This is a genomic window from Vibrio sp. PSi01 (assembly GCF_054960695.1).
On the sequence record NZ_JBHNYN010000003.1, the window covers coordinates 115,344 to 346,029 of the forward strand.

The 230,686-nt window shown below is 43.9% G+C and carries 176 protein-coding genes, 5 tRNA genes and 1 other annotated feature (2 of these 182 only partly in view); of the genes, 76 read left to right on the forward strand and 105 right to left on the reverse strand.

Annotated features, from left to right (window positions below; all coding sequences use genetic code 11):
- Positions 1 to 1,157: the 5' portion of a heparinase II/III domain-containing protein gene (locus ACFI6G_RS05995; protein WP_010438334.1), read on the reverse strand. Its footprint begins 997 nt before the window's first position; 1,157 of the gene's 2,154 nt are visible here — the first part of the coding sequence; it begins with the start codon at positions 1,155 to 1,157; its stop codon lies beyond the left edge, outside the window.
- A gap of 2 nt (positions 1,158 to 1,159) precedes the next feature.
- Positions 1,160 to 3,334 (reverse strand): heparinase II/III domain-containing protein, encoded by a 2,175-nt coding sequence (locus tag ACFI6G_RS06000; RefSeq protein WP_016768615.1) that lies wholly within the window; start codon positions 3,332 to 3,334, stop codon positions 1,160 to 1,162.
- Between the two features lie 333 nt (positions 3,335 to 3,667).
- Here ACFI6G_RS06000 and ACFI6G_RS06005 point away from each other — a divergent pair, with 333 nt between their 5' ends.
- The 5 genes from ACFI6G_RS06005 (at position 3,668) to ACFI6G_RS06025 (ending at position 9,531) form a co-directional block, all read left to right on the forward strand.
- The gene (locus tag ACFI6G_RS06005; protein ID WP_010438329.1) at positions 3,668 to 4,003 is read left to right on the forward strand and encodes a cupin domain-containing protein; all 336 of its coding nucleotides are present in this window, start codon (positions 3,668 to 3,670) and stop codon (positions 4,001 to 4,003) included.
- Between the two features lie 34 nt (positions 4,004 to 4,037).
- Positions 4,038 to 4,970, forward strand: a complete 933-nt coding sequence (gene kdgK, locus ACFI6G_RS06010; RefSeq protein WP_010438326.1) for a 2-dehydro-3-deoxygluconokinase — start codon at positions 4,038 to 4,040, stop codon at positions 4,968 to 4,970.
- Between the two features lie 73 nt (positions 4,971 to 5,043).
- On the forward strand, positions 5,044 to 5,670 hold the full coding sequence (locus ACFI6G_RS06015; protein WP_010438323.1) for a bifunctional 4-hydroxy-2-oxoglutarate aldolase/2-dehydro-3-deoxy-phosphogluconate aldolase: 627 nt from the start codon (positions 5,044 to 5,046) through the stop codon (positions 5,668 to 5,670).
- 1,035 nt (positions 5,671 to 6,705) lie between these two features.
- Positions 6,706 to 8,472 (forward strand): sodium:solute symporter family transporter, encoded by a 1,767-nt coding sequence (locus ACFI6G_RS06020; RefSeq protein WP_010438320.1) that lies wholly within the window; start codon positions 6,706 to 6,708, stop codon positions 8,470 to 8,472.
- Positions 8,473 to 8,766: 294 nt separating this feature from the next.
- A complete protein-coding gene (locus ACFI6G_RS06025) occupies positions 8,767 to 9,531 on the forward strand; it encodes a transporter substrate-binding domain-containing protein (protein WP_010438317.1) in 765 nt (254 codons plus the stop codon).
- Between the two features lie 171 nt (positions 9,532 to 9,702).
- Here ACFI6G_RS06025 and ACFI6G_RS06030 read toward each other — a convergent pair whose 3' ends face one another.
- The 3 genes from ACFI6G_RS06030 to speA form a co-directional block, all read right to left on the reverse strand.
- The gene (locus ACFI6G_RS06030; protein ID WP_462710175.1) at positions 9,703 to 34,947 is read right to left on the reverse strand and encodes a retention module-containing protein; all 25,245 of its coding nucleotides are present in this window, start codon (positions 34,945 to 34,947) and stop codon (positions 9,703 to 9,705) included.
- Positions 34,948 to 35,619: 672 nt separating this feature from the next.
- The gene (speB, locus tag ACFI6G_RS06035) at positions 35,620 to 36,546 is read right to left on the reverse strand and encodes an agmatinase (RefSeq protein ID WP_009846513.1); all 927 of its coding nucleotides are present in this window, start codon (positions 36,544 to 36,546) and stop codon (positions 35,620 to 35,622) included.
- On the reverse strand, positions 36,546 to 38,453 hold the full coding sequence (speA, locus tag ACFI6G_RS06040) for an arginine decarboxylase (protein ID WP_022570700.1): 1,908 nt from the start codon (positions 38,451 to 38,453) through the stop codon (positions 36,546 to 36,548). The genes speB and speA overlap by 1 nt, the downstream gene beginning before the upstream one ends.
- A gap of 561 nt (positions 38,454 to 39,014) precedes the next feature.
- Here speA and ACFI6G_RS06045 point away from each other — a divergent pair.
- The 4 genes from ACFI6G_RS06045 to ACFI6G_RS06060 all read left to right on the forward strand — a co-directional run bounded on the left by ACFI6G_RS06045 (position 39,015) and on the right by ACFI6G_RS06060 (position 44,420).
- The gene (locus tag ACFI6G_RS06045) at positions 39,015 to 40,451 is read left to right on the forward strand and encodes a coniferyl aldehyde dehydrogenase (RefSeq protein ID WP_010438305.1); all 1,437 of its coding nucleotides are present in this window, start codon (positions 39,015 to 39,017) and stop codon (positions 40,449 to 40,451) included.
- Complete coding sequence (locus ACFI6G_RS06050) at positions 40,448 to 41,026, forward strand: TetR/AcrR family transcriptional regulator (RefSeq protein WP_016783912.1); 579 nt, start codon at positions 40,448 to 40,450, stop codon at positions 41,024 to 41,026. Before ACFI6G_RS06045 ends, ACFI6G_RS06050 begins: the two co-directional genes overlap by 4 nt.
- Before the next feature lie 466 nt (positions 41,027 to 41,492).
- Positions 41,493 to 43,067 carry an ABC-F family ATP-binding cassette domain-containing protein gene (locus ACFI6G_RS06055; protein ID WP_016797504.1) on the forward strand — a complete coding sequence of 525 codons (1,575 nt, stop codon included), beginning with the start codon at positions 41,493 to 41,495 and terminating at the stop codon, positions 43,065 to 43,067.
- A 114-nt stretch (positions 43,068 to 43,181) separates the two neighbouring features.
- Positions 43,182 to 44,420, forward strand: coding sequence for a leucine-rich repeat-containing protein kinase family protein (locus ACFI6G_RS06060; RefSeq protein WP_016796342.1), 1,239 nt, complete (start codon positions 43,182 to 43,184; stop codon positions 44,418 to 44,420).
- Positions 44,421 to 44,552: 132 nt separating this feature from the next.
- Here ACFI6G_RS06060 and ACFI6G_RS06065 read toward each other — a convergent pair whose 3' ends face one another.
- From ACFI6G_RS06065 to thrS, 6 genes are all read right to left on the reverse strand, one after another.
- Positions 44,553 to 44,987, reverse strand: coding sequence for a hypothetical protein (locus tag ACFI6G_RS06065; RefSeq protein WP_016789244.1), 435 nt, complete (start codon positions 44,985 to 44,987; stop codon positions 44,553 to 44,555).
- A gap of 40 nt (positions 44,988 to 45,027) precedes the next feature.
- Positions 45,028 to 45,345 carry a N(4)-acetylcytidine aminohydrolase gene (gene yqfB / locus ACFI6G_RS06070; RefSeq protein ID WP_016787141.1) on the reverse strand — a complete coding sequence of 106 codons (318 nt, stop codon included), beginning with the start codon at positions 45,343 to 45,345 and terminating at the stop codon, positions 45,028 to 45,030.
- 208 nt (positions 45,346 to 45,553) lie between these two features.
- On the reverse strand, positions 45,554 to 45,907 hold the full coding sequence (gene rplT, locus ACFI6G_RS06075; protein WP_004733517.1) for a 50S ribosomal protein L20: 354 nt from the start codon (positions 45,905 to 45,907) through the stop codon (positions 45,554 to 45,556).
- A 42-nt stretch (positions 45,908 to 45,949) separates the two neighbouring features.
- Positions 45,950 to 46,144, reverse strand: a complete 195-nt coding sequence (rpmI, locus tag ACFI6G_RS06080; RefSeq protein WP_004738430.1) for a 50S ribosomal protein L35 — start codon at positions 46,142 to 46,144, stop codon at positions 45,950 to 45,952.
- 104 nt (positions 46,145 to 46,248) lie between these two features.
- A complete protein-coding gene (infC, locus tag ACFI6G_RS06085; protein ID WP_425598744.1) occupies positions 46,249 to 46,806 on the reverse strand; it encodes a translation initiation factor IF-3 in 558 nt (185 codons plus the stop codon).
- The gene (thrS, locus tag ACFI6G_RS06090) at positions 46,803 to 48,731 is read right to left on the reverse strand and encodes a threonine--tRNA ligase (protein ID WP_016768282.1); all 1,929 of its coding nucleotides are present in this window, start codon (positions 48,729 to 48,731) and stop codon (positions 46,803 to 46,805) included. Before thrS ends, infC begins: the two co-directional genes overlap by 4 nt.
- Before the next feature lie 463 nt (positions 48,732 to 49,194).
- On the opposite strand from thrS, the gene ACFI6G_RS06095 reads away from it, so the two are divergent.
- Entirely contained in the window at positions 49,195 to 50,118 is a 924-nt protein-coding gene (locus ACFI6G_RS06095; RefSeq protein ID WP_462710176.1) for a DUF3187 family protein, read from the forward strand.
- Between the two features lie 112 nt (positions 50,119 to 50,230).
- On the opposite strand, the gene ACFI6G_RS06100 is transcribed toward ACFI6G_RS06095, so the two are convergent.
- The gene (locus ACFI6G_RS06100) at positions 50,231 to 50,974 is read right to left on the reverse strand and encodes a sporulation protein (RefSeq protein WP_016789246.1); all 744 of its coding nucleotides are present in this window, start codon (positions 50,972 to 50,974) and stop codon (positions 50,231 to 50,233) included.
- A 181-nt stretch (positions 50,975 to 51,155) separates the two neighbouring features.
- Here ACFI6G_RS06100 and hutC point away from each other — a divergent pair, with 181 nt between their 5' ends.
- The 6 genes from hutC to ACFI6G_RS06130 all read left to right on the forward strand — a co-directional run bounded on the left by hutC (position 51,156) and on the right by ACFI6G_RS06130 (position 58,551).
- Positions 51,156 to 51,869, forward strand: coding sequence for a histidine utilization repressor (gene hutC, locus ACFI6G_RS06105; protein ID WP_016795117.1), 714 nt, complete (start codon positions 51,156 to 51,158; stop codon positions 51,867 to 51,869).
- A 113-nt stretch (positions 51,870 to 51,982) separates the two neighbouring features.
- Positions 51,983 to 53,233: an imidazolonepropionase gene (hutI, locus tag ACFI6G_RS06110; protein ID WP_462710177.1), complete on the forward strand. Its 1,251-nt coding sequence runs from the start codon at positions 51,983 to 51,985 to the stop codon at positions 53,231 to 53,233.
- Complete coding sequence (gene hutG, locus ACFI6G_RS06115) at positions 53,220 to 54,284, forward strand: formimidoylglutamase (protein WP_462710178.1); 1,065 nt, start codon at positions 53,220 to 53,222, stop codon at positions 54,282 to 54,284. The genes hutI and hutG overlap by 14 nt, the downstream gene beginning before the upstream one ends.
- A 72-nt stretch (positions 54,285 to 54,356) precedes the next feature.
- Positions 54,357 to 56,051: a urocanate hydratase gene (gene hutU / locus ACFI6G_RS06120; RefSeq protein ID WP_462710179.1), complete on the forward strand. Its 1,695-nt coding sequence runs from the start codon at positions 54,357 to 54,359 to the stop codon at positions 56,049 to 56,051.
- A 14-nt stretch (positions 56,052 to 56,065) separates the two neighbouring features.
- Positions 56,066 to 57,598: a histidine ammonia-lyase gene (gene hutH / locus ACFI6G_RS06125; RefSeq protein ID WP_017085756.1), complete on the forward strand. Its 1,533-nt coding sequence runs from the start codon at positions 56,066 to 56,068 to the stop codon at positions 57,596 to 57,598.
- A gap of 227 nt (positions 57,599 to 57,825) precedes the next feature.
- Positions 57,826 to 58,551: a DUF3581 domain-containing protein gene (locus tag ACFI6G_RS06130; RefSeq protein WP_102286181.1), complete on the forward strand. Its 726-nt coding sequence runs from the start codon at positions 57,826 to 57,828 to the stop codon at positions 58,549 to 58,551.
- 145 nt (positions 58,552 to 58,696) lie between these two features.
- Here the strand turns inward: ACFI6G_RS06130 and ACFI6G_RS06135 are convergent, their stop codons facing one another.
- The 3 genes from ACFI6G_RS06135 to ydiJ form a co-directional block, all read right to left on the reverse strand.
- Complete coding sequence (locus ACFI6G_RS06135; protein ID WP_102282749.1) at positions 58,697 to 60,325, reverse strand: trypsin-like serine protease; 1,629 nt, start codon at positions 60,323 to 60,325, stop codon at positions 58,697 to 58,699.
- 152 nt (positions 60,326 to 60,477) lie between these two features.
- Entirely contained in the window at positions 60,478 to 60,939 is a 462-nt protein-coding gene (locus ACFI6G_RS06140) for a methyltransferase family protein (protein WP_462710180.1), read from the reverse strand.
- 67 nt (positions 60,940 to 61,006) lie between these two features.
- Positions 61,007 to 64,042, reverse strand: a complete 3,036-nt coding sequence (ydiJ, locus tag ACFI6G_RS06145) for a D-2-hydroxyglutarate dehydrogenase YdiJ (protein ID WP_462710181.1) — start codon at positions 64,040 to 64,042, stop codon at positions 61,007 to 61,009.
- A gap of 222 nt (positions 64,043 to 64,264) precedes the next feature.
- Here ydiJ and ACFI6G_RS06150 point away from each other — a divergent pair, with 222 nt between their 5' ends.
- From ACFI6G_RS06150 to ACFI6G_RS06180, 7 genes are all read left to right on the forward strand, one after another.
- Positions 64,265 to 64,948, forward strand: coding sequence for a DUF3334 family protein (locus ACFI6G_RS06150; RefSeq protein ID WP_010438244.1), 684 nt, complete (start codon positions 64,265 to 64,267; stop codon positions 64,946 to 64,948).
- A 208-nt stretch (positions 64,949 to 65,156) separates the two neighbouring features.
- Positions 65,157 to 65,846 carry a DUF2786 domain-containing protein gene (locus ACFI6G_RS06155; RefSeq protein WP_010438241.1) on the forward strand — a complete coding sequence of 230 codons (690 nt, stop codon included), beginning with the start codon at positions 65,157 to 65,159 and terminating at the stop codon, positions 65,844 to 65,846.
- Positions 65,847 to 65,958: 112 nt separating this feature from the next.
- On the forward strand, positions 65,959 to 66,627 hold the full coding sequence (locus tag ACFI6G_RS06160) for an OmpA family protein (protein ID WP_010438238.1): 669 nt from the start codon (positions 65,959 to 65,961) through the stop codon (positions 66,625 to 66,627).
- A 157-nt stretch (positions 66,628 to 66,784) separates the two neighbouring features.
- Complete coding sequence (locus ACFI6G_RS06165; protein ID WP_010438235.1) at positions 66,785 to 67,813, forward strand: J domain-containing protein; 1,029 nt, start codon at positions 66,785 to 66,787, stop codon at positions 67,811 to 67,813.
- A 165-nt stretch (positions 67,814 to 67,978) separates the two neighbouring features.
- Positions 67,979 to 68,167, forward strand: a complete 189-nt coding sequence (locus ACFI6G_RS06170) for a hypothetical protein (protein WP_010438232.1) — start codon at positions 67,979 to 67,981, stop codon at positions 68,165 to 68,167.
- 363 nt (positions 68,168 to 68,530) lie between these two features.
- A complete protein-coding gene (locus ACFI6G_RS06175) occupies positions 68,531 to 68,938 on the forward strand; it encodes a SulA-like leucine-rich domain-containing protein (RefSeq protein ID WP_462710182.1) in 408 nt (135 codons plus the stop codon).
- A 262-nt stretch (positions 68,939 to 69,200) separates the two neighbouring features.
- A complete protein-coding gene (locus ACFI6G_RS06180) occupies positions 69,201 to 70,304 on the forward strand; it encodes a phosphoribosylaminoimidazolesuccinocarboxamide synthase (protein ID WP_016783900.1) in 1,104 nt (367 codons plus the stop codon).
- Between the two features lie 125 nt (positions 70,305 to 70,429).
- On the opposite strand, the gene ACFI6G_RS06185 is transcribed toward ACFI6G_RS06180, so the two are convergent.
- A complete protein-coding gene (locus ACFI6G_RS06185) occupies positions 70,430 to 70,807 on the reverse strand; it encodes a hypothetical protein (RefSeq protein WP_010438222.1) in 378 nt (125 codons plus the stop codon).
- 203 nt (positions 70,808 to 71,010) lie between these two features.
- Positions 71,011 to 73,395, reverse strand: a complete 2,385-nt coding sequence (locus ACFI6G_RS06190; protein ID WP_462710183.1) for a helicase-related protein — start codon at positions 73,393 to 73,395, stop codon at positions 71,011 to 71,013.
- 184 nt (positions 73,396 to 73,579) lie between these two features.
- On the opposite strand from ACFI6G_RS06190, the gene ACFI6G_RS06195 reads away from it, so the two are divergent.
- The 3 genes from ACFI6G_RS06195 (at position 73,580) to ACFI6G_RS06205 (ending at position 77,762) form a co-directional block, all read left to right on the forward strand.
- The gene (locus tag ACFI6G_RS06195) at positions 73,580 to 75,268 is read left to right on the forward strand and encodes an NAD-dependent malic enzyme (protein ID WP_010438217.1); all 1,689 of its coding nucleotides are present in this window, start codon (positions 73,580 to 73,582) and stop codon (positions 75,266 to 75,268) included.
- Between the two features lie 172 nt (positions 75,269 to 75,440).
- Positions 75,441 to 76,193, forward strand: a complete 753-nt coding sequence (locus ACFI6G_RS06200) for a SanA/YdcF family protein (RefSeq protein ID WP_010438215.1) — start codon at positions 75,441 to 75,443, stop codon at positions 76,191 to 76,193.
- 198 nt (positions 76,194 to 76,391) lie between these two features.
- Positions 76,392 to 77,762 carry an SLC13 family permease gene (locus ACFI6G_RS06205; protein ID WP_462710184.1) on the forward strand — a complete coding sequence of 457 codons (1,371 nt, stop codon included), beginning with the start codon at positions 76,392 to 76,394 and terminating at the stop codon, positions 77,760 to 77,762.
- Between the two features lie 241 nt (positions 77,763 to 78,003).
- Here ACFI6G_RS06205 and ACFI6G_RS06210 read toward each other — a convergent pair whose 3' ends face one another.
- Complete coding sequence (locus ACFI6G_RS06210; protein ID WP_010438209.1) at positions 78,004 to 79,299, reverse strand: GGDEF domain-containing protein; 1,296 nt, start codon at positions 79,297 to 79,299, stop codon at positions 78,004 to 78,006.
- A 302-nt stretch (positions 79,300 to 79,601) separates the two neighbouring features.
- Between ACFI6G_RS06210 and ACFI6G_RS06215 the strand changes: the two genes are divergently transcribed.
- Positions 79,602 to 80,426 carry a DUF2797 domain-containing protein gene (locus ACFI6G_RS06215; RefSeq protein ID WP_016798505.1) on the forward strand — a complete coding sequence of 275 codons (825 nt, stop codon included), beginning with the start codon at positions 79,602 to 79,604 and terminating at the stop codon, positions 80,424 to 80,426.
- Positions 80,427 to 80,644: 218 nt separating this feature from the next.
- On the opposite strand, the gene ACFI6G_RS06220 is transcribed toward ACFI6G_RS06215, so the two are convergent.
- Together ACFI6G_RS06220 and ACFI6G_RS06225 are read right to left on the reverse strand one after the other, a co-directional pair.
- Positions 80,645 to 81,844, reverse strand: a complete 1,200-nt coding sequence (locus ACFI6G_RS06220) for a sensor domain-containing diguanylate cyclase (protein ID WP_102265673.1) — start codon at positions 81,842 to 81,844, stop codon at positions 80,645 to 80,647.
- Between the two features lie 363 nt (positions 81,845 to 82,207).
- Entirely contained in the window at positions 82,208 to 83,092 is an 885-nt protein-coding gene (locus ACFI6G_RS06225) for a LysR family transcriptional regulator (protein WP_010438203.1), read from the reverse strand.
- 237 nt (positions 83,093 to 83,329) lie between these two features.
- On the opposite strand from ACFI6G_RS06225, the gene ACFI6G_RS06230 reads away from it, so the two are divergent.
- The gene (locus ACFI6G_RS06230; RefSeq protein WP_016797512.1) at positions 83,330 to 84,001 is read left to right on the forward strand and encodes a type 1 glutamine amidotransferase domain-containing protein; all 672 of its coding nucleotides are present in this window, start codon (positions 83,330 to 83,332) and stop codon (positions 83,999 to 84,001) included.
- A gap of 149 nt (positions 84,002 to 84,150) precedes the next feature.
- On the opposite strand, the gene ACFI6G_RS06235 is transcribed toward ACFI6G_RS06230, so the two are convergent.
- The 3 genes from ACFI6G_RS06235 to ACFI6G_RS06245 all read right to left on the reverse strand — a co-directional run bounded on the left by ACFI6G_RS06235 (position 84,151) and on the right by ACFI6G_RS06245 (position 88,479).
- The gene (locus tag ACFI6G_RS06235) at positions 84,151 to 85,389 is read right to left on the reverse strand and encodes a cysteine desulfurase-like protein (RefSeq protein ID WP_462710185.1); all 1,239 of its coding nucleotides are present in this window, start codon (positions 85,387 to 85,389) and stop codon (positions 84,151 to 84,153) included.
- Positions 85,373 to 86,029: a 2OG-Fe dioxygenase family protein gene (locus ACFI6G_RS06240; protein WP_016768359.1), complete on the reverse strand. Its 657-nt coding sequence runs from the start codon at positions 86,027 to 86,029 to the stop codon at positions 85,373 to 85,375. Before ACFI6G_RS06240 ends, ACFI6G_RS06235 begins: the two co-directional genes overlap by 17 nt.
- A gap of 782 nt (positions 86,030 to 86,811) precedes the next feature.
- Positions 86,812 to 88,479 carry a GGDEF domain-containing protein gene (locus ACFI6G_RS06245; RefSeq protein WP_010438195.1) on the reverse strand — a complete coding sequence of 556 codons (1,668 nt, stop codon included), beginning with the start codon at positions 88,477 to 88,479 and terminating at the stop codon, positions 86,812 to 86,814.
- A 529-nt stretch (positions 88,480 to 89,008) separates the two neighbouring features.
- On the opposite strand from ACFI6G_RS06245, the gene trxB reads away from it, so the two are divergent.
- From trxB to cydC, 3 genes are all read left to right on the forward strand, one after another.
- Positions 89,009 to 89,968, forward strand: a complete 960-nt coding sequence (gene trxB, locus ACFI6G_RS06250) for a thioredoxin-disulfide reductase (protein WP_010438193.1) — start codon at positions 89,009 to 89,011, stop codon at positions 89,966 to 89,968.
- 161 nt (positions 89,969 to 90,129) lie between these two features.
- Complete coding sequence (gene cydD / locus ACFI6G_RS06255) at positions 90,130 to 91,914, forward strand: heme ABC transporter permease/ATP-binding protein CydD (protein WP_016783889.1); 1,785 nt, start codon at positions 90,130 to 90,132, stop codon at positions 91,912 to 91,914.
- Positions 91,907 to 93,628 (forward strand): heme ABC transporter ATP-binding protein/permease CydC, encoded by a 1,722-nt coding sequence (gene cydC, locus ACFI6G_RS06260; RefSeq protein WP_010438180.1) that lies wholly within the window; start codon positions 91,907 to 91,909, stop codon positions 93,626 to 93,628. The genes cydD and cydC overlap by 8 nt, the downstream gene beginning before the upstream one ends.
- Positions 93,629 to 94,033: 405 nt before the next feature.
- On the opposite strand, the gene ACFI6G_RS06265 is transcribed toward cydC, so the two are convergent.
- From ACFI6G_RS06265 to ACFI6G_RS06305, 9 genes are all read right to left on the reverse strand, one after another.
- A complete protein-coding gene (locus tag ACFI6G_RS06265; protein ID WP_010438178.1) occupies positions 94,034 to 95,917 on the reverse strand; it encodes a methyl-accepting chemotaxis protein in 1,884 nt (627 codons plus the stop codon).
- Between the two features lie 319 nt (positions 95,918 to 96,236).
- Entirely contained in the window at positions 96,237 to 97,808 is a 1,572-nt protein-coding gene (locus ACFI6G_RS06270; protein ID WP_010438176.1) for a BCCT family transporter, read from the reverse strand.
- Between the two features lie 271 nt (positions 97,809 to 98,079).
- Positions 98,080 to 99,678: a BCCT family transporter gene (locus tag ACFI6G_RS06275; RefSeq protein ID WP_010438175.1), complete on the reverse strand. Its 1,599-nt coding sequence runs from the start codon at positions 99,676 to 99,678 to the stop codon at positions 98,080 to 98,082.
- A 169-nt stretch (positions 99,679 to 99,847) separates the two neighbouring features.
- Complete coding sequence (locus tag ACFI6G_RS06280; protein WP_016769284.1) at positions 99,848 to 100,486, reverse strand: response regulator transcription factor; 639 nt, start codon at positions 100,484 to 100,486, stop codon at positions 99,848 to 99,850.
- On the reverse strand, positions 100,479 to 101,834 hold the full coding sequence (locus ACFI6G_RS06285) for a cache domain-containing protein (RefSeq protein WP_010438173.1): 1,356 nt from the start codon (positions 101,832 to 101,834) through the stop codon (positions 100,479 to 100,481). The genes ACFI6G_RS06280 and ACFI6G_RS06285 overlap by 8 nt, the downstream gene beginning before the upstream one ends.
- A gap of 104 nt (positions 101,835 to 101,938) precedes the next feature.
- Positions 101,939 to 103,222, reverse strand: coding sequence for a TRAP transporter large permease (locus ACFI6G_RS06290; protein WP_010438172.1), 1,284 nt, complete (start codon positions 103,220 to 103,222; stop codon positions 101,939 to 101,941).
- An 11-nt stretch (positions 103,223 to 103,233) separates the two neighbouring features.
- Complete coding sequence (locus ACFI6G_RS06295; protein WP_010438170.1) at positions 103,234 to 103,776, reverse strand: TRAP transporter small permease subunit; 543 nt, start codon at positions 103,774 to 103,776, stop codon at positions 103,234 to 103,236.
- Between the two features lie 221 nt (positions 103,777 to 103,997).
- Entirely contained in the window at positions 103,998 to 105,092 is a 1,095-nt protein-coding gene (locus ACFI6G_RS06300; protein ID WP_462710186.1) for a TRAP transporter substrate-binding protein, read from the reverse strand.
- Between the two features lie 516 nt (positions 105,093 to 105,608).
- A complete protein-coding gene (locus ACFI6G_RS06305) occupies positions 105,609 to 106,001 on the reverse strand; it encodes a hypothetical protein (protein WP_004733388.1) in 393 nt (130 codons plus the stop codon).
- 220 nt (positions 106,002 to 106,221) lie between these two features.
- Here ACFI6G_RS06305 and ACFI6G_RS06310 point away from each other — a divergent pair, with 220 nt between their 5' ends.
- Positions 106,222 to 107,022 carry a DUF2982 domain-containing protein gene (locus ACFI6G_RS06310; protein WP_010438164.1) on the forward strand — a complete coding sequence of 267 codons (801 nt, stop codon included), beginning with the start codon at positions 106,222 to 106,224 and terminating at the stop codon, positions 107,020 to 107,022.
- Between the two features lie 123 nt (positions 107,023 to 107,145).
- Here the strand turns inward: ACFI6G_RS06310 and ACFI6G_RS06315 are convergent, their stop codons facing one another.
- The 15 genes from ACFI6G_RS06315 to nrfB all read right to left on the reverse strand — a co-directional run bounded on the left by ACFI6G_RS06315 (position 107,146) and on the right by nrfB (position 122,057).
- Positions 107,146 to 107,799 (reverse strand): MBL fold metallo-hydrolase, encoded by a 654-nt coding sequence (locus ACFI6G_RS06315; protein ID WP_010438163.1) that lies wholly within the window; start codon positions 107,797 to 107,799, stop codon positions 107,146 to 107,148.
- A 99-nt stretch (positions 107,800 to 107,898) separates the two neighbouring features.
- A complete protein-coding gene (locus tag ACFI6G_RS06320; protein ID WP_462710187.1) occupies positions 107,899 to 108,447 on the reverse strand; it encodes a peptidoglycan L,D-endopeptidase MepK in 549 nt (182 codons plus the stop codon).
- Between the two features lie 199 nt (positions 108,448 to 108,646).
- Entirely contained in the window at positions 108,647 to 110,185 is a 1,539-nt protein-coding gene (locus ACFI6G_RS06325; protein WP_016792956.1) for a L,D-transpeptidase family protein, read from the reverse strand.
- 81 nt (positions 110,186 to 110,266) lie between these two features.
- Positions 110,267 to 111,355 (reverse strand): DUF1513 domain-containing protein, encoded by a 1,089-nt coding sequence (locus ACFI6G_RS06330; protein ID WP_016769288.1) that lies wholly within the window; start codon positions 111,353 to 111,355, stop codon positions 110,267 to 110,269.
- Positions 111,345 to 112,406 (reverse strand): imelysin family protein, encoded by a 1,062-nt coding sequence (locus tag ACFI6G_RS06335; protein WP_010438154.1) that lies wholly within the window; start codon positions 112,404 to 112,406, stop codon positions 111,345 to 111,347. Before ACFI6G_RS06335 ends, ACFI6G_RS06330 begins: the two co-directional genes overlap by 11 nt.
- Positions 112,407 to 112,547: 141 nt before the next feature.
- Positions 112,548 to 113,936, reverse strand: a complete 1,389-nt coding sequence (locus tag ACFI6G_RS06340; RefSeq protein ID WP_016769289.1) for a di-heme oxidoreductase family protein — start codon at positions 113,934 to 113,936, stop codon at positions 112,548 to 112,550.
- Between the two features lie 270 nt (positions 113,937 to 114,206).
- The gene (locus ACFI6G_RS06345; RefSeq protein ID WP_016769290.1) at positions 114,207 to 115,466 is read right to left on the reverse strand and encodes an imelysin family protein; all 1,260 of its coding nucleotides are present in this window, start codon (positions 115,464 to 115,466) and stop codon (positions 114,207 to 114,209) included.
- Between the two features lie 176 nt (positions 115,467 to 115,642).
- Positions 115,643 to 116,239, reverse strand: a complete 597-nt coding sequence (locus ACFI6G_RS06350) for a GTP cyclohydrolase II (protein WP_009848836.1) — start codon at positions 116,237 to 116,239, stop codon at positions 115,643 to 115,645.
- Between the two features lie 248 nt (positions 116,240 to 116,487).
- Positions 116,488 to 116,664, reverse strand: coding sequence for a hypothetical protein (locus ACFI6G_RS06355; protein WP_010438149.1), 177 nt, complete (start codon positions 116,662 to 116,664; stop codon positions 116,488 to 116,490).
- Between the two features lie 89 nt (positions 116,665 to 116,753).
- The gene (nrfF, locus tag ACFI6G_RS06360) at positions 116,754 to 117,194 is read right to left on the reverse strand and encodes a heme lyase NrfEFG subunit NrfF (protein WP_462710188.1); all 441 of its coding nucleotides are present in this window, start codon (positions 117,192 to 117,194) and stop codon (positions 116,754 to 116,756) included.
- Entirely contained in the window at positions 117,191 to 117,745 is a 555-nt protein-coding gene (locus ACFI6G_RS06365) for a DsbE family thiol:disulfide interchange protein (protein ID WP_010438146.1), read from the reverse strand. The genes nrfF and ACFI6G_RS06365 overlap by 4 nt, the downstream gene beginning before the upstream one ends.
- Positions 117,726 to 119,648 (reverse strand): heme lyase CcmF/NrfE family subunit, encoded by a 1,923-nt coding sequence (locus ACFI6G_RS06370; RefSeq protein ID WP_016790981.1) that lies wholly within the window; start codon positions 119,646 to 119,648, stop codon positions 117,726 to 117,728. The genes ACFI6G_RS06365 and ACFI6G_RS06370 overlap by 20 nt, the downstream gene beginning before the upstream one ends.
- A 157-nt stretch (positions 119,649 to 119,805) precedes the next feature.
- A complete protein-coding gene (nrfD, locus tag ACFI6G_RS06375) occupies positions 119,806 to 120,780 on the reverse strand; it encodes a cytochrome c nitrite reductase subunit NrfD (RefSeq protein ID WP_016791333.1) in 975 nt (324 codons plus the stop codon).
- A gap of 2 nt (positions 120,781 to 120,782) precedes the next feature.
- Positions 120,783 to 121,469, reverse strand: coding sequence for a cytochrome c nitrite reductase Fe-S protein (gene nrfC, locus ACFI6G_RS06380; protein ID WP_010438136.1), 687 nt, complete (start codon positions 121,467 to 121,469; stop codon positions 120,783 to 120,785).
- 3 nt (positions 121,470 to 121,472) lie between these two features.
- Positions 121,473 to 122,057: a cytochrome c nitrite reductase pentaheme subunit gene (gene nrfB / locus ACFI6G_RS06385; RefSeq protein ID WP_010438133.1), complete on the reverse strand. Its 585-nt coding sequence runs from the start codon at positions 122,055 to 122,057 to the stop codon at positions 121,473 to 121,475.
- A 481-nt stretch (positions 122,058 to 122,538) separates the two neighbouring features.
- Between nrfB and nrfA the strand changes: the two genes are divergently transcribed.
- Both nrfA and ACFI6G_RS06395 read left to right on the forward strand, forming a co-directional pair.
- Positions 122,539 to 123,969: an ammonia-forming nitrite reductase cytochrome c552 subunit gene (gene nrfA / locus ACFI6G_RS06390; protein ID WP_010438130.1), complete on the forward strand. Its 1,431-nt coding sequence runs from the start codon at positions 122,539 to 122,541 to the stop codon at positions 123,967 to 123,969.
- A 145-nt stretch (positions 123,970 to 124,114) separates the two neighbouring features.
- Positions 124,115 to 124,459, forward strand: coding sequence for a rhodanese-like domain-containing protein (locus ACFI6G_RS06395; protein ID WP_010438127.1), 345 nt, complete (start codon positions 124,115 to 124,117; stop codon positions 124,457 to 124,459).
- Positions 124,460 to 124,564: 105 nt separating this feature from the next.
- Here the strand turns inward: ACFI6G_RS06395 and ACFI6G_RS06400 are convergent, their stop codons facing one another.
- Both ACFI6G_RS06400 and gyrA read right to left on the reverse strand, forming a co-directional pair.
- A complete protein-coding gene (locus tag ACFI6G_RS06400; RefSeq protein ID WP_010438125.1) occupies positions 124,565 to 125,194 on the reverse strand; it encodes a TPR domain-containing protein in 630 nt (209 codons plus the stop codon).
- Positions 125,195 to 125,431: 237 nt separating this feature from the next.
- Positions 125,432 to 128,119, reverse strand: a complete 2,688-nt coding sequence (gene gyrA, locus ACFI6G_RS06405; protein WP_010438123.1) for a DNA gyrase subunit A — start codon at positions 128,117 to 128,119, stop codon at positions 125,432 to 125,434.
- Between the two features lie 258 nt (positions 128,120 to 128,377).
- Between gyrA and ubiG the strand changes: the two genes are divergently transcribed.
- From ubiG to yfaE, 4 genes are all read left to right on the forward strand, one after another.
- The gene (gene ubiG / locus ACFI6G_RS06410; RefSeq protein ID WP_016769292.1) at positions 128,378 to 129,121 is read left to right on the forward strand and encodes a bifunctional 2-polyprenyl-6-hydroxyphenol methylase/3-demethylubiquinol 3-O-methyltransferase UbiG; all 744 of its coding nucleotides are present in this window, start codon (positions 128,378 to 128,380) and stop codon (positions 129,119 to 129,121) included.
- A 508-nt stretch (positions 129,122 to 129,629) separates the two neighbouring features.
- On the forward strand, positions 129,630 to 131,912 hold the full coding sequence (nrdA, locus tag ACFI6G_RS06415; RefSeq protein ID WP_010438119.1) for a class 1a ribonucleoside-diphosphate reductase subunit alpha: 2,283 nt from the start codon (positions 129,630 to 129,632) through the stop codon (positions 131,910 to 131,912).
- A 103-nt stretch (positions 131,913 to 132,015) separates the two neighbouring features.
- Positions 132,016 to 133,149 carry a class Ia ribonucleoside-diphosphate reductase subunit beta gene (gene nrdB, locus ACFI6G_RS06420; RefSeq protein ID WP_004733365.1) on the forward strand — a complete coding sequence of 378 codons (1,134 nt, stop codon included), beginning with the start codon at positions 132,016 to 132,018 and terminating at the stop codon, positions 133,147 to 133,149.
- The gene (yfaE, locus tag ACFI6G_RS06425; RefSeq protein WP_010438115.1) at positions 133,149 to 133,427 is read left to right on the forward strand and encodes a class I ribonucleotide reductase maintenance protein YfaE; all 279 of its coding nucleotides are present in this window, start codon (positions 133,149 to 133,151) and stop codon (positions 133,425 to 133,427) included. The genes nrdB and yfaE overlap by 1 nt, the downstream gene beginning before the upstream one ends.
- Positions 133,428 to 133,599: 172 nt before the next feature.
- Here yfaE and napF read toward each other — a convergent pair whose 3' ends face one another.
- Positions 133,600 to 134,115 (reverse strand): ferredoxin-type protein NapF, encoded by a 516-nt coding sequence (gene napF / locus ACFI6G_RS06430; protein ID WP_010438113.1) that lies wholly within the window; start codon positions 134,113 to 134,115, stop codon positions 133,600 to 133,602.
- Positions 134,115 to 134,681 (reverse strand): molecular chaperone TorD family protein, encoded by a 567-nt coding sequence (locus ACFI6G_RS06435; protein ID WP_016798497.1) that lies wholly within the window; start codon positions 134,679 to 134,681, stop codon positions 134,115 to 134,117. Before ACFI6G_RS06435 ends, napF begins: the two co-directional genes overlap by 1 nt.
- A 198-nt stretch (positions 134,682 to 134,879) precedes the next feature.
- On the opposite strand from ACFI6G_RS06435, the gene ACFI6G_RS06440 reads away from it, so the two are divergent.
- The 3 genes from ACFI6G_RS06440 to ACFI6G_RS06450 are packed head-to-tail and all read left to right on the forward strand — an operon-like array spanning position 134,880 to position 138,797.
- Positions 134,880 to 137,318, forward strand: coding sequence for a DmsA/YnfE/YnfF family dimethyl sulfoxide reductase (locus ACFI6G_RS06440; protein ID WP_016796337.1), 2,439 nt, complete (start codon positions 134,880 to 134,882; stop codon positions 137,316 to 137,318).
- Between the two features lie 11 nt (positions 137,319 to 137,329).
- Positions 137,330 to 137,950 (forward strand): DMSO/selenate family reductase complex B subunit, encoded by a 621-nt coding sequence (locus ACFI6G_RS06445; RefSeq protein WP_004733360.1) that lies wholly within the window; start codon positions 137,330 to 137,332, stop codon positions 137,948 to 137,950.
- A gap of 1 nt (position 137,951) precedes the next feature.
- Complete coding sequence (locus tag ACFI6G_RS06450) at positions 137,952 to 138,797, forward strand: dimethyl sulfoxide reductase anchor subunit family protein (RefSeq protein ID WP_010438105.1); 846 nt, start codon at positions 137,952 to 137,954, stop codon at positions 138,795 to 138,797.
- A 161-nt stretch (positions 138,798 to 138,958) separates the two neighbouring features.
- Here the strand turns inward: ACFI6G_RS06450 and ACFI6G_RS06455 are convergent, their stop codons facing one another.
- Positions 138,959 to 140,197: a CinA family nicotinamide mononucleotide deamidase-related protein gene (locus ACFI6G_RS06455; RefSeq protein ID WP_016789264.1), complete on the reverse strand. Its 1,239-nt coding sequence runs from the start codon at positions 140,195 to 140,197 to the stop codon at positions 138,959 to 138,961.
- A gap of 210 nt (positions 140,198 to 140,407) precedes the next feature.
- Between ACFI6G_RS06455 and ACFI6G_RS06460 the strand changes: the two genes are divergently transcribed.
- Positions 140,408 to 141,316 carry a DUF3943 domain-containing protein gene (locus tag ACFI6G_RS06460; protein ID WP_010438089.1) on the forward strand — a complete coding sequence of 303 codons (909 nt, stop codon included), beginning with the start codon at positions 140,408 to 140,410 and terminating at the stop codon, positions 141,314 to 141,316.
- 274 nt (positions 141,317 to 141,590) lie between these two features.
- Positions 141,591 to 142,103 (forward strand): glycine cleavage system transcriptional repressor, encoded by a 513-nt coding sequence (locus ACFI6G_RS06465; protein WP_010438087.1) that lies wholly within the window; start codon positions 141,591 to 141,593, stop codon positions 142,101 to 142,103.
- A 103-nt stretch (positions 142,104 to 142,206) separates the two neighbouring features.
- On the opposite strand, the gene nspC is transcribed toward ACFI6G_RS06465, so the two are convergent.
- The 10 genes from nspC to uvrY all read right to left on the reverse strand — a co-directional run bounded on the left by nspC (position 142,207) and on the right by uvrY (position 152,477).
- Positions 142,207 to 143,340, reverse strand: a complete 1,134-nt coding sequence (gene nspC, locus ACFI6G_RS06470; protein WP_016797533.1) for a carboxynorspermidine decarboxylase — start codon at positions 143,338 to 143,340, stop codon at positions 142,207 to 142,209.
- A gap of 210 nt (positions 143,341 to 143,550) precedes the next feature.
- Positions 143,551 to 144,801, reverse strand: a complete 1,251-nt coding sequence (locus tag ACFI6G_RS06475; RefSeq protein WP_016783873.1) for a carboxynorspermidine synthase — start codon at positions 144,799 to 144,801, stop codon at positions 143,551 to 143,553.
- 8 nt (positions 144,802 to 144,809) lie between these two features.
- Positions 144,810 to 147,761: a pyridoxal phosphate-dependent class III aminotransferase gene (locus tag ACFI6G_RS06480; RefSeq protein ID WP_016797536.1), complete on the reverse strand. Its 2,952-nt coding sequence runs from the start codon at positions 147,759 to 147,761 to the stop codon at positions 144,810 to 144,812.
- A gap of 887 nt (positions 147,762 to 148,648) precedes the next feature.
- Positions 148,649 to 148,724, reverse strand: a tRNA-Gly gene (locus ACFI6G_RS06485).
- 36 nt (positions 148,725 to 148,760) lie between these two features.
- Positions 148,761 to 148,847: transfer RNA gene (locus tag ACFI6G_RS06490), tRNA-Leu, on the reverse strand.
- An 80-nt stretch (positions 148,848 to 148,927) separates the two neighbouring features.
- A tRNA-Gly gene (locus ACFI6G_RS06495) sits at positions 148,928 to 149,003 on the reverse strand.
- Between the two features lie 37 nt (positions 149,004 to 149,040).
- Positions 149,041 to 149,114, reverse strand: a tRNA-Cys gene (locus ACFI6G_RS06500).
- Between the two features lie 266 nt (positions 149,115 to 149,380).
- The gene (gene pgsA, locus ACFI6G_RS06505; RefSeq protein WP_010438068.1) at positions 149,381 to 149,938 is read right to left on the reverse strand and encodes a CDP-diacylglycerol--glycerol-3-phosphate 3-phosphatidyltransferase; all 558 of its coding nucleotides are present in this window, start codon (positions 149,936 to 149,938) and stop codon (positions 149,381 to 149,383) included.
- A 46-nt stretch (positions 149,939 to 149,984) separates the two neighbouring features.
- Positions 149,985 to 151,817: an excinuclease ABC subunit UvrC gene (gene uvrC, locus ACFI6G_RS06510; RefSeq protein WP_010438066.1), complete on the reverse strand. Its 1,833-nt coding sequence runs from the start codon at positions 151,815 to 151,817 to the stop codon at positions 149,985 to 149,987.
- Positions 151,818 to 151,832: 15 nt separating this feature from the next.
- On the reverse strand, positions 151,833 to 152,477 hold the full coding sequence (gene uvrY / locus ACFI6G_RS06515; RefSeq protein ID WP_010438064.1) for a UvrY/SirA/GacA family response regulator transcription factor: 645 nt from the start codon (positions 152,475 to 152,477) through the stop codon (positions 151,833 to 151,835).
- Between the two features lie 426 nt (positions 152,478 to 152,903).
- On the opposite strand from uvrY, the gene ACFI6G_RS06520 reads away from it, so the two are divergent.
- Positions 152,904 to 155,267 carry a DNA polymerase II gene (locus tag ACFI6G_RS06520; RefSeq protein ID WP_016789267.1) on the forward strand — a complete coding sequence of 788 codons (2,364 nt, stop codon included), beginning with the start codon at positions 152,904 to 152,906 and terminating at the stop codon, positions 155,265 to 155,267.
- A gap of 103 nt (positions 155,268 to 155,370) precedes the next feature.
- Here ACFI6G_RS06520 and ACFI6G_RS06525 read toward each other — a convergent pair whose 3' ends face one another.
- Positions 155,371 to 156,138 carry a nucleotidyltransferase family protein gene (locus tag ACFI6G_RS06525; protein WP_016768367.1) on the reverse strand — a complete coding sequence of 256 codons (768 nt, stop codon included), beginning with the start codon at positions 156,136 to 156,138 and terminating at the stop codon, positions 155,371 to 155,373.
- 137 nt (positions 156,139 to 156,275) lie between these two features.
- On the opposite strand from ACFI6G_RS06525, the gene efpL reads away from it, so the two are divergent.
- The 3 genes from efpL (at position 156,276) to ACFI6G_RS06540 (ending at position 157,815) form a co-directional block, all read left to right on the forward strand.
- Positions 156,276 to 156,845 carry an elongation factor P-like protein EfpL gene (efpL, locus tag ACFI6G_RS06530; RefSeq protein WP_010438058.1) on the forward strand — a complete coding sequence of 190 codons (570 nt, stop codon included), beginning with the start codon at positions 156,276 to 156,278 and terminating at the stop codon, positions 156,843 to 156,845.
- A gap of 10 nt (positions 156,846 to 156,855) precedes the next feature.
- Complete coding sequence (locus ACFI6G_RS06535) at positions 156,856 to 157,185, forward strand: HI1450 family dsDNA-mimic protein (protein ID WP_004741258.1); 330 nt, start codon at positions 156,856 to 156,858, stop codon at positions 157,183 to 157,185.
- A 147-nt stretch (positions 157,186 to 157,332) separates the two neighbouring features.
- Positions 157,333 to 157,815, forward strand: a complete 483-nt coding sequence (locus ACFI6G_RS06540; RefSeq protein ID WP_010438051.1) for an RNA methyltransferase — start codon at positions 157,333 to 157,335, stop codon at positions 157,813 to 157,815.
- 229 nt (positions 157,816 to 158,044) lie between these two features.
- Here the strand turns inward: ACFI6G_RS06540 and rluB are convergent, their stop codons facing one another.
- The 3 genes from rluB to rnm form a co-directional block, all read right to left on the reverse strand.
- The gene (gene rluB / locus ACFI6G_RS06545) at positions 158,045 to 159,079 is read right to left on the reverse strand and encodes a 23S rRNA pseudouridine(2605) synthase RluB (protein ID WP_016768368.1); all 1,035 of its coding nucleotides are present in this window, start codon (positions 159,077 to 159,079) and stop codon (positions 158,045 to 158,047) included.
- 160 nt (positions 159,080 to 159,239) lie between these two features.
- Positions 159,240 to 159,860: an L-threonylcarbamoyladenylate synthase gene (locus ACFI6G_RS06550; RefSeq protein WP_009848751.1), complete on the reverse strand. Its 621-nt coding sequence runs from the start codon at positions 159,858 to 159,860 to the stop codon at positions 159,240 to 159,242.
- A 55-nt stretch (positions 159,861 to 159,915) separates the two neighbouring features.
- Entirely contained in the window at positions 159,916 to 160,785 is an 870-nt protein-coding gene (gene rnm / locus ACFI6G_RS06555; RefSeq protein WP_016768369.1) for an RNase RNM, read from the reverse strand.
- 120 nt (positions 160,786 to 160,905) lie between these two features.
- Between rnm and trpL2 the strand changes: the two genes are divergently transcribed.
- The 8 genes from trpL2 (at position 160,906) to ACFI6G_RS06595 (ending at position 169,641) form a co-directional block, all read left to right on the forward strand.
- A complete protein-coding gene (gene trpL2, locus ACFI6G_RS06560; protein WP_009848753.1) occupies positions 160,906 to 161,031 on the forward strand; it encodes a tryptophan operon leader peptide in 126 nt (41 codons plus the stop codon).
- Positions 160,978 to 161,092 (forward strand) — a sequence feature (Trp leader region). (Overlaps the previous gene by 54 nt.)
- A 125-nt stretch (positions 161,093 to 161,217) precedes the next feature.
- Positions 161,218 to 162,807, forward strand: a complete 1,590-nt coding sequence (locus ACFI6G_RS06565; RefSeq protein ID WP_016768370.1) for an anthranilate synthase component 1 — start codon at positions 161,218 to 161,220, stop codon at positions 162,805 to 162,807.
- A 2-nt stretch (positions 162,808 to 162,809) separates the two neighbouring features.
- Positions 162,810 to 163,400, forward strand: a complete 591-nt coding sequence (locus ACFI6G_RS06570; RefSeq protein ID WP_010438041.1) for an aminodeoxychorismate/anthranilate synthase component II — start codon at positions 162,810 to 162,812, stop codon at positions 163,398 to 163,400.
- Between the two features lie 9 nt (positions 163,401 to 163,409).
- Positions 163,410 to 164,405, forward strand: a complete 996-nt coding sequence (gene trpD / locus ACFI6G_RS06575; protein WP_016783870.1) for an anthranilate phosphoribosyltransferase — start codon at positions 163,410 to 163,412, stop codon at positions 164,403 to 164,405.
- Between the two features lie 26 nt (positions 164,406 to 164,431).
- Positions 164,432 to 165,883 carry a bifunctional indole-3-glycerol-phosphate synthase TrpC/phosphoribosylanthranilate isomerase TrpF gene (gene trpCF, locus ACFI6G_RS06580; protein ID WP_022570692.1) on the forward strand — a complete coding sequence of 484 codons (1,452 nt, stop codon included), beginning with the start codon at positions 164,432 to 164,434 and terminating at the stop codon, positions 165,881 to 165,883.
- A 130-nt stretch (positions 165,884 to 166,013) separates the two neighbouring features.
- The gene (trpB, locus tag ACFI6G_RS06585; protein ID WP_010438034.1) at positions 166,014 to 167,204 is read left to right on the forward strand and encodes a tryptophan synthase subunit beta; all 1,191 of its coding nucleotides are present in this window, start codon (positions 166,014 to 166,016) and stop codon (positions 167,202 to 167,204) included.
- Complete coding sequence (gene trpA, locus ACFI6G_RS06590; RefSeq protein ID WP_016783868.1) at positions 167,204 to 168,010, forward strand: tryptophan synthase subunit alpha; 807 nt, start codon at positions 167,204 to 167,206, stop codon at positions 168,008 to 168,010. Before trpB ends, trpA begins: the two co-directional genes overlap by 1 nt.
- Before the next feature lie 311 nt (positions 168,011 to 168,321).
- Positions 168,322 to 169,641 carry a dicarboxylate/amino acid:cation symporter gene (locus ACFI6G_RS06595; protein ID WP_371956731.1) on the forward strand — a complete coding sequence of 440 codons (1,320 nt, stop codon included), beginning with the start codon at positions 168,322 to 168,324 and terminating at the stop codon, positions 169,639 to 169,641.
- Positions 169,642 to 169,808: 167 nt separating this feature from the next.
- On the opposite strand, the gene ACFI6G_RS06600 is transcribed toward ACFI6G_RS06595, so the two are convergent.
- The 5 genes from ACFI6G_RS06600 to hisC all read right to left on the reverse strand — a co-directional run bounded on the left by ACFI6G_RS06600 (position 169,809) and on the right by hisC (position 175,239).
- Positions 169,809 to 171,116: a TRAP transporter large permease gene (locus tag ACFI6G_RS06600; RefSeq protein ID WP_065100216.1), complete on the reverse strand. Its 1,308-nt coding sequence runs from the start codon at positions 171,114 to 171,116 to the stop codon at positions 169,809 to 169,811.
- A 21-nt stretch (positions 171,117 to 171,137) separates the two neighbouring features.
- Positions 171,138 to 171,617, reverse strand: a complete 480-nt coding sequence (locus ACFI6G_RS06605; RefSeq protein ID WP_010438022.1) for a TRAP transporter small permease — start codon at positions 171,615 to 171,617, stop codon at positions 171,138 to 171,140.
- Between the two features lie 67 nt (positions 171,618 to 171,684).
- The gene (locus ACFI6G_RS06610) at positions 171,685 to 172,644 is read right to left on the reverse strand and encodes a TRAP transporter substrate-binding protein (protein ID WP_010438019.1); all 960 of its coding nucleotides are present in this window, start codon (positions 172,642 to 172,644) and stop codon (positions 171,685 to 171,687) included.
- A gap of 692 nt (positions 172,645 to 173,336) precedes the next feature.
- Positions 173,337 to 174,110, reverse strand: a complete 774-nt coding sequence (locus tag ACFI6G_RS06615; protein WP_010438016.1) for an ABC transporter substrate-binding protein — start codon at positions 174,108 to 174,110, stop codon at positions 173,337 to 173,339.
- Positions 174,111 to 174,120: 10 nt separating this feature from the next.
- The gene (hisC, locus tag ACFI6G_RS06620; protein ID WP_016783865.1) at positions 174,121 to 175,239 is read right to left on the reverse strand and encodes a histidinol-phosphate transaminase; all 1,119 of its coding nucleotides are present in this window, start codon (positions 175,237 to 175,239) and stop codon (positions 174,121 to 174,123) included.
- A gap of 182 nt (positions 175,240 to 175,421) precedes the next feature.
- Between hisC and ACFI6G_RS06625 the strand changes: the two genes are divergently transcribed.
- The 6 genes from ACFI6G_RS06625 (at position 175,422) to ACFI6G_RS06650 (ending at position 179,026) form a co-directional block, all read left to right on the forward strand.
- The gene (locus tag ACFI6G_RS06625; protein WP_010438010.1) at positions 175,422 to 176,309 is read left to right on the forward strand and encodes a LysR substrate-binding domain-containing protein; all 888 of its coding nucleotides are present in this window, start codon (positions 175,422 to 175,424) and stop codon (positions 176,307 to 176,309) included.
- A gap of 285 nt (positions 176,310 to 176,594) precedes the next feature.
- Entirely contained in the window at positions 176,595 to 176,843 is a 249-nt protein-coding gene (locus tag ACFI6G_RS06630; protein ID WP_010438008.1) for a hypothetical protein, read from the forward strand.
- Positions 176,844 to 176,976: 133 nt separating this feature from the next.
- Positions 176,977 to 177,543, forward strand: a complete 567-nt coding sequence (locus ACFI6G_RS06635; protein WP_016768375.1) for a septation protein A — start codon at positions 176,977 to 176,979, stop codon at positions 177,541 to 177,543.
- A gap of 195 nt (positions 177,544 to 177,738) precedes the next feature.
- Positions 177,739 to 178,137: an acyl-CoA thioester hydrolase YciA gene (gene yciA / locus ACFI6G_RS06640; protein WP_010438001.1), complete on the forward strand. Its 399-nt coding sequence runs from the start codon at positions 177,739 to 177,741 to the stop codon at positions 178,135 to 178,137.
- 195 nt (positions 178,138 to 178,332) lie between these two features.
- The gene (locus ACFI6G_RS06645; protein ID WP_010437999.1) at positions 178,333 to 178,629 is read left to right on the forward strand and encodes a YciI family protein; all 297 of its coding nucleotides are present in this window, start codon (positions 178,333 to 178,335) and stop codon (positions 178,627 to 178,629) included.
- Between the two features lies 1 nt (position 178,630).
- Positions 178,631 to 179,026 carry a GspS/AspS pilotin family protein gene (locus ACFI6G_RS06650; protein ID WP_010437997.1) on the forward strand — a complete coding sequence of 132 codons (396 nt, stop codon included), beginning with the start codon at positions 178,631 to 178,633 and terminating at the stop codon, positions 179,024 to 179,026.
- A 107-nt stretch (positions 179,027 to 179,133) separates the two neighbouring features.
- Here ACFI6G_RS06650 and metE read toward each other — a convergent pair whose 3' ends face one another.
- The gene (gene metE, locus ACFI6G_RS06655) at positions 179,134 to 181,488 is read right to left on the reverse strand and encodes a 5-methyltetrahydropteroyltriglutamate--homocysteine S-methyltransferase (RefSeq protein ID WP_016789268.1); all 2,355 of its coding nucleotides are present in this window, start codon (positions 181,486 to 181,488) and stop codon (positions 179,134 to 179,136) included.
- 281 nt (positions 181,489 to 181,769) lie between these two features.
- On the opposite strand from metE, the gene ACFI6G_RS06660 reads away from it, so the two are divergent.
- Positions 181,770 to 182,681: a LysR substrate-binding domain-containing protein gene (locus tag ACFI6G_RS06660; protein ID WP_016768377.1), complete on the forward strand. Its 912-nt coding sequence runs from the start codon at positions 181,770 to 181,772 to the stop codon at positions 182,679 to 182,681.
- Positions 182,682 to 182,819: 138 nt separating this feature from the next.
- On the opposite strand, the gene ACFI6G_RS06665 is transcribed toward ACFI6G_RS06660, so the two are convergent.
- Both ACFI6G_RS06665 and ACFI6G_RS06670 read right to left on the reverse strand, forming a co-directional pair.
- Positions 182,820 to 183,020, reverse strand: a complete 201-nt coding sequence (locus tag ACFI6G_RS06665) for a DUF4250 domain-containing protein (RefSeq protein WP_010437991.1) — start codon at positions 183,018 to 183,020, stop codon at positions 182,820 to 182,822.
- Between the two features lie 115 nt (positions 183,021 to 183,135).
- Positions 183,136 to 183,816: a hypothetical protein gene (locus tag ACFI6G_RS06670; RefSeq protein WP_016768378.1), complete on the reverse strand. Its 681-nt coding sequence runs from the start codon at positions 183,814 to 183,816 to the stop codon at positions 183,136 to 183,138.
- Between the two features lie 238 nt (positions 183,817 to 184,054).
- Here ACFI6G_RS06670 and ACFI6G_RS06675 point away from each other — a divergent pair, with 238 nt between their 5' ends.
- The gene (locus ACFI6G_RS06675) at positions 184,055 to 186,454 is read left to right on the forward strand and encodes a YgiQ family radical SAM protein (protein WP_081275284.1); all 2,400 of its coding nucleotides are present in this window, start codon (positions 184,055 to 184,057) and stop codon (positions 186,452 to 186,454) included.
- 112 nt (positions 186,455 to 186,566) lie between these two features.
- Here ACFI6G_RS06675 and ACFI6G_RS06680 read toward each other — a convergent pair whose 3' ends face one another.
- Complete coding sequence (locus ACFI6G_RS06680; RefSeq protein WP_010437972.1) at positions 186,567 to 187,277, reverse strand: helix-turn-helix domain-containing protein; 711 nt, start codon at positions 187,275 to 187,277, stop codon at positions 186,567 to 186,569.
- A 143-nt stretch (positions 187,278 to 187,420) separates the two neighbouring features.
- Here ACFI6G_RS06680 and ACFI6G_RS06685 point away from each other — a divergent pair, with 143 nt between their 5' ends.
- Entirely contained in the window at positions 187,421 to 188,626 is a 1,206-nt protein-coding gene (locus ACFI6G_RS06685) for a benzoate/H(+) symporter BenE family transporter (RefSeq protein ID WP_010437969.1), read from the forward strand.
- A gap of 86 nt (positions 188,627 to 188,712) precedes the next feature.
- Here the strand turns inward: ACFI6G_RS06685 and ACFI6G_RS06690 are convergent, their stop codons facing one another.
- The 3 genes from ACFI6G_RS06690 to ACFI6G_RS06700 are packed head-to-tail and all read right to left on the reverse strand — an operon-like array spanning position 188,713 to position 191,670.
- Positions 188,713 to 189,177, reverse strand: a complete 465-nt coding sequence (locus ACFI6G_RS06690; protein WP_016783858.1) for a GtrA family protein — start codon at positions 189,175 to 189,177, stop codon at positions 188,713 to 188,715.
- Positions 189,164 to 190,654 (reverse strand): ArnT family glycosyltransferase, encoded by a 1,491-nt coding sequence (locus tag ACFI6G_RS06695; RefSeq protein WP_016768381.1) that lies wholly within the window; start codon positions 190,652 to 190,654, stop codon positions 189,164 to 189,166. Before ACFI6G_RS06695 ends, ACFI6G_RS06690 begins: the two co-directional genes overlap by 14 nt.
- On the reverse strand, positions 190,651 to 191,670 hold the full coding sequence (locus ACFI6G_RS06700) for a glycosyltransferase family 2 protein (RefSeq protein ID WP_016783856.1): 1,020 nt from the start codon (positions 191,668 to 191,670) through the stop codon (positions 190,651 to 190,653). Before ACFI6G_RS06700 ends, ACFI6G_RS06695 begins: the two co-directional genes overlap by 4 nt.
- 125 nt (positions 191,671 to 191,795) lie before the next feature.
- Here ACFI6G_RS06700 and ACFI6G_RS06705 point away from each other — a divergent pair, with 125 nt between their 5' ends.
- The 4 genes from ACFI6G_RS06705 to ACFI6G_RS06720 all read left to right on the forward strand — a co-directional run bounded on the left by ACFI6G_RS06705 (position 191,796) and on the right by ACFI6G_RS06720 (position 195,831).
- Positions 191,796 to 192,473 (forward strand): response regulator transcription factor, encoded by a 678-nt coding sequence (locus tag ACFI6G_RS06705; RefSeq protein ID WP_010437961.1) that lies wholly within the window; start codon positions 191,796 to 191,798, stop codon positions 192,471 to 192,473.
- A complete protein-coding gene (locus ACFI6G_RS06710; RefSeq protein WP_016795130.1) occupies positions 192,470 to 193,777 on the forward strand; it encodes a sensor histidine kinase in 1,308 nt (435 codons plus the stop codon). The genes ACFI6G_RS06705 and ACFI6G_RS06710 overlap by 4 nt, the downstream gene beginning before the upstream one ends.
- 127 nt (positions 193,778 to 193,904) lie before the next feature.
- Positions 193,905 to 194,834 carry a pyridoxal-phosphate dependent enzyme gene (locus ACFI6G_RS06715; protein WP_010437956.1) on the forward strand — a complete coding sequence of 310 codons (930 nt, stop codon included), beginning with the start codon at positions 193,905 to 193,907 and terminating at the stop codon, positions 194,832 to 194,834.
- Between the two features lie 259 nt (positions 194,835 to 195,093).
- On the forward strand, positions 195,094 to 195,831 hold the full coding sequence (locus ACFI6G_RS06720; RefSeq protein ID WP_046209127.1) for a dienelactone hydrolase family protein: 738 nt from the start codon (positions 195,094 to 195,096) through the stop codon (positions 195,829 to 195,831).
- A gap of 75 nt (positions 195,832 to 195,906) precedes the next feature.
- On the opposite strand, the gene ACFI6G_RS06725 is transcribed toward ACFI6G_RS06720, so the two are convergent.
- The 6 genes from ACFI6G_RS06725 to ACFI6G_RS06750 form a co-directional block, all read right to left on the reverse strand.
- A complete protein-coding gene (locus tag ACFI6G_RS06725; RefSeq protein WP_016798462.1) occupies positions 195,907 to 197,160 on the reverse strand; it encodes a D-amino acid dehydrogenase in 1,254 nt (417 codons plus the stop codon).
- Between the two features lie 314 nt (positions 197,161 to 197,474).
- Positions 197,475 to 198,401 (reverse strand): LysR family transcriptional regulator, encoded by a 927-nt coding sequence (locus ACFI6G_RS06730; RefSeq protein WP_102305910.1) that lies wholly within the window; start codon positions 198,399 to 198,401, stop codon positions 197,475 to 197,477.
- Positions 198,402 to 198,660: 259 nt separating this feature from the next.
- The gene (locus tag ACFI6G_RS06735) at positions 198,661 to 199,446 is read right to left on the reverse strand and encodes an HAD-IIB family hydrolase (RefSeq protein ID WP_016783853.1); all 786 of its coding nucleotides are present in this window, start codon (positions 199,444 to 199,446) and stop codon (positions 198,661 to 198,663) included.
- A 35-nt stretch (positions 199,447 to 199,481) separates the two neighbouring features.
- Entirely contained in the window at positions 199,482 to 200,765 is a 1,284-nt protein-coding gene (locus ACFI6G_RS06740; RefSeq protein WP_010437944.1) for a TRAP transporter large permease, read from the reverse strand.
- Positions 200,766 to 200,774: 9 nt separating this feature from the next.
- Complete coding sequence (locus tag ACFI6G_RS06745; RefSeq protein ID WP_010437942.1) at positions 200,775 to 201,239, reverse strand: TRAP transporter small permease; 465 nt, start codon at positions 201,237 to 201,239, stop codon at positions 200,775 to 200,777.
- Between the two features lie 108 nt (positions 201,240 to 201,347).
- A complete protein-coding gene (locus ACFI6G_RS06750; RefSeq protein ID WP_016768387.1) occupies positions 201,348 to 202,361 on the reverse strand; it encodes a C4-dicarboxylate TRAP transporter substrate-binding protein in 1,014 nt (337 codons plus the stop codon).
- A 273-nt stretch (positions 202,362 to 202,634) separates the two neighbouring features.
- On the opposite strand from ACFI6G_RS06750, the gene ACFI6G_RS06755 reads away from it, so the two are divergent.
- Both ACFI6G_RS06755 and ACFI6G_RS06760 read left to right on the forward strand, forming a co-directional pair.
- The gene (locus ACFI6G_RS06755; protein WP_462710189.1) at positions 202,635 to 203,339 is read left to right on the forward strand and encodes a glycerophosphodiester phosphodiesterase family protein; all 705 of its coding nucleotides are present in this window, start codon (positions 202,635 to 202,637) and stop codon (positions 203,337 to 203,339) included.
- Between the two features lie 9 nt (positions 203,340 to 203,348).
- Complete coding sequence (locus ACFI6G_RS06760) at positions 203,349 to 204,101, forward strand: DeoR/GlpR family DNA-binding transcription regulator (RefSeq protein ID WP_010437933.1); 753 nt, start codon at positions 203,349 to 203,351, stop codon at positions 204,099 to 204,101.
- A gap of 78 nt (positions 204,102 to 204,179) precedes the next feature.
- Here the strand turns inward: ACFI6G_RS06760 and gltS are convergent, their stop codons facing one another.
- The 4 genes from gltS to ACFI6G_RS06780 all read right to left on the reverse strand — a co-directional run bounded on the left by gltS (position 204,180) and on the right by ACFI6G_RS06780 (position 209,167).
- On the reverse strand, positions 204,180 to 205,394 hold the full coding sequence (gene gltS, locus ACFI6G_RS06765) for a sodium/glutamate symporter (protein ID WP_010437930.1): 1,215 nt from the start codon (positions 205,392 to 205,394) through the stop codon (positions 204,180 to 204,182).
- Positions 205,395 to 205,648: 254 nt separating this feature from the next.
- Positions 205,649 to 205,739 (reverse strand) — tRNA-Ser (locus ACFI6G_RS06770).
- Between the two features lie 162 nt (positions 205,740 to 205,901).
- The gene (locus ACFI6G_RS06775) at positions 205,902 to 206,351 is read right to left on the reverse strand and encodes an L-alanine exporter AlaE (protein ID WP_102350547.1); all 450 of its coding nucleotides are present in this window, start codon (positions 206,349 to 206,351) and stop codon (positions 205,902 to 205,904) included.
- Between the two features lie 248 nt (positions 206,352 to 206,599).
- Positions 206,600 to 209,167, reverse strand: a complete 2,568-nt coding sequence (locus ACFI6G_RS06780; RefSeq protein WP_449208200.1) for a hybrid sensor histidine kinase/response regulator — start codon at positions 209,165 to 209,167, stop codon at positions 206,600 to 206,602.
- A gap of 138 nt (positions 209,168 to 209,305) precedes the next feature.
- Between ACFI6G_RS06780 and ACFI6G_RS06785 the strand changes: the two genes are divergently transcribed.
- A complete protein-coding gene (locus tag ACFI6G_RS06785) occupies positions 209,306 to 209,875 on the forward strand; it encodes a UPF0149 family protein (RefSeq protein ID WP_010437925.1) in 570 nt (189 codons plus the stop codon).
- A gap of 74 nt (positions 209,876 to 209,949) precedes the next feature.
- On the opposite strand, the gene ACFI6G_RS06790 is transcribed toward ACFI6G_RS06785, so the two are convergent.
- The 17 genes from ACFI6G_RS06790 to aspS form a co-directional block, all read right to left on the reverse strand.
- Complete coding sequence (locus tag ACFI6G_RS06790; RefSeq protein WP_010437923.1) at positions 209,950 to 210,981, reverse strand: potassium channel family protein; 1,032 nt, start codon at positions 210,979 to 210,981, stop codon at positions 209,950 to 209,952.
- A gap of 174 nt (positions 210,982 to 211,155) precedes the next feature.
- The gene (nadA, locus tag ACFI6G_RS06795; RefSeq protein WP_010437921.1) at positions 211,156 to 212,217 is read right to left on the reverse strand and encodes a quinolinate synthase NadA; all 1,062 of its coding nucleotides are present in this window, start codon (positions 212,215 to 212,217) and stop codon (positions 211,156 to 211,158) included.
- A 232-nt stretch (positions 212,218 to 212,449) separates the two neighbouring features.
- Positions 212,450 to 213,232, reverse strand: coding sequence for a tol-pal system protein YbgF (ybgF, locus tag ACFI6G_RS06800; protein ID WP_010437918.1), 783 nt, complete (start codon positions 213,230 to 213,232; stop codon positions 212,450 to 212,452).
- A 33-nt stretch (positions 213,233 to 213,265) separates the two neighbouring features.
- On the reverse strand, positions 213,266 to 213,808 hold the full coding sequence (gene pal, locus ACFI6G_RS06805) for a peptidoglycan-associated lipoprotein Pal (RefSeq protein ID WP_010437916.1): 543 nt from the start codon (positions 213,806 to 213,808) through the stop codon (positions 213,266 to 213,268).
- 112 nt (positions 213,809 to 213,920) lie between these two features.
- Positions 213,921 to 215,273, reverse strand: coding sequence for a Tol-Pal system beta propeller repeat protein TolB (gene tolB / locus ACFI6G_RS06810; RefSeq protein WP_010437914.1), 1,353 nt, complete (start codon positions 215,271 to 215,273; stop codon positions 213,921 to 213,923).
- A 12-nt stretch (positions 215,274 to 215,285) separates the two neighbouring features.
- The gene (gene tolA / locus ACFI6G_RS06815) at positions 215,286 to 216,353 is read right to left on the reverse strand and encodes a cell envelope integrity protein TolA (protein ID WP_462710190.1); all 1,068 of its coding nucleotides are present in this window, start codon (positions 216,351 to 216,353) and stop codon (positions 215,286 to 215,288) included.
- A gap of 13 nt (positions 216,354 to 216,366) precedes the next feature.
- A complete protein-coding gene (locus tag ACFI6G_RS06820; RefSeq protein ID WP_462710191.1) occupies positions 216,367 to 216,810 on the reverse strand; it encodes an ExbD/TolR family protein in 444 nt (147 codons plus the stop codon).
- Between the two features lie 3 nt (positions 216,811 to 216,813).
- Entirely contained in the window at positions 216,814 to 217,497 is a 684-nt protein-coding gene (gene tolQ, locus ACFI6G_RS06825) for a protein TolQ (RefSeq protein WP_010437896.1), read from the reverse strand.
- The gene (gene ybgC, locus ACFI6G_RS06830; protein ID WP_016788831.1) at positions 217,487 to 217,924 is read right to left on the reverse strand and encodes a tol-pal system-associated acyl-CoA thioesterase; all 438 of its coding nucleotides are present in this window, start codon (positions 217,922 to 217,924) and stop codon (positions 217,487 to 217,489) included. Before ybgC ends, tolQ begins: the two co-directional genes overlap by 11 nt.
- Positions 217,925 to 218,098: 174 nt before the next feature.
- Positions 218,099 to 218,401: a cyd operon protein YbgE gene (gene ybgE / locus ACFI6G_RS06835; protein WP_010437891.1), complete on the reverse strand. Its 303-nt coding sequence runs from the start codon at positions 218,399 to 218,401 to the stop codon at positions 218,099 to 218,101.
- Positions 218,394 to 218,501 (reverse strand): cytochrome bd-I oxidase subunit CydX, encoded by a 108-nt coding sequence (gene cydX, locus ACFI6G_RS06840; RefSeq protein WP_000270284.1) that lies wholly within the window; start codon positions 218,499 to 218,501, stop codon positions 218,394 to 218,396. Before cydX ends, ybgE begins: the two co-directional genes overlap by 8 nt.
- Before the next feature lie 31 nt (positions 218,502 to 218,532).
- Positions 218,533 to 219,669, reverse strand: a complete 1,137-nt coding sequence (cydB, locus tag ACFI6G_RS06845) for a cytochrome d ubiquinol oxidase subunit II (protein WP_010437847.1) — start codon at positions 219,667 to 219,669, stop codon at positions 218,533 to 218,535.
- A gap of 13 nt (positions 219,670 to 219,682) precedes the next feature.
- Positions 219,683 to 221,269 carry a cytochrome ubiquinol oxidase subunit I gene (cydA, locus tag ACFI6G_RS06850; RefSeq protein WP_010437845.1) on the reverse strand — a complete coding sequence of 529 codons (1,587 nt, stop codon included), beginning with the start codon at positions 221,267 to 221,269 and terminating at the stop codon, positions 219,683 to 219,685.
- 552 nt (positions 221,270 to 221,821) lie between these two features.
- The gene (gene ruvB / locus ACFI6G_RS06855) at positions 221,822 to 222,838 is read right to left on the reverse strand and encodes a Holliday junction branch migration DNA helicase RuvB (RefSeq protein WP_010437843.1); all 1,017 of its coding nucleotides are present in this window, start codon (positions 222,836 to 222,838) and stop codon (positions 221,822 to 221,824) included.
- A gap of 103 nt (positions 222,839 to 222,941) precedes the next feature.
- A complete protein-coding gene (ruvA, locus tag ACFI6G_RS06860) occupies positions 222,942 to 223,553 on the reverse strand; it encodes a Holliday junction branch migration protein RuvA (RefSeq protein ID WP_010437841.1) in 612 nt (203 codons plus the stop codon).
- Between the two features lie 152 nt (positions 223,554 to 223,705).
- On the reverse strand, positions 223,706 to 224,227 hold the full coding sequence (gene ruvC, locus ACFI6G_RS06865) for a crossover junction endodeoxyribonuclease RuvC (RefSeq protein WP_008219936.1): 522 nt from the start codon (positions 224,225 to 224,227) through the stop codon (positions 223,706 to 223,708).
- Positions 224,228 to 224,439: 212 nt separating this feature from the next.
- Entirely contained in the window at positions 224,440 to 226,212 is a 1,773-nt protein-coding gene (aspS, locus tag ACFI6G_RS06870; protein WP_010437836.1) for an aspartate--tRNA ligase, read from the reverse strand.
- 282 nt (positions 226,213 to 226,494) lie between these two features.
- On the opposite strand from aspS, the gene ACFI6G_RS06875 reads away from it, so the two are divergent.
- The 5 genes from ACFI6G_RS06875 to ACFI6G_RS06895 all read left to right on the forward strand — a co-directional run.
- The gene (locus tag ACFI6G_RS06875) at positions 226,495 to 227,400 is read left to right on the forward strand and encodes a DUF72 domain-containing protein (RefSeq protein WP_016792567.1); all 906 of its coding nucleotides are present in this window, start codon (positions 226,495 to 226,497) and stop codon (positions 227,398 to 227,400) included.
- A 139-nt stretch (positions 227,401 to 227,539) separates the two neighbouring features.
- Positions 227,540 to 228,268 (forward strand): carboxy-S-adenosyl-L-methionine synthase CmoA, encoded by a 729-nt coding sequence (gene cmoA, locus ACFI6G_RS06880; protein WP_010437832.1) that lies wholly within the window; start codon positions 227,540 to 227,542, stop codon positions 228,266 to 228,268.
- Between the two features lie 114 nt (positions 228,269 to 228,382).
- Positions 228,383 to 229,354 (forward strand): tRNA 5-methoxyuridine(34)/uridine 5-oxyacetic acid(34) synthase CmoB, encoded by a 972-nt coding sequence (cmoB, locus tag ACFI6G_RS06885; protein WP_010437830.1) that lies wholly within the window; start codon positions 228,383 to 228,385, stop codon positions 229,352 to 229,354.
- 309 nt (positions 229,355 to 229,663) lie between these two features.
- Positions 229,664 to 230,404, forward strand: coding sequence for an ATP-dependent zinc protease family protein (locus ACFI6G_RS06890; protein WP_016792568.1), 741 nt, complete (start codon positions 229,664 to 229,666; stop codon positions 230,402 to 230,404).
- Positions 230,405 to 230,421: 17 nt separating this feature from the next.
- Positions 230,422 to 230,686, forward strand: the 5' end (the start) of a protein-coding gene (locus tag ACFI6G_RS06895; protein WP_016786660.1) for an inactive transglutaminase family protein. Its footprint extends 1,241 nt past the window's final position; 265 of the gene's 1,506 nt are visible here — the first part of the coding sequence; its start codon is at positions 230,422 to 230,424; its stop codon lies off the right edge, out of view.

Genomic DNA, 230,686 nt, shown 5'->3' on the forward strand with positions numbered 1-230,686 from the left:
TGACCGAACCAGATCAACGCCATGGTATCGTCGTCTTTCTCATCACGGTGACGAAGAATGCTAACGCCGCCTTTCTCACCTTCAGGGCCGTCGGTAACGAACAGGCTACCCCAGTTGAATGGTTTGATTTCATCAGCTGCTTCAACAGCGTCAGACAATGTTTTACCTGAAGCATGAACCCAAACGTTTTGTTGGTGGTTAGCCATACCAAGCAGAGTTTCAGTCTGCTCGTAACGGTGGTAACACACAGACGTTGCCATGATAACGCCTTCATCGTTGATAGAGATCGTCTTCGATGAATCGTTCAGAGCTGGCAATGTACCGTCTGGGAATGCGGTTTTGAATACAGAGTAAGATGTTGTCTTGATCACTGAATCGTTGAATTCATAGATACCGACTTCAGGCTGACGACGTTCAATCGCTTCTGCGAACAGGTAGATTGGACGTAGAGAGAAACGGTGGTAGTAAGGACCTTCCATGTAGTAGCCGTCTGGCGAAAACAGTTGGTCAAGTTGCGCTAAGAAACCGCCGCTTACTTTGTCCAGTTTCAGGCCATAAAGTGCTTTATCTACAGATTCTTGATCGTTGATCGCGTAACCACAGATACCTACCGCTGCCACTGCCCATAGGCCGTGGTTGTGTACGATATCGAAGTCGTGTGCGTAAGTAACAACGAACATTTCGATCATTTGCTTAAGAAGATCGTCTTCGATCAGACGCTTCTGCTCTTCAGAGATTGTGTGGTAAATACAGCTGTACGCACAAGAAGCGTAAAGCATCCACATGTTCTCGTTCAACGTTTGGTGGAACAGCTTACCCGGAGGGTTAGAGTCACGGCTTACGTTGCTTTCCAATGTTGGGTATACCGTCGCGTACGCTGTTAGCATATCAACGATGTAATCACGGTACTTAGTTTCCTCAGTGATAAGGAACAAACGACCCGCTAGATCCATATGGATGTAGTTTTGCTTATGACGGTTATGTTCATAACCGCCACCTTCGCCGTGACCTGGAACTTCGATGCCAACTTCAGCCATGTAAGCGTCAGTTTGTTTAATGTCACGAGTTAGTGCGTTACCTAATAGGCTATCCTTGCCAAGTTCTTTACGAAGCTCTGCTGCTTCTTCAAAGTTAAGTAAAAGTGGTTGATAGCTCATTATTATTTCCCCTGCTCTAAAGTCGTTTCTACTGAGTAGAAGCCTGTCCAGCTGTATACTTTGCCGTTCAGTTCTACTTTGTGTTCAGTGCTGTCAGTTGCGCCAAGTTGGTTACTGATCATCACTGTCACGTTTGATTTCTCTGTCGTAATTTCTACTACTGAACCTACATTCGTGTGAGCAACAACATTGATGTTTTTCACAACACCACGAGCGTTTACTGATTGCTCGAATTCTTCGTTAAAGTAACCGTGCGTTTCTAGCACAGAAGCAAACAATGTTGTTTCGCCTTTGCTACGTAGAATGAATGCAGGCTCTGAACGTAAATTAAAGCTTGGATCGTTAGCACCAGTGCGAGTGAAGATGATTTCTCCGTTCTCGTTCGAACTTGTACCCAACCAAGTATAGTACGTGTCGTTCTGTAACCAGCTAACTAACGCAGTACCATTCACTTCACCACTCGCTACATTCCATAGGTGTTGGTAACCGAAGTCACTTCCTAGTGTGTTTAGCTCTTTGTTTGCTTGGTATTCGAAGTTAGTGCGAATAATTTGACCTTGATATTGATGAGAGTAATCAAACTGGTGGTCGCCTTCGCCGCCTTTTGTCGAACCTAAGCGGTACAAGTCTAACAATAGCGGAGACTCAAGCTCTTCAAGGTTTAGCATGAACACACTGCGTTGCATGTCAAAACCTTCGTAATGGTCGTTAGCAAATGCGCTCATACCGTTAATTTGCTCATCTGCCACTTTGAAGAAGTGAGGCAAACCGTGTACTGCGTCAGCACGCTCAACGTCAAAGTTGTTCTGACATTTCTCATCAATCGTTACTGCATTATGTGCAATCGTTTGACGAGCGTAAGATTTATTTTCATCTAGGTAGCGACCGCCAAATTTTGGCTCAACGTTAACCCAACGACAGAAACCGTATTCACGCAACACTTCTTGACCGCGGTTAAAGAAAGAAATACCCAGCGTATCGAAGTTGCCGTGACCCATGCCGTGTTGACCGTAGTTCATAACAAGTTGAGAAACGTCACCTTTATTATCCTGCATACGGATAAAGCCTTGTGCACCATTGTGGCCTTCAGGACCCTCGCTCAATTCAACACTTGGCCAGAAAGGCATGCCGATTTCTTGTTTAGCTGAAGCCTCTTCGTAGGCTTTAGATAGCTCAAGACCACATGGGTGCATCCATACTGCGTCTTGAATCTTCGCCATACCAAGAATGTTTTGGTCAACGCCACTTTCAGAAGAGTAATGCTTGCTGTAAACACTTACGGCAACCTGAACACCCATATCAGTAATGCCCATTGTGCGAGACGCGTCGTTTAATGCTGGGAATTCACCGTTCGGGTAAGCAGTAGAAAGCATTGCTTGTACTGTGTTACCAATCACGCCGCCTTTGTAGTTGTAGATATCAACTTCGGGCATGTGACGATGAATAACTTCAGCGAACACACACGTTGGGCGAATTGCGTAACGGTGGTAGTAAGGACCTTCCATGTAGTAACCAGAAGGTGCAAACAGTTGAGAAATTTGCGCTAAGAAGCCGCCCGTATCGTTACGGTCGATGCCGTAAACCGACATTTCAAGGTACTCACGCTTGCCTAAAGCAAGACCACAGATACCCACAGCCGCTACAGCCCAAATGCCGTGATTGTGAATGCGGTCGAAGTCGTGTGCGTACTTCACTGTGAACATTTCTAGCATTGGTTCAAAAATGCGAGACTCAATGTTGTCACGTTGTTCCTGTGTCAATGTTGAAGCAACACAAGAGTAAGCTAAGCTTGAAAACATTAACCAGCAGTGTTCATTCAGGATTTGGTGGAACAAACGACCTGTCGGGTTAGTGTTTTTCTGTACGTGGTAATCAAACGTTAGATATTTGTCTGCGTACACTTCCAATAATTCTGTAACGAAGTCTGCGTATTTTTGCTCTTTAGTGATCAAGAACATGCGACCAGCTAAGTTCATGTACGTGTAATTTTGCTTATGGCGGTTATGCTCGTAACCCCCTGCTTCACCGTGACCTGGAACATCAATAGGTAAACGCATGAACGCTTCTAAGTCTTTCGCATTCGCTGCAATGGTTTTGCCCATTAAGCTAGAACGGCCCACTTCAAGGTGAAGTTGCTCAATTTCTGCTTCAGTCAACAATACTGGTTTGGTAGTCATATTCTTTGTCACCCTCAATAAAGAGTTTATCTGTTTAAACTTTGATTAAATTTTCAAACTCCATATAAAGTAATACAATATGAGCTTTAATCATACCTATTCGATGCTAAATGATGAGTAGAATCACATAAATCATCATAAGTCATTGATGTAGTTAACTAATGATAAATTTAGAGCATTTGTTAAGTTATTGATTTATTTACGCAATATAAAGTATCACTTGATCAATATCACACAATTTTAGATATATTGTATTACAATTAGGCTCATTCCCTTATTATGAATGCAAGCTAAGTAACACTTAAAAGATTTAAACAGATTAGGAGATACACAATGAACTCTTTCTTTATGCTAGATGAAAATCCGTGGGAAGAACTTGGTGGCGGTATTAAGCGTAAAATCGTTGCTTACACCGACGATCTAATGGCTGTACACCTTTGTTTTGATAAGGGTGCGATTGGCCATCCTCACACACACGAAATTCATGACCAGATCGGTTATGTTGTTCGCGGCAGCTTTGAAGCTGAGATTGAAGGCGAGAAGAGAGTACTTAAAGAAGGCGATGCTTACTTCGCTCGTAAACACATGATGCACGGTGCGGTTGCACTAGAGCAAGACAGCATCCTTCTAGATATCTTCAACCCTGCGCGTGAAGACTTCCTAAAATAATGAATAGCGCAACCTCAGTTGCTAAGGTAAGCATATGAAATCATTAAACATCGCGGTCATTGGCGAGTGCATGGTTGAGCTACAAAAGAAACAAGATGGGCTTAAGCAAAGTTTTGGTGGCGATACACTAAATACGGCACTTTACCTGTCACGCTTAACAAAAGAGCATGGTATCCAAACAAGCTATGTAACCGCACTAGGCACCGACCCATTCAGTACTGACATGCTAGAAAAGTGGCAAGCTGAAGGTATCGACACAAGCTTAGTGGCTCAGCTCGATCACAAACAACCAGGGCTTTATTACATCGAGACCGATGAAACTGGTGAGCGTAGCTTCCACTACTGGCGTAGTGATGCTGCAGCGAAGTTCATGTTTGATCAGCAAGACACGCCTGCTCTACTTGATAAGCTATTCTCTTTTGATGCGGTTTACCTAAGCGGTATTACACTTGCTATCTTGACAGAAAATGGCCGTACACAGCTGTTTAACTTCTTAGACAAATTTAAAGCTCAAGGCGGCCAAGTATTCTTCGACAATAACTACCGTCCTAAACTTTGGGAAAGCCAACAAGAAGCGATTTCTTGGTACTTGAAAATGCTCAAGTACACCGACACGGCCCTACTGACGTTTGATGATGAGCAAGAGTTGTACGGCGACGAAAGCATTGAACAATGTATTGCTCGTACGTCTGAGTCTGGTGTGAAAGAGATCGTTATCAAACGTGGCGCAAAAGACTGCTTAGTCGTTGAAAGCCAAAGTGCTCAATACGTAGCTCCAAACCCAGTTGACAACATCGTAGACACTACGGCCGCTGGCGACTCGTTCAGTGCTGGCTTCTTAGCTAAGCGTTTGAGCGGTGGTAATGCTCGTGATGCCGCATTTGCCGGTCATATTGTGGCAGGAACCGTGATTCAGCATCCAGGTGCTATCATTCCTGTAGATGCGACGCCTGATCTGTCTTTATAATTACGCACTTTATATATTAATCAAGGGCTTGCTTAGTTAAAAGCAAGCCCATAATTAACGTGAGAAAGAATTCATGACTACATTAAATGAACAACTAGCAAACCTAAAAGTAATTCCTGTAATCGCTATCAACCGTGCTGAAGACGCTATCCCTCTAGGTAAAGCTCTTGTTGAAAACGGCATGCCATGTGCAGAAATCACACTACGTACAGAATGTGCAATCGAAGCGATTCGCATCATGCGTAAAGAGTTCCCTGACATGCTAATCGGTTCAGGCACAGTGCTGACTAACGAGCAAGTTGATGCGTCTATCGAAGCCGGTGTTGATTTCATCGTAAGCCCAGGTTTTAACCCACGTACTGTTCAATACTGTATCGATAAAGGCGTAGCTATTGTACCGGGTGTTAACAACCCAAGCCTAGTTGAACAAGCAATGGAAATGGGCCTTCGCACATTGAAGTTCTTCCCTGCTGAGCCGTCTGGCGGTACTGGTATGCTTAAAGCACTAACAGCGGTTTACCCTGTTAAATTTATGCCTACTGGCGGTGTAAGCTTGAAGAATGTAGATGAATATCTATCTATCCCTTCTGTACTTGCGTGCGGTGGTACTTGGATGGTTCCAACTAACCTTATCGACGAAGGTAAGTGGGACGAACTAGGCAAGCTTGTTCGCGATGCAGTTGCTCACGTTAACGCTTAATCTATTTTAGATTTGGTGATAAGGCCTCACTTCGGTGGGGCTTTTTTTTTGCTTATAACTAACTGATATCTAATGCGAACTGCTCTTTGGCAGTAAATGCTTTGTAAACCAGTATTCTCAATATCGGTCCCTACCCTGAAGTAAACTACGGTCTCGAATCAAACTGACTAAGTGGCTAGTTGGCTCAGTAACTCAACACCAAATACGGCACCTGATACATGGTTAGTTGTTAGGTACACAAACAACTGGGTAAACACAAACTACCTGACTTTAGATAAAGCTTCTTTCTCCCCATAAACGATATCACCGTCGAAGCCCGCTCAACGTGTCACACGCCGATTGTACGTAATTCAACTCACATTCAGTTCTTGTATTCTCTGTTGGCGCTTAAATTACCACTCAGAGCTTAAAATTAATGCTTCTCGAACAATCGTCTATGACTTAAATCACGGTAACTACCGTCAATTCATATTTTGCACTTAGAACTACTTGCTCAACATCTACGCTGACCGCCTTAGACCTCTTCAACCCGCCGTTGTGCTTCATATAAGAATAAACAAAAAGCTAAATTAAATGTCGAGGGCAAAAACTTCTCTCGATAATAAGCAGCTCTACATACAAAGAAACCAAAGCTAACAATGAATAGCTGCATAAAAACCAATAAGCTACACTTAATTTTTTCAAATCCCTCTTATCAAATTAGCGTTTAGATTTAACGTGAATTCCATCGCACAATCACACCTATTTGTAGCACATTTGTTACGGTTATAATTAAAATCTTATAGATCGCCCAATCTATAGATGAACCTTTTATATTGTAATACATATAAACAATTAGAACGTATTTTATTTACGATCTGAAATAAATTAAATAGATATTTAAATTCAACAAAAACAACAACTTAACTAAAAACAGTGTGAGAGCTAAAAAATCAATGCGACCTAGATCATACTAAAGGCATATTGTAGTACAAATAAACCTTTGAAAGCGTTAATCTAAGCGCAGTTAATTATGATATTTAAAAGGCTGAAAAGATGACTATTGATACTTTTGTTGTTCTCGCCTACTTCTTCTTTTTGATCGCTATTGGTTGGATGTTCCGTAAGTTCACCACCTCTACTAGTGATTACTTCAGAGGTGGCGGCAAAATGTTGTGGTGGATGGTTGGTGCAACTGCCTTCATGACACAATTTTCAGCATGGACGTTTACAGGTGCCGCAGGACGCGCATTCAATGACGGTTTCGTTATTGTAATCCTATTCTTAGCCAATGCATTTGGCTACTTCATGAACTATATGTACTTCGCTCCAAAGTTCCGCCAACTTCGTGTGGTAACGGCGATTGAAGCTATCCGTCAGCGCTTTGGTAAAACGTCTGAACAGTTCTTCACATGGGCAGGCATGCCTGACAGCCTTATCTCTGCAGGTATTTGGCTAAACGGTCTAGCTATCTTTGTAGCAGCAGTATTCAACATCCCAATGGAAGCAACCATTGTGGTAACGGGTATGGTTCTAGTATTGATGGCAGTAACGGGCGGCTCTTGGGCGGTTGTTGCTTCTGACTTCATGCAAATGCTGGTTATCATGGCGGTTACGATTACTTGTGCGGTTGCAGCTTACTTCCACGGTGGCGGCCTAACTAACATCGTTGCTAATTTCGACGGCGACTTCATGTTGGGTAACAACCTAAACTACATGAGCATCTTCATCCTTTGGGTCGTGTTCATTTTCGTGAAGCAGTTCGGTGTAATGAACAACAGCATCAACGCTTACCGTTACCTATGTGCAAAAGACAGTGAAAACGCACGTAAAGCGGCAGGCCTAGCATGTATCCTTATGGTTGTCGGTCCACTAATCTGGTTCCTACCACCTTGGTACGTAAGTGCGTTCATGCCTGATTTCGCATTAGAGTACGCTTCAATGGGTGATAAAGCAGGTGATGCGGCTTACCTAGCATTCGTACAGAACGTAATGCCAGCAGGTATGGTTGGTCTTCTTATGTCAGCAATGTTCGCTGCAACGATGTCTTCTATGGATTCAGGTCTGAACCGTAATGCAGGTATCTTTGTAATGAATTTCTACAGCCCGATTCTTCGTCAGAACGCGACTCAGAAAGAGCTGGTTATCGTAAGTAAGCTAACCACTATCATGATGGGTATTATCATCATCGCGATTGGCTTGTTCATTAACTCTCTACGTCACTTGAGCTTGTTCGATATCGTAATGAACGTAGGTGCATTAATTGGCTTCCCAATGCTTATCCCTGTACTACTAGGTATGTGGATTCGTAAGACGCCTGACTGGGCTGGTTGGTCTACCCTAGTGGTTGGTGGCTTCGTTTCTTACATCTTCGGTATCTCGCTTCAAGCAGAAGACATCGAAAACCTATTTGGTCTAGAAACAGCGCTTACTGGCCGTGAATGGAGCGACTTGAAAGTTGGTCTAAGCTTAGCAGCTCACGTCGTGTTCACTGGTGGTTACTTCATCATGACTTCTCGCTTCTACAAAGGCCTATCGCCAGAGCGTGAGAAAGAAGTTGACCAATTATTCACTAACTGGAACACGCCGCTAGTCGCGGAAGGTGAAGAGCAACAAAACCTAGATACTAAACAGCGTTCAATGCTTGGTAAGCTTATCAGCACAGCAGGTTTCGGTATCCTAGCAATGGCTCTGATTCCAAACGAACCAACAGGACGCTTGTTGTTCCTGCTATGTGGTTCAATGGTACTAACCGTTGGTATCCTCCTGGTTAACGCATCTAAAGCTCCGGCTAAGATGAACAACGAATCAGTTGCTAAGTAGCTAAATAGGCAACTAACAAGTTAAACCCATAATGAAGCCCATGTTATTCGATAACATGGGCTTTTTGTTTACCACTCAAACTTGCTGATACTTTTAACTCTGAATAGCACTTTAATGTGTATTATCTCCCTTTTAAACCTTTCTATTACACCCGTTAACTCCCTCGTACAAATAGAGTTCTTTTAACTCTATTTTTTGTAGTCTCACTTTTTTGATACTTTCCAATGGTTTGATCTCTTTCTCGGATTGTTTCTGTTACTTTGAATAACAACACAAACACAACAGATAATTACAATGACAAAAACATCACTATTACTTGCTTCCATTGCTCTGGCACTTTCCGGCGCAGCGCAAGCTGACCAGTTAGAAGACATTCAAAAATCAGGCACACTTCGCGTCGGCACCACAGGCGACTACAAACCTTTTTCTTACTTCGACGGCAAAACCTACTCTGGTTATGACATTGACGTGGCTAAGCATGTTGCAGAGCAGCTAGGCGTCGAATTACAGATTGTTCGTACCACATGGAAAGATCTGCTAACCGACCTCGACAGCGATAAATACGACATTGCGATGGGCGGTATTACGCGCAAAATGCAGCGTCAGTTAAACGCAGAACAAACTCAAGGCTACATGACCTTTGGTAAGTGCTTCTTAGTCGCGAAAGGCAAAGCAGAACAATACAACAGTATAGAAAAAGTGAACCTTTCTTCAGTGCGTGTTGGCGTCAATATCGGCGGGACTAACGAGATTTTTGCGGATGCTAACTTGCAAGACGCGAGCTTTACACGTTATGAGAACAACCTAGACGTTCCGCAAGCCGTTGCGGAAGGTAAAGTTGATGTGATGGTCACAGAAACTCCTGAAGGACTGTTCTATCAAGTGACTGATGAGCGCCTTGAAGCTGCTCGTTGTGAGACACCGTTTACCAACAGCCAATTCGGTTACCTGATACCAAAAGGTGAACAACGTTTGTTGAACACGGTGAACTTCATTATGGATGAAATGAAATTGAAAGGCGTTGAAGAAGAGTTCCTGATCCACAACTCGCTAAAATAATCTTGTTGTAGTTTATACAGAGCAAAAAAATAGGCCAACATTAGCATTGCTGGCCTATTTCGTTTGGTTTTATGGTTCGCCTCTAATAGTTATCGTTTACCTATTAGTATCTATAACTAGCTATTTACCATCTAGAGATCTCTCAACTAGCTGTCGCTCACCTAATTAGCTTTAACCGTGAGTAATAACATTCTGCTGAACTAACGCATCCAGAATATCTGACGGCATGGTGCTGCTTAGCGTCAACTGAGGTGCAAGGTCTTCAACCACAATCACTTGTTCCGTAGTACCTAGACCATCCGGATTGATCGTAAGCTCAATATCATCCCCATCGACTTTCGCGTCTATCTGTTGCAATAACGCTGTCATGTCTGGAGATGTGTTCTTAAGTTCAGGTAACACTTCACGCAGGTCAATCTGGTCTCCTTCAGATAGGCTGAAATCGGTAATGGTATCTTCAACACCGTCTTCAATGTTAAGCCATACAAACGAGTCCATACCGTCACCGCCGGTTAAAATATCTGAACCGCCGCCGCCAATAAGCGTATCGTTGCCCTCGCCGCCAACAAGCGTATCATCTCCCGTTCCACCTTCCAGTCTGTCATTTCCAGAACCGGCAGTCAGGTCGGTATTGTTAGCGCCAGCTAATAGTTGCACATCATCCGTTTCCGCAGCCAAGTTAATATCAATCGCGTCAGAGACAATGTTCAAGTTAAGGTCTATTGAAGCCGAAGTGGCAGTGTCATTATTGTCTGTCTCTTCAGAAACAGCTTCAACTTTAAGTGTATAACCACCCGGAGTTTCAGAGAGTCCTACAACTTTCAAACTATCAATCGCATCAGCCGTTGCTACCCAAACACCATTCTCAAGAGTCACTATACCTACATCACTGGTGATTTGAGCACCAGCAGGTACGTCGCTGATATGCAACGTTAACTCTTCCGTAATGTCAGTTAAGGCTGCAATAATACCAACCAAAGGAATACCACTCGCACTGACTGACTGACTCGCGGTAATGTTTCTCACGTAGTTAGAGGCAGTATCAATTGATAAAGTAGGCGTATTCGCAACTGGCATAACAGCAATGTTGTAAACCACAGGTACAGTTTCTATTGCGATACCCGAAGGGTTTCCACTGTCTTTAGCGGTAACCTCCAAGCCAATAATATTGATTGGTGAAAGGCTCGCATCGAGATAAACACCATTTGGACTGGTTGGCGTATCAATCAACGCATTCAAATCGCTTAGAGTACCGACTAAGATAACCGAACCTGTGTTGTTGCCATTTACCACCACTGTTGTCATAGCTGGTAATGATACATTCAGTGTACCGTAATCCACAGCCAGCGTGACGGTCATGAGATCATCAGAAAATGTATCAACATAATCAGGGTCACTGACATTGATACCACTCAATAACTGACCAGCATCCTCGTCAACAACCGTAGTGACGCTGTCACCATTAACAACAGGTGTATCGTTCACTCCATCGACAATCGCGGTGATCTCCGCAGTATCCATAAGGAAGTCATTGACGCCGTTGGTTGTACCATCATCTTCGACGGTATAAGTGAACTTAACGTTACCGTTGTATTCATCAGCCGCAGCAAATACCCAGTATGGGCCAGTGATCGTAGCGTCATCAGCACCACCCACGTTTTCAAAGCGCTGTAACTGACCTTGGCCTTCATCGATTACCAGATTAGTCACGGTAATCGTGTCATTTTCCGGATCACTCGTCGCAGCAATTAAGTCTTCCTCTTTGATGATCAACTTACCTTCTTCAAGAATGTTTCCTAAGTCGATATCCGTTGCCACCGGCTGATCATTCACTGCTGTTACCACTACGCTGATTTCGCCTGTATCTGTTAAGAAATCATCAGCGCCGTTGGTTGTACCATCGTCCTCAACGGTATAAGTGAACTTAACATCACCGTTGTATTCGTTGGCTGCGGTAAATACCCAGTATGGGCCAGTGATCGTAGCATCATCAGCACCACCGACGTTCTCAAAGCGTTGTAATTGGCCCTGACCTTGATCGAGCACCAAACTGTTCACAGTAATCGTGTCGTTTTCCGGATCAGTAGTTGAGGAAATCAAGTCTTGCTCTTTAATGATCAACTGATCTTCTTCAAGCATGGTGCCCAAATCAATATCCGATGCCACCGGCTGATCATTAACTTCAGTAACCACAAGGCTAATTTCAGCATTATCAGTTAAGAAATCATCCGCACCGTTGGTTGTGCCATCATCAATGATGTCGTATTTGAACTTCACATCGCCATTGAAATCATTGGATGCAATGAATATCCAGTACGGTCCCGTAATCGCTGCGTCATCAGCACCACCAGCATTTTCAAAGCGTGTTAGCTGACCTTGCCCTTGAGTCAGAGTCACACCGGTTACCGTGAGATTATGGTTTTCTAGATCAGAACTGGCTGCAATCAAGTCACTTTCAACAATCACGATTTGGCCGTCTTCCATAATCGAACCCAAATCAACATCAGTCGCAACAGGAGCGTCATTCACTTCCGTCACCTTAATGGTAAACGTGGTTTGATTGGTTTGAGCAGTATTCGGGTCACCCGCGTCAATCAGACCATTGTTGCCACCATCATCAACCGTTGCTGTCACTGTTGCGACACCATTTTGGTTTAGGTAGTTTTCATCAGCACCTAACTCAAATTGAACACTTCCAGAGTTTAAAGCACTGTTGATATCACCTAATGTCCCCTCAAGAGTGATTGCACTTCCCGAAACTGGAACTGATGTTACCCCAGTAAAACCTCCAAAGTTCAATGTACCTTGGTCTACAGATAGCGTTAACGTGTAAATCGCAGTTGGATCGTCATAAACCGCATCAGAGTCGGCAATCTTGAAGCCAGATATATCACTCAAGGCAATTGAAGTATCTTCCGGGGTTTCAATGTTGGTCACATTCACAAACGTCGGTTGATCGTTGATAGGATCAATCACTAAATCAACATCAAAGCTGGTTGGCGTGCCTAAGTATTCGGTGTTGTCAGCGTCTGTATCTACAGAACGAACCGTAATTTGCAATGGTCCATTGATGCCAAGCGCATTGCCTGCATCGCTATTATGTTCACCCGAATTAAATACGATCTTATCGAGCGACTGCGCCGAAACATCCAATGTCCAAAGTTGTGTCACCGGATCGTAGCTAGCCAATGTCGTGCCGTCTGGATAGAAAATAGAAGCATCTTGAGGCACTCCCGCCACTTCAACTCGAAGTGTTTCAGGTGCATTTTCAGTAAACGTTCCGCTTCCTGTAGCCGACAATTCTTTGTCCAAAATAGTCGCATTGATTTCGATATCAATGTTTTGGCCTTCATTCCCGGTGACAGAATCGGTTGGGTTGGTATCAACATCATCACCAACTGGTACCACATGCAGCTTGAAGCTTGGCAAATTTTCTGCAGCAGTAGGCACACCCAACAAAGATTCTTGAGTGAAGACTTCCACACCAAACTCGGCCGTACCACTGAAATTTTTCGGTGGTAAAATTGACAACTCACTGAGGTCGAATGACAGTCCTGATGCTTGAGGCAGTTGAACGCTCCATTCACCACCACCGTTGTTCTTCACTGTGTAAGTTGAGGCAGCGTCTGCACTCATTAAGAAGCCATCTGGTACACCCGTAAACTTAATTGAAACGAACTGCTCTGAACCATCAAGGTCAGTCAATGCGATCGATACTGGCCCCGTACCTGACAAGGAAATAAGCTGGTCTTCGTTACCTGTAATCTCGATAACATCTGGGTCACTGCCCGGCCCTGTAACAAGAACATCATCCACGACAGGAACCACTTCAAAGTTTACAGTCGTAGAGAAAGTATCCGTGTCAGTCGCGCTACCAACAGGAGAAGCTGTCTCATTGTAGGTAGCCGTGTCGGTAATTGTCCCGCTGACATTCACTTGAATCTGATTAACGTCATTACCCGTCGGGTAGTTTGGTGCAGCTCTGAACAAGACGTTATCTAGAGCACCCGCGTTGATCTCCGATTCATCGAAGGTCAACGCTGTGCCAAGAGATACACCCGCGTTGGTATAAAACGCACCGACACTCGTGTCATCTAAAGTCAGCGTAATAGATGTGAACTTTTCGTAACCGCCTTCAACCCCACTTACTTGGTCAGTAATAGTTGAGCTGAAATCAAGCTGGATATAGGTATCTTCGTAGCCAACTGGATCTTGTCCAGCTTGGCCATCGGTATCGACAGGATTAAACGAATCGTCGAGCGAACCAACCACCGTAACATCGATGTCTGGATTGCCTTCAACATCTGGTGCGACTTTGATTACCACATCGGTCACCAAGGTGTTTTCATCACCTGAAAGGAGATCTTTGGTCACAATGGTTAGTGGTAACTTAAAGTCACCAGAGTAGTCCGCTGGTAGATTCAGTAACAGCCCAGAAAAGTCCGTTAAAACGTTCTGGTCGACTGTCGTCTCAAAGACATACTTTCCATTAACGAAATCGACTTCACTGCTTCCCGACAAACTAATTGGGAAGGTGCCTCCTGGATTAATAGTAACTGAGTCATCAATAATGATGGTCACTTGGTCTGTTGAAGTATCTTTGCCAGAGAAAGTGATCAAGTTATTTAGCGCAGCTCCTAGGTCTAACTGTGTGTCTTCTATAGCATCGACAACGCTATCTGGTGTCATCGTAATATCTGCAGCAACCTCATTCCCACCAATAAGTACTTGAGGGAAAGATAGGACTACATCACCTTCTCGTTCAACTGCTGGTGATGATTCTGTCTCAACGCCATCACCGCGATCAATTACGGTACTAAAGATGTTCATCTTTATTTCATTGAACAATCCAGGAGTACTAGTAGTTAGCGGGAAACTAAGACCGTTCGGTGCACTGATGCTAAATAAGTCCTCATTCGTCACAACCCAGCGACCATTGCCTTCATATGCAGCACCAATAACAAGTAACTGATTTAGCACATCATCTGATAACGCCGAATCGTTCACGTTTGTTAATTCAATAACCAATTGGTCTACTTCTTCAATCGCAGATGAAGCATCCGTTTCTTGGTATCGGATGACAAACTCATCCGTAGCGGATGGGTTATCGCTGTTGGTCGTAAACTTAATTACACCTGTAAGAAGATCGGCAACAACACTTATCAAACCACCAATTCCTGCAACATCATCGACGATGAGTTTATTGGTAGTGCCATTGTCAGTCTCAACTACAGGCCTAACGACAACATTGATCGTCCCCATAACCGTCGCTGTAGCGATACCCTCACCAGAATCAGAAGAGTCCACATACTCATGATCACGCTCCTCGACCTCAACTTCCGTTGTCAATGTAAAATCAACGCTCGAGTCAGATGGGGGTGTCATTTGAATAAAGTTATTCGCTAATGCAATTTGGGTAAATTGTGCAGGTGTTTGATTACTATCTTTTGGTGTAATCGTTAACGTACCAGCGCCATCATCAACAACAGTAACATCACCATTTACGACAGCAGTTACCCCCGATGGAATACCTGAGATTATGATAGAGGTAAAATGCTCATCGTAATCAATATAATCGGCTCCATCAGGATGCCAATCGATATTGATTACTGAATCTTCATTACCATTGGTCGCATTAACGTAATTCGTTGATGTGTCAATTACTGGCTCAACCAACACTCTAATCTCTTGATCAAATGTCAGTGTATGACCATCATTTTCGGTCACAACTATTTTGCCTTGGATGTGGATATTCTCAGTTGATGAGTCAACAGGTCTGATACGAATGCCCGACGTTTTGCCCGCATCAGTAATATTCGCTTCGTAGATAGGTTTGGATAGATCAGGGCTACCGCTCGATCCGGTTTCATAACCAACAAAATTAAGGTCAATCACTGTACCATCGCCATCTTCGAGGATGACCCCGTCAGGGATACCCGAAAGGATTACAGTGATTGCTTCAGACCCATCTCCTGTTAAAGGAGAATCCGCGAGATCATCAGGTTTACGTTCACCAGACAACACCGTGAAATCAAGCTCTGCAAAGCTGTCGCCGTTTTGACTCTCTTGAATCGTAGTTTGAACGCCGCTTGCAGTACCATCTGTAATTGAGGTCCAATCGGTACCATTCGTCCCACCATACGGAACATCTGCAACACCTTTAACCTCGACGTTGACCGTCTTAGTACCCAGAATTTCTTCATCAACTTGTTGAGGGTTGGTTGACAGGTTTGCAGTATCTTTGACTACACCGGTAACATCAAAGGTGAAATCTACATTACTGTGTTTAGTTGGAACAACCTCAACATTAGCCAAATCGGAATATGCGATTTCTTGATAATTGGTACCATTAACGGTAGGAACTACCGTGGTTGTACCTACAAAGTAAAGCACTGCGCCTTCTGTGATATTACTGATACGGACAAACAGTTCTTCAGAGCCATCTGTGTCCACCGACCCTGTCATGGTAATGACTTCGTCTAACGTGAATGCGTCTTTGTTGTCCAAAGGGCCAATGTAATCAGGGTCATCGATATTGTCTTCGTTGATCTTGATACGACTCACACTGAATTTTCCTGGGTCGGCGTCAGCAGTGACATCAATAATGATGTTTTGCTCTACAGAACGAGCTTGAGTTTTATCATTTGCTCCGCCATTGGCGGTATCTTCATAAGGGTTCAGTGTTTCCTTTGTAACCGCTATTGCTTTGAATTCAATCTGACCAGAGAAGTTATCGATCGGGTTAACTACGGTGCTGTTAATGTCTTCTGCCGCTATTTCATATACACCATCCGTCGTCAGCGTAAGCACATTACCGTTCTTATCAAGCAGCTCGAACTTCCCATCACCTTGAACAGCTTCAAGTTCATAGGTAATCGTCTCAGTATTACTGTTATCTTGCGACTCTGCGTTCAGCTGCAAAGTAACGTTGTCTTCATCTTCGTTCACTTGATAATGATAAGTGCTGTTGGAATCATCCCAAGTCGCTATATCAGCCACCGCTTCAATCTCGATTCTGAAGTTTGAGTTGATGGTGTGATCCGTGGAGCCATTTTTCTCAATTTCAAGCTCATAACGAACTCGCCCACCAGTTTCATCCGAACTAGCGTGTTGGTCCGGAACAAAGAACAGGTTGTCTATCGTCGCGATAGTTTGTCTTGGTTCACTCGGGTTTGGAGCAAAGCTTTGTTCAAGTTCAGGAGAACCAAATATAATGCTTCCATTTGACTCAGGTACCAATTCAATGTAATCAGCACCATCAAAGTAATAAAAAGTACCTTGGTGACTATCACCTCCGTTCGGGCTTTTAATCGTCAACTGTCCAATAGATTCAGCGTTATCTTGGTCATACAGACTAACTTGCAGCGCAACTTGAGCTGGTGCATTAGGCAAACCATTTTGGTTATCTTGAACGTTCTCAAGAATCGGTTCATCACCCGTTGCGTAAGGTATCGTTAAATCTCTACCCGCATCCTCGAAGGTAGTCACTTTCAGCGCGATTCTTGTAGAGTCCCTATCTGTAATCGTGATATCTAACGGTGTTTCAGAGGTATCTAAATCGCCGTCCGTCGCAATCACGTTAATCGAGAAGTCGATGGTGTCAAGACCGTCATGATCGAGATAACCGTTAGCTCTGAATTCAACCTCGCCATTTGAGTTAATACGAAGTCGACCAAGCTGTCGAGTATCAACGCCTCCATTACCATCATCCGTTTGCTCGTAAACGCGAACCTGTTGGCTGCCAATGTTTAAATCGAAGTCACTACTGTAAGGCCCACTGTTCTCAGCTCGGAAAACAATTCCACTTCCGTCAAAGGCCTCAATTTTGCTCAGTACTGCGCCATCAGAACCCACATCAGTCGCATCAGCAAACATGTCGACTTTAGAGTTGTTGTAACCCTGCCCTTCAAGACGAGTAATCGACTGAGTTGTCACTAATGGAACATCATCCGTCACTGTGATTGTCAGATTGATTGCGTCTGATTGGTCTTGGTCAAAATCTTCAGCCACGATAGAGAAATCAAGCTCTATGGTGTTTTCATTCGCGCCATCAGGGTGCTTAAGTGGTTTAAACAGCTCAAATTGATAGCTGTTGTTTGAGGTATCAAAAATGATTTCAAACACAGGCTGATTGCTGGTTACAGTCTGTGCAACATAAGTGAAGGTTGTACCGCTTTGTGAAACAGGCAGCCACTCTAGGCTTTCTCCATCAGAAGTTAAGCCTGTAATCACCAAGTTTTCATCGACCAATTCGTACTTAACAACACCATCAGCGCCTTCATCAACGGTGAATAGCCCATTGATAATTGTATCTTCGGATTGATCCGAACCAATCCCAGCAAGATCGTCTTCATCGACAACCATTTCGCCCGTCGGCGGCGTCATTTCCGGAACATCATCAATGACTTGAATTGGTAATTGATACTGGTTGGAATCATCGCCATCACTATCAACAGCCACTACATCAAAGAAGATATGCAGCTTATTTCTCGCCTCTGAGCTAGGCTCATGATCTAGAGGACCAAGTAAGGTAAATGTGTATGACCCATCGTTACCCAAGACAAGAGTAAAAATCGGTGTTCCACTTGTGGTGGTTCCTTGATAGGTGGTTGTGTTCGCTGCTCCAGAGATCTCAGTAATCGAAATTGCTTCACCACTTGAGGTAAGCGTAGGTTCTAGAGTCGCTATATTACGGAGTTCGTAAACCTCGACTTGATCTGCACCTTGTGTGGTTACAAACGAACCCGTTGCTTGTGCCAGAGTGCCTAAATCATCTTCATAAACCACAAACGTACTCGCGACAGTGGTGTCAGTAATGGTTGGTACATCATCGGTAATGGTCACCGTAAGAGGTTTCATCGCTGAATCAGTGTCGTCTTTGTCGACTGCGATCACTGGCAAGGTGAAGATTTGGTTGTTATTACCTTGTACCGGCAGATGATCTAACTCTTCTAACAATATGAAGGTATATCGGCCAAGCACCGAGCTATCAAAAGTGATAGTGAAAATATCCGTTTGGACACCGCCGCTTTCAACATAACCAATATAATTATCGCTGTTCAGAGGATCTTCTTTTAACTGAACCACCAAGCCATCAGCTTTCAGATCGCCTGATGTGTTGAATTGAGCCGAATCAATACGGAAGTGGCTCACATCATCACTTCCTGCTGTGAAAATAATGGTTTCAGTTTGGCTCACAGGTAAGCCCGGTGAAGAGCCATCAACCAAATTGGCTTCAGCTAAAGCGATGGTTGGTAAAGTATTGATAGTTGGTGGCGCGCCATCCGCGATGGTTAGCGTTACTGTCGAAGTAACAACATCGCCATCTTTGTCTTCCGATGTCACCGTAATGGTCTTGACGATGTCACCACCCGAATGATCTAGATTACGGTTAGGTTCGAAACGTACATCACCTTCAAGATTGATAAACAGAGAACCTTCAGTGAACACAAATTCTTGCTCACCCGTGTCGGTTTGTACCAATGACTCTTCAGGTTGGCTGCCATAGGTAAATTTAGTGATTGTGGCGCCATCTGCACTTTGTGCAGGCATCACATCAAAGACTGTTGTAGTTGGTGTTCCCGTACTTGGCTCTGTGATGTTGAGCGCACCTGATTGCATCAGCTGAACATCATCGGTGATGGTAACAGTCAGCGGTTTAGACGCTGAAATATCACCATCGGTATCTTCTGCATAAACAGAAAGATCAAAGCTCAGATCGTTATTTCCTAAACCATCAACATGATCTAAACGTTCAAGCAAAGTAAACGTATATTGGCTTGGGTTCGTGTCATCAAAATCTAGAGTGAATATGGTTTTCTCCACACCCATTCCATCAGTGGTAAAGGCAATGTAGTCGCCAGAGTTTGCAGGATCTTCACGTAAACTCAGTGACAAACCATCCGACTTCAACGCGCCGTTAGTATTGAATAGCCCTACTTCCACCACTATTTCAGCAATATCATCACTGCTTGCAAGTGAAGTAATGGTTTGAGTGATACTCACAGGATTTACACTAGGCGTCGAACCATCCGCAAGTAAGCTTTCTGACAATGCCACACCCGGCACAACGTCGATTGTTGGTCCATCACCATCAACAATGGTGAGCGTAACCGTCGACGAAAAGATATCGTTATCAAAGTCTGAAGACGTGAACACGATTGACTTAACAATGTTCCCTGAAGAGTGATCAAGGTTTCGATTTGGCTCAAACCTTACATCACCATCTAATGTCACAAACAATGAACCTTCAATGAAAACAAACTCTTGTTCGCCAATGCTGTTTTGATTTAGAGAAATTGGCGAACCACCGTCGTACGTGAACTGCGTAATATTCGCGCCGTCTGCACTTGGTATTGGCATCACATCGACTGTCGCCGTTGTAGGCGTACCAGAATTGGGTTCGGTAATGATTAAGAAGCCATCTTGCATTTGCTGGATGTCATCTTCTAGCGTAACCACCACATCGCGCTTCGTTGATTCAGAATCATCTGTATCAACAGCATAGATAGGCAAACGGAACGTAAGATCGTTGTAAAGCACACCATCAAGGTGATCAAGCGCCTCAATCAAGGTAAATGTAAACTGAGCTTTGTTTGCACTATCAAAGCTAATGGTAAATACATCGGTAACGTTACCCATACCATCATCGGTATAACCAATGTAGTCACCTGCTGAAGCTGGATCTTCTGTAAGTTGAACGACAAGACCACTTGATTTCAGCAGATCGCCAGGATTGAATTCGTTGGTCGCAACTCTAAAGTGACTAAAATCATCACTTCCTTCGGTATAAGTGATTGTGTGAGTCGAACTGACCGCAGAACCACTTGGCATCGAGCCATCCGCTAAGTTGACCTCCGATAAGTAAACATCTGGAACCACGTTAATAACGGGATCGATACCGTCTTTGATCGTCAACGTGACATCCACAGTATCTGTATCGTTATCAAAATCACTGGTGGTGACGACAATCGTTCTTACAATGTCGCCGGATGAATGGTCAAGATCTCGGCTCGGTTCAAAACGAACCTCCCCTTCAATGGTGATATACAATAAGCCATCGGTTACGGTAAAGACCTGTTCTGTGGAGATGTTTGGGTCTAGCGTAACAGCTGTGCCACCATCGTAAGTAAACTGTGTCACTTTCGCGCTATCAGCACTCTGTGTTGGCATAACATCAATGATTGGCGTCGTAGGTGGCGTACCCGATGCCAAATCAGCTAATGAAGGCTCAGTGATACTCAAAGTACCATCTTGAACACCTTGTACATCATCGGTGATCGCAACCGTCATAGGCGACATTGCAGAATCATCACCATCCGCATCAACCGCCAAAACAGGGACATCGAAGCTTAGTATATTGTTTTGTAATCCATCTACATGATCTAATGCCTCAAGCAGTGTGAACGTGTATTGCCCTAAATTGCTCGTCGAGAAGCTGATCGTGAAGACGTTGGTTTCTACGTTAGAACCGTCTTTAACGAAGCCAATGTAATTACCAGAATCTGCTGGTTGCTCTTTTATCTGAACATCAAGGCCATTCGATTTCAAAGCCCCTGAAGTATTGAACTGCGTAGGGTCAATTCTGAAATGGCTTACGTCGTCACTACCCGCTGTGTAGGTAATGGTTTGTGTCATTGTCACTGGATTACCGGTTGGCACAGAGCCATCGACCAGGTCCACTTCAGATAACGTAATTCCGGGAACAAGGTCGATAGTAGGAAGGTCACCATCAACAATCTTCAGCGTCACGGTCGATGTAACAATATCGCCATCAAGGTCAACAGACGTTACCTCAATAGACTTAGTAATATCACCACCTGCATGATTTTGATTACGCACAGGTTCAAAACGTATTTCACCCTCTGTCGTAATGAATACCGAGCCTTCCGTGAACACGAACTCTTGTTCACCATTCACATTTAAATCAAGACTTTCTGCAGTGTTTCCATCGAACACAAATGAGGTAATTTTTGCTCCGTCGGCACTTTGACTTGGCATCACGTCTAGAGTATTCGATGTTTCAACAGCACTCGCAGGCTCGCGACTGGTTATTGTACCGCCCAGCATCAGTTGCACATCATCGCCAATAGTCACGCCAAGCTGAGAAACTAGCGAGTCATCGCCATCACTATCAACCGCATACACAGGCAGATTAAAGCTTAAATCGTTGTTGCCACGTGCATCTTGATGATCCAGAGCTTCGATTAAGGTAAATGTGTATTCGCCTAATGTTGCGGAGTTAAAGTCCAACGTAAATACTGTCGTCTCCACGTTAGACGAACTGGTAGTAAATCCGATGTAGTTGCCCGACCCTTGCGGATCTTCGCGTAATTCAACGGCTAAGCCATTCGATTTAAGCGCATCGTTGGTATTGAACTCAGTTGGTTCAATTCGGAAGCGAACCACATCGTCACTTTGGTTGGTGAAAGTAATAGTTTGCGTTGAGCTGATCGCACCAGCGTTTGGAGCCGAACCATCCGCTAGATTTGTTTCTGAGAGAGTAACGCTTGGAACTGCATCGATGGTTGGAATATCACCATCTGTAATGGTCAGTGTAATGGTTGAAGTCACCGGATCATTATCAAAATCACTTGAAGTCACCACTATCGACTTCACGATGTCTTCGCTGGCAGAGTGGTCAAGGTCACGATTAGGTTCAAAGCGCACTTGACCTTGAAGAGTGATGAATAACTCACCTTCTGTGAAACTAAACTGCTGCTCGCCTACGATGCTTTGATCGAGTGTTTTGACAATACCGCCAAATGAGAATTCAGTGATCGTCGCACCATCGGCACTCTGATTTGGCGTCACATCAATGGTGTTGGTTGTGATTGTTCCGTCTGCAAGATTTGGCTCGATGATATCTAACGTACCGCCTTGCATGATTTGAACATCATCACCAATGGTCACGTTAAGTTGAGACACAAGTGAATCATCACCATCGCTATCTACCGCATAAACGGGCAAATCAAAGCTCAGATCGTTATTAGCTAGGCCATCTGCATGGTCTAGCGCTTCAATTAGAGTAAAGGTGTATTCACCTAGCGTGGTGGTCGAGAAACTAACAGTGAACACTGGAACTTCAGCGTTCGAACCATTGGTAATAAAACCTATGTAAGTGCCTGGATTAGCAGAGTCTTCTTTTATCTCAACCGCAAACCCATTCGATTTCAGTGCGCCGCCGACATTGAACTCGGTTGGTTCAATACGGAAACTGGTCACATCATCACTTTGATTCGTAAAAGTAATCGTTTCAGTTTGACTGACTGCACTGCCACTTGGAGTTGAACCATCTGCAAGGTTGGTTTCAGACAAAATAACGCTTGGCACTGCATCAATGGTTGGGATATCACCATCAGTAATGGTCAAAGTTACTGTTGACGTCACTACATCGTTATCTGAATCGCCCGAAGTCACCACTATCGACTTCACGATGTTTTCGCTAGCGGTGTGGTTTAGATTACGATTTGGCTCGAAGCGCACTTCACCTTGCAAGGTAATGAACAGTGAACCTTCAGCAAAGACAAACTTCTGTTCACCCATATCGTTTTGATCAAGCGTTATTACTGCTCCGTTATCATATATAAACTGAGTAATTGTCGCCCCATCGGCGCTTTGTTCAGGCATCACATCAACAGTAGCTGTCGTCGGAGTACCTGCAGCCAAATCAGCAACCGTTGGCTCAATAATATTAAGCGCTTGGTCTTGCATGACCTGTACATCATCACCGATGGTGACTTTAAGTTGAGACACCAGTGAATCATCACCATCGCTATCAATCGCGTAAACAGGAAGGTCAAAAGTCAGATCATTCTTCGCTAAGCCATCTACATGATCCAACGCTTCAAGCAAAGTGAATGTGTATTGGCCTAAGTTAGTATCTGAGAAGCTAATCGTGAATACGTTAGTTTCAACATTCGGAGCCGTGGTCACAAAGCCGATATAGCCACCCGATGTGGTTGGGTCGGGTTTCAACTCAACCGCCAATCCGTTCGATGTCAAAGCACCACCAACATTAAACTCAGTCGGTTCAATGCGGAAACTCGTCACGTCATCACTTTGGTTAGTAAAGGTAATCGTTTGAGTTGAACTCACCGCACTGGCATTCGGGTCAGAGCCGTCACTCAGATTCGTTTCTGACAGCGTAACGCTTGGCACTGTGTCAATGGTTGGGATATCACCATCAGTAATGGTTAGCGTTACCGTTGAGGTCAGCACATCGTTATCCGAATCGCTAGACGTCACCACGATAGATTTCACGATGTCTTCGTTCAGCCTGTGGTCTAAATCGCGATTAGGCTCAAAGCGCACTTCACCTTGAAACGTGATGAACAGTTCACCTTCCGTAAAGCTAAACTGCTGCTCACCATTTTCATTTTGGTCAAGCGTTCGAAGCTGGCCATCATAAGTGAATTGCGTCACTGTTGCGCCATCAGCGCTTTGATTCGGCATTACATCGAAAATACTGGTTGTTACCGTACCATTAGCAAGATTTGGTTCAACGATACCTAACTTACCGTCTTGCATGATTTGAACATCATCGCCAATGGTCACGCCAAGCTGAGAAACTAACGAATCATCGCCATCACTATCAACCGCATACACAGGTAGATTAAAGCTTAAATCGTTGTTGCCACGCGCATCTTGATGATCCAGAGCTTCGATTAAAGTAAATGTGTATTCACCTAAGGTTCCGGAGTTAAAGTCCAACGTAAATACTGTCGTCTCCACGTTAGACGAACTGGTAGTAAATCCGATGTACTGACCAGAACCTTGAGGATCTTCACGCAGTTCGACCGCTAAACCATTCGATTTAAGTGCATCGTTAGTATTGAACTCGGTTGGTTCTAAACGGAAGCGAACCACATCATCACTTTGGTTGGTGAAAGTAATCGTCTCCGTTTGACTAACCGCACTGCCACTTGGCGCAGAACCATCCGCTAAATTTGTTTCTGAGAGCGTAACGCTTGGCACTGCATCGATGGTTGGAATATCACCATCGGTAATGGTCAGCGTAATGGTTGAAGTCACCGGATCATTATCGAAATCACTTGAAGTCACCACAATCGACTTCACGATATCTTCACTCACTGAGTGGTCTAGGTCGCGGTTCGGCTCAAAGCGTACTTCCCCTTCAATCGTGATAAACAGCTCACCTTCTGTGAAACTGAACTGCTGCTCGCCTGAAATGCTTTGATCCAGTGTGTTTACGACGCCGTCATAAGTAAACTGAGTGATCGTCGCACCATCGGCACTCTGATTTGGCATCACATCAATGGTGTTGGTTGTGATTGTTCCGTCTGCAAGATTTGGTTCAACAATATCTAACGTACCGTCTTGCATCATTTGGACATCATCACCAATGGTCACGTTAAGTTGAGATACCAGAGAATCATCACCATCACTGTCTACCGCATAAACAGGCAGTTCAAAGCTCAGATCGTTATTATTTAAACCATCCACATGGTCTAACGTTTCAAGCAGAGTAAAGGTGTACTCACCTAGTGTGGTCGTAGAGAAGCCAATAGTGAAGACAGGAACTTCAGTATTCGAGCCATCAATAATAAAACCGATATAAGTGCCCGGGTTAGCAGAGTCTTCTTTTATCTCAACTGCAAATCCGTTCGATTTTAGTGCTCCACCGGCATTGAACTCGGTTGGTTCAATTCGGAAACTCACTACATCATCACTTTGGTTCGTGAAAGTAATAGTCTCAGTCTGACTTACTGCACTGCCGCTTGGTAAAGACCCATCAACGAGATTGGTTTCTGAAAGCGTAACGCTTGGCACCGCATCAATGGTTGGGATATCACCATCAGTAATAGTCAGAGTGACCGTTGACGTCACCACATCGTTATCTAAATCGCTTGAAGTCACCACAATCGACTTCACGATGTCTTCGCTAAGCGTGTGGTCTAGATTACGGTTTGGTTCGAAGCGCACGTCACCTTGAAGAGTGATGAACAACTCACCTTCTGTGAAGCTAAATTGCTGCTCACCATTGTCATTTTGATCCAGAGTTCGAACTTGACCGTCATACGTAAACTGGGTGATTGTCGCGCCATCGGCACTTTGTTCTGGCATCACATCAATGGTATTCGTTGTGATTGTGCCGTCTGCAAGGTTTGGCTCAGTGATATCTAACGTACCACCTTGCATGATTTGAACATCATCACCAATGGTCACATTCAGTTGAGACACCAGTGAATCATCACCATCGCTATCAACCGCGTAAACAGGAAGGTCAAAAGTCAGATCATTCTTCGCTAAGCCATCTACATGATCCAACGCTTCAAGCAAGGTGAAGGTGTATTGACCTAAATTGGTATCCGAGAAGCTAATCGTAAACACGTTAGTTTCAACATTCGGAGCGGTTGTCACAAAACCGATGTAGCCACCCGGAGTGGTTGGGTCGGCTTTCAACTCAACCGCCAATCCGTTTGATGTGAGAGCACCACCAATATTGAACTCCGTCGGTTCAATACGGAAACTTGTCACATCATCACTTTGGTTAGTAAAGGTAATGGTTTGAGTGGAACTTACCGCACTGGCATTCGGAGCAGATCCGTCACTCAGATTCGTTTCTGACAGCGTAACGCTTGGCACAGTGTCAATCGTTGGGATATCGCCATCGGTAATGGTTAGCGTTACCGTTGAAGACACAAGATCGCTATCAGAATCACTCGATGTTACGACTATCGACTTAACGATATCGCCACCAGTATGATCGAGGTTACGACTTGGTTCGAAACGAATATCGCCTTGTAGAGTGATATACAAAGACCCGTCAGCAACCACAAACTTTTGCTCACCCGTGTCATTTTGGTCAAGCGTCAATACCGCCCCACCATCGTAAGTGAACTGAGTAATGGTCGTGCCATCAGCTCCTTCTTCATCAAGGACATTAACGATTGGCGTAGTCGGCGTACCTGCTGCCAAATCTGCAACCGTTGGCTCTTCAATAGTGAGAGAGTCATTAACCATCACTTGAATATCATCAGTAATAGTTACAGCCAGTGGCGACATCACAGAGTCATCACCATCGCTATCAACCGCGTAAACTGGCAAGTTAAATGTTAGGTCGTTGTTGCCTTGAATTGGTGTGTGGTCAATCGCTTCCAGAAGCGTGAAGGTATACTCACCCAAAGTGGTACTGCTGAAATCGAGTGTAAACACTGTGGTTTCGACATTCGAAATATCAGTCGTGAAACCAATGTAATTGCCTGAACCTGTTGGCTCTTCTCGAATCTCAATGATTAAACCATCGGACTTGAGCGCGTTGTTGGTATTAAATTCACTTGGCTCTAAACGGAATTTCTCAACATCGTCACTTTGATTAGTGAAAGTGATGGTTTCCGTTTGGCTAACCGCGCTGCCAGTTGGCGTGGAACCATCAGCAAGATTAGCTTCTTCAAGTGATACGCTCGGCACCGCATCAATAGTCGGATTGTCACCATCAGTAATGATCAGCGTAACGGTTGAAGTAAGAGAATCGTTATCGAAGTCACTTGAAGTCACCACAATCGACTTCACGATGTCTTCGCTCACTGAGTGGTCTAGATCGCGATTAGGTTCAAAGCGTACTTCACCTTCAAGGGTGATATACAGTTCGCCTTCTGTGAAGCTGAACTGCTGTTCGCCTGAAATACTTTGATCCAGTGTGTTTACGGCACCATCATAAGTGAACTGAGTGATCGTCGCGCCATCGGCACTTTGGTTTGGCATCACATCAATGGTATTGGTTGTGATTGTTCCATCAGCCAGATTTGGCTCGGTGATATCTAACGTACCGTCCTGCATGATCTGAACATCATCACCAATGGTCACATTAAGCTGAGACACCAATGAATCGTCACCGTCCGTATCTACCGCATAAACAGGAAGATCGAAACTCAGATCGTTGTTATCTAGACCATCCACGTGGTCTAGCGCTTCAATTAAAGTAAAGGTGTATTCACCTAGCGTCGTTGCCGAGAAGCCAATGGCGAAGACAGGAACTTCAGTGCCCGAGCCATTGGTAATAAAACCGATGTAAGTACCCGGGTTAGCAGAGTCTTCTTTTATCTCGACCGCAAAGCCATTCGATTTCAGTGCACCGCCCACATTGAACTCTGTTGGTTCAATGCGGAAGTTAGTCACATCATCACTTTGATTAGTGAAAGTAATCGTCTCAGTTTGGCTTACTGCACTGCCGCTAGGCGCAGAGCCGTCACTAAGATTAATTTCAGACAGAGTCACACTTGGCACTGCATCAATGGTTGGGATATCACCATCAGTAATCGTCAGCGTCACTGTTGAAGTCAGTACGTCATTATCTGAATCGCTCGAGGTCACCACTATTGACTTGACGATGTCTTCGCTAAGCGTGTGGTCTAAATTACGGTTTGGCTCAAAGCGCACTTCACCTTCAAGAGTGATGAACAACTCACCTTCAGTGAAGCTAAATTGCTGCTCACCATTGTCATTTTGATCAAGAGTACGAACTTGCCCGTCATACGTGAACTGAGTGATCGTCGCACCATCGGCACTTTGCTCTGGCATCACATCAATGGTGTTGGTTGTGATTGTGCCGTCAGCAAGATTTGGTTCCGTGATATCTAAGACACCGCCCTGCATAATTTGAACATCATCACCGATGGTTACATTTAACTGAGACACCAGTGAATCATCGCCATCACTATCGACGGCGTAAAACGGTAAGTCGAAACTCAAATCATTATTTGTGAGGCCATCAACATGGTCTAAAGCTTCAAGCAAGGTGAATGTGTATTGGCCCAAGTTAGTATCTGAGAAGCTAATCGTAAACACGTTGGTTTCAACGCTCGAGCCATCAGTAACGTAACCAATGTACCCGCCCGGTCTGGTTGGGTCGGCTTTCAGCTCAACCACTAACCCATTCGATTTCAACGTACCGCCAGTATTGAATTCAGTAGGCTCAATGCGGAAACCCGTCACATCATCACTTTGATTCGTGTAAGTAATCGTCTCGGTCTGACTTACTGCGCTGCCGCTTGGTGCAGAGCCATCATTCAGATTAGTTTCAGAAAGAGTAACGCTTGGCACTGCATCAATGGTTGGGATATCACCATCGGTAATGGTCAGCGTTACTGTTGAGGTAAGCACATCGTTATCCGAATCGCTAGACGTCACCACGATCAATTTCACGATGTCTTCGTTCAGCGCGTGGTCTAGATTGCGATTAGGTTCGAAACGAACGTCACCTTGAAGCGTGATAAACAACTCACCTTCCGTGAAGCTAAACTGCTGCTCGCCGTTATCATTTGGGTCAAGTGTTCGTAGTTGACCGTCATAAGTAAACTGAGTGATCGTCGCGCCATCGGCACTCTGGTTTGGCATCACATCAATGGTGCTGGTTGTCACTGTGCCAGCGGCCAAATCTGCGACGGTTGGCTCGACGATATCTAACGTATCATCTTGCATGATTTGAACATCATCGCCGATGGTCACACTTAACGGAGACATCAGTGAATCATCGCCGTCACTGTCTACCGCATAAACGGGTAAATCAAAACTGAGGTCATTGTTGCCACGGGCATTTTGATGATCCAAAGCCTCAAGCAAAGTAAAGGTATATTCACCTAATGTGGTGCTAGAAAAACTCAGTGTAAATACCGTGGTTTCGACATTCGTCGCACTGGTCGTAAAACCAATATAGTCACCCGACCCTGCTGGATCTTCACGTAACTCAACGGCTAGACCGTTCGATTTAAGATCATCGTTAGTATTGAACTCTGTTGGCTCAATACGGAAACGAAACACATCATCACTTTGATTGGTAAAAGTAATGGTTTGAGTGGAGCTTACCGCGCTGCCACTTGGCGCAGAGCCATCAGTCAGATTCGTTTCAGAGAGGGTAACGCTTGGAATAACATCAATCGTAGGTTTATCACCATCCGTAACCGTCAGGGTTATGGTTGATGTCAGAGAATCATTATCAAAATCACTTGAAGTCACGACAATCGACTTCACGATGTCTTCGCTAACTGAATGGTCTAGGTCGCGGTTCGGCTCAAAGCGCACTTCACCTTCAAGGGTAATAAACAGTTCACCCTCTGTGAAGCTGAACTGCTGTTCGCCTGAAATACTTTGGTCCAGTGTGTTTACGACACCGTCATAAGTGAACTGAGTGATCGTCGCACCATCGGCACTCTGATTTGGCATCACATCAATGGTATTGGTTGTGATTGTTCCATCAGCCAGATTTGGTTCAACGATATCTAATGTGCCATCTTGCATTATTTGGACATCATCACCGATGGTCACATTAAGCTGAGACACCAGTGAATCGTCGCCATCACTATCAACCGCATAAACAGGCAGTTCGAAGCTCAGATCGTTATTATATAAACCATCCACATGGTCTAACGCTTCAAGTAAGGTAAAGGTATATTCACCTAACGTACCCGTAGAAAAGGCAATCGTGAAAACTGGAACTTCAGTGTTCAAACTATCGGTAATAAAGCCGATGTAAGTACCCGGGTTAGCAGAGTCTTCTTTTATCTCGACCGCAAAACCATTAGACGTCAGAGCTCCACCTACATTGAACTCGGTTGGCTCAATACGGAAACTCGCCACATCATCACTTTGATTAGTGAAAGTAATCGTCTCAGTTTGGCTTACTGCACTGCCGCTAGGCGCAGAGCCGTCACTTAAGTTAGTTTCCGAAAGTGTAACGCTTGGCACTGCATCAATGGTTGGGATATCACCATCGGTGATGGTCAGCGTCACTGTGGAGGTCAGTACGTCATTGTCTGAATCGCTTGAGGTCACCACTATCGATTTGACGATGTCTTCGTTAACCGTGTGGTCTAGATTACGGTTTGGCTCAAAGCGCACGTCACCTTGAAGAGTGATGAACAACTCACCTTCTGAGAAGCTAAATTGCTGCTCACCATTGTCAGTTTGATCCAGCGTTCGAACTTGACCATCATAAGTAAACTGAGTGATCGTCGCGCCGTCAGCGCTTTGCTCAGGCATCACATCGATGGTGTTGGTTGTGATTGTGCCGTCTGCAATATTTGGTTCCGTGATATCTAACGTACCACCTTGCATGATTTGAACATCGTCACCGATGGTTACATTTAACTGAGAAACCAGTGAATCATCGCCATCGCTATCAACTGCATAAACCGGCAGATCAAAGCTCAGATCATTATTTGCAAGGCCATCTACATGATCTACCGCTTCAATCAACGTAAAGGTATACTGGCCTAAATTGGTATCCGAGAAACTAATCGTGAACACGTTGGTTTCAACGTTCGAACCATCAGTAACATAACCGATGTAGCCGCCCGGCGTGGTTGGATCGGCTTTCAGTTCGACTGCCAATCCATTTGATGTGAGAGCGCCACCAACATTGAATTCGGTTGGTTCAATACGGAAGCTGGTCACATCATCGCTTTGAGTGGTGTAAGTAATAGTTTGAGTTGAGCTCACCGCACTACCGCTTGGTGCAGAGCCATCACTCAGATTCGTTTCCGACAAAGTCACTGTTGGCACATTATCAATGGTTGGGATATCACCATCGGTAATGGTCAGCGTTACTGTGGAAGTCACCACATCGTTATCGGAATCGCTAGACGTCACCACGATTGATTTCACGATGTCTTCGTTCAATGTGTGGTTTAGATTGCGATTGGGCTCAAAACGGACTTCACCTTGAAGCGTGATAAACAACTCACCTTCCGTGAAGCTGAACTGTTGTTCGCCATTGTCATTTTGGTCAAGCGTTCGAAGCTGGCCGTCATAAGTAAATTGCGTCACCGTTACGCCATCAGCACTTTGATTCGGCATCACATCGAAAATGCTAGTTGTTACCGTGCCATCAGCAAGATTTGGTTCAACGATATCTAACGTACCGTCTTGCATAATTTGAACATCATCGCCGATGGTCACACTTAACGAAGACATCAGTGAATCATCGCCATCACTGTCTACCGCATAAACAGGTAAATCAAAGCTAATCTCGTTGTTGCCACGGGCATCTTGGTGGTCTAACGCTTCGATGAGCGTGAACGTGTATTCGCCTAATGCCCCAGAATTAAAGCTTAATGTGAATACTGTAGTTTCTATGTTTGTGGCACTGGTCGTAAAACCAATATAGTCACCCGACCCTACCGGGTCTTCACGTAACTCAACGGCTAGACCGTTCGATTTAAGATCATCGTTAGTATTAAATTCCGTTGGCTCAATACGGAAACGAACCACATCATCACTTTGATTAATGAACGTGATGGTTTGAGTGGAGCTTACCGCGCTGCCACTTGGCGATGAGCCATCAATTAAATCAGCTTCTTCAAGTAAGACGCTCGGCACCGTATTAATAATCGGATTGTCACCATCAGTAATGGTCAGCGTAATGGTTGAAGTCACCGGATCGTTATCGAAGTCACTTGAAGTTACGACAATCGACTTCACGATGTCTTCGCTCGCCGAGTGGTCTAGATCGCGGTTCGGCTCAAAACGTACTTCACCTTCAAGGGTAATAAACAGTTCACCCTCTGTGAAGCTAAATTGCTGTTCGCCTGAAATACTTTGGTCCAGTGTGTTTACAACACCGTCATAAGTGAACTGAGTGATCGTCGCACCATCGGCACTCTGATTTGGCATCACATCAATGGTATTGGTTGTGATTGTTCCATCAGCCAGATTTGGTTCAACGATATCTAATGTGCCATCTTGCATTATTTGGACATCATCACCGATGGTCACATTAAGCTGAGACACCAGTGAATCGTCGCCATCACTATCAACCGCATAAACAGGCAGTTCGAAGCTCAGATCGTTATTATCTAAACCATCCACATGGTCTAACGCTTCAAGTAAAGTAAAGCTGTATTCACCAAGTGTGGTGGTCGAGAAACTAATGGCGAACACTGGGATTTCAGTATTCGAACCATCGGTTATAAAACCGATATAAGTACCCGGATTAGCAGAATCCTCTTTTATCTCAACCGCAAACCCATTGGACGTCAGAGCTCCACCTACATTGAACTCGGTTGGTTCAATACGGAAACTCGCCACATCATCACTGCCTGCAGTAAAGGTAATCGTTTCAGTAGCGCTCACTGCACTTCCGCTTGGTGCAGAACCATCGGCAACATCTGTTTCAGATAAAGTAACAGGTGGAATCAGATCTATGGCTGGGTTCTGACCATCGGTAATGCTTAGTTCAAGTGATGATGTATCAATATCGCCATCACCATCTTCAGCTAAAAATGAAAACTGTTTGACGACAGTTTCGCTGCTTGAGTGGTCGATATCACGAGCGACTTCAAAACTGAAATCACCATTCAACGAGATAGTGACCACACCCTCAGTAAAACTGAAAGTTTGAGTAGCATCGGGGAGTAGGCTTTGATCTAGCGAGTAATCAACACCATCATAGTTAAACGATTGAATTGTAGATCCATCTGCGCCTTCGAAACTGAACAGGTTATACGAAACAATGGTATCACCCGCTAAAGTGGGTTCCGTTACTGACTCAACCTTATCAACGAGTTCAACGACATCGTCTTTAACATTGACGAGAATCTCAGCAGCTTCTGGGGTGTTCGAACCTCCAGACAGTGCAGAGCGGTCACCATCCGCATCAACGGCATAAATTGGCAATGCAAAGGTTAGCAGCACATCTTCAGCACCTTGGTGAGATAGCTCTTCGTATAGAGTGAATTCATAGTTCCCCAATGACGGGCTATCCACTTTAACGTCAAAGACTGTAATTCTAGAACCATTGACCTCAACATAGCCTTCGTAAGTTCTTACACCGTTAGTTTGATCAATAAGCTCGAGCAGTACGGCTTCGCCATTAGAAGTTAAAGAACCATCAGTATTAAACTCCGTCGGCTCAAGCTCATAATGGTCGATGATATCACTGTCAAAAATATCCGCAGTAACACTACCACTTCCAGATACTGTCGCAGTCCCCTCTTGTGAGCCACCAACGACTCCCGACTCATCGACATCAATACTGTCAATATTAGTAATAACGGGACTGTCGCCATCAGTAATCGCAATGTTGATAATATTCTGTATGACATCTTGGTCAAAATCAGTAACGGTTATCGGCAAAGCAAACGAGAGAGTATCACTACCAACTTCCTCTATCGGTTTAAACTGCTCGAATTTATAGGTGCCATCGGTATCAAGCGAGATAGTGAGAACAACCTCACCTCGGCCTTGGATGGACAGAGTAATCGTTGTCCCATCATCAGAAAGTCTGGCGAGCGTGTTTTGATTATCACTGAGCAACCCATCAAACTGCTCCAGTGCACTTGCATCAAATACGGCTGATTGAAGGTTATCACTACCAATATTTGAGAAAGCTCCTTCGATTGCAGTGCTGCTAGTTTCAACGTTAGTGATATTTACACTTTCAACAGACGGATCTATCCCATCAAACACTGAAACTTGTGCGTTGACGAGTGTTGCTAGCGGATTCCCAGCGCTGTCTTCACCTTGAATATCGAAGGCGATATCAATTTGGTCGCCAGTGTAGGAAACCTGGCCACCGCCAACAGACGGTACGTGATCAATCGGCTGAGAAATCGTTGTGATTAAAGAAAGCTCAATGTTATTGCCAACACTGACGGCTTCAATGTCGATACGTAATACTTCGTCAGAACCTTGCACACCAACGATAGAATTGGTCACCGCGTCATACGTGAAGGTGACGGGCTGACCGCTTGAGGTAATGTCGCTATTAAGTTCACTAAGTAGTGACGCGAGGGATAACGTTTCTGGGGTAAAAGAATCAGGTGCGAGCGCTAAACTGCCGGCAATTATCGTCTCTGTAGATGTAATAGACTGGGGATAGGTATTATCAGAAATGGAACCTTCAGTGAGCACTCCACTGATTGATTGACCGCCAGATGAGCGGGTTATCGATCGGAACTCTTCGCGAGGTTCTTCTGTAACTTCGTCGTCTAGCCCTGTGGTTTCAAAAAAAGTTGTCGGTTGAGTTTGCGTATAGTTGTAATCGATGGTCACGAAGCCAGCATTTGCAGAACCCAGCCCGCCACCAGCCGCCGTTGCCTCTAATATTTGAGTTGGGTCGGCACCACCTAAAATTGCGTCTTGGATAGCAGCAAGGTCATCGTCGGTAAAGGTTCCGGCGTCCGCTTGCTCTGAATCGAAATTAACCTCACCGGCAATTGGTACCTCTGCCCACGCAACATTATTATCAACACAACCGACACAATTCTCGCCAACTGGAATAGCAGCGTTTTGAACACCTAATAGAACTTCCGATCCGTTCGAAGTAATAACGATCTCATTTGCACGGATAGTATCGCCAACTGAAACCTTTCTTGCACTACCGTCAGGCTTAACTACGACAACATCACCACTCACAGCTTCAACTACTGCAGCCTGGCGCGAAACTTCAATATCCATACATCCCCCGTTGTCACAAAGCACTGTTCTTCAGAGCTGTGAAAATTATTTGTAATAGCAATTTCAGGTTTTAATCAAACTCATACTTAGCTCTTTTCAATGACAATTCGTTCTTATGTCCAAACCACCCTTGGAGAGATGTATTTCACCTGTTTTATTATAGTTTACTTACTCTTAAGCCTAGTCTTCCCCATAAAAAATGCCATGTCTGTGCTAAGAGACGTCTTTTCTAATATTTAAGCTTTCTTTGAAAGCTTAAAAAGACTAGCTAAAAGTTAGTAGGATGCCGATTAATATACAAGTGATTTCACAATGTAATTGCACCTTTTCATTTTATAAATATATACAGTAATCAAATTGATAAATCATTAACGAATACAGGGTATTAGTTGAGGTGAGCTATCCATCGTTAGTAAAGCGAGGTAAGTCCCAGCTTTGAGACATTACTCAAGATCAAGGTGATGAATTTTCGCTCAAAAGCCATGCTATAGCTTGTATGTTACGTAGCTATCGGCACATTAGTTCACGGAAACGGCAAGACGATTTTCACAGCCCTAAACCTTTGATTTTAGTTCTCTTAAAAACAAAAAGCCCATCAGGTTCAACCTGATGGGCTTCTGAATAAATAGGTGACACGTTCGGTTAGCTAACCAATACAACTAACCACTAGTGTCATTTTGTTAAGCGGTTCGCCGTCCAAACGTAAAGCAGCTCGAGAGCAATCGTCGCACCAGCTAATGCTGTAATCTCGCTTTGGTCATACGCTGGAGAAACTTCTACAACGTCCATACCAACCATATTGATGCCTTGCAGGCCTCGGATGATTTTCAAAACTTTATCTGAATTCAAACCGCCGCATACCGGAGTACCTGTACCTGGGGCAAAAGCAGGATCCAGACAATCGATATCAAACGTTAGGTAAACTGGCTTATCACCGACAATGCCTTTCACTTGAGCAATGATCTCGTCCACGCTCATGTCGTTCGCTTGCATCGCGTTAATAACGTTAAAGCCGTGGCCTTCCTGCTTGTACTCTGTACGAATACCAATTTGCACTGAATGTTCAGGCGAAATTAAACCTTCATTTGGCGCATGGTAGAACATAGTGCCGTGATCGTAACGACTGCCCTGACTGTAAGTGTCAGTGTGCGCGTCGAAGTGAATCAAAGCCATCTCACCGTACTTCTTGCCGTATGCTCTAAGTAAAGGCAGTGTAATGAAGTGATCGCCACCTAAACCTAACAGAGTTTTACCACTGTTTAGAATCGCATCAGCCGCCGCTTCCAAACGTTGAGTTAGGTCTTCTGCATCACCACAATCAAACACAAGGTCGCCAGCATCAATCACTGAAGTATGTTCAAATACATTGAAGTCCCAAGGGAATTTTTTGCCTTCCCACGCCAAGTTCACCGACGCACGACGAATCGCATCAGGCCCCATACGAGCCCCCGGTCGACCCGACGTAGCCATATCTAACGGCGCGCCCAGCACAACCACATCAGCATCATTGTCGATTGGATTTTGCACCAATGGACGACGCATAAACGTCATTGCATTGGAGTACAGCGAGTAATCTGGTTTAGTAAATAGATCGTTCATTAAAAATCCTCAAGATAGGTATAACCCATCAAGCCTTGCTCTAACTCTTCAAGTACGCTTTGTTGCTCTTGATCTGGTACTTTCGCCGTGACCAAATCTTTGTAGTTCTGACGAATCAGATCCGTATCGATGTGAACATAACGCATCATGTCTTCAACCGTATCGCCTTCATTGATGTAGTCGATATTCGCTTGACCACTTTCATCAACATTCACCACGACACTGTGGGTATCACCAAATAGGTTATGCATATCACCCAAGATCTCTTGGTATGCGCCTACTAAGAAAAAGCCCATCAGGTATGGTTCATCTGGGTTCCATGCAGGAACTGGCAGAGTCGTTTCAATACCTTGACCGTCAACGTACTGATCAATCGTACCGTCAGAATCACAGGTGATATCCAATACAACAGCGCGTCGCTCGTCCGCATTATCCAAACCACTTAGAGGCAACACAGGGAATACCTGATCGATACCCCAAGCATCTGGCAACGATTGGAACAACGAGAAGTTAACAAAGAACTTGTCGGCTAAACGCTCGCTCAGCTCATCCAAAATAGGACGGTGGTAACGGTTCTTAGTGCTCATACGAGAGCTAAGTTCGTAGTTAATACGCAAAGACATCTGCTCTGCCCAAGCACGGTGCTGAAGATTCAGCATGCCTGTTGCAAACTGGTTGTGCGCTTCTGCGATATCACTCTGAGTGTCGTTATAGATCTCGATCAACGCTCGGTCATCGTTGCCTGCATCTAGTTCTAAGAAATTCTTCCACATGTTGTGTAGCAACATTGGTGCGTCAGCTTCTGGAGCCGCCATATCTTCCGGAAAATAGCTTTCTGTACCGATCACATTAGTCACAAGCACAGCGTGATGCGCAGTCAACGAACGACCAGATTCCGAAATAATCACAGGTTGTGGCTGATTGTAGAGCTTACAAATGTCCCCGACTGTCATCACAATGTTTCGAGCGTACTCAAGCAAGCCGTAGTTCATTGAGTTTGAAGACTGGCTGCGTGTGCCGTCGTAATCAACCGCCAAACCGCCACCCACATCGAGGTACTTCAATTGAGCCCCGATATCGCGCAGTTCACAATAGAAACGCGCCGCTTCACTCACGCCATTTCGCACATCACGAATATTGGCCATTTGTGAGCCAAGATGGAAATGCACTAACTCGAGAACATCGAGTTGGTCTTCTGCTTTTAAACGTTTAATAACGGTCAATACTTGTGATGCAGACAATCCAAACTTCGACTTTTCGCCACCACTTGCTTGCCATTTACCTGCACCTTGAGAAGCAAGACGAATACGCAAACCTAAACGAGGTTTCACCCCAAGCGCTTTCGCTTCAGAAAGAACAAGATCAAGTTCTGATAGCTTCTCTAGAACGATAAATACTTTATGACCTAGCTTTTCGCCAATCAGCGCAAGACGGATGTATTCTCTGTCTTTGTAACCATTACACACAATCACCGAGCTCGCTTTTTGAGCCAGCGCCAATACCGCTAATAGTTCAGGCTTGCTACCCGCTTCTAGGCCCAATTGCTTCTGCTCTAATTGAGCTTGGCTCGCTAAGATCTCATCAACCACTTCTTTCTGCTGGTTCACTTTAATCGGGTAAACAAGCAGGTAACGGTTGTCGTACTGATATTCGTCGATCGCTTGGTTAAATGCGTTACAGATATTGTGCACACGTTGATGCACTATTTGAGGAAAACGCACAAGAGCAGGCAAACCAATATTTCGCTGCTCTAACTGTTTTACGATCTGACTAAGCGGAACTTGATGATCGGTTTCGCTCGGTGAAACATACACCTCGCCGTTATCATCAATTCCATAAAAACCTTGGCTCCAGTGCTTTACATTATACTCAGCACGGATGCGTTCCAAATTAACCGAATTTTCCAATTCTAGAGACCTCACACTATAGGGCCATCGACAGAAGATACCTCTTTGGAATAGCGAGGTATAACCCAACAAAAAACGCTCAAAAACGATTTGTTGGCTGCATTAACCGATATTATTAAGAGTGAGTCCAACCATTGATATTTGTGGTTACGATTACATTTTTTTATCGACGATCCGACTTAAAGTGACAGGTAAGGAATTACAAGGTTTTAGGCTAGAAAACAGGCTGAAATGCATCACAACTCAAGCACTTTCCCACAAAAATTTAGGTGCAAAAAATGCTAGTTATACATCAAGTTTTTCGAAAAATAAGTGAGGTTAAGTCAAGGTCATGACAAATATCAGCACTTCTCAGTCAGAGCTCCCATTATCACCAACACTGCATATACCCTATGATTCTGTACCCATTAGTACCTCGTTTTTCCAACTAAAAACCGCTCGCTTCAACGTTGTGACCGCTCAAATATTGAGCTTTTTCCGTTCATCTCTTGTAAACGTCGAAATCTTCGCGTAGATTTAACTGACCAACCAATCGGTCAGCTTTCGAATTTAGGAGATACTATGAGCCATAATCTAGACTTTGAACCAAACCCGTCGAGCATTAACGACATGGATCAGATCTTCAACCGACAAAAAGATCACTACCGCAATAATGTTAATCCTACGCTTGAGCAGAGAAGAAAAAATCTCTCCACCTTAAAAGCATTACTAATACGCAACCAAGAGCAATTGATTAACGCAGTGTCTGAAGATTATGGTCATCGCGCAAAACACGATAGCTTGATCGCTGATATTACCCCTTCTCTTCACCAAATTAATTACAGTGATAAGAATCTTAAGAAATGGTTAAAGCCATCGCGCCGCAAAGCAGGTTTGATGCTAACACCGGCTAAGATAACTGTTCATTATCAACCTGTTGGCGTTATCGGTATCATTGTGCCTTGGAACTTTCCTGTCATGCTCTCTTTAGGGCCTCTGATCACGGCATTAGCGGCGGGTAACACTGCGATGCTCAAGATGTCTGAGTTTACTCCTGCGACCAACCGTGTTTTAAAAGCCATGCTGGCTGAAGGCTTTAATGAAGATCAGGTCGCAATTATCGAAGGCGAAGCTGACGTTTCTGCTAAATTTAGCCAACTGCCGTTTGACCATATCCTATTTACCGGCTCGACCTCTGTGGGTAAGCACGTAATGAGAGCGGCAGCCGACAACTTAACGCCTGTCACTTTGGAATTAGGCGGCAAGTCTCCAACGATTATCGCCCCTGACTTTGATGTGGCTGACGCTGTTGAACGCATCCTGTTTGCAAAAAGCTTAAACGCAGGTCAGATTTGTGTAGCTCCCGATTACATCCTATTACCACGAGAAAAAGTCGATGCATTCATTACGGCTTATAAGCGTTACTTCCACAAGCTATATAAAGACGGTATCGAGAGCAAAGATTTAACCTCAGTGATCGATATGCGCCAATACAATCGTTTGAAGGGTGTAATTGCAGATGCTCAATCTAAAGGCGCGGTTATTCACACGGTAACCGAGCAAGCACAGGACGATGTGAACCACAGAATGACGCCACACCTTCTAACAGAAGTGAACGAAGATATGATCGCAATGCAAGAAGAGTTGTTTGGCCCTGTTCTGCCTATCGTGCCTTATGATTCTATTGAAGAAGCGATTAACTACATCACAACCAGAGAACGTCCACTTGCTCTGTACCTGATGAGTCATGATAAACAGATCCAAGATCAGTTCTTATCGAACACGCATTCTGGCGGTGTTTGTATTAACGACTCTCTAGTACACGTGGCTGCAGAAGATGCGCCGTTCGGTGGCATTGGCCCTTCAGGCATGGGACACTACCACGGCATTGAAGGCTTCAAGACCTTTAGCCATGCCAAAACCGTTCTAAGTAGAGGAAAAATTAACTTCACCAAGTTAATGCACCCTCCTTACAACAACCCAATTAAAAAGCTTCTGTTCAAAGTACTTAATAGATGATTACGAAAAGACAAAAAATCTTAGATGCAGCGCTCCTTCTCTTCTCTCAACAAGGGTTAGAGGGCACATCTACCGGACAAATAGCGAAAACAGCCGGTGTAGCGAAAGCAACGCTGTTTCACCACTTCGAAAACAAATCTCTATTGATAGACGAATTGTTTCGCGATTTGAAGCTAGAACTGTTCTCGACCCTTCAACCACACACAGGTATAGCAGAACAAGATCGCTACCAAGCCTTTAAGTTCATGTGGATAACAGGGATTGAATGGGCACTAGAGAATCCAGTTGCGATGAAGTTCTTCACCAATGTTCATTTCGACCCAACGACTCAAACTCGAGAAGTCATTGTTTCACAGATGTTCGCATCGTTAGACGAGATCATTTTGAAAGGACAAGAAGACGGTGAATTGATGTCATTAAACATTGATCTTGTTAGGCACTTCATCCATAGCCACTTTTTGATTTGTGCAAACTGGCTCATTGAGCAGAGCGAATCTCCGCCAGAGAAAACATCGAAGTACATCAACGATAGCTTTGATATGTGTTGGCGAGCCATTGGTGGGCAAATACAATAGACCTTCTGCTCTCTAGATTCTCCGCTATCAAGTAATTAAAGCGCCTCACTGGCGCTTTAATTATTTGGATACATTTTAGTCACTTCATCATATTGACTTTCAACACCTTCTTTCAGTAACATCCCACCATCATTTCAAAAGAGAATAACGCCATAATGAAGTACTAACATCCTGACATCCGATTTATTTTTATAAAAATCATTTGGACACTAGGGGTTAGTGGGCGTTACTTCGTCATCTATTTCTTGAAAAATCAAGCTATTGAAGAGCAGTCGATTTAAGACCAACCTCTTTAAGATCATCAACTTGAATAAAGAAAGCATTTCAGCAAGATAATCTCTATCTTTTGCTGTCATCCTACTTAAGTAACGTCTTTGGCGATCTAGACATAGAACCCCACGTAGGAATCTATGTAGAAAAGCGCCTCACCCCTTTTACTCGTTTACACGTAAAGGGAGGTATTTTTATGCCTACTATATTAGCCAACAATCTCTCATTCCAGCTCGATACTGGTGAGTGGTTATTCAAAGACATCACCTTTAGTTTGAGTAGTCGCCTGACAGGCTTAGTCGGAAGAAATGGAGCTGGGAAGTCACTACTGCTTTCGTTACTGGTCGGGCAAACACAACCCACATCAGGCAGTGTTTCCAGACAAGGCTCGATCGGTTTTTACTCCCAGTTACCTTCAAAGCTATTGGATAGCGCAACCAGCATTGCTGACTTCTTGGAGATCACCGAAAAGTTAGACGCATTACACGCCATAGAACAAGGCAGCTGCGAACTTCAGCACTTCAATATCGTTGGTGAGGACTGGGATTTACAAGCGAACACGAAGCAACTTTTAGCCACATTGAAAATAACCAATGGGTTGACCACGCCTTGCCATACATTGAGCGGTGGGCAACTCGCCCTTTTACAGCTTCATCGGATGTTTACATCAAACCACGAGATACTAATTCTCGATGAGCCTTCAAACCACTTGGACAGTGACGGTCGCAACTGGGTACTCGAACAATGCCAGTTGTTTGCAGGCAAAGTACTTATTGTTAGCCATGATCGAAGCTTATTAAAACATATGGAGGGGATCTACCACTTAAGCAGCTTGGGCCTACGTTTCTATAAAGGAAATTACGACGATTACTACAAACAAATTTCTAGCCAAAGCGAAGCGCTAGACAAGCAGATCGCGCATCATCAATCGGAGAAAAAGCGACTCGAGCGCCAAGCTCAGACTAACAAGGAAAAAGCACAACAACGTGAGTCTCAGGGTAACCGACTAAGAAAGTCAGGTAGTCAATCCAAGATATTATTGGATGCAATGAAAGATAAAGCAGGTCAAAGCCAAGCCGCACTGGCGACAAACCAAAGGAACCTCATTGACCAAAACCAACATAAACTTCAGTCGCTTAAAGGGCAGAAGGAGCGGTTAAAACCGCAAACTTTGTATCTGCAGCAGAGCAATATCAGTAAAAAGAGTTCTTTGTTAACCGTTGAAAACTGCCGCCTTGTTTACGGCTCTGGTGCACCAATCAGTTTCTCTCTATCGCAAGGGGAACGCTCTTCTTTAACCGGTGCTAATGGGTGTGGAAAGTCGACGCTGTTAAAGGCCATTCATGGGCAACACTCGAACTATACAGGCTACATTAAACGCTTAGGAACCACAGTATACTTGGATCAACACTTTGGACTGCTGGACACCAACGATACCATGTTCGATTGCCTGGTGACACATAGCTGCGGCATGACAGAAAGTGACGCACGCACCTTGTTAGCTGGCATCGGGTTTAGGCGAGACTCCGTATACCGAAAAGTGGCACATTTAAGTGGTGGTGAAAAAATGAAGCTGGCGATGTTGATCGTTAGCCACAAGCAAGACTCCCCGCTTCTATTACTCGATGAACCGGACAACCACCTAGACATCGACTCAAAGCAAATATTGGCGTCCGCTTTACGTGAATACCAAGGCGCATTTATCTTGGTGAGTCATGACAGCGACTTTGTTGAGGAGGTCGGTGTCAGCCAAAACCATATACGACTTTAACCTTCGTAAATTCGTTCACTTAGTTTAGTTAAGCGAGCATCGTTCCGGTGCTCGCCTTTCTTGATTGAGACAAGTAAACTACGCGCCTCGAACATCTATTCATAAGGCTAAGGTTTGCATACTCTAGAACAATTAAAATCAGGGCAACTAAACGGTATTAAGCGCTTACAACTGTCAGAAGGCCTCACCGAGTTTCCTTTAGAAATCATTGAGCTTGCAGATTCACTAGAGATTCTGGATCTTTCAGGGAATCAGTTATCGGAGCTTCCACAAGAGTTAACACAGCTGACTAACCTGCGTATTATCTTTGCGTCGAATAACCTATTTACGCACCTTCCTGATGTTCTCGGTTCGCTTCCTGAGCTGGAAATGGTTGGCTTTAAGACCAACCAAATCAAAACAGTGAGTGAAGAGTCTCTACCCGCTCAATTACGCTGGTTGATCCTGACGGATAATGCAATCGAAGTTCTGCCGAACTCGCTGGGTGAAAGACCACGACTGCAAAAACTGGCACTCGCAGGCAACCAACTTCGTGCTTTACCTGAGAGTATGGAAAAGCTATCGAACCTTGAACTGGTTCGCCTGTCTGCAAACCAACTGACTGAATTCCCAGAGTTCCTTATCAAGCTACCCAAACTGGCTTGGTTAGCCTTTGCGGGTAACCCGTTTTGCAAGCACCCAAGCTGCTTAGATAGCGTGCCTGCCGTGAGTTCGCAATGCTACTCACTCAATCAAGTGCTCGGCCAAGGCGCGTCTGGGGTGATTTCTCATGCTAACTGGTTAAACGATGACTTTGATTTCCCACAAGAAGTGGCGGTTAAAGTATTCAAAGGCGAAGTAACAAGCGACGGTTACCCACACGATGAACTCGAAGCGTGCCTTCAAGCTGGTCATCATAGCAATCTAGTGAAGTCTATCGCTCAAGTTGATGAAGAGAACTACCTAGCATTGGTGATGGAGCTTATCCCGAGCAACTACTACAACCTAGGTTTGCCGCCTACTCTTGAAAGCTGCACTCGCGATACGTTCAACGAAGGCTTCGAGCTTTCAATTGCTCAGATCAATAGTATTACAGAACAGATGATTGATGTGTTTGAACACCTTCATACCAATAAAGTTTGTCATGGTGATCTATACGCACACAACACTTTAGTTAACGAGCAAGGTCAGATGATCTTTGGTGACTTCGGAGCGGCAACTATCTACGGTTATCTGACTGAAGAGCAGCAACAAGGCATTCGTCGAATTGAAGCGCGTGCACTGAAGTACTTTATTGAAGACCTATTGACGGTATGTGCAAAACAAGGTCAAGGCAACGAGCTTTATACTCGATTGGCGAACTTCGAAGCTTAATAACTTAATAACTTAATAACTTAATAACTTAATAACTTAATAACTTAAACTACTCAGTCGAATTGAAAACAACAAAGCCAACATCACTGTTGGCTTTTTCATATGTTCATAAAACGAATCATCGCTAAACGTTTAGCGTTCAACTTGAACCAGCTTCAAGTAAGAATGCAACTCACCGTTCTTATACTCAACCGTAGAGTGGATATTAAGGTCAGCGCGAGCCACAACAGCAAACTGGTAGTGGTTCTCACCCTTCAGAATCTCGACGTGTAACAAACCGTCTCTTAACTGCCAATGACCTTGGGTTTCAAATCGGTCAAACAAACGATATTCCGTTAAACTACCATCAAAATGAAAGTGCACCTCAGTAATGTACCCTGCTGGACAACTTTTTACCCAAGTCTGCCCTAAGACATCTTCTTCAACAAAGTTTCTTTTGCTCTCGCACCACTTTAAATAATCGGCACTCTCGCTCAAATCACTATCTAAGTCATGCTTAGCCAGTAACGTCTGGTCTTGTTGTTCGCGACAGTAAAGCTGAAGCAGTGTCTGCTGGTTATTACTCATCAATCGCCATCCCTAGCTAGTCAATCCAATCCAACAAGGCTTAAGCTACCAACTCGTAAGAGACTACGTACAGCTGAGAAATGCCTGGGTAGATATCTTGAATCACATCTTTCAGTACTTGCAGCGTCATATTCTCTTGCTGAGCATGGAACTCACCTAAGTCATCAAACAGAATTGGTTCAACGCTAACAATCTTAAGATTACAGAATACACGTCCCTGCTCTAGCGTTGATACTTCCACAACGCTACCTGGTTGGTAGTCGCGCTCAGATTCATCGCGAATAGTAATTGTCTTCTTGCCAGAAAGGATATCGGCTTCAAAACGTTCGAAGAACGTCATAGTGGTAGGTGCGCTCATTTATTCGGTCGCTTAACATTAAAGAATAGGTAGATGTTTATATACCAGAATGCCTGTTCAAGCGAATAAAAATTAGATGCGGAAGTTCATCTCGTCATTCCCAAGACTGACGAAGGAACGAGTTGAGAGTCTTTAAAAGTCAAATTAGAAGCAATAAAAAAGGAGAACCGAAGTTCTCCTTTTCTTAAACCTTTAAGCTAACTCTAAATTATAGAGATGCTTTCGCTTTTTCAACTAGAACAGCAAATGCTGCTTTGTCGAATACTGCGATGTCAGCAAGAATCTTACGGTCGATCTCGATAGATGCTTTCTTAAGGCCATTGATGAAACGGCTGTAAGATAGACCATTTTGACGAGATGCCGCGTTGATACGTGCAATCCAAAGTTGACGGAATTGACGTTTCTTGTTGCGACGGTCACGGTAAGCGTATTGACCAGCTTTGGTAACTGCTTGGAAAGCTACGCGGTAAACACGTGAACGTGCTCCGTAGTAACCTTTAGCTTGTTTTAGAACTTTCTTATGACGTGCACGAGCTTGTACACCACGTTTTACGCGAGGCATTATGCTTCTCCTAAACTAAACGAATTTATAAACTAAAAAGAATTAAGCGTATGGCATCATACGTAGAACTTGAGCAACTTCACATTTAGGAAGGATCGAGTTCGGACGAAGCTGACGCTTGTTCTTAGTAGTACGCTTAGTCAGGATGTGACGTTTACCAGCGTGCTTAAACTTAATACCACCAGCAGTTTTCTGGAAACGCTTAGCAGCACCTTTGTTGGTTTTCATCTTAGGCATGATGAATAACTCCGCATTGTTGAGTTGTTAATAACATAGTAATTAGGGCGAATAAAACCCCGCAACCTGAGGCTGCAGGGTTTAATTACTTGCAAAGCCGTTAATTACTTCTTTTTAGGGGCCAACACCATAATCATCTGGCGACCTTCAATTCTCGTTGGGAAAGATTCGACAACTGCAAATTCTTCAGTATCTACTTTCAAACGATTAAGAACGTCAACACCGATTTCTTGGTGAGCCATTTCGCGGCCACGGAAGCGAATTGTTACCTTCACTTTGTTGCCGTCTTCAAGGAAACCAGTCAGGTTGCGTAGTTTTACCTGATAGTCTCCAATATCAGTTCCAGGTCGGAATTTAATTTCCTTGATCTGAACCTGCTTTTGCTTTTTCTTCTGCTCTTTCGCAGCTTTGCTCTTCTCGAAGAGGAACTTACCGTAGTCCATCACACGACAAACTGGCGGCTCGGCGTTAGGGCTGATCTCTACAAGATCCATACCAGCTTCATTTGCAGCTTCCATCGCTTCAGCGATTGAAACTACACCAACAGCTTCGCCGTCTGCGCCAGTTAGACGCACTTCACGAACGCCACGAATGTCACCGTTTAAACGGTGCTGGTTTTGTTTGGCCGGTTGTTGGCCACGTCTTCCGCCTTTAATAGCTATTCCTCCAGATTGAGCTTACGGCTTGAAACCTCGGCTTGGATGTATGAAATAAAGTCATCCACTTTAAATTTACCAAGGTCCTTACCTTTACGTGTACGTACTGCAATTTCGCCGGCTTCCATTTCTTGGTCACCACACACAAGCATGAACGGTACACGTTTCAAAGTATGTTCGCGGATTTTAAAGCCAATCTTCTCATTTCTCAAGTCTGCTTTGACTCTAAATCCACTTTTTTGCAGTTTTTTCGTAATTTCTTGTACATATTCAGACTGTTTGTCTGTAATACCCATTACAACTGCTTGTTCTGGCGCCAACCACGTTGGGAAGAAGCCAGCGTATTCTTCAATAAGAATACCGATGAAGCGTTCTAGTGAACCTAAAATCGCGCGGTGGATCATAACTGGCGTGTGACGCTCGTTATCTTCACCTACGTAAGTAGCACCTAAACGTTCTGGTAATGCAAAATCGAGCTGCACTGTACCACATTGCCAAGCGCGGTCCAAACAATCATGCAAAGTAAATTCAATCTTAGGTCCGTAGAACGCACCCTCGCCTTCTTGAATCTCGTATGCAATGTCCATTGCCTCTAGCGCTTGCTTAAGGTCAGCCTCTGCACGGTCCCACATTTCGTCTGAACCTACACGCTGCTCTGGACGAGTAGATAGCTTAACAACAATGCTTTCGAAGCCGAAAGTTGTGTAAGTATCGTAAACCATTTCAATACAAGCTTTCACTTCTTGTTGAACTTGGTCTTCAGTACAGAATACGTGAGCATCATCTTGAGTGAAGCCACGAACACGCATAATGCCATGAAGTGCGCCAGACGGCTCGTTACGGTGACATGAGCCGAACTCAGCCATACGTAGCGGTAGATCACGGTAAGATTTCAAACCTTGGTTGAAGATTTGAACGTGACCAGGACAGTTCATTGGCTTAATAGCGTATTCACGGTTCTCTGAAGAAGTAGTGAACATCGCTTCAGCGTACTTATCCCAGTGGCCAGAGCGTTCCCAAAGAACACGGTCCATCATTAATGGGCCTTTAACTTCTTGGTAATCGTACTCAGTCAGTTTCTGACGAATAAATACTTCTAGCTCACGGAAGATAGTCCAACCGTTGTGGTGCCAGAACACCATGCCTGGTGCTTCTTGCTGCATGTGGAATAGGTCAAGCGCTTTACCGATTTTACGGTGGTCACGTTTAGCCGCTTCTTCTAGGCGTACAAGGTGAGCTTTAAGCGCCTTCTTGTCGTGGAATGCAGTACCGTAGATACGTTGAAGCATCTTGTTGTCACTGTTACCACGCCAATATGCACCCGCTACGTTAAGTAGAGTGAAGTGCTGACAGAAGCTCATGTTAGGCACGTGTGGGCCACGACACATATCGATGTATTCTTCGTGATGGTACAGACCTGGACGATCGTCTTTAGAAACATTCTCGTCCAAGATTTCAATCTTGTAAGTCTCGCCGCGAGCTTCGAATGCGTCACGCGCTTCCTGCCAGCTAACTTTCTTCTTAACAACCTGATACTTGGTCTTCGCTAGCTCTTTCATACGCTTTTCAATCTTTTCTAGATCTTCTTGCGTTAGAGAGTGCTCAAGGTCGATATCGTAGTAGAAACCGTTATCGATGGTAGGACCGATCGCCATTTTCGCTTCTGGAAAAAGCTGCTTAACCGCGTGGCCTAAAAGGTGAGCACAAGAGTGACGAACGATCTCAAGGCCATCAACTTCATCTTTAGCAGTGATGATTTCTAGGCTTGCATCGTTTTCGATAAGATCACAAGCATCAACTCGCTCGCCGTCTACACGACCAGCAATGGTTGCTTTCGCAAGACCAGGACCGATTGATAGGGCAACATCTAGAGTTGATACAGGGTTGTCAAATTGACGCTGACTACCGTCAGGAAGAGTAATAATTGGCATTATTTGTCCTTTACAGTGGTGTTGCACACCAAGCAACACATGAAAATGTTTAATATATGTTTTTCAATCAACGAGTATGTTGATCGGAGATATATGCATAATAATATACCCACATAGAAGCAAATACAGATGCCCCGTTTGTGAGTAGCCAAACATTGTAACGAAATTATATGAAATGACAATGACAGAGAGAGCCTCTCGACACTCCCATAGGCCCAATACATAAGATCTCATCGTGCCAACCAGCGGCTTCGCCTCTCCTTCAAGCCACCTTTAAAATCGAGCTACCCTAATTTGTTGTTTCGTCTTATTTATTACACCTTATCTATTCCGACTTAGACCCCACGAATTCGATATTTAGAACTAAGCTATATAGAAGTAACGGAATGCGGGTGAGGTGCATATGAGAAAACAGGCTACTTGTATATCGCTCATACGACCTTTACCGCTAGTAATAGCCGCCATGTTTTCTGCGCCAAACGCATGGGCCAACAAAGATTACGGCCCGCTAATCAGTTATACCCAAGCACCATTACAGTCAGTTCGTCTTACTCCAACGCTCCGCTCTGGCTTTCCACTCGAAGAGAATAAGGTTGAAGTGTTTGCTGCTTTCACCGCCGCGAGTATCTGGGCTAACTCTCACGACTATCATTTAGACTATTATCAGAACCAACTTCAGACAGGACTACGATGGCAATTAACTAAAGCATGGCAAGTCGAGCTCAATTACCGCTGGTTATACGCCGCAAATAATCACCTCGATAAAGTCATCATCAATTACCACGACCTATTTGGTATCGACCAAGCAGGAAGGGAACGTAAAGACAGACACCAATTCGATATCTATGCACCAGACCATGAAGTCAATATTAGCGACTTCTCTGGCGACACACTGACCAGCGCTTTCACGCTCTACACTCAATATCAGATCATAAATATAGAAAACCACGGCTTGTCTTTTGGCGTATCTCTATATCACAACAATGTCAGCCACGGCGCCTTCGTAGGAAGCAGCAACGAGCAAAGCGCTCAATTCAACTATGCATACCAGCTAGGCATCAATACCTTCTATACAAGCTTGGGGGTGGCGAATCAGTCCAGTCGAGAGGTGGAAAATAGCTTTTCACATAAGAAAACGACATGGTCATGGATGGGAGGCTATCAGCTTACGTTATTTGAAAACCATGAATTACACCTAGAGTATCGATGGTATGAAGGTGCAGAAGATGGCGACACAGAGTTTTCAGAAGCCGCGAATGAAATGATGCTTGGCTATCGTTATCTCATGCAACGTTCAGCTATCGAGATATCCATTATCGAGAACATCTTCAACATGGACAACTCAACCGATGTTGCCTTCCAATTGGCCTATCGTCATCAGTGGTAAACACGTTTCAGGTCGACAAAGTAAAATCAAAAAAAGCCGAACGGATAAGTTCGGCTTAGAGAGTCTATGTTGTCTCTATTAATAGAAAAAGCGACTATTAACAGAAAGGGAACTACGCACTCATGATTCTTGATACAGCGTTGCGGATATCTGAGTCAGCCGCGTTTGCAGGCAAGCTGAATGAGATGTATTGATCGCCACGGAAGCTCATTGAGCGATCGATTTCTGCGAGGCAGTGAACCATTGAGCCTTCAACGATGAATGACAGCTCGATCTCTTTGTTATTCATGAAACCGCCGCTACGAAATTCAATCTCTTGGTAACAACCCGAACGAGAAGCAAAGCTGTTGCCTTTCAAGAAGCCCTTCTCTACGTCTGCTTTCACCATTGCCATTCCCGATGCTTCCACACCTTGGATAATTTTAGCGACAGTTGGCAGTGGGTGTACCGAGATAAAGTCACGGTCTTTAGGGTCAATCGCGAAGCCAATATCGAGGTTAGTTTCTACCCACACATGGCATTGGTTCATTTGTGCGTTCAAGGCGGTGACTGGCGTTTCGTCATTTAACTTAAGACGGAATGGAACCAGTTTGGTTTCGCCCGGTTGGATAACGAAAGGTTCTACGGCTTGAATACGACCCAATGAAAAGGTTTCGTAGCTGGTGCTGTCTTCCGTTTCTACTTTTACTTCTGTGTTGAGAACTAAGTTGATCAGGTCAATTTGTTGCTCAACGTCGCCGCCAACAATGTGAACATTGCCAGACAACTCTCCACCTTGGAAAACTTCAATATTATCTAAGACGGTATCAACTTTTGCTGCACCGATGCCCAACGAGGCCTTTAATTTCTTAAACATATTATTTCCCTTTCTAATTATCTGATTTACGAATAGTTATTGCGTGACAATTTGCGACACTTACCTCACAGAATCAAGCAATTTGCCCCATCTATGTTGAATAACGTCACATTGCCCGAGGAAATGTTGAAATCGTGAAAAATTCCGTTACTCTATTTGTATAGTCAAATAAGGTTTCATTATGTCGAAAGCGCCGCTCTACCTTCAGATAAAACAGTTCATAGACGACAATATCACCAGTGGTCACTGGCCAGTGGGTTACCAGATAACCACAGAACTCGAACTCACAGAGCAGTTCAATGTGAGTCGAATGACGGTCAATAAAGCCATTCGAGATCTGGTGTCTGAAGGCAAGCTCATTAGGAAACCAAGGCTAGGTACTTTTGTTTGTGAACCAGATGAAAAAGCGCAGTCTCCCCTACTTGATATCAACAACATCGCGCAAGAGATCAAAGATCGAGGCCAAACGTATGCTAGTCAAGTTATCAAGCACAAGAGCATCAAGGCTGATGAAAGCACCGCCACACGGCTAGGTGTGATGATCAATGCCGAAGTATTCTATAGTGAAATCATTCACTTTGCTGACAACACACCGATTCAATTGGAAGCGCGCTGGGTGAACTCTCAAGCCGCTCCAAAATATCTAGAGCAAGACTTTTCAACCTCGACACCCAATGAATACCTTTCAAAAAGCTGCCCGTTAAGTGCTATCGAGCACACAGTTGAAGCCATTATTCCAGACTTACAAATCAGAACGTCACTTAAGCTATCTGAATCAGAGCCTTGCCTTCTTTTGAATAGAAGAACATGGAGCAAAGAGCGCCTAATCAGCTTTGCATTGCTCTACCATCCTGGCTCTAAGTACAAATTAAGCTCCAAGATACTTCTAGATTAAAGAACATCATCCTGATCGCCGATCACATTTTTGCAACATCAACTTGATTCGGGTCAGCGTTTAGCCTATTTATTTGTATATACATTTAATATTTAGCAAAGATCTAGGTGATTATGAATTTGATCCTCAAAAACGCACGAGTGGTCTCCATGAGTTCGGGAGCCGATGGTTATCAGCCTTCTTCCCCTCAAGATATCGTTATCGAAGACGGTAAGATCGTGTCCATATCTTGTTCAAACCAAAGCGCACTTGCTTCTGAATTAGAACAAGTAAGTGTTGATGGTTCTTTGGATTACGTCACCTATGACTGCAAAAACAAGCTAGTAACACCTGGGTTAATTGATTGCCATACTCATCTCGTATTTGCGGGTAATCGCGCCAACGAGTTTGAGCAGCGTTTGAATGGTGTGTCTTACACCGACATCGCCAAGCAAGGCGGTGGCATTCTAGCGACAGTCACTGCAACACGCGCAGCGCAAGAATCCGAACTGGTTGAAATGGCCTTGTCGAGACTTGATGGTCTGCTAAGAAGTGGCGTAACCAGCATCGAAGTAAAATCTGGTTATGGTTTAACACTTGAAGATGAGCTCAAGATGCTGCGTGCAGCCAAAGCGTTAGAGAATCATCGCCGTATTAAGATCACGACCACCCTCCTTGCTGCCCATGCTATTCCACCAGAATATAAAGAGAAACCGGACAGCTATATTGATCTGGTTTGCCAAGAGATCATTCCTAAAGCCGCAGAGCAAGGGCTCGCCGATGCAGTTGACGTGTTCTGTGAATCTATCGGCTTCAACCTAGAACAAACCGAACATGTATTTGCAGCAGCCAAAAAACATGGGCTCGCGATTAAAGGCCACACAGAACAGCTCTCTAATATGGGCGGCAGCGCACTTGCAGCGAAATACGATGCCCTCTCTGTTGACCATGTTGAGTACTTAGATGAAGTGGGTATAAAGGCACTGGCTGAATCAGGCACAGTTGCTACCTTGCTACCCGGAGCTTTCTATTTCTTAAAAGAGACTCAACAACCGCCCGTTGCCCTACTTCGTGAACACAACATTCCAATGGCGATCGCAACCGACCTAAACCCCGGCACCTCTCCCTTTGCTGATTTAACGCTGATGATGAACATGAGCTGCACCCTGTTTGGCACGACGCCTGAAGAAGCACTGCGCGGTGTAACTTGTAACGCCGCCGCTGCCATTGGCGAGTCACAAACCAAAGGCAAAATTGAAATTGGTTATGCCGCTGATTTGGCTATCTGGAATATCGATCACCCTGCCGATCTAAGCTATCAAGTCGGTGTTCCTCATCTGCATAAACGCATTGTTAATGGCGAGGTGTGCCATGACTCAATCTAAGTCCAACGGTATTCAAAAGAACTCAGAAACCGTACATAACTTTGTGTGGACTGGCCGTAATGATCTTGAAGATGGCGCACTCGGCACCCGTGTTCATCACATCACCAGCCAAGTCAAAAATGGCGATTTGGATGACCAGCTGATGAAGAGTGCTATCGCCTTGGTTGGCTTTGCCAGCGATGCAGGCGTTGCAAGAAATAAAGGACGTGTAGGCGCGAAACAAGCACCCAACCTGATTCGCCAAGCGTTGGCTAATATGGCTTGGCACAATGACGCACACATCGCGGATCTTGGTGATATCGAGTGCAATGACGGCCAACTTGAAGTCAGTCAAAAACAGTGCGCATCTGTGATTGCCAATGCTTTAGCAACCAACAAAGTGATTACCCTTGGCGGTGGTCACGAAGTGGCTTGGGCCTCTTTCCAAGGCCTAGCTGAGCATTTGCATAAAGTGGAAAACCTACATAAAGCAGAACGCCTTGATAAAGATCAGCCAGAACAGAAACCTAAGATCGGCATCGTTAACTTTGATGCTCACTTTGATCTTCGTGAATTTGAAAGCGACATTGCAGATGTTAAACCCAGTTCAGGTACGCCTTTTAATCAGATCAGCGATTACTGCCACAAACATCAATGGCCATTCCAATACGCTTGCCTTGGCGTGAGTGCCGCTAGTAATACCAAAGCGCTGTTTAATAAAGCTGACCAACTGGGCGTTTGGTATGAACACGACCGCAACATGACCCAAGTTAACCAAGTCGCTCAACTCATTAAGTTGCAAAAATTCATCACTGAGTGTGATTACCTCTATCTCACTATTGATCTTGATGTGTTCCCCGCTGCGACTGCACCGGGCGTAAGTGCACCAGCGGCAAGAGGCGTGAGCTATGAAGCACTCGCTCCTTTTCTAGAACAGATTTTCCAACACAGTGAAAAACTCATTATCGCGGACATTGCAGAATACAACCCAGACTACGACATCGATGGCCAAACGGCTCGGTTGGCGGCACGTTTGTGTTGGGATATAGCCAGTGCAATGGCCAGCTACTAATCCAGCTATACCGATAACTACAACTACAACTACAACTACAACGATATAACGTGAAACAGAAGGAATTCCAAAATGACGGAACACCACAACAGTGACCCTCGTCTCGACACGACTCGCGACATTCGCGCACCTCATGGCACCACTTTGCGCGCTAAATCTTGGTTAACAGAAGCACCGCTGCGTATGCTGATGAACAACCTAGACCCTGATGTGGCAGAACACCCACATGCACTGGTTGTATATGGTGGTATTGGTCGCGCTGCGCGTGATTGGAAATGTTATGACAAGATTGTTGAAGTATTAGAGCGTTTAGAAGACGACCAAACGTTACTTGTTCAATCAGGTAAACCTGTGGGCGTGTTCCCGACTCATAAAAACGCACCTCGCGTACTGATCGCGAATTCTAACCTTGTTCCACACTGGGCAAACTGGGAGCACTTCAACGAGCTCGATAAAGAAGGCTTGATGATGTACGGCCAAATGACAGCAGGCAGCTGGATCTACATTGGCTCTCAAGGCATCGTTCAAGGTACTTATGAAACGTTTGTTGCTATCGCGAAGAAGCATTTCCAAGGTGAAGCAAACGGCAAATGGGTTCTTACTGGTGGTCTTGGCGGTATGGGTGGTGCTCAACCTCTCGCTGCAACGATGGCTGGCTTCTCAATGATCGCGGTTGAATGTGATGAATCACGAATCGATTACCGCTTGCGTACTGGTTATGTAGACAAAAAAGCCACCAGCATCGATGAAGCGATGGCAATGATTAAAGAATCAGACACGCCAATCTCTGTTGGCTTATTAGGCAACGCTGCTGATGTATTCCCAGAGTTAGTTGAACGTAATATCACGCCTGACGTAGTGACCGATCAAACCTCTGCCCACGATCCACTGAACGGCTACTTGCCGCAAGGTTGGACGATGGAAAAAGCAGCGCAAGAACGTTTAGTTGATGAAGCGAAAGTAGTGAAAGCCGCTAAGCAATCAATGGCGATTCAAGTTCAAGCTATGCTAGATCTTCAGTACCGTGGTGCTGCAACCGTAGATTACGGTAATAACATTCGCCAAATGGCACTGGAAGAAGGTGTGGAAAACGCATTTGATTTCCCAGGCTTCGTTCCTGCATATATACGACCTTTATTTTGCGAAGGCGTCGGTCCATTCCGTTGGGCTGCTCTATCTGGCGACCCTGAAGACATCTACAAAACAGACCAAAAAGTAAAAGAATTGATTCCAGATAATCCGCATCTACACAACTGGCTAGATATGGCGCGTGAACGCATTCAGTTCCAAGGCCTACCTGCTCGTATTTGTTGGGTTGGCTTGAAAGATCGTGAACGTTTAGGCCAAGCATTCAATGAAATGGTTAAAAATGGCGAACTAAAAGCACCAGTTGTTATCGGTCGTGACCACTTAGATTCAGGTTCAGTTGCAAGCCCGAATCGCGAAACAGAAGGCATGATGGATGGATCAGATGCCGTATCAGATTGGCCTCTATTGAACGCTCTGCTAAATACTGCAGGCGGCGCAACATGGGTTTCTCTGCACCACGGTGGCGGTGTTGGCATGGGCTTCTCACAACACTCCGGTATGGTGATTTGTTGTGACGGCAGTGAAGATGCATCGCAACGTATTGCTCGTGTACTTCACAATGATCCGGCCACTGGCGTTATGCGTCATGCTGATGCGGGTTACGATATTGCCAAGCAGTGTGCTAAAGAGCAGAAGCTTGATTTACCTATGCTAAACGAAGAACTTCGTCGCCTTTAATGTCTGGAGAGAACATGTTGAATTTATTACTTAAACCAGGACTTCTTGGCCTACCTGAACTTCGTAAGATTAGCCGTAGCCCTGTGAACTTATCACTCGATCCAGCAGCGATTCCTGATATTGAAGCGAGCATGCACGTTGTCGAGCAAGTGATTGCTGAAGATCGCACTGTGTATGGCATCAATACGGGTTTTGGCTTGTTAGCAAATACCAAAATCGCGCCTGAAGATCTCGAAGTACTGCAGAAAAGTATCGTACTTTCTCACGCGGCGGGCATTGGCAAATTCATGTCTGATGAAACTGTACGTTTGATGATGGTGCTCAAGATTAACAGCTTGTCTCGTGGCTATTCAGGTATCCGACTTAAAGTCATCAATGCTCTTATCGATCTAGTGAACGCGCAAGTTTACCCATGTGTTCCACAGAAAGGATCAGTTGGCGCTTCTGGAGATCTCGCTCCCCTTGCACACATGAGTACAGTTCTACTAGGTGAAGGCCAAGCACGTCACAACGGCAAAATCATCACAGGCTTAGAAGCAATGCAAATCGCTGGCTTAGAGCCAATCACACTTGCTCCTAAAGAAGGCTTAGCGTTGTTGAATGGTACTCAGGCATCAACTGCCTTTGCATTAGAAGGTCTGTTCGCAGCTGAAGACTTGTTTGCGTCTGCAACCGTGTGTGGCGCGATGTCTGTTGAAGCCGCGCTGGGTAGCCGTCGTCCGTTTGATCCGCGTATTCATCGCGTTCGTGGTCATCGTGGCCAGATGGATGCAGCACTTGCTTACCGCCATATGCTTGATCAAAAGAGTGAGATAGGTGAATCACACACTTGTTGTGAAAAGGTTCAAGACCCTTACTCGCTGCGTTGCCAACCTCAAGTGATGGGGGCGTGTTTGCAGCAGATTCGTAATTCAGCAGAAACCTTAAACATTGAAGCAAATGCCGTATCCGACAACCCGCTTGTTTTCGCTGACGATGGCGACATCATTTCGGGCGGTAACTTCCACGCAGAACCTGTCGCAATGGCAGCCGATAACCTTGCACTAGCGATAGCTGAAATCGGTAGCTTGTCAGAGCGTAGAATGGCTCTACTAATTGATAGCGCGCTAAGCAAACTACCGCCTTTCTTAGTCGACAACGGCGGCGTGAACTCTGGCTTTATGATTGCTCAAGTAACATCAGCAGCATTAGCAAGTGAGAACAAAACCTTAGCTCATCCGGCGTCAATAGACAGCCTACCTACTTCTGCAAACCAAGAAGACCACGTATCAATGGCCACTTTTGCCGCTCGTAGGCTTAGATACATGGCTGAAAACACCCGTGGGATATTGGCAGTAGAATATTTAGCAGCAGCACAAGGACTCGACTTCCGAGCGCCTAATCTATCTTCCCCTCGTGTGGAAGAAGCGAAACAAATTCTGCGTGAAAAAGTGAGCTTCTACGACAAAGACAGATATTTTGCTCCAGATATTGAGCAAGCTAACCTGTTACTCAAATTATCCGTTCATAACCACCTAATGCCAGAAGGTACTTTGTGCAGTTTCTAGTACTTAAAATACTTTAGTCGACACCAATTAAAGTATCATATAAACAAGGGCTATTAATTAGCCCTTGTTGCATTGAGCCAAAGGCCATATCTCCCTTAAAATCGTCACATACCATCTAACGTATTTATCTAATTGACTGATATATAAGAAAAGTTAACTGGATAGACCATTAGAACGAAGTTAGTTAGCTATAATCCAGCCCAGATTTGATGACTAATAGCGATACTATGTTTCTGACACCTTACTTTTCTACTGAAGACAATCAATTTCAATTCACTCGTGAACAGGCTAGCCACTTTGCTAAAAAAGTAGCCGCTGACTTCAACCCAATTCACGATGAAGACAACAAGCGCTTCTGCGTGCCTGGCGATCTTTTGTTTGCAGTACTTCTGCAAAAAGAAGGCATCAGCCAAAAAATGCGTTTTGATTTTTCAGGTATGGTGGGTAACGGTATCGCGCTTAGCGTTGACAACAAGTGTGAGAAAGAAAGCTCACTGGTTGACGAGAAAGGCAAAGAGTACCTGCATATGTCTTGTGAAGGTGAAAAGAGCCACGACCAAGAATTCATCGAACACGTAGTAACAAACTACGTTAAGTTCTCTGGTATGAACTTCCCACACATCATGGTTCCTCTTATGGAAGAGCAACAGATGATGATCAACTGCCAACGCCCTCTTGTGATTTACGAGAGCATGGAAGTTGAATTTACTCGCCTAGACCTATCTCACCCAGAAGTTGAATTCTCAGGTGCGACTTTTGATGTTGAAGGCAAGCGTGGCATCGTGACACTGAACTTTGATTTCAAAGAAGACGGCGAAGTTGTCGGTAAAGGCGTGAAACGCATGGTAGCAAGTGGCCTTAAGCCATACGACCAAGCTTCTGTAGACGACCTAGTAAACCGCTTCAACGAGCGTAAAGAGATGTTTCTAGCTCAGTTCGCAGCTGCCGCTTAATCAGCATCCTTATTTACACATCTCGATGTAAATAAGCTCTAGAACAAGATCAATAAAGCCCAGCTTGATATCCTCAAGCTGGGCTTTTTTATGTAGTGCGTAACTTTCGAGTTAGGACATAGTTATCAAGTTATATTTTCACTGGTTATCTTTTAAACCTTAGTTGTGAAAACGATTTACGTGCAATCAAACCACCAAAAAGAACTAATAACCAATGCCACCCCAGTGAACCACCATTGCCACCACCTGAGCTTTTTGCGTTCTGTGTCCCTTCAGACTTAGATATTTTTATCTCATCGGTATAGGCAAAGTTAGTAATCGTAACTCTGTCGTCCCCACCAGAAACGGAGCCATCTTTCACATATTCAATCATAAAACTATTGTTAGTATCTCTAACCAGCGGTAGGTTCAACGAGCCAGAAAACTCACCAGAGGCACTATCACGTTGTTGGCCATTAATATAAACCGCAACAAAGTCATAATCTGCTTCAGACGATGCATTTAGGTCAAACGAAACCGTACCAGAAGGGATACCTTCAACAATAAGCGCTGTAGATGTACCGTGGCTAATCGACGGTGAGGCCAAAAAATCACCTTCGGTAATCCAAGCTTGCGTGTTGTAGACACCACTGTTAGGTACGTTGACATAAGAGTTCACACTATTATTTACAGATCTTACCCCGATAACAGAAGCCGTTGAAGTAACCGTGCCTACCAATAAGTCAGTATCTACATTAATACCAAATTCATGTTCACCAATTGAATTTAGATTGTAGCTAACCATAACTTCACAGCTTTGCCCTGCAGTTAAGGTGCTACATCCATTGTCTGTTATATCAGTATCATTACCAGAAATTGGATAGACACTGTTTACTTGCATGTTTTGATCAGATTTATTTGTGAATTTAAAGGTATGTGAAATAGGAGCCAATAATTTTGCACCTAGCATTTCAATTTGACGGTAACTAAACCCTGTTTTCTGCTCATCAATCCAATCATCAAAGTGGCTAATATTAGTATAGACACCGTAAGCGTTAGCCTCTGCACATCCTTTACCCCAGCTCACAATACCCAGTTGTTCATACGTTCCATTAGTCGAGACAACAATTGGACCACCACTGTCACCTTGGCAAGAGTCATAACCGCCATCACTGTATCCCGCACAGAATGCATCACTACCAATAAAGGCATACCCACTGTGAGGGACACTAGTACATTGGTACTGGTTAACTAAGGGAACATTGACTTGATACAGTTCACTCTTCGACGAATATCTATCAGATGCGTCCTGATCACCCCAGCCCATGACCGTTAGCATTTGACCATCATTCAGGTTACCGCGAACATAACCATCAACGAGATTAACCACAGACTCAACTGGCTTTTCTACGAGCTCAATAATGGCGATATCATTGCTTGTCGCTGCAGAGTTGTAATATTCATGTACATAAATATTATCAACAGCGTATCTATGTTGTGCAGCTTGAGAGGCAGAAAGATTTGATACACCAATCACCACATCTAGATCTTCACGACCATTACCTTCCACACAGTGAGCGGCAGTTAATACATATCGCTCACCAATGAAACTCGCACCACAAAACTGACCGTCATAAGCGCTCACGTTCCTTGAGACTAACGCAGCCATAAATGGCCAATTTCCCTCTGTCGCTTCTTTACCGTTTATAATTCGAGCTGAAACATCTGCCAACACCGACGTTGAAGACAGACTCACTGCATAGATACCTAACGACAACCATTTAGCCTGAACCATTTTTATTACCTAGCCTTTTATATATTTTAATAATGACGCGCAGGCTATTTTATAAAAAAGCAATATGAAACATTAGTTATATTATTTTGTGATGAAGCTCAACTAAATGATAACAGTTCCTATTTATTTACTTAATTGTATTAAAATTTACATCAGATCCAGCGTCTAACCTTTTGTTTATAATCAACATATTCAGCTCCGAATAATTGCTCTAGAGCGCGCTCTTCTGGCTTAATCTGGAACTGATTCATATAAACTACGAATACAAAACTGAATAAAACACTGAACAGGTTTTGGAAGAAATAGCCAAAGCAAAACAGTAGTATGAATAACCCTAGATACATAGGGTTGCGTGTGTAGCCAAAAATGCCACTGTCCACAACTGAAGAAGCGGTTTCAATTTTAATCGGGTTAACTGTGGTTTTCTGTTTTCGAAACTCCCATATACCAGCCAACCCAACTACGCCACTCAAAGCAATTCCGAGCCCTAAAACGATGAACTTGTAAGGTAATAACACCATTCCTGCACTCAGCTGATGAGCACTAAAATAAGATGCGATGAATACAAATATAAACAGAGCAACGGGTGGGAGTTTTAACTCTAGAAATCTCATAGCTTTCCTTATTAACAATTCCATTGTTAGTTTAGAAAAAAGCCCAGCAATTGCTGGGCTAAATAGTTTAAAGAATTTTGGCAAGCGCCTGTAATGGGTGGGCAAGCTTCTCACCCTCAAAACGCTTCACTTGGCTGCGGCAGGAATAACCTGTCACCAAGCAACGATCTTTTGGTAAGTCCTGCATTTGAGGCTTCCAGCTTAAACCGTATATGTCTTTCGACATTTGTAGCTTATCCACTTCGTGGCCAAAAGTACCCGCCATACCACAACAGCCGACAGGAACACTGGTTAACGCAGCACCAAAGTGCTTGAAAATAGTGCTCCACTCTTTTTCTGCGTTCGGCATTTTGGTTTTCTCAGTACAGTGAGCAAACAAGTACCAAACTTCTTCACTTGCAGAGCGCGCTTCAAAATCACCTAACGATGGCAGTAACCATTCATGGACTGTCAGTACATCAAAATCACCACGTTTATCAGCTAAGATCTCGACATATTCATCACGGTAGCAAAGCACTAGTGCAGGGTCGACACCCACTAAAGGAATGCCGATATCAGCCACCATCGACAAGAAATCAGAGGTCGATTTAGCTTCACGAGCAAAACGGCTTAAGAAGCCTTTGATATGCAGTGCTTTACCATTCGGCTTGAATGGCAGTAACACAGGGGTTTTACCAAGCTTTTGAGCCAGAGTAACGAAGTCTTCAACAACTTCTGCATCATAGAAGCTAGTAAACGGGTCTTGAACGATCAACACGTGCTGTTTCTTCTGCTCAGAAGAGAGCCTTTCTAGATATTGAAGATCGAACAGTTGCAGCTCTTTGCTCGCTAGGCGATTTTTAAGTGTAGGCACCGACATCAGTGGTGCATCAACATAACCAACCGTTTTCGCTGTTGCGGTTTGTATCCACTTTTGACCCAAGGCAGCATTAACAACCTTTGGCGCTTTCGCCATTAGCGGCAGCATGGTTTCAATGTTAGCGACTAAGTAGTCTTTTGCAGGGCGTTGGTAGCGTGAGTAATAAATGTTTAAGAATCGAGAACGGAAGCTCGGAACATCAACTTTAATCGGACACTGGCTCGCACACGCTTTACATGCGAGACAACCATTCATCGCTTCGTGAACTTCATGAGAAAAATCATATTCATGGCGTTTGTTCATTGTATTGCGAACACGTTCCACCATGGTTTTGACCGGAGTATTGTCCTTCAGCGCTTCTTGCTCTAAATCGAGAATATCGACGCCTTGTTCCGTTAGCTGACGCAACCACTCTCTTACTAAACCTGCACGGCCTTTTGGTGAATGACGACGGTCAGCCGTGACTTTCATCGAAGGGCACATTGGCGAGCTAGTATCGTAGTTGAAGCACAAGCCGTTACCATTACATTCCATGGCTTGTTTGAAGCTATCACGAACTTGTACGTCGATCTGGCGGTCGTAGAAGCCACGCTTGGTATCGGTGACTTTCACCAATTCAGCGTCGCTTTCTAATGGCGTACAGATCTTGCCTGGGTTCATCTTGTTGTGCGGGTCAAACGCTGCTTTAACACGTCTTAACTCAGTAAACAGCTCTTCACCAAAAAAGTCTGGCCCATATTCAGAACGGAAACCTTTACCGTGTTCACCCCACATCAAGCCGCCGTATTTCGCCACCAGCTTAACCACTTCATCAGAGACTTCGTGCATCAGTGCTTCTTGCATCGGGTCACACAGATCAAGTGCCGGACGAACGTGTAATACGCCCGCATCAACGTGACCAAACATGCCGTAGTTCAGCTCTTTTGAATCGAGCAGCACTCTAAATTCAGAAATGAAGTCCGCCAAGTTTTCCGGTGGAACACAGGTATCTTCAGCAAAAGCGACCGGTTTAGCTCGGCCTTTCGCCGCACCTAATAGACCCACCGCTTTTTTACGCATGTTGTAGATTCGACCTATGCTCGCTAAGTCGCTGCACACTTGGAAGCCAATCACACCCGCTTCTTCGGTTTCTACCATACTTTCAAGCTGTGCAGTCAGCGCTTGAACTTGTTGTTCAACTTCCGCTTCATCTTGACCTGCAAACTCAACCATGTTGATGCCAAGCATCTCTTTATCTGGAACATCCATCAGCAGGTCGCTCACGGTGTGCCAAACGATATCTTGCTTCGCTAGGTTCAATACTCTTGAATCTACCGTTTCTACAGACAACGCTTTCGCTTCTACCATGAACGGAGCATTACGCAGCGCTGAATCAAACGTATTGTATTTCACGTTAACCAATGTCCGCGCTTTTGGAATCTTCGTTAGGTTTAATTTTGCTTCCGTAATAAATGCTAATGAGCCCTCTGCGCCACACAGTACACGTGTAAGATCAAAGCTATCATCTTGTTCGCTAATCGCGTTCTTCAGGTCGTAACCCGTAAGGAAGCGGTTTAACGGAGGGAATTTATTGAGGATCTGAGCACGCTTATCTCGACACACGGCTTCAGTAACGGCAAGTGCATGATGGGCAAACTCACCTTCAGTAGGTAAGCCATGTGATAAATCAGATTCAAGACATGAGCCATCCGCAAACACCGCTTGCAATGACAATACATGATCTGACGTTTTACCGTACTTCAATGACCCTTGGCCAGAAGCATCAGTGTTAATCATGCCGCCTAACGTCGCTCGGTTACTGGTTGATAGGTCAGGAGAGAAAAAGTAACCATAAGGGCGAACTGCATCGTTCAATTGGTCTTTAACGACACCAGACTGAACTCTTACCCAGCCTTCTTTCTCGTTAATCTCAAGAACCTTGTTCATGTAGCGTGATAGGTCAACCACGACACCTTTTGTTAAGGATTGTCCGTTGGTTCCGGTACCACCGCCACGAGGAGAAAAAGTCACGCGTTCGTAAGCAGATTTAGAGCCCACTTTGCCGAGCAGCACAACGTCTTGAGTTGTTTTAGGAAGGATGACCGCCTGCGGCAATTGCTGATAGACACTGTTATCAGTCGCCACAGCCAAACGGCTAGAATATTGAGATTCAATGTCGCCAGTAAAGCCCGCTGTTTTTAGTTCATCTAAAAAGCGTACGACAACTGGATCGACATCAGCATTGAGTTGAAGTCTTGGTAACATTTGCTTCCTGCCCCTACTTCGCTGATCCTATCAGCATTGGGTTATCTGAGATTTTTAATAATTTTCTTTGAATTTCGTCACTTTACTACTATTAAGATCATATAAAAAGGTGATCAAATCAGAATCTCAGTGCAAGAATGGAGAAATAGTCACTTTCGTCTTAATTCAGTCACAATATACTGAATAACATTTTGTTTAAGACATCTCCATGAGCACATCACAATGAAAAAAAACAAAACAGTCACAACTGAAGATATTCTTCTTAAGCTATGCCAATCAGTCTCAAGCGTACTCACTTCAGCGACGGCTTCTCAGGTGTCCTATTCAGCTATGGTTCAAAAGATCAACAAGACAAGTCTGAAGCCAGACTTTGGTTGTTTCGTCTTATTTGACGGTGGCTTTTCTGGTCTTGTTGTCATCAATTTTACGTCGAAAGCCGCGTTAGAGATCTATACCAACTACATGCGTAATATGGGCATGCCTGAAGACGAACTGGCGGTACTGCATACTTCAGACGAAGTGGGTGATGTATTGGGCGAGCTGATGAACCAACTTGTCGGTGATTTCACCAACAAAATCCGTAAGGAACTGCAAACTAACATCACGCAGAACCAACCGAAAATGCTGGCACTGAATAAACAAGTAAACCTTTCTGTTGATACCAACCTCGATCGTCCACAAGCCCGTCGTGTGACCTTCTCGACTGCAAACAACAACATCTTCTATCTTGAGCTTGCAATGGATAAGACGGAATTCATCCAATTAGAAGAATTTGAAATCACTGAAGACGAGTGCCCAGATAGCATTCTTGAGGCGACTCAGAAGAAAATGCAAGAAACCAACAAGCCAGCACAAAACTCAGGCAATGATTCTGCAGCGGATCTACTCGATGAACTTGGTATCTAGTTTGCGAAAGTACTAGTTAATCCAGAAAATCGGGTCACTATCGCCATCAATACACTTGATGGCGTTTTTGTATTCTTCAAAAGCCGCCTTTACCCTCCTTAATAGCGGATGGCCACACACCGACAAATGACTTTTGACTTTGCTGTTAACCGCCAAAACATGTAAAATGTCGGACTTTTAAAAATTTGCGGTAATGATTAAGTAGTCGATGGATAAGAAAAAAGCCCTAAAGAAAATTGCCAAGTGTCTTGAGCTTGGAAATTCTGCGAACGTCAATGAAGCTGCCAATGCGATAAAAATGGCGCATAACTTGATGCTGAAATATGGTCTCGAAAAAGACGATATTGAATTTATCAAGATGGGAAAGACTCAATCCTCTCACCTGCTACCTGCAAATATCAGTTCTACACTGCTGCGTGTTATTCGCGGTATTAACACCAAGTTTGGCGTAGAGGCGGTGTTATTGAATCACAAAGGCCTTAAACGAGTGGAGTTTATAGGTGAAGCGGATCGCGCTATCTTTGCTGCATTCGCATTCGATATTATTTATCGCGAGCTAAATGAACATACAGGCCAATTCAGAAATAGCTTTGCTGGTTCTGGAACAGGGTCGCTTGAAGTGACACGTCGTGTGAATTCATTTGTCTCTGGTTGGGTTGAAGGCGCACTGGAAAAGCTACCAACCATTACTCCAGACGATGAATCAAACAACAAGATCAATAACTACATCGATAAAGAATTCAAAAATATCGACCGTGAGACCTTCAAGCAACAATTAAGAGAAGCGATGAAAAACCTCACCGCTGATTATGAAGTTGGCTTGAAGAAAGGTCGTAAATTGTCTGTTAATAGACCAGTTGCCGGGGCCCAGGCTGCTAAAAAGATAACAAAATCATAGAGCCGCTTTACATTGCTTCAACGTATTGATAAAACCATTATTAATATTTACAGGACTATGCTTGTCATTCGTTACCCATAGGTTTGACAGAAGTACATGATGGAGAAATACGTTGAAAAAAATCACTTTAGCCCTAGCGCTTACTGTCGCTTTAACGGGGTGTCAGGCAACTCAACGCCAAAATGCGACAACGGGTGAATCTGAGACGAACTCTGCAACTCAAGGTGCTCTAATTGGTGCTATCGCTGGTGCAGTAGCTGGTGTTGCAACAGGTGACGACTCTAAAGATCGCCGCAAGCGTGCATTGATCGGCGCTGCAGGTGGCGCGGCTGTCGGTGGTGGTATTGGTTACTACTTCGACCAACAAGAAGCTGCACTTCGTGAAGAGCTCATGAACTCTGGCGTTCAAGTGGAACGTGTTGGTGAGAACCAACTCCTGCTTCGCCTAGAAAATGGGATCGGTTTTGATTCGGGCTCTTACGCTTTAGAATCAAGCATTCACAACACACTACGCGGTGTTGCTCGTATCTTAGTTGAATACCCTGACACAAGCCTCGTGATCGACGGCCATACAGACAGCACTGGCAGTGAATCAACTAACCAAATTCTTTCTGAGCGTCGTGCTGAATCGGTTCGCGCATTCTTGATTTCTCAAGATGTCGCTGCAGGCCGTGCCATCGCTCGTGGTAACGGCGAACGTTACCCTCTATGTGACAACAACACGTCTCAAGGTCGTGCTTGTAACCGTCGCGTAGAAATTCAAATCTTGCCGCTTAAGTAGCACGATTAAAGCCCAGTAACCTTTATCTATTGAATTAACCACTATATAGTTGCTTGTCAGTCGTATGGTTTATTTTAAGCGTTGCGACTTAACACTCAGCCACATAGCGTATTCATACTGATACATCAGCACTGGGCTTTTTTACGAGACTTATCTTTTGCTTATCTTATCCAACTTCTGGTCATCGTCACTTCTTAGAACTTTATTTCTAGCCCTAACACTGATCGCCCCAAATTTAGCTCATGCTCAACTCTCATTGAACTCACAACCTCAAGACCCAGCTTCTCAGTATCAATTAGCTCAAGCGTATGAGCTGGGAATTAATGTGCCTCAAAATATCGACGACGCATTCTATTGGTACTCGCAATCAGCGGACAATGGCAATCCAGATGCACAATTTAGACTTGGCGAATGGTACTTGGCAGGAACAAGAATAGAGCAAGATAGCAAGCTCGCTTTAGAATGGTTCATCAAAGCGGCACTGCAAGGCAACAAGCGCGCCCCCTTTGAGGCGGCTAAGATCTATGAGTCCTCACTTGATGAAGATCTCCTTCAGCCATTAGATGCCGCACAGCTATGGTATGAAGCTGCTTTGAAAGACAATTCTGACGCAGAAGAGGGCTACAATCGCATTCTAGAAGAACAATTTAATCAACAACGTGCAAAGCAGATCTCTTCAATTGAGCAGCTTAATGACAACGTCAATGCTGAAGCTAGCACAGTTCAGTCCTCTAAAAAGGCGGCTATCCGTTCTAACCTAACGCATTCGGACTATCTGATTGGTGTAGCCTTGGCCCTGTTGATTTCAATTGCCAGTATCATCATGACGCTGGTCATATCTAAAAAAAGACTGACTTTGAAATCGGGTGAATTGGGTCAGCAAAAACAGACACTTGAAGCACAGATTAGCTCGAAAGATTTGACCATTAAGCAACAAAAGCGTCAGCTTCAAACCATTTACAACGAATTAAAAAAACAAAAAAACAGCAAAGGTCTGAATAACTTGCAGGTAGCCTGCGCGTTATTCGGGTACACGCCAAGCTCGATTCCTGATCAAAAAAATATCAAAACCCGATACAAGCAGCTCTCTAAGATCTATCATCCGGATGGTCATGGATGTGACGAAGAAATGAAACGTTTGAACAATGCGCTAAAAACCATCTTACAAAATGTTACAAAACCGTAAACAACCACACACCTTTGGCTTTCCAATTCGCAAATATATCGATTTTATTAGTGTTGCAATCGATCCCCTTCTCAAAAACAGGTAACAAACTATTAACTAATGGGGCTTACTTATGTCATAATTTGCGCCGAAAATACACCTGACGTATACAGGTGAGGAGAAAATATGTTCACAGTAGAAGGCGTTTGTGATTGGTGCAAAAAGCCAAGCCTAGTTAAAAAGCACGATTACCTAGATGGTAAGTGTCATCATGCATGTAAAGAGTGCAATGACATTGCAACCATTGATGTTCGCCAGTTCAATATTGGTGAAATGGAGATGAGAACAAAACTCTCCCAAGCCACATTAAGATAAGCAACAACATTGAAATATAAGAAAGCGCCTGAGGCGCTTTTTTTGTGTCTGTGGTTTTAGATTTTCTCTTCTCTCTTCTCTCTTCTCTCTTCTCTCTTCTCTCTTCTCTCTTCTATACAGGCGTATACAGTACTTTTCTGTCAAAACCACTGTATACACCTGTATAAAGCTCACATTTTTTCAAATTATGAGACAAAACAACAAATTCATTCGAATTTAATTTATTAAATAATTTCAACAACTTAACAACATCACACCTATAACTTCAGACAAAATCGTCCAATAATCCCGCAAAAAATGCTTGATCTTATAAGCAACTAAAACTACTGTATACACATACAGCATGTATATAAGGACAGCAAAATGATTCAAGCACACGTTAAAGCCCAACACTCTAGCCCGCTAGTTCACTGCGTATTTACATCAGTTTCTCGTAAAAGCAAAAATTCAAACGAGGAAGCGTTGTTCGCTAGAATGGCGTTGCTGTCCAATCAACATCAGTGGTTACTGTTTACGGCTCAAACACCGAGACCATCCGCTAAGCAGCTGAAGCAACATAATGTTTGCTGTGACCGCGTTATTCATATGAAAGCCTCTAACCAAATGACTGAAGTAGAAACAGTCGAGAAAGCTATTCGCTCTAAGAATGCGAGCGCAATCGTTGCAAGTGCTTCTATCGACTCATTCAGCCAACAGTATCTAAGAATGTTAGGACAACGCTTTCAATGCGAAGTGTTCTTCATCGATGACAATTCAGAACGCATTCACTAAGCCACCTCGCTTAACAATTTAGCTAACAAACATAGCTCGATAACATAGCTCCAAAACACAGCCAATAGACTGCCTTCCCCTGCCCTACAATTCGCCAATTTTTAAGCGGGTCGTTAGGCGGGGGGTTTTTATTTGATTAATAGATTTAGCAATCGATTGCTTTTTCTCTGGAAGCAAAGACTAGATTGGGTATAATGCCCGTCTAATCATGTGCACACCGCACTTCTCTGTATGACGTTTGATAAAAGATAGGAATGTCTAAATGAGCCTTGCTGATCAAGTTCTTGCCGTAAATGATGACCTACCAATCCGTACTGACAAACCTGTCCACAGCGGCAAAGTTCGCTCAGTCTACTGGTTAACTGAAGAAGATAGCCAACGACTAATTAAAGACAAAGGCTACGACGTAGCACCGGATGCGCCTTTAGCCATCATGGTGATCAGTGACCGTATCTCTGCGTTTGATTGTATCTGGCGCGGTGAAGGGAATCTTAAAGGTGTTCCGGGGAAAGGAGCAGCTCTGAATGCTATCTCTAATCACTGGTTCAAATTGTTTAAAGACAACGGGCTTGCTGACAGTCATATTCTTGATATCCCTCACCCATTCGTATGGATTGTTCAAAAAGCTCGTCCAGTAATGATTGAAGCGATTTGTCGTCAATACATCACAGGTTCAATGTGGCGTGCATACGCAAACGGCGAACGTGAATTCTGCGGCATCGAGATGCCTGAAGGCCTAGAGAAAGACAAGAAGCTACCTGAACTGCTGATCACACCTTCAACAAAAGGGATTTTGAAAGGCATCCCTGGCGTACCAGAAGCTGACGATGTGAACATCACACGTAACAACATCGAAGACAACTTCGCTGCGTTCAACTTTACTCAAGCCAGTGACATTACGCATTACGAAAAACTTCTAAAAGAAGGCTTCAACGTAATTAGCCAAGCACTCGCAAACGTCGATCAAACCTTTGTTGATACTAAATTTGAGTTCGGTTATGTAAACGATGCTCAAGGTAAAGAAAAGCTTATCTATATGGATGAGGTCGGTACACCTGATTCATCTCGTATTTGGGATACTCAAGAATACAACAAAGGCAACATCGTCGAGAACTCAAAAGAAGGTTTCCGTCAGTTCTTACTTAACTACTTCCCTGATGCAGACATTCTGTTGAACAAAGAGCGTATGCCAGAACGTGAAGCTCTAGCTCGTGACAATGAACTTCCTTTGGATGCATTGATGTCTCTTTCTCGTACTTACCTTGATATCGCAGCGAAAATCACCGGTGCAGAGATAGTACTGAGTGAAAACCCTAAGCAAGAGATCATCGATGTATTACGTGCCGACTACGGACTGATCGATTAATTACGCTAGATGACTAATACAGCTTGGATACAAAAAGGGCCTCAACATTGAGGCCCTTTTTATGTCTGTTGATAAGTTGCCGAACACTTTTAGTGTAGGTTAAAACTGATGGCTGAAACTGGTCGCTAAAGCTTAATGGTAAGCTCTTCTCCAGTATTTCCCGCAATCATTAAGTGACTACGTGATTCGATATATTCGATCTGCTCTTCTTCAAGAGAATAAGGCATCACAACTTTGAGTTCGTTGATCCCTTCTAGTTTGGCAAGTTTAAGCAAGGTAACAATATTTGATTCATCGCTTTTACGTGTAGACATTGATTTCAATGCCATCTGCCATAAACGATCTTCTGGGGTGCCCAACTCTTTGATGCTATCTCGCCAGACGGTACTGAACACTGGCGCAATTGTGGTAAGAGCTTCCAGAAAAGTCCACTTTTTACTGCATGAGGCGCCAAGAAATGTTGTGTAATCGAACTCTACACGCGTCTCTTCCTGTTTATCCATGATGTCCCCCGACACTTTGGCAACACAATATACTCAATATCTATCAACTTTTTCTTTATAGCAATAGGATATAGAAGAATAGTCTTTTATGACCTTTTGATTGGTTAAAAAGGCATATAAAAATCAAAACCGTAACATAATAAGCACTGAAAAATAATATATGCGCCTATTTGATTAATATTTTAGAGATAAAACTTATCCATCTATTTTATATCAATTATTCGGCTCGCTTTTTTGTACTGAATACGCCATCCAGACCATGTAGGCAACTCCCAGCGTTTTGGTGATAACTTCCGACTACCCGATTGATAATGCACGTAAATCAGCTTCCTTCCAGTCAAGTATTCCACCTCAAGCTGCAAGTCGGCAAGGCACAATGAAAACGGATATTTTTCTGAGAACTCGTTATACAGCCAAGCAGGTATACCATCAAAGGGAATGTCGTTATGTTCAAACATTTCCAGCTCGCTGACATCCGTCACGCCTAACACTTCCAGTTGTTCTATAAGCCATAGTTCAAAGCTCAATTGCTCGATCTCTGGTGTAAATTGAGTCTGCTCATCTAGCCCGAGTTTGACGTAAAGCTGCCAATGCTTAATCTCTTGAGTACGGGCCTCTGCAAAACCAGGAAGCTGAGCACCGCTTACCACGAGATCAACGATAGGCTTTAAAGACAACGGTCCTTCTGCCTCTACCAGCTTAGTCGTAATCGTGCGGCCAGCGTACACCAATGCCATTTCAGTAAACACGCCCTCGTCATTGACCACGGTTTCACTTTGCTGCCATTCACCCAAATCTGCTTCAACAACGAGTTCTAAAGGAATAGGCGCAGTGGTCGTAGCTAAGATCAGTGTTTGCTTCACACCACGACCCGGTAAGTTGTGAGTGTCCAACACCAACATAGCTTGCGCATTGTCAGGGAAACGATTCTGGCGACCGAGTACTACTTCTAACATCCCGTTGGCAAAGGCTTCTTTCCTCTTCAGTCGGCGCACAAACACGAGCTCAGGATGTAAATTAACAATAGTCTTAAGCAGTTCAATGCGTTGGAAACGTGACGCGACTTCTAACTGAGGAAGCTCAAACACCTCACGCATTTGCGTCGCCAACCCTTGAGCTTCATTCAATGCCTGCTTATCTATTTCTAAATGTGGATAATCACGACCGCGTACAATCTGAATTAACAGGGATAAATCACATCCTTCTTTCTCTTGTTGAGCGAGTGCTTCCAAATGGTCTGCATTATTAGGTAATTGGTATAGACGAGCCGGAACTGAAAGCGCTGCCGTGAGATCCACCATCGCCTCTTTTAATGCTTTGTTTTTAATTCGAGTAACAATATCGGCATACAAGGCATCAATTGGCAGCGGGTAAAGTTTCTTTCCATGCTCGGTAATTTGATGGTCGGTATTAATCGCCTCCATCGTAAGCAAGGTTTGAGTCGCGCTATTTAATGACTTCTCTGGAATAGGGTCAAGGAAGGACAAGCTCTCAAGCGGAGCACCACAACATGCCGCGGCCAACATAGGTTCTGTTAATTCTTCACGTTGCAGTTCAGGTGGTGTGACTAATTCTAACGCCGCATGCTCGCCATATAGACGAACACAGACACCATCCATCACCCTACCCGCGCGGCCAGCTCGTTGCTTGGCACTCGCTCGTGATATCGATTTAAGCATCAGTGTCGTTCTTCCGTTTCGTTGAACGGTGCGTCTTTCTAACCCTGAATCTATCACCACACCTATGTCGGGTATAGTTAGTGAGGTTTCAGCAACGTTGGTCGCCAAAATGACTTTTCGTAAACTGTCGCCGTCATTTTTAGTATCGATATTACGACCAGAGAGCGCTAAACCTCGTTCTTTATCACTCACTGATGCATGCAATTTAACAACTTGGATATCTGGATTCTTTGCCAAGGTTTGCTCACAATGCACGATCTCTTTTTTACCCGGCAGGAAAACCAAAATATCGCCACGAGAAGCGATCAGTTGGTGATTCACTTCTTCAGCAATACGTTGCTCTAGATGTCGAATATCGGGTAATACTCTTGATTCATTCGCCCTATTTTCAATAGCAACTTGATAAGTTCGGCCTTCACAGCTTATTCGATTCGCATTCAGATAGTGAGCAAGGCGCTCACCTTCAATGGTGGCAGAAGTGATCACCAAACGATGACTCGCTTTTTGTTTCAGAATCGCCACCAGCAGATCAATATCCCAGCGCCTCTCGTGAAATTCATCCACCACAATGACATCGAAACTAGCAAGTCCATCTTCAGATAACCAACGCAATGCGATTCCGGGAGTCACAAAAACCACATCGGTTTGCTCGCTATATTCAGATTCAAGCTTAATGGCGTAGCCGACCTTGCTACCCAACTTCTCACCCGATTGCTGTGCGAGGTATTTAGCTAATGACGTACAGGCGATTCGTCTTGGCTCTACCACAAGTACTCGCCCATGCTGAGACGCCCACACCGGTAAACGTGTTGATTTGCCCGATCCGGTTTCTGCTTCGACTACGAGGTGAGAACTGCCGATTTGATCGTGGAATGCATTTTGATAAGAATCGATGGGAAGTAGAGACATAAAAAGGAAGCGTCGCGAAAAAATGTGAGCAAAGTATAACGAATTATGGCATTCAAATTCGATAAGTGTGGGACATAGGTAAGAATATCATTTTGTTTGCTCAGATCGGAGGGAAACTATTTACAATTGAATAACTAAACCGTTATCATTTTTCAGTTACCCTTTCTCCCATATTAGGCATCCAATGAACAACGATAAACGCCCTCTGTATATCCCTTATGCTGGTCCTGCTTTACTAAGTACCCCTCTTCTTAACAAAGGCAGCGCATTCTCTGCTGAAGAGCGCAGTTCTTTCAACCTTGAAGGCTTGTTACCGGAAACAACCGAAACAATCCAAGAGCAAGTTGGACGTGCATACAAACAATATTGTAACTTCGAAAGTGATATGGATAAGCATATTTACCTACGTAACATCCAAGACACTAATGAAACGCTTTTTTATCGTTTAGTTCAAAACCACATCTCTGAAATGATGCCTATCATTTACACGCCAACAGTTGGCGCAGCATGTGAGAACTTCTCAAATATTTATCGTCGTGGCCGTGGTCTGTTTATCTCATACCCGAATCGCGATCGTATCGATGATCTACTGAATAATGCGACAAACCACAACGTTAAAGTTATCGTGGTTACGGACGGTGAACGCATTCTTGGTTTGGGAGACCAAGGCATCGGTGGCATGGGTATTCCAATTGGTAAGCTAGCGCTTTACACAGCTTGTGGCGGTATCAGCCCAGCTTACATGCTACCAATCGTGCTCGATGTGGGTACTAACAACCCTCAACGTCTTGCAGATCCAATGTACATGGGTTGGCGTCATCCTCGTATTACAGGTGCCGACTACGACGCATTCGTTGAAGAGTTCATCCAAGCGGTTCAACGTCGCTGGCCAGATGCATTAGTTCAGTTCGAAGATTTCGCACAAAAGAACGCAATGCCTCTACTTGAGCGTTATAAAGATCGCATCTGTTGTTTCAACGATGATATCCAAGGTACAGCAGCGGTAACGGTTGGTTCTCTACTTGCAGCATGTAAAGCAGCAAACAGCAAACTGTCAGATCAACGAATAACCTTCTTAGGTGCGGGTTCTGCAGGTTGTGGTATTGCAGAAGCGATCATCGCACAAATGGTATCTGAAGGTATCAGCGATGCACAAGCTCGCTCTCAAGTATACATGGTTGACCGTTGGGGTCTGCTACAGGAAGGCATGCAAAACTTGCTTGATTTCCAACAGCGTTTGGTTCAAACCAACGCTAACACTAAAGATTGGGAAAGTGACGGTACTGGTTTCTCTCTACTAGACGTTGTTCGCCACGCTAAACCAACCGTATTAGTTGGTGTATCTGGTGCTCCGGGTCTATTCAGCAAAGAAGTCATCAAAGAGATGAACCTTCACTGTGAGCGCCCTATTATATTCCCACTGTCGAACCCAACAAGCCGTGTTGAAGCGACACCAAACGACATTATTCGTTGGACTGATGGCCAAGCTCTTGTTGCAACAGGTAGCCCATTTGAACCAGTGGTTCACAACGGAACTACTTACCCAATTGCTCAATGTAACAACAGCTACATCTTCCCTGGTATTGGCCTTGGTGTATTGGCTGTGAACGCTTCACGTATCACCGATGAGATGCTGATGGAATCAAGCCGTGCTCTTGCTACGTGTTCTCCACTTGCCATCAATGGTTCAGGTGCGTTACTTCCACCATTGGAAGAGATTCACACCGTATCTAAGAAGATTGCTCTTGCCGTTGGTAAGAAAGCCATTGAACAAGGTGTTGCGTTAGAGATCACAGATGAAGCTCTTCAACAAGCAATTGACCAACATTTCTGGCAACCGGTTTACCGTCGCTACAAGCGTACTGCGTTCTAATAAATTGAACTGTATTCTAAATAAAGAGCGTTAACGACTCTTACTAGAGCCTCTGCCAATGCAGAGGCTTTTTTCTTTTCACTGTCTTGTCTTTTTAGCTGATTTTTCTCATTTTTATTTGGTATTATCGAGCACTCAAAAATTAATGCTCAGCCAAAGGACCATACCGAGAGTGAAATTTGATTCTCACATTTTCCGTAGCTACTTAAAAAAAGCTTACAAAAAACTACAAGGTTTTCTGTTTGGCGCTTTCCTCGTGTTCTTAGTAGGTAGTGCTGCGGTTATTGCGATTGATTATTGGGTTTCATGGCAAGCAAAAGATCGCATCATCTACCATATCGATGATGTGCCAGAGCGCGAAGTTGCCGTTGTACTTGGTACCAGTAAATACCTAGGTAGAACACTCAACGAATACTACAAACATCGAATTGACGCTGCTATTGAGTTATTCGATCGTGAAAAAGTAGAGCAATTTCTACTGAGTGGCGATAACGCTCATCGTTCTTATAACGAACCGTGGACAATGAAACGTGACTTATTAAAAGCCGGTGTGCCCGATGAACGCATCAATCTCGATTACGCTGGTTTCAGAACTTTAGATTCAATTGTTCGCGCCAAAAAGATCTTCGATACCGATAACTTTTTAATTATCACACAGGAATTCCACTGTGAAAGAGCACTATTGATCGCAAGCTCTTACGATATTCACGCCCAATGTTTGGCAGTTTCAGGTCCGACTCACCACTCTGGAACAACCATACGTTTACGTGAAGTGTTCGCGCGAACTAAAGCGTTCCTTGATTTGTATATTATTGGTACTGCACCCAAATTCCTTGGACCTAAAGAACCAATTCAACCCAGCCCTAAGCAAGAAACACTGCCTATTCCTAGCCCTATCACAGACCCTTCAGATCCCGATGTGTAGAAACCTACACATTTTGAATTTGTTGCCTCACATTTCCCTACTGTTACACAAAAACACACCAACGCTCCTTTCTTAACTTAAGTAACATTCCCCCAACAAAGTCCGACCCTACATCAAGCTATATACCTCGTACAGAATAAGCACTACTCAATGAAGTCAGTACACCAATAAAACGAGGATAAACAAAAGGAGCGTCTTATGACGGCACTTGTTACTACACTGAAACACTGGTTGTTTACCCGCAACAGCATGATATTAATTGGTAATTTCACACTATTTGCACTCTTGCTCAACACCTTACCATTCGAAGCACAAGTGAATACGGGTTTAAGTATTCTCGTGTTCGTTGCTATTTTATGGTTAACCGAAGCGATTCACGTCAGCATCACCGCTTTGCTTGTTCCTCTATTGGCTGTCTTGTTTGGTGTGTTCAATACGCCCGCAGCACTGGCTAATTTTTCGAACCCAATCATCTTTTTATTCATGGGTGGCTTCGCACTGGCAGCCGCACTGAACAAACAGGAGTTGGATAAAGCGATTGCCGACAAAGTATTACTGATAGCAAAAGGCAGAATGTCGGTCGCCGTATTCATGTTGTTTGGTGTGAGTGCTGGTCTATCAATGTGGATCTCCAACACAGCCACCACAGCGATGATGCTTCCTCTTGTTCTTGGTATCATGAACAAAGTCGACCAAAGTGAAGACCGCAACACCTACGTGTTCGTGCTACTTGGTATTGCTTACTGTGCTTCAATCGGTGGTATTGCAACCTTGGTTGGTAGCCCACCAAACGCTATTGCGGCGGCAGAAGTTGGCCTAAGCTTCACTGAGTGGATGGCGCTTGGCCTACCAATCTCAATGATCTTGTTACCAATCGCGATGATTATTTTGTACGTCATGACTAAGCCGAAACTTGACCACAAATTCGAATTAGACCATGCCCCTGTTGAGTGGACAAACAGTAAGAAAATCACACTGTCTATCTTCCTTCTAACGGTAACGCTTTGGATATTCGGTAAACCAATCAATGCTATGATCGGCGGCTTCTCTAAGTTCGATAGCTTGGTAGCGATTGGCGCAATTGTACTACTTGGCGCTTCTAGAGCGGTTGAATGGAAAGATGTTGAGAAGACAACGGACTGGGGTGTACTTATCCTGTTCGGTGGTGGTATCTGTTTAAGTAACATTCTTAAAGCGACAGGAACGAGTGTATTCCTAGCGCACTCTCTAAGCGGATTTTTAGAAACAACTGGTGTTCTTCTTACGATTCTAGCGGTGGTAGCGTTCGTGGTATTCCTAACGGAATTTGCGAGTAACACTGCAAGCGCAGCACTGCTTGTCCCTGTATTTGCGACTATTGCTGAAGCGCTAGGTATGTCTCCAGTTATCTTATCGGCGCTAATTGCCGTTGCCGCTTCTTGTGCTTTCATGTTGCCAGTCGCGACACCACCTAACGCAATAGTGTTTGGCTCGGGTCACATCAAGCAGAAAGAGATGATGCGAATCGGTATGGTATTAAACCTAGTTTGTATCCTAGTTCTGACATTGTTCGCTTGGATTTTCTGGTAAGCATAAACGCCTAGTTGGTGATACTCCAACTAAGATGATTACTGTTTCCCTGATACAGCCTTTCTAAAACAGCCCGCTCAACAAAATTCGCTACGAACGAGGGCGTTGAGCGGGCATCGTAAGAAAAATAAACGTTTTTACCTTTTGGTGGCTCTTCGTCACCTTTTTTGCTTTTAGAATGGTAGCCATAGCGATGCCACATACTCACTTATGGTTTTTTCACAATCGGAACAACCTCAGATTAGTGACTCAAGAACACCTGATTTCGACCCGAATGTTTCGCTTGATATAAAGCTTCATCAGCACGAGCAATAGTCTCTGTCACCCGCTCTTGCTTCATCTCGGCAAGACCAACACTGCAAGTAAGAGGGTCGCCATGAACCCATAGGTGTTGACTAACCAAAAGCCTTATTTTCTCTGCCTTTCTTTGCGCTTCTCCAGCGTCTGTCTCAGGACAAAAAACAATAAACTCTTCCCCGCCCCACCTCACCAACTTGTCGGTCGCGCTGATCGAGCTACCCACTACCATGCTAAACTCACGTAAAATATGGTCGCCCATCTGATGTCCGTACTTATCGTTCACACTTTTGAAGTAGTCAATATCGAGGTACAACATACTTAGCTTCCCATGCCCTTGCTTCACCTGTTGAGACTGCATCTTCAACCAATCACGGATCGCGTGTCGGTTAAGTATGCCTGTTAACTCATCTCGGTGAGCCATCTCTGAAAACTCAAAGTTTTGCTCTCGTAATGCACGGTTAACACTCTTAAGGTGGTGGTGCCTTTTTTCTGCAATCACCATACGCTTGCGTGAGTGATGCAATTCAGAAAGTAAAAATACAGTACCTGTGCCTACCCAAATGAACAGCAAGATTAAGAACAAACTTTCTGCTGATATATAGGATCCTTCAAATTCAATACTGCGAATAACAATTCGATGATGACCTAATTTTGCTCCAGAGGCGGTCGCAAATTCAACCATATTGACATTTGAATATTCTGGAGCCGAATGTTCTAGCGCAATATCGTTATCGGCAAGCCACCATGTCATCACCTGCAGGTTAGCAATAGGAATCTCAATCACACCGCCATCTACACCAGGTGAAAACTCCATACCATTATACTTATGCGTGTATTCGTCATCAGATACAGAGTAAGCAGGATTATAATTGCGTAGATAGGTTCTCAAACGACCGCTAGAATCCGCTTCCGCATGATAATCAATATTGACTCTGAAGGTATGGTATTGGGAAAGATCAAGGCCAGCGGTAATGTCTGGATTGATACGAATTGACAGGCCACAATAAGGCCACGGATACTCAGACTCTTTCAATTCACAGTCGAGAATATACTGGCCATTTTTAAAAGATATTTGAGAGGTACTGATACCCCTGTCAACTTTATCGCTAGTTGCGACAAATTCATATTTATCAGGAGTAATAGCAGTTATCACACGACTCCCGCTCACACGGTAATACTGCACAATGGCAAGCGTTGTGATAACGAGAAAGATAACAATCTTATGAATCCACTTCACGTCTAAACTTCCGGCTAAGGTCCCTATAGTTGGGATTTCACGATATAAAATAAGTTAAGTAAATCAGTGATCTTCATTCCAACAACTCACTGAAAAACGTTATATCACGCCAGAACAAAATGTCATACTATATTTTTATGTGCATGTTGACTGGTAATTATTCACGCCGAGAATCAAGTAATATTGCGTATAAAAACAAACTCTATTTGTTATACTCATCGCATAATCATCGTTAACCGTAGCGCCTGCTTAAAGAGCATCCGAGTCGACGAAATAATAATCAAAATACAACGAGTAATGTCATGTCTTTATTAGCAAAAGGAACACTCAAGAAAATGAGTGCTTCGCTTGATGGTACGGTTACCTACCGTTTACCTGTCGGTGAAGAATTTGTAGAGCTAAACCCTCTGATTGGTAAAACCATTAACCTCACTCACACCGGGAATATTTTTTGCTGCTCGTGTGGTAAAAAAACCAAGAAAAGCTACTCGCAAGGACACTGTTTTGTGTGTATGAGAAAGCTGGCAAGTTGCGATATGTGCATCATGAAGCCAGAGACTTGCCATTACGATGAAGGCACTTGTCGTGAGCCTGAGTGGGGTGAAGCGAACTGCATGGTTGATCACTTCGTTTACCTTTCGAACACATCAAGCCTTAAAGTGGGTATCACTCGTCATACTCAAATACCTACTCGCTGGATTGACCAAGGCGCAACTCAAGGCCTGCCTATCTTGAAGGTGAAAACACGTCAGATTTCTGGCCTGATCGAAGTTGAGTTAGCAAAGCACATTGCTGACAAAACTAACTGGCGCACGCTACTCAAAGGCGACGGTGACGATATGGAATTGATAGAAAAAGCCAAAGAACTATTGCCATTGGTTGAGGATAAAATCCAAGAGATCAGAGCGAAGTTTGGTGACGATGCTATCGAGATTCTGAGCGAAAACATCACTTCATTGAGCTACCCAGTTGAACAGCACCCAGTGAAAATTGTATCGCACAACTTTGATAAGAACCCAGAGGTAACTGGTGTACTTCAAGGTATTAAAGGCCAGTACCTAATCCTAGATACTGGTGTGATTAACATTCGTAAATTTGGCTCTTACGAAGTAGAAGTTTCTGCTTAGTAAGCCAACGGTTTTATAAGCAACTGCTTTTATTAGACACTACTTTGATAAGCCAAAGCTGAGTTCATTTAAGCGGTGAAATCTAAACAACTTTGACCAGATTACACTGAACTTATCATGACGATAGAAACTAAAATGCCCTCAGCGATTGCTTAAGGGCATTTTATTATCAATACGATTCTATGCTAGCCGCCTAACTAAACCATGTTTAGTCAACATTAAGATGTGCTCACTTCTCCGCATACACAATTTTTTCCACTCGCTTTAGCTTGGTACAGAGATTGATCCGTTAAGTTCACGAGCGCATCAATGGACACTTTCCCTTCGCACGATCGGCTGTCACTGACTCCAATACTGACGCTCACATTAAATCGAACATGTTTGCTGATGTTAAACTGAGTTTGATTAAATTGCTGGCGAATTTGGTCAGATACTGCGCGTGAAATTTGAGGAGAAGCATTTGGGAGAAACACGATAAACTCTTCGCCACCCCAACGCCCTGCAACACCACCAGCTTGCTCTACATTACGCTTGGTAATACTAGCCAAAGCACAAATAACTTCATCACCTACCATATGACCGTAAGTATCATTGATCGATTTAAAGTCATCGATATCAAGTAGCATACATACAACATGATTATCGGAAGCAAGATACGCTTTCAGCCAATCGTAAATCGCTCTTCGATTGAGCAAATTGGTCATTTCATCGTAATTCGCTTGATGAAGTAACTGTTTCTCCAACATTACTTTTTGAGTCACATCTTCGAGCACCACCTGAACCGCTGGCTGACCTTTCCAAGTAATCGCATTGTCGTAAATATTGAAGAACCGGTGAACCTCGTCGAACCCTATATTTTCAACCACGGTACTAGTTCCTGACAACTCACCAGACACAATCGCTTGATAATGCTTACTGATACCATCCGTATTCTGTTTTGGTACCAATTCAAGAATCGACTCTAGCTCTAATACTTGCTCGATGGACGTGCCGCCTTGCATGTTGACCCAAGATTGATTGACCATCAACGGTTTGAAATCTCGATGAACCAAGATGCCCTGTCCTGATTGCATGATCATATCGTGATACATCTTATCTTGCTCACGCACCGCATTTTGCAACTTAATAGCAGGAGATAGATCGATAACCGTGACTTGCAGTGCAGGTCTTCCCTGCCACTCCGTAACATGGTCGATAGAAAACACTGTGAACTCTCTACCGTTACGATCAACATTGGTATAAGTATGAACCTGAGGATCTCGTTGACCGCTGACCGTTTCAAGGTAGTTTTGATAGGCTAAAACATGAAATTCTTCTGATATAAGATCTAAAAAGCTATCTATATTAAGCAGTAGTTCTTCGGGTGATTGGTATCCATAAATACGCGCATAATTAGCATCAACGCTAACTACATTCATATCTTGAATAGTTATTACACCGTATGTGGATTCGAAATTTATTGACGACATTGCCCACTCCGCACTAGAGCTATACTTCGTAAATTGGAGTATAACGACATATCCTACTAGCGACTTAACACAATCTATCGCACGCCAGACACATTAATATATCAACTAGTATATCGTACTGCTTCACGCTTCTCTACAATTCAATTGCTTACACGAGACATCAAAAGCTAGCAAGAACATCAATCTTGTTACGCGTGTCAAAAAACAAAAAAAGATAACACCTATCAATGTAAACGTTTCCTTAGCCTTGCTCTCGTTTACTAAACCTGGGCCGCTGAAAGCATCAAACTCTTTTCCTTAATCGCTTTCTAACTATTCTTGCCAGTCAGAAAAGTAAGAGACGAGAAAATCGATCGCAAGCCGTGCTCTCTGTGGTAGAAAGCGACGGTTTTGGTAAACAATCCAACTGCTGGTTCCTGCTCCCCAATACTCTTCTAGTACTGGAACCAGTTTTCCATAAGCAAGAGCGCCATTGAAACTGCTTTTTGGTAGGTAGACAATGCCAAGCCCCTGTTCACATGCTTTAATCACTGCGCTTGAGTTATTGCTTCTCCAGCGACCATGCACTCGTACTGCATTAAGCGGTTTTCCATCTTTTTCAAATAGCCACTGATCACTGTTGGCAATGATGCAACTGTGTAATTTCAACTGTTCTGGGTGAACTGGTGTACCAAATTGATCAAGATAAGCTTTGCTGGCTGCTGCCGCCATTGGGCGATCAACGAGCTTTCTTGCCACCAACCCCGAATCATCCAACCGACCATATCGAATCGCGAAATCGATGCCATCTTCGATGAAGTTAACCATCTTGGTATTAAAGTTCATCTCTATAGTTAGATCTGGGTGGTCTTTGGCAAATTCCATCAACGCAGCAGCCACATGATTTTCTGCAAACGCGCCTGCAGCACTCACTCGTAATGTGCCACTTAACTGAGCTTGTTGAGAGGTCACTTGTTCATTTGCCTGTTGCAGCCCAATAACTAGATCTTTGCACTGCTGATAATAGGTGTGACCCGATTCGGTTAAGCTTACCATGCGTGTAGAACGAGCAAGCAAGGCAACACCTACCCTTTCTTCTAACCTTGAAACTTGGCGACTGACATGACTGGTACTGCAACCTAACTGCTTTGCGGCCGCAGAAAAGCCGTGACACTCTGCTACCGCAACAAACTCATTAATACCTTCAAAGCTATCCATACTTCACCTGCTTACATCTAACGAATTCACATCGACTAATTCATATCTAACTATTGCTATATAGCAATAATGTTTTGCCTATTCGGTATATTATCACTCAAATGGTTTGCTACTAGTATTACAGATAACGAAACAGCGGTATCTAAATTGAAAACTTTGGTTTTCTAAATAAAAACCACGATACCTAAAGCAAAAAACGACGCTGAAACCAAACAAACGTGCTCAAAGGGACGAATCATGAAAAAAATACTAATACCTGTGACTAACCACGCAACACTTGGCAATACAGATCAAGCGAACGGTACTTACGCTCCTGAACTGACTCATGCTCTCAAAGAGATCATTGCTGCAGGTTTTGAATACGACATCGCTTCTATCAAGGGTGGTAAAGGTCCACTGTATGGAACCGATATTGAAGGGGATTCAGTAAACGCCGAGATCTTGGCTGATGATGACTTCCAGAACCGCATAAACAATACGATTCCTGTAAGCCAAATTAATGCAGAAAGCTACGATGCTATCTTCTACCCAGGTGGATTCGGTTTGCTTTCAGACCTAGCAACCGACGAGCAATTCGCAACCATCGCCGCCAAGCACTATGAAGATGGTGGCGTTATCTCATCAGTATGTCACGGCCCTGCAGCACTGCTTCCGATTGTCCTAAGCAACGGCGAGAAGCTATTAAGCTCTAAATCGGTGACAGGCTTTACACATGAAGAAGAAATCGACTTTGGGACCATCAATGACATTCCATTCCTATTGGAAGAATCGCTTACTCGTAGCGCAGCGCGTTTCAACAAAGTTCAACCTTGGCATGAGCTTGTGATTGTTGATGAGCGAGTGATTACCGGTCAGAACCCAACCAGTGCGCACGCAGTAGGTGCAGCTCTGGTTAAGCTGTTATCTTAGTTCAATCACGGGCTTAATCGAGTAGCGGTTTTAGTCGTAGTAGACTTTGCTAAACAGATATAAGTTCATGAAACAAAAAGAGCAGACTTCCTACTCAATATTATTGAGAGAAGCATGCTCTTTTCTAATTTCTATAACAGCCAAAATTGTTAGTTATTGCTACGTAAAATCCCTTCAAGCACATTGAACAGTAAGTCAATCTCATCAATCGAGTTATAATGCATACATCCAATACGCACCACGCCCTGCTCTTCAATACCCAACTGCTTCACTAGCCCTAATGCATAGAAGTGTCCATTCCACACACAGATATTATACTCGCCTAACTTCTTAGCGATGAACTCTGGAGAGTGATCTTCAAAGGTAATCGCAAATGTAGGGGTTCTCAGATTCGAATCAAACTCAGTTTTACCATAAAGTTTTGCACCTTCAAGATCGGACAAGCGTTTAAGGAAGTATTCACTGAGTTGGCTCTCATGCTTATTATACAGCGCGTAACTTTGCTCTAAACGAGAACGCAATGAATCGGCTGGATCGCCTAACTGCGCCAAGTAATCCACCGCCGCAATCACACCGGCAAGGCCTTCAAAACTTTGTGTTCCTGTTTCAAATCGACCTGGGCCGATATTGGTTGCAGGTTCAACCTTGTAAGGCTTTAAAGTATGCAGCCATTGAGGCGCAACATAAGCAATACCCACATGCGGGCCGAAGAACTTATAAGCAGAACACGCTAAGAAATCACAATTCAGTTGCTGAACATCGATCAAATGATGAGGTGCGTAATGAACGGCATCGACATATACCTGAGCGCCATGCTGATGTGCAAGCTCAATAACTTTAGCCATATCGACAATAGAACCTGTCGTGTTCGAAGCAAACGTCACCGCGACAAGCTTGGTTTTCTTATTCAGCAGCGATTCAAAATGCGCCATATCCAAACTGCAATCGGATTCGTCGACACTAACTTGGCGAACAATCGCGCCTTTGTCGTCTGCCGCTTGCTGCCAGCTCGATACATTTGAGTAATGGTCTAACGCAGTGACGATAACCTCATCGCCCTCTTTCCAATCGCGGCTGATCGCTCGGCTAAGTTGGAAGGTCAACGATGTCATGTTCGCACCGAACACCACATTGCCAGAAGACTCCGCATTGAGTAGTGCTTGGGCCGCTTCTCGCGCTTGCTGCATTAAGCTTGTGGTCTTTTGGCTAGAAAAGTAGTGCCCGCCTAGGTTTGAATTGAAATGCCCTAGGTATTCCGTCATTGAAGCTAAAACATTCTCAGGTACCTGAGACCCACCGGGACCATCGAAAAAGGTCACAGGCCTGCCGTTATGATATTGGCCTAAAGCACTAAACTGTTGGCGTACATCATTAAGAGTGAAGGACATTACGCGCATCCTTAGCCGTTAGTACAAACACATCCATATAGCCCATCTTACCGTGGTCTATGGTACGAATCGGTTGTGCGTTGTGCCAAAGCTTACTATCAGCAAGCATTGCCACCTCGCCATCGCCTAACACCTTTCTAAAGAATGGTGCTTCGTGGCTATCTTGATAAAGCATCACTTCACCACCCACGATGTTATGGCGAGTAACACCAATAATCGCGATGTGGTCAAAGCCATCTTGATGAACACCTTCTGGTGCTACTTGAGTCTCTTCAAAAATAGCGGCAATGCGAATCTGATGGATTTCGATTTCTTGCCCGTCTTCAAGTCCATTGGTCTCAATAAACAGTTCACACATTTCTTGCATGCCTTCACTGCTTAGAATCTTCGCTTCAATTGGCTCGAACTGGCGAACGACGTCACCTTGAAAGTGATTAATGTCTTCAGACTGAACAAAGTTATGTTTGTCTTGCTCAACGACTTGTCCATTACTGAATTGAACCACCGAGTATCTTCTCAATCGAAACTGGCCATCCGCATGCTCTGTGCTTGGTAGCTGAGAGAATGACGGAGACAACTCCTTAACAGCATGGTTACTGAGATGGGTAATATGTAGGGTATTTTCGTGAGCATGTAACATCATCGACTCCTTAATGATTGTTAATTTACTTTCAATATTTAACGTTTTATTTACATAAAGGATACTTGAAGATCTTGTCAAATCAACATTAAACAATCATTTATCCCGTCAGATTTAATAATTCAGACACTAAATCCAATCTGAAATTAAAAAGCAGTGTATAACACCAGAATAAAAGATGACCAACTCTTAAAACTAGCACACTCCACTAGCTAGTTATAAATCCCTATAAATTTAAATTTAACGACATTATTAACTAGTAAGTGGTGTTTCATATTGTGTCAGCCCTTGCGCTCCAACAAACCAGCCTCCTGCATAAGTTCAGGTATCACGCTCGCCACCATCCATTTCTATGCTTTTGCACAGCGAAATACGACTTACCTATCAGTCACCAAGCTATTGATTATTTACACAACAAACTGAAATTGGTTAATTTATGAGTACGCCAGAAACCAAACGCCTTTGCTTGCGCGTCTGGAACAGGTCGAGTTCGGGGGGAACTCGGCCGCCCTCAAATAGAGTGCTTTCTAATAAAACCTACAATTATAAATGATGCGTTTATTTGGAATATGATGGTCTGCCTTTATGTCCTAACTTAGAATTCGTTAAAAATAGGCGACTATAAAGATTGGGAATGTTCTACACAAAACAGATGAGAGGGTAAGCAAGCTTGAAAGGTTGGTTGCTAAAAAAGCCACCTTTGGTGACATTTACACCAAAAGTCAAAACGAAAATAAGTTAACTAGACTTAAAACGATTCACTTAGAAAATAGGGAATTTAGCTAACACTCAATTTCACTGGACTGATTTTTAAAACCGTTCTTCGAGCGCTTCTGCTGGTACATTCGCTGGTCAGCTAAGCTCAAACATTCAGAAAAATTGACACATTCAAAACTAGATGCGCTTCCAAAACTGAGGCCAGACTGAGGCCAATCAGCACTGCGAATTTGCTCTTCCACCTGAGTCACTCTAAGCTCAATCTGAGAATAGAGAGCCTCAACTTGTTTCTCTTTATCCACTTTCAACAACCAGATAAATTCGTCGCCACCAGCTCGATAAACCATTCCAAGGTCTGTAAATTTTTCTCGCATCATGCGGCTGGTGTATTCTAAAAAGCGATCCCCTTCATCATGACCATAAGTATCATTAATCGATTTAAGGCCATCACAATCGATGAAAACGATACAATAGGAATGATGTACTAATTGTTTACTGGCATCATTAAAATCCAGCCGGTTTCCAAGCCCCGTTAAACTATCCACCCTCGACTGGATATAGGTTTTCTGATGTTGATGTTGTTGAATCCGCAACCATTCAGTCAGTGACAATAAAATGCAGGCACAATCTATTGCTAATGCAACAACAACGATAACTTCTGTCGATCTCTGAGTCGGCAATGGTGCAAAATGCGCAAAAATGTAATATACCAAAGCCGTGCCATAACAAAGACCACCGATCAAATAATATTTAGCGACAAAGTTTCGTTGATAAACCATCAATACGCCAGTCACTATCATTGTCGGCACCCAGATTGCCGCAATCAAATGGGACATAACAAAAGTCAACGAAAACGGGGCAAAGACATTAATAAACCCGATAATGACACACAGCCAACTAAAGGCCTGAAAGGTAAGATTAATACGAATAAAATGCTGCGGAAATCCAAACAATAATCTTGTGTAATAGCAAGAAAAAGCAACCGCAAACGGAAACAATACCATTCCAAAATAAACTGGGTTCCAGCTTTGGCTTGGTAATAAGTACCCCCAAGCGCCTGAAGCGGCGAACCATCCCAGGCCATGTAGCCCAACATAACCAGCACAAGCCAGTGTGACTGGATGTTTAGTTTGAAAGTAACAAAAAAGAGCGAAAACTCCCAATGTTAGCATGACAGTAATAGAAGCTAATGTGAGCGTATTGTTGCGGAAAACGTGAATATAAAATGGATATTCAGGTTGAAGAGTGAAGTTAACTGCCTTTGGAAATTTCTTTGCTTCCAAGTAGAGCCAAAGTGTTCCAGATTCCTCCGCATTCAATATTAACGGGAAGCTTTGCCTATGCAGATGCAAGATACTCTTGTTACTTAATTGGCCAAAATCAAGTATTCGCCTTACTTGACCATTTGTTGATTGCCAGTAACCCCAACCTTGATCCAAATAGTTTGCACGGAGTGTAACTATTTGTTGTGACGACTTGATATCGGAGTTGGCCAAATCAACTCTCAACCCAAACGCCCCTTCACCACCAAATATCGTTTCAATCCTTGGAGAGGATTCAATGTGTTTTTTTAATATGGGAAAATCGACTGGATCAGATAACAAAGGCATTTCATACCATCTTACAGCTTCATTAGCTAACACAGATTGTTCCCCGCTGACCTGCAGCGGAGAAGCAAAAACCGAATTCAGGCACACAATAAACACATTGATAAAAAGGATTAGAATCTGCATAGAGTTCAAATAATTCCGCGCAATATATAAATATCAATAATAACACATACAAAAAAATAACAACTGAGAAACACTCAACAGTTCAAGTATTAACCAACATTACACCTGTTTGTAATCATGCCGTTCATACTAAAAGTGCGTCTTGTGGTCGCTTATCTGCACGCTAATTTTGATGAGTTCTTACAGCGTCTTTTAACTCAAACTTTTTAAAATAAAACATAGGATTCAGGTTCTCTTGTTTTTCTACTCATCAATGTATACGCAAAAAAGTAAATACTGCTATAGAAACACCATGATCAAGAAGACCCTAAAAGTGAGCAATATGCATGGCTGTTTGCAAGAGCACTTTCCTTGACTTATCGCTATTGATCTAAGACACAGGATTACAAGACCATCATTTAGTTCGGTTATGTTCTAACGTATAACGATTAATTACACTTCTACCCTTGTTTAACCTTTTATTGCCTCCATATTTTCCATACAATCCTAATCGATTATAAATAAAAACAAATTCAATTTCGGAGTCCTCATGAGCGACGTAAAGCACTGTAATTTATTGATTCTTGGTTCTGGCCCTGCTGGCTATACAGCTGCAGTTTACGCTGCTCGTGCAAACCTAAACCCAGTACTTGTTACCGGTATGCAGCAAGGTGGTCAGCTTACAACCACAACAGAAGTGGAAAACTGGCCGGGTGATGCTGAAGGTTTAACGGGTCCAGCACTGATGGATCGCATGAAAGAGCACGCAGAGCGCTTTGAAACAGAGATCCTGTTTGACCACATTAACGAAGTAGACCTATCTAACCGCCCTTTCCGTCTTAAAGGCGATTCAGGCGAGTACACGTGTGATGCGTTGATCATCTCAACGGGTGCATCAGCTAAGTACCTAGGTTTAGATTCTGAAGAAGCATTCAAAGGCCGTGGCGTTTCTGCTTGTGCTACGTGTGATGGTTTCTTCTACCGCAACCAGAAAGTAGCGGTTGTTGGTGGTGGTAACACCGCTGTTGAAGAAGCACTTTACCTATCTAACATCGCGTCTGAAGTTCACTTAGTTCACCGTCGTGACACGTTCCGCGCTGAAAAGATCCTAGTGAAACGTTTAATGGACAAAGTAGAGAACGGCAACATTGTTCTTCACACTGATCGCACGCTAGACGAAGTTCTAGGCGACGACATGGGCGTAACGGGCGTTCGTATTAAAGATACTCAGTCTGATAAAACAGAAGAGATCGAAGTAATGGGCGCATTCATTGCTATCGGTCACCAACCAAACACTGAAATCTTCAAAGGCCAAGTCGACATGAAAGATGATTACATCATCGTACAGTCTGGTCTTGAAGGTAACGCAACACAAACCAGCATCCCAGGCGTGTTCGCTGCAGGTGATGTAATGGACCACAACTACCGCCAAGCAATCACTTCTGCTGGTACAGGTTGTATGGCTGCACTGGATGCTGAACGCTTCCTAGATGGCCTTAACGATAAGTAAATCTGAGATTGCAGATTTAAATATCGAAGCCCTCACCTCAATAGATGCAGGGCGTCATCACATTTTGTTGTAAATCCCTAGAGCCCAGCGGTATATCCACTGGGCTTTCTTTTGTATACTAGCCGCCCTCAACAAATAATAATTATCATTAAGCCTTCATAATGGATAAGAAAAAACAACGCAGCTTGAACAAGTGGCTTAAGCAACAGAGTAAGTTAGCGAAACGCTGGCTTATGATTGCGATTGGCCTTGGCGTACTTTCAAGCGTGTTTTTAATTGCTCAAGCAGCTCTTCTCGCCTCTATTCTTCATCAGCTGATCATCGAGAATGTCGATAAATCTGAACTGGTTGGTCATTTCGCAGGCTTGGCACTATCGGTCGTTGGCCGTGCAGGCTGTACATGGGGTCGTGAAATCGCCGGCTATCGCTGTGGTGAGCAGATCCGTATCTACATTAGGCAGCTCATTCTCGATAAGTTACGCGAACTTGGTCCTGCCTACATCAAAGGCAAACCTGCGGGTACGTGGGCAACCCTGTTGCTAGAACAAGTAGAAGACATGCAAGACTTCTTCTCTCGTTATCTACCTCAGATGTCTCTGTCGGTAATGATTCCATTCATTATTTTGGTTGTGGTGTTTCCAGTAAACTGGGCAGCTGGATTGATCTTTTTGCTTACGGCTCCACTGGTGCCGATGTTCATGGCACTTGTTGGTATGAAAGCAGCCGATGCCAACCGTAAAAACTTCAAAGCGCTTCAGCGTCTTTCTGGTCACTTTTACGACCGTTTGCAGTCAATGACAACCATCCGTCTATTTGATCGCACCAACGCTGAAACAGAAGTACTCAAAGGTGCATCTGAAGTGTTTAGAACGCGTACCATGGATGTGTTGAAAATCGCTTTCTTGTCTTCTGCTGTACTTGAGTTCTTCACGTCGATCTCTATCGCGATGACGGCGGTTTACTTTGGTTTCACCTACATCGGTGAGCTGAACTTTGGCCACTACGGCGTCGGCATTACGCTATTCGCTGGTTTGTTTATCCTTATCTTGGCGCCAGAGTTTTACCAACCTCTGCGTGACTTAGGTACTTTCTACCATGCGAAGCAACAAGCAGTTGGCGCTGCGGAAAGTATTGTCGAGTTCTTAGAAACAGACATCACTAAGGTTAAATCAGGCGACACTCAACTCGATCAGGCTCAAGGCATCAATATTGAAGCTCAAGCTCTAAAAGTGTTAAGCCCTGAAGGTGTTCAATTGGTTGGCCCTATCTCGTTTGCACTTAACACTCGACAGTCGACTGCGTTAGTTGGCCCAAGTGGGGCGGGTAAAACAAGTTTGATCAACGCTATTCTTGGTTTCATGCCTTATGAAGGAAGCTTGAAAATCAATGGCATTGAATTGCGTGACCTAGACTTAGCCTCTTGGCGTAAGACGATTAGCTGGGTTGGTCAAAACCCGTTGCTACTGCACGGTACAATTCGTGACAACGTCACTCTAGGTAAGATCGATATCACTGACCAAATTGTCGAGAATGCGCTTGAGCAGTCTTTTGCTAACGAGTTCGTTAGCGAGCATGGCTTAGATTATATGATCTCTGATCGCTCTGGCGGCCTGTCTGTTGGTCAATCTCAACGTTTGGCTCTGGCTCGCGCCATGATTCAAGACGGTCAGTTCTGGTTGTTAGATGAACCAACAGCTAGCCTAGATACTCGTAGCGAACAGTTAGTAATGAAAGGCATCAATAGCAATATTGAAAGCCGCACAGCCCTGCTTGTAACGCACCAACTTGCCCCTCTTAAATCAGTCGATAATATTCTGGTTATGCGCGATGGTGGTCTGGTTGAACAAGGTCATTACTCTCAGCTATCGACTGCGGGTGGTTTGTTCGAAAAGATGCTTAACGCGAACTTAGCTCAACAAGATAATAAGGGTAATTTAGATGCGTGATTTACTGCCTTACCTGAAACTCTATAAAAAGCATTGGTTTGGCCTATCGCTAGGCATGCTATTAGCTTTTGCTACTCTTTCGGCTTCTATCGGCTTGTTAACGCTATCAGGCTGGTTCATTTCAGCTTCTGCGGTTGCAGGCCTTACGATTGCACGTGAGACCTTCAACTACATGCTACCGGGCGGCGGCGTACGTGGTTTGGCAATGAGCCGTACTGCGGGTCGTTGGGGTGAACGTGTTGTCAGCCACAATGCCACATTCAAATTGTTAACTGATTTACGTATCTTCTTCTTCAAGAAGCTAGCTCCGCTGATCCCAGGCCGTATTTCGAACCTTCGTGATGCTGACCTTCTCAACCGTTTGGTTGCTGATGTCGATGCAATGGACCACGTTTACTTGCGCTTAGTAAGCCCAGTGACGGTTGGTGTGTTCGGGATCTTCTTCCTTACTATTTTCTTGATGTGGTTCGATAGCTCACTAGGTTTGATCTTGGGTTCTATCCTTCTGATCATGCTGTTAGTTTGGCCAATCTTGTTTTACAAGCTAGGTAAACGTAACGGCGGTGAACTGACACAAAACAAAGCGGATCTTCGTGTTACCACTCTGGATTGGATTGAAGGCTACAGCGAACTGACTCTGTTTGGTGCTGAAGAGCGTTACCGCAATGCGATTCTAGAAACGCAGCAGAAGCTGATGGCGAATCAGTTTGTGAATGCTAACCTAACGGGTATGGCGTCAGCAGCACTGATGCTGTTCAACGGTTTGACGTTGGTTCTTATGCTTTGGCTTGCGGCTGATGGCGTGGGTGGTAATGCACCAGACCCGTTTATCGCGCTAATGGCATTCGCAACCATGGCAAGTTTTGAGCTATTAATGCCAATCGCAGGCGCGTTCCAGCATTTAGGTCAAACTCTGTCTTCAGCACGTCGCTTGAACGAAGTTATTCTGTCGGAGCCTGAAGTTCAGTTTGCTGAAGAGAAACTCGACATCAACAAGCCGCTTGATATTACGTTCTCAAACGTGACGTTCAACTACCCTGATTCTGAACGTAGTGTTCTGAGCGCTGTTGACCTAACGATTCCTGCAACGCACAAGGTTGCGATTGTGGGCCAAACAGGTTCTGGTAAGTCGACTTTGATTCAGCTGCTGACTCGCTACTGGGATCCTAAAAAAGGCGACATCTCAATCGCGGGAGTTGAACTGACGCAGTGGAATGAATCACAGCTTCGTGAATCAATCAGTGTAGTAAGCCAACGTGTCGACATTCTCAATGGTACTTTGCGTGACAACTTGTTGATTGCAAGCCCAGAAGCAACCGATGATCACTTAGCGAACATCCTTAAAGACGTTGGTCTAGAAAAGCTGCTTGAGAACAACGCGCTTGATAGCTGGTTAGGTGATGGTGGTCGTCAACTGTCTGGCGGTGAGAAGCGCCGCATTGGCATCGCACGTGCCATTCTTCATGATGCCCCTATCCTGCTTTTAGATGAGCCGACAGAAGGCTTAGATAAGCAAACCGAGCAAAGCATCATGACTCTTTTCGAGAAGCACTTCGAAGGCAAGACGGTTATCTTCATCACGCACCGTTTGATTGGCCTGGAATCGATGGATTCTATCGTTCTGATTGAACAAGGCGAGATTGTTGAAAACGGCTCTCATGAGAAACTGTTAAACGAAGCAGGACGTTATTTCCAACTGCGTCAGGCAATCTAGCGCCTTCATCAGTTATAAAGATAACCGTTCAAAGCCCGAGTTTATGCTCGGGCTTTTTTGTGTCTTTAATTATTCTGAGCTACACCCTTCTTCAATCAAGTTTAACCCGTCACTTCCACTTCCAATAGGTGGCTGACCTTGATGTAAAAAAGAAAATAGCTTAACAACGACAAGCTAGAACCCCTGCGATGGTGAAATTTATGGAGCACTGCTTTCCTACTAGCGCGGCCCTCAAAACTAAGTTCCCAGTTTATCCAAACAACTAGTTAGGGTTCATAACTCTAACTAGAACGCACAAAAAAGCCGAATGTGATAATCACATTCGGCTTTTTGATAACGTTATCGCGAATTATTCGCTAGTCGTTTTAGCTATCAAGTTATCGCTATTCGCTCAGAACTTAGTGCTTAAAGCTTGAAGCGGCTAATTTCGCTTTCTAGCTCGTGAGACAGTTCAGATAACTGAGCAGCTTGTTCCGCAGCTTGGTGCGCTTCGTCTGCTAGTTCATTAGATACGTCACGGATTCCTTCAGTGTTACGAGTGATCTCAGACGTTACTGATGCTTGCTCTTCTGCAGCGGAAGCAATTTGTGTCGCCATGTCGCTAATGCGTTCAACAGCTGCATGGATTTGCGTTAGGCTCGCTGCGGCTGAGTTTGCGTCATCAACACTGGTTTCAGCAAGTGTACGGCTATCGTTCATGATATTAACCGCTTTGCCTGTTGTACCTTGTAGCAACTCAATCGTTTGTTGAATTTCTTGCGTTGAGCCGTGTGTACGTTGGCTCAGAACTCGAACTTCATCCGCTACTACTGCGAAACCACGACCTTGCTCACCGGCACGTGCAGCTTCAATCGCAGCGTTAAGTGCAAGTAGGTTCGTTTGTTCTGCAATACCTTGAATGTTAGACAAGATAGCGTTGATGCTGTTGCCGTGTTCTTCAAGTTCTAGGATCACGTTCGTTGCGATTTGAACTTCTTGAGCAAGGTTTTGGATAGAGCTTTGCGTCTGTGTCACTTGACCAGTACCGTGCTCACACGCGCCAACTGCTTCTGATGAGTTCTGTGCAGTGTGGTCAGCGTTACCCGCGATCTCTTGTGTTGCTGCAGCCATTTCGTTGACGGCTGTTGCTACCATGTTGATCTCGTCTTGTTGCATTTGGATACGAGCACTACGTTCTTCAGCTTGAGAAGCCGTTTGACGTGCTTGGTTGCCTAGCGCAGCAGATACTTCGCTTAGCTTGATCACCATGGTGTGCATATTACCTACAAAACGGTTGAAGTTTTCAGCAAGCTTACCAATTTCGTCATCGCTCTTAGGCTCAAGGCGTTGAGTAAGGTCACCCTCACCTGAAGCAATTTCTTCAAGTGCCGCTGAAACACGGTTCAAATCACGGAATAGGAAGCTCACTAACCAAGACACTAATACGATTACGATTAACGTAATAATAACAGCCGTTGTGATCAATTGAGTAAGCAGTGTTGAGTGGTTCGCCTCTTCTGTTGCTTTGTCCATCTGAACCGCGAAGATCCAGTTAGTGTTAGGCACCTTCGTGAAGTAAAGCAGCTTCTCAGCGCCACGTTCTTTGATGATCTCGATGCTACCCGTACGCACTGCGTTCTCGATGATAGGCATAGATATATCGTTTGAAAGCTGGCTTACCGGCTTCAAGCTTAGCGCTGAATCTGGGTGTGCTAGGAATGTACCGTCAGAGGCATCAATTAGCATGGCGTAAGCGTTGTCACCAACATCAAGGCTGATTACATCGTTAACCAATTGGTCGATAAGTACGTCAGCACCCACGACACCAACAAGTTGGCCGTTGTGACGAACCGGTTCAGCAATCGTTACAAGAAGAGCTTTGGTGATCGCATCTTGGTAAGCGGTTGTGATGATTTGCTTACCTGCAGCGTTTGCTTCTTGGTACCAAGGGCGTTGACGAGGGTCGTAATCTGCACGATTACGTTCAGGGTGTGAACGGTACATTCCACCTTCTGGAGTACCTAAAAAGATATCGTCAAAGCCACCCGCAACACGAGCTTGCTTAAGGAAAGGAACAACATCATCCTCTCGTGAAAAGTCATTAAATGCTGATGCGATATCTGTACGGATATCAATCCAGTTTTTAATACCTTCAGATGCTGCTTCAGATACGCTTTCAGCTCGTAGGTATACGCCATTGCGAGTCTGTTCGAATAGTTGGTTTGCTGATAGCCAGGTCAACGCTGTTGCCATAACCACAACAGCAGATAGGCTAGCACCTATCAACTTCTGCTTTAGTGTTAGTTTCATGTCAAAGTTTCACGAGTGGTGGGAAATCTCGCGCATACTACCCAAAATCAGTATTAAATTCGAGCGATTTCACAATTTAATATCGGAATATAATTTTAGGTAAACCATAAGCTTAGCTAATGCCAATTCCTTGGCATTTCGCCAAATTTAAGGCGGTATTTTATATATGGTTATTAGAATTTATATCACATCTCATATGTTAAAGAGAGGCGGACACATGATAAAGAAGAAACAAAAAAGCAGAAGAGTTTCCTCTTCTGCCTTCATACTATTTACCGCTCTACCGCATATAAGCTTCGATAGATTTCGGCTTTAGAGCCTAGCGTTTTTCTGTACGCATACCCATTAGCAAGCTAACACACATCAGCAATAGAATGATGGTGAATGGTAATGCCGTCGAGATTGCACCCGCTTGCAGAGCTTGCACTGCTTCAGTACCACCAACCCACAATAGCGCTACAGCAATCGCACCTTCAAGGAATGCCCAGAACACACGTTGAGGAACTGGTGTATCAACTTTACCACCTGCGGTGATGCTGTCGATAACTAGAGAGCCTGAGTCAGACGATGTAATGAAGAATACTAGAACCAATACAACCGCAATAATTGATAGCAGAGTACCGAACGGCAGAGCATCAAACATTTGGAACATTGCTAGTGATACATCCGTTAGGCCGTCTTGCCCAAGAATACCAACGTTATTCACGATTTGATCAATTGCCATCCCACCGAACACTGACATCCAAATGATAGTCACTGTCGTCGGTACAATAAGTACTGCTGTAATGAACTCACGGACTGTACGACCTTTAGAAACACGTGCGATAAACATACCTACGAATGGTGACCATGAAATCCACCAAGCCCAGTAGAATACAGTCCAACCGTGCAACCAAGCTTCATCTTCACGACCGTGTGGGTTACTCAGCGGGATGATGTTCTCGATGTATGCCATCAATGTTGTCGGGATTGAACCCAGCGTCACAGCATAGCCAATTAATGCCACTAAAATCAGCAGTAAGAAGGCAACCAGCATGTTGATGTTACTGATAACTTTAACGCCGCCATCAATACCGCGAAGTACTGATACTACCGCCAATAAAGTCACCGCAGTAATCACAATAACTTGCAGCCCTAAGCCCGCTTCAATGCCGAATACATGTTGAATACCACTTGCTGCTTGTTGTGCACCTAGTCCAAGCGATGTCGCCAGACCAAACAGGGTTGCAAGTACAGCAAGAATATCAACAATGTGACCCGCCCAACCCCAAGCTCTATCACCTAAAATTGGGTAAAAGATAGAACGGATAGAAAGAGGCAACCCCTTGTTGTAAGAGAAGAAAGCAAGTGACAATGCTACTACGCCATAAATCGCCCAAGGATGCAGACCCCAGTGATACATGGTTGCACCTAGCGCCAACTTAGCCGCTTCTGGTGTATTCGCTGCAACATTAAGCGGAGTTTCGTACCAGCCTGTATAATAAGCAGCAGGCTCAGCCACACTCCAGAACATCAAACCGATACCCATACCTGCGGCAAACAGCATCGATAGCCAAGACATAAAGGAGTAATCTGCCGTCGCATCAACACCACCAAGGCGAATTTTACCATACGGAGAAACAATCAAGCCTAAGCAGAAAATTACGAAAATATTACCCGACCAGATGAAGAGCCAATCAAACGAATTGATAATCTGGCCTTTAACGCCATCTAGTGCAGCCTTTGCTGAAGCGGTATCTGTAATCAGAACACCGATGAGGAACAAAGCAATAAGTCCCGCACTGATACCAAATACTGGGTTATGAACATCAAAACCCCATTTTTGGACATTATCTTGACCGACAGTGTAATCCGTACTGTCGATACTGTATTTATCTATACCTTTAGTCATTATCCCTCTCTACGGAATATTAATAGGGTCTATTAACCTCAATATCCCTTATTTACCTGTGACCTAGTCAAAACTCGAACGAACGATCCAAGCAGTACAAGTTGTTATCACAATTATTCAAATACTTGGATGTCTGAAGTTTAGCAGGTTAAATTATTGTTTTCAGTAAACCAGAATCAGTTCGCCGAATTTTCAAACAAAATATACGTAATTACCCAAACTACTGACGAAAAAAAGGCCGACCGAGTCGACCTTTAACTAAAAAATACTTTTAACTCAAAGCATTTTGCTGTTGGACTAATTTATTTTCAGTTCGTAAACCTAGCAATAAGCTTAGGCACATAAGCAATAATATGAACGCGAATGGTAACGCCATTGATACCGTTCCGGCTTGTAGTGCTTGGATGGATTCAGTACCGCCAACCCAAAGTAAAACCGCGGCAATCGCACCACCCATCAGCGCCCAAAATACACGCTGTGGCACTGGCGCATCGACTTTACCACCAGAGGTAATGCTATCGATAACTAACGAACCTGAATCCGAAGATGTGATGAAGAACACCATAATCAGACCAATCGAAACGACTGAAAGCACAGAACTCATTGGCAGCGCATCATAAGTATGGAATAGAGAAAGCGTAATATCTTGCAGACCATTGACACCGATCTCGCCCACCTTGTTCGCCACTTGGTCAATCGCGATTCCGCCAAAAATAGCCATCCAGATGATGATTACTGTCGTTGGAATGAACAATACAGCTACAATGAATTCACGAATCGTACGACCTTTAGAAATGCGAGCAATAAACATACCCACGAATGGTGACCAGGACATCCACCATGCCCAGTAAAATACAGTCCAACCTTGCATCCAAGTTTCATCGTCACGACCATGAGGATTACTAAGAGGAATGAAGTTTTCAATATAGCCCATGAGTGCCGTTGGGATTGCTTTAATACCCGCCAGGCCACCAGCGATCGTTACGAAGATAAGTAGACCCAAAGCAACCAACATGTTGACGTTACTTAAAACCTTCACGCCACCGTTGATGCCACGAACCACTGACATTGTTGCTAAGAAAGTGACCACTGCGATAACAACCAACTGCATGCCAATACCACCATCGGTACCGAATACATGGTTAATACCACTGGTTGCTTGTTGTGCGCCCAAACCTAACGATGTTGCAAGGCCGAACAAGGTTGCCAGTACTGCAACGATATCAACGATATGGCCAAACCATCCCCAAGTTCTGTCACCCAAGATAGGATAGAAAATCGAGCGGATTGAAAGAGGCAGACCTTTGTTGAAAGTGAAGAAGGCAAGTGCTAGAGCAACAACAGCGTAGATAGACCAGCCGTGTAAACCCCAGTTATAGATGGTTGCACCAAGTGCCAGCTTAGCCGCTTCAGGTGAGTAAGCTTCGACACCTAATGGCGTTTGATACCAACCCGTGAAGTAAGCTACTGGCTCAGCAACACCCCAGAACATCAAACCAATACCCATTCCCGCGGCGAATAACATCGACATCCAAGATAGGTTGGAGTGCTCTGCTTTGGCATCATTGCCACCAATACGTATCTTGCCATACGGGGAGACAATGAGGGCAAAACAGAAAATCACGAAAATGTTAGCAGCCCACATGAAGAAGCCATCGAAGTTGCCGATGATTTTCCATTTGATACCATCGAGCGCAGCTTTTGCTGTTTCAGGTTCAGCGACCAGAAGTGCAAGCAGGAAAATAATGATCGCTCCTGCACTGATACCAAATACAGGATTATGAACATCAAAACCCCATTTCTGAACGTTATCTTGTCCTACTGTATAATCGGTATTTTCAATACTATACCTATCTTTTACAGGCTCCATGTTTCCTCTCTAATTTGCAGCGCACTATTTGCAACATTACATTCGGCGCTTAAATTTCGAAAAGAAGCATATCAACCTGTCGCAAAAATACTAAAAAAACCGTCAAAAATCAGGTCCAAATGGCAGTTTTAGTAATTAAATTACACATTTAATGTAATTTAGCGTAAGATCACTCCACAAGCCCAGAATTAACAGCATATTTAGCTAGCTCTGCCGTAGAGTGAATATCCAACTTGTGCTTAATGTTTTGTCTATGCGTTTCAACCGTTCGATAACTGATGTTCAGCGCCTTAGCTACCTCTTTACTGCTCTCCCCTTTTGCGACCAATTTCAACACTGCTTCTTCACGTCTACTTAACGGATTCTTGATGGATGGCGTGGGAGTAATAGGCTGTGTGAACAAATTCTGAGTTACCTTTTCACAGAAGTAGGTCGAACCTTGATTCACGGTTTTGATCGCCTGTACCATCTTTTCAGCAGAAATCTCTTTCAACATATAACCAACAGCACCCGACTGCATCACTTTCATAATGTATTCACGGTTGTTATGCATGGTCAACATTAGCACCTTCGCATCAGGGTCTTCTTCTTTAATTAGATGGGTTGCGTCAATGCCGTTCATGATAGGCATGCTAATGTCCATCAACACCACATCAGGTCGCAGAGTTTTTACTACCTCTACCGCCTCTAAGCCATTGCTGGCAGTACCTATCACGCTAATATCCGGCTCGAGTTCCAATCTCGCCATAAAGCCATCCAGTACCACTTGATGATCATCAGCGATCACAACTCGAATAACTTCACTCATTCATTAATCCCTCTAGTGTCAGCAACACGGTAATTTCCGTTCCGAAGCCAATTTCACTCATCAGCTCAAAATCACCACCAATGAATTCAACTCGCTCTCTCATATTACGCAGCCCAATCCCTCGTTTCTCCATCGCTTTGTAGGTATTAAAACCCACACCATTATCTTGGATTAAAAGCTGCAATACATTGCCAATTTGCTGCGCGATAACCGTAACTTTAGTCGCTTGTGCGTGCTTTTCAATGTTATTCAATGACTCTTGAACCACTCGATACAAGGTCGTCGCCGCCTCTGATTTCAACTGACCTGGCTGCGTACTAAACAAGGTTTCCACCTCAATACCAGAGTGCGCCTGAAAGTCTAATAATAGAGAAGACAACGCTGCCTCTAAGCCAATATCGTCCAATGAACTTGGACGAAGTTGGTGGGAGATATGCCTCACCTCTTCAATCGCTCTCATCAGCGAATGCTGTGACTTATCTAGATGCGCTTTGAGGTCTTCACTTTGTAACTTGTTTCCGAGCAACTCTAAGTGACAACGGCTCGATACTAATAACTGGTTAATGCCATCATGTAACTCACGCGCTAAATGCTTTTTTTCATCCTCTTGAAACATCACCGTCTTGTGGGCCAATTCCTTCAGGTTATTATCGGCGATGCGATGCTCGTGCATGTTGATCGCCAAAGTAAGCACGATAATGACCGCAACTGTCACGCTAAGAATCACCACAATCGAAAAGAACGTGGTCTCTATATTCTTGTTAATCGCAGCCTGCATGGAAGCGACTTCTTGGTGTACATCTTCAATATACAGACCCGTGCCAATCATCCAGTCCCAACGTTCTAACCAAGCCGCATAACTTAACTTAGATACCACTTCTCCCGTCGATGGCTTTTGCCACAAATACTGATGAAATCCGCCTCCGGTTTGCGCTTGCCTTAACAGTGCTTCGATAAGAAAGTCGCCATCTTCATCTTGTAACTCAAGTAGGTTTTTTCCAATCAATTCAGGTTGTATTGGATGAACGAGGTTGGTGCCGTGACGGTCGTACGCGAAGAAGTATCCATCTGAACCATACCTAAGTTTAGACAATATGATTCGAACTTCTCTTTTAGCTTGGGCTTCTTGGATATCAGGATCATTGTAGATATGTTCGATGGCATCAAATGCGAGGTCGACAGTGTCTTTGAGGGCATTTTCACGAGACTTGATCAGGCTGTCTCTGAAGATCTCCACTTCTTTTGCACCCAATGTCTTGGTTTGATGCAACGAGATCCAACTAATACTCGCCGTCACAAGCAACAACGGGAGCAGCGTCAGCAAAATCAGCTTAGCCTTTAGAGGCATTCCTTTTCCTCATAAAAAACGGCTTATTGAACACCAATAAGCCGTCTTATTTTAGCAATTTATCGTTAACCGTTGAAACATATCATTCACATTCTTGGCTTCACTCACATTCCATAGAAAGATGGGAAAGCGAGAAGTGATCCAAGCACGAGGATTTGAATCAGAATGAACGGCATTACACCTCGGTAAATATCCTTAGTGGTTACGCCTTTTGGTGCCACCCCTTTTAGATAGAACAAACTAAAACCAAATGGTGGTGTTAAGAATGAGGTTTGTAGGTTCATCGCGATAAGGATAGCAAACCAAGTCATGTTTATGCCCATCAACTCAGCGACAGGTGCAATAATCGGTACGATGATAAAACAGATCTCAACGAAGTCGATAAAGAAGCCGAGGATCAAAATAACCAACATGGTGATAATCAAGAAGCCCCACTTCTCACCCGGTAGCTGTAACATCCACTCTTCAACCAGATAATCACCGCCAGTGTAAGTGAACGCCATTGAGAACGCGGTTGCACCAAGTAAGATAGCAAAGACCATTGCCGTTACTTTTACCGTCTCTTTAGATGCGTCATACACCATCGACCAACTAAACTGACCGTATAGCAAAGCAAGTACCATAGCACCCGCACCACCTAATGCAGCAGACTCTGTCGGCGTAGCAACACCGGCGAAGATAGAGCCCAATACGACAATGATCAGCGCAAGTGGCGGTACGATAGCTTTCAGAGCATTGATGACTTCTTGCTTACGACTAATTGAGTCATCACGTTCAATCGGTTGAGCTGCTTCAGGGTTTAGCTTCGCGTATATCAATATGTACACGATATAAGCACCGACTAACATCACGCCCGGCCAAATCGCCGCTTGGAACAAGTCACCAACTGGCACACCTAGCACATCACCCAATAGAATGAGAACTATCGATGGTGGAATGATTTGCCCAAGCGTACCAGAAGCACAAATGGTGCCGCAGGCTAAGCCTTTATCATAGTTGTATTTCAACATTACTGGCAGAGAAATCAGGCCCATCGCTACCACAGAAGCACCAACTACACCGGTTGAAGCGGCAAGCAATGATCCTACTAATACCGTCGAAATTGCGATACCACCACGAACCCCACCAAACAATCTGCCCATAGACTCAAGCAACTGCTCAGCAAGCTTGGTCTTCTGTAGAACAAGCCCCATGAAAACAAACAATGGAACGGCCATCAGCACCGTATTTTCCATGATCGATTGAATTCGATATGGCATGAAGGCAAACATCTCAATGCCCTCAGCCCAAACACCAAAGATTAATGCGATACCGCCAAAGGTAAACGCTACTGGGAAGCCAAGTAAAAGTGCAAACAAGGCGACAAAAAACATTACTATTCCAATCATGTCAGCCTCTACTAATTCTTTGTATGAATATTATTTGCGTGGATAAGGTGCGGATTAAAAATCTTGTTCAGTGAATGCAGGATCAAACCCACGCCACTGAGCGCCATTAAAAAGAATGACAGCGGGATCATAGCTTTGATGATCCAACGATAAGGCAAACCACCGGGATCGCCTGAGGTCTCACCCAACTCATAACTCTCTTTAGCAACATCGATACCAAACCAAGCCACCAACAAACAAAACGGAAGCAGGAAGACAACCGTGCCAAGCAAATCAATAATGGCTTGAGCTTTAAAACTCAGCTGCTCGTAAAACACATCAACTCGAACATGCCCACCCGCTTTGATGGCATAAGGAACACCTAACAGAAATACGGCTGAGAAAAGGTGCCATTCCATCTCTTGAAAGGCGATTGAGACATCGTTGAAGGCATATCTCATGACAACGTCATACACGACGTTAGCGATAAGTAAAATAAACAACATACTGGAAAGCCATCCCAGTGCATCACCGATACGATTAAACAGGCGTTCAATATAAATTAGACTTCGCATTCCCGACTCCATGGAATTTGAAAAGACATCGCGTATTGAGTTAGTGCAGCTAAAACGAGTAGCGCTAACCAGATTCACGACATAGAAAGGGTTCTTGGGATCGTATACAGGATTTATCCTGCTTAATTATTATGATTTGAATGAACCCGCCGCTTACTCACTCTCAGTTACCTAGTAAAAAAAGCTTTGGGTTCATTTATCTTTAGTTCAACAAATGTCGACTATTTCGCTTGGCTATTTAAATAAGCTCTGTGTGAAATATCCGTCCATGAACGAACTTGTTCTAGGTAGCTTGCTTGTGAAGCTTGGATCTTTTTTGCTAATTCATCTTTCTCAGCATGCTTAGCTAATAGGCGATCATTTGCTTCTTTCAATGCAGCCATAACCTCTGGTGGGAAATCTTTAACTTGTACGTCTGGGAATTCTGTCTTCATTGAAACCCAGTTCTTGCCACTTTCATGCGTTGCTTGTGTGTACATGTCATAAGCAGCAGTACGCATTGCAACTCTAAGGATTTCTTGTAGATCTTCAGGCAACTTGTTCCATGTGCGCTTGTTCACTAGGAATTGAAGCTCTGAACCTGGCTCATGCCAACCTGTGTAGTAATAAGGCGCAATTTTGTGGAAACCCATTCGTAAATCAAGTGATGGACCCACCCACTCTAGTGCATCAATTGTGCGTCGCTCTAGAGACGTGTAAAGCTCACCCGGTGCAATGTTTGTTGGTTTTGCGCCTAGCTCAGCAAGAATCTCACCAGCGAAGCCTGGGATTCTCATTTTCAAGCCTTGTAGGTCTTCAACACTATTGATTTCTTTTTGAAACCAACCGCCCATCTGAATATCAGTGTTACCACCTGGGAACGACATCAAGTTGTGTGGAGAGTAAACCTGCTCCATCAACTCCATACCACCACCGTGATAGAACCATGCGTACTGTTCTGCTGGCGTCATACCGAAAGGCATAGAAGTGAAGTAAAGTGTGTTTGGAACTTTACCTTTCCAGTAATAAGAGCCTGAGTGACCCATGTCGTATTGACCAGACTTAACCATGTCAAATACGCCAAGCGGAGCTTTATGTTTATTGGCTGAATCGATGCGGATTTGCAGTCGACCATTCGACATTTTCTCAGCCATAGCAGCCATATTCTTAGTAGCATCACCAAAAACAGGGAAGTTTGGTCCCCACGTTTCGGCAAGCTTTAAACGGTAAACCTTATCAGCAGCTGTTGCACCAGTAGCGACTAAAGCTAAACAAGCCGCTGCAGTTACCGCAACGTTTTTAAAAACTCGTGTGAGGGAGTTAGAGATGAGACTCATGTTCACGTCCTTTGTTGGGTTAACACTCTTTCATTGAGCATTTTTTATGATTCAACATAAGAGTGCACCGTGATGAAGCAACAAGATATCAGGGAGAGCACGCACGAACGGTTGGTTTAAATGTACGTATTAGACCAAAGGATTACGTATAACTACGTAGGAGATAATTCAATATCACCTACTTTAAAGGAGTTAGGTTATTCACTATAGAAACAGGTATTGATAAATACCTAAGTAGTTATAGTGAATCGAAATTAACAATTGATTCCCATTTCGTGATGAGACTCTATTCCTTGCTACATTCTGGTGATATCAACTAACGATCTATCACTATGGACGCCCTACTTTGGGGCTTGCTGATTAGGAGCAAGAGTGCCAGGCAAGGGAATCGCTTTCGCAGGACAATAGATTGGAAATGAAGTGGCAAAACTGGGGTTGGCATTATTTGCTAGATACAAAAAAAGCCTCGAAAATCGAGGCTTAAAAACTTAACGAAGCGAATGTAATCCCACAGGATTAGATAGCTTTGTAGATAACCTTGTTACCTGCTAGCTGCTCTTTCGCTACTAGGTTTTCTTCAAGAAGTTTTTTCAATGCGCCTGTTGCCCATGAAGCTGCTTTCGCGTCTTCTTGACCAGCTGCTAGGCCGATACCTTTAGGGTTAATGCCTTCAGCATTGCTAACAACGATGTCTAGAACTTGTTGTTGCTTAGGAGTCAGTGCTACTGCAACTTCTTTCGTTGCTGCTACTGCTTTCTCTACCGCTGGTTTTGCTGCTACAGTTTTTTCTGCTACAACTTTCTCTGCGACAGGCTTCGCTTTTTTCGGCGTTGCCACTGCTTTAACTACAGCCGCTTTAGTGCGTTTCTGCAGTTTAGCCTGCACCTTACGCTTATGAGCAAGTCTCATTGAATATTTCTCCAGTTCACTGCTCTTTTCGCAGTGGTGAAAATTTGAAGCGCGATTTATACCAAAAAACAGGAGCTATTTGTAGAGTGAAGCGCCGAAAGTCGACGAAAAATACCGATATTGTCTATTAGCGTCTATTATTTAAACATCGACTTATCAATTCAGGGTCATATACACTGGTTATCCATCCAGACAAAAATATGAAAACTTGGTGTTGCCTATGGACACTCGTCACCTTACAAACTTCTCTTTGCCTTCATTCACACGCTCGTATCGAATTATCGCCGTCATTTTGGGGTTCGTTTGCTTGATCACTGCGTTATACAGCGACAACCCAAAGCTACTGATCGTGGGGGCATTTTGCATTATTGCGCTTTTGGGTACGGGCTATTATTTAATGTTGCGCAGCAGAGTCATGTTCACGCTCACCCCCACTCACTTTCAGCAGCATTTCTACAAGGGGGGTTGGGTTTTAAAATGGCGCAACATCCAAAAAATTGGCCTTTGTACTTATGAACAAGAAGGCTGGCACCAACCTTTACCTTGGGTCGGTATTAAAATTAAAGATTACTCGCCCTACCTCGATTCAATTTGCCCTAAAATCACTTGCGAGTTATTACTGAGCCAGCGAGCACTTTTGTATCTGGGCGCCAAGCAAGCGGGTAAAGAGTCAAACTTTGAAGATATGGTTCTCGACTCATCGCATTACCATGCACGTCGTACTGAGAACGGTTGTGTTGGACAGAGCAGACATAAAGAGTCGCAAAATTCAGACGACGTTTGTTTCAACGATAGTCAAAAGCAGGGCAACTTGGATACATCTGATGATAGAAATAATAAAGAAACGGTGATTAAGGACTATTCTGGATTACAGGCGATGCTTGCCAATAGGATGAAGTACCAAAGGGGTTTCCACGGTTATGATATTTTCATATCAACTCAAGATTTGAATATGAGTGGGGAAGAGTTCATTGGATTAGCTCGACGTTACTTGGCTGCTGCTGAGCGCTTTTCTGATTAAAGCGAAGACGTTTAGAATAAACGAACACGCATTGAATTAAAAAAGCTTAGCGTTCAAACAAAAGCTAAGCTTCATTTCAATCAACCGCAACACGAATGATCGGCGTGCTAATCACAGACTTAATTAATATAGTGGCATTTCATCGGCTACGAATGGGTTTGATGCGCGCTCACGACCAAATGTAGACTCAGGACCATGACCCGGTACAAATGTCACATCACTGCCTAATGGCCAAAGCTTAGTCTTGATTGAAGCAATCAGCGTATTGAAATCGCCTTGAGGGAAGTCAGTTCGGCCAATTGCGCCATTGAACAATACATCACCCACAAACGCTAAACGAGCTTGCTCACTGAATAGCACGACGTGACCCGGTGTATGACCCGGCGTATGGATCACATCAATCACTTGGTTACCAAAAGTGACTTTGTCACCCTCTTCTAACCATGTGTTTGGTTCAAAAGCTTTGCACAGTGGGAAACCAAACATTTGACTTTGGTTCTCTAAACCTTGAAGCCAAAAGTTGTCCGCCTTATGTGGACCAACAATGTTCACCTTCAAGATTTCAGCAAGTGGTACTGTTCCACCTACATGGTCTAGGTGACCGTGAGTCAATACCAAGTTCACCACTTTAACACCTAACTCTTCGATGATAGCAGCCAGTTGCTGAACATCACCACCCGGATCGACAACGATGCCTTCCATTGTCTCATCACACCACACAATTGAGCAGTTTTGAGAGAAAGAGGTAACAGGAACAACTTGATACTTAAGAGACATATACAAACCTTAGAGGGCAAACTGAAATTTGGGCAAACTATGACATTGGATGTCTACTTTGACAAGTACCTAGCATTCGCTCGCAAATTCAGCTTAACGTTACCAACTGCGTACAGGACCTGTGTCAATATGGATAAAGTTGCTACGCGCATAATAACCGACACCACCCGCGTTCAGGCTTTTGCCTACGTCTCTTAATTCTTTTAGGTTAACGCCATCAATACGGAAATCGATCGCTTTACCCAACATGTGATAACTCTTTTTTGCGACACCATTCGAGTTTGCTCGCAGTGCTTCATTGGTCGCCGGCGAACGGTAACCAGAGATAATTTGAACTTCTTTTTGAATACCTAGAACATTTTGAATCTGAGTGATCTGGTCAAACAAATTCTTGTCCATCGGGTGAATCTCATTGCGGCGGAAGTCACGGCACAATTTGCTTAGGCGAGCCATCTCATCACCAACATAGTTCGTGCCATCAAAATAGCAGGTCTCCAACCTTTCACCAGTGTGAAGATTGTTCATGCTGATCGTTCTAGGCTGATCTGGGTATGAAGCAAAAGCGATAGAAGGTGTGATTGAGGCGACAACAGCAGTACCACCAGCGTAAGTCAGAAACTGACGGCGAGAAAATAAACTTTGAGACATACAGCAAAAAAACCAATTATATCGAACGAAAAATGCACGATACATAATGAAAATTGCTGCGTCAACGTACGAAAAGCACCCAAAACGTTAGTATTTGTAACCTTTGTGCGGTTAGTTATTGATACACATTATAATTTTATCAATAGAAGCTTGGTTGTCATTTTTCGGTCAAGATCACCATTGTTGATTTCGCCGTTTGTTAACCACCCGCTTTATCGTACTGGTAAATATCACCACGGTACTGAATGCCCTCTTCTTCAAACAATACAGTTTGATAGATAATATGCACTGGAATTCTCTTCTTGAGTCGAACCTTGGTATTAGGTGCTAAGTCACCGCCTTGATTAGGAACCTTTCTAACCTTAGTCGCAAATAGCAATTCAGCCAATTGTTCGGCATGTTCGACTCTTATACAACCTGAGCTATAAGCACGAAAGTCATCATTAAACAGGCCTTTACTTGGCGTATCATGTAGATATATCGCACGTTTATTGGGGGTGTTGAATTTATACAAACCCAATGCATTTCGAGAGCCCGCCTGTTGACGCATGCGATATGGGAACGAGTTGAAATTAATGGTTTGCCAATCAATCTCGGTGGTATCGACAGTTTCCATAGAACGCCAACCATCAATCACTTGGAAGTTATGGGTTTCAAGGTAGCTTTCATCGGCTTTCACCTTAGGCAAGATGTCTTTCACCATTATTTTCCATGGCACATTCCAAGTTGGGTTTAAGATCACCGAATCTAGATTTATCTCTAAAAGCGGTGTTTTTCGCGACTTTCTGCCCACGACGACTTTGGACTCAAATACCTCTTCACCATCTTCCCAGTACTTCATATCAAAACTAGGTACATTGACGACGATGAGAGAATCTCTATCTCTTGGCCACAAACGAACGCGCTCTGCATTCAACGCTAATGAATTCAATCGATCATCAAAACTCATGTTGATCCATTTGATCGTGTCAGGCCCTATAATCCCATCAGCTGTCAGGCCATGCATGTGTTGAAAGGACTTAATCGCTTTTTGCAAATCTCGATCGAACACTGGAAGATCAACAGCCACCATTGATGTGTCTACACCCACCAGAGCGATACGTTCTACAAGCGCTACTTTATCTGAAAGATCGTCACCTAAACGTTTCAAACCTTCCTGTCTATATCGCTCGATATTAAGCTCGGATGCAGTTTCTAACACTGAATAGGTCGCCTTGAATTGATCAAAATTCCCAACAGGCGGCGCGTAAGACAGCACCATCTCCAATAAATAATCATTGGCGACGCTGCTCTTTAATCTCATCAAAATATGAGGAGAAGGTGCAGGTAATTTGGAGTGTAGCTTGCCTGAGAAGTACCACTCTTTACCGACCAGTGGCGCATTTTCTACGTAACTCAAGTAATAAATAAAGGTATCGGTCAATAATATGTCCAACTCTTTCCATTGGCGTTGGGCTTGGTATTGACGAATTTGCTTGAGTTGACGCTCAAAGAGCGGTGCCATTTGGGCTTGTTCTAGAAGCGACAATTGGAACTCAAATGCTTTAACAAGTTCAGGAGAGTCCCAAAGAATAGGAAGAGAAGAGTCTTGATAAATACTCTGGGTTAGCTCTGGATAAATGAGCATGGAAGAGAGTTCTGAATCAGCCGGAATAAATCCGCTCTCGTCAGAACTCGTATAGCTCCACGCATGCACAGAAACTAACACCAATAATCCAAAGAAGTACTTCGCTAACATGCTTAACTCCATCACCAACAATCTCATAAGTATGGCAAAGAAATTGGAGTAAGCATGTTATTTTTTAAGGAGTTTTATAAATCAAATTGCACTCCAGTGATTATCCCACTGAATAGATGATTGCTGAATTGATTTTTCATAAGGCTTTCGTTGGCTCACCACACTACCCGCTCCAGAGCTCAATCTAAACTCACCATCAAGCAGCACAGCGCCAGAAGCATCTGATAAAGCAGATAGTTCTACGAGTTCTTTAGTGTCTTTAGACCAAATACCGTAGCAGTTTCCTCTTGGCGAGGTCGCAATAATCCAATCATCTGACGCCGCAATACTCGCGATGTAGTGATTGAACCTTGCCCATTGTTCTGGCTCCGCGTTCAGTGATTCAAATCGTCCACCTTTAGTGTGCATCGCTAAAAGTGAAGGATACTCATCGGGCTCGCCACGATATTGCTGGCCACATAGTACGGTTTCAGCGCCATCATGCGCTAAGTGTCGAATGCTCAGCTTCTTGTCCAGCAATTCAACCTGCTCAAGTAGCACGCCTTCAGGTGAAACATAGCTCAAACTCGGTTGCATCGAATCAAGGTTTTTCGGTGTTCTACCGTCAGTATGAACGCCACCAACACCGATTGCGAGGTTACCGTCAGGCATGATGATGACTTCATGAGGTCCAATGCCAAAACCGGTAAATTCTTCAACTTTACGATACCCTTGCGCGACATCGTAAACGCCAATCACACCTTGGCTGCTGTCAGTTTTACCTTCAGTGGCATACAGTAATTTGCCATCTAATGAATAAATGCCATGACCATAAAAGTGACGATTACGCCCCTTAACGACCATTTTGATTTGTTCACCCTTTTTATAGTCAAACACCATAAAATAATCACCAGGACGACGAGCAAAAACCACCGCATGTGATTGAGTTGGGCAAATAGCGACGCCATGACCACGATCGGGAATCGGCAGCTGGCTCAATGGCATCCCATATTCATCAGCCACAACGGCTGAATATTGGCCTCGTCCATTAAGCGCACAACCGATTAATTGAGGCTCATTAGATGAACTCACGACATTAGAGAGACTAGTACACCCAAATGGAAATACAGGAACCGCTGCACAACCTAGTGCAGCCTTAAGTAAACTTCTTCGTGTAGTATCAGTCACCATCGGTAGCATTAAATCCTATTACCACGCCAAGCTCTATCGCCACTTCTTCATGAATCAGGTACTTCAAACGTTCTAGTTTATTGTATTGAGTCAGTACTTCTCGGTAACCTTCTTTGCTCTGTAGCAGAGTAAACAGGCTTGATTCTGTAGGCCAAGTATCTAGCGTTAGCGTGAACTGGGCAGCAACACGATCAGCAAGATCGTTTAAGCCCTTCTCTCTCAATAAACCATCAAGACCATTACCATCTGCGAGGTAAAGCTTCTCAAGCGCAGCAACATTCGCCTTTAGCTGAATCATTGAGGTTTGTGCGCGCCACGACTCAGAGAAATATGGTCGCGGGTGGCCAATCTTAGCCATTGGGCGACTCAGCTTTTTCATGCTGTAATCAAGTTGGTTGGTCAATAAAGCGATGTATTCCGACTCCCAGCGCATCTCGTCCAGTGCTAGCCAAGGGTTAACCTGCCAGGCCTCAGCAATAGAGGTAGACTTCACAGCCAAGTTTTGTGCGATAGCTTGTGAAGATAGACAACCTGAAGCTTTGTCTTGAAGCAGTGGAGATTGCTCGTCATACAGAGACCACTCTAAGGCACCAAGTCCTTGAACAGTAACACTCTGCTGTGCGATTTCGTCTTGTGACCAAGCTTTCTCTTGCTGAGTCAGCTGACGCATTTTTAAGCCTGTGGTGTTCTTTTTGTCTGGCCAAAACTGAACATTCCAGCTCTCTTCCAGTGCCGCTATTGGGCCTCTTTCTTGACCTTGCAGTGCCATCCAACTGTTCATCGTGAGCTGCCACTGATTTTTCAAAGCATCCAGCTCAACATTGTTGGTTTCACAGTAACCTTGCATCAAGACTTCCAGTTCACTGGCTTGCCTAGCGAATAGGACGGCTGAATCAAACTCTTGTTGGTACACGCTACGACTGATGTGAGCGGTCATGTCTGCTTGATAAGAAACACCGTTAACCTCAGATGAAGCCGTTTGCTCACCCGATGATTGGCAGCCTGCCATGATTAATACCGACAAAGGCATTAACAAAAATTTATGTGTCATGCTGTTACCTTACTTCCTAGTTTTTCTTTTAATTATATGAATTCAATAAATATGAAACGACCGCTGAGCTCGTATTACTACAAGTTCAGCGGTAGTATGTTTTTGGCTAACTCGCCGTTGAGGCGCTAAGCTTAAGACTGCCTATAGCGAGTTCAAAAATGCCAGTAGTGCTTCGCGCTCAGTCGCATTCAAAGACAGAACCTTCTGTTTCGCCATCTCTGCTTCACCACCGTGCCAAAGCACCGCTTCCATAACGTTTCTTGCACGACCGTCATGAAGTAAGAAGGTGTGACCATTCACTTCTTTGGTATAACCGAGCCCCCACAATGGTGTTGTACGCCACTCTTGGCCGCTTGCTAAATACTCAGGGCGATGATCCGCTAAGCCTTCACCCATATCGTGCAGCAGCATATCGGTGTATGGACTAATTAACTGATTAGATAACGCAGGCAAACCTTCACGCTCATCCGTACGAATTTCAGATTGGTGACAACTTTGGCAACCAATATCTTTAAACAGTTTTTTACCTTGAACAACCATAGGGTTCCCAACGTTACGGCGAATAGGTACAGCCAAATGCTGTGAGTAAAACTCAACAAAATCTAGAATGTTATCGCTAACTTCTGGATCCCCCCCATTTGGAAAATCATTACAAGTTGATTGTACTGATGTACAGTTCTCATTAGGGAACAGGCGGCTCGTTAAGCCCAAATCACCATTGAATGCCGCAGCATTTTGTTGCATCAGATTTGGCTGTCCTGCTTTCCAACCAAAACGACCTAAGGTTATTTCGTTGGTTTGAACATCCAGAACGTAGTTAGCCTTACCCGACACGCCTTGCTTATCAGCTAATTGCTGCTCAGAAAATCCAAGAATCGTTTCTTTTGAAATGCTCTCAAGCAGACCAAGGCCAATCATTGGCGGCGCAACTCGAGCAGAAAATTCAGTTTTAGGATGCATCTCGCCGAAGGCAAGATCCGTAATCTTTAAAGTAGGTTTACGTAGGGTAACGACGGTGCCGTCTTTGAATTCAACAGGAACATCCTTGTAGCTAATGTTTACTTGGCCCTCCGGTTTTACCCCTTGAAGAGCGAAATCTTGTAGCTGGCCGCCGTAGGTCGGTTCAGGAATACCACCATCACGAATAAAGGCTTGTCTTTGCTCTGGTGTTTCAGCGGGAATACTCAAGCGAACCAACATCGAAACCGCGTTCTCATCACCTTTTTCAGGTGCATGACCACGGCCATCTTTGATGTGACAATTTTGACAGCCGTTTGTGTTAAATAGTGGGCCAAGGCCATCGCGTGCATCAGTCGATGACGGAGCGGGTACCCAAGGGTTTCTAAAGAAGCTATTACCTACACTGAAATCTAAGCGTTTACTCATTGGTAAATTGGCAGCAGGAAGAGAAAAAGCATTCGCTCCCTCTTTCTTTACGGTAGTTTTACCACCAGAGTAGGTTTCATGGGCGTGTAATGGAGATAAGAAAAACAGTGCGGTTAATAGTGAGGCTGATAGATACGACTTCATACATTGCCTTGCTGTGTTTTGATTTTAGTTTTTATTAGGGAATAACTTTCTTGAGTAGCAAACAATTAAGGGCTCAATGAGAGCCCCTACATTGGTTCTATACCAATCACAGTAAGTGATCAGAAATAGCGTAAGAAAAAGGCTTGAGAACAAGGCGTGATTTTCTGATAAGTAGTTATTCTACAATCAAAAATTACAACGCAGTTATCGAGCGTTTTAACTAGCTAGGCTGACCAGTTATTTACTACGATTGGTATTAACCTCGGGTTCTTAGAACTCGTGATCAGCCGTGTCTGGGTTTAGGCTATCAATGCCAATAACACCAGCAGCGCGTTCGATTGCAGCGGTTTGAGATACTAGCGCAACAATTGTTTTGTTCACTAATGCGTTACCCGCAGCGTTGTCGGCAGCGATTAGCTGATCGAAATGCTGGTTGTTTTTCTCTGCAGACGTTACTAATTCACCTACTTGTGCACGTGCTAAGTCAAACTGCTTTTGGATCTCTTTCGCAGCTTGCTCATCTTTTTGCTCTACTAGGTCAAACAGGCTTGGACCTGAAAGTAGAGTACCGTCTTCACGCTTGTATAGGCCCGTGTAAACGTTGTAGATGCCTTGCTCGTTGTAGTAGTGAGAGTTGTGAGTGTTATCAGAGAAACAATCGTGCTCGTCTTCAGTAGAGTTAGCTTCTAAAGCCACCTTCATACGCTCACCAGCTAGCTCACCTAGAGATAGTGAGCCCATTCCAAATAGCATTTTACGCAAACCGTTTTCGCTAGATTCAGCAAGAAGTTCTTGACGGTAGTTGCCTTTCTCGCCTTCAGCCCACTGCTTTTCCATCCACTCTAGATCTTGGATAAGGAGTTCAGCTGATGCTTTTAGGTATGCGCCACGACGGTCACAGTTGCCGTTTGTACATTCAGCACCAACAACAAAATCAGTATAAGCACGCTGACCTGCACCGCTGTTTGTGCCGTTCAAATCTTGCCCCCAAAGCAGGAATTCAATTGCGTGATAACCAGACGCTACGTTTGCTTCAGAACCACCGATCTCGTTAAGGTCTGCAATTAGCTCAGGAGTGATGTTCGTTGCATCAACGGTAGTCTGACCAATTTGGAAAGTCTTGTTCGCCACGATGTTTGCGCTTGCGCCTTCGTTACCAAGTTCATATTGGTAATCCGAAGATACGTAATCGATCAAACCTTCATCAAGTGGCCATGCGTTTAATTGACCTTCCCAATCATCAACAACAGCGTTACCGAATCGGAATACTTCTGATTGCTGGTAAGGTACGCGAGACTCAAGCCAAGCTTGTTTTACTTGTTCGAAATTGCCAGCAGAAGGAGAAGCTAAGAAGGTATCAATAGAAGAATTCAACGCTTTTGCTGTAATTACTGAATCAGCGAACACCGCATGAGCAATATCTGCGTAGTGTTCTACAACTTGATCTTGAGTTACTGCAGCGAAAGTAGAAGCCGAGGCAAAAATGAGTGACGAAGTTACCGCTTTTGTCACTAAAGATTTAATGGTCATGAAGCATCCTTGTTGAGCTTTAAATTATTATTCGTAGTAATAGTGCAAACCATTATCATTTACACTACGGATTTGAATAATACAAACTTACAATTTTATTGCAAGATAAATACAAAAAAACCTCACATGAGTGAGGTCTTTAAACATTTTTGTGTTAGGCGCAACAAGTCAATGGATTAGATATCCAGGTTGTGCTTACCGTGTGAGACTTTCGCCTTCAGATAGCTTTCGTTACCTGATTTGATATGAGCAGACGTGTTCACTACTTCTTCAATTTCAATACCAAAAGATTTCAATTCATTGATTTTCTTAGGGTTATTGGTCACCAAGCGGATTTTGGTCGTACCTAAAGCACGTAGCATTTCAGCTGCTTCAGTAAAATCGCGTAAGTCATCACCAAAACCTAAGTGGTTGTTGGCTTCGTAGGTGTTCATACCTTCACTTTGAAGGCGGTATGCATCGATTTTGTTGTACAAACCAATACCGCGGCCTTCTTGACGAAGATAAAGAATCACTCCGCCCGTTTCGCCCATAATTCTTATAGTTTCGTCTAGCTGCTCGCCACAGTCACAGCGAGAAGAATGGAATACATCACCAGTAAGACACTCAGAGTGCATACGAACAAGAGGTATGTCTTGTGTCTTATCTGCTGACTTAAATATCACAGCAACATGCTCTTTATCTGTTTTCAACCCATGAAAAGACAGAAGTTCAGCATCAATGCTGCTTGTTACCCCTACTTTGAAATCTATTCTGGCACGTACTTCCGCCATAGCTATACTCACTTGAAAATTCTATGTATTTAACAACACTACGCTATATGTCTAGGCAATATTTTGTAGCGAACTATCTAATGATAGACACTATGAGGCTGTTAACAATTTTTTTCAAGGTCGACCACGCACAAATTGTTATATTATAACAATTATTTTTCAAGCAACAAAAAACCCCACATTGGGATGACCAACATGGGGTTATAAATTTATCTGGTGCGGCTAAGGCGATACTTTTTACAGCACGATCAACTTACTTGGGTTTGCTTCCAGATGACAAGTTGCACCCAAGCATTCTCAAGTTCAGTCAGTTCTTCCTGCGTAAGCGTAGAAATGCTCGATTTAGCACTGTATTTTTTTGCCCATTTGTCAGATCGGACATGAGTATAGAACTCTTTCTTTAAATTTGAGATTACGTTGTCCACAGATACATCCTTATATAACAGTGCTTAGCCTTTATAATCCTTTAATGTTACAAAATACAGGTCAATTCGTAAACAGTAATACATATTTTTTATGAGCTCTTTCTAACGCTTTTTATTGATAAATACATAAATAGAAAAAAAAGAACACTTGGCATCAACCAGAGCAATAAGTTAGAGGTGTTCATTGCTGGTTTATAAAGCACAAATTCACCAAACCTTTCCGTCATATATTGAGTAATTTCATTATTACTATGCCCTGCTTTCACCATATTGAACACAATAAGGCGTAAGTCTTTTGCTATCGGTGAGTTGGATTCAATCAGATTTTGGTTTTGACATTGTGGACAGCGTAACGTTTTCGCCAAGCTGATAGCACGTTGCTGTTGTTCTGGGTTTTCAAACTCAAACAGTTCAACTTGAATACTCGTATCTTTATTACTGGCAGTAAACAACTCTTCAGCCATGGTAGGAAGGCTAATCACTACAAGAGCTGACAGCATAAACAACGTTTGTATTAGAGACTTCATCATCCATTCACACCATCAAAATACATCGCAAGTTCATCTTTCCATACCGTTTCATTAATCACGCCCAATAGCTTTTTAATGATCTGGCCATTGGCATCGACTAGATACGTTTCAGGGGTTCCAATTACGCCCAACTCTAGCGCCAGTTTACCTTGAGGATCACTGATCACTACTGAGTACGGATTGCCGTCGCTCAATAACACATTGATCGCTGTCCCTGAATTATCCCGATAATTTAGCCCAACAATTGGAATGCCTTTCTTTCGCAACTCGGTCAGAAAAGCATGTTCCGTTTTACAAATACCGCACCATGAAGCCCATACATTGACCAGTTGGTAAGGATGCTGTGTGACATCAGCGAGCGTAATTTCCTGCTGACCACTGACGCTTTCACTATTCACTAACGCAGTAGATATGAATTCTGGAAATGCCCTTTTTTGCTCTGAAACGCTGGTCGTTTGTTGCTTACTGTCAAGCGCAAAGACAAATCCCAACACCACTATTAATGCCAAGACAATGAGAGTAATTAGCTTGTTACGAACGCTGGTATGCATACTGTGCAGCCTTATCAGTTTTCTTTTTACGATGAGTCAATGAGAGTAAAGCGCCGATAATGGAGAACAACCCGCCAAACCAGATCCAGCGCGCATACGCCTTGTATTGAACACGAAATGCATAGGCTGCTGAGTCTATTTTCTCGCCCATGGTGATATACACATCGCCATGCCAGAACCATTTCATTGCGGGCTCGCTCATGTTCATCACTCGAACTTGGTAATGTCTTCTTTCAGGTGTAATGGAAAAACTTTGCTCGCCAGTTTCTAGCTTAAGTATCGCCTTCTCTGCGGTAAAATTTGAGGCGACATAAAGCTCAGTATCCCGATGAGAAAGCGTCCAACCCATGAACTCTACTTGTGTACCTGGGCTTAGTTTATAGCTGCGCTCAAACGAGTGGTAACTGTTCATTGCAGCGCCTATAGCCAAGACCGCAATACCAACATGAGCAAATGTCATCACCCAGACTTTGCGTTGGAACTTGGAACTGCGCGTTACCGCTAAGCCATAAACATGAGTAAGTAAAACCCAAAATGCGAGTGACCATGTCATCAAAACCATCACTTGTCGTTGGACTTGTTCCACTTGCCATGAATAACAAACGTAACCCAATGCCAACGACAACACAGCTAACAATAAAATAACACCTTTGGTTGCTTGAGGTTTAACGCTCAACAATGGGGCTAAACCAATCACACCAAGTGCGAGCAAAGCCAAAGGCGCAATCAGTAGGTTAAAGTAAGGCGCACCTACCGATATGTTCCCTAACCCAAGCAGTTCAAAGATCATTGGATAAAACGTACCAAACACCACAACTGTCGTTGCCAAAACAAAAATGAGCACGGCGACTAAACTCAAAAAGCTCTTACTGGCGAAACTCGTAATCGGACTTGATTCAAAAGACTCCTCTCTGATGATAAGCAGAGAAAATGAACTCACCAGCACCAGCACTAATATAAGTAGTAGTGCGATACCTTTGGTTGGGTCAACTGCAAAAGCGTGTACCGATGTAAGTACGCCAGAACGAACAATAAACGTGCCTAAGATACTCAAGCAAAATGTAATGAAAGCAAGGCTAAGAGACCACTTAAGAAGCTGTTGCTTACCCTTGGCAACGCCTAGACTATGCAGTAAAGCTGTCGAAGTAAGCCATGGCAGCAAGCTGGCATTCTCAACCGGATCCCAGAACCACCAGCCGCCCCAGCCTAATTCGTAATACGCCCACCAAGAGCCAAGAATGATCCCTGCAGTTAAAAAGATCCACGCAACAAGACACCCACTTCGGCAATGGACAACCCAATCAAATTCTATTGGATCAACCAGCAAAGCAGCAACTGCAAATGCCAGCACCACAGAAAAGCCGACATAGCCAAGGTAAAGCAATGGCGGGTGAAAAATCAGACCGACATCTTGCAACATTGGGTTAAGGTCACGCCCTTCTAGCGGCAAGATCGAATTCATTTCAAACGGATTTGATGCGAATAACGTGAACCAAGCAAATATCGCGAGCAGTAGGTTCATCACCCACAGCACTCGGCTTTGGTATTCATTCGAATAGTGTTTTTGTAAGGCGATCACGCCAGACCAGACGCTGATCGTCAGTACCCAAAACAACAAGGAACCTTCATGTCCTGCCCATACGGCCGCAAGCTTAAAAAATGAGGGTAATTGGGTATTTGAATGTTCAGCGACATAGAGAATAGAGAAGTCATCACTGACAAAGGCATAGCCAAGCAATGCGACAGAAGTGAGAGAAAAAAATGCACTTGAAAGAGAGAAACTGCGGATTAAGCCTAGATTTTGCGCCCGTTTATTTAGCATTTGATAAAACGAATGCACGCCAATAAGGCTACTGAGCACAGCAACCAACACTAAACTAAACAGCCCCAAAGAACCGACCATATCACCTCAATAAGACTCTACCGGAGCAGAGCCAAGTTAAACCGTTATTCGCTTTTATTGACCAACTAGCTCCTGTTACTCAACTAGCTTCTGTTGCTCAACGAAACGGTATCTAGTGAGCAGATGTCAATTGTCCAACATCCACTCACTAACAAACTTAAGCGAGCGTTAATTGCCCTGCGTAAAGAACAAAAGTTCGCAGCATTAATACGCCCATTAGACTTAGCGAAGTCACGGAGAAAATATACACCGAGCTATGGCGAATTGAAGTTGGTGTCACTGCATTCAACAACAATGGTAAAACCATGCCAACACCGATGACGCCGTACCAGAACCAGTTCGCCCAGAATCCACTGCCGATTGCGTTCCAGACTGCTTGCTCACTTTGACCACCAGCGAAGATCAGCCCAGTAAAGAAAGTAATAAGAACAAACAACTCAAACATCACGACCGGGCGTTCGAATCCGTGGATCCATGAAATACTCGGGCTATGAGGTGATTCTTTAAAGACCAACACACCAAATAAAATACACGCCGCCGCACCCGAAGATAAACTCGAGAACAAGAACAAGATCGGCAGTACTGGGTTATTCAATAGTGGGAAGGTATTTAAAGCTGACAGCAAGAAGCCCGTATAAGCAGCAAGCATCAATGCGAGAACCGCTAGGAATATTTCCAAAGCATTCTCAAACACCTCTAATTTGCCAATCCAGTTACCGACAAAATCAAGTCGCCCTTTTAGCCATGCTTGATCATTCAAAAACACGACTATTTGATCTCTAAATATAATGCCGATCCAAAGGAATAGGATCACCATATATACTTGGAATAAGATCACACCCATCGACATCACAGACGTTGGATTATAGAAGATCATGATCTTCCAAAAGGATAACGGTTTTGTCAGGTGGAAAACCAAGATAAGCAGACCTGAAATGATCCCAAATGGCGCAAGAAAAGCCGTGGCCTTTAGCACACCATTATGAGCAGGATCGCCTTCAATGACCTTACGTTTTAGGTAAATGGAGATCATTACGGCACCCGCCGACATCCCCGCGAGAAATAGATAGATTGCTATAATCCAGTCCCATACCACCGTACCAGACTGAAAAGCTGCGTCCCATGCACTCATAATCAAATCTCCCCTTTTTGGTGTGGCACTTTATAGAGTTTTGGTTGAGTGCCTAGATAGGCTTTATCTCTGTAAACCACCTCGGATTGAAGTACTCGGTTTATCTCACTCTTAGGGTCATTCAAATCACCGAATGTCAGCGCTTTGGTTGGGCAAGATTCGACACAAGCCGGCAACTTCCCTTGTGCTAAATTAGTGTCTCGACAGAAGTTACACTTATCTGCGGACTTGTTTTCTGGATGGAAAAAGCGCACTTGGTATGGGCAAGCCAATAGACAATAACCACAACCGACGCACTTCTCTTGATGCACATCGACAATGCCCGTTTTTTCATCTTTGTAGGCCGCGCCTGTTGGGCAAACCATCACACAAGGTGCGTTATCACAATGCTGGCAAGAGTTACGAGTAAAACGGTAATCAACATTGGGATATTCGCCTTGGGGCTCACTCTTAATAATTTCTAAGCGCGATACACCTTCAGGTACTTTGTTTACTTCACGACATGCTTCGGTACAGGCGGTACAACCAATACAAGCGGTTTCGTCATGAATCATTCCATAACGTTTAGTGCCATCTTCTTGAACATTAGCTAGCGTCTTGCGACTTGTTACCGCCGCAGTTCCCGCTACACCTGTGGTAAAAATAACGGCACCCGCGCCTGCTAAAAAGTTTCTTCTTGAGCAACTCATAGATTACTCCTCTTCTTTCTTCTGGTTGAAGTCTGAATGGCAATCCACACACAGCTTGATGGTTTGCTTCTTATCTAAGCCCAACACCTTTGCTTCAGTCGCATGAACATCATGGCAGTTTGAACACGTTAAGTTTTGCGCGTGAACATCGTGAGTCCAACTCGCTTCGCGGAGATCATCAGGTTGGTGACAATCGATACATTGGCTATTGGCATCTAGGATTAATTTAGGGTCTAAGAAAACCTTCTCGGTTCCAGGTTGTGATTGAGCCTCACGATACTTCACCACTTTAGGTGCACCTTCACGGTGATCGGGGCTAATAGAACTATGACAGTCGGTACAATTTACTTCGCGGCCAAGCAAAGCGTGTGCACTTTCACCATGTGAACCCAATACCGTTTCTTTTGAATCTTTATGGCATTGAACACACTTGTAGTCTTTGTCGCGGATTAATTCGACTTCATGTCTTGTTGATTCTCCTACTGGCGTAACAGCAGGCTCAGCAACAGCATGAATGGAATAACCATAGAGGCAGAATGCTAGAAGGGATTTAAGCATTATGACTATGGCCAATTTAATATTGCCCATTTTATCCTTTCCTTATACCGGCATTATTTAACTCTCAACTAAATAATATTCCGGTTAAACAAAAGTACCCTTAAACGATATTATTACCGCTTAAATGATATCAATTCTTATTTTGGATAAGCCACAACGCTTTCTATTGTTAGAATATACCTCTAATTGGGTAACATGAAATTTCGACAGGTTAATTTGTGAACGCAATCACCCTATTTACATCATGGTCAATTTAGGTAATTGTTTGTTATATATGATAATAATTCTCAGTTAAATTCTAATCAATCTAACTTTAAATACCACTTTAGGGTTATATAAACTTCAGCGTGATTAAGGTCACTGTCATAAATTGATCTGGGACAATCTATATCCAACACGTAACAAAATGTGTTCAATTATGAATTAATATAAACAGGAATTCTCCAGTTCTTAATTTGAATAGCAAACTCACAACGCTTGGTATAAAAATCAGTATATTGGAGATATCACTGTGAAAAAGCATTGGATACGTAATTCGGTCACAGCACTATTAATGGTTAGCGCATCACTAGCAAGCGCGACCAGTTTTGCTGCGCCTGAACAAAAAGAAATTGGCGATCCTCGTAACGATCAGTTCGAGCAAAATCACCCAGATCAATATCATTCATGGAGACAGACGTCAGAAAGCGAAACCATTGAAGACGCACTAAAAGAAGATCCGAACATGGTTATCATGTGGGCTGGCTACGGCTTTGCAAAAGATTACAACAAGGCTCGTGGTCACTTTTATGCGATTGACGATGTACGACAAACACTTCGTACTGGCGGACCGACGGACGAAAATTCTGGCCCTATGCCAATGGCGTGTTGGAGCTGTAAGAGCCCAGATGTAGCGCGTGTTATCGAAGAGCGTGGCGAAGATGGTTACTTCGAGGGTAAATGGGCGCGTCTTGGTAACGAGATCATTAACCCTATTGGATGTTCAGACTGTCACGATACCCAAAGCGAAGGCTTCAAAAATGGTGAGCCAGCACTGAAGGTCACTCGTCCTTATGTTGAACGTGCATTTGAAGCAATTGGTAAAAAGTTTGATGAGCAAAGCCGTTTAGACCAACAAGCTTCAGTTTGTGCCCAATGTCATGTGGAATACTACTTCACCGGGCCAACCAAAGGCGTGAAATTCCCTTGGGACCAAGGTACAACCGTCGGCGATATGGAACGTTACTATGATGCGATCAACTTTAAAGATTGGACTCATAAAGTATCGAAAGCACCAATGCTGAAAGCACAGCACCCTGGTTTCGAAACATGGCGTGAAGGTATCCACGGCAAAAATAAAGTCGTCTGTGCAGACTGTCATATGCCGAAAGTGACCAAAGAAGATGGCACTGTTTATACCGACCATAAAGTGGGTAACCCATTCGACCGCTTCGAAGATACATGTGCAAACTGTCACACTCAATCGAAAGAAACCATGCGTAACATCGTTTCAAGCCGTAAAGCACAAGTTCTGAACATGAAGCTGACTGCTGAGAAGCAAATCGTAGCCGCTCACTTTGAAGCAGGTGCGGCATGGGAAGCCGGTGCGACAGAGCAAGAGATGGAGCCTATCCTACTGGATATCCGTCACGCTCAATGGCGTTGGGACTACGCTATTGCGTCTCACGGTATTCATATGCACGCACCTGAAATCGCTCTAGAAGTACTAGGTACTGCCGTTGATCGCGCAGCGGATGCTCGAACTAAAATTGTTCGTCTACTGGCGAAGAAAGGCATCACCGATCCAATCGAAATTCCAGATATCTCGACCAAAGAAGCGGCTCAAAAAGCGCTTGGAATGGACATGGATAAGATGAACGCAGAGAAACAGCACTTCTTAGACACGGTTGTTCCTAAATGGGAAGAGCAAGCTGAAAAGCGTGAAGCCAACTACGAATACTAGTTTCTTCAAATAGACCGTTAGGTAAAAACCAGTCACACTATTGTTGTGTGGCTGGTTTTTTGTTTTAAATATTCAGTGTTGGGTTTGAAGCATTCAAATCAATACGTACTTTCCAATGACCGTTTGCTAATTCAAGGAGTCAAAAATGAAGACCTTATTTTCGCTTTTAGCATTATGCATTACACTACTCAGTTCAGGCGTTAACGCATCAGAGCGCGCAGAGACAGGGTGGGAGTTGATAGAGAAAGGTGCATTAGTCATTGATGTAAGAACACCTGCAGAGTTCGAACAAGGGCATCTAGACAACGCCATCAACTACCCTCTTTCAGAAGTAGCGACTCACTTTGCTAATATTGAGAAAGACCAACCGATCGTTTTGTATTGCCGCAGTGGTAATCGCTCAGGGCAAGCTTATCAGTTCTTGCGTGATCAAGGATTTACTCAAATCCATAACGCAGGTGGTTTAACTGAAATGATCGAAAGCCAATAGATACGGAAAATAATGATTTTAGAAATTAATCACTTTAGAGTCGAATTACTTCAAAGGTAAATAGTTTCAAAATTTATTCAGGAACAACAAGCTTATTGACCAAGCCTAGCGGATCATCTCTTTGGCTTGGTTGATCGAATGAATAATCGAAACACGATCAATGCCCTTTTGATTGGAATCGAGGATTTGAGTCCACGCATCGATCGCTTGTCGATAGCGCATACTAATGAAGTGATCGGTCGCAATCAACATTAAGGCGGTACGATCGTTTGGATCAAGCTGCATCGACTGATTTAATAGCCTCTTGACCTCATCACTCATCGCCTGGGAGCTAAGGTAATAAAGTGCAGTAGCTTTAGCAGCATAAATACCAGAAGGTGCTTGAGGATCTAATCGAATCGCATAATCGTAGCAAGTGAATGCCGCATCAAACTCCCCTTTTTGCATGTACACACCACCAAGCTTAAACCACAAATCGGATTGATTTGGGTCTTGCTCAAGGCTCTGCTGAAGCTCATCTTGGAAATCTGTTGCCGTGTAGCTATCGCTATCATCTAAAGGAAATTGAGGTAACTCTTGTTTAAGCTGAAACCAGACAAGCACACTCAAAACCACAGCGATAAGCGAAATCATCGCATTGCCTTTTAAATGACGGCCATTTTTGCTCGCGGCAATAACAAACGCGATAAAAAACAGACTCATTAATAGTAAAGCAACCAACAACCAGATATCCATTCCACATCCTTTTATTTAGCTTTATCTCCTACTCTATCGCTTTCGTTCTGCCTCGTTATTGATCAAAGTTTAGCGTTCGAGATTTAGTGCTCAAACTTTTGCATAAAAGCGACAGGTTAAGGTCTGCTCTAAGACCTAAACGAACTGATAAGAAAAATGAAATGACAGGTAATAAAAAACCGAGCACTTAGGCTCGGTTTTTTCATTGGTACTCTTAATTACTTAGTGTAATCGAGATTACTCAGTATCTTGCTCGCTATCACTCTCAGAGTCAGAAGCATCGGATGCTTGCTCTTCATTTGATTCAGAAACGACCTTTCCTTCTGCATTAACTGTTTCTGCGTTTACTGCGTCAGCATTTGCTTCTTCAGTTTCTTCGCCTTCAACAATCTCAGCTTCTTCTACTTCGTCGATACGTTGTAGACCTACAACATTCTCATCTTCAGCAGTACGGATCAGTGTTACACCTTGAGTGTTACGACCAACTTGGCTGACTTCCGCCACGCGAGTACGTACTAGTGTACCTGCGTCGGTGATCATCATCATTTCATCGCCTTCTTCAACCTGAACAGCACCAACTACTGGGCCATTACGATCAGAGACTTTGATAGATACTACACCTTGCGTTGCACGGCCTTTCGTTGGGTATTCAGCCAACTCAGTACGCTTACCGTAACCGTTTTGAGTCACAGTTAGGATATCGCCTTCATTTGAAGGAACAATCAGTGAAACCACTTGATCGTCTTCTGGAAGCTTCATACCACGAACACCAGATGCAGTACGACCCATTGGACGTACTTTGTCCTCGTTAAAGCGAACAACTTTGCCCGATTTAGAGAACAGCATGATGTCGCTATTACCATCAGTAATATCAACGCCAATCAGTGAATCATCGTCACGTAGGTTAACTGCGATTAGGCCGTTAGCACGTACGTTTGCGAATTGATCCAGTGATGTCTTCTTAACTGTACCGTCGCCTGTTGCCATGAAGATGAATTTCTCGTTAGAGAACTCAGAGACAGGCAGGATAGCCGTAATACGCTCACCTTCTTCTAGAGGAAGAATGTTAACGATAGGCTTACCACGAGCGGTGCGGCTTGCTTGAGGCAGTTGGTAAACTTTCAGGCGGTACGTCTTACCACGAGTAGAGAAACATAAAATGTTATCGTGAGTATTAGCAACAAGCAGACGCTCAATGTAATCCTCATCTTTCATCTTAGTTGCACTCTTACCTTTACCACCACGACGCTGAGCTTCGTAGTCGCTTAGAATTTGGTACTTAACATAACCTGCGTTAGAAAGCGTTACTACAACGTCTTCTTGAGCAATCAGCTCTTCCATGTCGATGTCATGAACCGCTGCTGTGATTTCTGTACGACGAGCGTCGCCATAGATTTCACGTACCGCTTCAAGTTCTTCACGGATAACTTCCATCAAACGCTCAGTACTTGCAAGAATGTGCATTAGCTCAGCGATTTCTTCTAGAAGCGCTTTGTACTCGTCTAGAATCTTCTCATGTTCAAGGCCAGTTAAGCGATGAAGACGAAGCTCTAGAATAGCTTGTGCTTGTGTTTCCGTTAGGAAGTATTGGCCATCGCGGATGCCGTATTGATCTTCCAACCAATCAGGACGAGCCGCATCAGTACCTGCACGTTCAAGCATTGCTGCAACGTTACCAAGTTCCCAACCGCGAGCTACTAAACCAGCTTTTGCTTCAGCAGGCGTTGGAGCGTTACGGATAAGCTCGATGATTTCGTCAATGTTAGCAAGTGCTAGAGACAATGCTTCAAGGATGTGTGCACGGTCGCGCGCTTTCTTCAGTTCAAAGATAGTACGACGAGTCACAACTTCGCGACGGTGGTCTACGAAGCACTTAAGCATGTCTTTGATGTTGAACAACTGTGGTTGACCATTGTTCAGCGCAACCATGTTGATACCGAAAGTTGTTTGCAGTTGAGTTTGTGAGTAAAGGTTGTTCAATACAACTTCACCGACAGCGTCACGCTTACATTCAATAACAATACGCATACCATCTTTATCAGATTCGTCACGTAGAGCACTGATGCCTTCAACTTTCTTATCTTTAACCAGTTCAGCAATCTTCTCGATCAGGCGAGCTTTGTTTACTTGGTAAGGAATCTCAGTAACGATAATGGTTTCTTTACCATTTTTCTCTACTTCAATATTCGCTTTTGAACGCATGTAAACTTTACCGCGGCCAGTTTTATAAGCATCTACGATGCCTTTACGACCACTGATAAGTGCTGCTGTCGGGAAGTCAGGACCAGGGATATAGTCCATTAGCTCATCAATAGTAATATCTTCATTATTGATAAATGCTAAACAGCCATCAACAACTTCACCAAGGTTATGTGGTGGGATGTTGGTAGCCATACCTACTGCGATACCAGAAGCACCGTTTACCAATAGGTTAGGAATTTTTGTAGGAAGTACTGCTGGAATTTGTTCTGTACCATCGTAGTTCGGTACGTAGTCCACAGTTTCCTTATCAAGGTCAGCCAGGAGCTCGTGAGCAATTTTCGCCATACGAACTTCGGTATAACGCATTGCAGCCGCGGAGTCGCCATCGATAGAACCAAAGTTACCTTGGCCATCAACTAGCATGTAACGCAGTGAGAACGGTTGAGCCATACGAACAATAGTATCGTATACAGCACTATCACCATGCGGGTGGTATTTACCGATTACATCACCTACTACACGAGCAGACTTTTTATATGGTTTGTTCCAATCATTACCCAGTACATTCATCGCGAACAAAACGCGGCGGTGTACAGGTTTTAGGCCATCACGCACATCTGGAAGGGCACGACCAACGATGACGGACATCGCGTAGTCTAGGTATGAACCTCTAAGCTCATCTTCAATATTTACGGGCGTGATCTCTTTCGCTAGATCGCTCATAGAGCCATTTTCCCTCTATAGTCAGATCGTATTTTTGAATACGTATAAGACCGAAAAATATAACACAAATTTACCTACGGAGGCATCACTTTCCCTCTCCTTTTACCATCTTGTGACCCTTGTAGCCAATCAATTGATGAGAAATTGCACCTCCGCATCATATCTCGCTGAAACATGGTCACTTTACACCCAATAAGTTCGCAAAATTGTAGATCTTCTGGTCAAGGCGAAAAGGCAAGTTATAATGCCTGCAATTTCATGGATGCCGTATTTAACTTGGAAATGCCGATTATGACTAAATCACAGAATGTAGACCCAGCAGAAATCAAGAAATTTGAAGACATGGCGTCACGCTGGTGGGATCTAGAAGGCGAATTTAAGCCTCTACATCAAATCAACCCACTACGCCTAAACTACGTGCTAGAAAAAACTGAAGGTTTGTTTGGTAAGAAAGTGCTCGATGTTGGTTGCGGTGGTGGCATTTTAGCGGAAAGTATGGCAATCGAAGGTGCTGTAGTGACAGGGCTAGACATGGGCAAAGAACCACTTGAAGTGGCACGCTTGCACGCACTAGAAACTGGCACCAAGCTCGATTACATCCAAAGTACCATTGAAGACCACGCAGAAGAGAATCCACAAACTTACGACGTGGTCACTTGCATGGAAATGCTAGAGCACGTGCCTGATCCACAATCAGTGATCACCGCATGTTCAAAATTGGTCAAACCGGATGGCCACGTTTTCTTCTCTACGTTGAACCGCAATTTTAAATCTTACTTGTTTGCGATTGTTGGTGCAGAGAAGCTACTAAAGATAGTTCCTGAAGGCACTCACGAGCATGACAAGTTCATTCGCCCAGCTGAACTTATCAAGATGATTGATAATACATCTCTACAAGAACTCGGCATCACTGGGCTGCACTATAATCCACTGACAGACACTTACCGATTAGGTCGCAGTGTTGAAGTCAATTACATCGTGCATACGCAAAATTTCGCTTAAAAAATATCAGCTATCCTACCGTAAAATTTTTTCTAAAAAAGACTAATGAAAAAGGTTGCAATTAACATAAGTTTGCGACTTTTTTCAGTCTAAATTTCGTGCGCTAGCTTCCATTTTGACCACCTAGATTTAAATTTAATCGCCTAAAATCCATCGCCCATTTTGCTCAAAGATCAAGGGATTTTTTTTTATAGGCGTGCAAAAATAAAGCATCATTAAAAGCCGACTTTTATACAATCAAGTCTCATCTATCTTCATCAGTTAGTGGTCACTTACAGTTTTTTTTCAATCCACCACTTATCCACAAGCAACCCAATTTCTTTACCTTGAAAAAGTTCGGTTGTAGCACTATCTTGTAACCCAACAAACAAATGACCCCTATATGTTGTGTTTGAACTACAATATATGGGTAGACCAAGATCACAAAGCCGACACGTAATTTACAAAAATTACACAGAAATACACAAAAACACGGCCTTGTTCAGTTTTGTTAGGGAAATTAAGCAGAATGAACCAACAACTTACTGTTACCAAGCGTAACGGGCGCAAAGAAACCATCGATCTAGAGAAGATCCACCGCGTGATCACATGGGCAGCTGAAGGCTTGCACAATGTTTCTGTATCACAAGTAGAATTGAAAGCTCACATTCAGTTTTACGACGGCATCACCACGACTGACATTCATGAAACTATCATCAAGTCAGCAGCGGATTTAATCTCTGAAGAGACTCCTGATTACCAATATCTAGCAGCACGTCTGTCAGTATTCCACCTACGTAAAAAAGCGTATGGCGAATACGAGCCACCTGCGCTTTATGACCACGTTTCAAAACTGGTCGATATGGGTAAATATGACAGCCACCTAATGCAAGATTACACGAAAGCTGAGTTTGAAGAGCTAGACCAGTACATCGACCATAAGCGTGACTTAGACTTCTCTTACGCGGCAGTTAAGCAGCTTGAAGGTAAATACTTCGTGCAAAACCGTGTAACAAAAGAAATCTACGAGAGTGCTCAGTTTCTTTACATCCTAGTGGCTGCGTGTCTATTCGCTAAATACCCTAAATCGACTCGTCTTGACTACATCAAACGTTTTTACGACGCATCGTCTACGTTTAAGATTTCTCTACCTACACCGATCATGTCTGGTGTACGTACGCCTACTCGTCAATTCAGCTCTTGTGTACTGATCGAATGTGGTGACAGCCTTGATTCAATCAACGCAACAGCAAGCTCAATTGTTCGTTACGTATCTCAACGTGCTGGTATTGGTATCAACGCAGGTCGTATCCGTGCGCTGGGTTCTGAAATCCGTAATGGTGAAGCGTTCCACACTGGCTGTATCCCTTTCTACAAATACTTCCAAACAGCAGTAAAATGTTGTTCACAAGGTGGTGTTCGTGGCGGTGCGGCAACGGTATTCTACCCACTATGGCATGGTGAAGTTCAGTCTCTATTAGTACTGAAAAACAACCGCGGCGTTGAAGAGAACCGTGTTCGTCACATGGACTACGGCGTACAGCTGAACAAACTCATGTACTCTCGTCTTGTTCAAGGTGGCAACATCAGCCTGTTCTCACCTTCTGACGTACCTGGCCTTTACGATGCGTTCTTCGAAAACCAAGACCGTTTTGAAGAACTATATGTTAAGTACGAAAACGATCCTTCAGTGAAGCGTGAAACGGTTAAAGCCGTTGAGCTATTCTCTCTGCTAATGCAAGAGCGAGCTTCTACTGGTCGTATCTACATTCAGAACGTTGACCACTGTAATACACACAGCCCGTTTGATTCTGAAGTGGCTCCTGTTCGTCAGTCGAACCTATGTCTAGAAATCGCGCTACCAACTAAGCCACTTTCTAACGTAGAAGATGACGAAGGTGAAATTGCACTATGTACGCTTTCAGCGTTTAACCTAGGCGCAATCAACGAGCTAGACGACCTTGCTGAGCTTTCTGAACTGGTTGTTCGTGCACTTGATGCATTGCTTGATTACCAAGACTACCCACTTCCAGCAGCACGCAAGTCGACAATGAACCGTCGTACTCTAGGTGTGGGTGTCATCAACTACGCATACTACCTAGCGAAAAACGGCGTGAAGTACTCTGATGGCAGCGCAAACAGTCTGACTCACCGTACTTTTGAAGCAATTCAATACCACTTGTTAAAAGCGTCTGTTGAACTGGCGAAAGAACAAGGCCGTTGCCCATCTTTCCACGAGACCAACTACGCGAAAGGCCTACTACCAATCGATACTTACAAGAAAGATATCGACTTAGTATGTGAAGAGCCACTGCACTACGATTGGGACACGCTACGCGAAGAGATCATGGAGTACGGTCTGCGTAACTCTACGCTAACAGCGCTTATGCCTTCTGAGACTTCGTCTCAAATCTCGAACGCAACTAACGGTATCGAGCCACCACGTGGTTACGTATCAGTGAAAGCATCGAAAGACGGCATCCTTAAGCAAGTGGTTCCTGACTTCTTAAATCTTAAAGAGAACTACGAGCTACTTTGGAACATTGGTTCGAACGATGGTTACCTGCACCTAGTGGGTATCATGCAAAAATTCGTTGACCAAGCTATCTCTGCAAACACTAACTATGATCCAAGTGTTTACGACAGCGGTAAAGTACCAATGAAGAAGCTGCTTCAAGACCTACTTACAGCGTACAAGTACGGTGTTAAGACGCTTTACTACCATAACACTCGTGATGGTGCTAAAGACGACCAAGGCGATGCAGTTCAAGTGCCGGAAGAAGATTGTGAAGGCGGCGGTTGTAAGATCTAAACCGCAATAAACATTAAGACCCCAGAGAAGAGTTATCTTCTCTGGGTTTAAAGCATTAACAGGGCCCGTTTTATTACGGGTCTTTAAAGGATTTGAGGCATTTATGGCTTACAGTACTTTTTCTCAGCAAAAAAATGACCAACTAAAAGAACCAATGTTCTTGGGTCAGTCGGTAAACGTTGCACGTTACGACCAACAAAAATTCGAAATCTTCGAAAAGTTGATCGAGAAGCAGCTTTCTTTCTTCTGGCGTCCAGAAGAAGTAGACGTATCTAGCGACCGTATCGACTACAACAAGCTTCCTGAGCATGAAAAGCACATTTTCATCTCTAACTTGAAGTACCAAACGCTTCTAGATTCTATCCAAGGCCGCAGCCCTAACGTTGCCCTACTTCCACTGGTATCTCTACCAGAAGTTGAAACTTGGATTGAGACTTGGTCTTTCTCTGAAACGATTCACTCTCGTTCTTACACACATATCATCCGTAACATCGTCAATGATCCAGGTGTAGTATTCGACGACATCGTTGAAAACGAAGAGATCCTGAAGCGTGCGAAAGACATCGCGTTTTACTACGATGATTTAATCAAGCTGACGGCTGACTACCACCGCTACGGCGAAGGCAACCACAACATTAACGGCGAAGACGTTAAGATTTCACTTCACGACCTGAAGAAGAAGCTTTACGTATGTCTAATGTCTGTAAACGCACTAGAAGCGATTCGTTTCTACGTGAGTTTTGCATGTTCATTCGCATTCGCTGAACGTGAGCTAATGGAAGGTAACGCGAAGATCATCAAGCTAATCGCTCGTGATGAAGCTCTTCACCTTACTGGTACACAGCACATGATTAACTTACTGCGTAATGGCCAAGATGACTTCGAATTCATGCAAATCGCTGAAGAGTGTAAGCAAGAGTGTTTCGACCTATTCAAAGAAGCAGCAGAGCAAGAAAAAGAGTGGGCAGAATACCTATTCAAAGATGGCTCTATGATTGGTCTGAACAAAGACATTCTTTGCCAATACGTTGAGTACATCACTAACATCCGTATGCAAGCGGTTGGTTTAGGTACTGCTTACCCAGAAGCAACGTCGAACCCAATCCCATGGATCAACGCATGGTTATCTTCAGATAACGTACAAGTTGCTCCACAAGAAGCTGAAATCAGTTCTTACCTAGTTGGTCAGATCGACAACGAAGTAAAAGCTGACGACTTTGAAGGATTCGAGCTGTAATGCCAACAATCAAAATCAACAAGCTGACTTCGATTGAATCTAACCCTTCAAACACTCTATTGGAAACAATGGAACAAGCTGGGTTAGAGCCAGAATACAACTGCCGAGATGGGCATTGTGGCGCTTGTCGTTGCACGTTGGATTCTGGGGAAGTCGAGTACGTTGGTTTTGCTATGGCTTACACGCAAGGTAATGAAATATTACCTTGTATCTGTAAAGCAAAGACTGAGCTATCGCTGAGTAACGTTATTCACAGAAACAAGCAAAAACGCGCATAAGCCAACTGGCTTTAGGTCGCTTTGTTCGAATATCGTCAATAAGAATTAAAAAGGGTCCGCTTCCTTTAGGAGTGCGGACCCTTTTCTGTTTATGTCTTTAGGTATCTGAAACAACTCGTCTATCACTCAACCAAAATCTTCATGTTCGCTTGTGTCATACAAAACCAAACGTTTATTGCTGAGTCAGGTTAAGAGTCACAGAGCCAATATAACAAGCGCTTCGGCACTCTCCACAGCCGTTACACTTATCTTTGTCCACTGTAGGCAACTCTCCTACTTCAATGTGTATCACACCTGCTGAACACGCAGTTTGGCATGCTGAACAGTCCATTTGCATGTAATTATTGCAGCTATCAGCAAAGCTCGGCTTGAGGTCGATATAAGGCGTGACCGTTGGATGAAGTGCGCCAGTTAGGCACACTTCAGTGCATTTGTTACACATAGAACAACTGTTGTAATCCAAATTCAACAGCGCACTACCCTCTAGCGTCTCAATCACGCTATTCGGACACGCTTGCTCACACAGTCCACAACTGTCGCAAAGACGCTCAAACAGCACCTCATCGACAGCCCTAGGTGGTCTAGCATGTAAGCGCTGTGATTTCTCTTCATAACTTGCAGCAGCTTTAACTGGCTTAGAGAGTCGAGTTAAGAAACCACGCCTATTCGAATTTATTTGCTCAGACATTAGTCGATATATAACTTTTTAGTGGCAACGTTTAAATTATATTCAGATGTTAATTGATTAAGCCAATTTATTACATCACTTGATAGCTTCTTATAAAATGATAAATCTGATGCTGTATTTAATTTATCTAAATAAGTAGAAGACCAAGGTAATAAGTGACACTCAAGCAATTCACGAGATGAATTAATATTATTATTTTCTAACAAATACGCATGAGCGAATAACATTAAACCAAATTGATCTTCTGGCTCTCTTAAACCTGTATCCAATTCAATTTGGTTTAATTCTAGAAACTGTCGATATTCCACAGTCGTTGCACCAAACACCACACGGTCTTTATCTAGGTACACAGACCCCCAAGGCGGAGCTGGCATGTCTCCCACACCTTCGAACAAGCGGCTGAACTCTGCTGCGAGCGCATCTTCATCTTCACTTCTCAATGCCTGCAAGCATTCTTCAGAGAGCACTTCGCTCTCAACCAAAGCTTCAACAATGGTGACCAACTGTTCTTTACTTGTCGCTTGATAAAATAGCGAACCCAATAATTTATGCGTATCGATAATCATTATTATTTATACCGTTATAGGTTTAAAGATAATTATATAAATAAGACGATTTAATTCTTTGATCTATTTTATACATTCGATTCATAAGATTTAAATTTCGCTCTTATTTGATGCCAATCAATCAACAATCCAAAATAAAAAAATAAAGAACAAACTACCTATAAAGTACTATCCATCAATAGCAAAAGGCATCTTAGAATGACGAATAAGAAAGAATCTGGGGTAATGAACCTTACTCGAAGAGGCTTCATGAAAGCTTCTTCTGCAGTAGGTAGTGCAGCCGCACTTGCGGGCGGTATCGCTTTACCTTTCAAATCCAAACCAGTAGCGGCTGCGGTTGCTGAGAATGTGGATGAGAAAATCGTATGGAGTGCATGTACAGTAAACTGCGGCTCTCGCTGTCCACTACGTATGCATGTACAAAACGGTGAAATCAAATACGTAGAAACAGATAACACGGGTACTGACGAATACGGTCATCACCAAGTGCGTGCATGTCTACGTGGTCGCTCTATGCGCCGCCGTGTTTACAACCCAGATCGCCTGAAATACCCAATGAAACGTGTGGGTAAACGTGGTGAAGGTAAGTTTAAGCGTATTAGCTGGGAAGAGGCTTTTGATGAAGTCGCTGGCACTATGCAACGCCTTATCAAAGATTACGGTAACGACACTATCTACCTAAACTACGGCACAGGTACGCTTGGTGGTACGGTAACTAAGTCTTGGCCACCAGCACAAACGCTGATTGCGCGTCTAATGAACCTAAGTGGTGGTTACCTAAACCATTACGGTGACTACTCAACAGCGCAAATCGCGAAAGGCTTGAGCTACACCTACGGTGGTTGGGCAAACAACAACTCTTTCTCTGACTTAGAGAACACTAAGCTTAACATCCAATTTGGTAACAATCCTGCTGAGACTCGCATGTCTGGCGGCGGTCTGATCCACCACTACGTAGAAAGCAAAAACAAATCAAACGCAAGAACGATCATCATCGATCCACGCTACACCGATACTGCCGGTGGCCGTGAAGATCAGTGGATCCCAATTCGTCCTTCTACGGATGCTGCATTGGTAGCCGGTCTTGCACACGTGATGATCACTGAAGACCTCGTAGACCAACCGTTCCTAGACAAATACTGTGTCGGTTATGATGAGAAGACCCTTCCTGTATCAGCACCTAAAAACAGTGACTACAAATCTTATATCTTAGGTTTAGGTGAAGATGGCGTAGAGAAGACACCAGAGTGGGCTTCTAAAATCACAGGCATTCCGGTTGATACTATCGTTAAACTAGGCCGTGAAATGGGCACAGCGAAACCATGTGCCATCCACCAAGGTTGGGGCCTGCAACGTACTGCGAACGGTGAACTAGCTTGTCGTGCAATCGCGATGCTATCGCTACTCACCGGTTCTGTGGGTGTATCAGGCGGTTCAACAGGCGCTCGTGAAAGTGACATCAACATTCCGTTTGTTCGCTTCCCTACTGTGCCAAACCCAGTTGAAACGTCAATTTCAATGTTCATGTGGACTGACGCAATTCACCGTCACCACGAGATGACAGACATCACTGATGGTGTTCGCGGTGCTGAGCGCCTTAAGAACCCAATCAAGATGATCTGGAACTACGCAGGTAACTGCATCATCAACCAACACTCAGACATCAACAAGACACACGCGATTCTTCAAGATGAAAGTGCTTGTGAAATGATCGTTGTGGTTGATAACCATATGACTTCTTCTGCGAAATACGCCGACATCATCCTGCCTGACTTAACGACATCAGAGCAAGACGACTGGTGTATGGATGGTAAAGCATCGAACATGCCTTACTTCATCTACGCACAGAAAGCGATTGAGCCTCAGTTCGAAGCAAAATCTATCTACGAGATGTGTACGCAACTTGCTAAACGCATGGGCGTAGAAAAAGAGTTCACAGAAGGCCGTACTCAAGAGCAATGGATTGAGCACCTTTACGCAGAAACTCGTAAGAACGATCCAACACTGCCAACCTTCGAAGAGATGAAAGAGCTGGGTATCTACAAGCGTAGCTACGACCACCACTACATCGCTTACGAAGATTTCCGTAAAGACCCTGAAGCGAACCCGCTGACTACACCAAGTGGCAAGATCGAGATCTACTCAGAGCAACTGGCTGATATCGCGAAAACTTGGAAGCTGAAAGAAGACGAAGTGATTCATCCACTTCCGATTTACGCGGATTCTTTTGAAGGCCATAACGATCCATTAGCAGAGAAGTACCCACTTCAGCTAACCGGTTTCCACTACAAGGCTCGTACTCACTCAACTTACGGCAACGTTGCAGAGATCAAAGCAGCGGCACCTCAAGAGTTGTGGATCAACCCAATCGATGCGAAAGAGCGTGGTATTGAAAGCGGCGACATGGTGAGTATTTTCAACGACCGTGGCGAAGTCCATATTCCAGCGAAAGTGACACCAAGGATTCTTCCTCGAGTTGTCGCACTAGGCGAAGGTGCATGGTACGCACCAGATGGTCAGAAGATCGACCATGCAGGCTCTATCAACGTGCTGACTACTCAGCGCCCGAGCCCGCTTGCTAAGGGTAACCCTCAGCATACAAACCTAGTTCAAATCAAAGCGCTAAAGAAAGCATAAGGTAGGTTGGAATGAAACAATACGGCTTTTACATTGATTCAAGTAAATGCACGGGTTGTAAAACCTGTCAGCTTGCTTGTAAAGATTATAACGATCTAGACATCAAAACGAACTACCGCCGCGTATACGAATACGCAGGTGGTGGCTTCACTCAAGATGGTGATACCTGGGTTCAGAAAGATGTTTTTTCTTACTACCTGTCTATCGCTTGTAACCACTGTACTAACCCTGCGTGTGTGAAAGTGTGCCCTTCGGGCGCAATGCACAAACGTGATGAAGACGGTTTGGTTGTGGTTGATGAGAGCGTATGTATTGGTTGTCAGCACTGTAGTAATGCATGCCCTTACGGCGCACCACAATACAATGCGAAGAAAGGTCACATGACCAAATGCGATGGTTGCTACCAACGTGTTTCTGAAGGCAAACAGCCTATCTGTGTTGAGTCTTGCCCACTTCGTGCATTGGAGTTTGGTGAAATCAATACACTTCGCGAGAAGTACGGTTCTGGTGCAGATGTAGCGCCACTGCCATCTTCAACCGAAACACTGCCAAACATCGTGATTAAGCTGAACAAAAACGCGAAGCCTACTGGCGATACCAGTGGTCACCTAGCAAACCCGAAGGAGGTTTAAGATGATTTTTCATGAGTGGTCTTTGATTTTCTTTACGGTGCTGGCGCAAACCGCGGTTGGTGGTTACTTACTGATTGGTGCACGTGCACTGGTACTGGGTCATGACGAAGAGAAGCTGAACAGCTACAAGGTTCCAATGTTCATTCTATGGGCACTAATGGGTCTTGGCTTCATGTTCTCGACAACGCACCTTGGCTCTCCACTGCGCGCGTTTAATGCTTTTAACCAACTAGGCTCAGCTTGGTTGTCTAACGAAGTGTTCTTCGGAGCAGCATTCTTCTCTGTAGGCGGCCTACAGTGGCTACTGTCTGTGGTTAAGAAAGGTGGCCTTGTTATCCAAAAAGCACTGATGGTTAGCGCTATGGTGCTGGGTGTTATCTTCATGTACGCGATGATCAACGTATACATGATCAACACAGTACCGACATGGGACAACATCTACACACCACTGAGCTTCATCATGACCATAGTTGTGGGTGGCTTGCTACTATCTCAGTTCGTTCTTGTGTTCGCAAACGACAGCCACTTTACGATTGACCGTAACATCACAATGTTGGCTGTAATTACTGTTGCGATAAGCTTACTTGTGACAGTAGGCAAACTGAACTTAATCGGTGACATCCAAACTTCAGCAGCAAAAGCATCTGAGTTGGTTGACGGTTTAGGCAGCTATGTGATTCTTCAAGTTGCATTACTGATGGCAAGCTTACTGATTTGGATTCTACCTATGCTGAACAAAGCAAAAGTGAATCCAGTAAACCTAAGCCTAGCATTGGTACTGTTCTTAGCTTCTGAATTAATCGGCCGTGGTTTGTTCTACAGCCTACACATGACAAGCGGTTTGTAATCGAGTTCTTACAGACATGAGTTACGTGTAAACATCGCTGCTTGTTTGGTTATCTAGAAGGCTAGATAAACTAAAGGCCCAACACCTATTTAGATGTTGGGCCTTTTTATTTCGTTTTTCCTAGCATTTCCAGTACAGGCTCCGTGAGTTCGCCTAAATGCTTACTTAATAATAGTCGCCGGAATAAACATGTCTTTCAATCGCTTAACTGAAGAGTATGTGCCGAACATCGGTTTGTTATCTAGATGCCTTCTCAACATATCAGCGGCAACGGTCTTAATCACGTTGCGTTGATCTTCACGCGAGTACTGGCGATAAAATTCAAGCACCTGACCCCATTCGCCTGCTTCAGTCGACAATGCAACGCTGAATGTATTGCCTTCCAGCTTACCAGTCACCAAAGCCAATTCAGTTCCGCATTTCTCTCTTGTTGCTCCAGCCAGAGCAAAGGTTGCGGCTAACGGATCGCTCTTTTCAAGTTCGCTCTCTTTTGGCTCAGCCATCACCCACGAATGTCCAAAGCAATCTTCAACCTGCTCATTCAATTGCAGCCACGCTGACAGTGCGCCTTTGGTCGACACTTCAGACACAGATAGCGTCTTCTTTTTTTCCGCCATGATGTGGCCAATATGGTCAATCATCGGCTCGTCAACACTGACTACGTTACTTTCTAATAGTTTGTAAACCATCTGCATTAACTTAACGCGAGTTTCTAAACCAGATTTTGGCCCAAACAGCTTCACCTCAATAAATGGCAGGTAAGAGCGGTAACCTAGCTCATAGCCTTCAGGAAGCTTCAGTTGGTCTAACACATCAGAGATACCGGACTCAGATAAACCAAACGTAAACAGCCTGCTGCATTCAGAAGCAACCACTTGAGGGTATGTACGCGATAAATCAGGAAGAATCTCAAACGTCACCATGCGTTTGAATTCACTCGGGACACCCGGCGTGAAATAGAAAGTCGCATCGTTGATTTTAAGTTTGAAACCACACGCAGTACCAACTGGGTTATCGACAATCTCTGAGCTAGCAGGAAGCAGTGCCTGTTTAAGATTACTGTCAGGCATTGGCATACCACGTCCAGAGAACATCTCTTCCATACGAGCAAGCCATTCAGGGAACATGACGAGTTTCTGCTCGGAAGCAGTAGCTGCCGCTGCAGCACTCATGTCATCGGTTGTCGGCCCTAGGCCACCATTAACGATAACCACATCATAGTTAAAGCTCAGCATCAGCAGTTCTTCAACAAGAGCATTCATTTGATCACCCACGGTTGAGCGCTTAGCAAGAGCAAAACCATGCTGATAAAACTCAGCAGACATCCAAGCTGCGTTTGTATCTACAATGTCTCCATGAAGAACTTCTTCACCTGTGCTTAACATTGCGATTTTCGTCATATTTCTATCCCTTGTTGTCATAAAAAGACACTGCATTATTTACAAACTGGTCTATGGTTGAATTTGGAACAATTCGCCTTTTCACTAATATTAATCATGTTAAACCTAAGGTTTTCTTAGGAAAAGCGATAAATTATTAGTTCCCTAAATCAGGCATTTAATAGATAATTGTGACCCTGATCAATTCCAAACTTTCTCATGGAGACCCTTGTGGCCAAATCACCGTTACTAGCAAAGGTTACTGCTGCATTTTCAATGCTAATGTCAGTTAACTCGGTTGCAAGCCAATACGACTTCGACCAGCCAATCAACCTTTCTTACTCGGATGAATGTGCTCAAGATTACTGTTTTAATGACAACTTGTACACCTACAAGCCTAGTACCAATTACGCACTGAGCGAACCAAGTGACGAGTACGACTTCTCAATCCAACAACCAAAACATTTGTTGGTGAGCCAGGAGAAAGATTGGGATTACCTAATGGGTCAAACCTACACTATTCTTGGCTTAAGTGTCGCGACAGTAGGTCTAATGACTCTTCTCCCTGAAAGTATCACTAAGTGGGATGATGACCAACGTGATATCAGTTCATTAGGTAAAAAGTGGAAAGATAACGTTTCTGATGGCCCAGTATGGGACCGTGATGAGCACTTCTTAAATTACGTGATGCACCCGTATTTCGGTGGGGTTTACTACACCGCGGCTCGCCACGCGGGTTACGATGAATTTGAGTCTTTCCTATACTCTTGGACCATGTCGACATTTTTCTGGGAATACGGCGTAGAAGCATTCGCGGAAGTACCTTCCTGGCAAGATCTCTTCATCACGCCATTCTTCGGTGCCGTTGTCGGTGAAATGATGCTAGAAGCAGAACAAGACATCGTTGCTTCAGGTGGCGAAGTGATGGGCTCTCAAACCATGGGGGATGTGTCTCTATTCTTCCTAAACCCTGTTGGCCATATCCATTACTGGGTAAGTGATGCATGGGGCGGTGACGCAGAAGTGAACCTGAATACTAACCCTTGGTGGGATAACCAAGACGCAGCGCGATTTGCCTACGACGCAGGCGCACCATACGATTCTCAATTTGTTGGTATGAACTTTAAAGTCACGTTCTAAACCAGCCTCCACGTGACTTTCTAAGCCGTTTACTCGTTGCTTGCTAAGCTTCTGAATCACAAATAACAGCGACAACTCTTTCAAAAAGCGGCTCTCTAGCCGCTTTTTTTGTGCCCTACTCTTCATTCTCTTTTTTTGTATCACAGCTTAGTTTCAAAAATTGACGTAGGTCAAACATTGTTCGATGTAAACTTCTACACTGAAATTAAAGAACTTTATCGCATGATATCAAACATTTAATTAGTAACGATTAATTGAGACTTTGGGGGCTGATATGAACAGTACATTTATCGTAAACTTTATTGGAAAGGCATCACCAGCAACAATCAAACAACTTGCTGCGGTTACTCACGAAAACGACGGGAAATGGCTCATCAGTAAAGTGAACTTTATTGAAGACCAAGTCGCAGGCGTACTCAAGGTTCAACTTCCAGCCATCAACGAATCAATTGTCAAAGAAGCTTTCAGCGCCAATACTGACTTGATCGTGCAGTTTGTTGATTCAGACCATACTCATAACGCACAAGATACAATACATCACCTACGACTCGACTCGAACGACCGAGCAGGTATCGTCAACGAAGTAACACATGTATTGGATAGACAAGGGATCAGCATTCTCGATATGGATTGCCACCGAGTCTTCATCGCTGGCGGCGGTGGTGTTAGCTCAAGTTTGTTCACTTCCAAGATCGCCGTTAAGCTACCAATAGAAGTTTTGATTGATGACGTAGTGAATGAACTCGAAACACTCAGTGAAGATACTCGAGTGATGATTGAGAGCTAACAGATAGCGCTTAACTTCTATCTTTTCACTGGTAACATTTATCTAAAAACAAAAAAGAGCAGCTCATCGGCCGCTCTTTTTATCGTTCTAATGCAATGTTTGGTTACTTAACCGACCATTGTGACAATGAACGTTTAAAGTCTTCATAGCCAAACTCATTCAACTTTTGAACTTCGCCACCGCTACGCTCGCAGTAGATTGACGGCATTTTTAGGCCATTGAACCAGTTCAGTTTCACCATGGTGTAACCCGCGCTGTCTAGCAGGTGCAGCTTTTGACCAATCTTAAGTGGCTCATCAAAGCTTGCTTCACAGAACTGATCGCCCGCAAGACATGAACACGAACCAATTACATAGTCATGGCTACCATTTTCTGAAGCTTCCAATACCGATGCCGGTTCATTGTAGATAAGCGTATCAAGGCGGTGTGCTTCGGTTGCTGAATCGACAATCGCTGTTTTCTTCACGTTCTCAACAACATCAACCACTGTCACAACCAAGTCAGTTGTTTTAGTGATGATGGCTTCACCCGGCTCAAGGTACATCTGCACGCCGTGCTTTTCAGAAAAGGCTTTTAGTGCAAGGCCCAACTTCTCGATCTCATAACCCGGCCATGTGAAGAACACACCTCCGCCCATGCTCACCCAATCCAACTTATCTAGGTGATCGCCAAACTGCTCTGAGATTGAATCAAGCAGGCCGATAAATGCATCGACGTCTTTGTTCTCACAGTTCATGTGGAACATTACACCATTAATCTCATCGAAGATCTCAGGTTTGATATGGTCAGCTTGTACGCCCAAACGAGAGAATTGACGCGCAGGGTCTGCTAGGTCTTGTCCTGCGTAGCTCACACCCGGATTTAGACGTAAACCCAACGACGCTTTACCTTCAACAATATGACGGTACGCTTCGAATTGGCTTTGTGAGTTGAAGATCATCTTGTCGCAAATATCAGCGACTTCTCTCACGTCATCTTCACTGTAACCCACACTGTAAGCGTGCGTTTCACCACCAAAGGTTTCGTGGCCAAGTTTCACTTCGTATGGACCAGAGCTTGTCGTGCCATCGAGGTAAGGTTTGATGATGTCAAACACACCCCATGTCGAGAAACACTTCAGTGCCAATACCAACTTCACACCTGAAATCTCTTTCAGCTGCTTAGCTATCTCTAAATTCGCAATCAACTTGTCTTCGTTGATCATGAAATAAGGCGTTTTTAGTTCGTTGTTTTGCATGTTAATACCTTGCGGCCATCGAGTTCACGAAGGCACATGATAATCGAACAAAGCCGACGCTAATGCATCGGCTTGTAATTATACGTTCTTGTCATTCCGAAGACTTTGAATCGAATTCGCAGAACTTTGCCCTTGTAGCTAGGACATCGCGCGGAGTTTACGAATATAAATGAGCACGATGGACAACGCAACGAGGGCAAAGAGCCAGAATTACTTCAAAGTATGGATCAGAGGTAGACCGGCTGTAGGCTCTAGCTCTTGAACGTGCCAATCCAGACCGATTTCCGGCATGGTTGCTAGGAACGGGTCTGGGTTTAGCTGTTCCATGTTGAACACGCCTTTATCAGCCCATTCGCCACGGAAGAACTGAAGTGCAGCCGTAATCGCTGGAACACCTGTTGTGTAAGAGATCGCTTGGTGCTCTACGTCTTCGTAAGCCACTTCGTGGTCTGCGTTATTGTAGATGAATACGCTGCGCTCTTTACCGTCTTTCTTACCTTGAACCCAAGTACCGATACACGTTAAGCCTGTGTAACCCGGAGCCAAAGATGTTGGATCGGGTAGTAGTGCTTTAAGAACATGTAGAGGCTGAACCACAGTGCCATCGTGCAGTGTTAGCGGATCTGGGCTAAGAAGACCGATATCACGCATGCAGTTGAAGTAGTTCAAGTATGCATCACCAAAGCCCATCCAGAATTCGATACGCTTAGCAGGGATGAACTCTTTCATTGAACGAACTTCATCATGCGCCATTGAGTAAACTTTGTGAGAACCACAGTTCGGGAATTCAAATTCAAGCATACGAGAGTGACAAGGTACTTGTTTCCACTCTTCATTTTCCCAGTAGAAAGAATCGCCTTGGATCTCAAGCATGTTGGTTTCTGGGTCAAAGTTTGTCGCAAACTTCTTGCCGTGATCGCCAGCATTCACGTCCATCACGTCAATTGAGTCAATCTCATCGAACAAGTGCTTAACCGCGTACGCTGCAAAGATTGATACCACACCTGGATCAAAACCAGCACCAAGAATACCTGTGATGCCCGCTTCAGCGAACTTCTCACGGTAGCCCCACTGCCAATCGTAAGCTTGTGGTACTTGTTGACCTTCAGAACATAGGTCAACCGCTACCGATGTATCTAGGTAAGATACTTTAGATTGGTAACACGCTTCCATGATCGCCATGTTTACCCAAGGAGGACCAGCGTTGATAACTAGATCAGGCTTAACTTCTTTAATCAAAGCAACAAGCGCATCAACATCGTCAGCGTCTACTGAACGTGCTTCTAGTTTCTTAGTTAAATCTTTAAGGTTGTTTTTACCTTTAATCGATTCGATGATTTTTTCACATTTCGCGATTGTGCGCGAAGCGATTGTGATATCACCCAGTACTTCGTTATTTTGTGCTGCTTTATGTGCAACAACCCAACCAACGCCGCCTGCACCAATTTGTAGAATAGCCATAGTATTAATTACCCTTGTTGTTCTGCTAGCTCAGTGGCTAGAGTCTGAATTTTGTTAATTAGAGATTTGAAATCTGATGTTTTTAAGCACGGGTTCAAGATAGTAAATTTCAGCGCGCTTTTACCATCGACGACCGTTTCGCCAAGAACGGCAACGCCACGAGTCAGCGCCTCCAGTCTTAACGTCTGATTCAGTTTGTCTAAATCAAGAACGCCGTTTGCCGATTGCTCATTGCTAGGCACCGAGCGGAACAGCACAGTAGACAGTGACGGCTCAGCAAGTAACTCAAAATCGTCATGCTTCTGAATCAGATCGGCAACTTGAAGCGTCTGCTCTAAGAGATGGTCGTACATATCGCCCAATTGCTTTGGCCCAACGCTTTGCATCGTCATGAAAACTTTCAGTGCATCGAAACGCTTGGTGGTAGCAATGGATTTATCGACCAGATTCGGCAGCTCATCGTGCTCACGATTCAAGTAATCTGCGTGATGCAGTAAGTACTTAAAGTTCGCTTTGTCTTTGAGCAGCACCGCACCACAGCTGATTGTTTGGAAGAACAACTTGTGGAAATCAACGCTGACAGAGTCCGCTTTTTCGATGCCTTTTAGACGAGCTTTATGACTACTTAAGATAAGCGCGCCACCATAAGCACTGTCGACATGGAACCAAAGATCTTGTTGGTTAGCGATATCAGCTATCGCTTCCAGGTCATCAATCGCACCATGATCGGTTGTGCCCGCCGTGCCAACCACAGCAAAAGGAATCAGACCTTGTGCTTTAAGTGCTTTCACTTCTGCATCTAGCAAGTCAGCTTTGATGGTGCCGTTTGCATTGGTATCGACACAGCACACTGCAGCTTCGCCTAATCCCATTAATGATGCGGATTTTTGAACCGTGAAGTGAGTTTTCTTTGAACATAGGATACGCAGTTTGCTCGCGTACTCAGGTAACCCCAACTTTTGAATCGAGTGACCGTCGTGCTTATCGGCAACCCAGTCTCTTGCTAGCAACAAGCCCATTAAGTTACTTTGCGTACCGCCGCTGGTGAAAACACCGTCAGCTTGTGCACCAAGTTGGTATTTGTCACACATCCAATCCACGACGCGCTGCTCAACATAAGTCGCAGCCGATGCTTGGTCCCATGAATCCATCGATTGATTCAACGCCGCGATAATCGATTCAGCGGCTACCGAAGCCATAAGAGGTGGAGTGTGAAGGTGTGCAATACAGTCTGGGTGTTGCACAAAGATAGAGTTTGCAGCGACAAGGTCTGCAGTGCTATCTACAACATCAGCCAAAGCGTATTGGTTGTTATCGAGATCGACAGCATTGATGGCGGCTTCTAGCACTTTTGGATCTAAACCCGAATAAGGGCTTTCAACCTGTTCAAAAACGGCTTTCATCGCTTGAGTAGTTTGGTTCATCACGCTAGCAAATTCGTCGCTACCGCCTAAACCCGTCTGGATGAAATGCTTGTTCCATTCCTGATTTGATTCTTCGCTTTGTGTTTGGTCTTGTCGTAAACCACCACCCGCTGCGATGATCGCTTCTTCCATGACGCGCAATGCAAAGTCGATCTGCTCAAAAGAGATAATCATAGGTGGAAGGAAACGAATTACCGAACCATCACGACCACCCTTTTCAACCATCAAGCCGCGCTCTAATGCTGCTCGTTGAATAGCTAGGGTTAATTGGCCGTCTGATTGCGGCTCGCCAAATTTGTTGAGTTCGCCGTTTGGTTGCTTGATCTCAGCGCCAAGCATCAGGCCTTTACCACGAACTTCAGCAATACAGTTCACACGCGATTGAATCTTCTCAAGCCCATGACGTAAGTATTGGCCTGCGATGTTTGCGTGCTCAACTAAACCATCTCGCTCGATGATTTCCAACGCCTTAGCGCCAGACACCATTGCTAACTGATTTCCACGGAATGTGCCGGTGTGTTCACCAGCTTTCCAAGTATCGATACTCTTATCGAATACAAGCAACGACATCGGCAGTCCGCCGCCAATCGCTTTAGACAAACATAAGATATCAGGATTAATACCTGACTCTTCAAACGCAAAGCGATGACCCGTTTTACCCACACCACACTGAATTTCATCAAAGATCAGTAAGATGCCGTGTTCATCACAGATACGACGTAGACCTTGTAACCAAGATGCTGGAGCAGGGATCACACCGCCCTCACCTTGTACAGGCTCAACGATCATCGCAGCTGGTTTCATGATGCCGGATTCATCATCATTCAACATACGTTCGATGTAACGAATGCTCGCGTTAGCACCTGCTTCACCACCAATACCAAACGGACAGCGCAGGTTGTATGGGAAAGGCATAAAGTGCACATCAGACATCAAGCCGCTACGACGCTCTTTAGTGCCGAGGTTGCCCATCATGCCCATGGTGCCGTTTGTCATGCCATGGTAAGCACCACGGAAAGCAAACATGGTGTTACGACCTGTGGTTTGCTTCGCTAGCTTGATAGCCGCTTCTACAGCATCAGCGCCTGATGGACCACAGAATTGAAGAACCGAGTTATCTGAAAAGTCTTGAGGAAGAAAAGCTTTAACTCGCTTGATAAACGTCTCTTTCGCTTGAGTCGTGATATCAAGAGTCTGGTATGGCAAACCTGAGTCAAGTTGGTCTTTAAGTGCTTGGTTAATTTCAGGGTGGTTGTAACCCAAAGAAAGTGTACCTGCACCGGCTAAGCAATCGAGAAATAGTTGGCCACGAGTATCTTCAACTAAAACGCCACATGCTCTTTTAATTGCAATTGGCAAGCGTCTTGGGTAAGAGCGAACATCCGATTCATGCTGTTCTTGCTCAAGCAAAATAGCGTCGGGTGTTAGATCGTGCGTTCCTTCTAAGATAGGAACCATAGTTGAAAATGAGTTTGCGATACTGTTGATATCGACTTCAAAGGCGGTAGTCATAAAAGTCCCCTTGAATGTGTTCATACTCACCTCCATCAGACGCAATTACACTCTGTCCCTCTATTGATTTAGAGAGAATTCATAGTGAAACACGCGTATTGTCTAGAAATGAGATATAGCTGTACGCTCGCATAAGTCAAATGACAAATACGAAATTAGGCCGTCTTAGGACAGCAAAAATTGGTTAGCGCGAGCTCAAGGTTCAGTAATACTACTGTTTTGAAGAATTGGGCATTTTTGCAGGATCGGGCAGCTATGAGGAGCTGGTCCCTTTGGAAATGCAGAGCTGATTAGCAATGTAGTTTTAAATGAGTTCAATGTTGGGTTTCCCATTAACATGACGAATTGCGCCATAAGTATCCCGTCTATCAGCTAAAGGACTAGCCAATACCTACCCTACGTAATGTCCCAATCAGCAAGAATGGTCATTACGCGTATCCCCCAGAAGCGATCGCTGCTCTTTTTGAACATCGGTCATTCCGAGATTGCGCGGGAAAGTAACATAAAGTGAAATGAACGATCAATAGTTTTTAATAATAGCTTGATAAATAACAACGGTGATTGAGGAATTGATGTAAATATCGTCAACACTATCGTTTAAGAAAGAGATTCCCGATTCATTGGTTCCTCATGCCCGAGGAGGATGACGAGAATATACAAATGCTAGTACGGTGACTTTAAAGCTGCTAGAGAGGTTTTGAGGTCTGGGCGTCACTCCCTAGAGCGAGGAACGAGTTCATAGAGAATCTCGCTTTTTAAAACTAACTTGTCTAAACAAACTTGATTGCGAAATTTTGAGGTAGAGTTAGAAATAGGTATGAATTTTGAGTTCGAACAACAAGAGTTCTTAAACGTAAAGCTAAACGCCAGAAACCAAAAAGCCCGAACATTTCTGTTCGGGCTTTTTAATTTGGAGCGATACATCGGGTTCGAACCGATGACCTCAACCTTGGCAAGGTTGCGCTCTACCAACTGAGCTAGTATCGCATTTGCTACATCCGTTAAGACGTAGACTTTAATAGATGGTGCCCCGGGCCGGACTTGAACCGGCACAGCGCGAACGCCGAGGGATTTTAAATCCCTTGTGTCTACCAATTCCACCACCAGGGCACGCAATTCTTTATTGCGATGCCGATTACTGAAAAGTAAAACACCATCTTAATGCTGACGCCAATCAACATTACAAATTTTGGAGCGATACATCGGGTTCGAACCGATGACCTCAACCTTGGCAAGGTTGCGCTCTACCAACTGAGCTAGTATCGCATTTTCATTCATGTTCTTTCTAGTAAGAAAGAGAGAATGGAGGCGCCTCCCGGAGTCGAACCGAGGTCCACGGATTTGCAATCCGCTGCATAGCCACTCTGCCAAGGCGCCTTAGTAACTCCAACCGAATCGCTTATTGCCATCCTCTTGGGTACGGGATGCATTTTACGGATTCAGACGATTGAGTCAATATTATTTTTGTATTTTTAATTCGTTTGAATAGATTTCATACGAAACAGCCTAAATAGCTGACTTTATGTGCAAAGCACGCTGTGAACAGGCTCTTCAAAGGAGATCTATATCACATTAGATATCCACTATTGATCACTTAAACTTAGGTTAAAGATCAAAAAAGCGAGCCTCAGCTCGCTTCTTCATCAATGGTGTTTTTCATCCAACAAATCGTCTTTGGCAGCCATCAAGTATTGTGCCATTGACCAGTAAGTAAGAACAGTTGCCACATAAAGTGCAATGTAACCCACCCATACCATCCAATCATCATAGCGCCAGATAAGCACCCAAAGGGCGAACATTTGAGAAACGGTTTTTACTTTTCCAACCCAAGATACCGCAACACTTGCGCGTTTACCGATTTCAGCCATCCATTCACGAAGTGCCGAAATGATAATTTCACGAGCTATCATAGTCACTGCTGGAATAGTTATCCAAATCGAGTGGAAATGCTCAGTAATCAAGATAAGAGCCGTAGCAACCAGTACTTTGTCGGCTACAGGATCAATGAATGCGCCGAAACGAGAAGTTTGTCCAAGTTTACGAGCTAGCATGCCATCTAGCCAATCTGTAAAACCCGCTACCCAAAAAACCATCGCTGCAGCAAAAGGAGCCCATTGATAAGGTAGGTAAAAAACGACAACGAATACTGGGATCAAAAATAGTCTCAGTAAGGACAAAATGTTAGGTATATTCAAACGCATATTATTGGGCTCTTATTAATTGCGCTTTAATGGTGCGGGATTTTTACTATTGTTTCAATGCTTGATAAATGTTTTCTGCCAAAGAATGACTAATGCCCGGTACTTTGGCTATTTCTTCGACAGTTGCACGCTTAAGTTCTTGTAAGCCACCCATATATTTCAGCAAAGCTTGACGACGTTTAGGCCCCACACCTTCAATTCCTTCCAAAGCACTCGTTCTTCGCGTTTTACCACGTTTCGCTCTATGCCCTGCAATCGCATGATTATGGCTTTCATCACGAATATGTTGGATAAGGTGTAGTGCTGGCGCATCACTTGGTAAATTGAACTCTTCACCTTCAAGGGTCACTAAGGTTTCCAAACCAGGTTTACGTGTTACCCCTTTCGCTATACCCATCATTCTTGGTCGAAACGGCCAATCGTCCCAATATTGAGAAATAATCTCATGAGCACGATTCAGTTGGCCCTTACCACCATCAATGAAGATGATATCTGGGATCTTGTCGACATCAAGTTGCTTTGAATAGCGCTTTTCAAGTGCCTGAGCCATCGCGGCGTAGTCATCGCCTCCAGTAATACCAGTAATATTGTAGCGGCGGTATTCCGGTTTAACGGGGCCTTCCTGATTGAACACTACACAAGAAGCTATCGTACTTTCACCCATAGTATGACTGATATCAAAACATTCCATGCGCTTGATAGCATCCATCGACAACACTTCTTGAAGCTCTTTGAAGCGTTGGTTGATGGTCATCTTATGATTAATCTTGGTGGTAATTGCCGTTAAAGCATTGGTATTCGACAATTTAAGGTAACGACCTCGAGTCCCTAAAGGATTGGTATTGAAGTGGATCTTCCGACCCGCAACTTCACACAAAGCTTCTTGAATCGGTGTGACATCTTCCATCAAATCGGCGTTGAGAATGAGGCGAGTTGGTATGGTTCTCGCTTCGTTATGTGCGAGATAATATTGACTTAAAAAGCTCGAAAAAACTTCTTCTCGCACCGTATTGTTGGGAATTTTAGGAAAATGGCTTCTACTGCCTAATACCTTACCTTGACGGATCATCAAGATATGAATACAAGCCACGCCATTCTCTTGAGCAAAGCCCAAAACGTCCATATCTTCCATTGAATCATCAGATACGTACTGTTGCTCTTGCACCCGTCTAATCGCTTGGATTTGGTCGCGGAAAGCGGCCGCTTGCTCAAAGCGAAGCTCTTGGCTAGCCTTGTCCATTTTGTCGATAAGCGTTTCAAGGACGAGCTTGTCTTTCCCCTGAAGGAATAGACGAACGTAGTCGATAAGCTCGCTGTATTCTTCATCAGAGATAATTGAACTGACACATGGCGCAGCACAGCGGCCAATTTGATACATCAAACACGGGCGCGTTCTGTTGGCATAAACCGTATCTTCACACTGGCGAGCAGGAAAAATTTTTTGTATTAAGTGTAACGTCTCACGCACAGCGCCAGAATCAGGATAAGGACCAAAGTATTCACCTTTTTTCTTCTTAGCACCGCGATGCATCGACAAACGAGGATGCTTATGGCCACTAATAAAAATATAAGGGTACGACTTATCATCACGCAGAAGTACGTTGTATTTCGGTAAATACTGCTTGATGTAGTTGTGCTCAAGAATAAGAGCTTCTGTTTCCGTATGAGTCACAGTGACATCGATTTTGTCGATATTACTGACTAGAGCACGTGTTTTTTCACTGTCTACTTTTTTACGGAAATAGCTGGAAAGGCGTTTTTTGAGGTTCTTAGCTTTACCGACGTAAATAACGACAGCCTCGGCGTTATACATTCGATAAACGCCAGGCTGCTCTGTTACTGTCTTAAGGAATGAGACTGAGTCAAACAAGTTGGTCACTATACGATCTCAGTGTTAAAGGGTCTCAGTGTCTAACATTCCATGTCTAATCGCTAAATGCGTCAACTCTACATCACCACTGATATCCAGTTTGCTGAACAAACGGTAGCGGTAGCTGTTAACTGTTTTAGGACTTAGATTGAGTTGTTCCGAAATATCCGTCACTTTCTGACCTTTGGTAATCATCATCATGATTTGAAGTTCACGTTCAGATAAGTCTGCGAATGGATTTTCAGACGCAGGCGAGAATTGGCTCAAAGCCATCTGCTGCGCAATTTCTGGTGAAATGTATCGTTGGCCACTGTTGACCATTCGAATAGCATTTACCATTTCATCCGGACCTGCACCTTTAGTAAGGTAACCTGCAGCTCCAGCTTGCATCACTTTAGTTGGAAACGGATTTTCCGTATGAACAGTTAAAACGATGATTTTAATATCAGGGTTGAAACGCAAGATCTTCTTGGTTGCCTCTAAGCCACCAATACCAGGCATATTCATATCCATCAAAATAACGTCAGTATTGTTAGTACGACACCATTTTGCAGCATCTTCACCGCTTTCAGCTTCCCCTGCTACGTTCATTCCACGGACGTCTTCAATAATACGTCGTATCCCTGTGCGAACCAGCTCGTGATCATCTACAAGGAAAACATTTATCAAACTTGTATCTCCACACTATTAATTGGCTCTGCAACCACTGTGTCGTTTCATCTGTTTGAAACAATTAAACAAAGGAACAGTGGATCGCAGCATCAAGTACATCTTAACTTAATTAGTAAAAAAAAGCTCTGTTGAATATGTGCTGAAACACGAACTTTAGCAAGTACTTATTTATAAATAAGCCAACTAAAACAATAAGCTTTTGGTTAAAATCAACTAGTTAAGACAACACCCAATAAAATTACACAAGACAAAGATATTTTCAATAACATTAAATCACCATTCGCGACAATTTCGGTTATTTGCTTATAGAGTCCCGTTATTTACAACGATTAACTAGAATTTAGTGACTATTTCTGCCGTCTATTGTGCGTAAAGGATAGCTAAATGGTAGTATTCGACTCCCCATTTCAATAGGTTACTACATTGGATATTCAGCAAGGATTCGTACTCACAAGACAAGCAAGAGACTTTTCAGGGCGTACTCAAATCGATTTATGGCTAAGTACTCCCCAAGGCCCTACTTTGCTGACGATTCAAAATGAAAAACCTGTGTTCTTTGTCGCTCAATCTGACGTGCAAGCATGTCAGGCGATTGCGACTAAAGAAGCTATTGACTGCCAATTTAAACTACTAGAATTGGCCACTTTTGAGCAAACGCCTCTGGCCGCGTGTTATACCTCTTTATCGAGAAGTAGCTTCGGTTTAGCGCAAGCCTTTCACAACGACGAAATCCAGACTTTTGAAAGTGATGTTCGATTGGCTGACCGATATTTGATGGAACGCTTTATCAAAGGAAGTATCGAGTTTACTGGGGCTGCCATCCAAAAGAACAAACATCGTAGAGTTTCTAATGCAAAGTGTAGATCAGGCGATTACTTACCTAACTTGTCAGTAGTGTCACTTGATATTGAATGCTCAGAAAAAGGCGTGCTTTATTCCATTGGCTTAGACAGCCCGATGGACAGCCGAGTCATCATGGTCGGCGAACCACAAGAAGCAGACACCAACATCCAATGGGTTGTCAACGAAAAAGTGCTGCTTGAAGCGATGATAGCTTGGTTCTCGGAGTTTGATCCTGACATCATCATTGGTTGGAATGTCATCGACTTCGATTTTAGGCTTCTGCACAAACGAGCTGAATGGAATGAGGTAAAACTCACTATTGGTAGAGACAACCAACCAAGCTTCTTTCGCAGTTCTGCACAAAACCAGCAAGGCTTTATTACCATTCCCGGGCGCGTTGTCCTAGATGGCATCGATATGCTAAAAACGGCAACCTATCACTTTCGCTCTTGGTCTCTTGAATCTGTATCCCAAGAGCTACTTGGTGAAGGCAAAGACATCCATAACGTTCACGATCGCATGGATGAGATCAATCGGATGTTTAAATTCGATAAACCTTCACTCGCCAAGTACAACCTTCAAGACTGTGTGCTCGTAAACCGCATCTTTGAACACACTCACCTACTCGACTTCGCGATTGAGCGTTCTCGATTAACCGGTGTAGAGCTGGATCGTGTTGGTGGCTCAGTGGCAGCATTTACCAATTTGTACATGCCTCAGATACACAGAGCGGGGTATGTCGCGCCTAACTTAGAGCCGGAGAACTGGATTGCGAGTCCCGGCGGTTATGTGATGGATTCGATTCCCAACCTGTACGACTCAGTTTTAGTTCTCGACTTTAAAAGCCTGTATCCATCAATCATCCGCTCTTTCTTGATTGACCCTATGGGGCTGATTGAAGGGTTAAAGCTGGAACTAGGCCCAGGAGAAAACCAAGCGGTCGAAGGTTTTAGAGGTGGTCAGTTCCACCGTTCTAAACACTTTCTGCCAGAAATGATTGAGAACCTATGGGCAGCACGTGATGTGGCTAAGAAGAACAACGAAAAAGCATTTTCTCAAGCAATTAAGATCATCATGAATTCATTTTATGGAGTGTTGGGGTCTTCAGGTTGTCGCTTCTTCGATACTCGCCTGGCGTCATCCATTACCATGCGTGGTCATGAAATCATGAAACAAACCAAAGTTCTGATTGAAGACAAAGGCTATCAAGTTATCTACGGTGACACCGATTCAACCTTCGTGTCTCTGAATGGCAGTTATGACCAACAGCAAGCCGACGAGATTGGCCATGAATTAGCGGCTTACATCAACGATTGGTGGACGAATCACTTAAAAGAAACCTACAACCTGACTTCTATACTCGAATTAGAATACGAGACTCACTATCGCAAGTTTCTTATGCCGACCATTAGAGGCTCTGAGACAGGGTCGAAGAAACGTTATGCAGGCTTGATCAATCAAGGCGACCAAGAGAAGATCATCTTCAAAGGGCTTGAAAGTGCGCGAACCGATTGGACACCTCTCGCGCAGCAATTCCAACAAACTTTGTATGAAATGGTATTTAACGATCAAGACCCAACGGACTATATCAGACAATTTGTCGATGAAACCTCTGCTGGTAAACACGATGATTTACTGGTGTACCAAAAGCGCTTACGCCGCAAATTACACGAATACCAAAAGAACATTCCACCACAGGTTCGCGCAGCAAGATTAGCAGACGAGATCAATGCTCAGCTTGGTCGCCCTCTTCAATACCAAAACAAAGGACGTATTGAGTATTTGATTACTATGAGTGGTCCTGAGCCCAAAGAGTATTTAAAAAGTGGCATCGATTATCAGCACTATATCGACAAACAAATCAAACCGGTTGCAGAAGCAATTTTGCCGTTTATAGGACTGGATTTTGAAAGAGTTAGCGGGCAGCAGCTAGGTCTGTTCTAGATTGAATCCTCTTCCAAAGTGGTCATTGAAGCAAAAAAGCAGAGAAGTGCTGTGTTACTCAGCCCACTCTGCTTTTTAGTATTCATTGGGAGGTTACTAATCTCTATCCGATACGAAACTCAGTTTTTTGATATTGCTTAACCAGCCATTCCCCAAAACCATCAAGAATCCCTATTACCGAACGTTTAGGAATCGGTTTACCAGAAAGTAAAATGCCTAACCTGTGGATTTCGACGTCTTTATCTGGGTGATACTTCAAGAACTGTTGACCACACTCTATTGGGTCATCGAACCAATATTTGTCACGATACATCACCAAAGAATAACTCGCTCGCAGTAGCTTTTTAGCAATGACCACTTGCGCGGCCACTTGTTGTTCTGGCGTTGTTGCTCGGGCGATCTTATTGCGATACACCGCTAACCAGTTTTCCGCATCCATATTCCAGTGCTTAGCGATTTCCCAACTTGTTTCAAAATCACCATAACAATCCGATAAGTCTTCACCATGCACGCACACAGCTAAATGTTTCAGCATAAAGCCCCATGTGAATATGTTGTCGAAATCAACGATCTCGCTCACCAAGGTGGTTTTGATCGCCACTTGTGTGACCTGAGGGAAGCTCTTTTGAAAACGCCACTTAATGGTGTTTAACAACGTGGTTCGTTGGTCTGGGAAAGGACGATGAGTAACCACAACAACATCAAGGTTCGACCGACCGACGACGGCTTGCTTACGCGCTACACTGCCATAAATATAGACACTGTGTAGATTAGAACCTAACCCACCTTTTAGAAAGGTAATCAGATCGTTAACCACAGGTTGGAATTCAGGTTGAAAAGGCTGTGTTGGGTCAATAACAGGTAGCTGCATAGGTCGTTTCGGTAAATAAAATAATGATTTAACTGTCTCTCTATGATCGCTTAGGTGACTTTATGATTCAAGCTATTCCTATTTATAGCGTCTACGAGATATAATCACCGGATAGACCCAATAAGGACAAACACAAAATGCCTAGAGCAAGTGAGATTAAAAAAGGTTTTGCGATCAATGTTGATGGTAAAACAATACTCGTAAAAGATATCGAAGTAACAACACCAGGTGGCCGTGGTGGTCAAAAGATTTACCGCTTCCGAGGTCACGATGTAGCAACTGGCGTTAAAACAGAAGTTCGTCACAAGGCTGACGAAATCGTTGAAACTATCGACGTGACTAAGCGTGCAGTGATGTTCTCTTACGTTGATGGCAACGAGTACATCTTCATGGATAACGAAGATTACACACAATTCATCTTCAACGGTGAAATGATCGAAGACGAACTGCTGTTCATCAATGAAGAAACGCAAGGTATGTACGCTATTCTTATCGATGGTAACGCAGCTACTCTTGAGCTTCCTTCTTCAGTTGAACTAGTAATCGAAGAAACTGACCCTTCAATCAAAGGCGCGTCTGCTTCAGCTCGTACTAAACCAGCTCGTTTATCTACCGGCCTTACTGTTCAAGTTCCTGAATACATCGCGACTGGCGACAAAGTTGTAGTGAACACCGCTGAACGTAAATACATGAACCGCGCAAGCTAAGATACTTATTATGACCGAAGCTAACGACCTTATGTCTTACGACGATGCAATTGATACTGCATATGACATCTTTCTAGAGATGGCACCTGACAATCTTGAACCTGCAGACGTGATTCTATTCACAGCGCAGTTTGAAGATCGTGGCGCTGCAGAACTTGTTGAAACTGGCGATGATTGGGTTGAACATGTTGGCTTTGAAGTCGACAAAGAAATCTACGCTGAAGTGCGCATTGGTCTTGTGAATGAAGCTGATGACGTTCTAGACGATGTATTTGCTCGCATGCTAATCAGCCGTGACCCAGAACATAAGTTCTGTCACATGCTGTGGAAACGCGACTAATACCACTGTCGACGCTCATCTGCATGAGTAAACAAGTATTCATGTAAGCGAGTTAAAAGTTAGCCGAGCCGATTGCTCGGCTATTTTTATCACGCTATCTCCCATCGTGATTACTCACTTTCATCATCAACTTTAGATTCACTGATTATGACCAAAGCAAAAACAGACACACAATCAAAAGGCTACGCCTGCATTGGCCTAGTTAACCCAAAGACACCTGAAAACGTAGGCTCAGTTATGCGAGCGGCTGGCTGCTACGGCGCCAACTCTGTGTTTTACACCGGCACACGTTACGACCATGCGCGAAAATTCCACACAGATACCAAAGAAAAGCACCTAGCGTTGCCTTTAATTGGTGTTGAAGAGCTAAAAGATATTATTCCAGTAGGCTGCGTGCCTGTTGCTGTTGATCTGATTGAAGGTGCTAAGCCTCTGCCTGATTACAAGCACCCACCACGCGCGTTTTACATTTTTGGTCCAGAAGACGGCACGCTAAAGAAAGAGATCACCGATTTCTGTCGTGACACGATTTACGTTCCAACTAACGGCTGCATGAATCTAGCGGCCTCTGTGAATGTTGTGCTCTACGACCGATTGGCGAAAGGCGATAACTTCTCGAATCACAAGTAAATAGAACGAGATACGAAGAGATTTGTAGCTTCACGCAAGAAAAGCGCAAGGCGCAAAGCACAATTGCTGTCGATTACTTCTGCGCTTTTCTCTACTCGATTACTCGCATCCCGCATCTTTTATTTCTTCTAGACGTAAAAAAACCTGCTCAATGAGCAGGTTTTTTAGTATTCAGTATTTTCAACTAATAAAGCTTTAAGCTTAAAAACTGAAGTAACTACTTGCGTAATTACTGACGTGTTCTTGGCTTAGCTGGTTTAGCCGGACGTCCATTGTTCAATTTAGGCTTGCTCTTGTTAGTCTGAGGCTTGCCTTTGCTTGCTGTTGGAGTGCTACGACCTGATTCTGGAGTTGTAGTACCGCGAGTTGCAGGCTTCTTACGCTTAGTCTGGTTACTACGGCCTTTTGGTGCATTTGCACGCTCTTCGTGACGCTTAACAGCACGACGAATTTTTTGGCTACGAGAACGCTCACGCTTACGAGAAGTATTTGAAGGATCAAGATCCAACAATGTTTCTTTCTCTGGATTTAGCTCAACCAACTGACGTAGGTAGTTAACTTCTTCAAGGTCTAGCTCTTTCCAACCGCCGCGAGGCAGTTTCTTATCAAGGTAGATATCACCGTAACGTACACGTTTTAGACGGCTTACTGTCGTTTCTTGTGATTCCCAAAGACGACGAACCTCGCGGTTACGACCTTCGTTAATCGCTACGTAGAAAGTATGGTTCATACCTTCACCACCAGCGTAAACCACATCTTCGAAACGAGCCATGCCATCTTCTAGTTCAACGCCGCGCACAAGGTTCTTAACCTTCTGCTCGTTCACTTCACCAAATACACGTACTAGGTATTCACGTTCAACCTGACGGCTTGGGTGCATTAGGCGGTTTGCAAGTTCACCATCAGTAGTGAAAAGCAAAAGACCCGATGTGTTTGCATCAAGACGACCAACTGAAATCCAACGAGAACCACGGATCTTAGGTAGACGATCGAAAACAGTACGGCGACCTTCAGGATCGTGACGAGTACACAGCTCACCTTCTGGCTTGTAGTAAGCCAGCACACGACAAACTACTTCTTCAGAAGCTTTACCAGTAATAGTGTGACCATCGATACGAATCACTGAGTTCTCGTCTTCAAGACGCTCGCCCAGTTTCGCAACTTGACCGTTAACACTTACACGACCAGATTTGATTAAACCTTCTAGTTCACGACGAGAACCGTGACCAGCTCGCGCTAAAACCTTCTGTAATTTTTCGCTCATTTACTCTTTTCTACCTAATTGTCGTCTTCACAGACGTCGAATGAATTTTTTCGCGACCAAATCGCGGTCGCGTATTATCGCAAATAACCTGCCAAAAAGCACTTGTTATTTACTCAAGCAAGTTTGCTGTTTCGTTACAGACTGTTAATCAGTAACGCTATTATTCAAACGGTGCTGGATCGCCGGCACCACGACGTAAAACAACGGCGTCATCGTCGCTGAAGTCAATAACTGTGGTTGGTTGCTCACCTAAGTAACCGCCATTCAAAATGACATCAACCGCATGCTCTAGGCTGTCACGAATTTCTTCAGGGTCCGATTCAGTTGTCTCGTTCCCCGGAAGAATCAGTGACGTCGACATCAATGGCTCGCCCATCGCTTCCAACAAGTCGAGTGCAATCTTGTTGTCTGGGACACGAATCCCAATCGTTTTACGCTTGGCGTTCATCAGACGCTTTGGCACTTCTTTGGTTGCTTTAAAAATAAACGTGTAAGCACCGGGCGTATGCGCCTTAAGCAGGCGGAATGCGACGTTATCTACTCGTGCGTACAGAGACAATTCAGAAAGATCACGGCATAACAACGTGAAATTGTGTTTGTCATCGATTCGACGGATCTTACAGATACGTTCAAGTGCTTGTTTATTTTCAAGCTGACAGCCCAGCGCATAGCCGGAATCTGTTGGATAAACCACCACACCGCCATTGCGAATAATCGCAACCGCCTGGGTAATTAAGCGTGCTTGTGGGTTATCTGGATGTACATAAAAAAACTGGCTCATTGTTGATCCTCGTTATCGAATCTCTCGACTCTATCATCAGAAGGAGCTGGTTCACCTAAATACTGTCATCGGTATCAGATGGTGGAACCGTTTGAAACTCCCAATCTTTCCATACTTCTTCGACCCCAGAAGGTAGCCAGAGATTACGTCCAAGTTCCATCCACGGGGATGGATAATGGAAGTCGCTGCCTTGGGAGGCTAATAGTTTGTATTGTATAGCATAATCCGCAAGTGTGCGTCTTTCTTGTTGTGCTTGTTGAGGTTGAGCCACTTCCATAGCGTCACCTTTTGCTTCAACAAATGCGGCTAACAAACGCTTAACCCACTTTGCTGTAAGGCCATATCGCGCAGGGTGTGCTAATACAGCCTGTCCGCCGGCTGCATGAATTGCCGTGACAGCATCGCTCATAGAGCACCAAGTTGGCGGCACGTAGCCTGGGTTATTGCGAGTTAGAAACTTTTTAAATACCTGCTGCATGGTTTTCGCATAACCGTTATCAACTAGCCACTTAGCAAAGTGAGCGCGAGTAATCGGCGCATCACCAGCAATCAACTTAACCTCATCGAGAACCCCTTCTCGGGTCGCTTTCTCAAGGCGCTGAGCAATCATCTCTGCACGTCCGACACGGTGTTGCTTCTGTTGTTCAATTAACGCTTTCAATTCTGGTGATTCAGGATCGACGTTTAACCCAACAATATGGATATCTTTGTTTTGCCAAACGGTTGAGATCTCGATGCCGTTAATCAACTGAATAGGAAGATTGTTATCAGCAATATAGCTGCGTGCTTCTGCAAGCCCATCAGTCGTATCATGATCTGTAATCGCTAACGCTTCGATGTTAAAGCCTAGCGCTCGGTCAATCAGTTCAGGTGGAGTAAGTCGGCCATCTGAGGCTGTTGTATGACTATGTAGATCAATTCTCATATATTCTTTTTCATTGTTTTCAATTTTTATCGTTATATTTGTGTCAACGCACTTGACCTGCAAGCACAAAACTAGTTAACTAGTACACAAATACGAAGTATCACATTTGATAGGTTCACTATGTTACAAGAATTTAACCAAAACCATAAAGATAAAGTTTTAGAACTTTCTTCAGTAGAAGCAAGTTCAGAGCTTAATTGGTGGCGCACTTGGACAAGTTCTTGGTGGGCTAACGTGTACTTCTAGTTAAACAGTTTGTTTATAAAAAAGTTATCACTAAGCCCGCTTTCATAGCGGGCTTTTTAATTTGTCGAACATCTCACATTCAACTGACTAACAAATCAACGAATTGACCATATTCTAGATTGGGTGAACAGTATCTTTATGCGACTATGTACGACAGGAAATTTAAAGAATCATAAAGGAGGTCTTGTGAACAAGGCCATTGAAATCAAAAAGCTGGGAACCATTGAGGTCATCAATTCTTCCGTTCCTTACTCGCAAGATCCAACCAGCGTTTTTCATACTTTGTGTGAAAACAAAACAGACAGTCTGTTGTTGGAATCTGCTGAGATTGAATCTAAACAGAACCTGACAAGCCTACTCCTTATCGACTCTGCTGTTCGCATCGTATGTCGCGGACATGAAGTAACCTTTCAAGCATTGACTGAAAACGGTCAAGCGCTTATCGAACACCTAACTCAAAATGTGAAAGCAGAAATTAAATCTGACCTGACTGATAACGTTTTGACGCTGACTTTTATCGAGCCAAGCAACGAAGTAGATGAAGACTCACGTTTAAGAGAAGCCTCTTCATTCGATGCTCTACGTTTAGTGCAGCACAGCTTTGAGCAAGACGCAGATAACAAACACGCACTATTCATGGCGGGCTTATTCGCTTATGACATCGTGGCGAACTTTGAACCGCTAGGTGATGCTGAAGCAACCAACAATTGTCCTGACTTTGTCTTCTACGTAGCTGAAACACTATTGCGTTTCGACCATCAAGAGAACGAAGGCCTACTTCATGCGAGCTTGTTCGCTCAAGATGACAGCATCAAAGTACGGCTAACTGAGCGCTTAGCCGACATTCAAACTCAGTGTCAATCACTGAAAGCCATCACAGAAGTAACACCGCTCAACAACGTTGAAGCGGTACCAAGCGTTTCAGATAAAGACTTCTGCCAAACGGTTCGTGACTTAAAAGAATACGTAGTAAAAGGTGACGTATTCCAAGTGGTACCTTCACGCCGCTTCACACTGCCTTGCCCTGCTCCACTGGCTGCTTACAAAGAACTCAAGCAAAGTAACCCAAGCCCTTACATGTTCTACATGCAAGACGAGCTGTTTACTCTGTTTGGTGCTTCTCCTGAAAGTGCTCTGAAATACGAAACAGAAACTAATCAAATCGAGATTTACCCAATTGCCGGTACTCGTCGCCGCGGTAAGCGCCCGAATGGCCAAATCGATTTCGATCTAGACAGCCGTATTGAGCTTGAACTGCGCACCGACAAGAAAGAAAACGCAGAACACATGATGCTAGTAGACCTAGCGCGTAACGATGTGGCTCGTATTGCTGAAGCAGGCACTCGCCACGTAGCAGACTTGCTAAAAGTAGACCGCTACAGCCATGTGATGCACTTGGTTTCTCGTGTTGTAGGTCAGCTACGTGAAGATTTAGATGCCCTACACGCTTACCAAGCTTGTATGAACATGGGTACGCTAACGGGCGCACCAAAAATCCGTGCAATGCAGCTTATTCGTGACGTAGAAAAAACGCGCCGTGGTAGCTACGGCGGTGCAGTCGGTTACCTAACCGGCGAAGGTACTTTAGATACTTGTATCGTAATTCGCTCTGCTTACGTTGAAGATGGCATGGCACAAGTACAAGCAGGCGCGGGCGTGGTGTTCGACTCTGACCCACAAGCAGAAGCTGACGAAACTCGCGGCAAAGCTCAAGCGGTCATATCTGCGATTCAAGCAGCTCATACTAAAAACCTAACAAGTAAGAAGGAGTCGTAATCATGGCTGATATTGTATTCATCGATAACTTCGACTCGTTCACTTACAACCTTGTAGACCAGTTTCGTTCATTAGGTCACAGTGTGAAAATTTACCGTAACAACATTCCTGCAAAAGTAGTTGAAGCGGCGATCAACGAACTAGACAACCCTGTTGCACTGCTTTCGCCAGGCCCTGGCGCTCCGGCTGATGCGGGCTGCATGCCTGAGCTGATTCAGCTACTAAAAGGCAAAGTGCCAATGATTGGTATTTGTTTAGGCCACCAAGCGATTGTTGAAGCCTATGGTGGCACCGTTGCAGGCGCAGGCGAAATCATTCATGGTAAGGTGTCGATGATGGAACACCAAAACCATGCGACTTACCAAGGCTTACCTTCGCCGCTGGCTATCGCTCGCTACCACTCTTTGGTGGCAACGCATGTATCCGATAGCCTAACAGTGACCGCTGAAGTCGATGATTTGGTCATGTCTGTGGTTCAAGAACAAGACAAGGTGTGTGGATTCCAATTCCACCCTGAATCAATTATGACAACTTACGGTGCAACGCTTCTTGCGAACGCTATCGAATGGGCTCTTGAGAAAAAGACGATATAGGAAACGATCATGGAACAGATTAATAAACTTTACGAACAGCAGTCTCTTACTCAAGAAGAAAGCCAACAGTTATTTGATGTGATCATCAAGGGTGAGCTCGATCCAATCCTGATGGCTTCTGCACTGACTGCACTTAAAATCAAAGGCGAGACGCCAGACGAAATTGCTGGCGCGGCGAAAGCACTGCTTGCCAATGCAAACCCGTTCCCACGCCCTGATTACGATTTTGCAGACATCGTAGGTACAGGTGGCGACGGTCATAACACCATTAACATTTCGACGACTTCAGCATTCGTTGCAGCCGCTTGTGGCCTAAAAGTCGCGAAGCACGGTAACCGCAGTGTATCAAGCAAATCAGGCTCTTCTGACCTACTGGATTCGTTTGGCATCAACCTAGCAATGACTGCGGAAGACACGCGTACGGCTGTCGATGAACTTGGCGTCGCATTCCTATTTGCTCCGCAATACCACGGTGGCGTGCGTCACGCGATGCCTGTTCGCCAAACCATGAAAACACGTACTATCTTCAACATCCTTGGCCCACTGATTAACCCTGCTCGCCCTAACATCGAGCTAATGGGTGTTTATAGCAAAGAGCTTGTACGCCCTATCGCGGAAACCATGCTGCAAATGGGCATGAAGCGCGCGGCGGTTGTTCACGGTAGCGGACTTGATGAAGTAGCGATTCACGGCGAAACCATCGTTGCTGAAATCAAAGATGGTGCAATTCACGAATACACAGTGACACCGGCAGATTTTGGTTTAAACACTCACCCTCTTGAAGCTATCAAGGGCGGCGAGCCAGAAGAGAACAAAGCTATCACAACCGATATCCTGACGGGTAAAGGCACTGAAGCCCAAGTTGGCGCAGTAGCCGTGAACGTTGCTTTGCTGATGCGCCTATTCGGTTACGAAGATCTAAAAGCCAATGCACAGCAAGCGATTGACGCAATGAACTCTGGCAAAGCATACGAGCTTGTACAAAAGCTTGCTGCACATGCCTAATGAACGACGGAGTTGAGACAAAGAACATGACACAGACTACCGATAAACTGTCGACCCACGTTTCAGTCAAAGAAGCTGAAATGGCGGAAGTATTAGCAAAAATCGTTCGTGATAAATACCAATGGGTTGAAGCGCGTAAGCAGACTCAACCATTAGACGAGTTTAAGGCGTCACTAACCCTAACAGACCGCAGCTTTTATGATGCACTGAGCGGCGAACAAACAGTTTTCATCACTGAATGTAAAAAAGCATCTCCGTCAAAAGGGCTAATCCGTGACGAGTTTGACTTGGATTACATTGCATCGGTTTACAACAACCACGCAAACGCAATTTCAGTTCTGACAGACGAGAAGTACTTCCAAGGTGACTTTGAGTTTTTACCAAAGGTTCGCAGCATTGCTAAGCAACCTATTCTTTGTAAAGACTTCATGGTTGATACCTACCAGGTTTACTTAGCTCGTCATTACTCAGCTGATGCTATCTTATTGATGCTATCGGTATTGAATGACGAAGAGTACCAAGCACTTGCTGAAGTCGCTCACTCGCTAAACATGGGTGTACTTACCGAAGTCAGCAACGAAGAAGAGCTTCATCGCGCTGTCGCTTTAAAAGCAAAAGTGATAGGCATTAATAACCGTAACCTGCGTGACCTTTCGACGGATCTGAACCGTACTAAAGAGTTGGCTCCGCTGATTCGCGAACTGGCTCCAAACGCAGTCGTGATTTCAGAGTCTGGCATCTACACACATCAACAAGTTCGTGACCTTTCAACGTTTGCAGACGGCTTCCTAATCGGCAGCTCTCTCATGGCTGAAAAGAACCTTGAACTGGCCGTTCGTAAAGTAACGCTGGGCGAAAACAAAGTGTGTGGTTTAACTCACTCTGACGATGCCGCGAAAGCGTATCAAGCAGGCGCAGTATTCGGTGGTTTGATTTTCGTTGAAGCGTCTAAGCGTCATGTGGATATCGAGGCAGCTCGTTTAACCATGAGCGGCGCACCTTTGAACTACGTGGGTGTGTTCCAAAATCATAGTGTTGCTGACGTTGCTAACACAGTTTCTGAACTCGGTCTGTTTGCGGTGCAACTGCACGGTGATGAATCTCAAGCGTTTGTCGATGAGTTAAAACAATCTCTACCTGAAAATGTTGAAATTTGGAAAGCTTACGGTGTTGCTTGCAGTACTGAAAACGGCGCTGAAAGTGTGCTACCAGAATTACTTCAAAGCAATGTGACTCGTCACCTGCTAGATACTAAAGTGGGTTCTCAAACGGGTGGTACTGGTCAAGCGTTCAATTGGAGCCTAATCAACAACCAAAGCGCAATCATGTTAGCGGGTGGCCTAAACCCAGAAAACGCTAACCAAGCGGCTAAGTTGGGCTGCTTAGGATTAGACCTAAACTCTGGCGTTGAATCCGCTCCGGGTAAAAAAGACGCAGACAAACTGCAACACGCCTTTGCAGCGATTCGTAATTACTAGTCCAAGCTCGGCTCTAGGAATTAGAAAGCAGAAACTAAAAACATATTTGTGAGCTTTGCTTTAGCGAAGCTCAAACAAGATTAAATGACTTGGTGTGAAGACACTCCAATAGAATTGAAGGAATAACACAATGGCTAAACTCGATGCCTACTTCGGTGAATACGGTGGTCAATACGTACCGCAGATCCTAGTGCCAGCACTAGACCAACTAGAACAAGCATTTATCGATGCACAAGCCGATCCTGAGTTCCGCAGTGAATTCATGACGCTTCTGCAAGAGTACGCAGGTCGTCCAACGGCACTAACGCTAACGCGTAACCTGACTAAAGGTACAAAAACTAAACTGTACCTAAAGCGTGAAGATCTACTTCACGGCGGTGCTCACAAGACAAACCAAGTTCTTGGCCAAGCATTGCTAGCAAAACGTATGGGTAAGCAAGAAATCATTGCTGAAACAGGCGCAGGCCAACACGGCGTTGCAACAGCTCTAGCGTGTGCTCTGTTAGGCCTTAAGTGTCGCGTTTACATGGGTGCAAAAGACGTTGAACGTCAGAGCCCGAACGTATTCCGTATGAAGCTGATGGGCGCAGAGGTTATCCCTGTTCATTCTGGTTCTTCAACGCTAAAAGATGCATGTAACGAAGCGCTACGTGACTGGTCAGCAACTTATGAAGACGCTCACTACCTGCTGGGTACTGCGGCTGGCCCGCACCCATTCCCAACGATTGTTCGTGATTTCCAACGCATGATCGGTGAAGAAACGAAGAACCAAATTCTAGCTCGTGAAGGTCGCCTTCCTGATGCCGTTATCGCTTGTGTCGGCGGTGGTTCAAACGCTATCGGCATGTTCGCTGATTTCATTGAAGAAGAGTCTGTTCGCCTAATCGGTGTTGAGCCTGCTGGTAAAGGTATTGATACCGACCAACACGGCGCGCCACTTAAGCACGGTAAAACGGGTATCTTCTTTGGTATGAAAGCACCATTGATGCAAGATGAGAACGGCCAAGTAGAAGAGTCTTACTCTGTTTCTGCGGGTCTAGATTTCCCATCAGTTGGTCCTCAACACGCGCACCTAAATGCCATAGGCCGTGCTGAATACGACAACGTGACCGATGACGAAGCGCTAGAAGCGTTCCAATTGATTGCACGTAAAGAAGGTATTATCGCAGCGCTAGAGTCATCTCATGCTGTGGCTCATGCTGTTAAAATGGCTCACGACGACCCAGAGAAAGAACAGCTATTAGTGGTTAATCTATCTGGTCGTGGTGACAAAGACATTTTCTCCGTACACGACATTCTTAAAGAGAAAGGAGCATTATAATGGATCGCTATCAATCACTCTTCACTCGCTTAGCTGAAAAGAATCAGGGCGCATTTGTACCATTCGTAACGGTTGGCGATCCTAATCCTGAGCAGTCTCTTAAGATCATGGAAACACTCGTTGAAGCGGGTGCTGATGCACTTGAGCTTGGTATTCCATTCTCAGATCCACTTGCTGATGGCCCAACAATCCAAGGCGCAAACATTCGTGCTTTAGATTCTAAAGTAACGCCAGATGTGTGTTTTGATCTTATTGGTCAAATTCGCGCTAAATACCCAGAGCTACCAATCGGCCTACTGATGTACGCGAACTTGGTTTACGCACGTGGTATAGAAAATTTTTACGAACGCTGCGCAAAAGCAGGTATCGATTCAGTATTGATTGCTGATGTACCAACCAACGAAAGCGGAGAGTTTGTTGCTGCAGCGAAGAAGTTTGGTATTCACCCAATCTTTATTGCTCCGCCAACAGCAAGCGATGAAACACTTCAGTCAGTATCTGAGTTAGGTGGTGGTTACACTTACCTACTTTCTCGCTCAGGCGTAACTGGTGCTGAAACAAAGGCAAACATGCCAGTAACGGCGCTGCTTGACCGCTTGAACAAGTTTGACGCGCCACCAGCATTGCTTGGTTTCGGTATCTCGGCACCAGAGCAAGTAAAAGAAGCCATTGAAGCAGGCGCTGCCGGTGCCATCTCTGGCTCAGCTGTCGTGAAAATCATTGAGAGTAACGTAGAACAACCTGAAGAAATGCTAAAAGCATTAGCTGAATTTGTTACACCAATGAAAGCTGCGACGCAAAAATAATAAATAGACTCCCACTAGTGCGATAATTTGCGCTGTGGGAGTTTTTCTCCGAGAACACGCCCAAACCCTCTAAATTGTTAAATTTATGCTAAAAACAACACTTCATACAAACCTGTAGCACATCTATAACACCTCACCAAAACATCACTATTATTTATAAAAAATAATGGCAAACTAAAAAGCAATCGTTTGCCTTAGTGCAAAAAATCATCAAGTGACATTTGATTACTGCTTTTTGATAGACTTTCACATCCGCTCATATTGATAAATGTAAAGGATACGTGTAAAACTCTTCACGAAATAATTCGCCAATGGTACATCGTACATTGGTGGGTAGTTCTGGGATTTTTATATTTAGTAGCACAGAGGTTATGGAAGTGTTAAAAGAAAAGAGTTTACTAAGCAACATCGGCGTTCAAGTAGTTATTGCAATGATCATCGGTACCCTAGTCGGAGCGATGATGGGTGAGAGTGCAACAATGTTCGCTCCACTGGGTGCTATCTTCATCAATTTGATCAAGATGCTCGTTATCCCTCTAGTAGCAGTTGCACTAATTTCAGGCGCTGCTGGCTTAGGCAATAGCTCATCTGCAGGTAAAGTTGGTGTAACTACACTGGGTTACTTTGCACTAACATCTGCACTTGCTGTAGCACTAGCACTTGTTATGGGTGAAATATTCGAACCAGGTCGTGGTATCGATGTGACTGGCGTTGAAGGCATGTTCTCTTCTGAATACGCTGCGAAGGGCGAACTTCCAACGTTCTGGGCAACCATCACTGGCATGATCCCTACCAACGTTTTCCAATCACTGAATGAAGCAAACATTCTGCAAATCCTAGTTTTCTGCTTGTTCTTTGGTATTGCGATTTCTAAACAAGCAAAAGAGAAACGTGACCCAATCATCAATGGCGTAAACGCGATTGTTGACGCTATGGTTTGGATGATCAACAAGGTTATGATCATTGCACCACTTGGCGTATTCGGCCTAATGGCAGAAGCAGTTGGTACATTCGGTTTTGGCGCACTAATGGTTGTGTTCAAACTTTTCGTCGTGTACATCGCTGCGATTCTGATCTTCGGCTTTGTGGCTTACCCACTGATGATTCAAATCTTCACTAAGACTTCTGCGAAGAAGTTCCTCGTTGCAATGAAGAAGCCTCAAGCGGTTGCACTATCAACAGCCTCTTCAATGGCGACACTACCAGTAACAATGGAAACGGTAGAGAAGGAACTTGGCGTTCGTAACTCAACGGCTTCATTCGTTCTTCCTCTAGGTGCGACGATCAACATGTCTGGTAACGCAATTTACTACGGCCTAGTTGCTATCTTCTTCGCACAGCTGTTCAACATCGACCTGTCTATGGGTGCTTACGTTGCTATCATCGTAACCTCTACGTTAGGCGCAGTTGGTCAAGCCGGTGTTCCAGGTCCTTCTTTCCTAGTAGTTGCGGTTCTTCTAGCGGCTGGTATCCCTATCGAAGGTCTACCTCTGTTGTTCGCTCTAGACCGTATCTTCGACATGATCCGTACTGCTCTGAACATCACTGGTGATGCAGCATGTGCAGTCATCGTTGACTCTCTGATCGAAGACGAAGTACAAGAAGCTGAGCTAAAGAAGCAACAAGCTTAATTAAAAGCCAATCGGCTTAATCGTAAGTTAAGCAAATTAACAATGATGTCTTTTAATAAATAAAACCGCCTTCATTGAAGGCGGTTTTTTAATTTTAAATAATCAGCAGTCCCTGAAAATCACTCGTTAACTTTCGGTATAGAACTGTCACTATTTATTATCTGCCATTAGTTTATTAAACCAAATGCGCGAGGCAACGCTAAACTAATTTCAGGAATGAACGTAATAGCCAGCAATGTGACGATCAATACGGCACAAAACGGCATGATACTTCTTATAACATTCTCAATCTTGGATCCACTGACACTACAACCTACAAATAGCGCGGTACCAACGGGTGGCGTTGCAATACCAATACATAAGTTGAAGATAATCATCATCGCGAAGTGAATTGGGTGCATACCTAAATGTTCAGCAATCGGCATAAAGATAGGGGTAAAGATCAATACGGCAGGCGTAAGATCCATAAACATCCCCACAATCAGTAGAATCAAGTTCATCAGGATAAAAATGATGATCGGATTATCTGAAATAGAGAGCATCCAATCACTGATCATTGTTGGTAGACCGGTAAAAGCCATAGCCCATGACATGATGGTTGAAGCACCAATCAAGAACAGCATGATACCCGTGACCTGAACGGTTTCTCTACAGATTATCGGAAAATGCGCCCATTTGAGGGTTCGGTAACAGAGTGACAGAATAAAAGAGTAAAGAACCGCTATACATGCCCCTTCTGTTGCAGTGAATATACCACCAATAATACCGCCAATAACAACAACAATAAGCCCTAAGCTTGGCGTTGCTTGCCAAACAATATTCAACACATCTTTCGTTGTGAAGCCGTCATTCGCACTTGTTTTGTAGCCTTTCTTTTTAGCAATGAAATAGGCTACGACCATACAGCTCAAGCCCATTAAAATACCTGGGACATAACCCGCGATAAACAGAGCCGCGACAGATGTTCCGCCCGATACCACTGAAAATACGATCAATGAATTACTCGGCGGTATCAATAATCCTGCTGGGCAGGATGCAACGTTTACTGCTGTTGCTAAATTTTTATCATAACCATCTTTTTCTAATTCAGGGCCTAAGGTTTTACCCACTGCTGCTGCTGCTGCAACGGCGGATCCTGAAACAGCGCCAAACATCATATTTGCAAAGATGTTAACGTGAAAAAGTGAGCCAGGGATCCAACCAACCAAGAGCTTTGCAAGGTTGATAAGCCGACTAGCGATACCACCCACATTCATTATATTGCCAGCGAGGATAAAGAAAGGGATTGCTAATAAACTGAAACTATCAATACCGGTAATAATTTTTTGACCCGCAGTAATACTGGCGACTTCAAACGGCAAAATGAAATACATGACCGTTAAAGATGACATGGCAATTGCAATCGCAATCGGCATGCTTATCGCGATCATGAATAAGAATAGGCCTAACAGCCAAACACCAATGGACAAATCCATAATATAGAGTCCTTTTAAAACTTACTTTTTGTTGGGTTCACAAAAAAGATCAAACGTATTCATGACCAAATAGATGAGGATAATAACGGCTGAAATCGGCAATATTGAATAAACCGTCGACATCGGTAATTGTAATGCTGGAGAGAGTTGTTGCGTGGTTCTTCCCATTAAAGCGATGCCACCTTGAAGCATGGCTAAAGAGACAAACGAACCAGAGATCACATTGATAAGTACTTGTAATGCGATATGTGCTTTACCCTTAAGATAACCATCCAATAACGTTATTGCTAAGTGTCCTTTGATACCGAATAAATAACTTGCTCCTAATAAGCCAAGCCAAACCATCGCATAACGAGCAAGTTCATCAGTCCAGTTGCTTGGGTCATTCAAAACATAACGACTAAAAACCTGCCAAGTAACTGTAACGACAAGTAACATTAATGCAAAAGAAGAGACAAAAAGAATCAACCTATCAAGTAGGTTTCTGAAAGTTGCTAACATGGTGTGATACCTCAAAAAATTTTGCCTTAGCAAAGCCAAGGCAAAATTATATTTTCACTAATACTGATTAAAGAGCTTCAATTTTTTCAATGAATGGAGCTAGTTTTGGATCTTTTTTCGCTTCATCAATCATAGGTTTAACAGCAGCGCGGAAAGGGGCTTTATCAACTTCAACAAACGTTACGCCTTCTTTCATTCCTTTCTCTTTGTTCATGTCATCTGTTGCGTCCCAGATTTTAATCTGCTCTTCAAGAGACTCTGCTGCTGCTTCTTTTAAGATTTTCTGCTCTTCTGCAGTTAATGAACCCCATTTATATTCTGAAATAATGATCACATCAGGTGTCATCATGTGCTGATCCATAGAATAAAATTTAGCGACTTCACTGTGTTTCATTTCAACTAAACTAGAAATATTGTTTTCAGCACCATCAATTACGCCTTGCTGAAGTGCTGTGTAAACCTCATTAAAAGGGACAGGTGTCGCTTTACCACCTAATAGGTTCACCATTTCCATCATGGTTGGAGAACCAGGGACTCGAACTTTCATGCCAGCAAGATCGGCAGGTGAGTTAATTGCTTTTTTAGCGTAGAAGCTACGTGTACCTGAATCATAGAATGTAAGACCAATGAAGCCTTTACCTTCACTTGAAAGCAACATCTCTTGTGCAGCTTCACTTCGCATGAACGTTCTCATGTGTGGAACATCACGGAATAAGAAAGGCAGTGCATTAACTTTAAAAGTTGGTTCAAAAGATTCTGCTAATCCACCGTTGATTTTAGCCATATCAATCGCACCGGTAACAACTTGCTCAGCTTGGTCACGTTCAGAGCCTAGTTGACCGTTTGGGAAGATCTTAATCGTAAGGTCACCATTCGATTTTTCTTTAACCTTATCAGCCATGATCACCATCCCTTGGTGAGCCGCGCTTTCTAATGACATTGCATGCCCTAAAGTCAACGTTTTTGCTTGAACGCCAAATGCCATAAGAATTGATGCCGCTGTAATCGTCAGTAGGTGTTTTTTCATGTTCTTCTCCAGAATCCATTTTTGTAAGAGGTACAGTTTGTATATGGCACGTTATAGCTGAGCTTGAAATCTAACGTTCAATTGCATATCGCTCATAGCAGTAACGTTTCATTACAATATTCTTACCCTTATGATTTTTGTATTACAATACGATGTGAAAATAATGTGGTCTGAAGCTCATTAATCAACCAGAGAGATGGTTTGATTGTGATATCAATCATACTTGCTATACCACCCTGTCATTTAGATCGTAAAACGACCTAATTTAGCGCTAATTTTTAATTTTCGTTGATTTTTAAAGCAGACACAAAAAGCCTTAGTTACAAATAGCACAATATCTTTGTGTTATTTTAAGACTTAATTTGTACAGGTTACCTAGAGATATGGCATAAGTTGGAAAGGTCTCTAACTAGAAACAAGTGAGTTAGAAATAGCTTGAAATAGAACATAAGTTGAAGATTAAGCTGAAAAAGTACTGATTTAAACTGACTATTCGAGCCAGAGTTAGCATTCCGTAACAGAGCAACAGAAGACGTCTTGCCATATTTGACTATCCATACTTAACCATATAGATAGAATAGAAAATCCGAGGGCCAACTTGCCCTCGGATTAAGCTTTCGAGAAGAAGGTTTCAATCAACTGAAACCACCCCATTCATTATGTTGGATCTAAAAAAGCTGTCTGATCTTTGGCTATAAATCACTGCCATAGATATCAAACGTGAAGTACTTGGCAGCAATTTTGTCATAAGTACCGTTAGCTCTGATCTCTTCAATCGCAACATTGAATTGATTAGCTAGCTTCGAATCCTGCTTTCTAAGTGCTAACGCAGTACCCTCACCGATATAGGCTTTATCCGTTACGGCTTTACCCTTGAATTCAAAACCCTCACCTTCTTTCTTATCTAAGAAAGCCAGTGAAAGTTGATCTGAATTACCAAAAGTCACATCTAAGCGACCATTTTGCAGGTCCAAATAAACTTCATCTTGCCCAGTGTAACGCTTGATGTTTGCGACATCCCCAAACTTGTCGGTTACGTAACGATCGTGAATCGTTCCTTGCTGTACTCCAATAGTTTTACCATCGAGACCTTGCTTATCAATATCAAACTTTGCACTTTTGGCTGCAACAAACACAGCGGGTGTTTGGTAGTACTTATCCGTAAACAATATTTTGCTTTTACGTTCTTCGGTAATGCGCATAGACGCCATAATCACATCTGACTTTCTTGCTAATAAGCTAGGAATTAATGAATCCCAGCTTTGCGAAACCCAAGTACACTCTAATTTTGCCTGTTCACACAAGGCGTCAGCTATTTCAATATCAAAGCCAACAGGTACGCCTTCGCTATTTTTATAATTGAATGGCGGATACGTAAAATCTGACGCCAAACGGATTTCTTTTGCCTGTACAGTGGTACCAAGTAAAGCGGCCGCACAAGCGATTCCTAGTATTATCTTTTTCATCATTGCCATCCTAGATATGATTTTTATCAAGTTGAAATTGAGGTTCTTGAGATTGTTGTTTCTGTTGTAACTGTGCTTGGTAGCTTGCTAGTGACGCTATAACTTCAGTCATACTCTCAGGGCTACCAATAGTGATCCGAACACAGTTGCGTAATGCAGGTTCATGGTTTTGGTTCCTGGTCACAATGCCATCTTTCGCCAATACACTGAACACTTCATGCCCTGGCTTTTGGCGTAATAAAATGAAGTTGGTCGATGATGGATAGACATGTTCTATGAAATCAAACTGCGTTAACTCGTCAGCAAATCGGTCACGTAACTCCACAAGCTTTGAAGTTGCATCTGACATCACCAAGATTCGTTCAGCGGATAAAGCCTCCAATACAATTTGAGAAGAGCAATCAGGCATTGGGTAAGGCGGAATAAGCTTAGCGACATACTGCATCACATTTTTACTCGCCAGAATAAAACCACAACGAACAGCTGCTAATCCAAACGCTTTCGACAAAGTACGAATCACCACTAGATGAGGATAACGCTCAATAAGGCTCACCGCCGACGTCTGAGGTTCAAATTCAATATACGCTTCATCCACCACCACCAAAGATTTACCTTCGGTTCCCTCAAGCACCTGAATCAAATCTGATTTAGGAATCACGTTACCCGTCGGGTTATTTGGTGAACACAGAAAAACAATATTTGCTCGATCGGCTTTTTTGACGATATCAGCGACATCTAGGCTAAAATCTTCCTGTAATGGGGAGTCGAGTGTTTCAATCGCCAATGCGTCGGCACAAAATTCATACATCGCGTACGTTGGGGAGCAAATCAGTATATTATCGCTCGCTGGTTTGCAGAATGTTCTGATCAGCAAATCAATCGCTTCATCTGCTCCTCGAACGGCTAAGGTCTCGGCATCAGTTCCACAATAAGCTTGGTAAGCCTTGGCAATATCTTGCGGAAAAAAATCTGGATAACGGTTATAACTAGTCTCGTTTTGAAACAAAGCGCTTTCCAACTCGTTGGCATTTAACCAAACACGTCCGTCACCACCAATTCTTCTTGCCGATTGATAAGGTATTAATTTTTTTACAGCCTGAGGCACTAAGTTGTCAATAAATGATGTCAAAGAACTATCCCTTCCACTCAATCACAATGTCTTCACCACTTGCCTTCATATTCAAAACAGATGCGTTATACACATATTGAATCACAAATGATGAGTAAGTATTTGCATTCAAACAGAACACTATTGATAAATGAATCGAAATAATTACATAATAGCCATGATTAAAATTCATAGGTATAGACATGAATAACACGTTGCCTTCAACTAAAACCTTGCTCGCCTTTCTGTCAACGGCAAGGCATCTCAACTTTACACGCGCGGCACATGAACTCAATGTCACGCAAGGCGCGGTGAGTCGGCAAGTTTTGACGTTTGAAGAAAATCTTGGGTGCGACCTTTTCTATCGTCATGCTCGGGGGTTGTCATTAACACCCAAAGGAGAAGAACTGGTTCCGCTCATCCAAGATACAATTCAGCGACTGCAATCCGCACTGAACCAAGTGGCGAGTTCCCCTTCCAAAATTAAGCTAAACGCACCGAGTTGCATTACCTCTTGGTTGCTACCAAAACTGATGTCTTTTCAAGAAGCCTACCCTGAGATTGATGTTGAGCTCACTTCTACCATCAAGCATGTTTTTGAGCCAAGTTTTGACCCGTTCGATGCCGTGATTACCTATGGCAAGAAGCCGAGCCAACAATCGATCGTCAGCCAGTTATTGTTCAACGAGCAACTCGCACCCGTCTGCCAAGCGCAAAGCATCAAACCCAATCACCTTACCAGTGGTTCCTCTTCTCTAATCAAACCGCACCAACTCGCTCACTACACGTGGTTACACGCCAACAATGAACAAAGTGATTGGCGACTTTGGTTGGAGCACATAGGAAGTCATGACCTTTCGAGCAAGAATAACCAACAGTTCGCAACACTCGATCAAGCGATGAATGCAGCTATTCAAGGATTTGGAATTGCGATAGGCGACATCACGCTTGCCAAGCAAGATATTGATTTAGGCAGATTAGTCAAAGTGAGTGAAGACAGTGTCTTTTCAGGAAATGGTTACTTCTTAATTCAGCCCAAGAATCGCCAAAATGTATCCCTAACTACATTGGTCGAGTGGCTTGTCGGTTAACAACGGGGAAATTGCCAAGCTCAAAGACCATAAGGCTTCAGTAAAGCGTCATAATGAGAATGACAACGTTCTCAAAATAAAACTATTTTCCGTCAGCGACGTATTGTTTGGTTGAGAACAGAATTAGCTTTCATTTAACTGATTGAAAAAAGAATCAATTCAATTTGATAACAGAAATATTCTGTGTCTGTGACCCAAATGGCATTCGAATTGCTTTGTCATAGATAACCCAAACAATTTACAGCAGGTTGTCTTTTCTTCGCACCCTGTCACGGAGGATAGGCTATGACCTTACAAAGACATACATATTACGGCTTAATTCACCATGGGGTTAAAACCTTATTAATGGATAGAATCGGCCACTTCACAGAGCGTGAATATCACGAGTTTCTCGACCTAACGACTGGCAAATCAACCTGTTTTGCGATGAGCGAGCAAGAACTCGAAAATACGCTAGATGATTTGAAAAGTGAGGGTTACCTTGAAGACATCAAGAAACTGATACCTCGCTACCAAACCACATCAATGCGATAACTGGCTTGAAATCGTTATAAACGATTAGCGGTTAGATGGAATTAATTGTTACCCAATTGTCTCGGGCTATTTAGCATCGGGACAGTTTTCGTTAGACTGTTGGCAACTCAACTAACTGGACATTCAGTGCCACATGAAACAAATTCTTGATTTCATTCCTCTCATTATTTTCTTTGCGCTGTATAAGATGTACGACATCTACACAGCTACAGGCGCATTGATTGTTGCTTCTGCAGTACAAATCGTTTTGACGTACATTATCTACAAGAAAGTAGAGAAAATGCAGATCATCACATTTTTGATGGTTGCCGTATTTGGTGGCATGACCATCTTTCTGCATGATGATAACTTCATAAAATGGAAAGTAACCATCGTTTATGCATTGTTCGCTATCGGCCTGACCGTCAGTCACCTAATGGGCAAGTCAGCGATTAAAGGCATGCTGGGTAAAGAGATCACACTTCCTGAAGCGGTATGGAGCAAGATTAACTGGGCTTGGACTTTATTCTTTACTCTATGTGCCATTCTCAACGTTTACGTTGCTTTCAGCCTACCCTTGGATGTTTGGGTAAACTTCAAAGTGTTTGGCTTACTGATCGCTACTTTTGCATTTACCTTGCTAACGGGTGTCTACATCTATAAGCATCTACCAAAAGATCAGCAGAACGAGTTAACGGATAAAAATACCGACGAGAAGTAACCCTAAGGGATGAGTCCTCATCCCCTTTTTGATACAATTATTATCAATATGCTATTTAACAGTGGCCAATGATACTCGTGATCATTGGCCACTGATTGTTTGTGTTCGGTGAATACGTTAAAAATACGACCACCGCGAGCGCGGCAAACACATCTATTTAAATTTAAAACAATCAATACCATTAAGAGTACAACAATGACTATTCAATCAACTTTGAACCCGATTGGTTCTTTACTTCTTCGCACATTGGCGATGCCTTCTGATACCAATGCAGCAGGCCAGATTTTCGGTGGTTGGATAATGTCTCAGCTTGACCTTGCTGGCGGCATACTGGCGAAGGAGATCTCTAACGGCAAGATTGTCACTGTTTCAGTATCGAGTATTGAGTTCAAACAGCCGGTTTCAGTGGGTGATGTTGTGTGTGTTTATGGTGACTGCACCAAGATTGGCCGTAGCTCGATGAATATCGACCTAGAAGTGTGGGTTAAGCCTGTACTTGATCACGGCATCGGCGACCGATATAAGGTTTGTGGAGCAACGTTCAACTACGTTGCTGTCGATGAGGGTGGTAAGCCTCGCCCGATCAATAAATAGTACTTTTCACCAAGCTGCTAATGTAGACGGTCTTTAGTTTCAACGAATGAAATCGCTAAAGACCATACTTCTCTCTCGCACCATTTCACAATTTCTTATCATTAGCTCTTCCAATACCAATTAGTTCGCGTAAATTAGCAAGATAGCGAATTTAAACGCCCCCAATTCAGTGAAGTAAAATAAGGATATACCAATATGTGGTACGTGATTTTTTCTCAAGACGTCGAAAATTCATTAGAAAAGCGCCTAAGTGTTCGCCCACAACATCTAGAACGCCTGCAAACACTTCACGATGAAGGCCGACTTTTGACTGCTGGCCCAATGCCTGCGATTGATTCAGACAACCCTGGTGAAGCCGGCTTCACTGGCTCTACTGTAATTGCTGAGTTTAATTCTTTAGAGGACGCACAGGTATGGGCAGACGCAGATCCGTACATTGAGGCAGGTGTCTACCAAAATGTCATTGTAAAACCATTCAAGAAAGTATTTTAACGTGAAAAAATGGATTATTGGCTCTCTGGCTTTAGCTCTGCTCGCAGGCTGTGCTTCAAGTGAGCAAGACCAACAAAGACAGCTTGAAATGATGGCGCAACACCGTGCTGGCGTTTTATCTGCCGGCCTGCCGATTGAGTATGGCCCACTGTCAGTCATGCGTGTACTGGCAAAAAACACCGTTATCGAGATCATGATGATCTACAACCAAGACGCTAAAGGTGCTAAGCCTTTAAACCAAGTCGTAGATATGAGTGTTAACAGCTACTGCACCAACTCTGAAGTTAGAGCAAACCTTGACATGGGCTTGGCTTACAACATTAAGGTTCGCAACACTCGCGGACAACTGATGGTTGAAAAGCTAATCAGCAAAGAGACATGTCAGAGCATTAACTAGATTTGATTTCTAACGTTAAGCTAGTAACAAACAAGAAAGGCCTTGCAGATGCGAGGCCTTTCTTTTCTCAGACTTTTGTTTTTAGAACGATAACACCCTAGCTTTAATTATGCTGATGCTTCTGCCGACTCCCACTCTTTACGCAGCATTTTAGTCGCTGAAACTAAATTAGCCAGTGCCGCTTCTGTCTCTGCCCAGTTACGCGTCTTCAGCCCACAATCAGGGTTTGCCCACAAACGTTCTGCTGGGATTTTCTTTGCCGCTCTCTTAAGTAAATCAACAATCCACTCTTCTGAAGGAATGTTTGGTGAGTGGATGTCATAAACGCCAGGCCCAATCGCATTCGGGTAGTTGAACTCTTCAAACGCTTTCAGCAGTTCCATGTTCGAACGAGAAGTCTCTATGGTAATCACATCGGCGTCTAGCGCAGCGACTGAATCAATGATCTCGTTGAACTCGCTGTAACACATGTGGGTGTGAATCTGAGTTTCTGGTTTAGCACTCGCAGCTGAAATCTTAAAGGCATCCACTGCCCACTCTAAGTATTCTGCATGGTCACGCTTTTTCAATGGCAAACCTTCACGAATGGCAGGCTCATCAATTTGAATAATGTTGATACCTGCGTCTTGCAAATCAGACACCTCATCTCGCAACGCAAACGCCAGTTGATTGGTTATCTCTTTGCGTGAAATATCTTCACGTGGGAATGTCCAACACAAGATAGTAACAGGCCCAGTTAGCATGCCTTTCATCTGCTTTGAAGTCAGAGATTGAGCATAGGTCGACCATTCCACCGTCATTGGTTTTTCACGCTCGATATCCGCAACCACAATCGCAGGTTTCACGCAACGAGAGCCATAACTTTGTACCCAACCAAATTTGGTAGTTTGGAAGCCTGCTAGATTTTCAGCAAAGTACTCCACCATATCATTACGTTCAGCTTCACCATGAACCAGTACATCCAAATCAAGTGCTTCTTGTCGTTTAACCGCATCCGCAATATGACCTTTCAACGCGGTGTTGTATTCCGCTTCACTCAGTTTGCCAGTGCGGTAAGCACTACGCTGAACACGGATCTCTCCGGTTTGTGGAAATGAACCAATTGTTGTGGTTGGCAATAATGGTAAACCTAACACCTCAGACTGATGTGAAGCGCGTTCGGCATAAGGAGCACTTCGCTCGGTTAGGGTTTTGGTAATGGTGTTAATACGAGCTTGAACCTGCGGCTTATTCACATGAGTCGCGCTCTTGCGTGCAACAATCGGCTGGCTGTAGGTTTCACACGCCAAGATAGCATTGTGGTTACCGTCTAGTGCCGCACCCAATATACTCACCTCGGTCACTTTCTGTTTCGCGAAAGCAAACCAACTCTTCACTTCATCGCTGAGTGAATCTTCTAACTCAAGGTCGACTGGACTATGCAAAAGTGAACATGAACTTGCTACCCAAAGTTTGTCTCCTAGCTTCTCTTTCACTGGTTGTAGTAACTCTAGTTGAGCGGCTAAATCAGCTCGCCAAACGTTTCGTCCATTAATCACCCCTGCTGAAAGTACCCAGTGTTCAGGTAACTTACCCACTACTTCATCAAGTTGCTGTGGTGCTGCTGCTAAGTCGATATGTAGGCCATTAACTGGTAGCTCTACTATCTTATCTAAGGTATCAGTCACCGAATCAAAATAAGTAGTGAGCAGCAGTTTTACATCACCTTGAATCACTTGATACGCCAACTTGAATGAATCTGCCCATTGACTCTCAAGCTCAAGAGAAAGAATTGGTTCATCGATTTGAACCCACTCAACCCCCAACTTAGCGAGTTTTGCCAAAATTGCTTGGTAAGCGGTAAGAAGGCGCGGAAGAAGAGATAAACGATCAAAACCCTCCTCCACTTCTTTACCAAGATATAAATAAGATAACGGGCCTAACAAAACTGGCTTCACCTTATGCCCGGATTTTATCGCTTCACTCACTTCGTCAAACAGTTGTGGCCAGCTCACTTCAAAGGAATCGTCTTTGCTGAACTCAGGCACAATGTAATGGTAGTTGGTGTTGAACCACTTAGTCATATCAGAAGCCGCAGAGCTATCTTTAGTGCCGTCACTAGACGTATGCGTACCACCGCAACAAGTCGACTGAACCTGAGATTGACCACGCCCCACACGGAACAAAGTATCTAAATCTGGGAAGGATTTTTCATCTTCAGAACCACCAGTATGGCGCTTTGGTACGTGGCCTAGAAGTAAAGTCGTTGTTAATACATGGTCGTACCATGCGAAGTCACCCGCAGTTGCAAAGCTAAGATTCGCGTCAGCTTGTACATTCCAGTTACGATTTCTTAGTTCGCTACCGAGTTGCTTTAAATCTGATTGGCTAATCTCACCGCGCCAGTATTTTTCTAAAGTGAATTTGAGTTCGCGTTTTTCGCCGATACGTGGGTAGCCTAAAATATGCGTTGTCGTAGTCATGAACCTGTTCCTTATTCAATAATTTTTAGTGTTCGATCAAACTGCCTAGCTTATGGTTTAAGTTCTTTATAAGGCGTCTGGATGGCTAAACTATCTCCCTAATCTGAACGATGAACAACGTCCAAATATTCATCTTGTTTATTAAAAATATTCATCTTGAATAATCTAAAGCTGAAAAAATCAAATCCATCTGGACATCTAGACGTTTACAAATGAAAGAAAACCCCGTAGGGTGATTATTAAGAAATATTGAATTGGCTTAGGGAATATGAGGAAAACTCATGATAGAGCTTAAACACCTTCGAACATTGACTACCTTAAGAGACAGCGGCTCGCTAACAGCGACGGCAACTTCTCTTCACTTGACTCAGTCGGCGCTTTCTCACCAACTGAAAGACCTTGAGGCGCGTATCGGTGGTCAGCTTTTCCTACGTAAAACTAGACCAGTTAAGTTCACCTCTGAAGGTGAGATTTTGCTTAGGCTTGCCGATGAGATACAGCCAAGAATAGCTAAAGCGGAGAACGAACTCGCGAGCCTGAAAGAGGATGTGAATGGTCGTTTGCACATGGCGATTGAATGTCACTCATGCTTCCAATGGTTAATGCCTGCTTTGAAGGAATATCAAGTGGCTTGGCCAAGCGTAACGCTAGATTTCTCGTCAGGCTTTGGGTTTGAGCCGCTACCCGCGCTAATGGCAGGCGAGCTAGATTTGGTGATCACCTCTGATATACAGCCTCGCTCTGAGGTTCACTACGAACCACTCTTTGATTTTGAGATGCGTTTGATCACCGCAATCAACTCACCTTTGGCAGAAAGAGCGAGCATTGAACCGCAAGATCTTAGCGATCTCACCATGCTCACCTACCCTGTTCAAAAACAGCGTTTAGATGTCGTGAAGCACTTTTTACAGCCTGCGGGTGTAGAACCTAAAAAGTGGAAACAAGCGGACAACACGTTAATGCTAGTTCAAATGGTATCAGCAGGTTTGGGAGTAGCGGCTCTACCAAACTGGGCGATCAGTGAATTCTCAAGACAAGGGCTGATTGCCAGCAAGCCATTAGGCAAAGGACTATCAAGAAGACTGTTCGCAGCGGTAAGAAACTCTGAGAAAGATAAACGTTACCTGCAAGCTTTCTTTAGCACGGCAAGACAGCAAAGTAAGAGTCACTTAGATGGCATAGAGGTCGTTTAAAGATGATTTATGGCTAAGTTAAGCTCGATCGATTCGTCAGAAACAAAAAAGTCACAGATAATCTGTGACTTTTTTTCTCTCAACACCCACAACACGCGATGCATGTCATTTTCGATAAAAGATGCGCTAATCTTTAGCTTATCTCGAGTAAGACTTAAACTGGTTAGTCAATGGATCGTATTGATAGCCAAGCATATCGAGCTTACCCACAACACTTTCTGTATCCATTTCATACATGCTGATCAGCTCTTCAAAGCTATCGCATTCTAGGCGAAGTTTTTCATTAACGATTCCTAGCAAAATAATGCTATCGAAACCTTTGACGTTGCTTAAATCCATCTCGTACTCCTTACGAACAGACTGACTAGAGTTAAGTTTAGAACGCTTACCAACGTCACGCTAAAAAACAGATCACACTTCTTAACAAGAATACGTAATTAATGAAAGTGCGTGATTAAAGCGCCCAAACTGGCGTTAAACCCACAACGGCCACCAATAACATCAACAACGAAATACTCAGTTGAAGCTTTTCAGGCGTTCTTGCGAACAGTAAATGCCAACACCACACCACGATTGAGGAGATCAACAAAGCAAAACTAAATAGCAAAGTGGAAATCACAGGTTCTAATTGAGCTTCAGACAAAGAGTAAACACTCACGACGGTCGCCAGTACTACCAACATACCGGTTAGCACGCCCACAACAGGAAGCACTCGATGAAATGCCTGCAACCGTGTCCTTGCAATCGTCAGTAGTAGATGGCCAAACGCTGCTCCTAACAGTACCACTAGCAGCAAAGTAGTAATGATACCAACAGCGGTTGCTTGCTCAGTCGCTTGTATAGCAACATATGACAACGCTAAACCACAGGCCAAGTACATCACCCAGATAGGACCAGAATCGCGAGTCTTCTTGGTTTGAACTTGAGAATAGAAATAAAAGATCGCGAACACGACCAGAAAGGCTTCAATTTTTACAGAAGCAACAGCAAGCCAAAGCACGCCAATCGCAGGTAACATCTTGTGGATACGACCACGCTGTCCTGGGCAGATATCTCCTTTCACCAAGATGAGAGTTAAGATCAGTTGGGCTCCTAGAAGCATCGGAGCAAATTGTACTAATAACGTTTCGACCATTGTGGATCTACTTATTCAGACTTATTTTCGCCGAATAATATCAAAAACTGCTGCGAACACTAATCAAAATCACAAATTAGCGACGTTACTCAAAGCTTAAACTATGATGTTGTATGGCTCTTTTGTCAGTTACATGACCAAAATGACGAAAGACATCAGAACTAACAGGGGCATGTTCTACTGGCTAGTCTAGTCTCATGCCGCTATAATTCCCGCCTCAAAAATCAGAGGTTGAAATATGTACAGCGATATCACTCCTATTCACGAACACAAAAAATACTGGGCCGAGTGCTACGGAACTGCACCCTTTTTACCGACCAGTAGAAAGGAGATGGATGCTCTTGGATGGGATAGCTGTGACATTATTATTGTAACAGGTGACGCGTATGTCGATCACCCGAGCTTTGGTATGGCTATCATCGGCCGCCTTCTTGAAGCTCAAGGTTTCCGCGTCGGCATTATCGCCCAGCCTAAGTGGGATAATAAAGATGCATTCATGAAGCTAGGAAAACCTAACCTATTCTTCGGCATCACCGCGGGTAACATGGACTCCATGATCAACCGCTACACCTCTGATCGCAAATTACGTCACGATGATGCTTACACGCCAAATAACGAAGGTGGTAAACGTCCTGACCGTGCAACTCTGGTTTACTCTCAGCGTTGTCGCGAAGCCTACAAAGGCACGCCAATCGTGCTTGGTGGTATTGAAGCAAGCTTACGTCGCGTAGCTCATTACGATTACTGGTCAGATAAAGTTCGTCGCTCTGTATTGTTTGATGCAAAAGCTGACATTCTTCTTTTTGGTAACGCTGAGCGTGCACTGGTTGAAGTCGCGCACCGCATTGCTGATGGCGAAGACATGTCTACGCTAACGAATATCCGTGGTACTGCAATCAATATTGCTGCAGCCCCTGAAGGCTTCAAGATCATTGACTCTTCTCGTATCGAAAAACCGAACAAAGCGTATGTTCCGGTTAACCCATACGAAGTTGAAACGCAGTGTGATACCAAGAAAGACGAAAAAGAAGAAGTAAAAGCACAACCGATTACGATTCGTCCTTCTCGCCACGATGCAAAAACAACAGCGGTTCGTATCCCAGGCTACGAAAAGCTAAACAATGACCGTATTCTTTACGCTCACGCTAGCCGTATTCTGCACCTTGAGACAAACCCGTACTCAGGTCGAGCTCTAATCCAACGTCACGGAGATCGCGAACTTTGGGTTAACCAAGCGCCAATTCCATTGACCACAGAAGAGATGGACTACGTGTTTGGCCTTGCTTATAAGCGTGTTCCGCACCCTATGTACGGCAAAGCGAAAATCCCTGCATACGACATGATCAAAACCTCGGTTAACATCATGCGTGGTTGTTTTGGTGGTTGTTCTTTCTGTTCAATCACAGAGCACGAAGGTCGTATCATTCAGAACCGTTCGAAAGAATCTATCTTGGATGAAATCGAAGACATTAAAGATAAAGTACCGGGCTTCACAGGTACTATTTCTGACTTGGGCGGCCCAACGGCGAACATGTACCGTTTAGGTTGTTCAGATCCAAAAGCAGAAATTAACTGTCGTCGTCCATCATGCGTGTTCCCGAAAATCTGTGAAAAGCTAAACACAGACCATCAACACACCATCGACCTGTACCGCTCTGCGAGAAAAGTACCGGGCGTTAAGAAGATCATGATCGCTTCTGGTGTACGTTACGACTTAGCGATTGAATCTCCAGAATACGTTCGTGAGCTTGTGACTCACCACGTTGGTGGTTACTTGAAGATTGCTCCAGAGCATACTGAAAAAGGCCCGCTGGATCTGATGATGAAGCCGGGTATGGGCACTTACGATCGTTTCAAAGAGATGTTCGAGAAGTACAGCGCTGAAGCCGGTAAGAAACAGTACTTAATTCCTTACTTCATCTCTGCTCACCCGGGCACAGAAGATGAAGATATGCTTAACCTTGCAATGTGGCTTAAAAAGCACAACTACGAGTGTGACCAAGTACAGAACTTCTATCCATCGCCAATGTGTAATGCAACGTCGATGTACTACTCAGAGACTAACCCTCTGAAACGCGTGAAATATAAAAAGCGTGAAGATGTTCCTGTACCGAAAGGTGATCGTCAACGTCGTCTGCATAAAGCTCTGCTTCGTTACCACGATCCTGAAAACTGGAAAATCATCCGTGAAGCGCTGATCAGCATGGGTAAACAGCACCTAATTGGTGACAAAGCAAACTGCCTAGTACCCGCAGAAGACTTTGATGCGCAAACACCGGCACAACGTCGTAAATCTGGTCGTCACGGCTCACAACGTTTTGCAACTAAGCACAGTAAAGCTCAACCGGGTCTTGGCGGCGAAAGCCCACGTAACCATTCTAAGCCTGGTGGCAATAAGCCTAAACCGGGTGGTAAGAAGCCAACAGGTAGCCAAAACAACGGCAATCAGGGTAACGGAAAGCAGAACGGTAATGGTAATAAACCAGCGACTGGCTTCATCAAAAAAGCCCCTGGTAGCCAGCAATCGCAAGGCAATAGCGGCGGAAATAGCAAGCCAAACCGCAGTAAAGCGGGCAATGGTCAAGGTGGTAAACCTGCGAGTAACGGCAAGAATCGCCAACGCGCAACACAGCGTTAATATAGCCATAGCGACTTCATTTACTTGGTTATCATATTAATAAAAAGCGCAGCTATTTAGCTGCGCTTTTTTGTATCTTGAAACATGACGACATTATCTTGAGTTCCACCAACTATGACCGCTGCCATTGATTAGGGTAATGGATAATATTGTGGAAAATGGCTTTTTCTTGCCCTGTATTTTTATAACCATGACGCTGTTCTGCATTAAAACGAACGGCTTGTCCCGAGCTTAACTCATGCCAACTATCATCAAAGAAAACCGCCATTTGACCTGAAATACACAAAATATGCTCCGTCACACCGGCACTATGAGGTTCAGAGAAATGTTGATAGTTTTCTGCCAACCTAAGCTCATACAATTCGAAGCCTACAGATGGCTCAAAAGGGAACACAACACTTACCGAGAAACCGTCCTTCAAGCTTTCGTCGCGTAATATATTCGCATCTCGGAACAAGCTCACCAGTTCGTTGTTTGAAGAAGGCAAAATCAAACTTGAGAATGACACATTAAACCCAGTAGCTATTTGCCATAGTTTTGCGACCGTTGGACTAGACTCACCACGCTCAATCTGACCAAGCATAGCTTTGCTTACCCCAGTCGCTTTCGCGGTCGCATCGAGGCTCCATCCTTTTTCTTTACGAATCCGCTTTAGATTTTGGCTTACCTGTAATTCGGTTTTCACGTTCAAGTTATTTTGTACACTTAAAGCTTCTCCTGCATTCGAAACTTCATCTGCTTTCAAACGACCTTCGGCATTCAGGCTACCCATTACATTCAAGCGGTCTTCTGTATTAACGTTTTTCGACATGTTTTCGTTCATCTACCTATTTGAGTTTGCTCGTATATTAAATTGTTACGAATAGCTATTACGAACAAGTTTATACAAATAGCACTTGTGCGCTATAACGCACAAGTGCTAAGTTACTCCTATGTATGTTATAACGCACAACGAGAGTGGTTAATATGGATCAAGTTAAGTTTTCTCACATCAGTACTGGTTTCATTGCAGTATTTATCGGTTATGCGAGTGCGGCGGCGATCATTTTCCAAGCTGCTAGCAGTGCTGGCGCGAATCAAGAGCAAATTGCATCTTGGTTTTGGGCACTTGGAATAGGTATGGGCATGTCAACTCTTCTACTGTCATGGCGATATAAGCAACCGATTGTGACGGCTTGGTCTACACCGGGTGCGGCTTTACTCATCTCATCGCTGGATGGACTCACCGTAGAACAAGCCGTCGCGATCTTCCTATTTAGTTCGCTCCTCATCACCATTACAGGTCTAACAGGGGTTTTTGAAACACTTCTTAAGCGAATACCTACGTCAATCGCCTCTGCAATGTTAGCTGGTGTGTTGTGGATGTTTGGCATCGGAATGTTTTCTTCTATGTCTCAAGAAGCTGTCATCATCAGCACTATGCTAGCCGCTTATATTCTCGCTAAACCTAGGTTTGGGAATCTTTTGATACCTTTTATTCTACTACTCGCAGCCATGATGAGTGGCATCGCGGGAAAGTTGGATTTATCGAATGTGAACTTAACGCTGACTCAACCTATGTTCATCACACCCGATTTTGACTGGTCATCTTTATTGAGTGTAGGGATTCCCCTATTTATTGTGACAATGGCATCCCAGAACTTACCGGGTTTCGCCGTATTAAAAGCCAATGGTTATAACCCACCAGCATCTCGAATTATAACCACAACAGGCGTTACCGGTTTATTGCTTGCGCCATTTGGCGGTTTTGCTTTTAATTTGTCGGCACTGACAGGGGCAATATGTATGAGCCCAAACGCGGATCCGAACCCGAAGAGCCGCTACAAAGCGGCTTTAGCTGTAGGCGGTTTCTATTTATTGGCAGGAGTATTCGGAACAACCTTTGTCTCTCTGTTTTCGTCTGTTCCTCAATCCATCATCGTAGCTATCGCTGGGCTAGCTTTGCTACCGACATTGGCTAACAGCTTAACAACCGCACTTTCGGATGAAACACATAGAGAAGCGGCGTTATTCACTTTTTTACTGACCGCATCTGGGATTAACTTTGCCGGAGTCGCCAGCGCATTTTGGGGGCTTTGTTTAGGTTTAATTTGCTACACAATCAAAAACTGGCAGTTAGAAGTCGCTAAAACAAAACAAACCCAGCCCAAACGGGCAAACACAGGAAAATAGCAGAGTCAAAGCTACCGTTCTCCTCGCTTAGCAATCACCTTAAATGGAAGGCAAGTCATTGGATGGCTTGCCTTCCATTTACTTGCCTAACGAGTAAATACCCAATATTGACTGAACAGGTAGTTAGTCACCATACCAACCAAGGTGCCGACGGCCATTGCGATAAATACAACCCCAGTAATAGGGGGAAGCAGACCCGTCATTAGTTTGAAGCACAGTATATTAGGTACTGCAGATATCGATGCCGAAAACATGAATTTTTGCCACTGAATCAATTTTTCAGACCAATTACCCTGCCCTCTAAACCCAAAAGTAAGCACGCGATTACCAAACCATGTGGTCGTTGCAGCGGCAATGAAAGAACCAATTCGTGCAATCATTAGGGGTACTCCAAAGACGTAATGAAGCAATGCAAACACTAAGCAATCAACAACAAAACCGCCAACACCAACCACTGCGAACCGAACCATCTTGTGATGGGACTGCAGCCTTTGACTGTGTATCTGCAGCTTGTTATTGAGCATTCGTAGCCCTGAGTTAACGCTGAACATCACTTTGGCTTTTAATATGACTCAACGACAAAGTTGGTTTGCTCGCTTGGCTATGACAGCTGAACAAAGCGCGTTTTATTTTCACCGTAGGTTCCAAAATACAGGTTAACGCGTTGTCTTTAATCTTGGTTTCTACTTCCACCCTTTTACCTATCAAATAGAACTTGTCGATTCCGTCTAGTTGCTCTACATCAAGTAGCTTTTTCGCTTGTCCTTGGCTATAAAATTGCCCAGAGAACGGTCGTTTTCCTACATAAAAACTTGGCGCTGAATCGGTGATCTGTTCGAAGATAATACGGTCACTCTTCTCGTTCGCCTTACCTAAGTTTAGGTAAACCATCGCAATCATCAGCAACACTGGCAGAACTAAAGCTACGCTCGAAAACCACTTCTTATCTTTTTCCACAACAAGTATCGCGACCAGTAAACCAAGGGCTGGAATACCCGGCAACACATAAGCGGGAAGAATATTTCCCGCCATAGTAAAAAGAATCAGAGGTGAAATTAACCAACACACAAGGAAGGAAAATAACCCACGATTTTTGGCATTAATCTCTGCAATTTTCTTACGTCGAGTAAACGCCAATACAGGTAATACAAGCGACCAAGGGACAGCAGCTTGAATCCAGAATACCCAGATCATACCTCTCGCTTGATCATGTGCAGAACCGTATAAATCTCCCTCCCAACCACTCACCACAAAACGCTTAAAGTGCTCGCCAACAATGAAGTAATCAATAAAACCCGGTGTTGCCATTTCGGCCATGATGTACCAAGGTAAAGCGATCACTAGCATCACACCTAAGCCAGACAACAATGGAAAGCGTTGCCAAAGTACTTTAAAAGCACCAAACAAGCCGTGTTGTAAAACCAACCAAGGGAATACAGCGATCCCCATAATGACAATTGCAACAGGCCCTTTTGCAAGCAGACCTAGTGCTAACCCAATAAAGCCGACATAGCCCCACAAAACTCCATTAGGCTGCGGACTTCCTTCTCTTTCCCAATCCTCTCCACCTAGCCAACATAAGTAAAAGCCCAGCATCGCAATAGTCATAGCTAACGTTAATGCCATGTCTGTCATGACGGCACCTGCCGCGATAGAGAAAATGCCGCATGTCGCCAATACAACTGCAGCGACCAAGGCACTTTGACCGGTTCGCTTAGCCATGTACGCAACCAGCAAAATCGTCGTAAAACCAGCTAACCAATGCGGAGCACGCACAGCAAACTCACTCAGGCCGAACAACTCAATACCAGCCGCACTCATCCATGTGAACAACGGTGGCTTGCCCCAGAAAGGAATGCCGTAATCAAACTGAGGCGTTAACCAATTCCCAGTTTCAACCATCAAGCGAGCCATCTCCCCGTAGCGCGCTTCGGTGGTGTCCATTAACGGGTATGTCGCCAAAGATAAAAGTCTTAAAATCAGTGCAAAAGCCAACAAATACCATAGGTGTGTTCGGTTCAGGCTCATGCTGACTCCTCTAATTTAAAATGTGTTTTTAATGCAGGGGTATCGACCACCGATTGGATCAGATAAAGAGGGCGATTCTTGGTTTCAATGAAAATACGACCTATGTACTCCCCCATTAAACCAATACTCAGGAGTTGAATGCCGCCAAGAGCCAGTTGTACGACCATCATTGATGGATAACCCGTGGTTGGCTCACCAAACATCATGGTTTTAAACACGATGACCATTCCATACACAAAAGCAGTCAGCGCGACTAAGCCACCCAATGCTGTAGCAAGGCGCAGTGGTCGAATTGAGAACGAGGTAATGCCATCCATCGCCAATCCAATAAGCTTCAGGTAGTTCCATTTGGTCTCACCACAGAAGCGAGCATCACGCTTAAATTGGAGCGTTGCTTGTCGGAAACCCGGCCATGAGAAAATGCCTTTCATATAACGGTTACGTTCTGGAAGTTGATTAATATGGTCGACAACTTCTCGGCTTAACAGTCGGAAATCACCCACATTCTCAGGAACATCGATCTTCGCAGCCACATTCATTACTTTGTAAAAGCTCGCTGCTGAAAACTTCTTAAACCATGTTTCACCGTCGCGCTGGCTACGCTGCATATTGACGACGTCATAACCCTCGCGCCACTTGGCAATCATTTGCGGGATCAGTTCGGGTGGATCTTGTAAGTCAGCGTCTAGCAAAATCACCGCTTGTCCACGACAGTGCTCAAGGCCTGCGCTCATCGCTGATTCTTTGCCAAAATTACGGCTTAAACCGATAACAGAAATTGAGCTATTGATTGAAGTGAATGAACTCACCAACTCCAAGCTGTTGTCTTTACTTCCATCGTCGACATAAACGATCTCGCTCGTGATCGGCAAGCTATCAAGAACTTTAGTGAGCCTAGAGTGGAACTCTTCCAACACCTCTTGCTCATCGTAAAAAGGCACAATAATAGACAGAGATACAGCAGGGTTGATCTGCGATGTAGATATCTTAGGGCGGCTAATATGAAGTTCAGACATAATACATTCTTCCATTGACTAATCTGCAGTCAATCTACTCGCCCATAAGTGAAAGTTATGTTATTGACATATTTTTCACGCTCACTCAGGATAATGTTACCGTCTATTTCTGTATGAGAATCAAAATGAAACGAGTTCTATTAGTCGAAGATAACCGTGAAATTGCCGGGGTCTTATTTGATTATTTTGAGTGTATTGGTATGGAACTCGATTACGCGGACAATGGCGAACTTGGACTGCAGCTCGCAATGGAAAACTCATTTGATATCATCCTATTGGATCTAATGTTACCGAGAATGGACGGCCTAACGCTTTGTAATAAATTACGAGAGCAAGGCAATGCGACACCGATTCTGATGCTGACCGCCTTGGATAGCCGCGAAGATATGTTGAAGGGTTTTGCACATGGTGCCGATGACTATCTCACTAAGCCTTTTGATTTGGATATTTTGGAAGCGAGAATGAACGCATTAGTTCGTCGCTACCGCGGAAAAGTAGCCTCTTCTAAACTTCAATTCGATGAACTCACCATCGATCAAAAAACCCGTAAAGCTTACCGTCAAGACAAACTGCTCGCACTCAACCCAACGACTTACACCATACTTGAGATGCTGTGCCAAAGTGCACCTGAAGTGGTCACTCGTGAAGCTATCTCATACCAGCTTTGGGAGGAAGACGAGCCCAATAACGATGTGTTACGGAGTCACATCTATCAATTACGAAACCAACTCGACAAGCCCTTTAACAACCAAATGTTGATTACTGTCCCTAAAGTAGGATTCCGTTTGGAGTCTTCAAATTGATTTTGAACGTTCTCACTAGCACTAAAACTCTAACTGGCCGCCTAGCGGTTTTCTTTGGGGCAATGGCGGTCATTGTCTCGGTCTTTACCTACATAGTGTTTATGTCTGCACTTTATCTATCAGAAGATCGGGTGGGCGAAAGACGTATCTTGATTGACCGAAACTATGCGGTTGAGCAATTTCAGTCAGGGGAGAGTGGTAAAATTCGCATCGATGGTCTTACCATGGCATACAATGACCCTTCATTCATCCCTATCGAATACCGGAAATACATTGAAGGTAAAGAGAGCTTTGTTGGTGAGGTAGGAGAAGAGCCTGATTCACGAATGGTGTATGTCGGTGAGTATTCTGACAAAGGGAAAACCTATCCAATCATCCTTTTATCTGAAGTTGACCGCGTCGAGTTTAGCCATGACGAATTAGTGTACGCAACAACATTCGTTTTAACATTACTTTCCATTTTAATTTTTAGCTTTGGCGCTTTGCTCTATCGATTATCGAAACGACTGATAGAACCTTTCAACTTACTTTCAGAGCAACTCGAGACAAATAAATTAAACCTAAGTGAAGAGTTCGGTGTAAGTGATAACGCCGCCGTTGAGTTTCGCCAATTAACTGATCAGCTGAATCAATATCGTCGTGAAATTAATTCATTACTCAAACGAGAACAAGCCTTTGCTCGATACTCTAGTCATGAGTTAAGAACGCCACTGACGGTTGCTCGTGGTGCAAACAAGTTATTACTAAGAAGCGAAACAACGGAGTTTCAATCTCGTCAGGTCGAACGGATAGATGATGCGATTGTACAGATGTCAGAAATGGTCGATGCCTTACTGGGCCTTGTGCGTTATGAAAGAAACAGTGATGACGCGCCGCTGCGCTTATTTTGCCAACAAGAGTTAGAAAGCATCATTTCGAAGAACTCGTTACAGGCAAATGACAAACAAATAGAAGTATCCTTACAGGTTCAATCAGAACCCACCATTCAAGCCACCAGTGCTATCATGAATATGCTGGTCGGCAACCTATTAAGGAATGCCATTGCAGCGACCAATAGTGGCACTGTCATGGTTTCTTTGTCCGAAGAAAGTATTATGATTGAAGACCAAGGTGAAGGCTTACAGGAACAGTACAACCCCAATGGCCATGGATTAGGTTTATTGATCGTCGACGACTTATGCCAACGCTTCCATTGGGGCTTTGAGCTCGTCAATCGTAATGGAGGTGGATGTAGCGCCAAGATCACCTTTGAAACGAGCTCAGCTTCATCGACGTCGATAGCAACTGAGCAAGTAAACTCTTAACATCGAACTCGATATCCAATGAAAACTTGATTTAGTTGGTTTACAGCGCTTGTAGGCTACTAGATACTCATTAGTCCTATTTGATATAAAAATGCTGGCTTCTTAGTCAGCATTTTGTTTAAGTGCAATGAAACTAAATAATAGCCCTGTAACTCAACATCTATACAACGACCACACCTTTTTCTTGAAGCGTGACGATCAGCTCCACTCTCATTTTTGCGGCAATAAAGCGCGAAAGTTCATGAAACTTCTCGAAGACGAACACCCTAATACGACAACCTTAATCAGCTACGGTTCTGCGCAAGCTAATTCGCTATTCTCTCTCGCTGCACTGGCAAAGATTAAAGGATGGACCCTTGAGTTCTACGTCGACCACCTGCCTCAATGGCTACATGAACGCCCAATCGGTAACTATCGTGGCGCTGTAGACTTGGGCGCTAAAGTCATTTCAGTGAGAGATGCTGGGTCGCAGCTGCATCCAAAAGAGTACATTGAACAAGTTAGACAACCTGACTGCCATTGTATTGTGCTACCTGAAGGTGGACGCTCTCAACTGTCTGAATATGGCGTAAAACAACTGGCGATGGAAATACTCAGCTGGACACGTTTCGAAAGTCAACATGAGTTCGTCGTTGCCTTGCCAGCAGGCACAGGTGCTACTGCACTCTACCTTCATAAACATTTAAAGTTACATAACATCCCTGTATTAACTTGCGCCTGTGTTGGTGGTAGCGACTATTTAACGCAGCAATTCAATGAACTTGGTGAAGCCGACCATCCACAGATCTTACCGCTCAAAACTAAACATCACTTTGGTAAATTATATAAAAAGGATTATCAAACTTGGTTGGATCTTCAAGAACAAACCGATATTGAGTTTGATCTACTTTATGACCCATTAATGTGGCAATGCTTAGAACAGTGGCAACAAGACAACCTGACTAAAACCATTATCTATGTCCATCAAGGTGGCATATTAGGTAATGAATCTATGCTGCCACGCTATCAACGCAAGTACCCTGATATCTTCAGCAACAGTAACAACGCATCTTGGTAGTCGTTTTTTACCCTCTCTCATAATCAAATAGCCACAGCATCTCATCACGGTGGCTTTTTATTGATCGTACTATCACTCTATGTCTACCTTAAAAATCAAACATCAAACATCAAACATCAAACATCAAACATCAAACATCAAACATCAAACATCAAACATCAAACATCAAACATCAAATATGAAGAAGGAATCTGGCGAGAATCCTAGCGTTATCTATACTTTTGATTGAATTATCATTTGTCATCTAAAGGATTAACGCATGCGAACACTCACTACGCTAAGTTTACTTGCAGCTCTACTTCCCTTTTCTGTGATTTCTGGAGAAAACGTTACTTACCAAGTTGACGGTGTGGACTATGAAGGTTATTGGAGTGAAGCCAGCGACCAAGCGCCTTTGGTGCTGCTAATACATGATTGGGATGGCTTAACCGACTACGAAAAGAAACGTTCCGAGATGCTCAATGAACTGGGGTACAACGTGTTCGCCATCGATCTATTTGGTAAAGACATTCGTCCAACCAAAGTGAAAGACAAAAAGCAACACACAGGCGAATTGTATCAAGACAGAGAAAAAATGCGTACGCTGCTCAATGCTGGAGCCATGGAAGCGGAAAAGCTAGGTGGTAACTTAGATAACAACGTGATGATGGGGTATTGTTTTGGTGGCGCAGCCGTATTGGAGGCCGCGAGAGCAGGTATATCCTCCAAGGCTTACGTCACCTTCCACGGTGGCTTATCGACACCAAAAGGACAAGATTACTCTCAGACAAAAGCGCCAGTTGTTGTGTTCCACGGAACCGCTGATGCCATGATATCAATGGAAGATTTTGGCAACCTCGCAGCTCAACTTGAAACAACCAAAGTCCCACATGAAATGATCACCTACAGTGGTGCTCCGCACGCATTTACCGTGTTCGGCTCAAATAACTATCAACAAGAGGCCGACCAGAAATCGTGGGAGCGCTTCACTCATGTATTAGAAACAACCACGAGATAAATATTCGATATAAAACTTGAGCCAGTACCCCATTCTTAACGATGAAGATACTGGCTCGACCATGACATCATTCAGTTACAAGTAACGAGCAATATTCAAATCATCGGCTTTAATATCAGTTGTAGAGCCACTGACCACACTCGCTAACAACTTTCCCGAGCCACACGCCATTGTCCAACCTAGCGTCCCATGTCCTGTATTCGTAAATAGGTTTTCGATTGGCGTTTTACCGATAATAGGCGTGCCGTCGGGTGTCATTGGCCTTAACCCTGTCCAATATTCTGCCTTAGTAAAATCCCCCGCCTGAGGGAAAAGATCTTTTATCACCATATCTATCGTAGCTTTGCGTTTTTCAGGAATATGGTAGTCGAAACCAGCCAGCTCAGCGGTACCTGCAATCCGAATACGGTCATCAAATCGGGTCATCGCGACTTTGTAGGTTTCGTCCATCACGGTAGAGGTTGGTGATTTCTCTTCATTAATGATAGGCAATGTCAACGAATACCCCTTCACTGGATACACAGGAATTGTCAGGTTGACCTGCTTAAGGAGATCTCGAGAGTAACTGCCAGAAGCCACCACATAAGCGTCCGCTTTAAATTCACCTTGGGTGGTGGTGATGCTTTCAATAATTTGATTCTGATGATTTAACTTAACCACTTCGGTATCAAATTCGAACCGGACTCCCAACCTCTTGGCTTTCTCGGTCAAATTTAAACAGAACTGATGACAATCGCCCGTTTCATCGTGAGGTAGATAAAGGCCGCCAACGAGCTTATCTTTAACATCTGCTAAACCCGGCTCTACAGCTAAACACTGAGCGACATCAAACAGAGAATGTTCGATCCCACTCTCTTTTAACAGCTTCATATCCTGCTGAATGAAGTCCAATTGCTTCTCGCTGCGAAACACTTGCAATGTACCTTTCTGCCTACCTTCATAAACCAAGTCTTCACTGGTTCTTAGGTGAGTCAGGCAATCTCGGCTGTAGTTGGCTACCCGCAACATGCGCGATTTATTCTGGGCGTACTTGGCTTCATTGCAGTTGGTGAGCATCTTAGTCGCCCAAGAAACTAAGTCAGGAGACAGTGACGGTTTCACTTTCAAAGGTGCATGCTCTTGAGTGAGCCACTTCATTGCTTTTAATGGAATACCAGGAGCAGCCCATGGTGAAGAATAACCGTAAGAGATTTGGCCAGCATTAGCAAAGCTGGTTTCCTTACCACTAGAATCTTGGCGGTCGATTACCGTGACAGAGTGCCCTTCTTTCGCTAGATACCAAGCACTGGTCAATCCAATAACGCCACTACCAATAACAATAACTTCCATGCTCTTCCCCTAATGCCCAGCAAAAACTCAATTTTCTGGGCACCGCTTTCAATTCAGATACTACTTTCGTTAATGGCTTGTAACTTATTCGCCAGGCGTTGACTTAACAATAGTTAAACTGTTGATAAAAAGTCAATTTAGCTTAGAGGCCACCCCAGAAGTTTAGAACTGTGAGGTTGAGTACGTAGTTAACTTGTAGTTAAGTGGAAGAATAAGTTGCTCATACCGTTAGAGAGTTAACTATAGGAAGACACGAACTGGTAAGCTATGAATAAATACACAAAGGTAACGATTTAGAGCATCTCTATATCAACCTAAATATTATAAGCATCATGACTCAAAAACGTCACATTCTCGAGTAAGAAATCTAACAGCGTTTCGGCTTGAAGCGTCAGTGCTCTGCCTTTTAAAGACTGAACCTTAACGGTCGCTTTCGAAAACATTTCCAACTCTGTGATCACCACTTCGATTTGCCCCGATTTAATCTCATCAAGCACGGTAAGCTTTGGCATAAACGTGACGCCCAACCCTGCTGACACAAAGTTAGTGAGAGCTGTTACCGAGTTAGTTTGAAGCTTTGGTTGCAAAGTAAGGTGAGACATTTGTTCTGCATGCTTCACTAACCGTCCCATGCCAGTCGAGTTATCGATTAATGCGACAGAAACATCTTTAACGTCTTGAAGTGTTACTGGCGCTTCTTTCATCGTCAAAAAGTGCCCTTTGGGAGCGATAAGCTCCAACGGATGACTACGCTCAACGTGTGAATGCAATTTAGGGTGTGGAGCAGACGCGTAGGTAATCGCAAAATCTATCTGTTGATCTTCCAGCATTTTAACCGCATCTAACGCTCCAGCAATCTCAATCGACAAATTAATATCCGGATAACGAGTCATGAAAGTTTGCATCGGCTGAGAAACCAAGTTGGTTATAAAACCTTCACCAATTGCGATACTGACATTGCCACCTTTCAGGTTTTTCAGCTTAGTTAGCCGAGTTATTAACGCCGTCTCTCCCCGAACGATTGAACGGTAGTAATTCAGTAGCTCGTTACCCGCTTCTGTTAAAAGCGACTGTCGATTATTACGTTCCCATACTTTCATTTCCGCTTGCGCTTCGAGCTGCGTCAGCATTCGACTCATCGCCGCAGGATCAACGTTCATCATCGTTGATGCCTTGCGTAGTGACCCATATTTTGATAACGCATTCAGATATTCAAGTGCTCGAATATTAAAGTGGTGCATTCAACTTCCTTGTGGTTCGACTAACACAAAGTAAGCCTCTCATAATTCTCTAATTTACCCATCTAGGAATTGAGATGGCAGCGCGGCAAGTTTGGAAGTTGTGGGCTGAGTCACCAAGAAAAGCATTCAAAGCAGGCAAAAACGCTATACAAAAAGTGAACATACACATCTTCATAAAACAAAAACACAACTCAATTCAGTAAAGAAGTGAGTTGTGTTTGATGTCTATAGTCGACAGTTCAAAGACTACAGCCACGAGCTATTTTATGGCAAGCAGCTTATCGACAAACTCAGCGAAACCGTACCCACCCGGCTTGCTCATCACCACTGATGGATGATGCTCTAAACGGTTCCAGTAATGCTGAATATTCGCCACACCGACACTGTTAGGCAAAATTTCAAACATGTATTGGTCGTTCATCGAATCTCCCACATAGCAACTACGTTCAACTATCTCTTGGTTAGATAGCCCCTTCTCCTTAAGAAAAGCAGTCGATGTCGCTTTCTTAGAGTGCTCACCATACCAAGCATTAATGTGAATAGAGCTTGCTGTAGCGTGAGCGCCTAGCTCGTGAATCTTAGTTACGATTTCTTCAATAATAGCGTCGTCGACTTTTGGACGATTTTGACCAATATCGATCGCTACCTCACACAAACGATAAGACTGATCTAGCGTTAAATTGAGCCCTGGGTAATCGCTCAAAATAGCCAATACTTGTTCTTTTAGTTTACTCTGGTTGGCACTGACTTCTGGTAAAGGGATATCAGAGCGCAACGTAAGAAAGCCGCCTTTCTTTTCCAGAATAAACGCACCGTTCTCACCGAGAACCGCATCAACAGGCCACAACTGAGCAATGTGATCACACCAACCGGCACAAGCGCCTGTTACTGCAACCACTTTTCTCCCCGAATCACGAAGTTTACTCAGTGCTATTAGGGTTTCCGGTGGCAATTGACCTTGCCATGTTAAGGTGTCATCCACATCGGTTAACACCCAATCTATGTTTTTCCATTTTGGGTTCAATTCATTCGATACCGAATTCATTTCTACACCTCTAAATAATTAATCACAAAACAGTGTTAAAGCAAATTCGGTAAAAACATCACTAAGCTTTCAGAGAAAGTCAGCAACATCAGAACCGTGAGTAGTGCTAGCAACAACGGAGCCACTTCTTTCACGAAGTCGACCATACGAACTTTTAAAATCGAGCAAACCGTAAACATCATCGAACCAAATGGCGGAGTCACACCACCAATCATGATATTCACAATCACGATAATGCCGAAATGAACCGGGTTAACGCCTAGGTTAAGCACAGCAGGAAGCAGCAATGGCGTGAGTATGATCATTGCAGCGCCGCCTTCGATGAACATGCCAACCACTAATAGCAGTACGTTAATCAACAACAGCAAGACTAACTTGTTGTCGGTGAGCTCTATCAAAGCAGACGCGACATTGTGCGGGATTTGCTCTAGGGTCATGTAGTAACCGAAGACCATCGCTCCGATAATAATGAACATCACGCTACTCGTACCCTGCACCGTTTCACGCATGATTAGCGGGATATGTCTTAGGCCAAGTTGACGATAAACAAAAATACCAATAATCGCACAAAGCAATACTGCGATTGCACCCGCTTCTGTCGGTGTAAACAAACCAAAACGCATACCAAGAATAATGCCGAATGGAATCAGTAACGCGGGAATCGCTTTTAGAAAGTAATGAAAACGCTCTTTCGCAGAAGCAGGCTCAGAACGAGAAGGCTTATAACGACGCTTGCGTGCGATAAACGCGATTGTCACCATCAGCGATAACGCCATCAAAAATGCAGGTACATAGCCAGCAATAAACATCTGATGAACGGAGACATTCGCTAACAGCGCAAAGATGATTAAGTTAATACCCGGTGGAATAACAGGGCTGATACTTGATGACGCCGCCGTCACTGCAGCTGTAAATGGCAGATCATAACCACGCTTGGTCATTTCAGGCGCAAGAATCTTCGATTGCATCGCGGCATCGGCATTCGCAGAGCCAGAAATACCGCCCATTAACGTACTCAGCGCCACATTAACCTGCGCGAGACCGCCCGTTTTATGGCCAATCATCGAATCTGCAAAAGCCAGTAAGCTTTTACTGATCCCCGCATAGTTCATCACCGAACCAACCATGATAAAGAATGGAATAGCCAACAATGGAAATGACTCTGTCGAGCTAATAAAGCGCTGCATTACCAAGCTGACGGGAATTGAGTCATTGATAAAGAGAAAGTACACCATTGCCGATGCGATCAATGAAAACGCAATGGGTATATTCAATAGAAACAGAACAAAAAGAATGAGGATTGGAAGATAGCTTTCCATTAATCGTACCTACTTAAAAGAGCGCTTTAGAGAAGCAATATCGCTGACGATGAATCGAACAGTGTGGATTGCCATCAATGAAAAACAAACTAACAGCACACCATTGATAGCAAAATATGACATGCCCATCACTGGCGTTACCTTGTTAGATAACATCAGGTATTGATAACTCAGAACAGCCATCAAGATGTTAAGAGCCAGTAGGAAGAGGGAAACACATAACCTAAACGGGGTTTTGGCTTTTTCCGGCAGCATGGCTACCACCACATCAACACCCATGTGGAGCTTGTGTTTATAGCAGGAACTAATGCCTAAATAGACAGCCCATATGAAGCAAATAACTGAGAGTTCTTCGCTCCATGGGACAACAAATCCAAAGCCATAACGTAAAACAACATTAATAATGACTACTAGAACGGTAATCGAAATAGCAATAGAGGCGAGGATTTCTTCAATATTTTTCAATAAAAACAAAAGACTTCTCCTGTGAAATATCCAACATAACGTCGGTTACTTCAGGAATAAAACGGCCTGAAGGGAATCAGGCCGTTTTCATTAACGAATTAATCTACATTCGCAGAGTTACTGTGCAGCTCGAATCGTTTCCAACTCTTTCATGATCGTTGCGTGTATGCCTTCGCTCCATGTTGGGAATTGGTTGTATACGTCAGCCGTCAACTCATTGAACTCGTCAGAGTTAACTTCATTAAACGTAACACCTAGCTCTTCAAGTTTTTGCGTGTATTCAACATCCAGTTTAACTAGCTCTGCAGTATTAGATTCTGCGCCTGCTTCGAGCTCTTCATTGACGATTTGCTGTTGCTCTGGCGTAAACTTGTCCCAAAGAGTCGGTGAAATGTAGATACCAACCGTGCCTAGGAAGTGTTTAGTCAAAGACATATTCTTCGCTACTTCGTAGATTTTAGTTGAGTACATCGTCAGGATAGAACCTTCAAGACCGTCAACAACGCCTTGTTGAACACCTGCATAGGTTTCTGGGAATGGCAGAGAAGCTGGAGCCGCCCCCATTGCTGAAAGCGTGCTGATAAACAACTGGCTTTGTGGAACACGGATACGCATCCCTTTCATGTCTTTAGAGTTCACGATCTCTTTATTGGTGATCATGTGACGGAACCCAAACATGTAGTCAGCATTCAATACTTTAATGCCTTTTTCTTCAGCTTTAACCTTCAAGCCCGCGACAAATTCCGTATCCATCATCGCTAAGTATTCATCATACGTGTTGTACAACATTGGGCCTGCCAGTGCTGCAAAGTCGGGTACGTAATCGCCTAGGTAGGTTAAATCCTCAACGGCAATCCAGTTTGCGCCGTTAACGACTTGCTCCAAGTTGTCTTTATAAACCGGTAATTGACCACCAGGGAAAACTTTAATGTTTACAGAACCATCGGTTCTTTCTCGAATTTTATCGGTCGCTTTAATTAGCTCCTGTGTTAATAACTCATTTTGAGTGAACACAAGGCTCATGTTGATGTTGATCGGATCGTCTTTGACTTCAGTTCCAGCCTTGTCAGCTTCACCACAACCAACAAGCAACGTTGCCGCCATAATTACTGTACCTAATAGCTTTTTCATTTTTAAATCACCTTATCGTGGCTATCTTGTCTAAATATAGAGGGTGTTATTAAGTTTTCGTAGAGTATGTAAGTGAATTATTACATTCATATGAACATTTATCTTAGTAACCTGAACACACTGAGGATGAGGTCTCACTATTGTACAAACTCTATACAACTTATTTTAGCTAGATCTCATTTAAAATAGCTCGATATAGAAGGTAAATAATAAATCTGTAATAAAGTGGAGCTACTGTCTCCTAAATTTTCAAATGAACATCGAGAATAAATTATGCTTACAGCCCACCGTGGTGCCGCTTCTTTAGCACCAGAAAATACCTTAGCCAGTATTGAGCAAGCGGAAAAAGTAGGCGCTAACTGGGTTGAAATTGATACCCAGCTCAGTGCCGACGGTATCCCTATGGTTTTTCACGATAAAACGGTGAATCGTTGTACTAACGGTACAGGAAACATTGCCGACTTAGATCTAACAATGCTCAAGACTTTAGATGCTGGCAGTTGGTTTGGTAATGAGTTCGTAGGCACTTCAATTCCTACATTAAATGAAGCGTTAGACAAATGTCTCGAACTTGATTTAACACTGAACCTTGAGATCAAGATTTATAACGATAAAGCCATCAAGCCTTTAGTTAAAGAAGTGATCGCATTGATCAAACAAAAACACTTCCCAATTGAAAAACTGCTGATCTCTAGCTTTAAAAAGGAAGCATTAAGTATTTGCCAAGAGCTAATGCCTGAAGTTAGACGAGGATTTATATGTGAAGTATGGAATGATTTCAGCCTTGAATCACTCCAGCCGCTTGACCTATATAGCATTCACATTGACCATCGAATCCTTGATGAACCGATAGCCAAAGCTATCAAGACTTCTGGTGCGATCCTTAAAATATGGACGCTAAATGACCCACTATTGGCCAGCAAATATCTCAACCTCGGTGTCGATAACATCATCACCGATGTACCACATAAATTTTAGTGAGCTTCTATGGAACTGAACCACCGTCAAAAGCAAATACTCGCAACACTTAAAGCGAACCAAGACATTCAGATCGATCATTTGGCTGAACTATTTTCCGTAACCACTCAAACCATTCGTCGTGATGTGAATCACTTGTGTGAGCAAGGTTTGGCGCGAAGAGTGCACGGAGGTGTCAGCTTACCGACAACATTGACTAACACCAGTTATCGATTCCGTTCAGGTGTTGAATCTGAAACAAAAGACAGTATTGCGATGGCGGTCGCAGACGCGATACCTGAAGGTTCAACGGTTATGATGGGCATTGGTACAACGGTCACCCGTATCGCACAATACTTAGTGGCAAAGCCGGCATTACGAGTGATCACCAATAATCTGCAAGTCGCTCGTATCCTTGAAGCAAACGAGCAGATTGAAGTGTATTTAGCGGGTGGTTTGTACCGAAGAGAACATCAAGACATGGTGGGAAGTAGCGTAGTTCACTTCTTCTCAGATTTTGAAGCCGACATTGGCATTTGTGGTTGTGGTTCAGTAACTGATAGCCATTTCGCAATGGAACATGAACAAGTTGAAGCCGACCTATCCAAATCAATTATCAAAAACAGTAGAGAAAGTTGGCTTGTCGCAGACGCAAGTAAATGGGGACGCTTTGCCGCTCTAAAAGTCGCAAAGCTGGGTGATTTTGATCGTATATACACGAATTACACCCAATTACCTTCTGAACTAAACAGTCATTTAGTCGAATACGAAACGCATCAATAAAGACAAAATACATAGCGAAATACAAAAAGCCTAGTATCGCTAGGCTTATAAAATTACGAACATAGTTCGTGATAATAGCTACATCCCAACAAAGAAACTAATTACCAGTGCGTTAATCAAATCAACAAAGAAACCACACACTAGTGGCACCACAATGAATGCTTGTGGGCTTGCACCATAACGATGGGTCACCGCGGTCATGTTCACAATCGCGGTAGCGGTCGAACCTAATGTAATACCACCAAAGCCAGAACATATCACCACTGAGTCATAGTTTCTTCCCATCAAGTAATAGACGACAAAGATGGTGAATAGCAGGGAAAGCAAAATCTGGATACTCATGACAACAGAGATATAGCCAAACAACCCATCAAGATCCCAGATGCGTAGCCCCATTAACGCCATGGTCAAGAACATCCCCAAACAGATATCAGAGATCATCGCCAATCCTTTACGGCCTTGAGCGATTTTCTCTTGCGTGCGACGCTTCTTAAATAGTGCACGTCCAACGTTACCGATTAGGATACCTGCGATTAAACAGCTAACGAATAGTGGCAGTTTCAAACCCATAGCGTCAATAACTTCACTCAGGCTGTAACCCAGCATCAGAGTGAGGTTAAGAATTAACCATGCCCATAGAACGCCATAATGACTCAATTCTGTACGTGTTTCGCTTTCTTGAAATGCACCAACCGTCACATCTTCTTCATTAGATGGGTTGATTTTATGCTTATTAAGTAGATAGTTTGCAATTGGGCCACCAATTACACATGCCGCTATCAAGCCAACCGTATTTGAAGCCACACCGAGTTCTAACGCATTAGATATACCAAACTCTTCAACAAACATGGGTGCCCAAGCAAGCGTGGTACCAACGCCACCAATCAGACTCACAGAGCCAGATAACAAACCTGCTTTCGCGTCCATCCCAAAACCTGAAGCCACAACCATACCAACTACGTTTTGCAACACGATAAAGACGGTAGCCAGACACAGCAAAATGAACAGTGGTCGCCCACCTTTTATCAGCGTTTTAATATCCGCTTGAAGTCCAATACCAGCAAAAAAGTAGAGAAGCAAAAAATCTCTGACATCTAAACTAAATGTAATTTGAATTTCAAACAGATAGTAAAGCGCTGCTACGGTCGCAGCACAAACAAAGCCACCAATAACGGGCTCTGGCAATGAATATTTCCTTAGTACTTCAGAGCGCTCAATCAAACCTTTACCGATAAAAAGTAATGAGATCGCGATAGTAAAGGAAAGCATTGGAGAAACGAGGGTTTCTGTCATGGGGTATTAGATTCCTGATTGTGGGATTATTCATATTATTGCTTACTCTTGATCATCTAGATCCATACCAAAAAATCAAGCTTTTATCGGTTAAAAAGGCGCCTAATATGATTCTATTTAAATCGGCATAAATAGAGTAAATGATGACCAGGAAAGCATTACAACAACTTATACGAGAGTGTGTGCAGAAGGCGTAGAATTGTAGGGTTTCTAGAACGAGAAAACCCCAGCATTTCTGCTGGGGTTTCGAATAGTGGTGGAAGGATGGGGATTTGAACCCCAGATACGCTATAAACGTATACTCGCTTTCCAGGCGAGCGCCTTAAGCCACTCAGCCATCCTTCCACAAATTTTGTGTCGAGCTTGTTGCTCAACGAGGCGCTACTTTATTGATTCTGCTTGCTTTGGTCAAGGGGCATTATCAAAAAAAGTACCTTTTTCAGTTTGTTCGATTACAAATTAACTCATTAGATCAAAAACAAACCAAATTTCATTGTGCCTTTGTGCCTACGCTTGTTGGGAGTAGCCCGGAACTCGAAACCATTTGCGGCACATATCTAGGAAGTAACCGTAAAGTACACCCATACCACATGAGATAACCGCATTACTGGTGACTGCGGTCACGATCTGCTCGCTTGAAGCACCAACTGCCAACAAGATACCTGCATAAACAGGAGACTGGAATAACACGTAAGCCATTAGGTCGGACAAATTCTTCATCAAAGAGCTTTGTGAAAGCTTTGCACCATTGCGCAAGAACCAGTCACGAAAGACACCATAAGGCCAAGCAATAGCAATATTTACCGGAATAGACAACGTTCGTGAAGCAAGAGATTGCTCGAACGCCATACCTGAGATAAACACTTCTACGATCATGCCAGAGATAAAACAGAAAATTACCATAGCAAATGTATCCGCAGCGGCGTTACGAATACAAAATGGACCACGAGATTTCATTGACAACAAACCTAAAATATATCACTACTTGGATAGTGATTTAGTAACATATAAACAAGGTGTTTTTAAACCTTGCCAGATAATGTCGCTATTAAAACACAACTTAAGCAGTCATAAATTCCAAATTAAAAATCAAGTTGTAAATTAACAACCAAAAACCATTTAAAAAGCAGTCACTTCCACCAGGAAATCATACACAGGTCAAATAACGGGCAATTCGTTGTTTACTTTCTGTAATTAAATAACACTCAAGCCATAGGTAAATTTACAGTAATGATATTAATAGTGTCTTGAGTAGGAGGAGCTCCCATAGAAACCTGCTCTAGAGCTTTATCGACTTGAGATGACAATTCGGGATTATTCATAGGCTTAATGTGTAGACGTAAGCTCTCCAATGCAAATTGAATCAACTCTAGGTTATTGTCTTCAAGTGCTACATACAACGTCACTAACAGCTCTTCAGTATTATCTTTGTTTCGTAGATCGGGTTTAGGTAGAGAACGACTTTGGCTCTTCTGTCCATGAAGATGCGTTCTCTGGGAGTTCACATTATGATTATGACGCACCACGTCCTTGCTCATTTTTTCATTGCTAACTGTTTCTTGGTGAACTTCATCAATACGTCCTTCCTCATAAGCTTCATCTTCATGGAATTGGTAAAGCTTATGCGAATAACGGAATAAAGCGTCGTCTAATTCACGTTCATCAATGGGCTTGGCGACAATGTAATCCACACCAGCGCCGAGCATTCGTTCGCGAGTCTCTTTAAAGACATCGGCAGTACAACCAAATATTAAAACTGATGAAACATCACCGATTAAAGCGCGAATAGCTGTTGTTGATTCAACGCCATCCATCACTGGCATATGGTTATCCATCAACACCAAATCAAAATGCTCTGCGACCACAGCTTGTATCGCAAGCTCACCATTTTCGACACTTTTGCACATGAAGCCTTTACTGCTCATGAACGTTTCAATAATGACGGTATTAGTTCGGTTATCCTCAACAATCAGCACTTTTAAGCCAGAATAATCTAACTTTTTGTGTGGCAAGCTCTCTATCTCACCCGGTTGACAAGGTTGGATTTTCAACCGAACGTCGAAGCTCGTACCTATTCCTTCTTCACTAGTAACCGTAATACTACCATCCATCAGCTGAGCAATTTTCTTCACGATCGCTAAGCCTAGGCCGGTACCACCAAAACGTCTTGTAGTCGAAGATTCTGCTTGTTCAAAAGGTTTAAAGATACGCTTTTGCGCTTCTTTGGAAATGCCAATCCCGGTGTCACGAACTCGAATACTGAGGTAGGTGTCATTTCCTTCAACAACTTCTTTAAAATACACCTCGACAAAACCTCTGGAGGTAAACTTCACAGCATTGTTTAATAGGTTGAACAAGATCTGGCGCAGCCGAGCCTTATCCGAGAAGTACCAACGCCCAGAAGGCACCTCAGAATAAACCTTAAATTGGAGCCCTTTTTCAGAAGACAATGTGTAGTAGACGCTGTTGATACTGCCAATGATTGAATCTAAAGGAAAACGCGTTTCATCAAGATCCAACCTACCCTGCTCGATCTTTGAAAAATCTAGGATCTCATTCAGCAGTGTCATCATATGATCGCCAGACTCATACAAACTCTTAAGGTGCTTTTCTTGCTCTGTATTTAAAGGGGTTTTAAGTAGGATTTGTGCGGTACCCAATACCCCGTTCATCGGGGTACGGATTTCATGTGACAACGTTGCCAGAAAAGCAGTTTTCGCATTAGTTGATGCTTGAGCTTTAACCTTTTCCGCTTCGAGGTAAATGGTCTTTTCATTAAAGGTTTTGATCAAATGACCGATTTCATCTTGGCTTGAGTACTCAACATCAATGATTTCACCGGCTTTAGAACCATCGACCTTTGCTGCAATGGCGGTAATTGGGCTAATCAAATAGCGGTTTAACAAGTAATAACCCGCCATCACACACAGTAGTAATAGAGGTACAATGCCGCCTTCGATACTCATGACTTGACGAAACACTTCGTCTGCAACGCGTGACTTAGAGTTAACCACATCAACTTGCCAACCGAATTCACCAAATTGATTACTACTGATGTAGATCCCTTCAACAAGATTGAAATTATGAGACACCAAGACTTGGTTAAGTTTGTCCCTAAGCGTAATACCAAGATCATACTCTTCCGCATGGTTCTTAATAAAACCCAATAACTCTTCGAGAGAGAGATCCACCGTTGCCACGCCAGCAAAGATACCATCATAATAATAAGGGGATGAAGCGGTGATCATTCGAACATGGGTGTATGGATCGATATAAACATCGCTCCACAAAATGGTTCCCTGGCTTCTGTTAATGACGGAGGTATACCAATACTCTTGATGATAAGGTGCAGTCTTAGGATTGTTATAAGAGAACAGCTGGTCAATCTTGCCATCGTCTGCTTTATTGAAAAAATAACTATTCAGTTGCATTTGAGGATTGAACATATAAGGTTCTGGCCAAATACCTGCACTGACGATCGTGTTGTCACTTGCCGCCAACATCGACTTAAACAAAGGAAGGACCTCAGCACCGCTTCGTTGTGCCTGAGCAAGACCAACTAAACTGTCAACAAAGCCTTCAGAGCTATTGAGAGGTTCTGTAATCAATGCAGAAAGAAGCTCTGTACGGAGATCTAGGTTCTCTTGTAATTTGGCTCGCACAGGGGATTCTACGACGTAATACGTCACACTACCGACAATAGCGATAAACATTGCAAGGTATAAGCTAAGCGCTACCATGCTTTTTTTCTTTAAAGACGACCGTATCTGCATAATTTTTTTATTGTTTTCTTTTCTGTTAAACCTAGTGTTTATCATCAATGACATCAAGCCTTTTTAGATTGAAGCTTGATTGGTGTAAGTTCATTGGTACTATAAGTGCAAATATGTTCCCTTTTACGGTACCTCACTTTGACTTTACAAGATATTCTTGCGCTTCCAGAGTTGGAAGGAAAGCTAATCACAGAACACAAAACTATGGGATTTGTCACTGCAATGGCAGCGTCGCCTAATGTGTTAACCCCGCACGAGTGGCTACCATTCCTTTGGGGTGGTGAAGAAGTCGCTCCTTTTACTGATGGTGAACAGCTTGAAAGCTACATTGAAGTTATCATCGCGCTTTGGAACAAAACTCGCCCAGAGTTAATCGAAGGCACTTGGGTTTGGCCTGAAGCTTGTCAATTAGATGACGAGGAAGTGGTAAACACAGCAGCTCGTGATTTTTGTGAAGGCTTACTTCAAGGCTGGCAGATTGCACGTGACGACTGGGAGACTCTGATGCCTGAAGACAGTGAAGACAACGCGTTAGTTGGCGGTGTACTGCTTTCACTAAGTATGCTGTACGATCCTGAAACCTCAATTGCAACACTTGCAGAGCAAGGTATTGAAGGTCTTGAACAATTCGAAGAGATCTTTAATGCTGTTCCTGTGATGCTTTGTGGGCTAACGCAACGCGGCATCGCATTAGCTGAAGCTCAATAATAATGATTAGCTAGATATAAAGAAGGCCTCTCGATGAGGCCTTTTTTTGTTTGAAAAGAAATCAAATACGCGTTCTAAAAGCCTTTCCAATCAAAATCATCAATTCGCTCATCGGCGATATAAAACAACTTGGTCCCACTACTAACCACTTGATCCAATTCTGGGTTGAGTTCAATTCCGCTACCGGAATCTATTGCAATCAACGTTGCTTGATACTTCTTTTTAAACGCTGAGAAGATTGGCGCAACGGTGACAGGCTCGGCATCTTTAGGGTAATAGGTTGAATACTGTGTCATCCCCCTTGTAGAACTCAATAGCTCTTGATGCAACGCACTTGATCCTGGATCAACCGCAGCCTTTGCCAACATTTCAGCACCGACTGCTGGTATACACTCAGAATTAGGACAATGTTTATGTAGCAGATCACTCAATGCTTCATCTTTAAAGTAAACGAGTAGATGCGCTTTAGGGTTTCGATTCGCGCAGTAAAGTGCCGCGGATAATGTAATGTCGTCTTCTGGGTTATCAATCAAGATACAACTGGCTGACTCGATACCGGTTTTCTCCATCTCTTTGCCATCAGTGTAGCTGTTCACTTTAACAAAGTTGATTTCTCCAGGTAACGGATTTTCAATATCCGAACGAGTACACAACACTATTGGTCGCTTACCCGTTTCTTCATGCTGTAACATACGAATTAGATGAATCGTTCTTTGTTCATTCCACCCAAGCATCAAAATGTGGTTGTCCACTCTAACTCTCCTTTTTCCTAGCAAGCCCGCTCGCCAATATTCAACACCTTCTGTCGCTACCTTACCTAGCAAGGCCGCGAAAAGACTCAGTCCACCCGGAATCACAAACAATATAACGATCCATTGCCCTGCTTCTGTTGTGGGCGATAAATCACCGTAGCCAACCGTAGACGCAGTCACGACTAGGTAGTAAGCGAACGTGGTAAACGAGCTGGTTAGCGCTGTTTCACCCGCTAAATACAAACTCGACCACGACAGAAATACGTAGCCTAAGAAGGTGAACAGTAAGTTTTTTCCATTCAAAACAAAGATATTTGCTTTGACCCAACGTTTGAGTTGTAACCAGATTATCATTCGAGCCTCAAATCCTTCGATCTTACTTACATGCTAGAAAAAATACCTGATATCAACAAGATGTATCATCAGAAAAAGATACATGACCACAAGATTGATACTAGCGAGCTATCTTTAGACACAAAAAAACCAGCACTATTGGCTGGTTTTTCGTTGGTTAGATAAAAGAACGGCTTACGCGTTACCTTTTACCTGCACATTTAACTGCTCAGCAAAATCTAGCATGCGGTTCAGTGGGATAAGAGACTTCACACGAAGTTCGTCAGAAACGAAGATCTCGTGTTGCTCACCACCGTTCTCAAGCGCATTTTCAATCGCTTCAAGGCCATTCATCGCCATCCAAGGACAGTGTGCACAGCTGCGACAAGTTGCACCAGCACCCGCTGTTGGCGCTTCAATCAGTTCTTTTTCAGGAACCAATTGCTGCATCTTGAAGAAGATGCCTTTGTCTGTCGCCACGATCATCTGTGGGTGAGGAAGCTCTTTCGCCTTCTTAATAAGCTGGCTTGTTGAACCTACAGCATCCGCCAGTTCAACCACACTTGCTGGTGATTCTGGGTGAACCAAAATAGCCGCTTCTGGGTATACCGATTTCATTTTCTTCAAAGCATCAGCTGAGAACTCATCATGAACGATACACTCACCTTGCCAAAGCAGCATGTCGGCGCCAGTTTGATTTGCGATATAAGAACCTAGGTGACGGTCTGGGCCCCAAATAATGGGTTTGCCTTCGGCGTCTAGGCTTTCAACGATTTCTAAAGCGATACTCGACGTAACCACCCAGTCTGCACGAGCTTTAACAGCCGCAGAGGTGTTCGCGTATACAACCACGGTATGGTCAGGATGAGCATCACAAAATTCTGTAAATTTATCAGCAGGACAGCCAAGGTCAAGTGAACATTCCGCTTCAAGCGTTGGCATTAATATGCGCTTCTCGGGAGTCAGAATCTTTGCAGACTCACCCATGAAACGAACACCAGCGATGATCAGCGTACTTGCTGAATGACGGTTACCAAACTTGGCCATTTCCAATGAATCGCCAACAAAACCACCAGTATCTTCAGCCAGAGCCTGAATTTCAGGGTCTGTGTAGTAGTGTGCAATTAGAACTGCATCTTTTTCTTGAAGTAGTGTTTTGATATTCGCGATGTGTGCCTGTTTCTGAGCATCACTCAAAGGAACTGGCTTAGGCGGAAACGGGTAAACTGTATCAATTTTATCTAGTATATGACTCATTGCTCTTGCTCTACGCAACTTCTTCCGAGAATCCGAGTATTCTACACAGGACAGCGATTGGGATCAAAAAGGATTGGTTGCAAACGGCTACTCGCTAATACTCAAAAAGCATAAACAAGTCTTTATGTAACTATTACGAAGGGAGTAACTGTTTACCTAACAGCAGTAAGCCAGTATTTATCGAAATACTGCGGATATAAAAAAGAGGTACCTAAGCACCTCTATTTTTGATTTATAAGTGAGTCTTAGCCACTTTTGCCGAGGCACTGTTTGGATACTCGGTCACGACTTGTTGGTAATATTTTTTAGCTTGCGTCGCATTGTTGTTACGCGTTGCTATATCACCAAGCTTAACCAGAGCATCTGCTCGCTTATTTGAGTCTTTGTAAGATACAACAGCGGCAAAACTTTTCACGGCTTCTTTATCTTGCTTCTTAGCAAAATAAAGCTGACCTAACCAGTAATGAGAATTAGGCGTGAAAGTAGAATCTGGGAAGTCTTTTTGAAACTTTTGGAATGCTGCGATAGCACCCGTGTAGTCTCGTTGCTTTAGAATCATGTCTACAGCATTTTGATAAGCGGTTTGCTCATCAACATCGGTACTGAACGTACCAGAGGCATCTTTAGAGCCTTCGCTCGCTGCTACTGCTACCGTTGCTGTTCCGGCTGCTTTCACCTCGCCTCTTACACGATCCAGTTCAATGAACAGTTCACGTTGGCGCTCTAGCATTTGTTTCATATCGTAACTGTTTCGTTCCAGCTCACCACGAAGTTCACTGATCTCCAGTGCCATGTCGTCGATTTGCTGTTGCATTTGAAGCTGAACGAGGTTTCGATTTTGAAGCAGGCGCTCTAAACGCTCAATATCTGATTCGTTAGATGCTGATCGAGAGGAAGATGTTGAATTGGTTGCGGTGCTATTGAGATCGGATACTGGGGCTGGTGCAGCGAACGCAATGTTCGCTGCACTTGCCAGTAACGAAAGCAAAATGACTCGCTTTGTGTTACTGAACATGAGGCAATTCCTCAATTATATAATCTACTAAAATTAGTAAACTAGTACTGCGCGACGGTTTTTAGCGTACACATCTTCAGATTGACCAAGAAGAAGTGGCTTCTCTTCACCGTAGCTTACGATAGAGATTTGGTCAGCTTGAACACCTAGAGCTTGCAGGTATTTCGCTACAGCTTGTGCACGGCGCTCGCCAAGTGCGATGTTGTACTCAGGAGTACCGCGCTCATCAGCGTGACCTTCGATAGTAACGTTCATGTCAACGTTCTTAACTAGGTAAGCTGCGTGAGCTGCTAGCATTTCTTCGTAGTCGCCAGCGATAGTAGAGTTATCGAATGCGAAGTAGATTGTTTGAGTTTCACGTAGCGCTTGCTCTTTAAGCTCTTGCTCAGACAGTTGACCGTTAGCGTCAATTGGCGTTACAACAGTTGTATCTACGTTGCCTTCTGTACCTGAAGTTGTTTGGTTGCTTTCAGTACCAGATGTTGCAGATGTTGCTTCATCAGTTGAGCTACATGCCGTTACTGCCATCACTGGTAGTGCAATCATCAAGCCTTTAAGAACTTTGTTAAGTTGCATCTTTTTTTCCTTACGTTATCAAACTTAGTTTCTACAGCCGACTAAGTGCTATAGATAGTTAAATGCCACAATAGTTAACACTATCAATAGCTAATAGAATGTATCACTTTACCTAGAGGAACGGTGACCATGCCGGCGCTCTTACGCGTCCGTTGGTTGCCGGTAATCTAGCTTTAAAACGGCCATCGATAGAAACCATCGATAATACATTTGTTTTATTGTAAATAGAGCTATAGATAACCATACCTCCATTTGGTGCAATACTTGGGGATTCATCTAACAGAGTTTTTGTTAGTACCTGAACCGCACCCGTTTCCAAATCCTGTTTCGCCAAGTTGAAACCTGAATTACTACGATTGACCATGATCATGAATCGTCCATCAGGGGTGATTTGACCACCTAGGTTTTGGCTACCTTGCCAAGTAATACGAGACGTCGAGTTATTTGACAAATTTACATTATAAATCTGAGGTTTACCACCACGATCCGAGGTAAAAATAAGAGACTTGCCATCTGGGTGCCAGAACGGTTCAGTATTATTTGAACGACCACGAGTAATCTGAGTCAGCTTACGACTAGCAAGGTCAAGTGTGTATACCTGAAGGCTGCCTGTCTTCGATAATACCAATGCCAATGTTTTACCATCCGGTGAGAATCTTGGCGCACCATTGTGACGAGGGTATGACGTCACCTTCTCACGTTCACCGGTATAAATATTCATAATGAATATTTCAGCTTGGCCATTTTGGAAACTCACATAAGCAAGCTTCTTACCGTCTGGTGACCATGCTGGTGACATCAGAGGCTGCTTAGAACGAAGCACTAAGCGCTCGTTGAAACCGTCATAGTCAGCCACACGAAGTTGGTATGGGTATTGGTCTTTATCGTTTACGACCACATAAGAAATACGGGTTAAAAACGCCCCTTTTTCACCAGTCAGCTCTTCATAAACTAAGTCAGCTATACGGTGCGCATACTCTCTCAAGCGTTTACCTGGAACCGTCGCTTTCTTGTTAAATAGAACGTGGTCTTTAGAAAGTACGAGTTGGCCTTCATCACTCAACGCGCGGCTTTGCCCTTTGGTTAACTGACCACGAACAATGTCGATCAATTGGTAATTAACTACATACTGCCCTTCGGCATTCTTAGTGATGCTACCGGTAAGCAATGAATCAACACCTAGATTCGTCCAAGCATCAAAATCCACCTCAGCTTCACTGTAGGGTGTTTGAGGCATTTTGCTTGTTGCAACAGGGCTGAATTTACCACTGCGTTGTAAGTCAGAAGCGATAACCGCTGATACATCGTGTGGTAATGGCTCTTCGCCTTCCCAGCGGAAAGGTACAATAGCGATAGGTCTTGCAGAGTTTATACCATCTGTAATAACCAGCTCCAGCGCTGCATGTGCAAACTGGCTGCTTGTCGCTATTATGAAAACAAAACTCAGTAATAGTTTTTTTAACACAAGTTCGTCCTTTTACTCTGGTGATACAGTTAAGTTAATGTCTTTCAGTGATTTCACAATGTCTGGGTCTTTAGGCAACGGATAAGATTGCACTTGAGCCACGGCACGCTTGGTTGCTGCACACAATCGGCTATCACCATCCAAAATACTCAAGCTTCCCAAAATCGCATTCGAACCTGTTGGAATAAGCTTAAGGTTCACTCGACAAGAGCGCCCTCTATAACTGTCTTCTAACAGTAAGTTTTGCTGAATAAGTTGAGTATAAATCGCACCATAGCGTTGTGCTTCATCACTTATAAATTTTTGTTTCGCCGAAGAATTTTGAGTCGACTCAGTTTCAAGCCCAGCAAAGATATCGTTCAATGCTGCTTCCTGCTGTTTACGCTCTTTTTCTGCTTTTGCTGCAGCTTCTTTTGCCTTACGGGCTTTTTCTGCTGCGGCTGCCGCTTCTTTTTCTTTCGCTATGCGTTGCTTTTCGGCGCGTTCAGCAGCTTCTTTCTCTTTACGAGCTTTGTCTGCTGCTTCTTGCGCGGCTTTTTCTTTTGCCACGCGTTCTTGTTCCGCTTTTGCGATTGCCGCTTCTTTGGCCTTACGCTCGTTTTCTGCTTTCACTAACGCAGCTTCTTTCAACTTACGATCTGCTTCTGCTTTAGCGGCTTTCTTTTGCTCTTGCTGTAAACGCGCTTCTTCAGCTTGACGTTGTTTCTCTTTCTCAACTCGACGTTTTTCAGCTTCACGAGTCGCTTTTGCTTCTTTCGCTTGCTGCTCTTTCAGCTTGCGAATGTTTTCTTCTTCAGCTTTACGATTCTTTTCCAGTCGTTCACTTTCACGTCTGAGCTTGTCTAGACGTTCTTGCTCTTTCTTGCTCGCGGCTTCTCGTTGTTGACGAATCTGTTGAGCTTGCTGGCGAACCAACTGAGGGTCAATCACCACAGCTTGAACCATCTGCCCTGTCGGCTTAGGTTCTGACATCGTGAAATCCGCTCCCCAAATGAGCGCAACGAATAAAATGACGTGCAGCCCAAGAGAAATAAGAAGCGGTGTTCTGAAATTATTGGATTTTTTATTATTCGCTTTCATGAATGCTACGGAGCTATTCCCTTATATCCGTTAAAAGGCCAACCTTTGGCACACCTGCACGGCTTAATTCATCAAGTAACAAAACCACTTCAGCGTAAGGTGTTGCGGCATCACCGCCAACCGCTACTGGAGAGCTTGGCTTCAGAGACAATTCAGCTTTCACTCGGACGATAATCTCCTCCAGTGACAAGCCACGCTGTACTTCTTCGTTATTCACGCTCAAACCAAATTCACCGTCTTTGTTCACTTCGACGATAATAAAGCTCGCGTTGTCATCACCCAATAGGTCTTTTGCTGACTTAGCTGTTGAAGCCTGAGGCAATTCAACATCAACACCTTGGGTAACAAACGGTGACGTCACCATAAAAATGATCAGCAATACAAGCATAACGTCGATGTAAGGTACAACGTTAATCTCTGCTGTCATCTTGCGTTTTTTAGGTTGGTATCCAGCCATCTATTATTCCCTGCCAGCCATCGCTTGACGGTGAAGAATACTGTGGAACTCTTCAGAGAAAGTCGCGTAATTGTGCTCGAGCTTACCTACACGGCTGCTGAAACGGTTATACGCCATTACTGCTGGGATTGCAGCGAACAAGCCCATTGCTGTTGCGATAAGTGCTTCCGCAATACCAGGTGCAACCATCGCTAACGTAGCTTGTTTTACTTCACCGAGTGCGATAAATGAGTGCATGATGCCCCAAACCGTACCAAATAGGCCGATGTATGGGCTAATAGAACCGACGGTCGCTAAGAAAGGTAAGTTGGTTTCTAGCTCATCAACTTCACGCGCAACCGCAACCCGCATTGCACGACCAGTACCTTCCATAATGAAGTCTGGAGATGTCGCATTTGATTTACGTAGGCGAGCGAACTCAGTAAAGCCTGCGTAGAAAATCTCTTCTGTACCAGAAAGCTCATCTTTGCGTTTATTGCTCTCTTGATACAATTTAGCAAGATCAACACCAGACCAGAACTTATCTTCAAACACTTCAGTTTGTTTAGAAGCTTGAGATAACACTTTACTTCTTTTTATGATCATTGCCCAAGAAACAACAGACATGCCCATAAGAACTAGCATGACCATTTTAACCAGTAAACTGGCTTCTAAAATTAGGCCTAAGATTGAGATTTCAGCAGTCACTATTCGTTAGCTCCGTAAGAATAAATGTTGGCATTGCCTTGGGTTTCATTTTTTGATTGTCGATACATGCTACCTTAACCATTGCTTTACACAATGCTTTGCCATCAGGATTTACGATCTCTTGACAGAAGACCAAGCTAGCTCGCTTCAATTCGTAAATATTTGTAATGACTTGTAAAGAGTCATCAAGACGTGCGCCTCGAATAAAATCAATGTCCATATGTCGGACTACGAAACCGATATTTTGTTCTAACAATACTTGTTGAGAAACGCCAATCGAGCGCAGCATCTCAGTTCGAGCACGTTCAAAAAACTTGAGATAGTTAGAATGGTACACGACCCCACCCGCATCGGTATCTTCGTAATATACGGTTACTGGCCACGTAAACGGCTTAGATAATCCCTGCAAATTAATACCACAACCCAAAAACGATAAAGATATCACTATAACCTAACTCATTATCATTAATAGTATATGGCTGTGAATTTTTTGAGTTAAGAGACGAAAAAAAAGGCCATCTGTATAAGATGACCTCTTTTTGACTAAAAACCCAACAACGACCTAGGTTTACTTTGTAACAAACCCAATCCGCAGCCTTATTTAGATAAGGCGTAACGCCGTTAGGTAGAGCAAAATTGTGAGTGAAACGTATGGGCTAAACAGCAACTGCCACATCCAAGCTCTTGGCTTAAACCCGATACCGTAAACCATGCTTGAGCAAACTGCCCAAATAAACATTGGCCCAATGATCGCGTTAAAGCCACCGATGCTTGTCGCATACGCTTCAGGATCCCACATCACTAAACCAACATGCATGAAGCCCAATATCAGGGATAAGGCTCTTAACAGAGTCTTATCCATTGGTTGATGCAGTTTAGCGACTTGCTCTGCGAGATTACTCACTGTCTTTGTCCATCATTTCTGAATGCTCAAGCCAAAGAGCATTGATGATGCCGAATGCACATGCTAGAAGTACACCCAAAATCCATGCGAAATACCACATAAAATTTCTCCTAAGTTATTTCACTTCTAGCTTAGTAAGCTGAAACGTCGTTATCTTCGATGTGTTTCTTATCCAAACGACCGAACATTTTGTAATATGTCCAAGTTGTGTAGCCAAGAATCACAGGAACCATTACCGCCGCAACAGCAGTCATTAGGCCAAGAGTTAGCTCACTTGCCGTAGAATCCCACATAGTCAAACTATGGTTAGGGTTCAGGCTTGATGGCATTACGAATGGGAACATTGCAAAACCAGCAGTCAAAATAACACCAGCATTAGATAGACTCGAGAACAAGAATGCGAAGCCACCGCGTTCAAGGCGAGATGCAATCACAGCAAGTAGTGGCATTGCTACACCAAGAATCGGTGCTGCCCACATTGCAGGGTACGTTTCGAAGTTTGTCATCCACGCACCAACTTGAAGTGAGACTTCTTTGTTTAGTGGGTTTGAATCAGCAAATGTATCAATAGTGCTCGTAATTACATAGCCTTCGATAGATTGAACCCAGAAGCCACCAATAACGAATAGAGCAATAGCAATTAGGCCAGTGATCTGAGCAACGTTACGTGCACGGCTGTGCAGTTCTTCTGTTGTCTTCATTTGAAGCCATGTAGCACCTTGCATCACGAACAACATCAGAGCCAAAACGCCACATAGCAATGCAAATGGGTTTAGCAGAGCGAAGAACGTACCATGGTACTTAGACATCATTAGGTCGTTCAAGTCGAATGGTACACCTTGTAGTAGGTTACCAAACGCCACACCAAAAATGATTGGCGGAACGGTACCACTGAAGCAAAGTGCATAATCCCAAGCCTTACGCCATTTTGGTTCTTCTATCTTTGAACGGTAATCAAGAGCAAGTGGACGTAGCCAAAGTGCTGCTAGAGTCACGTACATAGCAAAGTAGAAACCAGAGAAAGACGTCGCGTAAACTAATGGCCATGCAGCAAACAATGCACCACCAGCCGTAATTAACCATACTTGGTTGCCGTCCCAGTGAGGAGCAATAGTATTCAGCATAATACGACGTTCAGTGTCGCTCTTACCGATAACAGGTGATAGGGCTGCAACCCCCATATCGAAGCCATCAGTCACGGCGAAACCAACCAGTAGAACACCGATCAATACCCACCAAATAAGTCGTAAGCTTTCGTAATCAAACATAATATTCCCTCACTTATACTTCAACTGAACGGCTAACTTTGTCTTCAACAGAGCTATCGTTTTGTTCGAAGTGGTAACGGCCTGTCTTTAAGCTACTTGGACCTTTACGTGCGAATTTCAGCATTAGGTAAACTTCAGCAATCAAGAACACTGTGTAAAGTGCAAGAATTGCGAATAGAGAAGTCCAAAGCTGACCGATAGTTAGTGCTGATGCGGCAACGTTAACCGGTAGGATTTCACCAACCGCCCATGGTTGTCGACCAAACTCAGCAACGAACCAACCCGCTTCAATCGCGATCCAAGGCAATGGGATTGAGAACAGCGCCGCTTTAAGTACCCATGGTTTCTGTTCAATCTTCTGACGACACGTTTGAACAAACGCAGCACCGAATACAAACAGCATAATGAAGCCACAAGCAACCATCAGACGGAATGACCAGAATAGAGGCCAAACTGTTGGGATAGAATCATCCGCAGCCATTTGGATTTGGTCTTCTGTTGCATCAACAACGTCGTCTGTGTAGCGCTTAAGAAGTAGACCGTAACCTAGGTCACCTTTCACTTCGTCGAACGCAGCCATGTTTTCTTCAGATTTGTCGCCTGCACGTAGCTTTTCTAACAACTCATACGCGTACATACCAGTGCGGATACGATCAACGTGATCATCACGTAGGTCACGCAGGCCCGTTACTTCTTTATCAAGAGAACGTGTTGCGATGATACCCATTACGTAAGGAATTTTAATTGCGTAGTCAGTATTCATTGTTTCTTGGTTTGGAATACCAAAAACAGTAAACGCGGCTGGTGCTTCTTCAGTGTGCCACTCTGCTTCAACAGCAGCTAGTTTTACTTTTTGAACTTCACCAAGCTCGTAACCAGATTCATCTCCTAGCACGATAACTGACAAAATTGCCGCCATACCGAAAGAGGCTGCAATCGCAAAAGAGCGACGAGCAAAGGCAACGTCACGACCTTTAAGAATATAGTATGAGCTGATACCAAGGATGAACATTGCACCCGTTGTGTAACCAGACGCTACCGTATGCACGAATTTAACCTGTGCTACTGGATTTAGTACAACTTCAGCGAAGCTCACCATTTCCATACGCATCGTTTCAAAGTTAAATTCTGCACCCACTGGGTTTTGCATCCAGCCGTTTGCTACCAAGATCCAAAGCGCTGAGAAGTTAGAACCAAGAGCGACTAACCACGTTACTGCTAAGTGTTGACGCTTTGACAACCTGTCCCAACCGAAGAAGAAAAGACCAACAAAAGTAGACTCTAGGAAGAATGCAACAAGCGCTTCGATAGCTAGCGGAGCACCAAAGATGTCGCCAACGTAGTGAGAATAGTAAGACCAGTTAGTACCAAACTGGAACTCCATGGTTAAGCCTGTCGCTACACCAAGGGCAAAGTTAATACCAAACAATTTACCCCAGAACTTAGTCATGTCCTTGTAAATTTGCTTGCCAGTCATTACATAGACTGACTCCATAATGGCAAGTAGAAATGCCATACCTAAAGTCAGTGGAACAAATAAGAAGTGATACATCGCTGTAAATGCAAACTGCAATCGCGACAGATCAACAACATCAATCATGGTAACTCCTTTGTGTCGGCTGAATGACACTTGTGTGATTAATCACCGCAAAAATCCATGTTAAAACAATTTATGTAATTGTTATTACAAATTGAAATTTGTAGCAAAAACGTACCGTTATAGTTAGATTATTGTTAAGCATGAGCTAATATAGCTAGCGCTAATATTACTTGTAAAATCAGTATGTTTCAAAAGGTTTATAGGAGAAGCTTGCTTTGATTTGTATCAATATTAGTCCAGCAAATTAGAGTTATTTTTGAACAACTATGATTAAAATCACACCAATTTAGCTTCCATTAATAACAGCGCTTAATATCCGTGACAAAAGCTAGACATCGCTACAACATGCAAATCACAACTACCTATAAAGTATTAACAAAAGATATGACAAGTTATTTCATTTTTTGTTACCTAAATCAAACTCGGAATCAAAGTTTCCATTTTTGAGATCCGATACTCGGCCTTTTTATCGACTTGCTCAAAGAGTTGTTATTCAATAAAAACCAAAAAATCCCAGTGATTATGCAACTGGGATCTTTAAAAATGAATAATCTAACGATTGGAAGGTTTGTCGATTCCGAAGTGTAAATACGCTCTGTCGGTAGCAATTCGGCCTCGCGGGGTTCGTTGCAAGTAGCCTTGTTGAATCAAGTATGGTTCCAGCACATCTTCAATGGTGTCTTTCTCTTCGCCAATGGCTGCTGCCATGTTGTCAATACCCACAGGACCACCACCAAACTTCTCCATAATCGCGAGTAGAAGCTTTCTGTCCATATAGTCAAAACCTTTGGCATCGACGTCCAACATATTGAGTGCCTTGTCCGCCACGTCTGGGCAAATATGCCCATCGCCTTTCACTTCCGCATAATCGCGCACACGGCGTAATAAACGGTTTGCTATACGCGGTGTACCTCGAGCGCGGCGAGCAACTTCTAATGCTCCTTCCGACTCCATCGAAAGTCCAAGGCAATCAGCACTGCGCTGAACGATATTTTGCAGATCTTCGACTTTGTAGTACTCAAGGCGTTGAGTAATACCAAAACGATCACGCAGTGGAGACGTCAGTGAGCCAGCACGCGTGGTAGCACCAATCAATGTGAAGGGAGGAAGATCAATCTTGATAGAACGCGCCGCAGGGCCTTCACCAATCATGATATCCAGTTGGTAGTCTTCCATTGCTGGATATAGAACCTCTTCAACCACAGGGCTTAAACGGTGGATCTCATCAATGAATAACACGTCGTTTTCTTCAAGATTAGTCAACAGAGCGGCCAAGTCGCCCGCTTTTTCTAATACCGGGCCTGAAGTCGTGCGAATGCTAACATCCATTTCGTTCGCGACAATGTTTGCCAATGTGGTTTTACCTAAACCAGGAGGGCCAAATATCAACAAATGGTCCAGAGCTTCATTTCGCATTTGTGCTGCTTGAATGAAAATTTCCATCTGGTTGCGAACGTGGTCCTGACCTTGATAGTCGGCTAACGCCTTTGGACGTATTGCACGGTCGATAACATCTTCATCTTTAAAGACCGGATTATCCGGTGCAATCAGGCGATCAGCTTCAATCATAAATTTTGCTATTCCTAACTCTGCTCTTCCTGACTTTGCGCTTCTTGAATCTGTGTAAAGGCAAAGTGAATGAGTCTATTATATAGAACAAGTATATGGGAGATTAAACCATCGACTTCAATGCTTCTCGAATCAATTGTTCGCTGGTCATGCCATCTTTAGCCACTTGAGCTACAACTTTAGAGGCTTGAGTCGGTTTATAACCCAATGCAAGTAGTGCGCTTACCGCTTCTTCTTCAGCATCGTGAACCGTTGGCAGTGAGTCCATTGGCGCTGCGTCCGTTGCAGGAGTAAATAGATCACCTGCACCCCACCCTTTCAAGCGGTCTTTCATTTCAACAACTAGACGCTCTGCTGTTTTCTTACCCACACCCGGTAGTTTCACTAGCGTAGAGATGTCTTCACGCTCAACGCTCTGAACGAATTGGCTCGCCGTCATTCCAGAGAGAATACCAAGACCAAGCTTAGGGCCAACACCGTTTGCTTTAATCACTTCACGGAACAGCGCACGCTCTTTAACCGTGTTGAAACCATAAAGTAGTTGCGCATCTTCACGAACAACAAAGTGAGTGTAGATAATTGCCTCTTCGCCAACGTTTGGTAATTCATAAAAACAGCTCATTGGCATTTGAACTTCATAACCAACACCACTCACTTCGATTAGTAATTCTGGTGGCTGTTTTTCTATTAATGTACCGCGTAGACGTCCGATCACAATTCACTCTCTTGATGGAATATAATTTGAGGGACAGAATATAAAAGAACTGGATGCTTATCCAGTTCTTTGTGTTTATTGGGATGATTTATTTAAGCTTGCTTAGCTTGAGAAACCGAATGATTCTGGCTTCAGAAACGCCATAGCCTAGGTTATCGGTAACGCCCTTTTCTTGCACCTGTTGCTTTACCCGCAAGCGCTATCAAAGTTTTATTGGTGTTAGCGTGAGTGATCGCTACACCTAAAGCATCAGCAGCATCAGCCTGTGGCTTGGCTGGTAACTTAAGCATGCTCATCACCATATTCTGAACCATAGACTTGTCAGCACCACCGTTACCCGTCACCGCTTGTTTAATCAAACGAGCCGCATATTCATGTACAGGCAAGTCTGCATTCACCGCAGCCACTATCGCACTACCACGCGCTTGACCAAGTTTAAGTGCTGAATCAGCATTCTTCGCCATGAACACTTGTTCGATCGCGAATACGTCAGGCTGGAACTGGGTGATGATTTCGCTCACACCGGCATAGATCTGCTTTAAGCGACCCGGCAATTCTTTTTCTGACGTGCGAATACAACCGCTACCTAAGTAATATAGATGGCGACCATTTTGACGAATCACGCCATAGCCGGTAATGCGAGAGCCAGGGTCAATCCCTAAGATAATAGACATAACTTCAAATACTGATTATTTATACATGCTTTATGGGCTTAGTATATCGGACGCAAAAAAAAATGCCCGTCAAATTAACGGGCATTTCGTTGTTCTGCGAAAGAAAAAGTTCTATCAAAAACTAAGTTTTGTTGAAAGCTAAAGTGCTATCTAAGACTTAAGCTCTATCGAAAACTCACTGCTTGATTAGAAAGCTGAGCTTAATCGTTTGATTAGTCTTCTTTCTTAGCTAAGTTAACAGCGATTGCTAGCTCTTCCAGTGATGCTGGGTTTGCTAGGCTTGGCGCGTCTGTTAATAGACATGCTGCTGCTGTTGTTTTCGGGAATGCGATAACGTCACGGATGTTCTCTGTACCACAAAGAAGCATTGCTAAACGGTCAAGGCCGAATGCTAGACCAGCATGTGGTGGCGTACCGTACTTAAGAGCTTCAAGCAGAAAGCCGAACTTCTCTTGTTGCTCTTGTGCTTCGATACCTAGGATACCGAATACAGCCGTTTGCATTTCTGCGTTGTGGATACGTACCGAACCGCCGCCCACTTCGTAGCCGTTGATTACCATATCGTATGCATCAGAATTAGCTGCTGCTGGGTTCGCTTTTAGCTCTTCCGCGTTCACACCAAGTGGTGATGTGAATGGGTGGTGCATTGCGTGCAGGTTGCCTTCGCCATCTTCTTCGAACATTGGGAAATCGATAACCCAAAGAGGAGCCCACGCTTTCTTGTCAGTTAGCTCTAGATCATCGCCTAGTTTAATACGAAGTGCGCCCATTGCTTCTGCAACAATGCTTGCTTTGTCTGCGCCGAATAGAATGATGTCGCCAGACTCAGCTTCTGTACGCTCAAGAATGCCGTTGATCACATCTTCGTTTAGGAACTTAGCAACTGGAGATTGGATACCTTCCATGCCTGCAGCACGATCGTTAACCTTCATCCAAGCTAAGCCTTTCGCGCCGTAGATGTTTACGTGTTCAGCGTAACCGTCGATTTGCTTACGAGTTAGCTTAGCACCGCCCGGAACACGGATAACCGCTACGCGACCTTTTTCGTCGTTAGCTGGGCCAGAGAATACTTTGAACTCAACGTCTTTAACCAAGTCAGCAACGTCAACTAGCTCTAGTGGGTTACGTAGATCTGGCTTATCAGAACCGAAACGACGAATCGCTTCAGAGAAAGGCATTACTGGGAATTGGCCTAGTTCAACATCTAGAAGTTCTTTCCACATATCGTGAACAAGCTTCTCAGTCACGTTACGTACTTCTTGAGAAGTCATGAACGATGTTTCGATATCGATCTGAGTAAATTCAGGCTGACGGTCAGCACGTAAATCTTCATCACGGAAACATTTAACGATTTGGTAGTAACGATCAAAACCAGACATCATCAGCAGTTGCTTGAATAGCTGAGGAGATTGAGGAAGTGCGTAGAAGCTACCTTTGTGAACACGGCTTGGTACTAGGTAGTCACGAGCACCTTCTGGAGTCGCTTTCGTTAGTACTGGCGTTTCGATGTCTAGGAATAGGTTCTCATCGAGGAAACGACGAACGAAGCTAGAAGCACGTGCACGAAGCTTGATACGGTCGCTCATTTCTGGGCGACGAAGATCGATGTAACGGTACTTAAGACGTTGCTCTTCAGAGTTAGTTTGGTTGAAGTCTAGTGGAAGCGCTTCTGAACGGTTGATGATCTCTAGGCCTGTCGCGTAAAGCTCTACTTCACCAGTAGCCATGTCTTTATTTACTTGGCTGTCAGGACGAACACGTACTTCACCAGTAAATTTGATACAGAATTCATTACGCAGTTGGTTAGCGATCGGGAAGATATCTTTCATATCTGGATCGACAACAACCTGAACGATGCCTTCACGATCACGCATATCAATAAAGATAAGACCGCCTAAATCACGGCGACGGTTTACCCAGCCGCACAATTCTACAGTTTGTCCCGCCAGGGACTTGTTCAGGTTACCACAGTAATGGGTACGCATAATGAATTTCCCAATCTCTTAATTATTTACTAATTTCCAAGCTGTCAGTGGTCATTCCACACAACAGAGCAAAGGAACATTTATACGCGGAAACTCGCCTAAAATCGACCTTCCACATTCGAATTTATTGTGTTTTATCTGGCTTTGCTGCTTTTTAGCCCACCAAGTGCGCAAAGATTCACCAAAACCAGGAAAATTGCGCTAATTATATCTCGAAAGTACCTTAATCAGCAAAACTCTCGTACAGTAGATTTTAGGGCGTGATGGATAACGGTGTAATAGATGAATGATCGTGAAATAACAGCAGAAACTTTACCTTTAAGACTTGGATTAACCATGTGGTCTCACTCTGAATGGCAAAGTCAGTTCTATGGCAGAGGCACCAAGCCAGCCGAACGCCTAGAAAAGTACACGCAAGTTTTTCATACCGTTGAGGGCAACACGACCTTTTACGCTACGCCAAGTATGTCGACAGTTCATAATTGGAAAGCCGCCAGTCACGATGATTTCAGGTTCACCTTTAAGTTGCCCAAATTCATTACCCACCAGCAACAACTCAGACACTGCCAAGCTGAGCTCAAAGAGTTCTTGATGACTATGTCGCCACTCCACGATCGCATTGGTCAATGGACAATTCAACTGCCACACAGTTTTGAGCCCAGCATGCTGCCTGCCCTACAAAAGTTTTGTACGTTATTTCCAAAAGACATGCAGCTTGGCGTTGAAGTTCGACACTTGGGTTTCTTTGATAAGGGTGATGCAGAGAAGCGCTTCAATCAGTGGCTAGTTGAGGAAGGCATCAATCGCATCATTATGGACAGTCGCCCTGTGTTCTCAGCGCCACCAACCACGGAAGCGGTGATCGATGCGCATCAGAAAAAGCCGCGTGTTCCCGTTCATGCGATTGCGACGGCCAATAACCCGATGATTCGATTTATTGGCCACACAGACCAAGGACCTAATATTGAGTTTTTTAAGCCTTGGTTTGCCAAAATTCCAAACTGGCTTAGTGAGGGCAAACAACCCTATTTAATGATCCACACCCCAGACAATAATCACGCACCTGAGCTTGCGATAGCTATTTATAAGCGCTTACAAAAGCAAGTGTCTGAAAATACGTCATTGTTATTACCCGATCTCGCTCAGTTTCCGGCACAAAAAGGCAATCATCAAATCTCGATGTTTTAAGCCCTCATCCTTATATACAGCCAAACACTAGGAGTAATCTCAGTTTTCGTGACAGCAGTGTTTTTTTTACGTAAAATACGTCCCCTTTTATTTGGTACGAAATCTGTGCCAATTACGCTGACTGTCGAGAGAGAATGCCATGAGCAACACAGACAATATCTTTTCCGCTCCTATTGATAAAATTGGAGACTTCACCTTTGATGCAAGGGTTGCTGAAGTATTTCCGGATATGATTCAACGCTCGGTGCCCGGCTACAGCAATATCATCTCTGCGATCGGCATGTTAGCTGAGCGCTTTGTAAAGCCACATTCAAATATATATGACCTAGGTTGCTCTCTTGGCGCGGCTACGCTTTCAATGCGCAGACACATTCAACAAGAAGGTTGCACGATTTTCGCTGTTGATAATTCAGAAGCGATGGTTGAGCGCTGTAAATTGCACGTTAATGCTTACCGCAGCGATACACCTGTCGAAGTGATTGAAGCGGATATTCGTGAAATCGAAATTAAAGACGCCTCTGTTGTGGTGCTGAACTTCACGCTGCAATTTCTGTCTCCGGACGACCGATACGCATTACTTGAGAAAATTCATGCGGGCCTGCGTCCTGGTGGGATCTTAATCCTGTCAGAAAAATACGTATTCGAAGACGAAAGTTCAAATGAATTGCTTATCGACCTGCACCACGACTTTAAACGTGCTAACGGATACAGCGAGCTGGAAGTCAGCCAGAAACGCAGCGCTATCGAAAATGTGATGCGTCCAGATTCAATTCCAGTTCATAAGCAGCGTTTTGAAAAGATTGGCTTCTCAAGTAGCGAAGTGTGGTTCCAATGCTTCAACTTCGGTTCGATGTTCGCGATTAAATAGCGCTGAACCACAATTGGCTAAAGTCTGAAGCTCTCATATTTTAGCCCTTAATTTCCCTGTGTTATGGCTATAAGGCTGTACACATTATGAATTCCACAACGGTTAATATTATTCATGTTTAATTTTGCTAACTTTTATCAACTCATTGCCCAAGACACTCGCCTACAGCCGTGGCTCAATATTCTTCCTCAACAGCTGACGGATTGGCAAAATGCAGAGCACGGTGACTTTGACCGTTGGTTACGTGCACTGAACAAGATCCCACAAGGCGTGCCTGATCAAGTTGATTTAAAGAACTCTGTGACTATCGGCAGCAGCACACCATTTCAAACGGGTGAGCTTAAAAAGCTAGAGAGCTTATTAAAGACGTTCCACCCTTGGCGTAAAGGTCCTTATACCGTTCATGACATTCATATCGATACAGAATGGCGCAGCGACTGGAAATGGGACCGTGTACTTCCGCATATCTCACCACTTAAAAACCGCTCTGTACTCGATGTAGGTTGCGGTAATGGCTACCACATGTGGCGTATGCTTGGCGAAGGTGCTCGCTTAACGGTGGGTATCGATCCCTCTCACCTATTTTTGGTTCAGTTTGAAGCGATTCGTAAGTTGATGGGCGATGATCAACGCGCTCACCTGTTGCCTCTAGGTATTGAGCAGCTGCCAAAGCTAGAAGCCTATGACACGGTATTCAGCATGGGTGTGCTTTACCACCGCCGTTCACCGCTTGATCATTTGATCCAATTAAAAGACCAATTGGTATCTGGTGGCGAATTGGTGCTTGAAACGTTAGTGATTGAAGGTGACGAAAACGCTGTTCTTGTTCCTGTTGACCGCTACGCGCAAATGAGAAATGTCTACTTTTTCCCATCAGCTCGCGCTCTAAAACGTTGGCTTGAACAGGTTGGCTTTGAAGGCGTACGTATTGTTGACGAAAATGTCACAACGATTGGTGAACAACGCACAACAGAATGGATGACGCACAACTCTCTACCTGATTACTTAGACCCGAACGATCCAAGTAAAACAGTAGAAGGTCACCCAGCACCACGACGTGCGATTCTAGTGGCGACAAAGCCATAAACTTAATAGCAATAAGAATACGAACTCGACAGCAACAAAACTTTAAATTTCAGGCCACAAAATCAACATTTCTTGTGGTAAAGAAATCATAATTTTCTGCGCTGAGAGCTCTACTTAAAAGAGCGTAAATTGAACAAAAGTTGACTTATGTTTAATAAGTGAGCTATTTCAAATAGCAATAATTGGCGCAGCGCTCACATTGCGATTCAATATGACCAGACTCTTACAATAGGATGCTTCACGCATCCTTTTTTGTGGGCTAAACTCTTAAATAGTCTGAACTATTCTCTAATTCTCAAAGGTTTTTTTATGTTTAAGCGATTATCGCCAATTGTGGCGGTTGGTTTGCTCTCTGGCTGTACCCTGACAAACGGTGCGGCCTACCACCAAGAAACTCTCGATGCTATTTCCCGCTCAGAGACAAACATCGCAAATAAGGTTCAAAATCTTGAACTGCAACTAAGCAATCAAAGTGATTACATTGAAAGCTTAGAAGATGAAATCACTACCCTATCTAATCAATTAGATGTTCATCTAACAAACATGGAACACCGCGTTATTGAAGAGTTAACGGAAGAGGAACCAGTTGCGGTTGCTGCGGCACCTATTACCCCAACATTGCAGCCAACCATTCTTGGAGGAATCGAAAAAGTATCTATTGACTCTATCAAGCAGAGCTTTGATGCTCGTGTTGATACTGGCGCAACGACTTCTTCTTTGAACGCTGTCGACGTCAAAGAATTCGAACGTGATGGTAAGAATTGGGTTAAGTTCCATCTAGACGATAAAGCACAAGCCGTAGAAGACCAGAAATGGATTGAAGCACCTGTTGTACGTTATGTAAAAATCCGTCAATCAACCAATGATCAAGCAGAACGTCGAGCTGTGATCGAATTATGGGTGAAAGTTGGAAAAATCCATGAAAAAGCGCAATTTACATTGGCGGATCGCTCTCAAATGAGTCACCCTGTATTACTAGGGCGCGAATTTATCAAAGACATAGCGCTAGTAGATGTAAGTAAAAAGTACGTACAAACGGAAGTTAAATAACAATAGTAGGGTAAGCTATGACGTCTAGAATTCCATTTTATATCTCTATTTTCCTGCTCATCGTAGCAGGTATAACGTTGAGTATGTTCAGACATACCACCTACGGCGTACCTTGGACTCCAGGGGAAACCAGGCAAGTTTGGGATGTTGAAGCTCGCATCGAGTTCAACGCAGTAGGTAAAGAAGCAAAAGTTTCACTAGCCGCTCCTCATACTCAGTCTAACTATACGCTTATCGGCGAATCGGCTTCATCACCAGGTTACGGTATTTCTTATTTGAATA

Coding starts and splice junctions, on each gene's coding strand:
- ACFI6G_RS06065 (WP_016789244.1), bottom strand. CDS start 44,987: ATGAGTAATAACCAGCAGACACTGCTTCAGCTTTACTGTCGCGAACAA.
- ACFI6G_RS06525 (WP_016768367.1), bottom strand. CDS start 156,138: ATGCAGCTACCTGTTATTGACCCAACACAGCCTTTTCAACCTGAATTC.
- ACFI6G_RS06315 (WP_010438163.1), bottom strand. CDS start 107,799: ATGTCTCTTAAGTATCAAGTTGTTCCTGTTACCTCTTTCTCTCAAAAC.
- ACFI6G_RS06140 (WP_462710180.1), bottom strand. CDS start 60,939: ATGAGATTTCTAGAGTTAAAACTCCCACCCGTTGCTCTGTTTATATTT.
- nrfC (WP_010438136.1), bottom strand. CDS start 121,469: ATGAGTTGCTCAAGAAGAAACTTTTTAGCAGGCGCGGGTGCCGTTATT.
- ACFI6G_RS06615 (WP_010438016.1), bottom strand. CDS start 174,110: ATGAAAAAGATAATACTAGGAATCGCTTGTGCGGCCGCTTTACTTGGT.
- ACFI6G_RS06195 (WP_010438217.1), top strand. CDS start 73,580: ATGAACAACGATAAACGCCCTCTGTATATCCCTTATGCTGGTCCTGCT.
- ACFI6G_RS06690 (WP_016783858.1), bottom strand. CDS start 189,177: ATGTTCAGCGTTAACTCAGGGCTACGAATGCTCAATAACAAGCTGCAG.
- ACFI6G_RS06550 (WP_009848751.1), bottom strand. CDS start 159,860: ATGAGCCAGTTTTTTTATGTACATCCAGATAACCCACAAGCACGCTTA.
- ACFI6G_RS06155 (WP_010438241.1), top strand. CDS start 65,157: ATGGATAAGAAAAAAGCCCTAAAGAAAATTGCCAAGTGTCTTGAGCTT.
- trpL2 (WP_009848753.1), top strand. CDS start 160,906: ATGTTACAAGAATTTAACCAAAACCATAAAGATAAAGTTTTAGAACTT.
- nrdA (WP_010438119.1), top strand. CDS start 129,630: ATGAACCAACAACTTACTGTTACCAAGCGTAACGGGCGCAAAGAAACC.
- ACFI6G_RS06280 (WP_016769284.1), bottom strand. CDS start 100,486: ATGAGTGAAGTTATTCGAGTTGTGATCGCTGATGATCATCAAGTGGTA.
- ACFI6G_RS06890 (WP_016792568.1), top strand. CDS start 229,664: ATGTTTAAGCGATTATCGCCAATTGTGGCGGTTGGTTTGCTCTCTGGC.
- cmoB (WP_010437830.1), top strand. CDS start 228,383: ATGTTTAATTTTGCTAACTTTTATCAACTCATTGCCCAAGACACTCGC.
- ACFI6G_RS06400 (WP_010438125.1), bottom strand. CDS start 125,194: ATGGATATCTGGTTGTTGGTTGCTTTACTATTAATGAGTCTGTTTTTT.
- ACFI6G_RS06335 (WP_010438154.1), bottom strand. CDS start 112,406: ATGACACATAAATTTTTGTTAATGCCTTTGTCGGTATTAATCATGGCA.
- ACFI6G_RS06440 (WP_016796337.1), top strand. CDS start 134,880: ATGACGAATAAGAAAGAATCTGGGGTAATGAACCTTACTCGAAGAGGC.
- ACFI6G_RS06635 (WP_016768375.1), top strand. CDS start 176,977: ATGAAACAAATTCTTGATTTCATTCCTCTCATTATTTTCTTTGCGCTG.
- nrdB (WP_004733365.1), top strand. CDS start 132,016: ATGGCTTACAGTACTTTTTCTCAGCAAAAAAATGACCAACTAAAAGAA.
- yfaE (WP_010438115.1), top strand. CDS start 133,149: ATGCCAACAATCAAAATCAACAAGCTGACTTCGATTGAATCTAACCCT.
- ACFI6G_RS06625 (WP_010438010.1), top strand. CDS start 175,422: ATGAATAACACGTTGCCTTCAACTAAAACCTTGCTCGCCTTTCTGTCA.
- hutI (WP_462710177.1), top strand. CDS start 51,983: ATGAATTTGATCCTCAAAAACGCACGAGTGGTCTCCATGAGTTCGGGA.
- napF (WP_010438113.1), bottom strand. CDS start 134,115: ATGTCTGAGCAAATAAATTCGAATAGGCGTGGTTTCTTAACTCGACTC.
- ACFI6G_RS06740 (WP_010437944.1), bottom strand. CDS start 200,765: ATGGAAAGCTATCTTCCAATCCTCATTCTTTTTGTTCTGTTTCTATTG.
- ACFI6G_RS06725 (WP_016798462.1), bottom strand. CDS start 197,160: ATGGAAGTTATTGTTATTGGTAGTGGCGTTATTGGATTGACCAGTGCT.
- yciA (WP_010438001.1), top strand. CDS start 177,739: ATGACTATTCAATCAACTTTGAACCCGATTGGTTCTTTACTTCTTCGC.
- thrS (WP_016768282.1), bottom strand. CDS start 48,731: ATGCCAATTATTACTCTTCCTGACGGTAGTCAGCGTCAATTTGACAAC.
- trpCF (WP_022570692.1), top strand. CDS start 164,432: ATGACACAGACTACCGATAAACTGTCGACCCACGTTTCAGTCAAAGAA.
- gyrA (WP_010438123.1), bottom strand. CDS start 128,119: ATGAGCGATCTAGCGAAAGAGATCACGCCCGTAAATATTGAAGATGAG.
- ACFI6G_RS06670 (WP_016768378.1), bottom strand. CDS start 183,816: ATGGTCGAAACGTTATTAGTACAATTTGCTCCGATGCTTCTAGGAGCC.
- cydX (WP_000270284.1), bottom strand. CDS start 218,501: ATGTGGTATTTCGCATGGATTTTGGGTGTACTTCTAGCATGTGCATTC.
- ACFI6G_RS06730 (WP_102305910.1), bottom strand. CDS start 198,401: ATGCACCACTTTAATATTCGAGCACTTGAATATCTGAATGCGTTATCA.
- ruvC (WP_008219936.1), bottom strand. CDS start 224,227: ATGTCTATTATCTTAGGGATTGACCCTGGCTCTCGCATTACCGGCTAT.
- ubiG (WP_016769292.1), top strand. CDS start 128,378: ATGGATGCCGTATTTAACTTGGAAATGCCGATTATGACTAAATCACAG.
- ACFI6G_RS06875 (WP_016792567.1), top strand. CDS start 226,495: ATGAATGATCGTGAAATAACAGCAGAAACTTTACCTTTAAGACTTGGA.
- rplT (WP_004733517.1), bottom strand. CDS start 45,907: ATGCCTCGCGTAAAACGTGGTGTACAAGCTCGTGCACGTCATAAGAAA.
- ACFI6G_RS06045 (WP_010438305.1), top strand. CDS start 39,015: ATGAGCCATAATCTAGACTTTGAACCAAACCCGTCGAGCATTAACGAC.
- ACFI6G_RS06445 (WP_004733360.1), top strand. CDS start 137,330: ATGAAACAATACGGCTTTTACATTGATTCAAGTAAATGCACGGGTTGT.
- ACFI6G_RS06720 (WP_046209127.1), top strand. CDS start 195,094: ATGCGAACACTCACTACGCTAAGTTTACTTGCAGCTCTACTTCCCTTT.
- cydB (WP_010437847.1), bottom strand. CDS start 219,669: ATGTTTGATTACGAAAGCTTACGACTTATTTGGTGGGTATTGATCGGT.
- ACFI6G_RS06245 (WP_010438195.1), bottom strand. CDS start 88,479: ATGCAGATTCTAATCCTTTTTATCAATGTGTTTATTGTGTGCCTGAAT.
- ACFI6G_RS06180 (WP_016783900.1), top strand. CDS start 69,201: ATGAGCCTTGCTGATCAAGTTCTTGCCGTAAATGATGACCTACCAATC.
- ACFI6G_RS06235 (WP_462710185.1), bottom strand. CDS start 85,389: ATGTCCTTCACTCTTAATGATGTACGCCAACAGTTTAGTGCTTTAGGC.
- ybgF (WP_010437918.1), bottom strand. CDS start 213,232: ATGTTCAGTAACACAAAGCGAGTCATTTTGCTTTCGTTACTGGCAAGT.
- ACFI6G_RS06610 (WP_010438019.1), bottom strand. CDS start 172,644: ATGAAAAAACACCTACTGACGATTACAGCGGCATCAATTCTTATGGCA.
- pal (WP_010437916.1), bottom strand. CDS start 213,808: ATGCAACTTAACAAAGTTCTTAAAGGCTTGATGATTGCACTACCAGTG.
- aspS (WP_010437836.1), bottom strand. CDS start 226,212: ATGCGTACCCATTACTGTGGTAACCTGAACAAGTCCCTGGCGGGACAA.
- ACFI6G_RS06050 (WP_016783912.1), top strand. CDS start 40,448: ATGATTACGAAAAGACAAAAAATCTTAGATGCAGCGCTCCTTCTCTTC.
- ACFI6G_RS06820 (WP_462710191.1), bottom strand. CDS start 216,810: ATGGCTGGATACCAACCTAAAAAACGCAAGATGACAGCAGAGATTAAC.
- speB (WP_009846513.1), bottom strand. CDS start 36,546: ATGAACGATCTATTTACTAAACCAGATTACTCGCTGTACTCCAATGCA.
- ACFI6G_RS06595 (WP_371956731.1), top strand. CDS start 168,322: ATGGTACATCGTACATTGGTGGGTAGTTCTGGGATTTTTATATTTAGT.
- ACFI6G_RS06100 (WP_016789246.1), bottom strand. CDS start 50,974: ATGTTTAAGAAATTAAAGGCCTCGTTGGGCATCGGTGCAGCAAAAGTT.
- rnm (WP_016768369.1), bottom strand. CDS start 160,785: ATGAGAATTGATCTACATAGTCATACAACAGCCTCAGATGGCCGACTT.
- ACFI6G_RS06175 (WP_462710182.1), top strand. CDS start 68,531: ATGATTCAAGCACACGTTAAAGCCCAACACTCTAGCCCGCTAGTTCAC.
- ACFI6G_RS06135 (WP_102282749.1), bottom strand. CDS start 60,325: ATGGTTCAGGCTAAATGGTTGTCGTTAGGTATCTATGCAGTGAGTCTG.
- ACFI6G_RS06005 (WP_010438329.1), top strand. CDS start 3,668: ATGAACTCTTTCTTTATGCTAGATGAAAATCCGTGGGAAGAACTTGGT.
- ACFI6G_RS06715 (WP_010437956.1), top strand. CDS start 193,905: ATGAAACTAAATAATAGCCCTGTAACTCAACATCTATACAACGACCAC.
- ACFI6G_RS06240 (WP_016768359.1), bottom strand. CDS start 86,029: ATGTTACATGCTCACGAAAATACCCTACATATTACCCATCTCAGTAAC.
- ACFI6G_RS06775 (WP_102350547.1), bottom strand. CDS start 206,351: ATGAAATCTCGTGGTCCATTTTGTATTCGTAACGCCGCTGCGGATACA.
- ACFI6G_RS06570 (WP_010438041.1), top strand. CDS start 162,810: ATGGCTGATATTGTATTCATCGATAACTTCGACTCGTTCACTTACAAC.
- trpB (WP_010438034.1), top strand. CDS start 166,014: ATGGCTAAACTCGATGCCTACTTCGGTGAATACGGTGGTCAATACGTA.
- ACFI6G_RS06305 (WP_004733388.1), bottom strand. CDS start 106,001: ATGAGACTTGCTCATAAGCGTAAGGTGCAGGCTAAACTGCAGAAACGC.
- ACFI6G_RS06265 (WP_010438178.1), bottom strand. CDS start 95,917: ATGAAACTAACACTAAAGCAGAAGTTGATAGGTGCTAGCCTATCTGCT.
- nrfD (WP_016791333.1), bottom strand. CDS start 120,780: ATGAGTGCATGGGACGCAGCTTTTCAGTCTGGTACGGTGGTATGGGAC.
- ACFI6G_RS06325 (WP_016792956.1), bottom strand. CDS start 110,185: ATGTTAGCGAAGTACTTCTTTGGATTATTGGTGTTAGTTTCTGTGCAT.
- ACFI6G_RS06310 (WP_010438164.1), top strand. CDS start 106,222: ATGGACACTCGTCACCTTACAAACTTCTCTTTGCCTTCATTCACACGC.
- ydiJ (WP_462710181.1), bottom strand. CDS start 64,042: ATGTTACCAAGACTTCAACTCAATGCTGATGTCGATCCAGTTGTCGTA.
- ACFI6G_RS06275 (WP_010438175.1), bottom strand. CDS start 99,678: ATGGAGCCTGTAAAAGATAGGTATAGTATTGAAAATACCGATTATACA.
- trxB (WP_010438193.1), top strand. CDS start 89,009: ATGAGCGACGTAAAGCACTGTAATTTATTGATTCTTGGTTCTGGCCCT.
- ACFI6G_RS06270 (WP_010438176.1), bottom strand. CDS start 97,808: ATGACTAAAGGTATAGATAAATACAGTATCGACAGTACGGATTACACT.
- ACFI6G_RS06680 (WP_010437972.1), bottom strand. CDS start 187,277: ATGAACGAAAACATGTCGAAAAACGTTAATACAGAAGACCGCTTGAAT.
- cydA (WP_010437845.1), bottom strand. CDS start 221,269: ATGATTGATGTTGTTGATCTGTCGCGATTGCAGTTTGCATTTACAGCG.
- hutC (WP_016795117.1), top strand. CDS start 51,156: ATGTCGAAAGCGCCGCTCTACCTTCAGATAAAACAGTTCATAGACGAC.
- ACFI6G_RS06665 (WP_010437991.1), bottom strand. CDS start 183,020: ATGGATTTAAGCAACGTCAAAGGTTTCGATAGCATTATTTTGCTAGGA.
- ACFI6G_RS06025 (WP_010438317.1), top strand. CDS start 8,767: ATGACAAAAACATCACTATTACTTGCTTCCATTGCTCTGGCACTTTCC.
- kdgK (WP_010438326.1), top strand. CDS start 4,038: ATGAAATCATTAAACATCGCGGTCATTGGCGAGTGCATGGTTGAGCTA.
- hutG (WP_462710178.1), top strand. CDS start 53,220: ATGACTCAATCTAAGTCCAACGGTATTCAAAAGAACTCAGAAACCGTA.
- ACFI6G_RS06540 (WP_010438051.1), top strand. CDS start 157,333: ATGACCAAAGCAAAAACAGACACACAATCAAAAGGCTACGCCTGCATT.
- ACFI6G_RS06340 (WP_016769289.1), bottom strand. CDS start 113,936: ATGAAGTCGTATCTATCAGCCTCACTATTAACCGCACTGTTTTTCTTA.
- ACFI6G_RS06230 (WP_016797512.1), top strand. CDS start 83,330: ATGAAAAAAATACTAATACCTGTGACTAACCACGCAACACTTGGCAAT.
- nrfF (WP_462710188.1), bottom strand. CDS start 117,194: ATGATGAAGTCTCTAATACAAACGTTGTTTATGCTGTCAGCTCTTGTA.
- metE (WP_016789268.1), bottom strand. CDS start 181,488: ATGACTACGACAACGCATATTTTAGGCTACCCACGTATCGGCGAAAAA.
- ACFI6G_RS06435 (WP_016798497.1), bottom strand. CDS start 134,681: ATGATTATCGATACGCATAAATTATTGGGTTCGCTATTTTATCAAGCG.
- nrfB (WP_010438133.1), bottom strand. CDS start 122,057: ATGGGCAATATTAAATTGGCCATAGTCATAATGCTTAAATCCCTTCTA.
- trpD (WP_016783870.1), top strand. CDS start 163,410: ATGGAACAGATTAATAAACTTTACGAACAGCAGTCTCTTACTCAAGAA.
- tolA (WP_462710190.1), bottom strand. CDS start 216,353: ATGAAAGCGAATAATAAAAAATCCAATAATTTCAGAACACCGCTTCTT.
- ACFI6G_RS06190 (WP_462710183.1), bottom strand. CDS start 73,395: ATGTCTCTACTTCCCATCGATTCTTATCAAAATGCATTCCACGATCAA.
- ACFI6G_RS06130 (WP_102286181.1), top strand. CDS start 57,826: ATGTTTCTGACACCTTACTTTTCTACTGAAGACAATCAATTTCAATTC.
- cmoA (WP_010437832.1), top strand. CDS start 227,540: ATGAGCAACACAGACAATATCTTTTCCGCTCCTATTGATAAAATTGGA.
- ACFI6G_RS06295 (WP_010438170.1), bottom strand. CDS start 103,776: ATGCGAAGTCTAATTTATATTGAACGCCTGTTTAATCGTATCGGTGAT.
- ACFI6G_RS06225 (WP_010438203.1), bottom strand. CDS start 83,092: ATGGATAGCTTTGAAGGTATTAATGAGTTTGTTGCGGTAGCAGAGTGT.
- ACFI6G_RS06535 (WP_004741258.1), top strand. CDS start 156,856: ATGACCGAAGCTAACGACCTTATGTCTTACGACGATGCAATTGATACT.
- yqfB (WP_016787141.1), bottom strand. CDS start 45,345: ATGAGCGCACCTACCACTATGACGTTCTTCGAACGTTTTGAAGCCGAT.
- ACFI6G_RS06630 (WP_010438008.1), top strand. CDS start 176,595: ATGACCTTACAAAGACATACATATTACGGCTTAATTCACCATGGGGTT.
- ACFI6G_RS06600 (WP_065100216.1), bottom strand. CDS start 171,116: ATGGATTTGTCCATTGGTGTTTGGCTGTTAGGCCTATTCTTATTCATG.
- ACFI6G_RS06450 (WP_010438105.1), top strand. CDS start 137,952: ATGATTTTTCATGAGTGGTCTTTGATTTTCTTTACGGTGCTGGCGCAA.
- ACFI6G_RS06480 (WP_016797536.1), bottom strand. CDS start 147,761: ATGAACACATTCAAGGGGACTTTTATGACTACCGCCTTTGAAGTCGAT.
- cydD (WP_016783889.1), top strand. CDS start 90,130: ATGGATAAGAAAAAACAACGCAGCTTGAACAAGTGGCTTAAGCAACAG.
- rpmI (WP_004738430.1), bottom strand. CDS start 46,144: ATGCCTAAGATGAAAACCAACAAAGGTGCTGCTAAGCGTTTCCAGAAA.
- ACFI6G_RS06030 (WP_462710175.1), bottom strand. CDS start 34,947: ATGGATATTGAAGTTTCGCGCCAGGCTGCAGTAGTTGAAGCTGTGAGT.
- cydC (WP_010438180.1), top strand. CDS start 91,907: ATGCGTGATTTACTGCCTTACCTGAAACTCTATAAAAAGCATTGGTTT.
- ACFI6G_RS06760 (WP_010437933.1), top strand. CDS start 203,349: ATGGAACTGAACCACCGTCAAAAGCAAATACTCGCAACACTTAAAGCG.
- ACFI6G_RS06685 (WP_010437969.1), top strand. CDS start 187,421: ATGGATCAAGTTAAGTTTTCTCACATCAGTACTGGTTTCATTGCAGTA.
- ACFI6G_RS06370 (WP_016790981.1), bottom strand. CDS start 119,648: ATGGTCGGTTCTTTGGGGCTGTTTAGTTTAGTGTTGGTTGCTGTGCTC.
- hutH (WP_017085756.1), top strand. CDS start 56,066: ATGTTGAATTTATTACTTAAACCAGGACTTCTTGGCCTACCTGAACTT.
- ACFI6G_RS06695 (WP_016768381.1), bottom strand. CDS start 190,654: ATGAGCCTGAACCGAACACACCTATGGTATTTGTTGGCTTTTGCACTG.
- ACFI6G_RS06660 (WP_016768377.1), top strand. CDS start 181,770: ATGATAGAGCTTAAACACCTTCGAACATTGACTACCTTAAGAGACAGC.
- ACFI6G_RS06605 (WP_010438022.1), bottom strand. CDS start 171,617: ATGTTAGCAACTTTCAGAAACCTACTTGATAGGTTGATTCTTTTTGTC.
- ACFI6G_RS06465 (WP_010438087.1), top strand. CDS start 141,591: ATGAACAGTACATTTATCGTAAACTTTATTGGAAAGGCATCACCAGCA.
- ACFI6G_RS06220 (WP_102265673.1), bottom strand. CDS start 81,844: ATGAATGTAGTTAGCGTTGATGCTAATTATGCGCGTATTTATGGATAC.
- trpA (WP_016783868.1), top strand. CDS start 167,204: ATGGATCGCTATCAATCACTCTTCACTCGCTTAGCTGAAAAGAATCAG.
- ACFI6G_RS06645 (WP_010437999.1), top strand. CDS start 178,333: ATGTGGTACGTGATTTTTTCTCAAGACGTCGAAAATTCATTAGAAAAG.
- ACFI6G_RS06055 (WP_016797504.1), top strand. CDS start 41,493: ATGCCTACTATATTAGCCAACAATCTCTCATTCCAGCTCGATACTGGT.
- ACFI6G_RS06735 (WP_016783853.1), bottom strand. CDS start 199,446: ATGAATTCGGTATCGAATGAATTGAACCCAAAATGGAAAAACATAGAT.
- ACFI6G_RS06290 (WP_010438172.1), bottom strand. CDS start 103,222: ATGATTGGAATAGTAATGTTTTTTGTCGCCTTGTTTGCACTTTTACTT.
- ACFI6G_RS06350 (WP_009848836.1), bottom strand. CDS start 116,239: ATGGCGGAAGTACGTGCCAGAATAGATTTCAAAGTAGGGGTAACAAGC.
- ACFI6G_RS06285 (WP_010438173.1), bottom strand. CDS start 101,834: ATGCCTCTAAAGGCTAAGCTGATTTTGCTGACGCTGCTCCCGTTGTTG.
- ACFI6G_RS06000 (WP_016768615.1), bottom strand. CDS start 3,334: ATGACTACCAAACCAGTATTGTTGACTGAAGCAGAAATTGAGCAACTT.
- nadA (WP_010437921.1), bottom strand. CDS start 212,217: ATGAGTCATATACTAGATAAAATTGATACAGTTTACCCGTTTCCGCCT.
- nspC (WP_016797533.1), bottom strand. CDS start 143,340: ATGCAAAACAACGAACTAAAAACGCCTTATTTCATGATCAACGAAGAC.
- ACFI6G_RS06345 (WP_016769290.1), bottom strand. CDS start 115,466: ATGACCATTAAATCTTTAGTGACAAAAGCGGTAACTTCGTCACTCATT.
- efpL (WP_010438058.1), top strand. CDS start 156,276: ATGCCTAGAGCAAGTGAGATTAAAAAAGGTTTTGCGATCAATGTTGAT.
- ACFI6G_RS06700 (WP_016783856.1), bottom strand. CDS start 191,670: ATGTCTGAACTTCATATTAGCCGCCCTAAGATATCTACATCGCAGATC.
- ACFI6G_RS06475 (WP_016783873.1), bottom strand. CDS start 144,801: ATGGCTATTCTACAAATTGGTGCAGGCGGCGTTGGTTGGGTTGTTGCA.
- rluB (WP_016768368.1), bottom strand. CDS start 159,079: ATGAGCGAAAAATTACAGAAGGTTTTAGCGCGAGCTGGTCACGGTTCT.
- ACFI6G_RS06215 (WP_016798505.1), top strand. CDS start 79,602: ATGTCTTTATTAGCAAAAGGAACACTCAAGAAAATGAGTGCTTCGCTT.
- ACFI6G_RS06150 (WP_010438244.1), top strand. CDS start 64,265: ATGAAAAAAAACAAAACAGTCACAACTGAAGATATTCTTCTTAAGCTA.
- hutU (WP_462710179.1), top strand. CDS start 54,357: ATGACGGAACACCACAACAGTGACCCTCGTCTCGACACGACTCGCGAC.
- ACFI6G_RS06365 (WP_010438146.1), bottom strand. CDS start 117,745: ATGCATACCAGCGTTCGTAACAAGCTAATTACTCTCATTGTCTTGGCA.
- ACFI6G_RS06320 (WP_462710187.1), bottom strand. CDS start 108,447: ATGTCTCAAAGTTTATTTTCTCGCCGTCAGTTTCTGACTTACGCTGGT.
- gltS (WP_010437930.1), bottom strand. CDS start 205,394: ATGACAGAAACCCTCGTTTCTCCAATGCTTTCCTTTACTATCGCGATC.
- ACFI6G_RS06455 (WP_016789264.1), bottom strand. CDS start 140,197: ATGACGAAAATCGCAATGTTAAGCACAGGTGAAGAAGTTCTTCATGGA.
- ACFI6G_RS06675 (WP_081275284.1), top strand. CDS start 184,055: ATGTACAGCGATATCACTCCTATTCACGAACACAAAAAATACTGGGCC.
- ACFI6G_RS06395 (WP_010438127.1), top strand. CDS start 124,115: ATGAAGACCTTATTTTCGCTTTTAGCATTATGCATTACACTACTCAGT.
- ACFI6G_RS06170 (WP_010438232.1), top strand. CDS start 67,979: ATGTTCACAGTAGAAGGCGTTTGTGATTGGTGCAAAAAGCCAAGCCTA.
- ACFI6G_RS06790 (WP_010437923.1), bottom strand. CDS start 210,981: ATGATAATCTGGTTACAACTCAAACGTTGGGTCAAAGCAAATATCTTT.
- ACFI6G_RS06095 (WP_462710176.1), top strand. CDS start 49,195: ATGTTTTCTGCGCCAAACGCATGGGCCAACAAAGATTACGGCCCGCTA.
- ACFI6G_RS06750 (WP_016768387.1), bottom strand. CDS start 202,361: ATGAAAAAGCTATTAGGTACAGTAATTATGGCGGCAACGTTGCTTGTT.
- ACFI6G_RS06755 (WP_462710189.1), top strand. CDS start 202,635: ATGCTTACAGCCCACCGTGGTGCCGCTTCTTTAGCACCAGAAAATACC.
- pgsA (WP_010438068.1), bottom strand. CDS start 149,938: ATGCGTTTGAATATACCTAACATTTTGTCCTTACTGAGACTATTTTTG.
- ACFI6G_RS06015 (WP_010438323.1), top strand. CDS start 5,044: ATGACTACATTAAATGAACAACTAGCAAACCTAAAAGTAATTCCTGTA.
- ACFI6G_RS06300 (WP_462710186.1), bottom strand. CDS start 105,092: ATGAGTCTCATCTCTAACTCCCTCACACGAGTTTTTAAAAACGTTGCG.
- ruvB (WP_010437843.1), bottom strand. CDS start 222,838: ATGATTGAAGCTGATCGCCTGATTGCACCGGATAATCCGGTCTTTAAA.
- ACFI6G_RS06185 (WP_010438222.1), bottom strand. CDS start 70,807: ATGGATAAACAGGAAGAGACGCGTGTAGAGTTCGATTACACAACATTT.
- ACFI6G_RS06205 (WP_462710184.1), top strand. CDS start 76,392: ATGACGGCACTTGTTACTACACTGAAACACTGGTTGTTTACCCGCAAC.
- ACFI6G_RS06780 (WP_449208200.1), bottom strand. CDS start 209,167: ATGCAGATACGGTCGTCTTTAAAGAAAAAAAGCATGGTAGCGCTTAGC.
- ACFI6G_RS06330 (WP_016769288.1), bottom strand. CDS start 111,355: ATGGTGACTGATACTACACGAAGAAGTTTACTTAAGGCTGCACTAGGT.
- ACFI6G_RS06705 (WP_010437961.1), top strand. CDS start 191,796: ATGAAACGAGTTCTATTAGTCGAAGATAACCGTGAAATTGCCGGGGTC.
- ACFI6G_RS06020 (WP_010438320.1), top strand. CDS start 6,706: ATGACTATTGATACTTTTGTTGTTCTCGCCTACTTCTTCTTTTTGATC.